This window comes from Alishewanella sp. BS5-314, assembly GCF_025377695.1.
Lineage (GTDB): Bacteria > Pseudomonadota > Gammaproteobacteria > Enterobacterales > Alteromonadaceae > Alishewanella > Alishewanella aestuarii.
In genome coordinates this window covers 345,401-576,086 of the sequence record NZ_JACEHJ010000001.1, presented here as the reverse complement: position 1 = coordinate 576,086, position 230,686 = coordinate 345,401, and the positions used below count along the sequence as shown (strand labels likewise).

Sequence of the window (230,686 nt, the reverse complement as noted above, 5' to 3'; positions counted from 1 at the left end):
AGTGTGCAGCAGTTGGCGGCGCAAATTGCCCGCGTGGCTGCCGTGGCCAGTAGCCGGCCCAAACTGACCAGCGCTGCCGCCGTAATGGCCTCGATCGCGCCGAATTATCCCGCTTTACCGACACCGCCGTTGCCGCTGCCAGCTGTGCGACAGGCGTTATTTGCCTTTGACCAGCATAACCTGGGTAAAGGCCAGCATCTAGCCAAGCTGTTAAACTGGGCGCTGCACGATCTCTTTGCGCAATACCCGCAAACCCTGCTATTTGGCGAAGATGTCGGCAAAAAAGGCGGCGTTTATGGCGTATCGCAGCATTTAGTCCACGCTTTTGGCGCCAACAGAGTGATTAATACCCTGCTCGATGAGCAAAGTATTCTTGGGCTGGCGATTGGTCTGGCGCAGCAAGGCTTTTTGCCTATTCCGGAAATTCAGTTTCTGGCCTATGTGCATAATGCCGAGGATCAGATCCGTGGTGAAGCGGCAACGCTGCCGTTTTTCTCCAATGGCCAGTACCATAATGCGATGGTGATCCGCATAGCGGGTCTGGCCTATCAGCGCGGCTTTGGTGGCCACTTTCACAATGATAATTCCTTTGCGGTGTTTCGCGATATTCCGGGCATTATTCTGCTCTGTCCGTCTAACGGCGCTGATGCAGTGCTGCTGCTGCGTCAGGCGGTTCAGCTGGCCTACCAGCAAAAGCGGCTGGTGATCCTGCTCGAGCCGATCGCGCTCTATATGACGCGGGATCTGCTAAACCCGGGCGATGGCTTATGGCTTTGCCAATACCCAGAGCCAGATCAGCCGTTGCCTGCGCTCGGCGAGCCGGCAGTGTATGGTGAGGGGGAGCAGCTGGCGGTAATTAGCTATGCCAATGGTTATTACTTAAGTCGCCAGGCGTTAGCGGAATTACCGCATCAAACAGCGGACATCCGTTTACTTGACCTGCGCTGTCTGGTGCCGCTGCATATCGATGCCATTATTCGGGCGCTGGGCCCTTGTCGCAAAATTCTGCTGGTGGATGAATGCCGCCGGCGCGGTTCACTCAGCGAAGAGCTGTTTACACTGCTACATGAAGCGCGGCCCGGGTTGTATCAGATCCAGCGTATTACCGCTGAAGACAGCTTTATTCCACTGGGGGCAGCCGCCTATCAGGTACTGCCATCGAAAGCGCAAATCAGCAGTGCCATGCAGCAGTTACTGACTGCGGAGGTGTTAGTATGAGTGGTAAAAAAACTGCCGTCGTCGTTTGCCCCGGTCGTGGCAGCTATAACCGCACTGAGCTGGGCTATCTCAAGCAGGTCGCAACCGACAGTAGCTGGCTTAAGCAATTTGATGCGGTGCGGGAGCAGCTCGGGTTAAGCACGGTAACGGCACTGGATCAGGCGCCGGCCTTTAGTAGTCGCGAGCATTTAAAAGCCGAGAATGCGGCTGCGCTGATTTATAGCTGTGGCATCGCAGATTTTGCGGCCATTGATCGCGAACAGCTGGAGATCGTGGCGGTAACCGGCAATTCTATGGGTTGGTATACTGCGCTCGGCTGTGCCGGTGTCTGGCAGGGCGATAGTCAGATGCAGCTGGTCACCGGTATGGCGCAGCTGACGGCGGAGGCAGCCGGGGCGCAGTTTATCTATCCGCTGGTTAATAGCGACTGGCAGCCCGATGCCGCAAAACAACGCGCCGTAGCAGAGCAGCTATGGCAACATCAGGGTGCGCTCTTTATGTCGATTGTGTATGGCGGTTATGCGGTGCTGGCCGGCACACAGCAGGCGGTGCAAGCCGCGATGCAGGCACTGCCGCCCTGTGATGAGCGTTTTCCGCTATTGTTACCCGGTCATGCCGCCTTTCATAGCCCACTGATGCAGCCGGCCTCGGATCAGGCGATGAGTCGTTTTGCCGAGCAACTGTTTCACCCGCCGCAAATCCCGCTGATTGATGGCCGCGGCCAGATTTGGCCTGCCGGTTTAGCCCAGGCCGCGGCGCTGAAAGCCTATACCCTTGGCGATCAGGTCTGTCAGACCTATCACTTTAGTAAGGCTATTGAGGTAGCAGTGAAAGAGTTTGCGCCGGATCACCTGATCTTACTCGGCCCTGGCAGTAGCCTTGGTGGCGCCGTCGCACAAAGTCTGATTGCTGTTAACTGGCACAACTGGCAAAGCAAAGCCGATTTTAGTCAGGCGCAGCAGGCAGAATCCCCCTTTGTCATTAGCATGGGATTGGCGGAGCAACGCCGCTTAGTCAGTTCATTAGCCTAAGGTCGTACAGCGGGTCAACAGACTCGCTGCTACACTTTATCCCGCACTTAACGCCATTAAACGCAGCACGGATTTTCTGCGCTTGAAAACATACAAACCTGTATGTATATTGTTAAGCAAACCAGGGCAGGTAAAACCTACCATTGATTAATTCTTCCATCTGCAAGGGCAAGCATGCGGCAATTTCAAGTTATTCTGCGCAATAGCAGCGTTTTCGTGATCCTAATTGGCCTGTTAACTGGTTGCAGTGAACCGGCTCCGCAAGCGCTAACCGCTCCCGGGTTACCGGAGGTCGGGGTCTATCAGGTTCAATCGCAGTCATTAACGCAAGTCACGGAATTACCCGGCCGTACCACCGACTTCAGACAGGCAGAAATCCGGCCGCAGGTCAGCGGTATTTTGCAAAAACGGCATTTTACTGAAGGCCAGCAGGTGGCTGCCGGTGAACCGTTATATCAGATTGATCCGGCGCCTTATCAGGCGGCACTTGCCACCGCAGAGGCCAATTTAAGCCGGGCGCAAGCAGCCGCAACCAATGCTGAGCAGCGTCTGAAACGGTTACAGGGGCTGCTCGCTTCGCAAGTGGTCAGTCAGCAGGATGTCGATGATGCGCGCGCCACCTTATTGCAAGCTGCGGCCGAAGTGCAAGCCGCAACAGCACAGCGGCAGGTGGCACAGATTAACCTGAATTATACCCGCATTACTGCGCCTATTGCCGGTCAAATTGGCCGCTCGCTGGTCACCGAGGGCGCGCTGTTAACCGCAAATCAGAGCGAAGTATTAGCTACTATCCGACAACTTGAGCCTATCTACGTTGATTTAACGCAATCAAGTAGTGAATTGCTGCAATTGCGGCGGCAAATTCAGCAAGACGGACAGCAGATTGTCAGCGTAAGCCTGGAGCTGGAAGATGGTAGTCAATATCCGGCACAGGGCGAATTGCAGTTCTCCGAAGCCAGTGTCGACCCCAGCACCGGTATGGTGACCTTAAGGGCAGTATTCCCCAATCCGGATGGGCTGCTATTACCCGGCATGTTTGTCCGCGCCAGTCTGGCACAGGCCGGACAGACGAATGCGGTACTGGTACCGCAAGCGGCAGTAAAGCGTTTGCCTAAGGGCGCAACTCAGGTATTAGTGGTGAATAATCAGCAACAGGTTGAAGCCCGACAAGTTACCCTTGGTCGCAGTTATCAGCATTACTGGGTCGTGCAGGAGGGGGTGACCGCCGGTGAGCAGGTGATTGTCGCCGGCTTACAAAAAGTACAGCCGGGTGCTCAGGTGAAAGCGGTAGTGGTGCAGGAGTAACCAATGGCAAATTTCTTTATCAGCCGGCCGATCTTTGCCTGGGTTATCGCCATTGTAATTATGCTGGGTGGTGCCTTATCGATAATGCAGCTGCCAGTGGAGCAGTATCCACGGATCGCGCCACCGGCGGTAACCATTTCCGCCAGCTATCCGGGCGCCTCAGCGCAAACCGCGGAAGATGCAGTAACTCAGGTGATCGAGCAGGCGATGACCGGCCTGGATAACCTGATGTATATGTCGGCGCAAAGTGATTCGTCCGGTAATATCAGTCTAACCCTGACTTTTGAAACCGGCACTAACGCCGATATTGCGCAGGTCCAGGTACAGAACAAGCTACAGCAGGCCATTCCATTATTGCCGCAGGAAGTGCAGCAACAAGGGGTGCGGGTAGCCAAGTCCAACGGCGCTTTTTTGATGGTGGTGGCCTTTATCTCGGCCGATGGTAGTCTGAACCGCGATGATATTGCTGACTATGTGGTCGCTAACGTACGGGATCCGCTCAGCCGTACCCCCGGCGTCGGTAATGTCACGGTATTTGGTAGTCAGTATGCGATGCGGATCTGGCTGGATGCCGCTAAGTTAAACCAGTTTAATCTGACACCGGCTGATGTTATGGCGGCGGTGAGGGTGCAAAATAATCAGGTCACTGCCGGCCAGTTAGGCGGTGCACCGGCATTGCCCGGTCAGCAGTTTAATGCCCCAATATTGGCGCAAACCCGCTTAACCTCAGCCGAAGAATTTGCCGATATTCTGCTGCGGGTGAATGCTGATGGCTCCACCGTGAAACTGGGCGATGTGGCTCGGGTTGAGCTGGGTGGCGAGAACTACGCCGTTATGGGGCGTTTTAACGGTCAGGAAGCCACCGGTATTGCGATTGAGCTGGCCACCGGCGCTAATGCTCTGGATACGGCAGCAGCAGTGCGGCAGCGGTTGGAAGAGTTAAAACCTTACTTTCCGGCTGGCCTGGTCACCGAAATTCCGTATGACACTACGCCCTTTGTCGAAATTTCCATTACCTCAGTGGTACAAACGCTGATTGAAGCGGTGATCCTGGTATTCCTGGTGATGTATCTGTTCCTGCAGAATTTCCGCGCGACCCTGATCCCAACCCTGGCAGTGCCGGTGGTGTTACTCGGCACCTTTGGCGTGATGGCCGCCTTTGGCTTTTCGATTAATACCCTGACCATGTTTGGTATGGTGTTGGCCATCGGCTTGCTGGTTGATGATGCAATCGTGGTGGTGGAAAACGTTGAGCGGGTAATGACTGAAGAAGGTTTGCCACCGGAAGAAGCAACCCGTAAATCGATGGGGCAGATCACCGGCGCATTGATTGGCATTGGTCTGGTATTGTCGGCAGTCTTTGTGCCGATGGCGTTCTTTGGTGGCGCCACCGGCGCTATCTATAAGCAGTTCTCCATTACCATAGTGACGGCAATGGCGCTGTCGGTACTAGTAGCGTTGATCTTTACCCCGGCGCTGTGCGCCACCATGCTCAAAGCTGGCCACTTACCGCCCAATAAGGGGTTCTTCGGTTGGTTTAACCGCAACTTTGAACGCAGTAACAAAGGCTATCAGCGCGGCGTGGCCGGCATGTTACAGCGGCCCGGCCGCTCGATGCTGGTATATGGCGCCATTGTGGCCATTATGGCGGTAATGTTTATACGCTTGCCGACCTCCTTTTTGCCGGAAGAAGATCAGGGCATTTTTCTTAGCATAGTGCAGTTACCAACAGGTGCCAGTCTGGAGCGCACCGAGGCGGTAATGGACAAAATCAGCCAACACTATCAGCAGGATCCGGCCGTTATTTCTGCGTTTACCGTCAGCGGCTTTAGTTTCGCCGGCCGGGGGCAGAACGTTGGTTTAGCCTTCGTACGATTAAAAGACTGGTCAGAACGTGGGCCGGAAGACAGTGTGCAGGCAGTAATAGGGCGAGCCTATGGTTTTTTCAGCACCATTAAAGAGGCGCAGGTGTTTGCCTTTAACTTACCACCGATCTCAGAGTTAGGGCGGGCAACCGGTTTTAATCTGTATTTACAGGACCGCGGTGGCCTTGGCCATGAAGCGCTGCTTAATGCCCGTAATCAGTTATTGGGCATGGCGGCAAAAGAGCCGACGTTAATGCAGGTGCGGCCAAATGGTATGGAAGATGCGGCCCAGTTACAAATTGACGTGGATCAGCTAAAAGCTCAGGCGTTGGGTGTATCGCTAAGCGAAATCAACCAAACGCTGGCCATTGGCTGGGGCTCGGCCTATATCAATGATTTCGTCGACCGCGGCCGGGTGAAAAAGGTCTATGTACAGGCCGAGCCGGAATTCAGAATGACGCCGGAAGATCTGAACAAATGGTATGTGCGCAATAAGCAGGGCCAGATGGTGAACTTCAGCTCCTTTGCCAGCAGCCGTTGGGAGTATGGTCCGCAGCGTCTGGAACGCTATAACGGGGTCAGCGCCATGGAAATTCAGGGGGAGCCGGCGCCTGGCGTCAGCTCAGGCGATGCGATGGCGACCATGGCGCAACTGGTGCGGCAATTACCGGCCGGTATCGACTTTGAATGGACTGCAACCTCGTATCAGGAAAAGCTGTCTGGCTCGCAGGCACCGGCCTTATATGCACTGTCGATCCTGGTGGTATTCCTCTGTCTGGCGGCGCTGTATGAGAGTTGGTCGGTGCCTTTCGCCGTTATTCTGGTGGTACCGCTGGGGATTTTCGGTGCGCTCTGTGCCGCCTATTTGCGTGGTCTGGGCAATGATGTCTATTTTCAGGTCGGGTTATTAACCACTATGGGGCTGGCCTCGAAAAACGCCATTCTGATTGTCGAGTTTGCCCGCGAGCTGCAGCAACAGGGCCGGGAACTAAAAGCCGCCATTATCGAAGCCGTGCGCTTACGCTTAAGGCCCATTATTATGACGTCAATGGCGTTCTCATTAGGGGTACTGCCGTTGGTGATCAGTAGTGGCGCCGGCTCTGCCAGTCGCAATGCGATTGGTACCGGTGTACTCGGCGGCATGATCTCTGCGACTGTGTTGGCGGTGTTTCTGGTGCCGATATTTTACTACGTGGTGATGCGCTTCTTTGCGGCTAAGCCGCGTCTCGCGTAAAGCGTGTCACGACTTAAAGGTTTGTACCTTTGCCAGTCTGTTTAGCGGGAAGGATTCCCAGCTTTCAGACTGGCTTTTTTATGCCGTTTAGCATCAGATCGATAAAGGCCGCAGCCTGCTTCAGATCGCAGAAATCGGGTTTCAGCAGATATTTACGGATCAGACCACCCAGATAGGCATGAATGGCACAGGCCGCCAGATCCGGATCGACATCGGCTTGCAACATGCCGGCACTCCGGGCACGTTGTAAGGCGCGGCTGATAATGGCATTGGCTGTTTTATCCAGCTCCTCCTGGCGCGACACTGCGGGATTTAGCTCATCAATATATTCACAGCGTAAGAATACGATCGATAAGACCCGGAAGTGCCGTTCACTGCTGCTGATCAACGTTAACGACTGGATCAGAAAATCGCGCAGTTGTGCCAGCGGATCGCCCTGCTGCAGCATATCGAGCTGGCCGAGCATTTGCTGAAAGGGCAGCCGGATCCGCTCCAGCATGGCGCTGAACAGTGCTGACTTATTCTCAAAATGCCAGTAAATAGCACCGCGGGTGACGCCGGCAGCGGCGGCAATTTTTTCCAGCGTGGTACGGGATACGCCATGCTGAAAAAACAACTGTTCAGCCGCATCCAGAATCAGTTCGCGGGTGGCTTCGGCTTCAGCTTTGGTTTTACGGGCCATAGACAGGACTTCTTGACTTTTTAACAACGGCCCCGGCAGTGTAGCACGTTGTCGTGGCGGACACTAATACCGGGGCGCAGCACGGCTTAAATCATCATCCAGCCGGTCAGGGTAAAGGCGAGCAGGGCCAGCAGACCACAAAACAGCGCATAAGGCAGCTGGGTTTTTACGTGCTCCAGCAGATCACAACCGGCAGCAACCGAGCTGACCGCGGTACTGTCGGAGATTGGCGAGCAGTGATCGCCGAAAATGCCGCCGCTTAAAATGGCCGCTAATACCAACTGGGGTGGTAACTCCAGCAGAGTTACCATTGGCATACCAATGGGTACCAGGATCGCAAAGGTCCCCCAGCTGGTGCCGGTAGTGATGGAGATCAGTGAACCGGCCAGGAACAGCAATGCCGGGATCAGAAAATGTGGCACACTCTGATCAACCATGCCAGCAATCACGGCGCCGGTACCTAACATCTTTAAACTGGTACCTAGTGCCATCGACAGCAGTACTATGGTAACCACAGGTAATAACTCTGAGATACCTTTAAAACCGATATTCACCAACTGCTGGTGCTGAAAGCGCCGGCTAAACAGCATCATGCTATATGCTACCAGACACGCCAGCACAGTCGCATACAGCACCGATTTGGAACCTGAACCCTGCACCAGATTACCGTTACCGGTTAGCAGCATAAAGGCGACCATCGAAAACACCAGTGTTAATAACGGCACCAACATATAGGACGGGTGACTGGCGGGGGTGTCAATTTCGGTATGATCGGCCAGCCGGTTTTGCTGCTGCTCAGCGCGGCGCAGTGGGCCATACACCTTACCGCTAATAATGGTGTACAGCACCACTGCCAGCGTAAACAGCGCATAGAAGTTCAGTGGAATAGTGCCCAGCAGTACAGACACAGCCGGCACGGATAATTCATAGGTGCTAAGCAGTCCCAGCACATAGGCGCCCCAGCCATTGAGCAAAATAATGATACAAATTGGCGAGCTGGTACTGTCGATAATATAAGCCAGCCGGGCCCGGCTCATGCCAAATTTATCAAACAGGCCACGGGTACTGATCCCCTTGGTCAGCGAGCTTAAATTCGATTCAATAAAGGTAAAGAAGCTGATACCAAAGGTTAGCAAACCGGCCTGGCGTCCGGTGCGGGCTACCCCTTTGCGGATCAACAGCTCCACCGTCGCCGTTACGCCACCGGAATAGCGTAAATAGGCCAGTAAGCCGCCGACCAGTAACGAGAACATCAGAATACGGGCATTACCGGCATCCGCCGTAACCTCGACAATCCGCTCCAGAGTCTGGATACTGCCGTTTAACAGTAAACTGGCGCCCAGTCCCTGGCCCTGCTGGATAAAGATCAGCAATTCGGCAGTACAAAGCGACAACAACAGCGCCAGGATTACTTCCTTGCGCCACAACACCACGGCAATAGCGACGATTGCCGGTAACAGGGTAAGCCAGTCTGACACGAAATCCTCCGTTGGCGGGGTCGGTCTGCCTTATTTGCCGGGGTACTGAGCCGATAGTGGGGTAGGGTACCCTGGCGCTGACAGTTTCTTTTGTTAAGATTTTATACAGGGGAAACGACGGCGCTGCAAGGCTTGTCTGTCAGACATTTGGTGCTGCCAGGTTATTGTCTTTACAACCTTTTGTATTTGTGCCTGAATAAGTATTGCAGCGGCAAGGGGTTTATTATGAATAAATGGTTACTGATCTTACTCTGGGTGGCTGGCATGACGATGGCACAGGCAACGACACTTGAACATTATCAATCTTACCTGCAACCGGGCTTCGATAAGCCCAGATTGCAACTGGCTGATATTGAACCTTTAATTAAGCAGTATGCCAGTGATCCGGCAGTAACGGTGACCGAGCTGGGCCGCTCGGTAGAAAACCGGCCAATCTATTTACTTAAGCTCGGGCAAGGCAAAAAACGCGTGCTGGCCTGGTCGCAGATGCATGGCGATGAACATACCGCAACCGCTGCCTTATTTGATTTATTGCGCTATACGCTAGCACCAGAGCAACAGGCCTGGCGCGAGCAGTGGTTTTCCGAAATCACCCTGTATCTGGTGCCCATGCTGAACCCTGATGGTGCTGCCCGGAACAGCCGGGTCAATGCCCAGGGCATAGATATTAACCGTGATGCGCTGGCGCTACAGAGTCCGGAAGGCCGCCTGCTGATGCAGCTGGCGCGGCAAATCCAGCCAGATTATGGCTTTAACTTGCATGATCAGAACCGCTTTCATGCCGCCGGTGAGGCTCCGAACCCGGCAACCATTTCACTGCTGGCACCTGCCTATAACGCAGCACGCGACATTAACGACAGCCGCCGGCGTGCGATGCAGCTGATTGCGCATATCAAACCCTGGTTGGATACTCAGATCCCGGATCATCTGGGCCGCTATAACGATACCTGGTCGCCGCGCTCCTTTGGCGATACCTTTGCCGGTATGGGCATCAGTACGGTGTTAGTCGAGGCCGGAGGCCATCGTGCCGACGATAATCGCCAGGTGGCACGGCGGCTGAATTTCCAGTTGTATGTGGCCTGGTTAAATGCGATTGCCAGCGGCAGTTATCGTGCGGCCCCACTCAGTGATTATGAAGCGATCCCCTTTAACCGCAGTGGTGGCTTAAAAGATTTGATCCTGAAAAATCTGCAGGTCCGGGTTGCGGACACTGACGCGGTGCTGGATATCGGCGTGAATTTTCATACCGAAGGCGATAGCTATGCCCGGATCCATGAGCTGGGCGATCTGAGTGGCTATGGCGCCTACCATCTGTTCGACGTGACGGGGCTGCGTTATCAGCAAGGCCGTGCCTATCCGCTGAGCGAGCCATTACTGTTGGATGATCAGCGTTATCAGCAACTACTACGGCAAGGTTATACCCACTTTAGTGGCGACGCCAAATTGTTGCAGCGACAAACCCGGTTACCGGTACTGGTTAATCCGCTGCGGCCAACACAAAGTTCGCCACAGTTGCGGCAAGGTGCGACCTTTTTACTACTGAATAGCCAGGGTGAGGTGGTTCAGGTACTGTTAAACGGCCAGCTGCTACACTTAGCCAACCTGGAATTAAAGAATCCTCTGGGGACCTAGGGCGTTAATTAGCCAAAAAAGGAACTTACTATGCGCAAACCATACCTGTATTTACCACTGTTACTTGCCAGCAGCCTGGTACTTGTGACGGCCTGTTCACCTGAGCCGGCCAACACCACCCCGCAACCGGGGGCCGGCAGCATGCAACTGAGCAGTAATAGCCGTGATTCGCTGGACTGGGCCGGCAGCTATCAGGGGATCTTACCCTGCGCCAGTTGTGAAGGGATTAAAACCACGCTGACGCTAAGCGCCGATGGTCAATTCCAGCTGCAAAGTATTTATCTTGGTGAAGAGCCGGATAATGAATTTAACGAAACGGGGCGTTTTAGCTGGGATACCAGTGGCGGCAAAATCCGGCTGGAGAGCGAAAGTCAGGAAAATCGTTGGTTTCGGGTTGAAGAAAATGCGGTGCGGCAGCTGGATCAGCAGGGTGAGCTGATTACTGGCGACCTGGCCGAGCATTATCGTTTGGCTAAGGTCGCGACAGAGGTGGCAGCGGTGACGGCCGGTGAAGCCGTGCAGCCAGATTTGCTTGACCGCGATTGGCAGCTGACGGAGCTGCAGGGGCAGGCAGTGGCTGCTGATAGTGGCGCCTTTATCCATTTTGCGGCCGATGGCAAAGTCTGGGGCCGTTCTGGCTGTAACCGCTTTAGTGGCAGCTGGCAGGGTTCAGCCTATCGGATCCAGCTGGGGCAGCTTGCCGGCACCATGATGGCCTGTGCCGAAGATAAAATGGCACTGGAGCAGGCGTTTTTAGCGCAGCTGGCGCTGGCAGATAATTATACGCTGGCAAATGGCGAGCTGAGCCTGAACAAGGCCCGGATGGCACCGCTGGCGCGCTTTAGCGTAACAGCGGCGGCGGATTAATCATTCCGGATAGAGTAAATACGGTTGGCGTTGCAGCCTGAACTGCTGCAACGCACTTTGCCAGCTATCGCGGATCTGTGGCTCACTGTCACCACGTTCAATTTGTAACCGCAACTGATCGGTGCCGGCCAGCTTATCCATAAAGTCCGGTGCCGTGAACATCACTTTGGCGTGACTGGCAAACAGCTGCTGCCAGCGCATCAGATAGCTCAGCGTTAAGCCGTCTGTGCTGACCTGACGCAGATCTTCACCATAGACTTTTTTATCTTTTAACGGTGGATTTAGTGCTGCACCCGGCGTGCTGACCGGGACAAAGCTAAATTCGTCGCTGGCAAACTGATCATAACCCAGCACCTGAAACGGGAAGGGGGTGCCGCGCCCGACCGACAGGGGGGTGGCTTCAAAAAAGCCCAGTGAAGGGTAGAGCCGGACCGCCTGGGCATTGGGTAAATTCGGGCTGGGTGGGATTGGTAATTCGTATGGCAGGTCACGCTGATAATTCGCGTTTGGGATCACCGTTAACTGTAGCTTTTCCGCATTGGCGATCCACTGCTCGCCTTTGATCATCAGTGCCAGCTCGCCAACCGTCATGCCATGTAACAGCGGGATCGGGTGCATGCCAACAAAGGACTGAAATTTCAAATCCAGTACCGGGCCGTCCAGATAAGCACCATTCGGGTTTGGCCGGTCCAGGATCAGCATCGCAACCCCGGCAGCGGCGGCAGCCTCCATCATATAGTGCATTGAGCTGATGTAGGTGTAATAGCGCACCCCGACATCCTGAATATCAAAGATCACCAAATCCAGTTGCTGCAGTAAACTCAGATCCGGTTTTTTACTGGCGCCATACATCGACCAGATCGGCAGGCCGGTGCGGGGATCGCGGCTATCACCGACCCGGGCGCCGGCGTCGTAATCGCCACGGAAACCATGTTCAGGTGCAAAGATGCCGACCACCTGCACTTGTTGCTGTAACAGGAAATCGACCAGATGCTGCTCACCGACGCGCGAGGTTTGATTAACCAGTAAGCCCACTTTTTTACCGGCCAGCAGCGGCAAATAGCGCTCCGGTTGCTCGGCACCGGTGCGAATGGCTGCACTGTCAGCCAGCGCCGGCTGGCCACTACATAGCACTAACCATAACAGGACGAATAGCAGCTGTTTCATTGCAGCGCCTCCAGAGCTTTACGTACAAAACCTCCCTCTGCCAGCAGTTGTGCCCGACAGGCCTCGACCGGCTGGCCGCTGAGTAAATGCAATATCGCCAGCTTAGCACTCTGTTCACAGCGTGCCAGTGCCTGCTCGGCAGTTGGCTGATCGCAGTCGGTGGCCTGCATCACAATGCGCACGGCGCGCGCCACCAGTTTTTGATTACTGGCATGCAGATCAACCATCAAATTCTGATAGACCTTGCCGCTTAACACCATAGCAGCGGTGCTGAGCATATTTAAAATCATTTTCTGGGCGCTGCCGGCTTTCATCCGGGTAGAGCCGGTTACCACTTCCGGGCCGACTTCGGCACAGATCGCGATATCAGCGGCGGCCAGAATAGGCGCACCAGCATTGCAACTGATGGCAACGGTTACCGCACCACAGCGGCGGGCGTAGGCCAGGCCGCCCAGTACATAGGGTGTGCGGCCACTGGCGGCGATGCCAACCAGAATATCCTGCGGCTGAAAGCCGATCTGCTGCAGATCCTGCTCCGCCAGTTGCGGATTATCTTCGGCACCTTCGACCGCTTTATAAATCGCATTGGCTCCGCCGGCGATCAGGCCAATGACCTGGGAGTCTGGCACGCTGTAGGTCGGCGGACATTCAACGGCATCCAGAATGCCGAGCCGGCCGCTGGTGCCGGCCCCCAGATAAATCAACCGGCCACCTTTGGCAAAGGCCTGCACTATCTGTTCTACCGCCTGAGCGATCTGCGGTAGTGCCGGTGTAATGCTGTTGGCCACTTGTTGATCGGCCTGATTAATCAGCTGTACCAGCTGCAGGCTACTGAGCTGATCCAGGTTCCGACTTGCGGTGTTACGTGCTTCTGTGCTCATTGTGGCTAATTGGGCAAGCAAGGTACTGGTACTCATCAGGCCTCCGAAGGTGCAGTTGCTAACGCCTGTGCCAGCACCAGACCGCCGGTCAGGGCATCGCCGCTGGCGGCTTGTAACCGCTGTTGTAATAAGGGTGACAGCTGCGCCGCGCAGGCGGTTGCCAGCCCGCCCAGCAACACCAGGGGCAAGTCCTGGCCGGCCAGACAGCATAATGCCAGCTGATTAATGGCATCGGCCTGACGGGCCTGCAGGCGTTGGGCTGCAGGCTCACTGGCATATTGGTATACCAGCGGCGCGAGGGCGGCAAAGTCACTGGCCGTCGCTTGTTTCAGCCAGGGCAGCAGGCTGGCAGCATCTTTGCCGCAGCGCGCGGCCACTGCCGAGAACAGCGGAGTGAACGGCTTTTGCCAATCCAGTTGCCATAACAGTTCCCGCACCAATTCCCGGCCCAGCCAGGCGCCGCCGCCCTCGTCACCGATATTAAAACCCCAGCCACCTACCTGCAGCTCGGTGCCATCGGCTTCTAAGCGCATCGCTACTGAACCGGTACCGATAGCGACCACCGCCACAGGTTTGCCCTGATTAGCGCCATACAATGAGGTACGGGCATCGGTGGTGAGTTGCCATCTGGCAAAGGGTAAGGCCAGTTGTTGACTAAAGGCTTTATGCAATGCCGGATTGCCGGCACCGGCCAGACCAATTACCGCTGTGATCCCGGCCGGGCTGATGCCGGCCTGACGACACAGATCCTGCACCAGTGAGCGCACATTAATCAGCGCTTGTTGTAAATCATTGGTCAATTGAGCCGGGCCACTGGCGGCTTGCCAGCGCTGACCACTAACCACAGCTTGCAGCACACCGGCTGTTTTGGTACCACCGCCATCGATGGCCAGAAGATACGACATAAAGATTCCTCTTAACGGGAGGTTGCCAGCGCATCCGCCGCCACTTTGGCGGGCGAACCACTGACACAAACTAAAAAGGCGACCAGACTACCGAGGCAGAGTTGCCAGGTAAAGCCGAGATCCAGCGCGGCCAGCGTTGGGCTGATTTGCTGCAACACATAAGGTTGCAGCACCAAGGTCACGCCAAAGCCGGTTAGCAGCGCCGCAGTTACCGAACGGCTATTGCCGCGACGGGTAAAGAGCGCGGTAAAAAACACGCCAAGTAAACCGCTGTAGGAAAACACCATCACGCTTAACGCAAAGGCCAGCAGCGGCATATCGGAATACTGTTGCCAGTAGTAACACAGCACCGCCATCAGTGACAGCGCCAGGGCGGTGAGCAACATTGCCAGCTGCCCGGCCCGCACCAGATGCCGCTCACTGCCAGCGCTTTGCTGTGCAACACCAGCACTTTGCCGTTTGCGCCACCAGGGGGCATAAAGATCCGCCACCAGTACCGAGGCCATTGAGTTTAAGCCCGAGGTAATGGTCGACAGTGCTGCCGCTATCACGCCCACTACGACCAGACCGCGCAGGCCCGAGGGCAGTTCGTTTAGCACATAATACATAAAGACCGTGACCTTCTCGCCTTGAAAGCTGTCGGCTAACATGGCGCTGCCCTGATGCAGATCGGCGCGCTGATAAAAGATATACAGCAGAAAGCCAATTAAGATAAAAATCAGCATCACCGGGATCACCAGCAAGGCAGAAGAGAGCAGCGCCTTAGCACCTTGCTGCGGGGTTTTGCAGGTCAGCACCCGCTGCGTCATATCCTGATCCAAACCAAAGGCGGCAATATTCAGCAGCACAAAGCCGGTCAGTGCCGACCAGATATTAAAGACGCCGCTACTGCTAAAATCGACCGAAAAATCCAACAGCAGTAATTTCGAGCCGTCCTGCTCCAGCGGATGACGCAGGGCCTCCAGTAATACCGGCCAGGGCAGGCTTAAACTGTTGTACAGATATACCAGCACCACCAGCGCAGCAGTAACATAGACCACACATTGCAGGGCATCGGTATAGATCACCGAGCGGATACCACCTGCCATGGTGCAGAGCAGGCCAATGCCTGCCAGCAGCGCCACCGAAATCATTACACCACTGGCGTCGATATGGTTAAATAGCAGCATAGAGACCGCCAGCGCCGCCATAAATAAGCGGGCACCGCTGGCAAAGACCCGGCCGAATAAGTACATCTGACCGGCATGACTTTTCGCACTGGCACTAAAGCGCTGTTCCAGCAGCTCATAGACGGTAGTGACTTTCAGGGCGTAATAGCGTGGGATCAGAAAGCGCATCACAAAGAACGCTGCCAGCACGGCGCCGATATTCGAAGCCAGATAACTCAGGTTGCCGCGAAAGCCCAGATCCGGGCCACCCAGAAAGGTCGCGGCAGACTGTGAGGTCGCCAGCACTGAAATGGCCACCAGGGCGGCGGGCATGGTGTTGGCACCCAGAAAGTAATCGCTGCTATTTTGCGCCCGCTTTTGATTAACCCACCAGGCAAGCAGGGCGAGCACAAAAAAATAGCTGCAAAAGACCAGCCAATCTACTAAGGTGAGCTGCATAAGCGGCAAGTCCGTGGTTTTACTGAGCCCCGTTGGCTGAGGGGCAGTTTTTTAAGCAGCAGTAAAGCATAACTGCTAAGCGATGAACAGTGTAAACTATTCGTGTTTGCGAAAAATTCATGAATAAATTATGTTGGACGGCGTTCAACTTTCTACACAGGGAGCACAACTGTGGCGGTAGTAACCAAAGCTGGCTTAGGTAAATGGCTGGGGAGTGTAATGATGATCTGTAGTCTTGGCGCCAGTAGTCTGACAGAGGCCGCTGCCAAACAAAAAACGCCGCCAGTGCGGCAGATGCTGGGCCAGAAATTAATGCTGGATCTGCGTTATTATTGCGAGCAGCCGGTGGCGCCCGGAGCCTGTCGCACCCCACTAACCCAGTTGCCGCCAGCATTGGCAGAGCTGATTACCCAACATCATATCGGCGGGGTGATCCTGTTTGCCGAGAATCTGCAGGATCCGGAGCAAATCGTTAAACTGAATCTGGATTTACAACAGGCCGCTGCTAAAGCCGGCGCTTTGCCATTATTTATTGGAATTGATCAGGAAGGAGGCCGGGTAGCCCGCTTACCACGGCAACAATCCACCTCCTTTAGTGGCAATATGGCAATAGGCGCAACCTTTGCCCAGCACGGCAACCGCTTTGCCACTGAGGTTGGGCAGATCCTGGCCGCGGAATTGCTGAGCCTGGGCATTAACGTTAACTTTGCGCCCACTGTTGATGTCAACGTGAATCCACAGAACCCGGTAATCAATGTGCGCTCCTTTGGCGAAGAGCCGCATAAGGTCGCGGTACTGGGCAGCGCCATGACCAAAGCCATGCAGCAAAAAGGCTTGCTGGTATCACTGAAACATTTCCCCGGCCATGGCGATACTCATGTTGATAGTCATCTCGGTTTGCCGCGGGTCGATCACAGTAAAGAGCAGATCGCCCGCGTCGACTTACTGCCTTTTGCCCAGATTATCAAAGAAGCTGCGCCGGCGATGATTATGACCGCGCATATCCAGTTCCCGGCGCTGGATAGCAGTACCTTTAGCAGCAAAAACGGCGAACAGATGGTCAAGCCGGCAACGTTGTCGCGCAGCATCCTGACCGGCGTACTGCGTGAACAGCTGAATTATCAGGGCCTGATTGTGACCGATGCACTGGATATGGCCGGGATCAGCCATTTCTTTACTGTGCCACAGGCGGTGATTGAAACCTTCGCTGCCGGGGCGGATATTGCCCTGATGCCGGTAAAGCTGCAAAGCCCGGCGGAGCTGGCCAATCTGGCGGCGTTACTGGACGAGCTGGAAGCGGCGGTACAAAGCGGCAAGTTATCGCAGCGCGAACTGTACGCCTCCTATCAGCGGATAGTCGCTGCCAAGCAGCCGCTGCAAAGTCAGGCCAGGCCGGATGCCCGTTTGGCCCGCACTGTGCTGGCTAATCCGTTACACCGGGCCAGTGAACTGGCATTGGCGCGGGCGGCCGTGACAGTGGTGAAAGGCGAATCCAGCTTGCCGCTGAATTTAACTAATAAAACCACGGTGCTGCTGATGCCGGATCTGAGCAAGGGCACCTTGCTAAAACACTACCTGCAGCAGCTGGCTCCCAATGCCGGTAACATTGAGCTGATTAGCCTGCAACGGCTGAATTTGGATCAGGCGAAGCAGCAAATTGCCGCCGCCGATCAGGTAATTGCCGGTTTTATCTCGCCAATGCAGTCTTTAGCAGAAATTGGTGGTATGGATGATTTATCCGGCATTCGCAATCTGGGCGAGGCCTATCAGAAACAGCAGCAGTACTTTTTACAACTGCTGCAATATGGTGCGGCGCTGAAAAAGCCGCAAACCTTTGTTAGCCTGCGCTCGCCTTATGAGATCAGCCTGTATGCCCCCTATGCCGAGCGCACCCTGGCAACCTACGCCTATCACGGCTGGCAGGATGAAAAAGGTAACTGGGTTAGCCCGGTGTATCAGGCATTAGCCGAGGTGTTATTAGGTCAGAGTAAAGCAACCGGCCGCTTACCGGTGACGCTGGTGGCGCAACCGGAAAACTGAGATGCTATTGCGACACTGTCAGCAGATCTTAGCCCAGCAACCGGCCAACCGCATGCTGGCGCTGGATGCGCTGCGCGGGCTGGCGATCCTGGCGATGATACTGGTGAATAATCCGGGCAGCTGGCAGTATGTCTACCCGCCGTTGTTACATGCCGAGTGGCATGGCTGGACGCCCACCGATTTGATTTTCCCGGCTTTTCTGGTAATGGTGGGGATGGCGATCCCCTACAGCCTGGCTGGCCGGCAGATGCTACCCAAAGCGGAGCAGATCCGCCAGGGCGCCATCCGGGCACTAAAGCTGTATCTGTTGGGGCTGTTTCTGGTGCTGTTTTACTATAATTTCCGTGACCCCAGTTACAGCTATCTGCAACAAAAACTGCTGACAGTGCGCTGGTCCGGTGTACTACAACGTATTGGTATTGTCTATTTTTGTACTTTATTGATTGTGCTGTACAGCGGTACCCGCGGCCGTGTGCTGTGGTTAAGCGGGTTATGCCTGTTATATTTTTTGCTGATGCAGTTTGTGCCCTACCGCGATAACTACGGCCATACCTTTGTTGGCTTGTGGGAACATGGTAATAATCTGGCGGCTTGGCTCGATCATCAGCTGTTGGGGCCAAATCATGTGTATTTTCGTAGCGCCACGCCCTTTGCCTTCGATCCTGAGGGCATTCTGAGCACCCTGCCGGCGATTGCCAGCTGTTTAAGCGGGGTATTAATGGCGCAGCTGCTGCAGAATAAGGCGGAGCTGGCATTTAAGCTGCGGGTGCTGTTGCTATCCGGTCTGGCGGCGGTCTGGATCGCGGAGCTGGCGCATCCGGCCTTGCCGATTAACAAAATGCTGTGGACACCGACCTTTGTGCTGCTAAGTAGCGGTTTCACTGCGTTAATGCTGGCGCTGTTTCTGTGGTTAACGGAAATGAAGCGCTACCGGCTCTGGACGGCGCCGCTGCTGGTATTTGGTGTTAATGCCATTTTATTCTTTATGCTTGCCGGGGTGGCGGCGCGGGTGTTATCGATGGTGCCGGTCGCCGGCACCACGCTGGGAAACTGGCTGTACCGCAGTGCTTTCCAGCCACTGTTTGGTGACTATAACGGCTCGTTAGCCTACGCCATCTGCTTTTTGCTGTTGTCTTATATCGGTATGCTTTATTGCTATCGTCGCGGCTGGATTTTTAAGGTGTAGCAGCTAGCTGAATAAGGCCAGCCGGCTTAAGAACTGCTGGCCATGTTGCGACATCAGCCATAACAGTAACAGGCAGTTACCCAGTACTACTAACCAGAACTCCCGTTGAAACAAAGCCTTACTGCGCTTATGCGCCAGTTTTTTTTGCGCCACCAGCGCGCCGGGCCAGCCGCCAATCAGACTAAACATTTGCAGACTTTCTTCCGGCAGGCGTTGGGTTTGCCGGGCCACAGCGGCATTTTTATCGGCCTGATACAACCAGTAGGTAAAGAGGCTGGCTTCCAGATATAAGATAGGTAACAGGTAGGGCAGGGTACCGAACAGCAGTGCAATAATCACCAGCATCAAAAAGGCAGCACGAAAATACAGCGCCACATCCTGGGTATAATCCAAATCAACGCTGCTAAGCCGTGGTAAAGGGTGCTGCCGGGTCGCCGGGTTGGCGCTTAGGATGCTCAGCTGAGTGGCAATAGGCCGGCCCTGTTTATCGGTGCCAATACTAAACTGCAGCTCATCACCTTCAGCCGGGCGGCTTTTACTGTCGGTAAAATCCCGGATATGAAAAAACAGCTTCTGCTCAGTTTGCTGACACAGCAAAAAGCCGAAGCCCTTTTTATCCTGCCAGAATACTACCTTACCCGTTAGCTGCATCTGCCACACTCCCGGCGCCAAAGTTGCAGCACCCAAGGTTTAAGTGTAGCAGAGCACGGGCGCATTCTTAGCCTCTTTGCTGTAAGCGCATCGATAAATCGATGGCCTGGACATGCTTGGTCAGAGCGCCACTGGAGATAAAATCGACACCGGTCGCTGCCAGTTCGCCAAGCCGCTCACTGGTAATATTACCCGATACTTCCAGCTTAGCCCGGCCCTGATTTAGCAGTACCGCCTGACGGATCTCCGGTGTAGCGAAATTATCCAGCATAATAATATCGGCGCCGGCAGTCAGTGCCTGTTTCAGCTCGTCCAGGTTTTCCACTTCTACTTCGACCGGCTTGCCGGGAAAGTTTTGCCGCGCCTGCTGCACCGCCTGACTGATTGAGCCGGCCGCTGCAATATGATTTTCTTTAATTAAAAAGGCATCAAACAGCCCAAAACGATGATTCAGGCCACCGCCACAGCTAACGGCATATTTCTGGGCAAAGCGTAAGCCGGGCAGGGTTTTACGGGTATCCAGCAGCCGGGTGTTGCTGCCTTCCAGGTAGCGCACATAATGGGCAGTGGTGGTGGCCGTACCGCTTAGCAGTTGCAGAAAATTCAGCGCGGTACGCTCACCGGTAAGCAGCGCTCTTGCCGGTCCTTGCAGGGTACAGATCAGACTATTTGCACTTAAGCGGTCACCGTCAGTGGCGTGCCACTGAATGCTGACCTGATTACCCAGCTGCAGAAAGACTTCATTAACAAAGCCACTGCCGCACAGCACACAGTCTTCGCGGGTAATAATGGTTGCCACCGCCTGCTGGCTGGCCGGGATCAGAGAAGCGGTAATATCGCCAAGCTCAGCGTTTTGCTGGCCAAGATCTTCAGCCAGGGCAGCCGCAACAGCGCGGCGCAGCTCATCGGCTAACAAAGGATGCTGAAAAGGGGTAACAGGGCTACTCATGGTTTAGGTCACTATCCGGTTTAGAAAAGGGTATACAACGCCGAAGCTGAATGCGACTTGAACAATCTGACTTGAGCAATGCGACGCGGCTACAAACGTTGGATCAGCGTTAACTGATTTCCTTGCTGGCGAAATTCTAACTGTTTTAGGGCGCTCATACCTAACAAAATCTCAGTACCGCCTAAATTTGGCACTATGCTGGCCGGGACCTGATACAGCACAATATCGCCCAGCTGCAGCTCGGCGATTTCACTGCGCCAGGCGTTACTGATGCCATTGGCAGTGGCGACCCGAATTTGCTGGCCCTTTTGCATACCGAGTAAGGCCGCACTGCGCTCTGAGACCGCGACTGTGGTGGCGCCGGTATCCAGTAAAAACTCGGCGCGCTGACCGTTAATCAGCGCTACGCCGAGATAATGGCCGGCCCGATTGCGGGTTAGCTGGGTAATAATTTCGCCATTACCGCGGCTGCTTTGCAGTTGCTGATTCGGGTTTTGCTGCTTGCCCAGATAATCCTGAAAGAACCAGAACAGCACGACAACCAGCACTATCCAGGCCAGGATATGAAAGATCCGACCAAAGGAAGAACTGACTTCAGGTGCTTGCATAAAAGATCCCCAGCATCGACAATAGGCCTACAGTGTACTAAGACCAGAGCGCTACGGCAAAATTCCCGATGATTGCAGCCAAGCCACCGCTGATCCTTCGCCCCAGCGCGCATTTTGATGAGCGCCCTGACCCCACCGATATCAGTTTACTGGTGATCCACAATATCAGTTTACCCGCCGGTGAATTTGCTGCCCGCCCGGAGCAGAGTTATGTCGACGCGCTATTTTGCGGCCAGCTGGATTGCAGCGCGCATCCGAGTTTTAGTGACTTAGCCAACCTCAGAGTCGCGGCGCATTGTGTGATCTGGCGCGATGGTCAGATCTTCCAGTATGTGCCGTTTGAAAAACGCGCCTGGCATGCCGGTGTCAGCCAGTTTGCTGGTCGCGAACGCTGTAATGACTTTTCGATCGGTATTGAGTTAGAGGGCACCGACAATATACCCTATACTGAACAACAATATAGCAGCTTGCTTCAGCTAAGCCGTTATTTGTTGGCGCAGTACCCTGCCATCACCGCGGAGCGGATTGTTGGCCATTGCGATATCGCGCCCGGTCGCAAAACTGACCCCGGCCCGGCTTTTGATTGGGCCCGCTATAAAACGGCGCTAAAGGAGAACAAGGCATGACCCTGATAAGTATGTTACTGGCATTGATTATTGAGCGACTGGCGGTGCGTAGTGACGCCTGGCAAGCCCGCCCTTATTGTCAGGCCTATCTGAAACTGACCGCTGGTTCCGGCCTGAAACAACTGGCTGAGCATCAATATGGCCGTTACCTGTGGATCCTGCTGCCCGGCCTGTTGGTGGCCGTATTACTGCATCTGCTGGATAACCGCCTGCTGACATTAGTAGTGAATACACTGGTACTGCTGGTGGGGATTGGTTGCTGGCATTACCGGCAGTTGTATAAACAGTATTTAAATGCCCAGGAGCGCGGCGATGCCGAGGCGGCGCACCTGGCCATGCAGCAGATCAGTCAGGATAGCCGCAGCACGGTAGACAGCAGTCAGGGGCTAACCCTGGTTTGGTTAAACTTCCGCTACTATGCCGCTGTGGTGTTCTGGTTCTTAATTCTGGGCGCCTTTGGGGTCATTACCTATGCCTTGCTGCGGCATCTGAATGAACAAACCGCAACCGAACAAGCGGCAGCGGCTAAGGTAGTAGACGAGCATAGCGATCCGCTGGCAGAAAGTGAAACTGCTGCGGCCTATGGTGCGGAATACAGCCAAGCTGACTACAGCACTGCCGATGATATCAGTGCTGACAGCAATGGCGCTGATAACAGTGCTGAGCCGGTCACTATGGATGCTGCTATCGACAGCGATACCGAGAGTCTGAGTGCTGAGCCAGAGTCAGCGCCTGCCGCCCGGGATGCACTTAACTGCATGCTGCATTGGGCGGACTGGTTCCCGGCACGGTTATTTGGTTTGGGTTTTGCGTTGGTGGGGCATTTCTCCCGCGCCTCAAATGCCTTGCTTGGCTATTTCCTGGATTTTACCGCCAGCAACGAACAGGTGGTAAAGGATGTGGCGCGTGCCGCTGAACCCTTACCGGAAGAAGTCGTAAACGGTATTGAAGATACCAGCAGCATGGTACAACTGGCCAAACGCAATATGCTGTTCTTCCTGGCCTTTACCGCGATCTTAACGCTGAGCGGCTGGCTCGGTTAATTTGGCGGGTTTACTGTAGCTCCTCAGTGTTATCTCTTGCTTAAGGCGCCATTTGGCGCCTTTTTTATTGCCGCTGGCGTAAAGAACTGCATTGGTTAGCAGCAGTCAGTAGATAAGTATTCATTATAATTGGTCAGACCAATTTATTTCAGTATTGAAACATTCGCCATTTTCTGAGTAATTACTCTAACAAAATCGCGCTTGCCAGCCCCGAAAAATTCTGCTTTATTTACAAGCTGTGCAGAAAATGCTAGCCTGCTGCCCAAATTCTGAAAATTGGTAAGACCAATTTACCGGGGCAAAATGGCCACTAGCCTGATATGCAAATTAAGGATCTCTGCCACCCATTATGGCTGATTTAAAAATTAAGCCTGCCAAATTATCCGACCAGATAGTGGCGCAGCTGGAACATTTACTACTGGAGGGCAGCTTTAAGCCCGGCCAGAAGCTACCTTCAGAGCGCGAGCTGGCTGAGCGCTTTGCGGTATCGCGTCCATCGCTGCGTGAAGCTATTCAAAAGCTGGAAGCCAAGGGCCTGGTCAATCGGCGCCAGGGCGGTGGCACTTACGTTTGCGACAATATGGTCAAGCAGCTGACTGATCCGCTGTTTATGCTGCTGGCGCAATATCCGGACTCGCAGTTCGACTTTCTGGAATTTCGCCACGCGCTGGAAGGTATTTGCGCCTATTACGCGGCGCTACGTGGTACTGAAGCCGATCATAAAAAGATTAAAGCCTCGTACGAGGATATCTGCCTGCAGCAGCAGTTACAGGACAGTGATGCCGAAGCCAAAGCCGTGACCCAGTTTTACCTGGCGGTGGCGGAAGCGTCACACAATATCGTGTTGTTACATTTGGTCAGAAGCCTGACGCCGCTGACCGAACAGAATATCCGCTTAAACTTAGCCGCCTTGCAACAGCGTGACGGCTACGCCGACAAATTAAATGAGCATCGGCGCCGGTTAATGCAGGCGGTAATTAGCAGGGAGCCCGAACTGGCCCGTCAGGCCAGTAACGGGCATTTAGCTTATATAGAAGAAGCTTTGCTGGAAGTGAGCAAAGAGCGCTCCCGTATTGAGCGCTCGTTGCGACGGTCGCAGCAGGCATAATTATTTTTGCAGCACGCCTCGGCGTGATTAACCAAAGGAAACCTCGATATGTCTGAAGTCAGTAAGGTTGACATCGACGCTCTGGAAACCAAAGAGTGGCTGGAAGCGTTGGAGTCGGTGGTGCGTACCGAAGGGGTAGAGCGGGCGCAGTTTTTGCTGGAGCAGGTACTGGAGCAGGCCCGGCTGGAAGGCGTCGATATGCCGACCGGTGTCACCACCAACTACATCAATACCATTCCACCGCAACAAGAACCGGCCTATCCGGGCGATGTGAACCTGGAGCGGCGTATTCGCTCGGTGATCCGCTGGAACGCCATTATGATCGTGCTGCGTGGTTCGAAAAAAGATCTGGAACTGGGTGGCCATATGGCGTCGTTCCAGTCTTCTGCCGCTTTCTATGAAACCTGTTTTAACCACTTCTTCCGCGCGCCGAACGAAAAAGACGGCGGCGATCTGGTGTACTATCAGGGCCATATTTCACCGGGTATCTATGCCCGTGCCTTTGTTGAAGGCCGTTTAACTGCAGAGCAGCTGGATAACTTCCGTCAGGAAGTGGATGGCAAGGGCCTGTCGAGCTACCCGCACCCGAAACTGATGCCGGAATTCTGGCAATTCCCGACCGTATCGATGGGTTTAGGCCCAATTACCGCCATTTATCAGGCGCGTTTCTTAAAGTACTTAAATGGCCGTGGTTTAAAAGACACCAGCGCGCAGCGCGTTTATGCCTTCCTCGGTGACGGTGAGATGGACGAGCCGGAATCACGCGGCGCCATTTCGTTTGCTGCCCGTGAAAAACTGGGCAACCTGTGCTTCCTGGTCAACTGTAACCTGCAGCGCCTGGATGGCCCGGTAATGGGTAACGGTAAGATTATCCAGGAGCTGGAAGGGTTATTCCGCGGCGCCGGCTGGAACGTGATCAAAGTGGTGTGGGGCCGTGGTTGGGACAAGCTGCTGGCCAAGGATACTACCGGTAAGTTACTGCAGCTGATGAATGAAACAGTAGACGGTGACTACCAAACTTACAAAGCCAAAGATGGCGCCTATGTGCGCGAGCATTTCTTTGGCCGTTACCCGGAAACGGCGGCACTGGTTGCCGACATGACTGACGAAGAGATCTTCGCCTTAAAACGCGGCGGTCATGAACCATCTAAGCTGTATGCGGCCTTTAAAGCAGCCCAGGCCTGCACCGATAAGCCAACGGTTATTCTGGCGAAAACGGTTAAAGGTTATGGCATGGGTGACGCTGCCGAAGGTAAGAACATTGCGCACCAGGTCAAGAAAATGGACCTGACGCATGTTAAACAGCTGCGTACCCGCCTGGGTTTAGAAGACTATATCAGCGAAGAGCAGGTTGCCGATTTACCTTATATCAAGCTGCCGGAAGGCTCGCCGGAACTGCAATACCTGCACGATCGCCGTAAAGCCTTACATGGCTATACGCCGGTGCGGTTACCGAAGTTCAGCGAAACCCTGACGCTGCCAGAGCTGTCGGCCTTTGATTCGCTGCTGGAAGAGCAAAAGCGCGAAATCTCCACTACGCTGGCTTATGTGCGGGCGCTGAATATCCTGCTGAAAGATCAGCATATTGGTCAGCGCATCGTGCCGATTATTGCCGACGAAGCCCGTACCTTTGGTATGGAAGGCTTATTCCGTCAGATTGGTATCTATAACCCGCACGGTCAGAACTATACGCCGGAAGACCGCTCGGTGGTGTCTTACTACAAAGAAGATACCGCGGGTCAGGTACTGCAAGAGGGTATCAACGAACTGGGTGCCATGTCGTCCTGGGTAGCGGCGGCAACGTCTTACAGCACCAATGATCTGCCGATGATCCCGTTCTATATCTACTATTCGATGTTCGGCTTCCAGCGGGTTGGCGATATGGCCTGGCTGGCCGGTGATCAGCAGGCGCGTGGTTTCCTGTTAGGTGCCACTGCCGGTCGTACTACGTTAAACGGTGAAGGCTTACAGCACGAAGATGGTCACAGCCATATTCTGGCCGGCACAGTACCGAACTGTATTTCTTATGATCCGACCTATGCCTACGAGCTGGCGGTGATTCTGCAAGACGGCATCCGTCGCATGTATGGTCCGGAGCAGGAGAATATCTATTACTACATTACCGTAATGAACGAAAGCTACCATCATCCGGCGATGCCAAAAGGCGCCGAAGAGGGCATCCGCAAGGGTATCTACAAGCTGGAGTCGTATAACGGTGGGCGCGGTAAGGTGCAGTTACTGGGCTCAGGTACCATCCTGAACGAAGTGCGTAAAGCAGCCGACATTCTGAGTAAAGACTACGATGTCGCCTCAGATGTGTACTCTGTGACTTCCTTTAACGAGCTGGCGCGCGATGGTCAGGATTGCGAGCGTTTCAATATGCTGCATCCGGAAGCGGCCGAGAAGGTGCCATTTGTGGCGCAGGTGCTGAACAAGGCGCCGGCGATTGCAGCCACCGACTATATGAAAAACTACGCCGAACAGATCCGTGCCTTTATCCCGGCCAATAGCTACAAGGTACTGGGTACCGACGGTTATGGTCGCTCGGATAGCCGCGAAAACCTGCGTCGCCATTTTGAAGTTAACGCCGGCTATATCGTGGTCGCAGCGCTAAACGAACTGGCGAAGCAAGGCGAGCTGAAAAAAGCGGTAGTGGCCGAAGCGATTAAGAAATTTGGCATTGACGCCGACAAAACCAACCCGCTGTACGCATAAGAGGATTTGTCATGACGATTGAAATTAAAGTACCAGATATTGGTACCGATGAAGTAGAAGTGACCGAGATCCTGGTAAAGGTGGGTGACGTTGTTGCTGCCGACCAGTCGCTGTTAAGCGTAGAAGGTGACAAGGCTTCAATGGAAGTACCTGCTGCCGTGGCCGGCACAGTACAGGAAATTAAGGTTAAGGTAGGCGATAAAGTTAAAACCGGTAGCCTGATTATGGTCTTTGCCGGTGCCGAAGCCAAAACCGAAGCCAAGGCTGCGCCAGTGCCAGCCGAAACGCCAGCCGCCCCGGCACCCGCAGCAGCGGCCAGCGCCGAGGTAAAAAGTGCAGAAGTAAAAGAAGTGCAGGTTCCGGATATCGGTGGCGATGAAGTCGAAGTCACCGAGATTATGGTTAAGGTTGGCGATAGCGTCACGGCCGACCAGTCACTGCTCAGCGTCGAAGGTGACAAGGCCTCGATGGAAGTGCCAGCGCCGTTTGCCGGTGTGGTCAAAGAAATCAAAGTACAGGCCGGCAGCAAGGTGAAAACCGGCAGCCTGATTATGCTGTTCGAAGTTGCCGCCAGCGGCAAAGCGCCGGCCGCTGCGGCTCCAGCCAGTGCACCAGCCAGTGCGCCGGCTGCTGCCAGCACAGAGCAAAAAGACGTTAAGGTACCGGATATCGGTGGTGACGAAGTCGAAGTCACCGAGATTATGGTCAAGGTTGGCGATACCGTTGCGGCCGATCAGTCACTGCTTAGCGTTGAAGGCGACAAGGCCTCGATGGAAGTGCCAGCGCCATTCGCCGGTGTGGTAAAAGAAATTAAGGTACAAACCGGTAGCAAGGTGAAAACCGGCAGCCTGATTATGGTGTTCGAAGTAGCCGGTGCCGCCAAAGCAGCCGCGCCTGCCGCTGCCAGTACAGCTGCTACCACTGCAGCTGCTACCACTGCTACCGCACCAACGGCTAGCGCCAGCCCAGCGGCTGCGCCAACAACGACGGCAGCGGCTGATGGCTTTGTGGCTAACAGTGCCTATGCGCATGCTTCGCCGGTGATCCGCCGCTTAGCGCGCGAGTTTGGCATTAACCTGGCCAAGGTAACAGGCACTGGCCGTAAAGGCCGCGTCGTGAAAGAAGACGTGCAGAACTACGTGAAGCAGTTAGTGAAGCAGGTAGAAAGCGGTGCCGCACCGGCTGCTGCCGCAACTTCTGCTGGCGGTAACAATATGGGCTTTGACTTACTGGCTTGGCCAAAAGTCGATTTTGCCAAGTTTGGTGCCGTAGAAGAGAAACCGCTGTCGCGGATCCAGAAAATCTCTGGTGCCAACCTGCATCGTAACTGGGTACGTATTCCGCATGTCACCCAGTTTGACGAAGCCGATATCACTGGCCTGGAAGAATTCCGCAAAGAGCAGAATGCGCTGGCGGATAAGAAAAAGATGGGCGTTAAATACACCCCGCTGGTCTTTATTATGAAAGCGGTGGCCAAGGCGCTGGAAGAGTTCCCAACCTTTAACAGCTCTTTATCAGAAGATGGCGCCAGCCTGATCCTGAAAAAGTATGTGCATTTAGGCATTGCTGTTGATACGCCAAATGGCCTGGTGGTGCCGGTGGTACGGGATGTTAACAAAAAAGGCATTATCGAATTATCCCGCGAGCTGCAGGACATTTCGGTGAAGGCGCGCGAAGGTAAACTGACTGCCAGCGATATGCAGGGCGGCTGCTTTACTATCTCCAGCCTGGGTGGCATTGGCGGTACCGCCTTTACCCCTATCGTTAACGCGCCGGAAGTGGCCATTTTGGGTGTCTCTAAATCCGACATCAAACCAAAATGGAATGGCAAAGAGTTTGAGCCTAAGCTGATGCTGCCATTATCGGTATCCTACGACCATAGGGTAATTGACGGTGCCCTGGCGGCGCGCTTTACTGCCACCTTAGCCAGTTATCTGGCCGATATCCGGCAAATTATTATGTAAAAAAGCCATTACGCCACGAAAAGTGGCGTAATTTTCACTCAGCCATGCAATCTATGGTTACAGAGCGGCGGCTCTGATGTTAAAATTCCGCCAATTTTTTCGCCTGACAGCCCTTGCCCTACACTTGGCTGTTGGAAAAATTTACTGATGATAAAAGGTAAAATGATGAGCAACGAAATCAAAACCCAAGTGGTAGTGCTGGGCGCAGGCCCTGGCGGTTACTCTGCAGCCTTCCGTGCCGCAGACTTAGGCTTAGAAGTAACACTGGTTGAAGCACGCAGCACCTTAGGTGGCGTATGCTTAAACGTGGGTTGTATCCCATCTAAAGCACTGCTGCACGTTGCAAAAGTGATTGACGATGCCAAAGAAATGGCCTCACACGGCGTGACCTTTGGCGCACCGGAAATTGATTTAGATAAAATCCGTGCCTGGAAAGACAAGGTAATTGGTCAGCTGACCAACGGCCTGGGCGGCATGGCGAAAATGCGCAAAGTGAAGGTGGTTAACGGCTACGGTAAATTTACCGGCGCGAACACCTTACAGGTTGGCGATACTACCATTACTTTTGAACACGCTATTATTGCGGCCGGTTCAGAGCCAGTAGCCCTGCCATTTATTCCAAAAGATGACCGCGTAATCGACTCTACCGGCGCGCTGGAATTACAAGATATCCCTGGCGAAATGCTGGTATTAGGTGGCGGTATTATCGGCCTGGAAATGGGTACCGTATACCGTGCGCTGGGTTCTAAAGTCTCAGTAGTAGAATTTGCTGATCAGTTAGTACCGGCCGCTGATGCCGATATCGTTAAAGCCTACACCAAGTACAACAGCAAAAACTTCAACATTATGCTGTCGACCAAGGTAACAGCAGTAGAAGCCAAGAAAGATGGTTTATATGTGACGTTTGAAGGCAAAAACGCCCCGGCTAACCCGGTACGTTACGATAAGATCTTAGTTGCGGTTGGCCGTAAGCCAAACGGCAACCTGTTAGACGCGGCCAAAGCCGGTGTTAACGTCGATGAGCGTGGCTTTATCAATGTTGATAAGCAACTGCGCACCAACGTGCCACACATCTATGCTATCGGTGACGTGATCGGTCAGCCAATGTTAGCGCATAAAGCGGTACACGAAGGCCACGTAGCGGCTGAAGTGATCTCCGGCTTAAAGCACTTCTTCGATCCACGCTGCATTCCATCAGTCGCTTATACCGATCCAGAAATGGCTTGGGTAGGTGTAACTGAGAAAGAAGCAAAAGAGCAAGGCTTAAAAGTAGAAACGGCCACCTTCCCATGGGCAGCCTCTGGCCGCGCTATCGCCTCAGCCCGTACTGAAGGCTTTACCAAGCTGATTTTCGACAAAGAAACTCACCGCATTCTGGGTGGCGCCATTGTCGGTATTAACGCCGGTGAAATGCTGGGTGAAATCTGCTTAGCAGTAGAAATGGGTGCCGACGCCGAAGATATCGCGTTAACCATCCACGCTCACCCAACGCTAAACGAGTCTATCGGCTTAGCGGCAGAGATCTACGAAGGTTCTATCACCGACCTGCCAAATCCGAAGGCGAAGAAGAAGTAATTTTTCTGAGTTTTGAAAAAATGAAGGCCGCTAATGCGGCCTTTGTTTTATATGAAACTTATAATCAAATTATCTTTATCTTTTCATTAGTTTCAACCTTAAATTTAAAGCCGAAAGTCTTTGCTGATTGCCTGTCTTGGGCAACTAATGACTCATCATCTTCTCCGCTTACATACCAAACGGCACATTGAGGGTGAGCGATAGCTGCAATCAAAGTTGTCATATAAAATATTCGCGGTCCAAATGGAAATAAAACAATTTTATATCTACTACCATAGCTAGATAAAAGCTTATCTACCATGAAAATAGATTCAATTGGGTTCTCAACGTCATACTCAATCTTACTGTTTTTATCGACAGCATTTAAAAGTGCTTCATTAGCGCTGAAAACATCGTTTTTATACTGTGATTCTGAGGAATTTGGTATAAATAAAATTGTCTTTGAACTTTCTAAATATTCAATTGCACCAAGAGCCTTATCACGTTCATAGCCTAACCCAACGATAGTCATTACGGGCAAGCCAGGTTTTGAAGGCCATCCCGTAAAAGTATCATTTACCGGTTGGACTCTTTTATTGGGTGCGAATAAATCGTTTGGGGGGGTGTACCTAGCTAGAGAATAGACAATATTAATTTCAAGTGAATGTTTTCTACTAAGCCTAAGTATTGTCGATATTATATCAGCTATCATCTTTCTCGAAATTAGAGATATATCTATGAGTAACCTAAATGGAGATTTGCCTAAGTTATTTTCATATATTTTATCTTCCAAAGCTTCTAATATTTTTTTTCTATCGAAAGATTCCATAAGTTCAATGACCTTATTGCTGAAACTCTCAATGTGGGGTATAACTGTATTTAACGAGCGCTCTTCACCATGCTTAAATATAATTCCATGACATGATTGAGCCTCATTCATGATCGAAAATTCATCTAAATTTTTAATAAGTTCTACGCTGTAATCAATCATCAAACAAATTCCTTTGTTGTGGCTCACAAGGCTCTTCTTTAATTGACGGCGTTGAGCTGCTATGGGTTAGTATAGTACTAAGATTAATGCCTTTTTCGGTTCTAAGTGGTAGCTCAAACTTGGGAGCGAGAAGATAAGATATTCTAAATCGCATCCCGTCAATATCCTTATAAGTTCCAAAAGTTTTATCATTATCTATCAATACAATAGCGCCATGGTTCCATGCAATCATTAGAGAATTCTTTACATCCTGAGAAATTTTATTGTCTATTGTAAATGAGCCCACCACAGAGGATTTAAAATCGAAATCAATAATTTTGGAGTTGAAATATTTCGATATCTTCTCAAGTAAATCAAATGGAGGATAGTTGCAAGATATTCCCATATTGTCATTTAAAGCAGTTGTTTTTAACATTGCACAGTAACTGTTTGTTACTCTGTAAATGCTATCCATTTGTTTTGATTCATCTATTCTTGATACTATTTTTTCGTCGGTTATTAATGACCTAATAGTCGCGATTAACCATCTTGGGTTGCCTTCACTAATCCTAGTTATCGCTTCCCAGCCAGAATAAAATTCTGTTAACTTTTTCCGCCCCTTTCGCTTGCCATTTGAATTTAGAAAAGCATTTCTAAAGGCTACGAGTAGCGATATTTTTCTAATGTTGCTACTTGGCGATGCATTATTTGCAAATTCAGTTTTATATTCTATTTTTTTATCTAATAGAAAGCTTTTAAAAGTAACATCCTTTTCTTCTAATTCAGAAAACTGTTTTGACCAGTCAGATGCACCTCCTGGTTTATTACTTATAAACTTTGTAATACCAAAAATTTGTTCTGGCTCCTCGATTTCGAATCTGTTTTTAACAATGTTCCCGCAGAAACTTGAAATATCAGAGAATTTGTTGAACCATAGTTCTACAACTGAGTAATCATGTACAGAGCTTGTATTATATTTTATGTCTTGGTGAACTCCACAGGGAACCAACGCTACTTTAAACATGATTTTTTTTGCGGATGACCTCATGTTTGCTAGTACCGAGTCCAACAAATATTTTGGTGCTATTTCGAATTCGTCGAGAAGAACTGCCCATCTCTGATCATTGCGGTCTAACGCAAAATCGATAGCGCTAAATATTGATTCTAGAGATTGCTTTAGCTCTATTGTGGAAAATGGAAGCTCTTGTCTCAAAATACTAAGGGTAAGATTTCCGTCATCACATTTTTGGCGACAGAAAGCTCCTAAATCGGCTAGTCTTTGATTTAATGCAATTCTTATTCTTGATATAGAAACTCTATCTAATGATATTTTCAGTGTTGAGCAAATGGCATTAAATGCATCATATATTCGTTCATACCTGCTTTGTATGAATTCATTTCCGGCTTCATTCTGAACGGATTTTATGTAGTACTCGATTGCTTCAACAGTTGCTAAGTAAACATGAGTGCAAAAAGCAATGTATGCGAATTCGTCAGCTGCATCTCTATTAACTCCAGCATTATTAAGTGTTCTAATCATTTCTCCCCAGACTATATCGCCAGGTACATAAACTCCTTGGTAGTCGACATAACGATTTTTTTTATTAATTTTCTCCCATTTAGGTAGTACGTCATTACTCAGCATTCTAAGTATTGTAGTCTTACCGCTGCCTCGTGGCCCTATTAAAATCGTATGTCCATGTTTTGCTGTCTCTTCAAAATGAGAAGAGACTACAAAGGTTTCTGCAATTTCGCTGCTTTTTAGATGCTTTGCATTCAGAGAATCGAAAAATATTTTCAAGTTGCCTTCTCCGTCTTTGATAGGCTTTCAATTTCTCCATCGTCATTGTAGTTAATATCAATATCGAAGTTTGATAGCTCTTCTTTCAAATGTTCGTAGTCAGTTGGCATAAGATAATTTAAATCATCATGGGTTTCTTTTAGTTTTTCCCAATCTACGGGAATAGGATTAGATACATCGTTGGATATTCTCTCAGCCAAATCCTCAATGCAATTCTCAAGCCCAAAGCCAACGCCTGTAAATATTCCATCTTTTATGCTCTTCGAAATTGACCACTGATTACCTTTCCAGCTCCATGCTTGGACTGTACCTTTAAGCCCACCTCTAATTTTTGTTTTGTGAATTCTTAAAATGTAAAACTGATTTTGAAAACCGTCCTCGCCTAGTAATGCTTTATGCGAAGATAATGTTCCCGCCGCGAAAACAACAGAACGCTTCGATCCACCTGCACTATATGATATTTTTGCGTGATGTTTGTGACCATGAATTACAATCCAATCGCCATATTTATTTAAAAGGGCTAGAAGTTCAGTACCTCTTTGCATAAAATCATAAGCCCCAAGGTTTTTGTCCTCATGCTGAATTGGGTGATGATGACATAGGAAAATTCCTATCTTTTTATTCTTTCTGTCGTATATTTTTTTTAGAGAACGATCAAGCCAATTCAAAGTTGACTCGGAAATGTAGCCCTTTTCATATGTTTCTTTGTTTGAGGAGTGCCTGCCGCAGCTGTTGAATATTATTAATCTATATTCCTTGCTGTCATCATAGATTAGGTAATCTGTTCCAAAATAATGGACTCTATTGTCATGCTTTTTGTCTTCGTCGGTAACAGACTCTGCAACCAAAGGATATTCTGGACTGAGCTTTTTAAGATTCTCAGTAAGATCATTTATGTAATTTAGATCTCTGACTGGATTAGTAATTTCTACAGGACGGCTTTGTACATCGTGGTTCCCGGTTGCTACGGCGAGGACTTTAGAGCTTAAAGCCTTTTTCAGATCTTGTAACTTTTCCCAAGCACAAAATAGGCCTTTTTCATTAGCATTTGTGGTTATATCGCCTGGACAAACTAGCATGTCCGCATGGATCTTCTCTCTTTCTATTTTTGCTATTAGTTCTTTCCATAGATTTGTCGTTGGATTGTTTTGCTCGTCAATAGTTAGCCAAGACGCTTTTCCTTCATCCATTACCGCTTGCTTATCAATAAAATGCAGGTCACTTACTACTGCTATTTTTAAAAAGTCGGTATCCATTATGTCTTTTTTCATGTATTAAATTCATTGCATTAAAAAGATGTGATTTATTCTGCTTTTTTAGCTAAGTAATGCTTGAAAAAGTTGCTAAATAGTTTTTTGATTAAAACAGATTTACCTAAATTCTTTTATTGGTCAAGACTTATTAATTTTATGCGACCTTCTGAGTTAGGTTCCGAGGCGTCTAGGCTGGGGCAGTGGTACGGATCAGAGCATACATTCAAGAACCTTTGGAAAAATGCTGGAACAGTTGTAACCCAGTGACTTGTCCAATTAGGCAAACATTGCTCTCAAAGTCGTTAGCTTGCGCAGTAAATTTCAGCAGAAGTTGTTACCATAACCACAGGTAACAACTGTATTCAATGCTGGAGCTTGAAGATGGATTTAGACGACGCGCAAGACTGGGCCTGGTGTGACAGCCAGTTTGCGGCCATTGAAACTTACGTAAAAACCCAGCAAATCCCGCATGGTATGATTTGCGACTGGCCGGAATGGTATACCGCGCCTTATGTTGGGTTATGGGCAGTAGAGAACCCAGAGGATCCGGGGTTTGTTGGGCACTGGATCCTGGCCGGCGATAGCACCGGCGCACAGCCTCAACCCGTGCCATTTGACCACCTTAGCGCCACCGATTTACCCGAGCCCCGTGATGCGATGGCCGCCTTTGCACGTAAATGGAGCACGCTTGCCGCTGCCGCCAATAAAGGTATAGCCTGGCAAGGCAGCCCGGAGCTTAGCGGCGATTTGGCCGCCAAAGCGAAACAACTTAGCCGTCAGGCGCAGTTGCTGGCGCTGTGGGCGGCTGATGATGAGTTATGGGATTTGGATTAACCTGAATTTTGCGAGTGATGATTGGTGTGGGTGGAATAGGATTGTTTTACTTTAACATATTGTTAATTTCCGTGTTGTTGATTGACACGCTGTTTTTAGGCAATGTCTTTTCCCTGCAGTGGCACAGCCCCAAAATGATGTATCTGATAAGTGCTTATCTGGTACCGGTAAAATTTTTGCTGACAGTGCTGGCGCTTGCCTTACTAAGGCGCACTGTACTTAGCGGCTGGCGTAACCTGGTGTGCCATACCATGAGTGGTTTAGCTGTGATTCAGTTAGTACTGATGAGCCTGGTCGGGGTTGGGTATATCTTTGCTGGTTTTGCACCACTTAGCGAGCAGTTTAGGGTGCAAGGAAACATTGCTGTTTATACCGCTGATCCTGGCGCGATGGGGCGGGCTTATCACTATTTCAGTTATTTTTGCCGCAATGATTTTGGCTTTTACCGGCTTACCCCGATTAGCCGCTTAGATTGGTTGGGCGACTTTACAATTAGCGAACAGCAAGCAGAGTTGGTGATTACCCCTTTACGTAACAACACTGATGCTGTGCGCTTATCGTTAATTGGCTATTCGTGCTAAGTAAAAAACCAGACCTTAGACTTTCGGGAGCAGATACCGAAGCGCTGTGTCGAGGATCCTATTTTGGCTATTCAAGCAAATGCTGTGTGGCTGCCATTTGCTGGTGCAGTATGCGAAGGACGTGCAGCGGCATGCCGCTAAACCCTTAGTCCCCCACACCAGAATTACGATCACTATGCTGCAAGCGGTCAATCACTATTACTACCGCCAAAAGTTGCGCTGTCCACTCCGGTTTTAGGATCTGCACCGCATAGGTATCAGACCAGCTAAACCATTTTTTTGAGATACTGGCAATCAGCTGGCCCTGTTGGCGGATTTCGTATTCGTGTTGCCAGAAATTGCCGGTCATCTCTAATTGCCCGTGCGGCGTTTCCACCACAAAGCGGCTTTTTAACAACGCCCAGAACCGCTTGCGCACCAGCCATTCGCTGCCATCGTTATTAACAATCCGGCAGGCGGGTAACAGCGTCAGGTATTTGCGGCGGATCTTTAGTAGTGGCTGGGCGCTGGCATTAAACAGCGTTTGGCTACCGCTAAAACTAAAGACCTTACCTTTTACCATGTAGGCCGCACGGCCGCGCTCATCTTCAATGCTAAAGCTATCGCTTAGGCTAAGCAGTTTTTGTTTAATCAGATATTTCATACTGGTTGTCCTCGCATTAGCACACTAGGGCCTCGCTCACCATTTTGCTGAAAGTATGTTAACTTATACATAAACCTGATGCGTGATTTTTAAGGTGTTTTTATGCAGCAAGCCGCTGTGCTTAATCGTTTAGTATTGCTGGCAGCCGCCAATTCTCAGATAGCGGCATTGTGGCTATACGGCTCGCGTGCGCGCGGCACTGCCGGCGCCGCCAGTGACTACGATTTGGCGGTACTGTTTGCTGACTATCAAAACGATCCGGTTGAGCGTCGTTTGGCGCCGGAGTTACTGGCGTTGGATTGGCAAAGCGAGCTATCGGATATTCAATTATCTGTGCTTGATGTGCAGCAAGTGCCACTACCACTGGCTTTTACTGTAGTAAGCGACAATACCTTACTGTATTGCCGCGATGATTTTGCCAGGCTGGAGTTTGAACGCCGCACGCTGTCAAAGTGGGAAATTGATCACCTTTACCATAAGGCGCACTATGCTTAATGCCTATTTAGACCATATCGAAGAACATTGTAGTGCCAGCCTGGAGTTGCTGGAGCAACTGGCAACAATCGCCAGTCAGCAACCTTTATCCCGTATTGAGCAAAGTGCTGCAGAACGCCAGCTGCAAGTGTTGGTTGAAGCGGCAATTGGTGTCGCTAAACAGTGGGTCAAAGCCGTTAGTGGTTCAGCACCTGCTGATGCCTATGGTAGTTTTGAAAAACTCAGTCAACTCGGTAAGCTAAGCGGTAATGAACTGCTGCAATGGCGAAAAATTATTGGGTTGCGTAATGCGCTGGTGCACGATTATTTAAATTTTAGCGTCGATGTATTGCAGCGGGTATTAGTGCAGCGGCAATTTTTACAGGTCTTTCAGTTTATTCAGCTCGCCAGTGCATCGTTACGATAACGGCTAACGCTGCGTAGGTTCTGCATTCTTAACCTGCCAATTACCCCATACCGGGTTACCCTCTACCTTAAGCCCCAGCGCTCTTAACCAGTCGGCGGCCTGATGGTTGGAGTTATAGTGCATGGTATAGGGCTTATCGCTGGGGATAAAACTAAGATGGCGCTCAGGGCTGTAAAAAGGCGCGGTCTGACTACGCTGAAATTGTTGCTCCAGGGTTTGGATCAGGGCATCGACTTTGGCGGCTTCAAGCTGAAATTGCCAGCGCTGGCTAATACCAACGCCGATTTGCGCTTCGAGGTTTTCTCCGGTGCTGGCCGGGGCGATCTGTTGCCGGCCCAGTGCGCCTTTACTGTCCAGAAATAACGCCCGGCTGCCGCTGGCCAGGCTTTGCTCGTTCGCAACATACCAGGCCCAGTCACCAAAGGAATAACGCAGCCGGCTTTGATCGGCGGCGGTCAGCAGAATAGAGCTGTGGCGACCATGCAGCAGTAACTGCACTTCACGCGGCTCTGCCACCTGTGCCGGCAAGCTAATGGTGGCGCTGCAGCCGCTTACTAGCAGCAAGGGTAAGCAAATTAACAGTATCAACACTCTTGGTATCAAAACGTTCTGCATCAATGCTCTCCCCATAACTATTTTGTGCATAACTACTTTGTGCATAACTATTTTGCGCTTTAGTGGCCGCATCCTGGCTCCTTAGTCTTTACCTATAACGGCGGCGATTTTTCTGGCCCAGCCTGACCGCGTTAAGCCAGAGCAGCCTTTACATCATAATAGCGACTTTTGGCGCAGGCAGCGCGGATCCGCAGCCGGTTAGATCGCGGCTTAAGGCGCTTGCGATGACTGCACTAGGAATGAATATATACTTCATATATAATTCGTATATTGCGAACTGCAGGAGTCAGGAACTTGGGTATTGTAAAAATTGCCGATGAGCTACACGAAGAAATTCGCAAAGCCAGTGGCGCTATGTCGCGCTCGATTAATGCGCAGGCGGAGTTTTGGCTAAAAATGGGCATGCTTGCTGAGCTGCATCCGACCCTTAATTATCAGCAACTGGTGGTAATGCTGTTACAGCAGGCTGATGTGAAATGGGCGGGGGGCCTGGATGAGCGGCGTTCAGCTTAAAACGGCGGCCGAGCTGGCGTTACAGCGCGAGGCTGGCCGGTTGTTAACCCGGGTGTTTGCGATGCTGGATACCGCGATCACGGCCGGAATTTCAACCCTGCAAATTAATGAACTGGCTGAGCGCTATATCGTCGATGAGTTACAAGCCCGCCCGGCCAGTAAGGGCCAGTATGGCTTTGCCTATGTGCTAAATACCTCGGTGAATGAGGTGGTGTGTCACGGCGTGCCGTCGGCCAGCCAACGCTTAAAAAACGGCGATATTATCAACGTCGATATTACGTTGGAAAAACATGGCTTTATTGCCGATTCCAGCAAGATGTATCTGATTGGCGAGGTGACACCGGCAGCCCGGCAGTTGGTCGCCGACTGCTATCAGGCGTTGTGGCTGGGTATTAAAGCGGTTAAGCCCGGCGCCCGGCTGGGCGATATTGGTTTTGCTATTGAGCAGTTTGCCGTAAGCCGCGGCTATAGCGTGGTGCGGGAATACTGTGGACATGGCATTGGCCGCGAGATGCACGAAGCGCCGCAGGTGCTGCATTATGGTGCCGCCGGCAGCGGTATGCTGTTAAAGCCCGGCATGGTATTTACGATTGAGCCGATGCTTAATCAGGGCAGCGCCAAAGTGAAAACCAAAAAAGATGGCTGGACTGTGGTCACCCGTGATAAGAAATTATCGGCACAGTGGGAGCATACCGTGGCGGTAACAGAAAACGGGGTAGAGGTATTAACGCTGCGCCCGGAGGAACTGGCGCAGCAGTTAGCAACGGCTGATTAGCGGTAAAAGGCTTCTACTGCGCCTTTTACGGTCAGTAATAATGGCTGGCCGCGGCGATCCAGTGCCTTGGCAGACGCGACCTTTACCCAGCCTTCGCTGATGCAATATTCTTCTACGTCAAAACGCTCTTTACCGTTGAGCTTAATGCCTACTTCATGCTCAAAAATTGCCGCATCATAGAATTTGCTGCGTGGATTTACTGATAAACGGTCTGGTAAGGTCGGGCGGGTGCTGCTGTCGGTCATCTTGATTCTGCCATTAAAATTGCGATGCGGCATTGTAGGCAATGCCGACAGCGCACTCAAGCCTATACTCAATGGATTTCAAAATGCACGTAGGCGGCAAGGCCGTGAATCCCCATGAGCTTAGCCATACTAAGTGATTGGGCCGGGCTGGCGCTCCAGTTCACGAACGCAGCCAACCCCCGTGCATTTTGAAAGACGAGAAGTATATTTATCAGCCCGGATAAGCGCACTGGTGCCGGTAAAACGCCCGGGAGCTATGCGGCATAGCGCCGTCTTGGGCGCAGCCGCTGCCAGAGTAGTACCAGACCGGTGAGGGTAAACAGCAAAGCTGCGGCCGCGCTGCTAATTAACAGCGGGTTATTAAAGTTACTGCGGTCGCGGTAATCCATAATATGTAGCATCCAGAAAAAGTCGAAGCTGCGCCAGCCCTGGGTTCTGACCCGCTGCACTACGCCGGTTGCCGGATCCAGATAAAAGGTGGTGTGTTCGGCATCGCTAAACTGTACCTGCCACAGCGGTGGTGTCAGATTTTTCACTTCTGCTGGCAGCTGCGATAGCAAATGGCTTTGTTGTAACTGGCCAGCGCCAAGATATTGGGCGGCTGCCAATTGCCGGATCTGCGGCTCGGTTAATGGTTCCAGCATGGCACCTGTGGCCGCGTGATAGCGATATAACTGCCCCTGATCTGCTACCAGATAGACGGGTATAGCGGCAAGTTGCTGCTCCTGCAGTATAAGTCGCTGGCTCAGCGTCAGGCTGGCACCGGCCTGATGTTTCGCCAGCACAGTGGCGGGAGCCAGTGCAGCACTTTGCCAGTCGCTGGCCAGAGTTTGTCGCAGATGTTCGCCCCGCACCTGTTCAATCGGCATAATGGCCATCACCAGGCCGCTTAAAAACCAGCAGATAATCTGCATGACCAGGATTAGGCCCAGCCAGTTATGTAGCCAACGGCAAAGTTTAAGCATGCGGCATCCTGCGGCGCCAAAGGGGACCTTGGGCGCTAAAATGTCTAGCGGCGCGGCATTTCAGCCAGTGGCAGCTCAAAGTCCTGGCTGCTGCCATCGGCAAAGTATAGCGAAACCCGGACGCTGCCGCCGAGGCGCAGCTCGACCTGCGGTTCGAATAGCATCAGGTGCAAACCACCGGGTTGAAACACCAGGGTAGCGCCGGGCTCGAGACTAATCGATTCGACTTCCACCATCCGCATCACGTCATCCTGGCGGATATGTTGGTGCAATTCCACCCGGGCAAAGGCCGGGCTGCTGGCCTTAACCAGCTCCACTTCATGGCTGGCACTGTTTTCTGCGGTAAAGTAACCGGCGGTTACGGTTCTGCCCGGCATCGGCAGCCGTACTTCGCCCTGTTTTAATACTAAGGGGGCGGCGGCAACAAGGGGTGATGTGAAACCAAGCAGCAAGATCAAAGCGGGCAGAAAACGCATAACAGGTCCTTGATAGAGTAAGCCATATCCTGCCTACGGTAGCGATAAAGCGGCGCCCTGACAAGTGATGAGCCAGCGGGTGCGACAATATGTCGCACTGCTATTGCCTTCAGCCAATTGTCTGGGGCAGGCTGGATCTTGATCAGCAAAGCAGGCTACAGTCTGACTATGATTGTTGTCTGGCAGAGTTGTGCATGAAATCCTGGATTTTAAGTATCGTATTAGCGCTGGCGATTTTTTTTGGCCTAAGCTGGTATAAAGAGCGGCCATTATTAGCCAGTGGTACGCCCGCGCCAGCCTTTATTGCCATTGCGGCCGATGGCGCTTTGTTCCGCTCTGCTGAGCTGGAGGGGCAGCAAACCCTGTTATATTTTTTTGCGCCCTGGTGCGGCATCTGCCGCTTAAGTATGCCTAACCTGAAGTACCTGCAAGCCGATAACGACGGACTGGCCGTTTATGCCATTGCCTTACAGTATGATTCGGCAGAGCAGGTGGCAGACTTTGTCGCCGATCTGGATTTACAGGTGCCGGTATTGTTGGGTAATCAACAACTAGCGGTCGATTATCAGATCCAGGCGTTTCCAACCTACTATGTGCTGGATGCTCAGGGGCAGGTCACGGCGAAATCCTTAGGCTACAGTACAGCGCTGGGGCTTTGGTTGCGCAGTCGCTAGCGGCTGGCACTACTTGTGTCAGCTGCAGCCTACTGCGATTCCTGACTGAGTAACTTTTCCCGCGACAATTCAATTTGTTGCCAGAGCTGGGCGCGTCGCTCTGCGTTAAGCTTGCTACTTTCGCGGCTTAACGCCAAAAAAAGCGGCTGTGCCATAAACCGCGGTTCGAGCTTACGGATCTTGTCGGCCTCGGGGTGGCCTTTAAGTTGGGTTGCTGCCACCTCATCCGGCAGGACATAACCATCCAGCCGGTGTTTTAAAACTAAATCAATGCCGGATTCCAGAGCCGCATCCAGTTCTCGCAAAACCCCCAGCTGCTGCAGGCGCAGCTCTGCCACATAACCTTTTGGGGCCGCTAAGCCATGTTCTACTCCGGTGAGTTGCTGGCCGTCCCATTGCAGAACGCTGTCAGTGCGGGTATAGATAGAATAATTCAGATGCAGTAATTGCTTGCTTGGGTCCAGGCCCAGCTCTGATCTTGGGAAGTGGTATGCCAGATCGCGTTCTGCAGTCCAGCCGACACCGATCACGCCATCCAGCTCACCGCGGCTTACCGCCGCCAGACAGCGGCGCCAGGGGAGTCGTTGTAATTGATAGGGCAATGCCAGGCTTTGTAAGGCATCAGCGACAACCTTGGCCTGAAACTCAAAAATCTGTTCCAGTCCAATCCCCAGGCTGGTTTCTACGGTCGAATTTTCCTGTAATTCATAACAGAGCAGCAAAGGGGAATGAGCAAAGACGGGCCGACATAATAGCAACAGCGCAAGTAAGGCGTATTTTTGCATAGTTATCCGCCTGATAAGAGGGGCGCGGCACAGTGCGCGTTGCCTAATAATTAACCTAAATTGTCTTGCGGTCAACTTTAATTCAGGCGGCCGTACGCCACCCTGTTGCCGGTCTTTGCGATTAATCACTGTTTGCTGCCTGAAAGTGCAGGCTCTGATTACGCCCCTGTTGCTTGGCGCTATATAGAGCCTGATCTGCCTGTTGTACCAGCTCGTGGAAATTTTGCCCTGAAACCAGGGTGCTAATGCCAATACTGACGGTGAGTTTGAGCGCTGGTACCTCGTCAATAATGCTATTTTCGATATGTTGGCGCAAACGCTCTGCGACTTTTAGTGCCTCGTCGGCGGCAGTGCCCGGTAAACAGAGTAAAAACTCCTCGCCACCATAACGAAACAGGCTGTCATAAGGGCGTAAATGACTTTTGGCCAGGGCCGCCACATGGCGCAACACCGTATCACCTGTCAGGTGGCCGTAGGTATCGTTTACCTGTTTGAAGAAATCGATATCGAACAGTAAAAAGCTACAGCGATCCTTAGCGCGAACGCAGCGCTGAATTTCACCCTTTAGTCGCTGCTCCATATGGTGACGGTTAAGTAAGCCGGTCAGAGCATCATGATCTGAATAGTACTCTAACAGTAGTTGTTGTTTACGGTACACAGTAAGTAAGCTAGCACTGAAGCTAAGTAGTGCAAAAGTTGTCAGGGCAAAAAAGCCCAGACTATGAATGTGCTGAGTAGAGAAGGGTAAGGGCAGCTGCAATGGCTCTGCCAGTAATAGCGAATACCGGATACTGATTTGGACGATGTTAAATACCAAAGCGACAGTAAAAAGCGTTAATGGTAGTTTTAGACTCGTATCAAAACGGCGATAAATCACCCAAAGCGCTGCAAGGTTCACGCTTATAATTAGCGGAAATGCGACCAGCAACCGATTGCTCAGAGCCGCTTGGGCGAACAGACTGAAATGAAACAAATAGTAGGCTGCGCAAACCGACAGCACAACAAATAGGGGTAGTCTTAAATGCAGCAGCTTGGCCAGTCCGGCCAGTATAAATAAATGGATGCCAGCAACAGCGACATTATTGGCAGCCGGGAGCAGCCAGTACGGTACAGCCACACCTAATTGCAGCAGACTACCTAACAGTGCACTGCTAACCAGGCAACAGGCGGCGCAAAACCAATAACGGATATAGCGTGCGGCAGGATATTGGTAACACAACAGCAGCAAGCTGCCGGCGGCGGCCAGGCCGATAAAAAGGTTCACCATGGCGAGGGTGAGTATGTCCATATACGTAGTACCCCTGTTAGATCAATCCAAGACTAACAGAATAAGATAATTAATGCTGTGCTTAATAAGAGGTATCTTAGCTCATTTTTCTAAAAAAGAAACATTTGCTGCTGGATTTTGGCTGTGATTAGTCCGAGATAGCAGTGGCATGTTCTAATTTGACGGCGGAAAAGCTTTGTACCTGATTGCGGCCGCGGAACTTTGCCATATAAAGCGCTTGATCGGCATGCTTTAGCAAGCTTTGCCAATCTGCCGTTCCCGGGCTACTGGCCACGCCAATACTCACGGTGAGCGTAAAGGGCTCTGTTGCCTGCACTGCTTGCTTTTCGATGCTGTGACGCAGCCGCTCAGCGATCTGTAGCGCTGTAGAATGGTCGGTATCCGGTAAGCAAAGTAAGAACTCTTCGCCACCAAAGCGAAACAACAGATCATAATCGCGTAGCTGTTGATCGGCGATCCGCGCGATATGCTGTACTGCCTGATCGCCGGCAGCATGGCCAAGGGTATCGTTAATTTTCTTGAAGTGATCAGCATCCAGCAACAGCAAACTTAAGCTGCTGCCCTTGCGCTGACAACGATTAAATTCGGCTGCCAGCCTGAGGTCCAGGGTGCGGCGGTTTAATAAGCCGGTTAGCGCATCGCGCTCAGATAGTTGCTGTAACATCAGTTTTTGTTGCCGGTGGCTAAGCATAATAATGCAGCAAAAAATCAGAATGGCGAAAACCGTCAGGCAGAAAAAACCTATGCTATGCACCAGAGCGCTATAGTTTGTATTAAGAACCTGGGTTTGCTCCAGTAGCAGGTAAGTAGATCGCCCTCCAAATTGCAGGATATTAAAGATAAAGGTCGCCATAAACGCCAGATAGACCTTACCCAGTTCTGAATGCCGGGCCTGCCAAAGCATGGCAATACACCAGAAATTAACCAGCAGTACTATCGGGATATTGAGAAGCATCCGGTACCCAAGGTTGTTGCTGATATAGTCGACAAAATGCAGGGCATAAATCAGCATAAACACCAGCAATAAACCAAAGCGTTTACCGGGTTTTTGCAAATGGCGGTGAATACCTGCAGCCAATGCCAGGCTGGCGCCAACACTCAGGCTGTTGGTCAGGGCTGGAAACAACCAGTACGGCAGGGGGTAACCGGCATAGCGCAAGGCGCTGAAACTGGCGTTTAGCAGCATGCACAGGCCGGCCAACACAAAATAGCGCTGGTAACGGAATTGCCGATCTGCACTATCCTGCAATACCAGCACGGCGGTTGCCACCAGCGCGATAAAGGCATTGACAATAGTGAGTGTTAACAAATCCATCACAGGCTAGCTTTATCAGAAAAGGGCGCAAAATCTAGCACAAAAAAGCAACAGCTGGCAATCACGACCTTAACTAAAGGCAGCGATAAATTTGTCACCCAGTAAATTGGCGCCTAAGTGTCCGGTTTTAACATAGATCAGGGCGCCAGTCTCGCCAGTAAAAGGGGTATGGCTGCTATAGCGGGGATTGCGCAACCAAGTACCCTTGGGATATTCCGCAAACTCATCGCGGAAAACACCGTCCAGCACCAGGATTTCCTCGCCACCGGGATGGGTGTGGCGGTTAAATTGGGTATTGGCGGCCCAGCGCACTAAGGCGGTGTTAACACCGTTATGCTCATGTAAAGGCAGTACACTTAGCCCAGGCACTAAACCGGGGAGCCAGCTCCTATTATTGGTATCAATGACCAGCTTAGTGTGATCGTCAGCGGCAAATTGCCAGAGTTTTACCAGCAGCAGACACCCCTGCTCAGAGTAGGGCTGGTGGTTACTGCCAGGCGGATTGCGCAGGTAGCTGCCAGCCGGATAGTGGCCGTGTTCATCTGAAAAGATGCCGTCCAGCACCAATATTTCTTCACCGCCATCATGGCGGTGGCTGCTATAACCTGAGCCTGCTGCATAACGTACCAGGCTGGTAGCGCGTGCGACTTCGTCACCAGCACGGTCTAACATCACCCGGCTTACACCGGGCAGAGGGGATGGCACAAACTGTTGTTGGCCCGGCAACAGCACTACCCGGGCACTAAAATCGGCGTTAATCTGCATGCTTAACCGAAATGGCAAAAGCAAAGTTTATTACCATCGGCATCCTTTACATAGGCACCGTAGAAGGTATTTGGAATGCGTTGACCCGGTGCACCATCGCAAGTGGCACCCAGCGCAATGGCTTTATGATACAGCTGATCAACCGCTGCTTTTGAGCCTGGAGCCAAAGACACCATATTGCCATTACCTGGCGTTGCGGCTTGCTGATTGAACGGAATACAGACAGCCAGCATGGGTTCTTTCATGCTCTTACCAAAAAAAGTGATTCGATCCATATTCAACAAGGTTTTGGCCCCAAGCTCACCCAGTAAATCACCATAAAACTTGCGGGCTGCAGCAATATCACTGACACCTAAGGTTACATAACTAATCATCATTTTCTCCGTTCATGGTTCTGGGGTAGTATGGGCACTGAGTGATAACAGTGTACGGCGTAAGTATACGAACGAAAGCGGCGCCTGGTGTTGTTGTTTTAGAAAAAAATTAAGGATGCGCTACGCATGCATAGTCACATAACCAAGTTATATCAACTTGCCGCCAAACCCAGCCGCCGCATTATCGGTTTAATGAGTGGGACTTCGTTAGATGGGCTGGATATTGCGCTGTGCTTAATTAGTGGTAGCGGCCAGCATACCAGCGTCACCGTCGAGCAGTTTATCACCGTGCCTTATCAGGATGAATTTCGCAGCCGGGTGCAGGCGGTATTTGCCAAACGGCAGGTTGATTTACAGCAATTAACGCTATTACATCCGTGGATTGCCCTGCAGCATGCGGCTATGATCAATCAGGCGTTACGCGACTGGCAGGTGCCGGCATCAGAGGTGGATCTGATCGCCAGCCACGGTCAGACCGTCTATCACTGCCCGTTGCGGCAGCATCAGGATCCGGCGTGGGGCAATGCTACCTTGCAACTGGGAGATGGTGATCACCTTGCGGTGCATACCGGCATTATTACCGTCAGTGACTTTCGGCAAAAACATATCGCGGCTGGCGGCGAAGGCGCACCACTGGCGGCCTATGGTGATTATTTACTCTTTGGCTCCGCTCAGGAAAACCGTATTCTGCTTAATATCGGTGGTATTGCTAATCTTACCTATTTGCCGGCAGATGCCGATCTGAACAAAGTATTTAGTACGGATCTCGGACCGGGAAATACCATAATGGATGCCTATGTCCGGCAGCATTATCCTGCCTTGCAATATGATGCCGATGCCAGAATTGCCAGCAGTGGTAAGGTGGCGCCGGCATTATTGGCGGCGCTACTGCAGCATCCGTTTTTCAGCCTGAGTTTACCCAAAACCACCGGGCCTGAAGTGTTTAATTTGCAATACCTGCAGCAGGCGCAGCAACAAAGTGGTTGTACCGCTCTAAGCCCGGCAGATGTGCTGGCCACGTTAAACTGCTTTAGTGCGACAGCCATTGTGCGTGTAGTACAGCAGCTAACGGTAGCAGCACAGCCTACTGTTATTTACGCCAGTGGCGGCGGTATCCATAACCCGCTGTTAATGCAGCAAATTCAGCAGCAACTGCCACAGTTTCCGCTGCGAACTACCGCTGAGTTGGCGATTTTGCCGGACGCCAAAGAAGCCGTATTATTTGCCTTGCTGGCGAATGAAAGTGTCGCCGGCAGCTCTGACACCTTTACTGCTACCAGTGAAGCTATGCCGGCCATTACTATGGGTAAGATCAGCTTTGCTGACTAGGGAGCCTTTACCTTTGCTCTAAAAAACAACGGTAGCTTGCGCTACCGTTGTCACTTACTTATCTGGTACTGACTTAAGTTACGGATTGTAACTCACTGTCAGGGTCACACCGCTGAAACTGCTGTAAGCACGGATACTAACGTGCCATACGTCTGCAGCTGGATTGCTGATATTGCAAGTTTCATTGTTACCTTGCAGATACGGACGACAGGTATAGGTTGTGGTAGTCGGTCTGGCGCCGCGACGAACATAGAGATCGGCATCGCCGGTGCCACCGGAGATACTGGCGGTTAACGTCCGCATACCCGCAGGTACCGTCACTGTGTAATGCAGCCAGTTGTTGGTGGTGGCAGACAGATTAGTTAGCGTGCTACTGCTACCGGTACCGCCGGAACCCTGAGCAGCTTGCACTGCGGCATTGGCATCAACAATGCCGGTACCACAGCCACTGCAGGTTGCCGGGAAGCTGCGAGCGGTATTTTTCAGGATGGTCTCAATTTCATCCGGGGTGGCAGAGGGTTTCATCTGCTTAATCAGCGCAGCAACACCGGCCACGTGTGGCGCCGCCATAGAGGTACCCTGACTGTAGCCGTAGCTGTCATTGCCCGGCGTAGTGCTGCCAGAGTTATAGGTAGACAGTACGCCATTCGGGTCATTGGCTGAGGTCATCTGGCCACCCGGTGCTGCGACATCAACGCTGGTACCAGTATTAGAGTAGCTGGCGCGACCGCCCTGACGGTTGGTTGCGGCGACGTTAACCACGCCGGCACAGTTACCCGGGTTAAAGTTATTGGCGTTTGAGTTACTGTTACCGGCGGCAACAACAACGACAGCACCACGGCTGCGCGCCTGGTTAATCGCATTCTGAGTGGTGGTAGAACAGCTACCAGAGCCACCCAGACTCATATTGATAACACTGGCTGGATTCGCATTAGCCGGTACGCCCGACACAGTGCCACCGGCTGCCCAGATAATACCGTCAGCGATATCAGAGGTATAACCACCGCACTTACCTAATACCCGCACCGGTACGATCTTGGCGTTATAAGCAACGCCGGCAACCCCGGTGTTATTGTTGGTAACAGCTGCAATGGTACCGGCCACGTGCGTACCGTGCCAGCTGGAAGCGCGGAAGGAGGTTGGTTGACCGCCGCCACACTCGCCGGCATTGGTCCAGTCTCCCGGATCGCGGGCATCGCTGTCACGGCCGCCGCCATCATTGGCGATAAAGGTATCGGAAATCATATCGTAGCCGGGCAGAATATTGGCATTCAGATCGGCATGTGGCCGGTAGCCGGTATCCAGTACCGCCACGACTACGCCCTGACCCGTGGCTCTGTCCCAGGCTGCCGGGGCGCGAATACCGCCGGTATTCTCATAGTAATGCCATTGGTTGGCATACTGGGTATCGTTTGGAGTCAGAGCTGCTTGTAGCAGCACATCTTCTTCGACTAATTCTACTTCGTCATCTGCTGCTAATTGGCTGAGCAGTGCCGCTGTTTCCTTGGCCGACAGGCGACGGTCGGCGCTAAATACCGCATGGCGTTCCAATGCGGTTTCCCGCACAAACTTCACTGACTTGCCGGCACGCTGACTAAAACGCTCAGCTTTGGCCTGCATCCGCTCAGCCCGGCGCTGTTGAGCGACGGCTGCCGGCAGACTGCGTGTCAGATTATCGGTCTGGCTTTCTTTATACTTAACAATAACCCGGGTAACCGGGCCATCCTGATATTGGTTGTTATCGTCTGCGTTTGCGGCATTTGTTAACAATGCTGCGGGTAGGCACAGCAGTGCAAACGCATTTAGTTTGAAATATTTCTTCGGCATAGTATTACCTTGTTTCTTGTTATGAGTTCCCTGGAAGGATGACTGCATGCTGTAAAACCACAGCAACATCTGTTACTAGTTTTAAAAGAAAAGGCGGGGAGCTGTAAATGGACGAAAAATAGCCAGTCGATTTCGGGTTACACCATGATCGGCACAGCGTTTCCGAAAAAGGTTTTTTTTACTATGGTCAAAAAAACATCATCAGCCGGTAACCTAGCTGTAATAAGTGCTGTTACTTTTTGTGTACAGCATTTCAATATAACTAAATGTAATATCTTATTTCAAAAGTGTTTTAAAAAGGTGGCTGTATTGGGTTCGGCATCCAGTGCAGGCCTAACCGTTTTGGGTTAGGCCTGCAGGTAATGCGTTATGCGGTATTCCTAAACATAAGGCGACATTAGTTTTTCTTTAGCTCAATGCGGCCACTGACGGTATTAATGTCAATCACGCCCAGGCCCTTGCCGCTGGTAAATTGCAGGCCGCTGGCCGGGCCGTATTTAGCGCGACTCGGTTGATCGGCGGTCAGGCTGTTTTTAATACTGCCGCCAGCGGATGTTTTCAGGCTGACTGCGGCATCCAGATTGGCAGGTAGCTTCAGCTCGAATTTGCCACTAACTGAAGAGCCTTTAATACGTGGCGCATTCTGGTTTTTTAGCTCCAGTTCGACGTTACCATTTACCGAAGAGATTTCCAGTTGCGCGGTATCGGTTAACTCCAAATCCACTTCGCCATTCACGACGGTTACCATCAGCTCTTGTGGTTTGCTCTTGAGCGCTATTTCGCCGTTTACGGATTCCACACTCAGACGCCCGGTCGCGCCTTGATCACTGATTTTACCGTTTACCGACCGCAGGCGCAGTTGACCATTTAATGCCTGGCTTTTAATGGCACCGTTTACGGTCGCCAACTCGACCCGGCCATCCAATTGCGCTGCTGTGATATCACCATTGACGGTATTGATTTCCACGCCGCCGTTCACCTGGGTCAGGCTGACATCGACATTCACGCCTTTAAAGGATACGGAGCTACCCACCGGTAATTCGATAACAAGCTCTGAACCCTGGACTTTTTCTTGATGTTGCTCTCTTAACTGTCGGGGCATCTGCACGATAAAGCCGGTAAAGCCGCCCTTGGAATCGAGGGTAAAGCCTTCCGCTTTTTCATCCAGTTTACCGGACACCCGGAACTGGTTGCTATTGGTGCCACGGATTTCAACCTTGCCGCGCATTACCTCCAGGCTGATCTGCTCATTCGGGCTGACGGTGCGGACTTCGTTAATACTTTGCCGGCTGTCGGCCAGGCTTAGACTACTGGCAAGCAGTAAACAAAGGCTGGCGCCGAGTTGTATCAGTTTCATGGTGTTCTCCTTTAGTAAGATGTCGAGGCCAACCAGTCAACATAAGACAGCTGTTGTTGATAGAGTGAGGCCAGTTTGTGTTGCAGACCGGGATCGTCCGGGTAAAAATTCAGTGCCACTTTCACCTGATTGATGGCTTGCTGCCACAGCTGCAACTGCCATTGCCAGTCGCCAAAGGCCGGATTGACCTGTTGCAGCTCTGTCAGTTGTTGGCTTAGCGCCTGTTGCCATTGCTGTTCCTGCTGCTGCCAGGCCAGCACAGGTTCGGTGCGCTCTGGCCATTGCCAGCTAAAGAGCAGCATCAGCAGTACCGACGCGGCTATTGCCAGTTTGCCGAAGTGACGCGACTGTGGCCGTGGTGCAAGCCGGACGGCTATTTCAGGCCACAGATCCCGTTCGGGTTGCCGCTCACGTGGCAGGGTGGCAAGCAAATCATCGAGTTGCTTAGTGCTCATTCAGATACTCCTGCAATAATTGCCGGGCGCGGTGGTAGTGGGCTTTACTGCTGCCTTCGGCAATATTCAGTAAGGTGGCGATCTCCTGATGGGGATAACCCTCCAATGCGTACAACACAAAAACGGCTCTGGCCTGGGCTGGTAAACGTTGAATCGCACTTTCCAATTGCTGTTGCTGTTCACCTTGTTCGGCGGGGCAATAACCGAGCTCCGGCAGCGACTCGCCGTCTTCCAGCCTTAAGCCTTTATCCTTGCGCCAGAGATCGATACTGGTTCCGACGGCCAGGCGGTGTAGCCAACTGCTAAAGGCACTCTCGCCCCGAAAGCCAGGCAATTGTTGCCAGACCCTTAAAAAGGTCTCCTGCACCGCCTCTTCTGCCCGGGCGCGGTTTGCCAGCAAACGCCAGGCGATCGCATAAACCCGGCCAACACCCTGCTGGTAGAGTTGGGCGAAGGCGCTTTGATCACCTTGCTGGGCTCGTTGTAATAACGTTTGTTCTGTTGCAGGCATGCCTGATACTAATTATGGGTTTCTTGCTTAGTCGTCCACCTTATGGCAAAGGTTTAGTGGCTGCAAAAAATATCTGTTACTGGACAGCCTCCAATGTTTCACCATACTTGAAGAAATACTGCTGCTAAGGTGGCTTTGATGTCAGTGCTGAATGCGTCAGAAATTGTCCCTATTTTGTCCGGTGGTGGTACCCGTCTGAGTTGCCATATCGGCATTTTGCAAGCCCTGAATGAGCTGAATCTGAGTTACCGGCATTTAGTTGGCGTATCGGGTGGCAGTATCGTGGCGGCTTTTTATGCGGCCGGCTGGCCGTTAAAGCGGATTGAACAGTTGGCATTGGATACAGACTTTCGTTACTTCAAAGGGATCTCGCTTACTACCTTATTACGCACCGGCGGCCTCTGTAATGGTAACCGCTTTGAACAGTGGCTGGATGCACTTTTAGAGCAGCGTACCTTTGCCGATCTTGAGCTGGATTTGCATGTGCTGGCAACGGATATCAGTGGCGGTGGGCCGGTGATTTTTAACCGCCAGTTGACGCCGGAGGTCAGAGTATCGGCCGCAATCCGCTATTCGATGTCGATCCCGTTGTTTTTCTCGTTTAAAAGTTATCGCGACAAGGTGCTGACTGATGGCGTGATCCTGTCTGAGGATGCGCTGCACCGCGATTGGTCGGGGCAGGGGCTGCCACTGGTTTGCTTCCGGCTGAAAAGTGAATCTGAAACCCGGCCTATCCGCACCAGCCGCTACCTGCCGGTCGTGTCCTATATGCAGATGCTGATCCAAACCTTTATGAATGCCGTGTCACGTGAATATGTTCATGCCGAATACTGGCACAATACGGTGGTGGTAAATACCGGTGAGGTATCAGCGGTGAACTTTGAATTGACGGTGGCACAGAAGCAATTGCTGTATCTGCAGGGCTATAAAACGGCACTGGATATAGTACCACGTAAATTACCGCAGCTGTTTCTGCCAGTGGCACCGGTTGGTTTGTCACCCAAACTGGCCTGACTTGGAGATTGTGCGGCTGGCTGTTAGCATGCAGCTTTTGCAACCAGGGAGCTGCTGATGCATAAAACCGAGTTTAAAGTCCGCGATTACGAATGCGATATGCAGGGTATAGTGAATAATGCCGTCTATTTTAATTATCTGGAGCATGCCAGGCATGAGTTTTTAGCCAGCCGGCAGATTGATTTTGCCGCCTTAGCCAAAGCCGAAGTTAATTTGGTAGTGGTGCGTGCCGAACTGGACTACAAGGCGTCGTTGACCAGTGGCGATCAGTTTTATATCTCTACCCAGTATCAGCCGGTATCGCGCTTACGCTTTGGTTTTAAGCAACAAGTGTGGCGCAGTCGCGATCAGAAGCTGATGCTGGATGCCTTTATTACCGGTACCGCCGTTAATGCAAGCGGCAAGCCGTTTTTACCGCCAGAGTTGCAACTATTGTTGGACTAAAGCCACAATTAAAGCAGGCTGCCTGCTGGCAGCCTGCGGGTCGCCATCTTAGCTCTGTTGCTGGCGCTTTTGCTTTTTCAGCCGGCGTTTTTCTTTGATGTCATGCTTTGGCTGCTTTTTGCTGGTTTCTTTGCTCATGGTAAATCCTTAAACAGATGACACCCCTGCTCTGAGGTCGCAGCAATCTACAGACGGTAGGTGCGGTGATATCAAAACCTTTAGCTGCGACTGTTAAAGACTGCATGGCACTATCCTCCCGGGTTTTAACCTCAATCGGTTTGCTTGACTCTCAGAATGTCGCCGACGATAAACGTCAAAGTACGGCGAAATACTTTTACCTGCACCAGGTCACCACAGGTTTTGCCCAGCAGCGCCTGCCCGAGTGGCGACCAAATCGACAGCGGGTTATCATCTGTGCTGGCCGTATGCTCTGTGCTGAGTGTTACCCAACAACTTTCGCCTTCTGGTAGCGCGATCAGTTGTATTGAATGGCCGGGTGCGGCGCTAAGCTGACCTTTAATACCGCGTGGCACCTGAGGTGTACCCAGTGTCCGCAACAGAGTGGTTGGTTTACGTGCTTTGTGCAGCGGGAACCAGCTGGCACTGAGTAAATAGCGTTCCAGGCGCGATAGCGGAAAATTCTTCAGGGTGGCACGACCTGTCATCGGGCTCTCCATAGATCAAATTTGTTGGCGAATAAGGGTATGGGCTAACAAGCTGGTATTGGATCCGGGCGCGACAGCGCGCACCCGGCTTAAAGCTGGAAGGCGGTACTAAAACTCTTTAAAGACGACCGGATGGGCCTGAACAAGACGATACTCCGTTAAAGTACAGCTGGCAGAGTGCCAGCTTGCGCATACCATAGCAGAGTAGCCAGTAAAAGCAACCACCAGTCCTGACCAAGCGTCTGAGCGCCATCACTAGCGCTTGCCACTATTATTTTTGTAATAAAATTACAGTTTGTATTGCTTTGTTTAGCGTGCTGTATATCCATTCTTTCTGGGCTGAAGTGCGCTATGTCTTTGATTTTATTGCATTGTGGCTGTTTGCCTTTGTTGCTTTTGCGTCAGGTGGTCGGATAAGTTAAATTTTCTAACCTGTTCGTTTAGTTCTTCTCGTTTGTCAGAAATAGCGTGATCTTGTAATTTTATTACGTGCCACTAAGCAGGCACTGAAATCAATTTTGCAGGAGAGACCAGACATGACTTTTTCAACGCGTAAATTATTAGCCGGTTTGGCGGTAGTAATGTTGTCGTCAAGTCCATTGCTCGCTTCTGCGGCGGGTAATGCGTACCAGATGGGATTGCCGGAAGAAGCACCGGGCGCCGAGTTAATTAAAGCCGGGCAGTTTAAAGCGGGGATCGAACAGGCGGTGAGCCCCCGTCAGGCCGATACGGATCCGTTCTTCCGCCAGTTAAGCCTCTGTGTCGCGTACAGCCGCACTGCTGACTTCGCATCAGCCGAGGCAGCCTGTACTGACGCCGTGCAGCGTGCCGGTACTTTGCAGGCCGTGCCGCGCTCCGCTAAACGCGAGATGCGGGCACTGGCACTGAATAACAGAGCCGTAATGAACCTGATGGCCGGTGATAAAGTGGCTGCGCTGCAGGATCTGATGCTGGCGGTTAAGCTGGACAATTCAGAGCTGACGGTGGCAAATCTGCAACGCCTGACCATGAGCATCAACGGTATTGCGTCAACGCAGGTTGCGCAGCAGGCTGCGGAATAAAGTCTGTTGTAATAACCGATTTAGCAATCAGGCTCCTGCGGGAGCCTGAATTATTTTGGGAGTTGAACCGGGCGGGTTGACTCTGGTGCGGCTTGCCGGAACACCTCTGCCAGAGCAGCAAGTGCGCTGGCAGGGGCCTGATTAGGCCGGTGTAGCAAATACATCGGACGCCATAAGCCAGCAGTACCCAGGGTTTTGCTAACCAACAGGCCTTGACTGGCAAAGGGTTCCGCCATCCAGCGCGGCAGGGCAGCAATGCCCTGGCCCGCTGCGACCAATTGCACAATTTGGCTGCCTTGGGCGACGGCTTTGAGTTGACCTTTAAAGCTGAGATCCGGCATAAAACAGCGGAATAAGTCCTGCCGCTCAGCTGGGATCGGGTAGCTTAGGATCACCTCATGCTGCAGCAGCGCCGGTGTAATCTGCTCTGCCTGAGCCAACGGATGATCCGGGCTCACCAACAACACTAACTCCAGCTCAAATAACGGATAAAGCTGCAACTTGTCGGCATGGCGCAGATCGGTGGTTAGCACAATATCCAGCTCGCCAGTTAATAAACTGGTGACAGCATCATGCTCAATTTCATGGCTGAGGGTGATGGTCAGTGCCGGATTCTGCTGCCGATACAGACGCAGTGCCGGCAGGATCCAGTGAAAACAGGCATGACACTCCACACTTAATACTAAAGTGGCGTTTGCGTCGCCAGGCTGCTGTAACTGTCTGAGTGTGTGTGCCACATCAGGCAGCACCCGCTGTGCCAATTCCAGCAACGCCTGGCCGCTAGCCGTAAACTGTAGCGGCTGACTTTTACGCTGAAATAACCTTTGCCCAAGCCGTTGCTCTAACTGACCCAGTTGATGGGAGAGGGCGGATTGGGTAACACAGAGTTCCAGCGCCGCCGCCTGTAAACTACCGGTTTTTGCCAGTGTTGTTAGTGTTTTCAGGTGTTTAAGTTCAAGCATTCAGGGTTAGGCCAGATCTCACGACAAGCAGATGCACACAGCTTAACCCCGGAGTAAGACGCCGGCAACCGCAGCAGGTTGCCGGAGCAGCTTAAAGTTGAAAGGGTTGACCATCTTTGGCGGTAAAGCTTTTTTCCGCACGGCTGCGGCAGCTGATCTGCCGGCCACTGATCAGGCTAAACCAATTGCAGTCCGGCGTGGTGGTTTGCAGCTGAATATCGTCAATGCCAGCCGGATCCTGACTACCCTGTAGCCCACGCCGGTTCAGGATCAATTCAACATGGCGCTCTTCATTCTGCAGCAACAGCGCTTCTGGTGCTTCGCGGTGGCCAATCAGGGCAATAAATTGTGCCGGTTCTTTTAAACCGCTGGTACTGCCATCATGAAAAAACGCCAGTAGTTGCTGGTAGTACACCACATAGCTGGCGACATCTTTATGCGAACCCCGGGCCAGTGGGAAGGTTTTGTCCAGAAAACCTTTTGAGTAATCCATGACCTGGCGCACATGCTGTTGGTTCAGCTCGGTGATCAATTGGATTTGCTGCTGGATATGCAGCTCCTGCTGCAGTGGGTTAGCTAAAGTTGTCATCTTGTGTTCCTCATCGGGTAGGGTCGGTATTTTGCCTCTGATAAGGCTTAGTTTTGGCACTAGCTTTTGCTATTGCTTGAAATCTAGTCTAGATTAGTTTTAAGCATAATTTCACAATAAAAATTTTACAGTGTGAATTTTACAAAATGAAAATCAACAAAAGCCTGCTGCGTAAGTCCCATTTTCTGGGCACTAAAATAAGAAATTTGCGTAAGCGCAATAACTTAACTATTGAAGATCTGTCGACCCGTTGTGTGCGGCTGAATCCGGAAGCGGCGCCCTCGGTATCTTATTTATCAATGATTGAGCGCGGTAAGCGGGTGCCGGCCGTCGAAATGTTGGAAGTTATTGCGCAGGTGTTTCAAAAAGAGCTGGACTGGTTTTTGGATGGCGAAGCGGAGGAGCAGGATCTGGTGCTACCGAAGCAAAGCAAGGGTGGCTTAAATGGTATGCCGTTGGAGCCAGGCTTTTTGTTTAGCGGCGATATTTTACAGATTGCGATCCCAGAGTTGTTGTCGCAAACCGGCACCAGTGGCCGGCAGTTTGCTCAGCTATTAATTCGTGCCCATCAGGAGCATCATCAGAATCATTTTCCTGAGCTGGAGCGCGCCGCTGAAGAAGTGGGTTTAAAGCGGCTGCCGTTATCGGTTGACGAATTGCTGGCCATCGTCAAACAACTGGGACTGAGTATTCACTGGTTTGATGAAGCACCGCGCGAGCTAATCGACGAATTGGGCGTCCGCTCGAATAATATTCAGACCTCGTTTTTTGTGCCACCGCAGAGTTTGCATTTGCACCGGATCCTGCAGCAATGGCCAACCCGGCTAAAATATGAACTGGCAGTACATATTGGCCATGCGGTACTGCATAACAAAGATGGCGTGAAAAGCTCCATGGCAGTCGGCGGGGCGCATGACGATGTGTTTGCTGACAGCAGTAGCATGGCACCGCAGGACATTTTGCATGCCTGGCGCGACTTTGAGTCGAGCTTTTTTGCCGGTGCGCTGCTGTGTCCGAAACAGCCATTCCGGCAGTTGCTGGAGCGGCGTGGCTACGAAATTGCCAGTCACTTGCAGGCTGAAGTGTCGGCTTCGGTGGCGATGCGGCGGATGACGGCGGTGTCACCCTATCCGCACTGGCACTATTTTGATGCGTACAGCCCCGGTAAATTAAAGGCAGTGTATCGCGGTAATGGTATCCCGCTGCCCTGGGGCAATATGCGACAAGTCCAGGACCCGTGCCAACACTGGGCGGTATTCCGGATGTTTGAGGTAAAAGAATCGGGTAGTGCGGCGCAACTATCTTTGCTGGATGTGCAGGGACAACCGAGAATTTATTGCTGTGAGTCGACCAAGGTCAAAGATTTGGCCGGTAATGACCATGTATTATGTGCTGGTATTGATTTGAATCCGGCTCTGGCGGCTCAGGGGCTGGATGCCGATGCGCTGGCGCAGGAGATGAAGGCACGTTGTATCAGTTACGGTGGCGCTGCTACTGTGCCGCAAAATATTCAAACCACCTTAAAGCGGGTGGCCAATATTCTGAATATCAACTGGGTTAGCCGTAGCATGAATAAACCCGCACAACTGATTTGCGCCCGGGGCGGCAGCTGCCCGCGCTCGCCCAGTTGTTATCAATGCGAGGTTGCCACTTAACACAGCGCGTAGGAGATATGATGACCGAGAAAGTCCAGGCTGAGACGACAGCAGAGGATCCGCAAACTGAACGGGTGACACAAAGGCTTAGCGCCAGTCAGCAGGCCAAGGCAGTGGCGATTGAAGATATTATTGCCGCCCGTGCGGCTGGCGATTTGCACCAGTTGTCCGAGCATTTACTGGTGATGTTGGAAGGCTTGTCACCTGATGATCTGACACAACTGAGTAAGGCGTTACTTAAGGGCGAATCGGCGCAGTCAGAAAAACGCCGTCTGAAAGCCGACCAGCAATTGGCCGCTGACTGGCGCAGTGGCGGCTATCCTTACCAAAACCGCTTAAGTCGCAAAAGCTACGAACAACAGAAATATCAGCTGCAAGTCGAACTGTTAAAGTTACAGCACTGGGTTAAAGCCAGCGGCCAGCGGCTGGTGATCCTGTTTGAGGGGCGGGATGCGGCAGGCAAAGGCGGTACCATCAAGCGCTTTATGGAGCATCTGAATCCGCGTGGCGCTCGTGTGGTCGCGCTCGAGAAACCGACCACGGTTGAGCAGGGGCAGTGGTATTTTCAGCGTTATGTGGCACAGCTACCCACCCGGGGGGAAATCGTATTATTTGACCGCTCCTGGTACAACAGAGCGGGTGTTGAGCGGGTAATGGGTTTTTGCAGTGATGAGGAGTATCAGGAATTTATGCTGCAAGCGCCAGACTTTGAGCGCCAACTGGTGCGTAGCGGCATTCATCTGATTAAGCTCTGGTTTTCCGTCAGTCGCGACGAGCAGCGGCGCCGCTTTACCGAGCGAGAAGCCCATCCATTAAAGCAGTGGAAGTTAAGCCCCATCGATCTGGCATCGCTGGATAAATGGGATCACTATACTCAGGCCAAAGAAGCGATGTTTGCTGCAACGGATACCAGCTATGCGCCCTGGACGGTGATTAAATCCGATTGTAAAAAACGTGCCCGCCTTAATGCGATGCGTTACGTGTTGCAGCGCCTGCCATACGAGAACAAAGATGCGGCGGCGATAGGGCTCCCCGATCCGCTGTTGGTGGGGCGGGCTAATGTCATTTTTGAGCAGGGCGAACATGGTTTTGCGTTGGAAAGCAGCAGTTGAGGCCTTTCTCATACTTTGTTACAACTTTATGCCTGGCACAAATTGGCAAGGCCAGACAGAGGGCGTAAGATGAGATGTTCACTCTTTTTTCCCGCGTATAACAGGATATAACAATGAAAAAAATCACCTTAGTGGCCAGTGCGGTAGCCCTGGCTCTTGGCCTGAGTGCCTGTGGTAAGCAAAATGCCCCCGAGCAAAGTGCGGCGGCCAAACCTGCAGTTACCCAGCAACAGGCTGCCCTGGTATCAGGTATTGATACCCAGTACTTTGACTCAAGCGTGGCCTTTGGTCAGGATTTTTTCCTGGCGGTAAATGGCAAATGGCTGGCTGAAACTGAAATTCCTGCCGACAAAGCCACCTATGGCTCTTTCCATATTCTGGCTGACCAATCGCAGCAGGCGGTAAAAGCCATTATTGAAGAAGTCTCTGCCCGGACTGATTTAGCCGCCGGTTCGGATGAACAAAAGCTGGGACACTTCTATAACAGCTTTATGGACCAGTCTGTTATCGAAGAGCTGGGTTTAAGCCCGCTGCAGCCGCAGCTGGATGCGATTAAAGCGCTAAGTGACAAGGCACAGCTACCCGCAATATTTGCCCGCTTACAACGTGATGGCATTGCGATTCCATTTAGCTGGTTTGTTAATAACGATGCGAAAAACTCTACCCAGTATGCGGTGTATTTAAATCAGGGTGGCCTGGGGTTACCAGATCGCGATTACTACTTTAAAGATGATGAAGCCTCACTGAAAATTATCAGTGAATATAAAGCCTATCTGAGCGATATGTTCGCGCTGGCAGGCCATAGCGATGCGGCTGACGCAGCGGAGCGGGTGTATCAGCTGGAAAAAGCGCTGGCAGAACATCACTGGACCCGTCTTGATAGCCGTAATGCTGATAAGACCTACAATAAACTCAGCAACACAGAGCTGAATAATAGCCTGGGCGCCTTTGATTGGGCTGCCTATGCTGAGGGCGTAAAGCTGGCTCAGGTCAGCGATATTATTGTGCGTCAGCCAAGTTATTTTGCTGGCTTAGGCCAGGTGATTGCCGGCAGCGATCTGCAAAGCTGGCAGGACTACCTGACCATTAAAACCGTTAATAGCTACGCCGATAAGCTGAACAGTGCCTTTGCTGACCGTCGTTTTGCGTTCTATGGCACTACCTTAAGCGGTATCCAGGAGCAACAACCACGTTGGAAGCGCGCTGTCGATGCTGCCGATCAGGTGCTGGGCGAGCTGACTGGTAAGCTATATGTTGAGCGTCATTTCAGCCCTGCCGCTAAGGCACGGATGGAAGTGCTGGTTGCCAATCTGATTAAAGCCTATGAGGTGTCGATCAAAGAGCTGGAGTGGATGAGCGAAGACACCAAGGTCGCGGCTTTGGAAAAACTGAGCAAATTTACGCCGAAAATTGGTTATCCGAACAAGTGGAAAGATTACTCCGCGCTGGAGATCAAGGCCAATGATCTGGTCGGTAACTTTATCCGTGCCAGTCACTGGGGCTATGATGAGATGGTGAGCAAGTTGGGCAAGCCAATCGATAAAGACGAATGGTTTATGACACCGCAAACGGTCAACGCTTACTACAACCCGGTGAATAACGAAATCGTGTTCCCGGCCGCCATTTTGCAGCCACCGTTCTTTAATATGGCAGCCGATGATGCCGTAAACTACGGCGGTATCGGTGCAGTAATTGGCCATGAAATCGGCCATGGCTTTGACGATCAGGGTGCTAAATACGACGGTGACGGTAACCTGCGTAACTGGTGGACCGAGCAGGATAAAGCTCAGTTCCAGGCCCGCGGTGCCAAGCTGATTGGTCAGTATAATCGCTTTGAGCCGCTGCCGGGTGTTAATGTGAACGGTGCAGTGGCACTGGGCGAAAATATCGGTGACCTCGGCGGTATGACGGTAGCCCTGAAAGCCTATCAGTTATCACTAAATGGTCAGCAAGCACCGGTGATGGATGGCTTTACCGGTGAACAACGCTTCTTTATCAGCTGGGCCCAAATCTGGCGCACCAAGTTCCGTGAAGAAGCGCTGCGTCGCCAGCTGAGCACAGGCCCGCACTCGCCAGCCCATTATCGGGTAATTGGTGTGCTGCCAAATATGCCGGAGTTTTATACCGCCTTTGATATTAAAGAAGGTGATGCGATGTATTTACCGGTCGAGCAGCGCGTTAAGATCTGGTAATCCATAGCGCGCTGTCACTATAATCAAGCCGTGGTTACCTTGTTTGGAAATCGCAAGGTGCCACGGCTTTTTGCTGCCTTGGTCAGACCACTATAAATTAAAATTACCTGCCTGACGCTTTGTATTCAGCAAATTTATAACCATTATAAGTGTGTGTGCATTAGTGTTAATATGCTTTTGCTCTGATCTTTCTTATAATTGAGCCCATTCATTCACCGGAATGACGTTGCAGTGACCAGACTGCAAGCAACGACCAAGAGGACATAACTGTGTTACAAGAATATCGTGAACACGTGGCGGAACGCGCCGCCCAGGGTATCCCGGCTAAGCCCTTAAATGCTGAGCAAGTTGCTGCCTTAGTTGAATTATTAAAGAACCCGCCAAAAGGCGAGGAAGAGGTTATTTTAGATCTGCTGGTCAACCGGGTTCCGCCTGGCGTTGATGAGGCCGCTTATGTTAAAGCCGGTTTCCTGGCGGCGGTCGCCAAAGGCGAAGCGGCCAGCCCGTTAATCAGTGCCGAGCGTGCCGTTGAGCTGTTGGGTACTATGATGGGTGGTTACAATATTGAGCCACTAATCAGCCTGCTGGATGATGCCAAGCTGGCGCCAGTTGCCGCCAAGGCGCTGTCACACACCTTACTGATTTTCGATGCTTTCCATGACGTCACCGAGAAAGCGGATGCCGGTAATCAGTATGCCAAACAAGTACTGCAAAGCTGGGCTGACGCCGAATGGTTTGAAGCCAAGCCAGAACTGGCGAAGAAAATTACCGTTACCGTGTTTAAAGTAGCCGGTGAAACCAACACCGACGATTTATCACCTGCACCGGATGCCTGGTCACGCCCGGACATCCCACTGCATGCGTTAGCCATGTTGAAAAACAGCCGCGAAGGTATCGAACCGGATCAGCCTGGTACTGTTGGCCCGATCAAGCAGCTGGAACAGTTGAAACAAAAAGGTTTCCCACTGGCTTATGTCGGTGACGTAGTCGGTACCGGTTCATCACGTAAATCAGCCACTAACTCAGTGCTGTGGTTTATGGGTGACGATATTCCATACGTACCGAACAAGCGCGGTGGCGGCTTTGTATTAGGCGGTAAGATTGCGCCGATTTTCTTCAATACCATGGAAGACTCAGGTGCACTGCCAATTGAGGTTGATGTCAGCAAGCTCGAGATGGGCGATGTGATCGACATTCTGCCATATGAAGGCAAAATCGTGCGCCATGGTAGCGGCGAAGTGCTGGCTGAATTCAGCCTGGCAACTGACGTATTAATTGACGAAGTGCGTGCCGGTGGCCGTATTCCACTGATTATCGGCCGTGGTTTAACTGACCGTGCCCGTGAGTTCTTAGGTTTAGCTGCCTCTGACAAATTCCGTCGCCCACAAGCCAAAGCCGACACTGGCAAAGGCTTTACGCTGGCGCAGAAAATGGTGGGTAAGGCGTGTTGCGTGAAAGGCGTGCGTCCTGGTACTTACTGTGAGCCGAAGATGACTACCGTAGGTTCACAAGACACCACTGGCCCTATGACCCGTGACGAGTTAAAAGACTTAGCCTGTTTAGGTTTCTCTGCCGATCTGACGATGCAGTCGTTCTGTCACACTGCCGCTTATCCGAAGCCGGTCGACGTGGATACGCATCATACTCTGCCAGACTTTATTATGAACCGTGGCGGTGTCTCACTGCGTCCGGGCGATGGTATTATCCACAGCTGGTTAAACCGCATGTTGCTGCCTGATACTGTGGGTACCGGTGGTGACTCTCACACCCGTTTCCCGATTGGTATTTCGTTCCCGGCAGGTTCAGGTTTAGTGGCGTTCGCCGCAGCGACTGGTGTAATGCCACTGGATATGCCAGAGTCGGTACTGGTGCGCTTTAAAGGCGAAATGCAGCCTGGTATTACGCTGCGCGACTTAGTGCACGCCATTCCTTATGTTGCCATTCAGAAAGGTTTGCTGACGGTTGATAAGAAAGGTAAGAAGAACATCTTCTCTGGCCGTATCTTAGAAATCGAAGGTTTACCGAATCTGACCGTAGAGCAGGCGTTTGAATTATCTGATGCCTCTGCTGAGCGTTCAGCAGCCGGTTGTACCATCAAGCTGTCAAAAGAGTCGATTGCCGAATATCTGGAATCGAATATCGTGATGCTGAAGTGGATGATCGCTGAAGGTTACGGTGATGTGCGCACTATCGAGCGCCGTATCAATGCGATGCAGGCCTGGCTGAAAGATCCACAGCTGATGGAAGCCGATGCCGATGCTGAATACACTGAAGTGATCGAAATCGATCTGGCCGACATTAAAGAGCCGGTACTGTGTGCGCCAAACGATCCGGACGATGCCCGTTTACTGTCTGAAGTTGCCGGCGACAAGATTGATGAAGTGTTCATCGGTTCTTGTATGACTAACATTGGCCACTTCCGTGCTGCCGGTAAGTTACTGGATAAGTTCAAAGGCCAGTTACCAACCCGGTTATGGATTGCGCCACCGACCAAGATGGACCAGGCCCAGCTGACCGAAGAAGGTTACTACGGTATTTACGGCAAAGTGGGGGCCCGCACCGAGATGCCAGGCTGTTCACTCTGTATGGGTAACCAGGCGCGGGTGGCTGAGAAGTCAACGGTAGTGTCTACTTCTACCCGTAACTTCCCGAACCGTTTAGGTCAGGGTGCTAATGTGTATCTGGCGTCAGCTGAGCTGGCTGCGGTATCTTCAATTATCGGAAGATTACCGACAGTGGCAGAATATATGGAATATGCGAAACAGATCGATGCCACGGCAGCCGATACCTATCGCTACCTGAACTTCCATAAGATGCCGCAGTACACCAAAAAAGCGGATAATGTGATTATCCAGCAAGCGGTGTAAGCACTTAGTAACGACTAACAACGCCTGCCTTGTGCAGGCGTTGTTATTTCTGCAGCCGCAATAAAGCAAACAGTTGGCAAAGATGGAATACGACTTTATCTATGATCGCGACAGCCGGCGCTACCGGCTTAAACTCGCCACTGAACAAGCGGCGCTGCAGCAATTTCTGCTGGATGAGTTTGCGCACCGCGCCAGTGCTTACCAGCCGCTGCTAAGCCGGCTACAGGCACTCAAGCCTTATCAGGACTGGCAGTATCAGGGGCGTGAATTTAGCTTACTGGTGCAGCAGCAGGAAGTGCGGGTTTGCCATAATAGTCTGTTGGCGACGGAGAGCGGTGAGTTGGCCGTACAATCACTGCCGGAGGAGCTGGACGACGATTTACAGCTGGATGAAAGCGGGCTTTGCAGCGAATGTGGGCTGGCAGATTTGCTGTTGTTAATACAAGCCTGGCAGGAATTTCTGCCGGCATAACCTGCTACATAACGTCATGCCGATACGCTGCTTTTCAGATTGCCGGCGCGGGTACTGGCTTGCACTCTGGCAGGGAAAAACGCACTAAACTGGTGCGTTTTTTTTCGCCAACTGTAAGCTGTAAAGCTTAAGTTTATGTTTTATATCAAATAAAAATCTTGGCACAAGGTTTTCTTATCTTTTTAAGCGAACAGCATAATTAGTCGATAAGGAAAACCATCATGAAGCTTGTATGTGCCATCATCAAGCCGTTCAAACTGGATGATGTCCGGGAAGCGATTGCGGACATTGGGGTAGAAGGTTTAACGGTTACCGAAGTAAAGGGTTTTGGCCGCCAGAAAGGCCACACCGAGCTCTATCGCGGAGCCGAGTATCAGGTTGATTTCCTGCCGAAAGTGAAACTGGAAATTGCTACCCAGGACGATCAGGTAGAACGCTTACTGGAAGCGATCCAGAAAGCGGCTTATACCGGGCGGATCGGCGATGGCAAGATCTTTGTCTATGACCTGGAGCAGGCGGTGCGGATCCGTACCGGCGAAACTGACGCTGAAGCGATTTAAGGAGCCTTGCCATGCAAGAACAAATTTATCATTTACAGTTTGCGATGGACACCTTCTACTTCCTGATGTGTGGGGTGCTGGTGATGTGGATGGCGGCGGGCTTTTCGATGCTGGAAGCCGGTCTGGTGCGGGCCAAGAACACCACCGAAATTCTGACCAAGAATGTCGCGCTCTATTCGATTGCCTGCATCATGTATTTAGTCTGCGGCTACTACTTTATGTACGATGGCGGCATTTTCCTGCAAGGTATTGCAGAAATTGATGTAGATGCCACTTTAGCCTCCTTTGCGGAGCAAGATGATTTTACCGGTGACGCCGTCTATTCCGGTGCTTCTGACTTCTTCTTTCAGGTGGTCTTTGTCGCGACAGCAATGTCGATTGTCTCTGGTGCTGTAGCGGAGCGGATGAAATTGTGGGCCTTTTTAGCCTTTGCCGTGGTCATGACCGGCTTTATCTACCCGATGCAAGGCAGCTGGACCTGGGGCGGTAAAGAAGTATTTGGCTTATATAACTTAGGCGATCTGGGTTTCTCTGACTTTGCCGGCTCAGGCATAGTGCATATGGCGGGTGCGGCTGCAGCGTTAGCCGGGGTATTACTGTTAGGCGCCCGTAAAGGCAAATACGGTAAAGACGGTAAAGTCAATGCGATCCCAGGTGCCAATATGCCGCTGGCAGCTTTAGGTACTTTGATCCTGTGGATGGGTTGGTTTGGCTTTAACGGCGGCTCGGTATTAAAACTGGGTGATATTGCCAATGCGCACAGTGTGGCTGTGGTGTTTCTGAATACCAACGCCGCCGCTGCCTCAGGCGTGGTCGCAGCCCTGATTACCTCGGTGATCCTGTTCCGCAAGGCCGACCTGACCATGGCGTTAAACGGTGCTCTGGCGGGTCTCGTTGCCATTACCGCAGAGCCTTCTACGCCAACACCGCTGCAAGCCTCACTGTTTGGCGCTATTGCCGGTGTGTTAGTGGTCGCGTCTATCCTGGCGCTGGATAAAATTAAAATCGATGATCCGGTCGGTGCGATTTCAGTGCACGGCGTAGTGGGCTTATATGGTTTGTTATTAGTGCCTATTACCAATGGTGATAGCAGCTTTAGCGGCCAGATCATTGGTGCCCTGACCATCTTCGGCTGGGTATTTGCCACCAGTCTGCTGGTGTGGTACCTGCTGAAGTTAGTAGTGGGGATCCGGGTCAGCGAAGAAGCCGAATACGAGGGTGTCGACAGCTCAGAGTGTGGTATCGAAGCCTATCCTGAATTTGTCGCCTCGGTAAAGTAAGCAGCCCGCAGCGTGCAGGTGGCACGTTGCGGGAGCCTGTGGGCGAAACCCTGTTAGCACCGCTAACCGGCAATCCCCACTAAACCTGAACCACCTAAACACGTCTATCCTTGTCCTTTGTCTGAATTTGACGCCCCGTGGTGAAAGCCGCGGGGTTTTTTTATCTGTCAGCGGAACTGTTGCGCCAGGCACGGGTGTGCAAAGGCAGGAGAAAATAAGGCGGCCAGAAAGGTAGCTGGTATTAGCTGAAAAAAATATTAGCGTGTATTTGGGGTAAAAAAGCTGGGGCGAAAAAAGTGAGGTAGTATAAAGGAAGCGGGCCGCAAACTGCGCGGCCACTGATTCCTGATGCATCCATTGCAACCTCGATCCCTGAGGCAAATCCTGTTCGTCCTGATGGCATCCCGCCTGAGCATCCTGCAACTGACATCCGGTCAGTATCCTGAGTTCCGGTAGTGGGCACTCCGGTGCCCGCTGGCGCATCCTGCCGTCATCAACGATGACTTATCCTATGATGGTAACGGCTATCCTTACTACCATCTGCCTGGCCGCAGCCTGCGACCCGGGATCAATATTGCCATCCAAGGCTGTCCATCAAAGCTCTTTCATCCTGCCGAGCCTTCTTCATCCTGAAGGTGTCCTGTTTCTTCCTTGTGCATCCTGCCTGTTCAGTGCATCCGGCACCTGCTGCGCATCAAAGCGCTCGACTCCTGTCGGGCATCCTGCCAGCTAACTTCCTGTCAGCTATCATTCCGTCGATGTGAGTATTATGCACCTTTGCCGCAGCTTTGGGGGCCTTGTAAGACAATTCGTATCTTAGTCATAAAGTTGTAAGATAGTAGTTAATTTGAATAAGTTATTTAAATACAGTCGCTTAATTGATTCTGTCCCTAAGGTGGTGGCTTAAAATAGCGTTTTGGCTGCGTCTTTTGTGAGATATATCTCACAAACTTTCGGGGGATTAAGCTTAGACTGATTTAGGGTATACTAGGGGCAAGGATATTAAACAGACCGGAACTCTTACACTGGCATGGCGCGGGAACAATTAGGCATTTGTGCCGAAGCAAATTTACATGCGAGTTATTTGTTGTGTAATGTCCTGGATGGGCAGGAAGCCATTTTGCGGCAAAAGCTGCTGCGCATTCCACAAATGTTGCAACGCTTGGCCGAACATTTTTCGGAGTCGATGCTAACCGGTCTGGTGGCTATCAGTAGTCATTATTGGGATAGCCTTTATCCCTGGCAACGTCCGGCAGGCTTACAGGCCTTTCCGGTACTACCTTCAGAGCATCTGGCAGTGAGCTGCAGTATGGCTGATTTACTGATCCAGGTCAGATCGGATCGCTTGGATGTAAACTATATTGCGCTACAACAGATCCAGCAGCTGTTGCTGGCGAATATTGAAGTGTCTGAGCAACTCTCCGGCTTCCGTTATTTGGATGGCAGGCAACTTACCGGTTTTCCGGATGCGCCGCAGAATCCCCGCGGTATAAAACGGCGTCAGGCTGCTTTGGTGCCTGCTGTTGATTCCCCCATGTTCGCTGGCGGTAGTTATTTGCATTTTTATCGCGCCAACCTGGACCTGAAACACTGGCAGCAACTGACCGTAGCGCAACAGGAAGAGATTCTGGGGTTTGCGAAAACCGATGGCAAGCCGCTACCGGCTGAGCGACTGCTGCCTAACAGCCATCTTCAGTGCAGTCTGGCTGGCGGGTTAGCGCCGCTCCCTCTGCTGCAACAAAATATGCCTTTTTCGCAGGGCAATAGTCAGGGCCTGTTGGTGCTGAACTTTAGTCATCAGGCCGAGCGCTTTGCACAGCAATGGCATTACCGCTTAGGCTTAAATGAAGGGCGATATTACGACAGCCTGCTGGATTTCTACCGCATCGATTTGGCCGCGGCCTTTTTTGTTCCTGCTCTGGGCTTTCTGGAGGCTGCCGCTAATGGCAGCCTTGGTACATCCTCAGACCTTTTCGAATAACTCCGTCACTTTTTGCAGCGTAAAATCGATATTTTTCACGCTAATCGGCGCAATAAAAATCGTATCGTCCCCCGCTATGGTCCCCAATACGCCTTCCGCCTTGCCAACGGAATCCAGCAAGCGGGCAATCAGTTGCGCCGCGCCCGGGCTGGTACGGATAATAATCATCACATCGTTGTGTTCGATATCCAGCACTAGCTGCCGTAGCGGGCTTTTGGTGGTCGGTACTCCCAGCTCCGGTGGCAGGGTGTAGACCATTTCCTGTCGGGCATTACGGGTGCGCACCGCACCGTATTTGCTCAGCATACGGGAGACTTTGGACTGACTAACGTTATCAAACCCTTCTTTTTTCAGCGCGTCGACAATTTCGCCCTGAGAACCAAAACTTTCCGTTTTCAATAAGGCTTTAAACGCATGGATCAGCGCTTCCTGGCGGTTTTGTTTTGTCATAGTTTGAGTTTCCGCATTATTCGTTAGACGGATACTAACAAAAATCGCGCAACAATGCAGTTGGTACAGTAAAATAGCCTTTACGCTTTTAAGGCGCTCTGGCGAAGGCAAAGTCGCCGAAATTGCTTAGACTTTAGGCGTAAGATATTTGTAATTTCGCGGCCATTTCAGTATTGTTGGCGCGGTTATTCTGAACTGTAAAATTGGAGAGAATCATGAAAGTTGCCGTATTAGGTGCAGCCGGTGGTATCGGTCAGGCACTGTCTTTATTACTGAAATTAGATTTACCTGCCGGCACAGACTTAGCCTTATATGATCTGGCTCCAGTAACACCGGGCGTGGCGGTAGATTTAAGCCATATCCCAACCGCAGTAAAAGTAACGGGTTATGGTAAAGAAGACCTGAGCAAGGCGCTCCTTGGTGCTGATATCGTGATGATCCCTGCTGGTATGCCGCGCAAGCCAGGTATGGACCGCTCTGATTTATTCAATATCAACGCCGGCGTAGTAAAAACCCTGGCCGAAGCCATTGTTGAAAATTGTCCGAAAGCGCTGGTGGGTATTATCACTAACCCGGTCAATACCACTGTGGCTATTGCTGCTGACGTGTTCAAAAAAGCCGGTACTTACGATCCGCGTCGCCTATTCGGTGTGACGACGCTGGACGTGATCCGTGCTGAAACCTTCGTTGCTGAATTAAAAGGCAAAAGCCCTGTTGATGTAGCCGTGCCTGTTATCGGTGGTCACAGTGGCACCACTATCCTGCCATTATTATCACAAGTGGCTGATATCAGTTTCTCTGATGAGGAAGTGAAATCTTTAACTCACCGCATTCAGAACGCCGGTACTGAAGTGGTTGAAGCTAAGGCGGGTGGCGGATCGGCTACACTGTCTATGGGTCAGGCTGCTGCCCGTTTCTGTTTGTCTTTGGTTAAAGGTTTACAAGGTAAAACGGTTACTGAATACGCTTATGTAGAAGGTAACGGTGAATACGCCCGTTTCTTCGCTCAGCCAATCGTACTGGGCAAAAACGGTGTAGAACACCTGCTGCCAATCGGTGAGCTGAGTGCTTTTGAACAAAAAGCCATGACTGATATGTTAGGCACCCTGAAAGCCGACATTACGCTGGGTGAAGAGTTCGTTAAGAACAACTAAGCCCGGTCGTTGCTATAACAATAAAGGCGCCGTTGGCGCCTTTATGTTTTTGCGGATTCGGTTTGTGCTATCACCCTTAAGTGAAAGCACCCTTAAGTGACAGCGCGCTTTAGTGACTGCGTGATACGGCGATATCCGCTAATGCTAACAGCGCCTGCTTATAGGGGCTATCCGGCAGTGGCTGCAGTGCTAATTGCGCCGCTTTCGCTTCCTGCTCAGCTTTATTGCGGGTATAGTCAAAGGCGCCGGTTTGCTCTAAGGCTGTCATAATTTCGCTAAAGTGCTGCATACCATTGCCCTCGGTAATGGCCTCGCGAATTAATTGTTGCTGCCTTTCGTTACCCATTTTCAACGCATGTAGCAGTGGTAGGGTGGGTTTGCCTTCAGCCAGATCATCACCGATATTTTTGCCCAGCTCTGCAGCATCAGCCTGGTAGTCCAGCACATCATCAATTAGCTGAAAGGCGGTACCCAAATGCATGCCATAGGCCTGCATCGCCTGCTCGATCGCAGCGGGTTGGTTGGAAATAACCGCCGCTAACTGCGTTGCCGCTTCAAATAATTTGGCGGTTTTGCAGTAAATGACCTGCATATAGCTTTGCTCGGTAGTATCAGGATCATTCACATTCATCAGCTGCAGCACTTCGCCTTCAGCGATAATGTTAGTGGCATCGGCCAGTACCTGCATTACCCGCATACTGTTTAATGACACCATCATCTGAAACGAGCGGCTATACAGGAAATCACCAACTAATACACTGGCCTGATTGCCGAACAGCGCGTTAGCAGTTTCTTTACCGCGGCGCATGGTTGACTCATCCACCACGTCATCGTGCAGCAGGGTCGAGGTATGAATAAACTCGACGATAGCCGCAACACTAATATGTTGCTGCCCCTGATAACCCAGCGCCCGGGCAGCTAATACCGCCAGTAAAGGGCGTAACCTTTTACCGCCGCTATTGACGATATAGATACCAAGTTGGTTAATCAGCGCCACGTCGGAGCTGAGCTGAGAGAATATCTGCTGGTTTACTGCCGTCATATCGGCTGCCGCGAGGCGTTGTATTTCGTCGAGCGTCATCTGCCAACAACTGCGTTAAGTCTCTGAATAAGGTCAATTCTACACTATTAGCCGCCCTGGCTAAAATGAAATCTGGATCCTTTTCTGCGACAGCAGATCTTTTTCATAATTGTACTTGCGGCTGTGGGGGAAATTGCGTACAATTCGCGCCCTGTGAATTGAATTAACACGCCCCTTTATTTACAAGCGATGGCGTGCTTTGTACGGAGTTAACTATGTACGCGGTTTTCCAAAGTGGTGGCAAACAGCACCGTGTGACGGAAGGTCAGACTCTTCGTCTGGAGAAGTTAGACCTGGAAACAGGCGCAACAATCGAATTTACCCCGCTGATGATCGCTAACGGCGAAGCCATCAGTATCGGTGCCCCTTTAGTTGAAGGTGGTAAAGTAGTAGCGGAAGTGGTCAGTCATGGCCGTGGCGATAAGATCAAGATCGTCAAGTTCCGTCGTCGTAAGCATTCACGTAAGCAGATGGGCCACCGTCAGTGGTTCACTGAAGTGAAAATCACCAGCATCAGCGCGTAACAGGAGTATCGACACATGGCAAGTAAGAAAGGTGTAGGTAGCACTCGTAACGGTCGCGATTCAGAAGCTAAACGCTTAGGTGTTAAGCGTTTCGGTGGTGAGTCTGTATTAGCAGGTAACATCATTGTGCGTCAGCGTGGTACTAAGTTCCATGCCGGCAGCAACGTTGGTATCGGTAAAGACCACACTTTATTCGCCTTAACCGACGGTAAAGTGAAATTCGAAGTGAAAGGCGAACATAACCGTAAGTTCGTTAGCATCGTCAGCGAATAAGCTGCAGATCTTCGAAAGAACCCCGCCTGGTGCGGGGTTTTTTTATAAATTTTCCGCACCCCCCGACATAGGTTATACTTGGCTGCATGAGTCAGGTTCCTAAGCACAGTTAAGCAGGACAGCACCGATGAAGTTTGTAGATGAAGCGATAATTCGCGTCGAGGCCGGCGACGGCGGCAACGGCATTATCAGTTTTTTACGGGAAAAGTTTATCTCCAAAGGCGGGCCAAATGGCGGTGACGGTGGGGATGGCGGCGACGTCTATCTGCAAGCGGATGAGAACCTGAATACGCTGGTCGATTATCAGTTTGAAAAATATCACAGCGCTGAACGCGGTGAAAACGGTGGCAGCGTCAACTGTACCGGTAAGCGCGGTGCCGATCTGGTATTAAAAGTGCCGGTGGGTACCCGGGCGGTGGATGTTGATACCGATGAGGTGATTGGCGATCTGACCAGCAATGGTCAAAAGTTAATGGTCGCCAAAGGCGGTTGGCATGGTTTAGGTAATGCCCGTTTTGCCAGCAGTACCAACCGTACACCACGTAAGAAAACCAATGGTACGCCGGGTGAGATCCGTAATTTACGTCTTGAGCTGTTACTGCTGGCCGATGTCGGTCTGTTAGGTCTGCCCAATGCCGGTAAATCAACGCTGATCCGTGCAGTATCTGCCGCCAAGCCGAAAGTGGCCGATTATCCTTTTACCACGCTGGTACCAAATTTGGGTGTGGTCCGCGTTGAATCGCACCGCTCCTTTGTGATTGCCGATATCCCGGGTCTGATTGAGGGCGCCGCTGAAGGTGCTGGTCTGGGTATTCAGTTCCTGAAACACCTGGAGCGCTGCCGTCTATTATTACATGTGATTGATGTACTGCCCGCTGACGGTTCCGATCCGGCAGAGAATGCGCAAACCATCATTCAGGAGCTGCATAAATACAGCGCCAAGCTTGCTGCCAAGCCACGCTGGTTGGTATTTAACAAGCTGGATCTGGTACTTGAAGACGAGCTGGAAGAGATTGTGCAGCAGGTGACCACAGCACTGGACTGGCAGGGACCGGTATTTAAGATCTCTGCTGCTTCACGCGAAAATACCCAGCAGCTATCACGCGAGATCCTGAACTATATCGAGCAGCTACCGGAAGAAAAAGCCAGCGAGCAAGCGGCTGATCCGGTAACCTTTAAGTGGGATGACTACCATGAAGAAGTCAACTCGCTGGAAGATGATCTGGATGACGATGATGATTTCGATGACGACGATTACGACGTTGAAGTGATTTACCAGCGCTAGGTCAGACGATGCGGATTTCGATGATCGCCGCAATGGCGCAGCAGCGGGTGATTGGTTTAAATAACCAAATGCCCTGGCATTTACCCGCTGATTTACAACACTTTAAAAAAGTCACGCTCGGCAAGCCGGTAGTGATGGGGCGTAAGACCTTTGAGTCGATTGGCCGGCCCTTACCAGGGCGGCGTAATATCGTTATCAGCCGGCAAACGCCAGCAGTTGATAGCCCGGTCGAGTGGGTCAGTAGCATAGAGCAGGCGTTAGCCTTATTGGCGGAACAGCCGGAAGTGATGATTATTGGCGGCGCCGAGATTTACCGGCAGTGTCTGCCGCTGGCCCAGCGTTTATACCTGACTGAAATCGCGCTCGAAACCGCCGGAGACGCCTTTTTCCCGGATTACCATGCTGAGGGCAACTGGCAGGAGATCGCGCGCGAGGAGCATCCACAGAGCGCAGAGAATCCGCTGGGTTATCGCTTTATTACGCTGGAACGGCAGTAGGCATTACAGCGCAGTGACTGAGCTACGTTTAAGGCAATAAACAAGCCGTCAAATAGCAAAACAGCAGATAAAAAAGGCCAGCATCACGCTGGCCTTTTTGACGTCTGAGTCAGGTTACACTTTAAACTGATCGACTGAACGGCGTAGCTCTTCGGCCAGCTTCGCTACTTCATGGCTGGAGGCTGAGGTTTGTTCGGCACCGGAAGCAGTTTGTTCGGCAATGGCCACAATAGACTCCAGCAAACCGCTAATTTCAGCTGATACCTGATGTTGCTCTTTGGCAGCACTGGAAATCTGCTCGCTCATGTCGTGAGCCAGATGTACAGCATGGGTAATCGAATCCAGTGCTGAGGTGGCGACTTCAGTCTTGGCAACACAATCCTCGGCTTGCTTTTTACCTTTGTTCATTGCTTCTACCGCAGCATGAGCACCGCTTTGCAGCGCCTGGATCATCGCCTGAATTTCCTGAGTCGAAGCCTGTGTCTTGCTGGCCAGTGAGCGTACTTCATCGGCCACAACGGCAAAGCCGCGACCCTGTTCACCGGCCCGGGCGGCCTCAATGGCGGCGTTTAATGCCAGCAGGTTGGTTTGCTCAGCAATGCCACGGATCACATCGAGGATACTGCCAATAGAGGCGCTGTCTTTATGTAGCTTGTTGATCACCTGCGATGCTTGCTCTACTTCGCGTGACAGCTGGATAATGATGGCTTTGTTTTCCAGTGAAATGCCTTTAACCCGTTCGGCTTCTTTGTCGGCATTTTTGATCTCGTTAAGCGCATCATTCGAGCTTTGCAGCACGCCTTGCGAGGTACTGCTCATCTCGGTGGTGGCGGTTGCTGCCTGGGTAACCTGAGATTTCTGTTCGCGGATAGCCTGAGTGGTTTGCAGCGTAATAGCTGAGGTTTCTTCTGAGGCCGCGGCCAGCTGGGTTGAACGCGAGATAATACCCTGAATTAGTTGCTGCAGACTCTGGTTAACCTTATTGATATTGCGAGCCAGATCACCAAACTCATCCTGGCTGCGATCGTCCAGCTTCTGTGTCAGGTCACCTGAGGCAACTACACTTAGCATGGCGTTGACTTTTTCCAGCGGCTTAACAATCGCAAACACGGTGCGATAGGCGATAAAGACCGCGATCAGCACAGAAAACAGCATGACGATAAAGATAGCGGTGACGGCATTGCTAACACTGCTACGGCTTTGCTCCTGAATTTCTGCTGCTACCCGGGTGCTTTGGTTTAGCAAGGCATCCAGCCGACTGATCGCCATACCGGTTTGTTCGTCTGCTTGTTGCAGCAGCTGTGAGGCTCGGGCTTTACCCTGCAAAAACTGCAATTTCAAGGCGGGTATGCCCTGGCTGGCATCTAACAACTGGGCTACGTCTTGCAGCTTCTCGGCCAGCTCTTGTGGCATGGCAACCTGTGACGCTTCGCTCAGCATAACTTGCAGCTGGGTTTCTAAGTCCTGTAACCGGAATGCAATATCATTGTTGATGGTGCTCGCGGTATTGTCATTGCTGGTGCGGTTTAAATCCACTACCACGCTGATCAGGCTATTAATCCCGGTCTCCATTTGTGTCGCAGCCTGGTAAGCACGGGGAAAGCGACTGCGCACATTGCTTAAGTCAGTAAAATCGAGCAGTAAGGACGCCATGTCATCAGCATGTCCTTCCAACTCGGCCATTTTGCTGTCGATGCTGCTTTGTAACTGGAGGTTTTGAGCCAGTTGATCAAATAACTGATTCGAAAGTGGGATAAAGGCGTCAAAGGCAGCTGCAACAGGTTGTGTCGCTTCCCGCAGGCGTTGTTGTTGTTGTACTGCTTTGCTTAGCTCTGCGGCGGCGGCCGAGTAAGCGCGTTGTTCAGCAGCAAATTGCTCGCGCAGGCTGCTGATCTGTTCGTTGGTCGGTGCATTAAAGGCTTGCAGACTGATTTTACTCATCAGCACAAACTCGCTCTTCATTAACGCACTGTTTTCTAAAGCCGGGATTGAAACATTGTTTACTTCGGCGGTAGAGGAACTAATGCTGCTCAGTTGCGAGTAGGCGGTAAAGCCAATAATCAGCAACAGCAAGGTTATCACACTGAAACCGCCAACTACCCTTAGTTTTACGGTCAACTTCATAACAACTCCAGTTTGATCGAATTATGTGGTCGGACTGTACTGTCTTATGCAGCAAAGACGGGGCCATGTGGCCAAGCCAAACCTATTATTGTTGTTCTGCCCTGACACTATAGCGTTGTCTGCTTTCAACGCAATAGGCGGTAAGCGTATTTCCCCAAACACAACCCGTGTCCAGCGCCTGAATATCGGGGATCGGACTTTGGCCGTTAAGCGCGGCCCAGTGGCCGAATAATAACTCAGGATGAGGTTTATTGCGCCAGAATTCGTACCAGGGTACCAAATCCGGTTGGTTTTCTGGTGCAGCCTTGCTGGATAGCTCCAGTGCGCCGTCGGGATGGCAAAAGCGCATCCTGGTACAGGCATTGATGGTATAGCGCCAGCGCTGTTCAGGCGTTTTGGCATCTGCCCAGCGTACCGGTAAGTTACCGTACATGACAGCAAGTAGTGGCTCGGGATCGTGCTGTAACTGCCGGGAAACATCGGCGCAGGCGCTTAGAGCTGTAGGGATGTCCCAGTCCGGGGCCAGGCCGGCATGTAACATCCAATAGGCATCCTCTGGCCCGCGTTGTAATAAGGGCTGTTGACATAGCCAATGCACCAGTTCTGCCAAGTCCGGCGCTGCTAGCAGCGGCTCCAGCTTATCGGCGGCTTTAATTTTGCCATAGCCATAATAGTGGGCAATAAAGTTCAGGTCATGGTTACCCAGTACGACACGGGCGCCACTGCCCAGTTGCTTAACAAAGCGCAGACAGGCTAAGGAATCAGGACCGCGGGCAATCAAATCTCCACAGAACCATAAGCTGTCCTGCAATGGTTGATAATTCAGCGCTGCCAGCAAGCGCTGCAGCGGTTCAAAGCAACCTTGTAAATCGCCAATAACGTAGGTGGCCATCAGTTCAGCGCGTGCGGCATGGCCAGTCGGAACAGCGGGATAGGGGTTTGAAACGGGTGTTTGGCGGCATCAATCATTTCATAGTAACCCTGCATAGTGCCGACAGGGGTTTCTAATACTGCGCCACTGGTATAGCTGTAGGTTTCACCCGGTTGCAGTTCCGGCTGTACCCCGATCACCCCGTCACCGGCGACCTCAGTTTGTTTACCGTTGCCATCGGTGATCAGCCAGTAGCGGCGCAGCAGCTGCACTGGCAGGCTGCTGTGATTGGTAATATTGACACAGTAAGCAAAGACATAACGTTGTTCGGCTGGATCAGACTGAGCGCCAAGATAAAAACTGTCTACCGAAACCTTGACCTGATGTTCAGCTTGCATCCGTCTTTTCCTGTGTCGCCAGCCACTGCGCAACGCGGATAAAGTCAGTAACTGGAAGTTGCTCTGGTCTTAATCCCGGGTTGATACCCAGGGCTTCAATTTGTTCAGCAGTGGCGAAATTACTGAAGCCATTACGCAGTGTTTTACGGCGCTGATTAAAGGCTTCCAGACAAACCCGATTTAGGATGGCCGGGTCAACGGCGGCCCGCTCTGCTTTGGGGAAAGGGATCAGGCGTACCACGGCAGAATCGACTTTCGGCGCCGGCTTAAAGGCGCCTGGCCCCACCTGCACGACCGGCAGTGCCTTGCAATAGTACTGTGTCATCACACTGAGGCGACCATAGTCCTTACCCCCATGGCTGGCCGTCATCCGATCTACCACTTCTTTTTGTAGCATAAAGTGCATGTTTTCAATTTCATCCGCGAATTCAAACAGATGAAACAGTAAAGGCGTAGAAATATTGTATGGCAGGTTACCAAAGACTTTGAGCTTTTGCCCGGGCTGGATTAACTGACGGAAATCAAACTTCATGGCGTCAGCCTGAAAAATTTGCAGTTTGTCAGCAAGGGTAGGGTGTTGGCGCAGACGCTCAGCCAGATCGCGGTCCAGCTCTACCACTGTGAGTTTTCCTGCCGCCTCTGCAACCGGTTCCGTCAGCGCCCCCAGTCCAGGGCCAATTTCGACCAGCAGATCTGTACTTTTCGGTGCTATCGCTTTGACGATTCTGCCAATGACCTGAGGATCATGTAAAAAGTTTTGGCCAAAGCGTTTGCGGGCGCGGTGGCCCTGATGAACATTGTCAGTCATGATTATCCAGGGTGCGTTGTGCCAGTTGAATGGCTTCTCTGACAGCATGAAATAGGCTGCCCGGATCGGCTTTGCCGCTGCCAGCCAGATCCAGTGCGGTACCATGATCGACAGAGGTCCGGATCAGGGGTAAGCCCAGGCTGATATTTACTGAGCGGCCAAAGCCTTTGTATTTCAGAACCGGTAAACCCTGATCGTGATACATGGCCAACACGGCATCGGCATTGTTCAGATATTTGGGTTGAAACAGGGTATCGGCAGGTAGCGGACCGAACAGTTGCATCCCGGTCGAGCGCAGCTCATTTAATGCCGGGATAATCACATCAATTTCTTCGCGGCCCAGATGACCTCCTTCACCGGCATGCGGGTTTAAGCCGCACACATAAATTTTCGGTTCAGGGATGCCAAATTTCTGCTGCAGATCCTGATGCAAAATGGTCAGCACTTTTAATAAACGTTCACGGGTAATGGCTTTGGCAACATAGGCCAGTGGAATATGGGTGGTAGCCAGTGCCACTCTTAAACCTTCAGTGGCCAGCATCATCACCACATAAGGGGTGTTGGATTGCTGGGCAAAGAACTCGGTATGGCCGCTAAAAGCAATACCCGCTTGATTGATAATACCTTTGTGCACTGGTCCGGTGACGATGGCAGCGACCTCTCCCGCGATCACCATTGCGCCGGCTGCCGTTAAGGTCTCGACAACATAGTTGCCGTTGGCAGCATTGAGCTCGCCAGGAACCACGGCAGCGGCAAGAGGAAAGTCCCGAACTGTCAGCGTACCTGCTGCCTGTGGTTTCGCAGGTACTGCCGCATCAAAGGGTAAAAACTGTACTTGCAAACCCAGTTGCTGTGCGCGGTCGCGCAGCAACTGCAGGTTAGCGCAAATAACCAACTCAACCGGCCAGGCCTGTTGTGCCAGCGCCAGTACCAGATCAGGACCTATACCGGCAGGTTCACCGGGAGTTATTGCCAGGCGCAAGGTCATCAGTTATCGGCCAGAACTTCAATATAGGCTTCATCACGCAGTTCGCGCAGGAAGCTGGTGGACTCCTCGTTGAAACGGCGGTTGAAGATCATACGGTATACCTGTTCTCTCTTACGATCGGCAGTGGCATCTACAGTACGGCGATCCAACAGCTGCGCAATATGCCAACCGTGTTCGGTACGGAAGGGCTCACTGATTTCATTTAACTGCAACCGGTTCAGGGTATCGCGGAACGCGGGTACGTATACATCAGGTTCACTCCAACCGAGTTCGCCACCGTTTAGTTTCGAGCCCGGATCTTCAGAATATTGTTTCGCCATCTCGGCAAAGTCAGCTTCACCAGCCTGAACCTTTTGCAGGATGTCATTTAGCAGGGCGCGAGCACGTTCTTCACTGACGATAATTGAAGGTTTCACTAAAATATGCCGGGCTTTAACTTCCTGTAATTCAGTCACGTTTTCGCCACGAATATCGAAAATAGTCAGAATATGAAAGCCGGCACCTGAGCGTAGAGGTCCTGCCAAATCGCCTCTTTTGCGACCACGAATGGCTTCCGAGAACAGAGTTGGCATTTCGTTAATACCCATCCAGTCCAATTCACCACCTTCCAAAGCATTGGCCGCACTGGAAGAGGCAATGGCAATCCGGCGGAAATCGCTGCCTTCGCGCAGTAACTTAATGACCTGCTCGGCACGCTCGCGTGCGTCATTGATTTGCTCAGTCGTTGCCTGGCTCGGGATGGCTATCAGAATATGACCCAGTTTGTACTGTTCGTTAATCGCGCCCTGTTCTTCCATTAGTTTCAGCAGGTTATCGACTTCTTGCGGGCTGATATAAATCCTGCGTTGGACGTTAGCGCGTAGCACCTCGTTGGTAATAATTTCTTCGCGTACCTTTTCCCGGAAACGTTCATAATTACCCTCTTCAGAGGTGACGCGCTGACGAAATTGCTCCAGGGTCATATTTTCACCCTGAGCGATATTGCGGATAGTATCGTCGAGCTGCGCATCGGAAATTTGCAAACCCATACGCTGTGCCATTTGTAGCTGCAAATTGGTCATAATCAAGCGTTCTGTTGCCTGAGTACGCAGTGCCTGGTCAGATGGCAAGGTTTGACCTTGCGCTTGCGCATTGCGTTTAACCCGTTCAACAATCTCATCAATATCGGTTTTTAAAATCACGCCATTATCGACAATAGCTGCCACCCGATCGACTTCACGTTCAGCGGCGCAGAGTGCCAGGCTGGCGGCGCCAAGCAAGAATGCACAGATAAGTTGTTGTAACTTCATAATTTCCTACATTAATTTGTTAGTAAATACGGGCGCCGGTAGCTAAAAATGCCATTCGACAACATATCGGCAACGCCAAAACCTGCTTTATCGCCAAAGCCTTTAAACACAAACTGCAGGCTAAAGCCGCTGTCCAGACGGGCAAATTGGTTCAGATCGGTGATACCACTTTCCAGATCGGCTCTCACCTGCCTTCTGGCGACAAAACGTACTGCCCAGCAGCAGGATTCATATTGCAGTCCGAGATTGGCGTCTATCATACGATGATTTGTCACATCCCGATAGTAACTGGCGATCAGTTGCCAGTTTTGTTGCAGGGGGATAGCACCAAATAAGCCGAGTTGCTGGATTTCCACACCTGAGACCGCCCGACTGTAGCGATGGTTCAATTGCAGTAAGGTATTCTCGCTGCCACGGTAGTCGAGGCTGGCATTACTTTTTATCAGCTTTTTGCTGTCGATATCATATTGTAATGCACTGCTAACGTACCAACGGCGGTACCAATGCCAAATCATTTCCGATGCGAGCATCGATTCGGTGGAAACCAGATCTTGGGTTAGCACGTCGTTGGTCACTTCCGGTTCTTTCAGAAAGAAGATCTGACCAAGGCTAAAACGGAACAACTCATTATCAGTATTATCATAAAAGCGGGTGGTCCAACCCACAGTCAGTTGATTGGCCTCGTTTATCCGGTCCAAACCGGAAAAGCGATTCTGCCGGAACAGACCATAGTAATCGTCCTGCAAGCGGGTCGTATCGTAAAGGCCGATCTGACTCTGATCGCGGTAAGGAATATACAGATATTGCAGTTGAGGCTCAAAGGTTTGCAGTGCTTGTTCACCGAACCAGTCATATTCGCGCTCAAAATTCACCCGGGCATGCAAACGAACCTTGGGCAGTGTCCGGCTGATTTTTTCCTGCTCAGCGTCGAGTTGTTGCTCACTTTGCTGTTGATAATAGGTATACAGCAGACTGCTTTCGGCGGTTAATTCAAAAGCCGGGGTGATATAAGGTAATCTGATTGTCGGTTCCAGATGGATCCGATCGGCAGCGGTGTAGAATGCATCGGCGTTGCGAAAATGCGCATACTGAGCCTGCCATAATCCTTGCAGATTATCAGTCAGCTGTAGCGGGTTAGCCGATGCCAGACTGAGTTGTGGCATGGCCTGATAGGCTCTGTTGTAATTTCCCAGAATTTCAAAACCCTGTAACTTCAACTGAGAATGAACTTTATCCCCGAAATAACTAAGGTTAGCTTCGCGATATAACTGGGTATCGCTCTGACTATTGAAATCGGAGCCCAGTTCCGTCAGATAGGCATCATCACTGACATCGGTAAAATCCACGTAGCCACGCCAACGCTCGCTAAAGTCTGAGCGATGGCTGATATGGCCCAGATAACGTTGTCCAAAACCGGTTGGCTTATCATTGTCGTTATGCAAATACTCCAGCTGCAGCTGCCCCTGGTGTGCCTCAGTCAGATAGCGAAATTCCGACTTTAACTGAGTCCCTCTCTTACTCATGTAGCGGGGGGTCAGAGTCAAATCATAGTTGGGTGCCAGATTAAAGTAATAGGGGAGTTCTAAATCTAATCCTACCCGCTGTGAACTGCCGACTTTGGGAATTAACAAGCCGGTTTTCCGCTGATCATCAACCGGAAAGGTCAGATAGGGGATATAAAAGACCGGCACATCCTTGATGCGGAAGACCGCATGATGCGCTTCGCCCCAGCCTGAGTCTGCTGCAATGGTAATTTCTTCGGCATATAGCCCCCAGCTATTATCCTGCTGGGGACAGGTCGTAAATAAGGCCTGATTCAGTTGTAACTGCTCGCTAGAAGCGACCAGGGCTTTAGCCTCGCCCCGACCGGCTTGACTGATAAACTGATAGCGGGCGTCCGATAGTTGCGCCCTATTGTTAGCCAGGTCCGCAGCAAAGCGACTGCCACTTACATAAAGGTCGCTGTTGTAATATTCAATACCACCATCAGCAATCAACTGTTGATTGCTGGCGCTATAGCGGGCTCTTGGTGCCTGCAAGAGCGTATCGCGCTGCATAATCTGTACCTGGCCGGAAAAATCTGCCTGCTGATTATCCCGTATACTCACGGTGTCGGAGAAAATGCGGATATTGTTATCGGTAGCGTTAGCCGATTGCAGAGTTTCGGGGATACTTAACGGTTGATAACAGAGTGCAGGAGCAGGTTGTTGGGCTTGTGCCTGTGTGGCGTGCAAAGCCGCCCAGATGAGTCCTGCTAAACTTAAACCCTGTTTCATGCCTTATTCTCGTTAATGCGCTACCCGTGCCGCGTTGCGCGGGTTTGCTATGATAAATCAATTTTAGAAATCCTGCTAATCCGATATAGTGCGGCTGAGTGAAGGTCAGGATTACCCGGCAGGACAGCTGCTTAGGTTAAGTGAAGACGGAGAAGTTCAGGTGTGGGGTAAAGTATTGGGAGCCTTATTCGGCCTGGCATTACTAAAATTGCCGGGGCTGGTACTGGGTGTATTGCTTGGACATCTTGCTGACCAATGGTTTTTGAAACGTTGGGCGCAATTACGTCACCGGCTGCAACCTGAAGACGAGCAAATTCTGTTTATGTACAGCAGTTTTGCGGTGATGGGGCACCTGGCGAAAGCGCGTGGCGTGGTAACGCAAGCGCATATTGCACAGGCCAATCGTTTTATGCAACAGCTGGGATTAACCACCAGCCAGCAACGCGAGGCGCAGGCAGCGTTCCGTGATGGTAAAGCAGTAAACTTCCCGTTTCGGGAGCAGTTACAAGCGTTTTATCAGTGCTATCGCTCGCGGTCAGAAGTGCTGCAATTATTTTTAGAAGTGCAATTGGGTACGGTTTGGGCCGAAGGCAAGATTGTGCCTGAGCAACGGCGCCTGCTAACCGTTATTGCACAGGAGCTTAAGATCCCGCAGCCAGTGCTGGAGCAATTATTACGTTCCTACCAGTCACGGCAGGAGCAAACTACCGGCAATGTTCAGGGGCTTACGTTAGCGGGAGCCTATCAACTATTGGATTGCAGTCCCGAATGCAGCGAGTTGGAGTTGAAGCGAGCGTACCGTAAGCTGATGGCTCAGCATCACCCGGATAAACTGGTATCGCAGGGGGTGCCAGCGGCGATGCTGGAGGTTGCCAAGCAAAGGTCGCAGGAAATACAGGCCGCGTATGAATTTATCAAGCAGCAACGGGCGAAAGCGGGTTAGGAGCGTTAGAATCCTAAACTACTGAGCCAGCCAAAGATTTCTTTGAACAGCCACTCCTGCTGGCTGGCATGATAATGCATATCGGGTAAATAACGTTGCCGGTACAGAGGGTTAGACTGTGCTCGTGCCAACAGTTGCCGCTGTTGACTATCCGTTGCTGACCACGGATGGTCGGCGCCGGTAAGCAGGTCCAGGACTGGGACCTTTAGATTAGTCATCTGTTGTTGTAGCTGTAGCTGTAGCGTCGGATCTTTCAGATAGGCCCCGATACTGACTACGGCGGCAATATTAAGTTCGTCCTGCTCCATCAGCAATGCATGCCAGGCACCAGCAACCTCACCCTGGACCAGGATGATTAGCGGGCCTGTGGGTGCCGGCTGCAACTGCTGTAATGCTTGCCAGCGGGCCGCCAACTGGGCTTTGTTTGCTGCCAACGCAGTGCTGGCGTCCTGCGCCTGATGTGCTTCAAGTTCAGGCAGGGCCAGAATGCTCCAGCCAAAAGCCGGCAAATGCTGAAACAGAAACCCCCAAAGCTGCGGACTTAGCAGGTGACGCTGCTGTGCTGGCATAAAGATGACAGTACCTTTGCTCTGACGGGTAACGGCAGGCACCCTGGCCAGCTGAATTGAGGTTTCTGCAGTCGTTAATGTTGTAAGCTCAAGGCTGGGGTGCTGGCGCACAATATCCTGCCAGTTTGCCAGGGCAGGGCAGGTAACCAATAACAGAGCTACTAATGGCAGTGCGCGAAATGTTGGCATAGTGACACCCGATGAGCCAGATAATACCGTATCGGTCATGGCGGCTAAAACTTAAGCCGCTGACAGTATTATAGCTTGCAGCTGGACCACATTTTTAGCTAAGGGTTAGTTTGCGCTTTGCAGGTGCTCACTGAAGGTATACAGGACTTTGTTATCGTGACTGAACTTAACATAGCTACCGTGGTGTTCCAACAATCTGACCAGTACCGACGGTTGTAAAATAAAACAATACTTAGTGGCTTTAAATTCAACCAGTGCTTTGGCCATTTCTCTTAAGTGGTCATTGGCGGCCAGTCGTTTTGCTTCATGTTCATCATTACAAACATGCGAAGCTTGTTCCAACTGAACTAAAGACTCAGAGTTGACTGTTTCAGCTAGCAGTGTGGTGCTACCAAGCAGCAAGGTGGCAGCTAAACAGAATTTGACAAAACAAGACATCATTACTCGTTCCCGGAGCTTAGTATAGCGAGCTAAAAATTAGCAGCCTTCGCCCGGCGCGGCAACTGAAATTTTATCTAATACCCCGGAAAATAAAAAAGCCGCTGTTGTCAGCGGCTTTTTTGAGCATTAAGTGGCGATTAACGCATCACTGGCTCTTTGATTTTGGCCGTTACTTTAGCTTCGATGCGCTGGTTTGCAGCATGAGCTTCACGGCTGTTACCAGGTACGCGAGGCTGAGTTACACCAAAGCCTTTTGAGGTAATGCGTGAGCTTTCGATGCCCTGAGCAACTAACAGGTCAGCGATGGCTTTAGCACGACGCTCAGATAAGCGCATGTTGTATTCTGGCTTACCGATGTTAGAGGCGTGACCTTCGATGAAAACCACTGACTCTGGGAAACGCTTCATGAACGCTGCCAGTTTGTTAACTTCAGTGCGGCCTTCTGGCGACACAGTGGCAGAGTCGAAAGCGAAGCGAACTTCGATATCTACGTCACCAACACGATCCATTTTCTCAGTGTAGATGGTACAACCATCAGCATCAACTTTCTGACCTGCTGGTGTATTCGGACACTTGTCACGGCTATCTGGCACGCCGTCACCGTCAGAATCTACAACTACTGGGGCCGGAGCTGGCTCAGGTTGTGGCGCCGGAGTTGGCGCAGGAGCTGCTGCCGCACCGAAAATCCAGCTGGCGCCGAACTTGATCGAGGCATCATTCCACTGACCACGGCTAATACCGCGGAAACGGTTACCTTCAGCGAATAAGGCAACGCTTTCGTTGATGAAGTAACGGTAACCCACACCGACGTTCAGAGCGTCAAATGCGATGTTGTGTTCAAAGTGTTTCCAGCCACCGACCAGGTAAACATTTGAATTCGGGATGTGATACATTGCATCAACACCGAAGCGGTCACCGGTAACGCGTGAACTTTGCGTTAATGAGTCCAGACTTTGGCGGGCATACTCAGCACGCACGCCCCAAGTTTCATTCAGGCGGTAGCCAATTTCTACACCGACGCCCCAACCGTTATCGACGTTATCCCATGCAGCTGATTGGCCTTTACGGTTATCAGTCCAGTAGCTTTCGCCGAATAATGAGCCGAAGACTTTCTTTTCCAGGTCCTTTGCTGAAGGAGCGTTGGCAAAGGCCTGTGCGCTCAGCAGTGGTAATGCAGCCAGAACTGCAATGGCGGTTGCTTTCAGTTTCATCCGTTTCTCCTTTGATTCATCCAACTTAGCAAACTTGTAATAGTTTACCATATTGTTTTGACAGTATTATTAGTTTTGAACAAATTTAAGCGTTTAATTTTACGACAGTGGCATCTTAACCAGTAAAACTGAATGTTAGGTTAATAAAGTTCTAAATTTTAGCTTAAAACGGGCATTTTGCAAAAAAAGTCAAGTTTTCAGCAGTTTCCGGGTGCACCAGGCAGAGTTCGGTGGCATGCAGTTGCAGCCGCCCGATTTGCTGGAAATCCGGATTGTAAAATTTATCGCCCAGGATCGGATGGCCAAGGAATTGTAGGTGTACTCTGAGCTGGTGTGAGCGTCCGGTTACCGGCTCTAGCTCAACCAGGCTGCTGTCTACAGTGCGCTGTAATACCCGGAAGTGGGTCAGAGAGGCTTTCCCATATTGATAACAGACCTTTTGCTTAGGGCGGTTCGGCCAGTCGCAGATCAATGGTAACTCAATACTTCCCCGATCTGCCGTAATACAACCGCTTACTCTTGCCAGGTAGCGTTTTTTGATCGTCCGTTCCGAAAATTGCCGGTTGAGTTCACGCTGCGCCTCCTTGGTCAGTGCCATTACCATCAGACCTGAGGTCGCCATATCCAGCCGGTGCACCACACTTGCCTGTGGCCAGACCCGCTGTACCCGGTACTGCACGCTGTCAAAATGCTCGGCAGCTTTGCCTGGCACAGAGAGCAGGCCACTGGGTTTATTCAACACCACTAACTGGTCATCCTGATACAAAATGTCCAGATAGGGTGACAGAGGTGGGCGATAATCCAATAGCATACTAGTCGTGGCTCACTACGATAACCCGGATCGCATCTAGTTTTAGACGAGCCTTCGCAAGGTATTCCTCGCCTTGCTGCCGCAGTGCTTGCAGGTGATGAATTTCTTCCGGCCGAACCAGTGGATTAACGCTTTGCAGCGCCAGCAGACGTTGGATTGCGGCAGTCAATTGCTGTTGTAACTGGCTAACAGCCTCAGCTTTGAGTGCCGCCAGTTGACTGTTTGCCTGTTGCTCCGCCGCAGCCAGTAAAGGATGGATCAGATTCTGTAACGCATTAACCAATTTGGCTCCGGTTTGCCGACCTACGGGTTTTAGCTGACGGTTAAAGTTATCAAAGGGCACTTTTGCCGCCAGATCTTTACCGCTTTTGTCCAGCAGCAAGCGAATGGGCGTTGGCGGCAGATAACGGTTAAGCTGCAAAATAGCCGGTGCGCTGGCTTCAGCGATAAAAATCAGTTCGACAAAGAAGCTGCCGACCGGTAACGCCTTGTTCGGTAGCAGGGCGACAGAGCTATTGCCAAAGTGCTCGTTGCTTAGCAGATCCAAAGTGCCGGTGACCATCGGGTGATCCCAGCTTAGAAACTGGATATCTTCCTCTGCCAGCGCCGTTAAGCGGTCAAAGGTGACGGTAGTGCCTTCATCGTCCAACCCGGGGTAGTTCAGCTGCAATTGTTCCGACGGGCGCAAGATAATGCTGGTGTCTGAGCGATCTTCCTGAGCGACGCCCAGCAGGTCCCAGGCTTTAAACATCAGCATCGGTAACCGCACATCCTGATCCAACTGACTGATTGCTGTCGCTAACTCGATTGCTTTGCTACCGCCAGCGGAGTTAAGTTCAAGTAGCTGATCACGTCCTTGCTCCAGTTGCTGTCGTAACCGGGCTGCCAGGCTTGCGGTGTCGCTGATAAAAGCCAGAACCGATTCAGACTGACAGGCCGCCGAGGCAAGCAGTTGCAACAGCTGTTGCTGTTGTTGTTCAAAAATAATTCGTCCGCTCTGGCAGGTTTGGGCGAAGGCATCCAAGCCTTGCTGATACCAGTCAAATAGCAATTGCTGCGCGGTGCCGGCAAAATAGGGTAAGTGGATCTGGATATCCTGTTGCTGCCCGATCCGGTCCAGGCGACCGATACGCTGTTCCAGCAGATCCGGATTCAGTGGTAAATCGAACAGCACCAGATGATGCGCAAACTGGAAATTCCTGCCCTCACTACCGATCTCTGAGCATAGCAGTACCTGGGCGCTGTATTCTTCCTGCGCAAAGTAGGCCGCGGCTTTATCACGCTCCAGAATGCTCATGCCTTCGTGAAACACAGCGGCTCTTACTCCGGCCAGGGTGCGTAACGCCTCCTCTAGCGCTATGGCGGTGGCTGCTTTGCTACAAATCACCAGAAACTTCGCCGGCCGATGTTGTTTTAACAGATCCAGCAAATAGCTGACTCTGGGATCGAATTGCCACCACTGGCTGCTCGAACCCTCAAAATCCTGAAATACCTGTTCGGGAAAGAGTTGTGCCTGCACCCGGTGTAGCAGTGGTGCGTCCTGCTGCAAATTCTGAAACACCTTTAATGCATTTTCATACTGGGCAGGCAAGCTGAGCGGTGCCGGAACCGCATGGCGTTTTGGAAAGCCTTTAATACCGGCACGGCTGTTACGGAACAGGATGCGGCCTGTGCCGTGACGGTCCAGTAATTGTTTCAGCAATGCCTCTTTGATCGCAGGCATCGTCTCAGGCTGCTGGCTTAACTGTTCAACTAGGGTGCGACTTTCATTGTCAGCTAACAGTTGTCTCAGCTCTGTCACTAATTCGGCATCAGGGTCCGTTGTTTGCATCAAGCGGCGCGCCAGGGCGGCAATATGTTGATACGTCTGCTCTTGGGCTAAAAACACCTGATAATCATAAAAACGGTCAGGATCAAGCAGGCGCAAACGGGCGAAGTGGCTCTGATGACCAAGCTGATCAGGTGTCGCAGTAAGCAGAATCAGGCCGGCCGTATCCTGCGCCAGTGCCTCAATGCGCTGATATTCCGTGCTTGCCGCCTCAGGTTGCCACTGCAGATGATGTGCCTCATCGACCACCAGAATATCCCAGTGACTACCTACAGCCTGTTCATGCCAACTTTTCTTTCTTGTTAGAAACTCCAGGCTACATAACACCAGTTGCTCAGTATCAAAGGGATTATCAGCATCTAATTGTGATTGCTGGCAACGTTCTTCATCAAAGATCGAAAAGCGCAGATTAAAACGGCGCCACATTTCAACCAGCCACTGATGTTGTAGCGATTCCGGTACCACGATCAGTACCCGGCTGGCTAGCCCGGTCAGTAATTGTTGATGCAGGATCAGGCCGGCTTCGATAGTTTTACCCAGGCCGACCTCGTCAGCCAATAACACCCGTGGTGCGTGACGCTGGGAAACTTCGCTGGCGATATACAGTTGGTGCGGGATCAAACTCACCCGGCCACCGGCAAGGCCACGCAGTGGGCTTTGCTGCAGTTGTTGCTGCATCTGCCAGCTTTGGAAACGTAGTGGAAAGTACTCAAAGCGGTCGATCTGACCCGCGAACAGGCGGTCCTGCGGCTTATTAAAACTGAGAAAGTGATCGAGAAAAGTTTCGCGCAACACCACCGGCTCACCGTTATCGGTGCGCACGCCATGATAGCTGAGCAGCTGTTGTTGCTCGCTTAACTCCTGCACCAGAATACTGAAGCCTTCTGCACTTTTAATCTGGTCGCCAACATTAAAGGTAACGCGGGTTAGCGGAGCTTCTTGCTGGGCATAGAGCCGGGTTTCGCCACTGGCCGGAAACAATAACGTTAGCATCCGTCCTTCAATTGCGATAACGGTTCCTAACCCTAAATCTGATTCCGCGTCGCTAATCCAACGCTGGCCCAGTGCAAATCTCATACGTAATCCTGGCAGTCTAAAAATGGGGCGTCATGGTACAGCGAAAAACGCTCTGATGCATCAGCAAAACAAGCTGCTGCGGTCATTTTTCTGTCATCTGAATGTCGCAAGGTAGTCACAGGACAGTTTAAAAAAACTGTCACTCAGTATAGCAGTCTGAGATGGATGCACTATGCTGAACTAATAGGATGCAAAAATCTGTGGGTGAAAACAAAAAGGAGCAGTGCCTATGGCGCGGAAAAAATCGAAAGAGAAGAAGATCTACGTCCTTGATACCAATATTCTGCTGCACGAACCTTTCGCTTTTCTGAACTTCGAAGAACATGATGTTGTAATCCCGATGACCGTACTGGAGGAGCTGGATCATATTAAAGATCGGCATAAGGACGTTAGCCGTGATGCCAGGGTGGCGATCCGGGCGCTGGAGGATGTGCTGAAAGATGCATCACCCGAACAGATGTTGCACGGTGTGGCCTTACCGGCCCGCAGTGATGAAAGACCCAGCGGACATATCTTTATTATTAACGACCACCATTTGAAAGATGAAATTCCGGGCTTACCCGGTGGTGAAAACGATCACCTGATTATTAATACTGCCCTTTATTTACAGCGCGAAAAGAGTCCGGTCAAAGTCATATTAGTGACAAAAGACATCAATATGCGGCTAAAGGCCAAGGGCGCCGGGTTGAAGCTGGTCGAAGATTACCGCACTGACCAGTTAATTGACGATGTCAGATTTCTGTATAAAGGCTATTACAAGTTTAGCGGCGAGTTCTGGTCACAGGTTGGCGAATGCCGTACCGTCAATGAGGGGCGCGAGGTCGTGCACTATATCAGCCGCAAGGTACTACCGAATGCTTATGTAAATGAATATCTGATTGATGAAGCAGAAACCTTTGCCGGCAAGGTGCTGGCGATCACTGAGACAGAGCTGAAGATTGCGGATTATGGTGTGGAACGTATGATGCACCGCCATGCGTGGGGTATTCATCCGAAAAATATCTATCAGGCAATGGCGTTACAGGCGCTGTTGGATCCACAGATGGATCTGGTGATCCTGACTGGCCCCGCCGGTTGCGGTAAAACCCTGATAGCCCTTGCCGCTGCGTTAGAGCTGGTGATTGAGAAAGGCATGTACGATAAGGTCATCGTCACCCGTAATACTCCGGAAATTGCTGAGTCGATTGGGTTTTTACCCGGCTCAGAAGAGGAAAAAATGGCGCCTTGGCTGGCGGCCATCACCGATTCGCTGGAAGTGCTGCACAAAACCGATGAGCATCCGCACGCCAGCGTGAATTACATTATGGAGAAAGCCAATATCCAGTTTAAGTCGGTTAACTTTATGCGCGGCCGCAGCATTCAAAATGCGATAGTGATCCTCGACGAATGCCAGAATCTCAGTGCTGCGCAGTTAAAAACTATTATTACCCGTTGCGGCGAGGGCACCAAGTTAATCTGCTCCGGTAACCTGTCGCAAATTGACAGCAACTATCTGACCGCGGTGACCTCAGGGCTAACCTATATTGTCGAACGTTTTAAGAACTTTGAGGGCAGTACTACCATTAACCTGAACGGGGTGGTTCGCAGCCGGTTGGCGTCCTTTGCCGAGGCTAATCTGTAGGCAGAATCGGGCCAGATGGCCCGTGGTATTTAACTCTGCGCCAAAACGTAGTATGTTCAGCTGAGTTAAATGCTGCTGCAAGGACAGCCGATGCAGAACCCGATCCTTTCTGAATATCAACGCACCCGGCGTCTGGGTGCGTTTTTTGTGTTGCTATTAAGTTTTGCTGCGGCAACAGTGCATTTCTTGCTGACACTGGAGCAGCGAATGGAGTTGCAGAGTCAGCGCCTGGCCATTAAGGCGCTGCATTTGGATGCGCAGTTATTACCTTTACAAAAGTTTGCTGACAGCATGCAGCAACAGGCGTTGTTGGAACAAGCGGACTCGCTATCCGTATTTAATTCCCCCCTTTATACCCTTGACGGCCAAACACCTGATATAGCAAGTTTGCGCTCGGCACAGCGGCTATCCAATAACGAACTGCATTTTTTAAGCCGTTCTGAAGCAGCGCTGAATACCGCCAGAACCCTGTACCCATGGTTGGATCGCGTGCTGTATTGGTCGGATCAGGATTTAGTGTATTTAACGCCGCAACAGCTCTCGCTACTGCAAATCCAGACTTTACAGCCCTGGCTTGAGCAGCAGCGTAAGGTACCGGTTGCCGAGCAAGCCGGTTTGAGCCACCTGGAAACGAACAAAATTTTGCTAAGCCGCCGTTTACGCTTTGCCGATGGGCATGGCGGTTGGTTGATCTTTGTCATTGACTCAGCCGTTTTGCTTGAGCCTTTTCAGAAGCTGTTGCCTGGAACTGATTTTTTCCTGTTGGACGAGCATGGCAAATTATTAGGTAATGGCCAGACGCCATTGCGCGACCTGGAGCAACGTGTATTGCAGTTGCAGCGGATCGGAAAGCAACCTCTGTCCCTGGTTATGCTGGAGCAGCGGCAAAGTTTGTTCGGTGCCGGACTGCTGGCATTACTGACCTTCTGGTTGGGTTATTTGCTGGTGCTGTCGCTGGCGTTGTGGGCCTTTTTGTATCGCTACCGCCAGAAAACCTTGCAACCAGTAAAGCGGCTGACGATTCATATCGAGCGTTTATTACGCGATCAGGGTGGGGTGCGGCATATTCCTCGCGGCTGGGAAGAGCTTTTTGATAAGATCAATCGTCTGAAACCATAAGGGAACACCGCCGTTGCGGTGACAAAGAACCGATGAAATTAAGCCGAGAGATCACCGCTACAGCCCCCGTCACCGCCATAGAGCTACTCAGTACGGCAGTGCCGGAGTTGCCGAAAGGTCGATTAAAAGATGCGATGAACAAGGGCGCCGTGCAGTTAATTGCCAAGCCGGTAAAACGGCTCAGACGCGCCCAGTTTATGCTGAAAGCCGGTGATCGGCTGGCGCTGCACTATGACAGTGAAATTTTAAGCCGGGATTGTGCTGCGGCGCAGCTGCTGGCTGATGAAAAGGCCTATAGTGTCTGGTTTAAGCCTGCCGGTATGTTGTCGCAAGGTAATGAATGGGGCGATCATCTCAGCTTATTGCGCTTTGCCGAGCAACACTTTACACCCGCCCGCCCCGTGTTCCTGCTGCACCGTCTTGATCGTGAAGCCAGTGGTTTAGTCTTGCTGGCACATAATAAACAGGCCGCAGCGGCCCTGAGCAAACTCATCGCTGAGCGGGCTATTATCAAAAAGTACCGGGTACGGGTAAAGGGCGCTTTGCCTGCTGACGTGCTGAGTCAGGGTAGGATTGCACTGCCGCTGGATGGCAAGGCATCAGAAAGTCGTTTTAGTTTGCTGGAGTATTGCAGTTTAACCGATACCAGTTTGCTAGAGGTAATACTGATCAGTGGCCGCAAGCATCAGATCCGTCGACACTTCGCTGCTATAAACTGCCCGGTGATGGGCGATCCGCAATATGGCCGGCAAAACAAAAGCACCACAGGCCTGGCGCTGCAGGCGGTAGAGTTGGCGTTTTTCTGCCCCTTTAAACGACGCCAACAGCAATTCCTGCTGCCAGCGTCATTAGTTCAGAGTTGAAACGACAGCTGATTGCCGTTTAACTGCAGTGTTAATTCACCCAGTTTCAGCGCATTTAATATATCGGCACGCAAATTGTCTGCCTGCCATTCACAGGGCCGGGGATGGCTGCTGTAGACAACCAGTTGCCACAAGGAACCAGAGTTTAACTGTTGCCCGGCCAGATACCAGCAGAGCCAGACCAGCTCTGCCAGACCATTCAGATCCTCTTTTTGCCAGTGCTCGCCAAGCAGGTCCTGCAGTGGCAAGTTCAGGGTCAGTAATTCAGGATTGGCGCCAAGCTCAGTCAGCTTTTGTTCCAACAGCGCAATCGCCTGTTGTTGTAGTTGCGGCAATTTCTGCTCATCGTCGCAACATAGCCACAGCATTTCACTGCCACTAAAACTGGCGGTAACTTCCGGCAGGTTAAGTTGCTGACGTACTTGTTCCAGCAACTCGCTGACGCAACGTCTGCCATATTTTTGTTGCAGCAGGGTGCGATTACGCGGCAGTAATACTATTAAGTGTGGTGCAGTACGTTGATTGGTCTGTTTTACTTTTTCACGGAACTGGCTCCACTGTTTTGGTGCCAATTCCGGCGCAGGCGTTGTCGTGGCTACCGGTAATTGCCGACGGTATAATTGCCAGATCACGAAAGCAGTAAAAATCAGTCCGACTAACAATAACTGCAGTAGAACCTGTCTGGATTCGGCGGCGGCGAGTTGTAGTTGCAGTTGCTTCAGCTCAGCTGACTGCTGGCTCACCTGGTTGTTATCGGTTAAGCCCCCTTTCAGCTGGGCCATAGTGCTTCTTAATTGTTCGCTTTGCTCTTGCTGTGCTAACTGCATCGCCTGCTGCTGCGCCAGATAAGCTGTCTGCCACTGCTGGCGCGCAGCAGCCAGGTCGGATTTATTGTTGTAGAAGCGTAGCTTAAGGTAAGTTGCCGCGGCATTAATATCTGGCGCGATGTCGGCCAGCAATTGCTCTGCTTCCGGATAACGCTGCTGCTGGATATAGAGCCGCGCTAATGCCAGCGTAATTTCCTGGAGATAGGTCGCAGAGTTGATTTGGCGGAATTGCTGCAACGCCAGTTGATATAATTGTTCGGCGGGTGCCAATTGTTGCTGTACCAAGGCGGTGCGGGCCAGGCTGTAGTTGACCATCGCAATGCGCAGTAAGTTTTGCTGCTGCTCGGCGATGTGTCGTGCTTCTTCCAACAACAGTTGCGCTTGCTCCGCCTGTACTGGCTCTTCCAGATAGGTTTCAGCCAGATAAATCAACGCATGGGTATAATTAGATTGCAGATCCAAAGCGCGGTAGCGCTCTGCTGCCTGCTGAAAATGTTCCAGCGCATCCTGGTGCAAATCCAACTTACGAAACGCCATTCCCAGCCTGAAGTGGATTGAAGCCAGACTTTCAAAATCCTGTAGCTGATTGGCCAGCGTCAAACCTTGCTGTAAGTAGTAAAAGGCGCGCTGGTATTGATTATCCTGCAATGCCAGCCGGCCACTGATAATCAGTGAGGTTAGCTCCCGCGACGGCTCACCCAGTTGTCGTGCCAGTGCCAGACTACGCTCCGCATACTCCAAACCCGTAGCTAACTGTCCAAGCAGATTATAGGCAGAAGCGAAACTGCGTAGTACATCATTCAGCAGGCGCAGGCTGGGTTGCTCGTCGCTGTTAAGCAGCAGTTGTTCGGCAGCCAGTAGCTGCTGAAGAGCCATCTCAGCATTCTGAAAATAAATGCCGTGAATTTGTGCTTTATGAAACAGGCTTAACGCCTGTAAATAAGGGGTAGTAGCCAGTTGCTCCGCCTTACTGGCCGCATCCAGGGCCGCATCCCTGTTATTGACTGTCTGATAACTGACTGACAACACCAGATAGTCTTCGGCAGTTAAGGTCGTTAGTGCCTGATTTTGCAGACGGGAAATAAATTGTTCGGCAGCAGCTTTACTTTTGTCTACTTCACTCAGCCGCTCTGTCAGGTTAGCAGCCTGCACTGGCAGACTTATTCCAACCGCCAACAAAAAAACATAAAGAAAACGCATAGAAAGCTCTTATTTTTATCGCCCCGGCGCATCCAATGCAAGTGGCACTCTTTGCTGATGTTGGGCAGAGCATCCGTTCTGCCGGGTAGTATCTTATTACTAAAGTAGTTAATTATTATAACAGTTTTTAGCGGCTGACTCAGCGTTCGAGAAAACCTCGAATATTGTCGGCAATCTTTAACACCATTCTGGTTCGCGCCTCACGACTGGCCCAGCCAATATGAGGGGTGATCAACAAATTGGGTAGTTTGCAATTTAGCAGCGGATCTGAAGCCGGCGGCGGTTCAGTGCTAAGAACGTCAAGTGCAGCCGCGCCGACCTGCCCGGTTTTTAAGGCATCAAGCAGCGCATTAGGCTCAATCAGCGCACCGCGCGCCGTATTGATCAGCACAGCGCCGGTTTTTAACCCCGCCAGACTGTTCTTATTAATCATATGCCGGGTATCAGCGGTCAAAGGGCAGTGCAGGGAGACAATATCTGCCTCTGCCAGTGCCGCGCCAAATGCCAGGCGGCCGGGGCGGATCTCTGTGGCAGAGGGCCGCTCGGCGATCAATACCTTCATACCAAAGGCCCTGGCTAAGGCAGCCGTTGCCTGACCCAAGACACCATAGCCGACAATCACCATAGTTTTGCCGGCCAGTTCAAAGATGGGGTAATCCAGCAAACAGAAACTCTGGCTACGACTCCAGTCGCCACGTTGTACCGCTGTGCTGTAACTGAAAAGCTGATTACTCAGTGCCAGCAGCAAGGCGAAGACATGCTGTGGCACAGCCGTGCCAGCATAATCGGTAACATTAAACACCTGAATTCCTGCCGCCCTGGCCGCCTGTAGGTCAATATTATCCATACCGGTTGCCGCCACCATAATAGCTTTCAGGCGTGGCAGTTTGGCAATCAGCGCCGCGTCTAAGCGGCATTTATTGACGATAGCGATGTCGGCATCTTGCAGCCGTGCCGGCAGTTCGTCGGCGCTGCTGTGGGCATAGACCTGAAGCTGACAGTTAGCAAGGTGCAAAGCCGATAAATCGGCATCGCCCAGAGTAGCGGCATCGGCAAATACGATTTGGTAACGCATAGGCTGTGGAGTTCCTGGCGCCGTTTCAGAAAAAGCTGTTTTAGCATAGCTAAGGGGCTAATGCAGCAGATATTGTTACGACTATCGTCGAACAGCCGGTTTAACTGCTGCATAAACATACTTTTTGTTACATTTATGCTAAGAAAAGCGGTTAAGTTCAACAGGCCATAATGGTAAAGTGGGGCGAGTGCAGCAAAGGATTAAGTAACAATGCAAATTACAGTCACACAGATTGAAAAACACTATGCCACGGTACAGGCGGTGCGTGGTGTCAGTTTCCAGATCCAGCCAGGCGAGATTTTTGCGCTGCTGGGGCCCAATGGTGCCGGTAAGTCATCGATTATCCGGATGCTGGTCGGTATGACCCGCCCCGATGCCGGCCACATTCTGGTACAGCATGATGGGGGCGAATTTGACCATGTGCCCCGCCGTTATCTCGGCTACTTGCCGGAAGACCGCGGACTTTATGCTGACAAGAGTGTTGAAAAAAATCTGCGCTTTCTGGCGCAGTTGCATGGTTTATCTGCCACAGAAACCGAACAGCAACTGACACATTGGCTCAATGTTTTTGAATTAACGGATCGGCGGAAAGAGGATTTAAAGCAGTTGTCCAAGGGCAATCAGCAGAAAGTTCAGCTGATTGCCGCCGTGATCCACCGTCCGGCACTGGTTATTCTGGATGAGCCTTTTTCTGGTCTGGATCCGCTGAATCAGGAAAAAGTGGTGCAGTTTTTACAACAATTGCGTGCCGATGGCATGACAGTGATTTTAAGTGCCCATCAGATGGCGATGGTGGAAAAACTGGCAGATCATATGCTGTTGATGGCAAAAGGGCAGGCAGTATTGGCCGGCACTCTGGCGCAGATCCGCAGCCAGGCTCAGCCACAACCGGAAGTCGTGATTGAAACCGAGCAGCCGATTAGCAGTGAGCAGCTCGACCGCTGGTTAGCCGGATATAGCTGGCTGCTACAGACACCGCAGCGACTGTTGGTGCGACTTAATGAAACCCAACAGCTGTCGGCCTGTTTACAGCAGTTGCTGCCTTACTGTGCGTTGAAAAATATCTCAATGCAAAATCCGGACTTGCATCAGTTATATCTGAATGCGATGACCCAACATCAGCAACAGGAGCAAGCAGTATGATTTCGCGGCAAAGTCTGGTCGTCGCCAAATGGGAATTTTTACGTTTTTTTAAATGGAAGCAACAGCTGATCTCGTATTTGCTGATGTTGGGGGTAATGGGAGCGATTTTTGCCTGGAGTTACTTTGTGGATGAAGGCCGCCAGCAATACCGGATCGCAGTGCCGGCCGGCTTTAGTCTGGAAAGTAGCGCCCAGTTTCAGTTTCAGCAGCCGACGGTCAGCCTGGAAGAGCAGTTGCGACAGCTACAGCAGGACGAAACCTGGCATGCGGTGCTGGAGCCAGGCGAGGAGCAGGTGCTGATCCACACCAAGGCCGGTAAAAAGTGGCAACAGCAGTTACAAAGCGTGCTGCTGGAGCACTACCGGCAGCAGTATGCCGCCGCGCAGGGTTGGTCGGCAGAGCAGTTGGCGGCATTACAGCAGCCTGTCAGCCTTGAAATGCGTTACCTCGATGACAACTATAAGGGAAAAGATCGGCCGGAAAAACTGATCGCCCTGGCGGTGCTGTTTATGCTGTTGATGGGGCTTACCACTGCCTTTGGTCAACTGTTAATGAGCATTACCGGCGAAAAGCAGCAGCGGGTCACAGAGCAGTTATTTGCCATAGTGACACCGCAGCAATGGATCGATGGCAAGGTACTGGGTCATAGCTTGAGTGCGTTAAAAGCTATGTTTACCACCACGCTGATGATGTTACTGGGTTTTCTGGTGGCGGTACTGGTGTTTGCCAATAAACCGCTGCAGCTGGACTGGCTGAATCTTGGGGTCTTAGCCTGGTTACTGCCCTTTGCCCTGCTTGGCGTAGTGTTGTGTGCGACCTTTATGGCTGCTATTGCTGCCTCGATTGACGATCCCAATACCAGTGGTAAGGGCGCGGTGATGATGATCACCTGGCTGCCGCTACTGTTTACTTACTTGGTGATCGATAGCCCCACCGGCTGGGCCATGACGTTATTAAGTTGGCTGCCACTCACCTCCTTTGCGGCGATGCCGGTGAGGATGGCGCTGGTTGAATTGCCCTGGTGGCAGCCGTTGCTGTCGTTAATGCTGTTGCTTGCCACCCTGTACTGGCTGCGCCGGGTAGCAGGCCGGATATTTTTACGTGGCATGCAGATGTATGGCAAGGAGCCAAGCTGGGGAGATATTATGCGCTGGGCGCTCAGTAACAAGGCTGATTGATGAACTATTCAGCCTAAACTCAGCCAAAATGGCTATAATGTCGGCCGGTAGCTGAGGTTGCTACCGGCGGCAACTTTAAAGGAAACCTATGATCGATCCTTCTTTTCGCCAACAAGCTTCGGCGTGGCAACGGCAGTTTCAGCTACGTAGCCAGGGCAGTTTTTTGCAGCGCCTACTGGCATGGCTGGTATTGGGCGTGATGTTGCTGGTGGGCGCGGTCTTTCTACTGTTTGCATTGCTGCTCAGTTGGATCCTGATCCCGATTTTGCTATTCCGGCACCGGCAACGGATGCGGCAATTCCGTGAGCAGGCAGCCCGTTATCAGCAGGCCCAGCAGGATGGCGCCAATCCTTACGCCGGGCAGCGGCAGCAACAAGGCACAGTGATCGAAGGTGAGGTGCTGCGTAAAGACGAATCTGAGCCGCGTTAGCCTGCAGCTGGTTGGTTGGCCAGTTTGGCTTTGATAAAGTCGCTGTGCCGGATAAAGAGTAAATCCGCCACCTTGCGCAGCATCATTTCTTCATTCGGGTCGACACTGCCATCGGCCCAGGCCAGTTGCCATAGCTGGTTCAATAACGCCAGCCGCTCTGGCTCTGTTAATACTTTCAACTTCGACGTATAGGCATGCAAGCAGGTGGCATCAGCGGCCAGCTGATTGGCCTGTGCCAATACCTGCTGTGCTTGTGGCCTGGCCAGCGCATATTCCCGTTCAATATAATGCAGGACCAACTGTTGCTCTTGCTCGGTACTGTCGAAATCGGCATGGCTTAGCTGCAACAACAGCACCACTGCCATAAATTGTGGCTCACTGAGGCCGGCTGCCTGCCAGGGTTGATGGCTGGCGGCTGCACCGGGTAAGCCTTCAGCGGCTTTTTCCAGCAGGTTTTTCAGAAAATTAAACAAGGCGAAACTCCTCTGCATAGGGCGTGCACACAACCTGACACGGCTTGAATTTTATCAGACTTTACCCCACTGAAAGAGTTCGACTGATCGTGCCGGAGCACCCTTTTGCCGCTACTTATTTTAGCTGTACTGACGCTGTTGATTATTGGTTTAGTGCTGGGACAACCTTATTACCGGCGTTGGCAGCGCCAGCGCATTGCTGCCAGGCCCTTTCCTGAAGCCTGGCGTAAAATTCTGAAACAGCGGATGCCGTATTTCCGGGCTTTGCCTGCCGATCTGCAACTACAGTTAAAAAAGCATATGCAGATTTTTATCGCCGAAAAAGCCTTTATTGGCTGCGATGGCCTGACGGTAACCGATGAAATGCGGGTGACCATTGCCGCTCAGGCCTGCCTGCTATTACTGAACCGTCCTAATCACTATTACCCGGCATTACGCAGTATTCTGATCTACCCATCTGCTTTTATTGTTGAGACCGCACAAACCGATGCTGCGGGCTTGGTGCGGCAGGAACAACGGGTACTTAGCGGTGAGTCCTGGGGCCAGGGCAAGGTCATTCTAAGCTGGCAGGACACGCTCTCGGGGGCTGCCGATCCGCACGATGGTCATAATGTGGTGATCCATGAGTTTGCCCATCAACTGGACCAGGAGCAGGGGCCGACCCAGGGCGCGCCGGTGCTAAGTCGCAGTAGTGATTATCAGCAGTGGTCAAGCGTAATGCAGCAAGCGTATGACGACTTGCAGCAGCGGCTGGCGCTGGGATTACCTGTATTGCTTGATCCCTATGGTGCTACCAATCCGGCGGAGTTTTTTGCGGTGTTGACCGAAGTATTCTTTGAAAAGCCGGCTGAGCTTAATACCGAGCATCCGGCCTTGTATCAGTTACTGAGCCGTTTTTATCGCTTAAATCCACTGAGCTGGCAATAACAAGCCACTAGAGCACCATCCAGTTTAAAAGTACGCTGGTGTCGATTTTCCGGTGCTCTAACCAAGCAGCATCTTAATTAATTGCGCCAGTAACAAAATAGCGACCAGCGGCAAGATCCAGCGACCATATTTACGATAGTCCTGCTCGGCCTGCTCACCTTTGCTGCCATATTTCTCCAGCAACGGCAGTAGTAAAAACAGCACCAAAAATAACACTGCTAAGATACCGATTAACGCCATTAAGCTCTCCTCCGGGCTTTTTAAACAGCTTAACAGCTCGCGGTTTGGGCTGCAAAAATGCTGTGCTGGCCAGCTATTAGCCATTTTGGCACCATGCTACACTAAACGCAGTTCACCTTCAGGAGAAGTAAAGGATGTTGTGGGCCGTATTAGCTCTGATTTCAGGTTTGGCGCTGCTGGTCTGGAGCGCAGATAAATTTGTTGATGGTGCCGCCGCCACCGCAAAATATGCCGGCATGCCGCCGCTGTTAATCGGTATGTTGATTGTCGGCTTTGGTACCTCGGCGCCGGAAATGGTGGTCTCCGCCATGGCGGCTGCCGATGGCAATCCGGCGCTGGCGCTGGGTAATGCCTATGGCTCCAATATTACCAATATTGCGCTGATCCTCGGTTTGGTAGCGCTGTTAAGTCCTATCGCTGTGCATTCTCAGGTGCTGCGTAAAGAACTGCCCATTTTAATGTTAATTACCCTGTTCGCCGGTTGGCAGTTGTTCGATCATCAACTTAGCAGCTTTGATGCCTGGTGCTTGCTGGCGGTATTCTTTGTATTAATGGGCTGGTCGGTATGGCAGGGTATGCGTAATCCCCAGGATGCGATGGCCGTTGAAATGGGCGATGAGCTGGCCAGTGCCGAGCAAATGACGTTGAAGCAGGCCATTATCTGGCTGCTGGTTGGCCTGACGTTACTGATCCTGGCGTCGCGGTTACTGGTTTACGGCGCCGTCTTTATTGCGCAGAGCCTGGGCGTCAGTGATCTGATTATCGGCTTAACAGTGGTCGCGGTTGGTACGTCCTTGCCAGAACTGGCCTCGTCGCTGATTGCGATTAAAAAGGGCGAGCACGATATTGCGCTGGGTAACGTGATTGGCTCCAACCTGTTTAATACGCTGGCCGTGGTCGGTATCGCGGCGGCGATTGAGCCTATGGCGGTGGAAGCGGTAGTCCTGACCCGTGATTGGACGCTAATGGCCGTGCTAACCGCAGCGCTGTTTGTGATGGGCTATGGCTATAAAAAGCAAGGGCGGATCAACCGGCTGGAAGGCGCGCTGTTGCTGCTGGTCTTTATCGGTTATACCGGTTATCTGATTAGTACGGTGATTAGCTAAGCCTATGACGGTTAGACCAGAGCTAGATGCCCGTTACTATCTGCAGCACTTTCAGGAGTTGCTGCAGTTTGTAAAAACGCATTATGGCCCTTGTCTAACCCCCTCTGCCAGCACCTGGCTTGCCGAGTTCGAACAACTCAGCATGCCAGCGCAACAGCTGCTGGTGCGGATGCTTAACCGCAAAGGCCGGGTGTTTGCCGACAGCGAGCTGTTTTATGCTGAGATTGGCCCGGTAGCGCCAGTTTTGGCCGAGCTGCAACATGCTGGCTTTATTGCTGCGGTGACCGAAGATGCGCTTACTGATTTTTGGCTACGGCTCACCAAAGACACACTATGGCAGTTGCTAGAGCTGGCGCAGCCGCAACTGGCATCTCCGCTTGACGTCAAAAAAAGCCACACTAAGCCGGTACTGCTGCGTGCAGCCTTAGCGCTGCCGATCGATTGGCTACCTTTGATTGCGCAGTTGCCACAGCAGTATGAGGTGCTGCAACGCTTAGAAGCAATTAACTATCTGTATTTTCTTTATTTTTGGCGGGTAGAGCCTAACCTCTCACTCTTTACCTTGCGCGATTTGGGGATCCGGCAAACCGGTCAGTTTAAGCAACAATTTAGCCCGCGCTTTACCAATATGGCAGAGGCCGAATTAGCTTTTCAATTAGCGCAAGCTAAGCTGGCGCTGGCCGATTTAAGCAAACAGCTAAAACATGACACGACAGCGGCCGAGCCGCTGTTACGTGGCTGGCTGGATAAGGTGCAACAGTGGCCGACCCCCGATATTCCGGCGTTAGCCCTTAAACGCAGCGAGCGCTGTTATCAGCTGGGTAAATTGGCTGAGCAGCAAAAACTGCTGCCGTTAGCTGTGGCTTTTTATCAGCAAAGCAACGGTTTTCCGGCTAGTGAGCGCTTAGTCCGCCTATATTGGCAACAAGGCGATAAAACGCAGTGCCAACAGCACCTGCAACAGCTGTTAGATGATCCCAGCTGTGATGAAGAATGGTTATTTGCTGAAGATTTTTATCAGCGTAAATTTAGTGTTGATAACAACAGCCCGCGCCGCTCGCAACTCACGCAGTTGCTGCACGCCGCCCCGCAAATTGGCGTAGACGAGCTCTATTTAGGCAAAGCAGAAGCCGGGCTCATCGCGCATTATCAGGCGCTCGGTTATCGGGCGTTTCATAGCGAAAACAATCTGTGGCTGGCGTTGTTTGGTCTGTGGTTCTGGCATGAGTTATTTGAGCACCAAGAAAGTGCGCTACATAACCCCTTTGAGCGCCGACCGCGTAATTTAAGTGCGGGTGGCTTTTATCCGCAATTTCAGGCAACCATCGAGCACAAATTAACGCAGCTAGCCGCGCCAAATGCCGCTACCATCCTGCTAAGTGCGTTAACCGCGCATTATGGCAAAGCTAATAGCCTGTTTTACTGGCATAGCGATCTCGCTGAACAGCTATTACCGTTGCTGCAATATGCGCCGCGTGCAAACGGCGAAAGTGCGCTGGCGCCAATCCTGCGCCAGATGGCACAGGATTTTAACCGCTATAGCAGTGGTTATCCGGATCTGTTGCTGATCAAGGAGCAGCAGCTGCAGTTTATCGAAGTGAAGGCGCCCGGTGATAAGATCCAGCGCCATCAGCTCGCGCGGCTGCTAGCGCTGAATAACGCCGGTTTTAGTGCGCGGATAGAAAAACTGCAGTGGATAGTCGACCCCAACCGGCTCTATGTGGTGCTGGATGTCGAAACTACCGGCGGCAAAGCCGGTACTGACAGAGTGATTGAAATCGGCGCGGTAAAAGTCCAGGCCGGCGAGGTGCTGGCAACCTTTAGCACCCTGCTTAATCCTGGCCGCACTATCCCATCTTTTATCAGCCGCTTAACCGGCATTAGCAATGCGATGGTAGCCGACGCGCCTACCTTTGCTGATATTGCCGACAAGCTTGCCGAGTTTTTACAAGGTGCAGTCTTTGTTGCACATAATGCTAAGTTCGATTACGGTTTTATCCGTAGCGAGTTTGCCCGCTGTGATATCACATTCGAGATGCCGCAGCTTTGTACAGTAGTCAATATGCGGCGCTATTACCCGGGGCTGGCATCCTATAGCCTGGGTAAGTTATGCGAAGAGTTTGAGATTAAGCTGCATAACCACCACCGCGCTTTGGCTGATGCGACCGCCACTGTGGAGTTATTAAAGCTGATTAATGCCCGTCGTTGCGTGTAATAGTGTTTTGACAATGCGCAGTTGGAGATCCGGATTTACGGGCATTTTGAACCAGGAAAGGAGTTTATTTACGTATGCTGACCAGTCTTTTCAATTCGCTACCTGCCACTGTTCAGTACTGGCTGAGTATTCTGGCGGCGGCGTTGCGGCATTGGCTCGATAGCCAGGCTTTTATTTATGCCGCGGCACTGGCGTTTTTTACCGTGTTTTCGATTGCGCCTATTTTGGTGGTAGTGGTGGCGCTGGTCGGCCTGGTTATCGGTGAGCGGGCCGTGCAAGGCGAGTTATTTACCCAGCTCGAAGAAACCTTAGGCACAGAAGCGGCCGGTGTAGTGCAAACCGCGGTCGTCAATTCGCAAATTGATCAAAGTGGCTTTGTCCCGGCGCTGGTCGGTATTGTTGCCACCATTATTGGCGCAACCACGGTGTTTGCGCAGATGCAGCAATCGCTGAATCAGATCTGGAGTGTGGCGCCGCGGCCAAAGCGTAACAACCTCTGGGCACTACTGAAAAGCCGCTTGCTGTCGTTAACCATAATACTGGCGATTGGTTTTATTATGATGGTGTCGTTACTGCTGTCAGTGGCGCTACGCAGCGTAATGGCTTTTGCGGAAGAATGGTTACCTGTACCCGGCTGGGCCATGGTGGGTATGGAATGGGTGCTGTCGTTACTGGTAATCACCTTGCTATTTGCCGCCATGTTTAAAATATTACCTGACGTACTGCTGTCATGGCGCGATGTCCTGCTGGGCGCCTTTATCACCGCCTTATTATTTACCGTAGGCCGCACCTTTATTTCGGTTTATCTGGCTTACACCGCTACCGCATCGGCCTACGGCGCAGCCGGCGCTCTGGCGTTATTGCTATTATGGGTTAATTATTCCTCGATGATATTGCTATTTGGCGCCGCCTTTACCCGCGCTCACCTGGAAGGCCGGGGCAAGCCGATCCGCCCGAAGAGTGTGGCGGTCTGTGTGCATCGGGAGTTAATTGAAGAGGTTAAATGACAGAGCCTAAGCGCGGTTTTTTCGGTTGGGTAGGGTACCTGTGCTGGCGTGTATTGCAGCTGGGGTTACTTTTATTGCTGCTACTGCTGGCATTGTTACTGACGCTGCGTTTCGTACCGCCTCCTACCACCGCCTTTATGTTACAAAGCCCCTATCCGGTTACTCAGCAGTGGATCAGCATTGAGCAATTACCGCCGCATGTACCGCTGGCGCTGGTGGCAGCCGAAGATCAGCGCTTTCCGCAGCATTTTGGCGTGGACTGGACAGAGGTCAAGCAGGCGCTGCAGCAGTATGATGATGGTGGCGGCTTGCGCGGTGCCAGCACCATAAGTCAGCAAACGGCAAAAAACCTGCTGCTGTGGCCTGGCCGCAGCATGGTACGCAAAGGATTGGAAGCGGCGCTGGCGGTAAGTTTGGAGCTGATTTGGGGCAAAAAGCGGATTCTGGAGGTGTATCTGAATATCGCCGAATTCGGGCCGGGTATCTATGGCATCGAGGCTGCCAGTCAGCATTATTTTGCTAAAGCTGCCAGCAAACTGAGCCGTAACGAAGCGGCTCGGCTGGCCGTGTTGTTACCCAGTCCGCGCCGCCGCAATCCCAATCAGTTAACGCCCTTTTTGCAGCAGCGCGTCAGTTGGGTTGAGCAGCAGATGCGCCAGCTCGGCGCCGGCTATCTTAAGCCTATTCTGGAAGATTAACGGCTGCTGCCTGGCAAGCAAACTGTTAACCAGTGACACCAGCGCGGGCATTCTGGCGCAGCAGTGCCCGAATGCGGTCAAAAGGCGTTAGTACTATGGCATTACCCAGCAACACCAGCGCAAAGCCGCTAAAGGTGTAACTGGTCCAGTGAAAATCTTCAAACAGGGTACTTAGCACCACTGCCACTAACGGGAACAGTACTATGGTGTAGCTGGCTTTTTCCGGACCAATTTGTTTTAGCAGTGCAAAGTAACTGGCAAAAGCAATCACCGAGCCAAATACCGCTAAATATAACAATGACATAATATAGGCAGGCTCAGTACTAAAGTTAAAACTATGGCCTTTCACCAGCGCCGCTACCAGCAGCACCAGGCTGCCATACAGCATACCCCAGGCATTGACCTGCATAATCGGCATTTGCTCCCGCGAATTGCGCACACTGACCATATTGCCAAAGGACGCTGACAGGGCACCGGATAAGATCAGGATTAAGCCGAGTAAACTGGTATTGGTGAAATCGATACCGTCCAGATCCGGCCAGAACAACACAACGATGCCGGCAATGCCGAGCAGGGCGCCAAAATAGATGCGTTTGGCCACCGGTTTGCCGAAAAACAGCCGGGTGTTAATAATGTTCATCAGCAACATAGTTGTAAAGGCTATCGCCGTCATGGCAGAGGTCAGATACTGCTGCGCCTGATAGATAAACAGGAAATTCAGCGCAAAATTCAGGCTGGCCAGCAGCAGAATAAAGCCATGCTGGCGCAGCGAAAAACGCATATCCAGCTTGCGATACCAGCAGTACAGCCACATCAGTGCCGCGGCCAGCGCAAAACGGTACAGTAGTGAGACTTCAATGGCCACTTCGCCCAGCTGAAACTCAATGGCAAACCAGGTCGAACCCCAAATCAGGACGGTAATCAGATACAGCAGGATATTTTGCATGTGCAATGAGTTGTGCGCAGCGACGAAGGCGCCGATCATACTGCTTTATCTGGCGTTTACATAGTCGCGCAGAAAAAAATTTTAATAGGCCCGCCGCAAGCGCTCCATATCCGCTTTCGGTGGTGCACCAAATAAACGACTGTATTCGCGGCTAAATTGAGATGGACTTTCATAGCCTACCCGGTAACTGGCAGTGGCCGCTTCGGTACCTTCTTGCAACATAATCCGGCGAGCTTCGTTCAGGCGTAATTGCTTCTGAAATTGTAATGGCGACATTGCGGTTACTGTTTTAAAACTTTGAAACAGGGCTGATTCACTTAAATGCACTGCTGCAGCCAGGTCTTTAATGCGTAACGGTTCGGCAAAGCGCTGATGCAGTAACTCGATCACTTTACCAATGCGTCCTGCATTACTGTCTTTAGCGGTAAACGCGCGCAACTGACCGCCCTGGGGACCTTGTAATAGTCGATAGAGTAACTCGCGTTTAATTAATGGCAACAGTACCGGGATATCCTTAGGTTGCTGCAGCAGTGTAAGTAGTCGCTGAAATACACAAAGTAGCGCCAGCTCAGCGTTGCCGACACTTATACCCAGTACGTTGCTGCTTTGCTGTGAGTTAGTCTCACCAAGCTCCAGGATTAAAGTGCTTAGCTCCACTAAATCCAGATTTAGCGATAGTCCAAGGTAGGGCTCTGTCGAGTTGGCTTTGATGATTTTGGAGCTGACAGGCATTAAAACCGGCACCAGTAAGAATTGTAAGGTGTTATATTGTAATATCTCATCACCGATCAGTAGCTGCTTACTGCCTTGTAGCAGCAAACATACTGTTGGCTCACATAATGTCGGGTTAACAGAGGTCGGGGCGTCACTGCGAAATAGCCTTAAGCCGGGTATCGGCGTATCGCTCAGGCCAGTACTGGGCAAAGTTTCCAGCACTGGCCGCAGCATTTGCTGGCGTAATAGTTCGCGCTCAGAGTTGATGGGTTCTGTTGGCATTCGTAGCTGCATCGTTAATACTGCCTTGGTCTTCAGTATATGCAGCTATCGCGTCTTTGCCTATTTGCGAAGTGGTGTGGTGGAGGATTAGGCAATAACTCCGGACTTTAAGGCAGGCCCGCTCTGCTAGCGGGCGCGGGGAAATGCCAGCAGCGTCATCTGTGCAACCTGGCGTAATTGCTCAGAGGTTGCACCGTTATTTGCCTGGATCGCCATACCCTGCAGTACAGTTCCTAAATACCTGGCCAATACTTCAGTATCGGTTTCTGCAGGCAAATCCCCTTCTGTTTTCGCGCGGTCGAAGCGGTCTTTCAGCTTTTGTTCGCCTTCTACCCGCCGGTTAATCAGCGCTTCTTTTACGCTGGCTGCCGCTTCGCTACACGACAAGGCGCCTTGCACTACCACACAGCCCTGAGGATGATTAGTATCCGCCATATTCATAGCAGCACCATACAGCATATGCTCGGCAACCTGATAGGCAGTGGGCTTTTCCAGTGCCGGTAAAAAGAACGCGCAAGGCCGGCTTTCGTATAGTTCAATTGCTTTTAAAAACAACTGTTCTTTATTACCAAAAGCCGCATATAAACTGGGCTTGTTAATACCCATGGCTTCGGTTAAATCACTTAACGAGGTGCCGTCATAGCCTTTGCGCCAGAACACTTCCAGCGCTTTTTCCAGTGCTGTATCCATATCAAAAGCGCGTGGGCGCCCGACATGGGGTGTGCAACTTACTACTGACATTGCTCAGCTCCTGTTTCAAAACATCCGCCTATCCTAGCCAGCTATAAGCCCCAAGTCCAGTAAGGGTGAGTTATCGACCGTGATTGCGTACCTATTGCTAGTACCTTTATCCGTACAGCGCAGCGAACATACTCACCTTTGTCAGGAGCATTAGGCAAGAAGCCTGCAGCTTTTGGCATTAGCGGCCCCGCCTGATCTTTGTACACTGCCCAATGTAAATAAAATATTTTACCGTTCGGTACAAAAATAAATTGACTTGTCATAACGGATCTATATATTTACCGAGCGGTACATAATTGGCAAGTCATTTTTCGCAGTCAGGGTTAAACCGAATAAGCAACAGGTGGAGGCGATCGTTATGAAAACGAGCAGCACAGTAAGAACTTTTATATTAGGTAGCGTTGCGGCGTTAGTGCTGGCGGCCTGTGGTGACCCGAATGCGACACAGCAGACGCTGGCACCGGCAGCGCCGCAGGTCAGTGTGGCGCAGGTAGTTAACGAGCGTATTACTGAATGGGATGAATTCACCGGCCGCTTGCAGGCGCCGGAAACGGTTAATCTGGTGCCACGCGTTTCAGGTTATATCGAAGAGGTTAACTTTAGTGAAGGAGCCTTGGTTAAGAAAGGTGATCTGCTGTTTCGGATCGATCCAAGGCCTTTTGCCGCAGAGGTAACACGGTTAAAAGCTGAGCTGCAGAGCGCTCAGAGTGCCGCAGATTTGGCCGAGAGTGACTATAAACGGGCCGAGCAGCTAAGCAGTTCAAGGGCTATTTCGGCTGAGCTGTTGGATAGCCGGTTAGCCCGTAAGCAACAAACCGCAGCAACGGTAGCGTCGGTAAAGGCGGCACTGGAACGGGCCGTGCTGGATTTTAGCTACACCCGCATTACTGCGCCCATTAGTGGCCGGGTAAGCTATGCCATGGTCACCACCGGTAACTATGTTACGGCCGGGCAAAGCCAGCTCACCAGTTTGATGTCAACCGACAAGATGTACGCCTACTTTGATGTAGACGAGCAGAGCTATCTGAAATATGCCCGTTTAGCGCAGGCCGGCAAGCGCGCCGATACCCGAGATGCCACGGCTAACCCGGTGTATATGGCATTGGCTGATGACACGGCCTTTAGCCATACCGGTAGCATTGATTTTGTTGATAACAGCATCAATCAGCAAACCGGTACCATCCGTATCCGCGCCAGCTTTGCCAATAGTGATAACACCCTGTTACCGGGCTTGTTTGTCCGCATCCGTTTGGTTGGTAGCGACAGCTATGACGGCATACTGATTGACGAAAAAGCCGTCGGAACTGACTTAAGTAATAAGTACGTGCTGGTGGTCAATGCCGATAATCAGCTGGAATATCGCGCGGTGCAGCTTGGCGATAAGGTGAATGGCCTGCGTATCGTGCGCAGCGGCTTAGCCGCCACAGACCGTATTGTGGTCAATGGCTTGCAGCGGGTAATGCCCAATATGCAAATCGAACCCCGGCTGGTAGAGATGGGCAGTGCTGAGCAACTGGCGGCCATTCGGGCGGCACAACAGCGGCTGGAACAGCACAGTGTGTTGACGGCACAGGCTGATAAACCGGCAAATCAAGGGTAAGGGCCTGCTATGTTATCGCAATTTTTTATTAAAAGGCCGATCTTTGCTGCGGTGATCTCGCTGTTATTCTTTATTGTCGGTGCTATCACGGTGTGGCAGTTACCGGTAACCGAATATCCGGAAGTGGTGCCACCAACGGTAGTAGTTACCGCCAATTACCCGGGCGCTAACCCAAAGGTGATTGCTGAAACGGTGGCCTCGCCGCTGGAGCAGGAAATCAACGGTGTAGAAAATATGTTGTATATGTCATCGCAGGCGACTTCAGATGGCCGCATGACATTAACCGTGACCTTTGCCATCGGCAGCGATGTCGATTTAGCGCAGAGCCAGGTGCAGGCCAGAGTAGACCGCGCCATGCCACGGCTACCGCAGGAAGTGCAGCGTTTAGGTGTGGTGACCGAGAAGTCATCACCGGACTTGACCATGGTGGTGCATTTAACCTCGCCGGATCAGCGTTACGACATGCTGTATTTATCAAACTATGCTGCGCTTAACGTCAAAGATGAGCTGGCCCGTATTCGGGGCGTCGGTAACGTGCAGTTATTTGGCGCCGGTGAGTACAGTATGCGGGTGTGGTTAGATCCGAATAAAGTGGCAGCCTTGGGCTTATCACCCACGCAAATTATTGCCGCTATTCGCGAGCAAAACCAGCAGGCTGCGGCCGGCAGTTTGGGCGCCCAGCCCAGCGGCGATGCGGATTTTCAGTTACTGATCAACGTCAAAGGTCGCCTGGCAACGGTAGAAGAATTTGCAGATATCGTAATTAAGGTTGGCAACAATGGCGAGCTTAGCCGGTTAAAAGATGTCGCCCGGATTGAGTTGGGAGCTTCTACCTATGCGCTGCGCTCGTTGCTAAACAACCAGGAAGCGGTAGCGATTCCGATTTTTCAGGCATCGGGTTCTAACGCTATTCAAATTTCGGATGATGTGCGGGCCAAAATGGCCGAGCTGGCGCAAGGCTTTCCGGAAGGTTTAGCCTACGACATCGTGTACGATCCTACAGTCTTTGTGCGTGGCTCTATTCAGGCCGTAGTAAAAACCCTGCTGGAAGCGGTGTTGCTGGTGGTATTAGTGGTGGTGCTGTTTTTACAAACCTGGCGCGCTTCTATTATTCCGCTGGTTGCGGTACCGGTGTCCTTAGTGGGTACCTTTGCCTTTATGCATCTGCTGGGCTTTTCGATTAACGCCTTATCGTTGTACGGGCTGGTACTGGCGATTGGTATCGTGGTGGATGATGCCATCGTAGTAGTGGAAAACGTCGAGCGCAATATCAGTGAAGGCTTAGCGCCGCTGGCGGCAACCCAAAAAGCGATGAAAGAAGTAACCGGGCCCATCGTTGCCACCACCCTGGTGCTGGCAGCCGTGTTTATTCCCACGGCTTTTATGTCGGGTTTAACCGGGCAGTTCTACAAGCAGTTTGCGTTAACCATTACCATTTCTACCTTTATCTCGGCGATTAACTCCTTAACCTTAAGTCCGGCGCTGGCAGCTATGCTGTTAAAAGGACATAACGAGAAGAAAGATGCACTTACCCGTGGTATGGACAAACTATTAGGAGGTTGGTTATTCGGCCCCTTTAACCGCTTCTTTGCTCGTTTATCAAGTGGTTATGGCTTTGTGGTGAAAAAGGTGATCCGCTATGGTGCCATTGTTGGCGTCATGTATATCGCCTTAGTTGGCGTAACCGGCTTGCAGTTTGCCACCACACCCACCGGCTATGTCCCGAGCCAGGATAAGCAGTATCTGGTGGCCTTTGCCCAATTACCTGATGCGGCTTCATTGGAGCGCACCGAAGCGGTGATTAAAGAGATGTCGAGTATCGCCCTGGAATACCCCGGTGTAGCGAACTCTATTGCCTTTCCGGGCCTGAGCATCAATGGTTTTACCAATAGCCCTAACTCCGGCATTGTCTTTGTTGGCCTGGATGACTTTGATAAGCGCGGTAGCGCCGAGCTTTCCGGTAATGCCATTGCCGCGGCGTTAAATCAGCGCTTTGCCGCAATTGAAGATGCCTTTATTGCCATTTTCCCGCCACCACCGGTAATGGGCTTGGGTACTATCGGCGGCTTTAGACTGCAAATTCAGGACCGCGGCAATCACGGTTATGAAGAGCTGTACAACGTGACGATGCAGGTAATGATGAAAGCCTGGGCTACGCCAGAACTGGCCGGGGTATTTTCCAGCTATCAGGTTAATGTGCCGCAACTGGATCTGGATATCGACCGCACCAAAGCCAAGCAGCAAAATGTGGCGCTGGATGAAATCTTCCAGACATTGCAGGCCTATATGGGCTCGGTGTATGTAAATGACTTTAACCAGTTTGGCCGCACCTATCAGGTCAATGTGCAGGCTGACGAGCAGTTCCGCCAGAGTGCGGCGCAAATCAGTCAGTTAAAAGTGCGCAATCTGCAGGGCGAGATGGTGCCGCTGGGGTCCTTTATCAGCGTAACGGATTCGGCCGGGCCAGATCGGGTAATGCATTATAACGGCTTTACCACTGCCGAGATTAACGGTGGTCCGGCGCCGGGTTACAGCACCGGTGAAGCGCAGGCCGCAATTGAGAAAATTCTGGCGGAAACCCTGCCAAATGGCATGACCTACGAGTGGACTGAACTTACCTACCAGCAAATTCTGGCCGGTAACGCCGGGGTCTTTATTTACCCGCTGGTGATTCTGCTGGTATTTATGGTACTGGCGGCCTGAGGGATCCCCACAAATTTACACCTCATAGTATCAGCTCTTTGCCAACTTGATTTGCGCCCAGTCCCACTGAGCAGCCCAGTGCAAGATTTGCTTTAGCCCTTGCTGATAATGTTGCCTGCTGATTGGGAGCTTGGGTTCATTACATAGCAGGATGCCGAGGAAGTTCAGAGCAAGTACCCGTCGATTTCTTACTGTGTTAGCCTGATATCGTAAGTGCACACCTGCTATTTCACCTGCGGCTCCCATCAGGTAGTGGAACCAATTTGCCAGTGCAGCCAATAGCAGCAATATATTCAAACGTGATTTACACTTGGTGCCGTGCAAGTCACTCCCTAAGCCATAGCGCGGGCTTTTCTGGTCGCGGAAACTTTCTTCTATTTGCATCCGGCTGCTGTAGCATTTGGCGATTTTATCCGCATAGTCATGACACTCAGGTAACGATGACACCAATAACCAGGGTTCTTTGTAAGATTTATTTCTATCACGCTTCAAGAGCTTATAGCCTTTACCTACCAGAATAGCGCGGGTTTCATATTGCTGCGTCTGAGTCAGCACGATTGCGCCTACGTGTTTGGGTGTAGCGCGAGCCTTTTTATAAAGAGCATTCACGGTTATAAATTCTGTTTGCTCTGTAAGCTTAAGTTTCACGTTGCCTCTGACTCTGGCGACATAATGCCAGCCTAATTGGCGTACCTGTTTAAGCCAGGGCACCTTGAAGCCAGCATCGGTGACGATAACGGGCTTGCAGTCTTTGGGTAACATGGCCTTGAGCTGTTTTAAAAACGCGCGGTGCAAATGTGGGCAAGTATACTCTTCTGCTGCCGCCACTTTTTGTAATAGCGTCAATGCTCTGCCATCAGCGGCCATACTGGCTCGCAGTATAAAGTGCCGTTTCGCGGTATCAGCGTTGCTCCAGTCAACCAGAATGAGCGGTTGCGATTTACTGCTAACGACAGACTTAGTCATTGCTGCATAGATAAGAGGCAGTTCCCGTTGCAGATTGGCATTGCTGAGTAATCTATCCGCGCGCTTGATACTGATTTTGTCGGACGATCCTGGCATTGCGCGCCCTATGGCGGTCACAGTGCAACGCGCGTCTTTAGCAAGCGCAGTAACCGCGTCTAATAAGACAGAAAATCGCGCTTTATGCATAGTTTTGGGGGTGACAAATCCGAGGAAATCGGCGAGCATTCTTTTCACATTCATGGCTGTTAATGACATGGTTTAGTTTTGGCGAACGATCAGATCAGGAACGGCCATGAATGTTCCCTAATCGCCTAACTTTTTATTTTAAATGCAGAATTTCTGGGGATACCTCAGACTGGCGGCACAATACGAGAGCTTAAGCCTGCCACTGGCGATTATTCTGATTATTCCGATGACCTTGTTATCGGCGCTAAGCGGCGTACTGATTTACGGCGGGGATAACAATATCCTCACCCAGATTGGTCTTATTGTCTTAGTGGGGCTGGCAACCAAGAATGCCATCTTAATTGTCGAGTTTGCCAAAGAGCTGCAAGACCAGGGTATGCAGGCGCTGGATGCTATTCTGGAAGCCAGCCGCCTGCGGTTACGACCAATCCTGATGACCTCTATCGCCTTTATTATGGGCGTGGTGCCGATGGCGTTTTCCAGCGGTGCCGGTGCCGAGATGCGTCAGGCACTGGGGGTAGCGGTATTCTCCGGCATGATTGGGGTAACGATTTTTGGCCTACTGCTGACCCCGCTGTTCTACTATATGCTGGCAAAACGTGGTGCAAACACCACCGCTCCGGCGGCGCCGCAACAGGCCAAGCCTGCTCAGCCAGCTAGCGTGGAGGCAACTCATGCGTAACAGCTTAAAAGTATCCGTTATTGCGGTATTGGTCGCGGGCCTGACTGCCTGTGCTGTCGGGCCAGACTATCAAACGCCGGTTAAGGTGGCTGATATCAGCGTTAGCAGCCCCTATCAGCAAGCTGAGCAGCTACAAAACTGGTGGCAGGCCTTTGATGATGCTGCATTAAATCAGCTTATAAGCCGTGCCTTGCAGCAAAACCGCACGCTGGCAGAAGCCAGCGCCAATGTAGAGCGGGCCTGGGCGGTATTTCGTGATGCCGATAATGATTTACTGCCCAAAGGCACGCTCGACGCCGGTTATCAGGCCAGTGAAAACGGCACTGTGCTGCCGGACGATAACGGGGTAATTAGCCGCGGTTATAGCACCGGTGCCAGTTTAAGCTGGGATCTGGATATTTTCGGTAAGTTGCGCCGGGCCAGTGAAGCGGCAGAGGCACAAGCGCAGCAAGCCGATTTACTGTGGCATGATGCGCAGTTACAGATCATCAGCCAGGTAGCGATAAGCTATGGCGAATACCGTGGCGCGCAGCTGCGTCTCGCCGTAGCCGAGCAAAATCTGCACAACTTACAGCAAAGCCGCACTATCGTGTTGGCGAGATTAGAGGCCGGTATGGCGTCGGAGCTGGAGCTGGCGCAAATAGATGTACAGTTGCATCAGGTGCAGGCCTCAGTACCGGCGTATCGGGCGGCTTTACTTAGCGCCGATGCGACCTTGTCGGCGTTACTGGCCATGCGCCCGGGCGAGCTGAAACTGGGTTCAGTACCCAAGTTACCAGAGTTAACGCAGCCGGTGGCGTTGTTGGCCGGTGAAAACTACCTGCGCTATCGCGCCGATATTGCCAGCAGTGAGCGGCAACTGGCGGCACAAACGGCCAGCATTGGCGTAGCCACAGCGGATCTGTATCCGAATCTGTCGGTGCGGGGCTTTTTAGGCTTTATCTCCGGCCCCGGTTTAACCCTGAGTAGCGATACGCAAAGTTGGTCAGTGGCGCCGACGCTGAGTTGGCAGGCCGCCGATTTAGGCTCGGTGAGAGCGCGTATTCGCCAGGCCGAAGCCAGCACGCAAATGGCGCTGGCCCGCTTTGAGCAGCAGGTCTTTACCGCCATTAACGAGATGCAGTTGTCGTTAACCAGCTATAACCTAAGCCGCGAGCAGCAATTAAGCGCCGAGCAACAATGGCACGCCAGTAATAAAGCGGTGCAAATTGCCCGCGCCCGCTATAACGCGGGCAGCGGCGAGTTTTTTGATTTACTGGATGCAGAACGCGAACAGCTACGCAGCCGCGATCAACTGGCGCAACTGCAACAGCAAAGCTTTATCCGTTTAGTGGGTATTTACCGCAGCTTTGGGGGTGGGATACAGTTGATTTAGGCTGATTTTTTGCTAAAAAGCCGGGGTGATCCGGCTTTTTGGTGAGTGGTCTATATGTCAAGAAAACTCTCAAATTAATTTTTTCTACACTTAACATCTAAAATTTTTACGCAGCAAGTTGCCGTGCAATATCGTCAAAAAAACTATTCAAACAATCAGGTACATCTGCATATTGAGATAGCTCCGAGATACAGTTATCTTTTGATAGGCTTAGGTTAACCTTTCCCTTCTTAGAAAAAAAACGCTGCGTTTTAGCTACTCTATCCTCCTTCAATTTAGTTAAAAACAACCTGAAAAATTCTAATTGTTGTTTTCCTCGATATGCTAACGTCACATCTAGATTATTCAAAATATTGTCAGCTTCCTCAACAAAGCGTTGATTCAATATAAGATTGTCGTAATCTTTAAATAATTCCTCTGGATTATCAGAATAGACTCGTCTCACCCTATCTAGCGAAACATCGATGAGTGCGCTTATTTTGATACTTTGTACATTTAAAGACCTTGGCGCTTCATTTCTATTCTCCATAAGCCTATGAGCCTTAACCCAACAATTAAACTTATGTACTGCTTTGTTGTGTTCGTTTAAGCGATCATTGAAAGTTTTTATGCACTTATCAAAGTCTTCAGAGTTTTCATTAAACTCGGTTATGTTAAACTCACAAGCCAAAATTCTTTTGAAGACGGATTCGCTAACATAGTTGTTTTCAATTGAGTATCCGTTTGTTATATATATTTTATCTTTTTCAGGGTTTGAAAAAGAGTAATGAAAATCTCTGTCAATAAAACACCTATAATTTGATTTTTTATATATCTCATGTTTTGAGATTATCTCATGTAGGTTCAAAACAACATTTTTTCCTCCAGAGTTTATGCCGCTCCATTTGTCTTGGCCAATTTTTAGGCTTATTCTAGAGGAAAAGTATTTTTCATCTTGCCCCTCAAATATACATATTAACTTTATTTCTTTTTTAGAATGGATTCTTGTGAATTCTAAGAACTTCACCGAATGAGAGCTGCCTTGTTCCTGCATTAAAATGACTCTATCCATTACAGCTCCTTAATGTAATGCCCTAAATCTACTGTGTTAGCAGCAAGTTCATTTTCAAAAATAAAAGGAGAGTGAGTTGTGGTAAAGAGAAAAGTACATTTTCCAGAATTCAAAATGTCTGGAAGCAAGGTCTTTTGCCACTCAAGAGACAGTGATAATTCTGGTTCGTCAAAAAACAAAGCAAGATTTGATTCTCTTTTTAAATATAGGCGAGCGAATAGTGATATTATCTGCTTTTCACCTGAGGACAGATTCTCAAGATCTACTGTCTTGCCATTTTTTCTCCTTACAATTTTAATTGTTACGCTGCTTTCATCGTAGTCAACCTTTTTATCAACTAGATACCTATTACATACTTCGCTAAAGTCTTGAATAGCTTTGTCATTATCTTTTTGTTGGGCATACACTTTAACTAAATTAGAAATGAAGTATACTAATGGTTCGTGTCCTTCGAGAATTTCTTTTGATTCAACTAGCTCAATTATTTTTTCTTTGTCAGATTTGTTAATGTTGCTACCAATACGGTCTAGAACTATTTTTAATGCCGCTTCATCAATTTTGCTTTTTGAGTCCTCATCAAGTTTAAATCCGTCAACTAATTGACTAAGCATTTCACCATTTATTTTTGAAAACCACTCAACCGATGAGGATTTTATTTCTTCTGTTATTTCTTCAAATCTTTTCCTTACATCTTTCATCCCAAAGTTAATTGAGTAATCTTCAAGGAAATCGTTTTGATTTATCTCTGCCAATTCTTCAAACTGCTGCTCTACGCGCCTGTATGTAGGTAAGTAGACAATGCTAAGCCCAAAGTTCTCTCTAATTTCGGATAGCTTTTTCTTTCCCCCTACGAAATCTTTAAAATCAGTTCTATCGTTTGATATGTCGTTCAATATTCCTAATAGTTGTGTTGAATGAAGATCAGATTTTCTGGAAATATATTTAAATATGTTGCTATCAGTAAATGCTTTTCTAGATTGGGAGTAGTAGCCCTCTAAAAGTCTTACAGTTTTATCCTCACCACACTTTCTTGACAAAAATTCAAATATGCCATTTGAACGATTATTACCTCTAAAATCCTTCAAAGAAATCTTAAGCTCGTCTGTATTAAAAACGAATTTTGCACCGTTAGAAAAATCAATCTCTATACTTTCAAAATCAATTTCCTTCAGTTTTGATAAATCTCCCGTGAGTAGCGCAAATAGTCCATTTAGAACTGTGGTTTTACCATGTCCATTTTCCGCAACTAAAATCTTGACGTTGCTAGTGAAGTTTATTTCAACGTCCCTTTCGTCATACAATTTGCGAATTGCAAACCTTGTTATTATCGGATTAATAGTATTCATTAGCTTCCTATTTTAATCATTTTACTGAAAACGCAGGCCTAGCACTTTTCTCACAGACTAGCACTGTACCTTTTCTCCGGGACACTTTTTTGCAATCAACTCAGCCCTAAGCAGGCCGCTTTTTTTAGTAACCGGGCCGAAAAATTCGGGCGGAGTTTGGCTCTATAGGCATAGTGAATATGCTTTAAACCTTTAGCTGTCAGCAGCGAAATACTCACTTCGGTATCCATCTCTACGGATTCGACAGATTTTTCTATCTGATTTAATGTAGACAGTGCGTGGCTTAACTTCATAAGACATCCCTTTCTCGTTATTCTGGCTAACAACTACTTTCAAAAGTAATTGAAGTTTTTCATATTTATCAGGTTGTACCGAATATCCAATCTAGAACATAACCGTTGGATGCGCAACTTCAATAATCTGACGTTACTGCTTTATATCCCGTTAAAATGAAGCTCAGTACCCTTAGAGATTCTAATAACTGAAAGCCGGATAAATCCGGCCTTTTTTCCTCTGCCTGATCAGACTTGATCCGGGATTTCTGGTTCGGTCAGCAGCGCCAGCAGCTGCAAGGATTCCTGCCAGCCGGCATAACAGAATTCAGCCGGTATGGCTTCCGGCACACCGCTTTGCTCAATCGTCAGTTCGGTACCTATTATTACCGGCTTTAAGCGGATCGTTACCTGCATCAGGCCGGGCAAATTAGGGTCGTCAAACTGGTCATTCAGGCGGATCAGGGTATTGGGTATTAACTCCAGGAAGGTGCCGGCAAAGCTATGGCTTTTGCCGCTACTAAAGTTAGTGAAAGCCATTTTATAACCACCGCCAACCCGGGCGTCCATACTCAGTACCCGGCAGGTAAAACCATGCGGTGGGTACCATTTTACTAACGCCTCCGGCTCTAAAAAGGCACGATAAATCCGCTCTGGCGGGGCCATTACTACCCGATGTAGGGTTATGGTATTGCCTGACATTATGCATCTCCTGCAATTAAGGTGTGGTTTGTGGTTGTGATCAAGTGTAGTCGAAACTGTCAGAGGCGGAGTGACGCTATCGGTTGGCCGGTCAGCGGATATCGCAAAATGGCGGCAGTCTTGCTATCGTTAAAGCGGCTGGTGCATTGGTGCAATACGCCAACAGGGATATACTTAACTTTCAAACAATGATGTTACAGGTGAGAAGATGCGTTTTTTAAGCCGTCGGTTGGTGATGCAAGGTGATTTAAATTATGCCAATGCCCTCTTTGGAGGCAGGGCATTAGAATGGATAGACGAGGAAGCGGCGATTTACGCCATTTGTCAGTTAGAAACCAATAGCCTGGTGACCAAGCATATGGGCGCCATCAGTTTTGAAAGCCCAGCCAAGCTGGGTGATGTAGTCGAGTTTGGTTTGGCCACCAAAGCGGTGGGCCGAACCTCTATTACGGTAAGCTGTCTGGTGCGTAACAAGGCCACCAAAAAAACCATCTGCTTTGCCGATGATATCGTTTTTGTGCGGGTAGATGCGCAAACGCAACGGCCAGAGCCGCACCATAAAACCTTAGAGATGTTGCAGTCGCAGACGTTAAAAGAGCTGCGCACCTTGAATCTTGATACGGGTGAATAATCTACAGTTTTTAGCAGATGGTTTATTCATTATACTGGTGGTTGGGTAAAACCTACTGCCAGTTTATCCAGTGTGACTTCAGCAAAGCGTTGTAATACCAGCGCTTCTGCTTCTTGCAGTACGTCATCAATTGCCAAATTTACTGCTTGTTCTATCGGGCAGTTATTGTGTTCATCGGTTAAACCAATAGTAAATAAGGAGCTCTCGCTAAGCGAACGGTGGATATCCAGCAGGGTGATCTGCTGCAACGGCTTGGCTAAGGTCCAACCGCCGCCATGACCTTTGACGGCACTGACATACCCCTGTTCCCGTAACAATGCCATAGTACGCCGCACCACAACCGGATTGGTGTGCAGCATCAGTGCCAGTTGCTCGGAGGTAATGGCGTGTTGCAACTGTTGCATATGAACTAATACATGCAGCATTCGTGATAAACGGCTGTCTTTTCTCATTAGTGACTCTTTCAATTTTGTCTTGCTGATTATTCTAACGCACTTTCAAGATACTTTTCATGTTACAAGAGTTGCTTTTGCTTTTTATGTAACTTATGATGTTTCTTGATTTGTGTTTTGACACTTGGCCTTTTTATACGGCAGCGAGGTATAGCAATGATCTGGGATGCGATAGTAATAGGCGGTAGTTTTGCTGGTTTGTCGGCAGCGCTGCAATTAGCGCGGGGGCAGCGGCAGGTATTGCTGATTGATGCGGGCGAACCGCGCAACCGTTTTGCGGTGCAGTCACATGGCTTTTTCGCTGCCGATGGAGCAGAGCCCGGCGCATTGCGCGGCCTGGCCTGGCAGCAAGTGTTGGCTTACCCAACGGTGCAGTTTCGGCAAAGCCGGGTGCATAGCGCGCAAAAATTAGCTAATGGCCACTTTAGCGTGAGTGACGAAACAGGTCAGCAGTATCAGGGGCAGACACTGATCCTGGCTACCGGGGTACAGGATACGTTACCTGATATCGCAGGGCTGTCGCAGCGTTGGGGGAAGTCTGTAATTCATTGCCCCTATTGCCACGGCTATGAATTTCGTCAGCAACCTATCGCGGTCATTGCTACTGGCGAAGCCTCGATCCACCAGGCGTCTATTTTGCCAGACTGGGGACCGGTAACCTATTTTAGCCAGAGCACCTTTATCCCTGATGCGGAGCAACAGGCTCTGCTAAAGCGGCGAGGGGTAATACTGGAAGATACAGTGGTCGTTGCCGTTGAAGGTGATGGCGATACTATCAGTTATCTGCGGCTTGCAGATGGCCGGCAAATCGATACGCGGGTTGTGTATGTGGCGCCCAAAACTGCCTTTGGCCACAAGCTGGCAGAGCAACTGGGTTGTGAATTGGAGCAGGGGCCCCTGGGGGCTTATCTTAAAACTGACGCCATGCAACTTAGTTCAGTGCCGGGATTATTCGCTGCCGGTGATATGGCTAGCCCAATGCATAACGCTATGTTGGCTGCGGCGGCAGGTGTTAAAGCCGGTGCCGCAGCACATAGGTACTTGATGTTGGGTTGATATTGTTAATTACCAGATAACGCCGGAGCGAATATGGATAACCACGCGCTACTTGCCATATTTGAACAGCAGGCCGCCCACTATGATACACAGTGGGACAAAATAGCCCCGGTTTACCAGGGCTTGTATTTTATGTTGGCAGCGGTATTTGCCGATTTACCTGCTGATGCCAGGATCCTGTGTGTCGGCGTAGGTACTGGTAAAGAGTTGCTGTATCTAGCTAAAAAATTTCCGGGCTGGCGCTTTACCGCCGTAGAGCCTGCGTCAGCTATGTTGCAGGTTTGCCAGAAAAATGTGCAAGCGCAGGGAATTGCAGCGCGCTGTGATTTTCACCAAGGGATATTGGAAACGCTGCCCGCTGGGCAGTGCTACGACGCTGCGACGTGCTTGTTGGTATCGCATTTTATGCAAAATAAGTCAGATCGCACGGGCTTTTTTCGGCAAATTGCCGATAGGTTGCAACCAAATGCACTGTTAGTGAACGCTGATCTGGCGGCAGAGACAACAGCTACCCAATACGACGCCATACTAGAGGTATGGCAACGTATGCGATCTGCAACCCGTCCCTCAGCTGAAGCACTATTGCAGATGAAGCGAACCTATGCCAACGATGTTGCCATTTTGCCCGCTTCAGCGGTGGCGCAGCTGATTGCCGATGCCGGCTTTAGCTCGCCGGTAAATTTTTATAAGGCTGGGTTAATGCAGGCTTGGTTTAGTAGGAAATTGGCATCTCGCTAACGTCGGTTTTTTAAACTATGTGCTGCTTTAGAGGTTATTTACCCGGCGCTTTACTGCTACCCAAGCCGCCGCTAAGCACCAGTTGCAGGGCTTCGGCGGGCTTCATATCAAGGCTGCGGGTGCAACTGCGTGGCACTATAATGGTATAGCCGCCAACGTTATAGGCCATCGGGATAAACACCGCCAGTTGTTCTTCCTGCATCAGTGACGACATCCGGTCTTCTGCCTGGCCGCCTTGTTTGGTAACAATGCCAATCAGTTCAATCTCGGATGACGGCAGCTTAACCATCACCACCGAACCATCACTAAAGTTTTTGCCGGCCATCACATCAATCAAATCTTGCAACATGCCGTAAATTTGTTTGCTGCCCGGCAGTTTCATTAATACCTTGCCCGGCAACTGCCAGAGCCAGTTCACACCTGCCCAGCGCGAGCTAAAACCAATTACCGCACAGGCGATGACAAAACACAGTATTGCCGTGCCAGGCAGATACCAGCTGGCCGGGATCAGCAATTGCACCACAGGGGCGAGTACGCTTTCGATCGTGGTCAGCAGCCAGCGCAGCAGCTCGATAGTAATAATTAACGGCAGTACAATCGCCAGGCCTTTTAATAAACTTCTTACCACTATTTTCATCAGGGATTTCAATCTGCAACAGTCAAAGTAGCGCTAGCATAACAGTGATCAGGAAGTGGGCGCCAGTCTGGGGCTGATTGGCCTTTAGCGGTTAGATTTTGTATGTCTGGCACTGTTTTAACTGTGAGGCGAGGCGTGCGAGTGAACAGGATAATCTAAAAGTTAGTTTAGCTATTGCTGCAATACGTAGAAGTCGCCAGAATAAGCGGCGAGTCTACCGGGGTACTTATGGTTAATCTGACATTATTGGGCGCTTTTATTCCCACCTTTTTATTTGTCTCTGTTACGCCGGGCATGTGTATGACGCTGGCCATGACCTTGGGGATGAGTCAGGGCGTGCGTCGTACCTTCTGGATGATGTGGGGCGAGATGCTGGGCGTGGGTTTAGTTGCCATGGCGGCGGTATTAGGTGTAGCCGCTCTGATGCTGAAGTTTCCGGACCTGTTTCAGTGGTTTAAGCTGCTTGGTGCCGCCTATCTAACCTATGTTGGCATCCAAATGTGGCGTGCCAAAGGCAAACTGGCGCTGCCGCAGCTGGGCTCAGCGCCGGTGATGTTACCGCGGCGCACCTTGTTTAGTCAGGGCTTTATTACCGCCGTGTCTAACCCCAAAGGCTGGGCCTTTCATATGGCGTTATTACCGCCCTTTATTGATAGCAAGCTGGCGTTTTGGCCGCAATTACTGGTGTTGGTGGCCATTATTCTGCTGCTGGAGTTTGGCTCTATGCTGTTGTATGCCAGTGGCGGTAAGGTGCTGGCGTTGTTTCTGGCGAAAACCAACAGAGTACAGTATTTAAACCGCATTGGTGCCAGCCTGATGTTTGGCGTCGCAATCTGGATGTTAATGGGTTAAAGCCGTCAGTTGTAAGAAATAGCTGACGACTGTCTATCCGGCTTTACGTTATTAATCGCAGCCCGCCGGCGATTAGCCGGTGGCTTATGCGCCTGCGATACAGGTTGTGATAAAATCACGACAATTTCTCTGCCCCTTGATCAGGAGTTGTTGTGACCGCTATTTCCAGTTTATACCCGCAGCCGCTATGGCAATGGTTCGCTCAAATCTGTGCTATCCCACATCCGTCCAAACATGAGCAGGCGCTTAGCCGGCATATTCAGGCCTGGGCGCGGGATAAAGGTTTAACCGTCGTGGAAGATAAGGTTGGCAACCTGATCATTAAAAAGCCGGCGACAGCGGGGATGGAAAACCGCAAAACCGTAGTGATCCAGGCGCATCTGGATATGGTGCCGCAAAAAAATGCCGATAAGGTGCACGACTTTACTAAAGATCCTATAGATGCCTATGTCGATGGCGAATGGGTCACGGCCCGGGGCACCACGCTGGGTGCAGATAACGGTATTGGTATGGCGTCGGCGCTGGCTATTTTAGGTAGTGACGACATTAAACATGGTCCGTTAGAGGTACTGTTAACGATCGACGAAGAAGCCGGTATGACCGGTGCCTTTGGTCTGGAAGCCGGCCTGCTCGACGCCGAGATCCTGATTAATACCGACTCGGAGCAGGAAGGCGAAATCTATATGGGCTGCGCCGGTGGTGTCGATGCCGAGTTTAGTATCCCCATGCAATGGCAACCGGTACCGGCTGGGCATCAGGCGTACCGTTTAAACCTAAGTGGTTTAAAAGGTGGCCACTCCGGGGTGAATATTCACTTAGGCCGCGGTAATGCCAACAAATTACTGGCGCGTTTTCTGGTTGAGCAGGCGGCAGCACTGGATCTGAAGGTCAGTGAAATCAGCGGTGGCTCACTGCGCAATGCGATTCCGCGTGAAGCGGGTGTTACCGTAACGCTGGCCGCAGATAACCGCGTCCGCTTAGAGCAGGCAGTAGCCGCCTTTGAAGCCGTGATCCGGCAAGAACTGTCAGCCGTGGAGCCGGCGATTAAATTCGCCGTAGCCGAGACCATTTTACCGGCCCAGGTGATGAATAATGACAGCCAGCATAAGGTACTACACCTGCTTAATGCCTGCCCGAACGGCGTTGTGCGGATGAGCGACGATATTGCCGGTGTGGTAGAAACGTCTTTAAACCTCGGTGTCGTCACTACCACCGGCGATACCGTCCAGGTGGTTTGTTTAATCCGTTCGCTGATTGACTCCGGCCGCGAGCAGGTTGAGAGCACGCTGGCATCATTAGCGGCCCTGACTGGTGTTGCGGTGAAGTTCAGTGGTGCTTATCCGGGTTGGAAGCCCGATCCAGCTTCGCCGGTCATGGCGATTGTTAAAGATACTTATCAGGCAATCTATAACAAAGAGCCGGTGATTATGGTGATCCATGCCGGTTTGGAATGCGGTTTGTTTAAAAAGCCGTACCCAGAGATGGATATGGTGTCGATTGGCCCAACTATCCGCTACCCACATGGTCCGGATGAGATGGTTAATATCGAAACTGTCGGTCAGTACTGGCAGCTGCTGCTGGCGGTTTTAGAGCGGATCCCCGCGAAAGCTTAATTTCATTTTTAGAGTAACAATACGCCGGCCTGTGCAAAGCGCAGTGCCGGCGTTTTTTTGGGCTAGCTACAAGGCGCCAGCCAGATCAGCTGATCCAGGGCAATGCCAATGCGTTCGGCTTCGGCCAGATAGGGCGCACATTCTGCAGCGGACAACTGTGGCTTGCGGGCCAGCAGCCAGGCGTAATCCAGGTTGGGCCCGACCACCAGGGCTATCTGGTAATCCGGATCCAGCTTGGCAATATTATAGCCGCCGTAAAAAGGCCCAAAGAATGATACCTTTAAGCGGCCGGTATTGCTGTCATCAACAAAGTAGGCTTTGCCGGTTGCACTTTTCCAACGTTGATTAGCGGCATCAAAGCCACGGTTTAGCACTGTCACACCGCCGTCCTGGCGCAGGCTATACTCGGCCGTTACCTGAGTCAGGCCGCGTTCAAAACGGTGATCGAGGCGGGCGATTTCATGCCAGGTACCCAGATAGCGCTCCAGCTCAAAAGGGCTGACCGGCGTCACCTTTTCCGGCACACTGGTACAGCCCGCGAGTAATAACAATAACAGCCAATAAAAACGCATAAAAATTTTCCTGCCAGGCAATCGGTTAGCTCAGTTTATACGTTTAATCACCATTATGGTTTTTTGATAAGTCGTTATGGCTCTCAATATTTTTGGACAAGCACTCACTGCTTGCTGTTTTGCGCCGCACACCGGTTTTTTTCGCGATGGTTTTTGCCGTACTAATCAGGCCGATTTGGGCAGCCATGTGCTGTGCGCTCAGGTAACCGCTGAATTTTTAGCTTTTACGCTAAGTCAAGGCAATGATCTAAGCACACCCAGACCAGAGTGGGATTTTCCCGGGTTAGTACCTGGTGACTTCTGGTGTTTGTGCGCACTACGCTGGTTAGCCGCCGAGCAGGCTGGGGTGGCACCACTGTTAAAATTGTCAGCGTGTCATCAACGGGCGCTGGAATTTGCACCGTTAGAGCTATACCAGCGTTATGCGGTAATGGAGGATGCCAATGACCTTTAATGATGAGCAGCGCTCGCGCATTATCGAAATGGCGTGGGAAGATCGTACCCCCTTTGAAGCGATTGAAAACCTATATGGCCTGAATGAGAGTGCGCTGATCCGTTTTATGCGTGCGGAGTTAAAGGCGAGTAGTTTCCGGCTATGGCGCGCCAGAGTCAGTGGCCGCAAAACCAAGCACCTGAAGTTGCGCAGCCCGGAGATTACCCGCGCTTATTGTCCTACCCAATATAAACGCTAACCTGATAACAAAGTTAGGTTTTATCTGTCTTAAGAGCATGTTTTAATAGCGGCAATTCCCTTGCTAAGCAGGAGTGCCGCCTATGTTAGCTCTCACCGATCCGGCGTTAGTTAAAACCCGCTCTTTTATCAATGGCCAGTGGCAAGCAGCAGGCCCCCATCGCTTTGCTGTGGTAAACCCGGCAAATGGTAAAACGTTGGCGCAGGTTGACGAAGCGACCCTGGCTGATGCCACTATGGCAGTTGAGGCAGCGGCGGCTGCGCAACCGGGCTGGGCCGCACTGGCCGCGGCAGAACGCGCCGCAGTGTTGATAGAATGGCAGCAACTGTTGTTGCAGCATGAGGCCGATCTGGCGTTATTGCTGACGTTAGAGCAGGGGAAACCGCTAGCTGAGGCGCGGGCAGAAATTCGTTACGGCGCCTCTTACCTGGGCTGGTTTGCCGAAGAGGCGAAACGGCTCTATGGCGATATTATTCCGGCGCCCGCCTCCGATAAACAGATCCTGGTGCTACGGCAGGCCGTGGGGGTCGTCACGGCCATTACCCCCTGGAATTTCCCCAATGCCATGTTAATGCGCAAAGCGGCCGCTGCGTTAGCTGCGGGTTGCAGCTTTGTGGTAAAACCAGCAGCACAAACGCCACTCTCAGCATTAGCCTGCGCCGAGCTGGCGCAGCGGGCTGGCGTACCGGCCGGAATTTTTAATGTCTTGGTTGGCACTAACGCCCAGCAACTGGGCGAGGTGCTCACCACCCACCCACTGGTTAATAAATTTAGTTTTACCGGCTCTACTGCTGTGGGTAAGACCTTGTTAAAGCAATGTGCAGAGGGCGTAAAACGGGTCAGTATGGAGCTGGGTGGTAATGCTCCCTTTATCGTGTTTGCCAGTGCCGATCTGGAAGCCGCCGCCGAGGGGTTAATTGCCGCCAAGTTTCGTAATGCCGGCCAAACCTGTGTTTGCGCCAACAGGGTATTGGTTGAAGAGACGGTACTCGAGCGGTTTATGCAGATCCTGTTACCTAAGGTGCAAACCCTGAAAGTGGCGGCGGGTACCGAGCCAGGTAGCGCTATCGGGCCCTTAATCGAGGCCAAAGCCGTGGCTAAGGTACAGCAGCTACTGGATGATGCCCTCGACCAGGGCGCGACCTTGCTGCATGGTGGCAAGCCGCATCCGGCCGGCTCCTTGTTTTTCGAGCCAACACTGCTAACCGGCGTTACGCCGCAGATGCAGCTATTCCAGCAGGAGATTTTTGGTCCGGTGCTGGCCATCACCAGCTTTAGCACTGAACAGCAAGCCATAGCCTTAGCTAACGCCAGCGATTATGGTCTGGCCGGCTATATCTATAGCCAACAGCTGGGTCAGGTATTCCGGCTGGCGCAGGCATTGCAAGTTGGTATGCTGGGTGTGAACGAAGGCATTATTTCTAACGCTGCCGCGCCTTTTGGCGGTATCAAACAATCGGGTTACGGCCGAGAGGGCTCGCGTTACGGGCTCGATGACTATACCCAGTTAAAATATGTCTGTTTGGGTGGTTTGATTTAAGTTATTACAAGGGCGTGGCGCTCTACTACACTAATAACTAACCCGATTAGTAGCGATATGGGGTGTCAATGGACGCACAGTTAAAGCAGTTAGCCGGCTTTGTTGCCAGCGCTAATACCGTTGAAGAGTTAACCCGGCCGATATTGCGACTTATTCAGCAGCTAACCGGCCTGGAGTCGACCTACCTGACCAGTATTAATGTTGATGCTGGCATGCAGCGTGTTGAATATGTTTTAAATGCGGGGCAGTTACAGCTGACCGAAGGTCTGGAAGTGCCCTGGCACGATACGCTGTGTAAAAGAGCGCTGCAAAGTGGGCGCTTTATCACCAATGATGTGCCAAACATCTGGCCAGACTCTGCCGCAGCCAAAGCATTAGGATTGCAAACTTACCTCAGCGTGCCGGTATTGGATGCCCGCGGTGAAGTTTGCGGAACACTGTGCGGCGCCAGTTCGCAGCAGGTTCAGCTGGACAACCCGGATGATGTATTACAGGTGCTGCAGCTGTGTGCTGAACTAGTGAGTGTGCAATGGACCCGCGATAAGTTACAGCACGCCGCTTTGGCCCGGGCCAGTGCTGCTGAGCGCGAGCTTGGTAAATTGCGCCTGCTGGCTGCCGTTAGTGAAATTTGCGTTGCCGCCCAATCCCTTAGCCTGGCGGTGATGCAAGTTGCCCAGGTGATGCAGCGAAGTGGAGAGTGGCAGCAACTACTGCCCTTTGAAACGCCTCAGCAACAGTTACTGCTGTTAGATCCGGCACAACAGGCACTGCAGCAAGCGCTGGCGCAGTGGCTTGCTACGCTGAGTGCAGAGGATCGTTGCCGCAATGTTGTTCCCCTCAACCCGGAGTTTCGCCCGCCTGAACTGTTAGATGCCCCGGCTTATCTGATTAATATCTTTGTTGGGCAACAGCCGGTTGCCGGTTTGCTGGCCTTACAACTGGCGGATAGTGGCTGCTCTGAACAATTATTAATTCTCTCCGGCATCAGTAATTCTTTATCCTTGCTGGCCGCTCGATTGGATGAGCACAGCATGTTACTGGATGCAAACCAGCAACTTACTTACCACGCCCGGCATGATGCCTTAACGGGTTTACCGAACCGTCGCTATCTACTGGAAGAGTTGGAACGGTTGATCGCCAGAGGTGTCCGGCAACAACTGGGTTTTTATCTGATCTTCGTCGATTTGGATAAATTTAAGCTGATTAACGACCAGTTTGGTCATGAAACCGGGGATGAGTTCTTACGGCAAATTGCCCAGCGCTTACAACAGGTTCTGCGCAAAGGGGATTTTGTCGCCCGTCAGGGAGGCGATGAGTTTGTGTTGCTGTGTCAGGCGCCGGAGATTTCAACCGAGCAAAGTGAGCTGATTATTAACCGGATCCGGCAATGTTGCAGTGGGGTATTTTCGCTGGGTGACTTTAAGCTACTGTATCATGGCCCCAGCCTGGGAGCGGTAAGCTGGCATAGTGGTGATAGCCAGGATATTGATTTGCTGCTTAGTCTGGCCGATGTGGCGATGTATCAGGATAAACAGCGGCGCCGGGCAATGCCAGCGCCGCAGCTGTTAAGCTAAGTTAGTCTTTCTGATAACGCTTAAACCAGGCCAGTGCATGCTCAATTTTGGCAATCATCCAGGATGGCCGGTTGGTCACGCCATGGCTGGCATCCGGTACCCGCACCATCACACTATCGATTTGTCGCAGCCGCAACGCCTGATAGTACTGTTCGGTATCGGCCATTGGCGTGCGGCGGTCTTGCTCACCGGTAAAGAGCAGTACCGGCGTACTGACATTGGCAACCAGCGATAACGGCGAGCGCTGCCAGTAGTGCGCCTGCTGCTCCCAGGGCATACCGGGGAACTGATTGCGGATCTGACCGACATAGCTGTCGGCGGATAGCACCTTCGAGGTCCAGTTCACCACTGGGTTTGTCGCTGCGGCGGCATTAAAGCGGTTGGTCAGGCCTACCGCATAAAGGGTGCCGATCCCTCCGGCAGAGCCACCGGCAATAAAGAGGTTGTTCTCGTCAATAAAGCCTTTGGCCAGCATGGCATCAACCCCCGACATATGATCCTGAAAATCATGCTCTGACGCGTAGTTGTAGTGCAGTAACATGGCAAAACGCTCACCATAGCTGGTGCTACCACGGTAGTTGTTATACAGCACCACATAGCCTGCTGCGGCATAGCGTTGCAGTTCAGCCGCAAACTGCGGACCATAGGCCAGATGTGGTCCACCATGAATTTCCAGGATCAGCGGATATTTTTTTCTGGGATCGAAATCAGGCGGCGTAATATACCAGGCCTGAATTTCTTCGTTACCGGCAGCAGAGGTATAACGCAGTTCCTGTACCTGGCCCAGCTTACGCTGCGATAATAAACCGCCATTTAGATCCGTTAGCGTGCGGCTGCGGCCATTGCTAAAAACTGCCACTTCAGCCGGGCGCTGGCTGCTACCCTGGGTATAGGCGACAGTGCCGTTTGCGGCGACACTATACATGCCGCTCAGATAAGGCCGGCCCCAACTGGTGCCGCCTAAATCGGCCACCAGATCGGTCATCCGATCGCGGGTGCTAATTTGCGCAACCTTGGTTTGACCACGATCGGTGTACTGAAAGGTCAGCGTCGAATTATTCACCCAGCTTGGGCTTTCGACGCTGCGATCCAGTTCCGCTGCCAGCATCCGGATCTCGCCTGAGCGCAGATCCAGCAACTTCAGTTTGCTATTTACATAAGAGACCGCATCCGGACGGGTATAGGTAAAGGCCAGAGTTTTGCCATCGGGTGACAGGCTCGGCTCAGCTTCTTCCCCTTCTAAACGGGTTAACTGATTAAGCTGCCGGCTATGCACATCTACCTGATACAAATCGGCTTGCCGGCTTTGCAGCTCCCAATCCGGGTGGCGGTTGGCCGGGAAAATCAGCGCTTTGCTATCCGCCGTCCAGGCCAATGGCCCATTATGCTGGTAAGGGCCGCTGGTCAGTTGCTGTTCGACACCGCCTGACGCCGGAACCACAAAGACTTGTGCATAAGCTGAGCGCATTACGCCGCGGCCATCGGCCTGATAGTAGGTACGTTCAACCACTATTGGGCTGGCTGACCAGTTTGCGTTAGCCGGCTTGCGCGGTTGATAGACGCTTTTGGCAAAGTCGGTTGCCGGTGCGGCCACCTCAGCCAGAAACGCCAGTTGCTGTCCGTCCGGCGACCAGCTGAGCTGACTGGGCCGAACTTGCAGCTGGCTGATCGCCGCAGTTTTTTGTTCGTTTAACCAGTGTACCTGGATCTGGCTGCTGCCATCACGGTCTGACACAAAGGCAATTCGGTTATTATCCGGTGCCCAGCGTGGCTGGCTATAGTTGAACTTGTCGGCAAACAACGGGTAATGGGCACCGGTTGCCAGATCCAGCAGCCACAAGCTGCTTTCAGTGCGGTCAGTCATAATATTATTTTGCTGGCGCACATAGACAATCCGTTTACCATCGGCGGAAATCTGCACATCGCTGGCACCGGCCAGACGGAAAATATCTTCGGCCTGCAGTGGCTTGAGCGCTGACGTCGCTGCATTGTTGCTGGTATTGGCCGCGGCTGGGTTAACTGCCAGGGCAGGAATGATGCTAAGGGCCGTCACCAGACTGGCCAGGGGGAACAGTTTCATAGAACCTCAATAGCAATGATTGTTGCCTGTACCTTACCTGTTCCGGCGCGCTCTGCCACTAAAAATCCGGCAAAGCTCATAAATTTCAGGACCATCGCAGGGCGGGCGCCCTGCGCTAGGTCAGTGGCTTAGGGCGTAAACTGCAACAGTAATACGCCGCCACACAAAACACCGGCCAGAAAGGTCACGGCAGGCACCCAGAGTGGTACGCCGCCGCGGGCATCTGCTTCCGGTTCAGCGTTCGTTTGCAGCGTTAATTGTTGTCGGTCTAACGCAAAGGCGGCGGCCAGGGCTTTACTGGTTTCCAGTGAAGCAATGCCATGCACCTCCACCCGCTGAATGGTTCTGAGGCTTAGGGCACAGATTTCAGCCAGTTGTTGCTGGGTCCAACCTTTTTCGGTTCTAAGCTGCCGGATAAGCTGTGGATTCAGTTGCATAGCTGACCCCTTAAACCAGATCGCCAAGCTGTAGCCAATCAGTGCACCGCAGGCACCACCCAGTAAACCGAACATAAAATATACGCCAAGGCGCTGCCACAACGGCTGCTGTTGCCGCAGTTGTTTCAGGTGCGCGAGCATCCGGGCCAGATCCCATTCGTCACTATCAACGGCTTTGCCATCGACCGAAAACTCGATGTAGTAGGGCCCTTTAAAAATGCTGGCGACTTTAACCCGGATCTCGGCTTTTTTGCCATCAAGCTCAAACTGGTGAGTTGAGTGATAGCGAAAACTGCGTTTTTCCAATACCAGCTGTTCATCGACATAAACCTGTTCTTTGCCATTGCTCATTGAGCACATGACTTTAATGGTGTGGTCGCCATAGTCAAAAAAACTCAGGGTAGCGTCGGTTTGGTTAGTCATCATCTTTCTCCTCGGTTGGTCTACCCCTATTACAGTGTGCCGGACCTGACAAGCGTGACGACAATACCCTGCCAGTCCGCCTACTGTCAGCTGACAGTAAGACGACAGTTTTAGCTTTTCAATACTTTATAGAAAAATGCTGAAACTTTGATCTGGATGCTGGTAAAGGCACCCTTGCCTGACTAGGCTTTGCTTGTCTGTACAAATTAGCAGCGGTTTCGCTGATATTTGCGGACCTGTTACCAGCTCAACGCGGGAGAGTTCTGATGCGTAACCTTATCGCTTGTTTACTGTTCAGTGCCTTGCTTTACGGCGCGCAGGCTATGGCTGCCGGGCAACTCTGGCTGGTAACACCACAAACGGCTACTGCGGTAGCTGCCGGGAAAGATGCTGCGTCACCGTTACCGTCAGCGCAGCAATTACAGGCCTTTCTCAGCCTCGATATCCGTAATCGGGCAGTCACCAGCTTTGATAGTCAGCTGTTGCAATTACAGGGTACTGGTATGCAGCCGGTGTTGGTAATACAGTACTGTTTTGAGCAGCAAAGTTTTGTTTTCCAGCCTGAATGGTTGGGGCCAACAGGCAATAATGATCTTTGGCTTAGCTCCGCCTTACTGCAGCAGCTGGGCTTGCCACAGCAACGCTTGCCAATGCAGATTGATGACTTTACTGAGCAATTTAGCGGGCAGGCCGATGAAAGCACCCAGATCCAATATCTGAACCGGCAGATCACCGTCCGCGGCATAATCCCAAGCCGGCTGACTTTACCCGGACCAGCTAACTTTGTGATCCGCAGTGATTGTAACCCGCCAACACAACAAGAGCGCAGCGTTATGCCGCCGCACTTTTTGTTATGGTGCGATTGCCCACAGGACGATTTAGCCCAGTCATTACAGCAGTATTTAACAGGCTTATATCGCCAGGTTGGGGTGCAGGTTCGGTTTGGTGTGCAGCGGTTGTAGAGTAAAAATTAGGTTTGAGATTCGCCAAGTGGTTTTTTGTGCGTAAGCTCGTTGGACCAGGTGCTTTCGGAGTTAAGCGAGGCTATGTGAGGGAGCAATATGCTTGAAGCCGTTGCTATCGAAATTTATGTATAGCTTCTTCTATTTTTTATACATTTAGATTACGTTATGTATAAGTTTTGCGTTTTTCTATGTATATTGCTCACCACAAGATTAGAAAAAGCGATTTTCTATGCATAATAACTTACCTCAGTTACCACTGGCAGATATAGCTATTTGGGAAACCCGCAATGTGCTGAAAAAAGCGGCTGAAGCCCATCGTTATCTGGCAGAGCTTAAAGGGGTAGCTGCCAGTATCCCGAATGAAGCCATCTTAATTAACACTCTCGCCTTGCAAGAAGCGAAAGACAGCTCGGAGGTGGAGAATATTGTCACCACCCATGATGAGCTTTACAAAGCCAACTTGTTTGAAGAAGCGTTAACCAATCCGGCAACCAAAGAAGTGCAAGACTATGCTTTCGCACTGAAACAAGCTTTTGTTACCGTCAGGCAAACTGGCTTAATCCGGCTGGATGATATTTTAGCCGTACAGCAACAGTTAGAGCATAATCAGGCGGGTTTACGCCGTTTACCCGGCACAGCACTAAAAAATGCCCGTACCGGTGAAGTAGTGTATACACCGCCACAACATGCTAATGAGATCAGCCAGCTTATGGCTAACTTAGTGCAGTATATCAATGACGATAGCCTTTGTGACGCGGATCCACTGGTTAAGATGGCACTGATCCACCATCAGTTTGAAAGTATTCACCCGTTTTACGATGGCAATGGCCGTACCGGGCGCATTATCAATATTCTGTACTTGGTGGCGAAAGGCTTACTCAACCTGCCGGTATTGTATTTAAGCCGTTTTATTATTACGCATAAAGCTGATTACTACATACAATTGCAGCAGGTGCGTGAAACAGGTAACTGGGAGCCTTGGCTGTTGTATATGCTGGACGGTATTACGGTAACTGCTCAAGATACCATCAACCTGATCACCAATATCAAAATCTTGATGCAAGATGTAAAACACCGGTTGCGCGAGCAGCTACCGAAAATTTATCGCCAGGGGCTATTAAATAATCTGTTTTCTCATCCTTATACCAAGATCGAATTTCTGGTGGAGGAGTTAAGTGTGAGCCGTATTACGGCGACGAAGTATCTGGAGTTGCTGGTTGAGCATGGGTTTTTACAGAAACAAAAAATAGGCCGTGGCAATTACTATATTAACCAGCCATTGTGTGAGCTATTAACAGCGCACGGCTAAAACGGATTGCCAATTGCCAGAAGCCTTATGAAGATGAATGCAGAAATCACATTAAAGTGATAACGGTAAAGAACGCATTACTAGAGCTCAGTGTAAGTTTAAGTTAGCCTATAAAGCCATGACAGAGGGCGCGACAGCAAAGTTATAAAGCTTTTACGCTATTGATTTTTCTGAAGTAAATCAGGGGAGATGGTGGCCCCAGCTGGACTCGAACCAGCGACCGATCGATTATGAGGCCTTCTAAGGCGGTTTACTGCTGTTTACTGATTGAAATAGACTTTTACTAAATTACATAGCTAATTCAGCAGCTTATTGCTTGGTTAGCTACCTTTGATGCATAAATGCGTTGCAAAACAACGCCGTCGATTTTGCATTGAAAGTAGCACAGAGGTAGCACCGCTATGACCAGAACCAACCACATTCGCTTTACCGAAGCTGAAATTTCAGCCTTACCCGTTACCGAAAAACGCACCCGTTGGCACGATACCCAGATGCCAGGCTTAGTGCTCGATGTCACCACCGGTAAAAAGGCCTTCCGTGTTTATAAAAAGCTGGCTGGCAGGGCAACCCCGTTATCAGTGACACTTGGTGATTTTCCGGCATTAACTGTAGAAAGCGCCCGTCGTTTGGCGCGAAAAGCGATGGCGGATATGGCTGATGGTATCAACCCAAATGACAGCAAGCGTCAGTTTCGCGCCGCTTCAGTTAAGCTGTCTGAAGTATTCCAGCGTTTCCTTGAGCAGCGTGATTTAAAAGACACCACTTTGCGCGGCTATCAGCAATTGATGAAATGCTACCTCGCTGATTGGCAGCAAAAGCGGATGGCCGATATCAGCGAAGATATGGTGTACAAGCGTCATCAAAAGCTTAGCCAGTCGAGCAGGGCGCAAGCCGATTACACCATGCGCACGCTGCGAGCCTTATTTAATTTTGCCAAAGCTGAATATAAAGACTCGGCCAACCGCACTTTATTTCCGGTAAATCCGGTTGTGGTGTTATCTGAAAAACGTGCCTGGAATAATGTGGCTCGTCGCCAGACAAGGCTGCGGCCATCCCAATTAAAGCCGTTTCTGCAAGCAATAAATACACTGCGCGATGAAGCGATAGCCTACCGGCAAGACTTTACGGTCGCAGTTTGTGATTATGTTGAGTTTACTGCTTATACCGGCTTACGCCGTACTGAGTTGTTAGAACTGAAGTGGCAGGATGTTTATCTTAAAGACGAACTGTTTATTCTTCGGGATACCAAAAACCATGATGATCTTGAATTGCCGATTACCGCGCCTTTAAAAGCCATTCTGCTGCGACGTAAGGAATACAAGGTAACGGACTTCGTATTCGGGGCTAATAATCGCTTAGGCCGCATTACAGAGCCTAAAAAGGTGATTCAAAAGATCAACGAGCAGGCAGGTATCAGCTTTACACTGCATGACCTGCGGCGAACTTACTGTTCAATTGCGGAGAGCTTGGGTATTGGCACCTATACCATTAAGCGGTTACTAAACCATAAAACGGGGCGTAACGATGTAACCGGCGGCTACACCATACTGACAGCCGAAGAACTACGTGAACCTGTTGAACGCATCGCTCAAAAAATTATGCAGTATGCAGGTTTGGTCGAACAGAAAAAAGAAACCGATATTGTTGGTTTTAAAAGCTTAGTTTCTGGTTTTACCAAGGAGCAAAAGTTGGCTTTGCTGGCTGAGTTGATGGGGTAAACCGTGACAAGAGGGGTATGCTATTTGCCCCTTTTGTAACAAATGATGAATCGCTACCAAATTTGCTAACTTTACTGCGACTGCAAAGAGCGGATAGTGGAAGTATCAGATTTGAGGTTAATATCCCAAATCTGCTACTAAACGTTGATGAAATTAGGCCATTTTGGAGTCTATTCATTTTGATGTACTATCTCTAATCCCGCCTTTAGCAGATTAGTTTTCAATGCTCTAACCGATTAAATACTCATTTACAATAGCTTCAAGAAGCAGTGTTTCACGTACAATTGATAAACCTGTAGAATCAGACTCGTTTGCCATGACTGCCCTGTTATGTGAGATGGCATCGTATATGTTCATCCAGCACACTTGCATACCATTGGCATGCTCGTATTCTTCCAGATCTGGTATTCCGAGTTCGCTGTCTATCTGGCATACATAGCAATATGAACGCATAAACATCACATCAATGCCATTGCGATACCATGGCCTGTATTCATCGACCATACCAAACTCTGCCAATATACGGATATTATGTGCGCCGGTTTCTTCCCGTAGTTCTCGGACAAGCGCATCCTTCAGTGTTTCACCTTCATCTACACCACCACCGGGCAGGCTGTAATCATTATAACGGCGGGTATAAAGAAGTAATATTTGCTCACCTTCAAGCACAATCGCTCGGGTTGAGACACGTTCAGCAAGTTTGTGCTCCGGTTGTGTTTTAATATGTTGCAGGCGGCTAATCAAACGCATAGCAGGTTGAGTTTCCATTTGGTTGCCAAATAAACAGGCCCAGTAATGTACCGGGCCTCACACCATTACCTCAGAATCAATAAGCTACACTTCGCCCTGCTTATCATCGCGGTGGTAGTGCTGCCAACAATAAACTGGCGGATACGTGAGTGGCCGTAGGCCCCCATAACCAGTAAATCAATATTGTGCTGCTGCTGGTACTGATGCAGTACGGTTTCTGGCTCGCCACCGACTATAGCCACTGCTGTATCAAAACCAGCGTTACGTAGAATCGTTGCGGCGCTGGCCATTTGAGCTTCAGTCGCTGCGGTATTGGCACCGGCCATTACCAGGTGCACCGGTAAGCCTTTACCCAACGGGCTGGCCGCTAGCATTTCCAGTCCTTTAAGCGCGGTGGCGCTACCGTCATAGGCCAGCATTATGCTTTTCGGCTCAGTGTATATTTGCTGGGTTAGTAAGATGGGTTTATGCAGTGTGCGGATAACACGCTCAACATGAAGGCCAATATGACCATGAGCATCGGCACTGCTAAAGCCACGCTTACCCAATACCAACAGGCGTGTCTCTTCCTCCAGCTCAGCTAAAGTTTCTACAAGCTCGCCGTGGCGCAAGCGTTCGTCTACGCTAATGACTCCAGCCGCTTCTGCACGTGCCTTGGCAGCATCCAGCATAATACGACCGCTTTCCAGCGCAAGTTTCCCATGCTTTTCGTCAAGCTCTGCTAATTGCGCTAAGAGTGCCTCTTGGCTGCCTAAACCAATACTTCCACTAAGGTCAGTTGTTACTGCCTTGGCTGCTTTATCCAGTACATGAATCACCGACATGGCAACATTTAACCTTTTTGCTGCCCACGCTGCATAGTCACATACCGCTTCGGCATAGGGTGAGGCGTCAATACACGCCAGTACTTTTCTGCTCATGTTGGCTCTCCTAATGGCCCATCAGTTTTTCAACTGCATCTGGTTGGTTATGTACAGCAAACTTGTCTACTAAAGTTGCGCTGGCCTCGTTTAATCCAACCAGCTCTACTTGTGTACCTTCACGGCGAAACTTCAGCACTACTTTGTCGAGGGAGCTTACTGCGGTGATATCCCAGAAATGTGTTTTGCTTAAATCAATCGTGACTTTTTCCACAGCTTCTTTAAAGTCAAAAGCGGCAACAAACTGTTCGCTAGAACTAAAGAACACCTGTCCCACAACGCTGTACGTTCGCTGGTGGCCATCCTTTGACAGACTAGAGCCGATATACAATATTTGCCCCACTTTATTGGCAAAAAACAGTGCACTCAACAACACGCCTACTAAAACGCCATACGCGAGGTTATGTGTAAATACTACGACGATTACAGTAGCTATCATCACTAACGAGGAACTTTTGGGGTTCTTCGTCAAATCTTTAATTGATCCCCAGCTAAAAGTACCTATAGATACCATAATCATTACCGCAACTAATGCCGCCATTGGGATCATGCCGACCCATGTATCTAAAAACACCACCATAATTAATAAGATGACACCAGCCAGTAACGCAGATAAACGGGTACGACCACCAGATTTAACGTTAATAATCGACTGACCAATCATCGCGCAACCGGCCATGCCGCCAATTAAGCCTGAGCCAATATTGGCGACACCCTGGCCAACACATTCGCGGTTTTTATCACTTGAGGTATCGGTTAAATCATCAACAATAGTGGCGGTCATTAACGACTCTAAAATGCCCACTACTGCGAGTGCCAACGCATAAGGGAAGATAATTTGCAGGGTTTCAAAGTTAAGCGGCACGTCCGGCCACAAGAAAATTGGCAAGCTGTCCGGCAGTTCGCCCATATCAGCTACGGTACGGATATCCATACCAAAATAAAACGCCAGTGCGGTTAATACCACGATACATACCAGCGGTGACGGTATGGTTTTGGTAACATATGGAAAAAGGTAAATTATTGCCAATCCTAGAGCTGTCATACCATACACGGTAGTAGTGCCATAAGTGCCACTAAGCTCAGGCAATTGCGCCATAAAGATCAGAATCGCTAATGCATTAACAAAGCCGGTCACCACAGACCGCGATACAAATCGCATTAAATCACCCAATTTAAACAGGCCAAATACAATTTGAATAACACCGGTCAATAAGGTGGCGGCTAACAGGTATTCCAAACCATGTTGCTTTACTAAAGTGACCATCAACAAGGCCATCGCGCCGGTGGCTGCTGAGATCATGCCCGGTCGGGCACCAGTAAAAGCGATAATTACACAGATAGCGAATGACGCATACAAGCCGACTTTAGGGTCAACACCAGCGATGATGGAAAAAGCAATGGCTTCAGGAATAAGGGCAAGTGCCACAACAATAGCAGCCAGAACATCGCCTCTAAGGTTAGAGAACCAGTTCTGCTGAATAGATTTCAACATAAAACATCCAATGAGTTAAATTAAACGGTAATAACTGGGACAACACAGCATAAATTGCACTTAAAGTTGCGCCTTTTGTAGCAATGGCTCCCAACTCTCAACTTTACTAGCAATTTTAATGTGTTATCTAATTACACCGGCCCATCCTCATTGAAATAATTGTACTAAATCAAAATTTAAGCGCAAAAGTATAAAGCTTTTCGGCTGGCATTGCCAGAAAGCTAATGCTCCAGATACCCAAATTGAAGTTTTATCAAAAATTGGGGGGATACACTAAATAGCTACTAAATGCTTAGACATCCCATATCTTGCTGAGGTTGTATTCGATCTTATGCACGAACTTCCGCTTCTGTCACTAAGCGTCGTTGACTGCAGTGACTATTTGTCGATATTGCAAACAATACAAAAACCTGGCTCTGGGGGCATTAATAATAAGTTATTTTTCTTTTTAGTGATAAAGAGTTACAAAATCTTGCTTCTATAATCGTTCTAAGAGTGTAAGTCTTGCCAAGTAAGCCTTGGAAGGTAAATTTTTCTTCATAATCACAGAGTAGGGATTTCCAAAAGTACGATAAAAATTCCCAAAAGTACGTGGCTATCCACTCCTAAAAGTACGATGGTTTTTACAGGTTTCCCACTGGCTATACACAGCTAGCTTTGATCTGTATCTGCAACGCCGCTTACAGTGGGCTGTTCTGATTTTTGCAAAGTTTTGCTGATGTGAAGAATCGATTTGTTAAGGGTTAAAGTGAAATGCTCAAGGTTCCACGTTTGTGTGAGTTCACGTATGACACAACGGAATTTAGCCACAGAGCTGCCACTTCCAACTAATCTATGTAGGTTGCTGACAGAGATTTTTCCTTTTGGGTAAATCCCTCCACATTTTTGTTGGCAGATTTCGTAAATTCTGCGATGCAAAGGTCGAGATAACTCAAAGTAAGTGCTATGCAAGTCTAGTACTATGCCTTTATGGGCGCATTCGAGTAGCCATTCAGGCAGTGTTACCTCAATATAGTTAGCTGCTGACGTTTTGATATATCGGTATTCTGTGATAAGCCGAGCCTCTGTGGGCAGACTAATCCCTTTCACTGTCAAATTTGTGGTTATTCGGGTGTTGTTAAGTCTCTGAAGCGACTTTTCAAGGTCTTTATAGTCTTTACCTGTTGTACCTTTGCCTATTGTGGTTAAAAAGTCGTATGCGGTAAACGATGCGATATTGCCTGTTTCATAGGAGTTATTAAGCTTGACCATCAGCTGGCTTAGGCAAAACACCAGAATGGCTTTGTCCTTGATCGTGGCTCTGCCTATGGAATTTTTTATAGTATTTATCTCTAAGTACAGCCCCTTATAATAAATAATTGCGTCATTGGTAGCTTTTCCATCTAATGCAAACACAGGTAGCATCAGCGAAAACAGATCAGATTTCAGTTTGTACGGCCAGGTTAGATCGCACTGATAAACTGCATTATTCATTGCGCGCTATCTGAATCAATTTCGAGGTTGGGCTTTAACCCAAGCTTCAAACTCTGAGACAGAAAACAGCAAGCGTCCGTTAATTCGAATGTAAGGTGGAATAGGGTAGCGATCAGCTGATTTTTTGTTATGGTTGATATGGTTGTACAGTGTTTGTTTTGATACATGCAGCAAAGCTGCAATTTCTTCGATTCGATAAAACATTGGTTTCATAAAGCACCCAGCCTAAAGGGATGACGACGTCAATATTTATCTATTTTTCATAAATCCTGAGGAAAAGCAGAAACAACCTAGGGTCAATTTAGGGGAGGTTTTTCAGATTAGCAGTTACAAACCCTTGGTAGAGGTTGACTAAAAATTTGGCATGCCAAATTTTCCTGCAGATCTACAGCTTTAAGTGACAGCTTGGTGCTTAGTGGCGGGTGGTATTTGAGAAACCGGATTGGCTCCAGTCGCAAAGCTGGATCAGCCATTTACTGATGGCTTGTAAACGTTCCTGAGCATTGCCTTTAGCAGCGAAGGTCAGGTCAGTACTGCGCGCCGCAAATTGAGTGAAGGTTTCAGTCAGGATATCCCAACACTCTTCTTGTTCGTTGCTAACCTGAAAAGCAAAGGCTTTCTGGCTGAACAAATCGTAAAATAGTTGCTCTTCAGTCTCGTAAGATTCTGCCAGCTCAAAACCTAACGGTTCACAGTATTTCTCGATACCAGCAATACGGTTCTGTAGCTCGATAATAGCCGGTATAAGTGGCCTTAACTCTACTATCTGATAAAGATTGTCAGTGTTCATCTACTCTCCAGGATTACAAAATGGCAAGCCGCGTTCCTTGAAAAGGAATTTGGCATGCCAAATTTTTTGCTAAGAACTTCTTAGTATTTGAGTCTCATTTATACTAAGAATATCTTAGCTTTCAAGGTTTTTTTGGCAAGAAACATGCTCAGTTACAGCAAATATCATTGTCCAAAGTGATGGTGTCACTGTTGGCGATCTGAAAGTGCACTGAAAAATTTTATTCAGATACGGACACTGATTTCATAGTCAGTTAGGCTCCTTAACAAGTTAATTAACAGGAGTCATTAAATGACACTTCCCAAAGATAGCCCGAGCAACTTCTGCAAAGCATTTATTCAGCGAGAGCTTAACAGTTATAGAGAAAAACGAATTTGGATGAGTTACTGGCCAACAATGGAGAGTATGATTCAGCGAGCGAATGAGCTAATTCAGCCCTTTGAAGAGTTGGTTGGAGAGTTTGGATATATGGATATGATGGAACAAGCGCCGCCCAACAACTCATACCTATGGCTGACTCTAGAGCATATTTGGTGCAGCATCGATTACAGCAAGAAAGATGTGGTACAGGCAAGAGTTGACCTCAAGGAACTTAGAGAGCTACAGCAAGATATCGTAAATCTTGCCCTCAATTTATCCGGTAAATTAAAGAGGCAATCCGATCTGTATGAAAAGTCGGGATTTTCAAAATCAGACTATCAATTTATCGGTGATTTACTTGGGTTAGCATGCAAAGATAATTATTTATATCAGACTCATGTGTCTGAAAAAATAGAAGCGCTAACGTATCAATATGATTTGAAGTACTGGCCTGATGTGTCTGATTTAGTCGCAGCGATTGCTGAATTTGAGAAAGAGCAACCAGAGCCTGCCCATTCTCAGTATCCTGAGCAAGTGATTAATGGTCGAGAGTCGGATATTAAAGACTTCGTACTGGCATTTGACAGCAAATTTGATGAGCCCAATGGATTGCCAAAAAAATTTCGTTTTAGCAATAACGCAATGGCAGACATCATCAACGTTGTTCTTGATTTACCAGTGGCAAAGCTTGCTACAGGTGATGCAGTTCGAGTCGTACGTAACAGATCAAATAAATTTAAGCGTGGGTACGTCTCAACCAATTAGAGGGAAATGCTCGCCGCAGAAAGATAGAATTTGGCATGCCAAATTCTATCTAAGGTACGTTTCGGTAATCTCTGGTCTGAAATGCCCCATTTCCTGTGAAACGGTTTCCAACGCTACAACTCTGGTTAAACCTTGCATTTGCAACTCGTACATCCGCTGTTGGGCGTAGCTATGGCGTAAGCCATGAGCGCCGCGTGACCAGCCTAATGCTCGCTTAGATGCTGCGCTAAATGAGTTTGACCAGCGCTGGCCACCAGCAATATTGTATCGGCTTAGGTAGTTAATATCCCGGTCGCGCACCGTAATCGGCTGCGTTCTGCGGTGTAACTCCAACTCTTCAGCTAGTTTGCTCGGCAAGAGCACCTGGCGGATCAGGCCACCTTTACCTTGCACCGTATATAAAACACCATCACGTCCGGCCCATTTGTGCTCGTTGGCAGGTCGCTTGTCTGCTGACCGTTCGTTGCAGCGTGCCAGTGTTAGTAGCTCGTGAGCACGTAAACCAGCAGCGTAGCTTAGCTGAGTAGCCAGTGAATTTGACGCTAGTTGTTTACCAGCAACAATCTCCACTTGCCGCTCAGAGTAAGCGCGGGATTTTAGAACTTGTTGTTGTTCAGATTTTATAACCGGTAGACGGGAATTTTCTGGTAGCGCCTTACTGACATGATGGAGCATTTTTTGTAGCGCTTGGCGCTCAAGATCCAGCGTTTTCTGCCCAACAAACTGGCCGCGTAGCTCCAGGTAAGTAATCGCATCATCTATCGACATTGCCCTTAGGCTCGGCAGCTTCATTTGTTGGCAGTAGTCGGCGATAGTGGTTAACGCCTGCTCATAGTTACGCACTGAGCCGACTGATTTAACCACATCGCCTTGCAGCTGTTTCATTACAGCTGCAGCTTGTTTGGCTGGCTTGGCGAATTTAGCCACGGTTATCTAACCAGCGTTTAACGGTAGTCCAGGCTACCGAAATGCGTTTGGCTTTAAGCCAACGCTGCAATTCGGCAACAGTTGCGCCTTCTTCATGCATTGTTACCAGTTCGCCACGGTAGGCATTTAGCCTTGAGTTTTTAAACCGCTTTTGCCGGAGTTCTCGGGTTTCAGCTTTTAACTTGGCCAGTTCTGTTTCAACATCAAATTTAGTCATTGCAAATACCTGTCAGGGAATAGGGTTGTAGAGTTGTAAGAACTAACTGACTGGATTGCTCCAGTTCAGCGGCAATTAAGCCTATTCGCCCCGAGTGTTTAGATAAACCGGCCGGACTGATCACGCCGTACATAAGGAAAACGCTAAAGGAAAACGCGGCGATTAAACGCGTTAATATAGTGGGATTTAAATGATTGCCCTGATGGGTGACATATTGCAGGCAGCCAGAAGCGCCTTTCTTGATGTTGGGCATAAGCCCGAGTTACGCTTAAAGTCTAGTCGTTTTGGATTTTCGTTGCAATCTGCAATTAAAAATCTGCGTGTAATTGCTCTATGCTGCGCCAGACGCTGTGTACAGCCATGTTAATGAGCGTTGTACACAGCGTCTGGCGCAGCCAGTCAAAAAAAGGGAGGCACTTGCTCATGATGCCTACCTTAAATCTTTTGTTGCTACTTTGGGAATTTGGCATGCCAAATTTTTTGCTTGCGGCTTTGCTGGGTACACCGAAAAAAAGCCTGTGAAAATTGGGGGTAGCTTTTCGCTGAACTGTGTTGTCGCCTTCGCTTAGACTCTGGTTAACATAAATTTGGCATGCCAAATTTTTCAGGCGTTAAATAAATAACGGTAATTAGGTTTTCAGCATGGCAAGAGTCGCATCAACCAAAATAGACGTTCAAGATTTGGAATACGTAATTGAGTACCTGCTGGTGTTTACTTTCTCACGCCGTGCCTACAGCAGCGATACCACAATCACAAAGGGCAAAAATCGGGTTAAATTACTACAAGCTGCGCTGAAGTTGGAAAAAGCCATGCTGGAACTACGTGATCAGGAATACCTGGATGCGGTAGATCGCGTTTGTGTCGATATTGAAGGCATCACAGCAGCAACGCTTAGCCTTGCTGACATCCAGAAATTACGTACTTCCATCCGGCAAAAACGTTATAAAAATGACGGTTATAGCAGGGTGCATTATGAGTATTTAAGTACCATGTCGTATATTAATGCACGTAGTTAGTTATCCAGTAATCATGCTCTTTTTTATTTGGAGTCTCGCATGTTCAACACCTTAAACATGGCACCGAAGGAAAAATTTGATTCAATAGGCAAATGCATTTATTGCCATTCAGCATCAGACGCATTATCGGAAGAGCACATCATACCGTATGGTTTAAACGGCAATTTCGTCCTTTCAGAAGCGTCTTGTAAAGTATGTGCTGCGATAACTTCAAAGTTCGAAGAAAAAGTTCTCAAAGGATTTATGGAAAAAGGTCGCCAGGCACTTGGTTTGAAGACAAGGCGCAGAAGTAAGCGTAAGCCAACGCCAAATAAATTGAAGTTCAAACTGCCAGACGGTGTGTGGTCGGAAGAGATTGAATTCGACGAAAATATCACTTTTATGCACTTACCTTGCTTCGTAACGCCTATAGGCCTTGGGGGGAAATCAAATAATGATAACCCTGCAAGTATCGATATCTTTGCTGTAGATACTATGCATTTGGGTGGCATGGTTGGTGTTTTGGAGCAGAAAAATATACCTGCAGTTCAGCAAATAGAAAAACTCGATATTTGGTCTTTTGTTCGTATGCTGGCCAAAATTGGGCATAGCTATCATGTTGCTATGAGAGGCGAATTCCCTCTAAGCGAAAGTCCCGTTGTTAATATTGCATTGGGTAAAAGCGACCATGCGAAACATTGGATAGGTTGTCTTGAAGAGCATCCGCTAACAAAGGTTGGCAGTAAAGCACTGCACTTGATGGATATAACAGACTTGCAAGGAGCCAATGGCAGCATAGCTACAGTGGTTAGAATTAAGTTTTTTGATCCTGTTAAAGGGCCAACTTATGCTGTTGTCACCAGAGTCATTTTAGGTAACAAAAAGTGAGCTCATAAAAAAAATTCTCCATTTTATTACCTGTGAGAACGCTGGTTTACTCTCTGTTGGTTTCTATTGCCTTATCTACTATTGCTTGTCGCGAAAAGTCGTTAATCGATTCACGTTGTTTGTCTGCAGCTTTTTTTACTATGCCATACTCACCCGTAGACAATTCAACACCAACCTCAATAGGTCTGTTGTTAAAAAATATGAAGAATATGATACTCAACACAACCGACGAGACCACTATTCCTCCGATTTCTTTGCTGGTAGTTGAGTGCTTCACGTCAGTCATTTTTGCAGTGTTTGATGTAAGGATTTCGATCATGAAAAAAACAAAAGCAAAAAATATTGCTTGGCCTGTGAGGTAGATGTACTCAGAATTTTTCCATAAGAACAATAGCGTGGAAAGGCTCATGCCTATTAATATGCTATAAATCGGTGGGCAAAACCCCGAAATTCTCACACTTAGATGGTGAGCGAAAGATCTCAATATTTTTGCGAAACACCTGTTACCTAATAAATGATAAAGGGCAATAATTATAATTTGGGCAATAATGAGTGTGAAAATTGAGCTTAACGGTAAATGGTCATTGAGCAGCTTGTCAAACTGACCTCTGTTGGCCCAATATGGCAAGTAGGTAAATGCTTCTAAGAGTACACCGCACACAAGCCCAAATGGGATGAAAAATGCTATGTCATTGAATTTTATATTTTTATTTGAAGTTGGCTTGTTCGGTAATTTAGTCATATTTTAAATTTTATTTTCAATTCGGGAAAATGCTTCATTGTTTTCAGTAATGCTAATATTTAGATGATTCAATATTTTTTGCTGGGCATTCTCCGCATCTTTCTGCCAGGATTTTTCGCTGGCATTATCAACACGATGCTTAAAACCAATCGTCAGGTAAAACTTGCTGCTAAGCGGCAGGCAGTAAAAGTCTGTCCGGGTTGGGTGCCGGTCGTATTTTTCCTGATAAAACACCCACTCAAAGCCTTGTAGGGTAATCAGCTTTGCCGGCTGCAGCGGCGGATAGCCATAATTATTGATTCGGCCCTGTAGCTCGTCGCGGTAGCGCTCTTCAGTGAATGGCGAACCTCTGGATGCACGAAGCTCAGCATATTCTTTCAACTCTGACTCAATTTCGGTATTTCGGCCAAGGCCATATTCGCCCTCCGCGCCAATAGCAACAGAGTTGTAATGCTGATCATGCTCGTTAATCACATGCTGGGCTAGCGTATGGCGGTCGAGCGCATCAATACCCTCTGGCACTTTCTTTAACCAGACGTTTAACCATAGCCAGCCGTATTCACCGCCATCAAAACGTAGCAGCGGGGCCAAGTAACACCAACCCTCAGTATGTATCGGGACATATTTGTGCTGATCTTTCTGTTGCTGGTGTTGCTCAAACCAGCCATTAGAGCGAAACGGGCAATTCACCTGCTTTGGTGGCTCGGCAGAGCCAATATTGGAGTAGGGCAGTGTGAGCTGAAGAGAAAACTCTTCCAGCAAAAAACTGGGCTTTTGCAGGCGGTTGAAATCGGGTCCACCGGCAAAGCCTTTAAGCCAATTTAGGAATAATTTCACGTTATTTATCGTTGATATGAACAAGCAAGTTATCAGCTGTATTATCAGCCGGACTCACTTTTAAGCTATCCAGTACCATTTGTTGGGTTGCTTTGGCATGTTTAAGCCAGCGTTTATTGCCGTATCCAGGGGCGTAGAGTGTAAAGCTAATTGCAAAGCAAAATTGTTCGCTCAACGGCAGGCAGTAATAATCTACCCCTCTTAATGAAGCTGGAAAGGGTTTGTCTACATAAGACACCCATTCCATACCGTGCATTGTAATGATTTTTGCTGGTTCCAGAGGTGGGTAGTTAATGGATAAGGCAATATGTTTTTCAAGATTATCTAACCGGCTGGTAGACCCTCTGGAGGCAGCTAATTCTGCTTCGGCACGAATCTTTTGTCTGGTACGGGTATTCACCCCCCTGGCTTGTTCGCAGGGATCATCCGGTGTTATTTCGGCGTTATAATGTTCATCATATTCGCGAATAAGGTAGTCAGCCAATTGTTGCCGATCTAATGCATTTACGTCAGACGGAATCCGTTTTAGCCAGAGAGAACAAAATAAGTGGCCTAGTTCACCATCGCCAAAGCGTAGTAAAGGGAACATATAAAACCAGCAGCGAGTTTGCAAATGCACGTAATAATGTTGTCTTTGTTGTTCCATATTACGTTCAAACCAGCCCGGCGTTTTATAAGGAAAATTAACATGACGTGGTGATGCAATGGTTTCGACATTAGAATGCGGCAAGCGCACTTGCACCTGAATATCTTCCAGTAAAAACCGGTGTGTTTGCTGGCGATTTAAATCTGCCCCGCCGGCAAAACCGCGCCATAAGTTTTTAACTAACCCCATTAGCGAACCTTACCTGCATGCATCTGAATATATCGTTGTACCTGCGCTGCTTTTTTATGATTACCCAACATCCATAATTGCTGCCTGTAAGTTTCGATGCCGAGATAAGGCAACGTATGTGGGCTTACACCTGGGCCTGACTTTGGCCCAAATACCAAACCGCAGAATTTTAAGCTGCGGCATAAACTGCTGGGTGATAAATCGTTACCACCTGCTATATTGGGTACCAGATCAAAGGGGTTATTTCTTACGGCGTTAACTTTTATACCTAAGCCACTGGCCATACTGGTTAGTCGTTGTACATTTGCGCCACTACCATGTATCGCCAACTGTTGCAGGTTTAAACGGCCACCATAATGCGCCCGATAATGTATTAATGCGGCATTAAAAATAATTGCGCCCTGGCTATGTACTACCCATTTTACAGACCTGCCTTGCTGTTGCACTTGTGCCAGCACCGCAGCTATATATTGCGCATTATGGGATTTAGTGCGGCTAAGTTTATCAAATAAACATTCTGTCAGGTCCAACATACCGCCATCAGTGGGGTTATGAAACAGCGTATAGGCAGATATCGTATCCATGCTATAAGCCGTCTGGGCATGCACGCCCATTAACCAAGCCGCCTTATTTAAATCGTTCAGCATGCCATTAACTGCAGCATGTTCGGTACGAACCTGATTGGTTGGTTCGATATTTTGTACTGACAGACCTAAAGCGTTGATACCCGTCTCATCTTTCGCTTGATCATAACGTTGATTAGCGTCTCTACCTACATGATATAGCATGGTACGCTCGGCGGAGGAATTGGTTTTTTCGCCAGCCAGAGTTTTATCAAAAAATATTTCATCAATCACTACTTGGCCATTGGCCGCCGTGCGGTATTCAATCAGGTAGTGGTAACAGCGAAATGGATATCGGGTGCGGTAGATACGCCGGAACGGGTTTAAGCTGTGCTTGGTAGAGTAGGTCGTGCTTGGGTAGCGGGTAACGTACTCAATCTCTTTCATTACCTGTTGCTGGTCATAATCGTTCAGACTGGCCAGCATCAACAATGCCTGATGGGTGAGCTGCCATTTGTTAACCAGATACTGAGCCGGTAGCCGAATGCCGTGTTCCTGTGCCATGTTTTTATCCAGGCCAGTGTAATTAAACGCCTGCGTCTTACCAGTATGTATCCAGCTCATTCTTAACTTCCTTGTATCGCATCACTTCTGGCAGCATACACAAAGTTATTTTATAACTCAATATTTACAAAAAAATTGCATTTAAAGTGGTGCGTCCGGCAACCTAATATCATCGCCAACAGCTTTATCTAAACAGCTTCTTATTGGGCAATTAATGGTACTTTTTCAATTATTGCATCACTAACCGTAATCCTCTAAAGTCGGTACATATAGCTTTAAACAGTTAGGGATCACGCGGTTGAAAGATAAGGAAAAGCTCGCTGTTTTCATTGATGCCGATAACGCGCTTGCCCTTAGCAAGGATAAACTTTAGGTGAAAGGATATGGCCAGAAGAAGTAAAAGCAGCTTTATCGAAGATCTATATTTTGTTGCCAGCAAACTGCCCTGGTGGTTAAGTGTTGTCGTAGCAGTGATACTGTTTTTCTATTTGGATAGCAAGGCTGTTATGCCGGAAATTGATCCTAACAACCCTGCTTCACAAGTCTCAGGAATGATGGTTTATCAATTTGCGTATTGGCTCCGTTATATCATCCCGCCTATTTTTCTGCTCGGCGCTGTCGCTTCGTTCTTTGCAAACTTTAAAAGAGTAGCGCTGCTAAATAACGTGCGGTATGACACTACGCCGGTGCAGGATGTACTGGCTTCTGTAAGCTGGCGTGAATTTGAAATGCTGGTAGGGCAGTTCTTTCGGGAAAAGGGTTACAAAGTTTCTGAAACAGCTAACGGTGCCGACGGTGGCATTGATTTGCGGCTCACCGCCAGTGATTTTAAAACTTATCTGGTGCAATGCAAACACTGGAAAGCCAGCAAAGTTCCGGTGAGCGTAGTGCGTGAGCTGTATGGTGTTATGGTTGCAGAGCTGGCAGCCGGTGCTTTTGTGGTAACTTCTGGGCAGTTTACTGACGACGCTCAGGCATTCGCAGACGGAAAGAATATCCAGCTGATAGATGGCCGGTTATTGGTTGGTGCTATAAAAGGTAGAATGCCACAAGCTTCCAAACCAGCGATAACGTCAGTGAAGTCAGCAATAAGTTGTCCGGTATGTAGCAGTGAAATGGTACTTAGAACGGCGAAGAGGGGCGTAAATGCGGGCAACCAGTTTTATGGATGTTCTAATTATCCGTCGTGCCGAGGCACCAAACCACATCAACTTTAAGGTCTCGTTATGAATAAAGCGGTAAAAGCAGACAAATTAAAACCAGATGTACTCCGGGTAACCGAATACATACTAGCCAAAGCGGAGAAAAAGGAGTCTTTCGGTTTAAATACTGCTGCGAATGACCTTAATGGCATTAATAACTACCAGATAGCAAAAATTATGCGTGATATCTGTCTTGATCCCCAGCAGCCGGGTAGTCTTGATAAATATACCACCATTACCGGGTCGCATATCGAAAATGAGCAACAGAACTGGCAGCTAAATGCTAATGCCTACTTCAGCTATTTGTCTTATCTTGCCATCCAGCAAGCTGAGCGGACGAATAAACTTGCAGCAAAAGCGCTGTATGTTGCAATGGTCTCTGCGTTTCTTACGTTGTGCGCGTTACTTATTGCGGCCTAAATTCTGTGTAGAATTTGGCATGCCAAATTCCTATTACAGGAAATTTAGTAGAAGGTATCGTATAGCTGACCTAAAGCCTGAGCATCTTCCGCTTCTGACCGACTCATATGCTCGCCGTCAGCAATAACATTGCCCATACCGTCATCCAACATATCTAGTTGATCACTGTCGCTGTCATCTTCGTCGGAGACAGACAAGATAACCTCTAAAGCCCCAAGAGCTACCAAGCCTGTCACTTTTAATACTTTACCTAACATAATTAGTACCTTCTATAGAAATTTGGCATGCCAAATTTTTAATTAGTAAATTAGCCTTTGGTCGGCGTGATTACCGAGCTGCAATCGCCAGCATTGCTTTCAAGTAGTACTGTATCCGGCGTCAGTACCAGCTGATTCCCCCGGCTTGCTACGTCATTAAACGATGCGTAATAGCGGACACGCCTCTTGCTGTGAGTACTCTTATTGCCAGTGCCACTAAGGGCTAAAGCCAACTCAGGCTCTATTTTCATTTCGCCGTGGTGTGTTTTGGTTATGCGCTTTAAGTAAGCTTCTGCATGCTTAGCTGGGACGGCCACATTGTTGAAGCGATCTGTTTGAACTGAGTAAATATATGCGCCTTGGCCATCAAGCGTTATTTCAAACTGATTGTAGAAAGTTATAGGGAACGACTGTGTTGTAAAATCATACTCGCCCAGCTCAGCCATCCCGGTTACATAGTAAGTGTCTCTATACTGCTTTTCACCATAATAAGTTTCGAATACCTGCTGGCGTCTCGCCCGTTCGAACTCATTAAATTTCTCAGTTTTACTCTGAACAAACTGCTCCAGAGAAATAACTGGTTTGCTGCCTTCCAGGTGATAGCCGACATAAGCCGCATCGTGAAATTCCGTATTCTGTTTTAGTTGCTTAAGCAGGACAGTGCCATCACAGATTGTTGAAGCTTCCACGTTAGCGCTGGTAACAGCATTGCTCTCGCCAGAATTGAGCTTGTTCAGGCCGTTGGTCGACAGCTGGTACTTGTCGCCTTTACCGTTAGTTACGGTAACGCAGCCGCTACAAGCAAGGGCCACAGCACAGGTTAGAGCTACTACTGATATCTTCATAATCTCGCTTCTTTAATATTCGCCAGCCTGAAACTCAGGGTGCTAAGTATTCCTTAGTATCTAGCTGCTATTAAAGCTAAGAAAATCTTAGTTTTCAATAGCCAATATCTCACACTGTGAATAATACTGACGGTTCGCCCTTACCAAAGCGCTTGAAGCAAGCACGCCTTATGCGTGGCTTGTCTCAAAAGCAGCTCGGCATACTTGCTGGGATCGATCGCTTTGTTGCTTCTGCGCGAATGAACCAGTATGAGCGGGGCGTGCATGCACCTGATTTTAAAACCGTTATCGCACTAGCGAACGTATTAAAGGTGCCAACAGCTTACCTGTTTTGTGTAGAAGACGACCTGGCAGAACTTATACTGACAAAAAGTCAAAGCTGAAATTTGGCATGCCAAATTTTTCCACTACGAAGCCAGTTTTGTCGAATCAAGTAATTTTTTAGTAACATACTGAATAATAGCATTTAATTTTCCACCAAGTTGCTACCGCTACCTACCAAATGTTGCAAATTAATCGCCCCACTACTTTCATGCTAAGTACCACTTCATAGGATCTCGGCTTTGTGCCAATAGCGGACGTTGAATGCCAGTTAGGGCTATTCGCTAGTATGGATAACTGTGAATAGCCTAAAAGTTATGCTGTGAACTTGTCCATATTCCTTGTCTATTGGACTTAACTTATCGCACTCTTTTCTTGCAGCTTTTGAAGATATCAAGTTTTGATTCGTAGAGAGCTGTATTCACAGAAAATACTCCTAACAGAGAATGGAACAAATTATCATGGCTAAGTGGCGAACTGCGCTCTTTTTCAATACACTTGGTGTCCAACTCGGATGAGCCTTCATATTCTTTGCTTATCCACCAGAGCATCGGGATATGTGTTTGAGCATCTGGTGCAATAAAGTAAGGTAGGCCATGTAAATAGACACCATTTTCACCAAGTGACTCACCATGGTCTGACATATAAAGCATTGATGCATCATAATATTTTTGCTGTTGAAGGCTGTTGATTATATTTGCCAGTAATCGGTCTGTTGCAACAATGCTGTTATCATATGCGTTGACAATAGTATCGCGAGAACACAACTGTAGTTGTTTATCTATGCATTCTGGTTTAAATACTTTGTCTGATGAACTACTACGCTTGAAATACTCAGGTCCGTGGCTGCCTAACTGGTGCAAAACAATAATTCTATCGGTATCTGCAATGTTTTGCAGTTCCCTATCCAAGGCATCCAATAACAGATCGTCTAAACACTGGCCTTCATTGCAACGAGGGTCTTCTTGCTTATACAGATATTCATGACGAAGTCTATCGCATACCCCTTTGCAGCCTGAGTTATTTTCATGCCAACTCACATCTACCCCTGTGGCTTGAAGGATATCTAATATATTACTGCTGCTTTTAGCTTGAGTTTCATCATAGTTTTCTCGAGTAAAAGCAGAAAACATACAAGGTAGAGAATGGGCTGTTGCTGTTCCACATGATGTAACTTGGCTGAAGCTTACGACAGGTAGTTTACTCAGCAAGGGGTTGGTAGGACGCGGATATCCATTAAGTTGAAAATGATCGGCCCGGGCGGTTTCTCCGACGACAAGTACGAGCAACTTTGGGCGTCCGACAGTTGCATCTCTCTTTGCATCAGTGGCGAGGATATGGAATTCGGTCGGAACCTGCGCTTTTAAAGACTTGACAGTCAACGAGACACTGGCGATAACTGGACTTACCGGTAAAGCTAGATGTTTAACACTTTTGAAATTACGGAAAAAAGAAGCAAGTTCTGCATACTGCGTTACGCCAACGGACAAAAGCGCTATGCAGACAATAGCCAAAGCAGCAATAGAGTGCTGAAAATAAGCCCGTCGAGACAGACGTTGAATTCTGACAATCGAGATTAGCATTAGTGGAAATAGATTCCATTGCATCAAATGGATGACGAAACCAATGCTTATTAACCCTTTTGCTTCTGCCTGATCAGTTTCCACGGCATTCTGTAACATTTCCTGATTAATCAGAACTCCAAAAGTCTGATTAAAATATAGACTCAGGCTACCGGCTATAAATAATAATAAGACTACTGGCTTTAGCAATCGAGAATGGCTAAACATCAGGATAAGCATCAAGTTCAGCAGAAAAACGACTAGTATTAGCACTAAGTGAAGACTAATTTGTCCAGGTATATTGGTTTGCAGTGCTGCAAAAAATGGTCCGTTGAACATTAGCGTCATACTTGCTGCCGCAACTAATGCAAATAATACTGGGTGCCAGCTAGTCGCAGGTTTGTTGAGGTCAGGTGTGATGATAGGTAATGCGTATCGACGAATATAATCAAGCATAGTTGTGTCCCTGAAACTTATCAGTTGGGAGTTTGGTTCGATTGGGGTAGAGCCAAAATACGGCGCAGCTGATTGACCAGCACAACCAGAGAGTCGTCAGGTCATGCGAGAAAAAATGGGCTCCTCGTATTTGTTGTACGATGCCAAGTAAGAGTCCTAGAAAAAGCCCAATCATCAATCCTGTGCGAGATTTCTTTGGAGATACCGGCAGATAATAGAAATAGAGTGCTACCCAGGCGTAACCGACACTAGCGTGTCCTGCTGGGAAGCATTGAGTTGTAGGAATGTCCGCAGGGCGCTTCTCAAACAGCCCGATAAACGGTTGTTCACCACCGAACAATTGTAAATCCCACGGACATTCCATAGGTAAGACGCGTTTGAGAATTGCCACTATGGCGAAACTTAATATCAGGCTCAAAACTAACTTAGTCAGTGCCACTTTTCGCTCATAAGTGTATTCACTACTAAACTTTTGATAGAGCCAAAAACCAAGCACGTTTGCTATAACAACGTTGTTCAGAAAGCGCGCCCCACTGTGCATAACATCACTAAAGAACCAATGATTTGTTAAGCTCCAACTATCCCCTTCCAAATGAAAAAGGGTTGAAGCCAATAAGAAATCGAGTTGATAGCCATACAGAGCGCTAAATACGGCGACGAATATAATGGTGGGTATTACCAGCAGGTTTATGACTTCGTTACTTTTGAACTGCCGCATGCACTGACGCTTCGTGATATAAACATGCCGTTAGAGTAACTATTAAGAATTAAGATTAACTTAAGTACTATGTAAGTTTTGGCTGTTATTGTGAGATAACAGCCAATAGAACCGTTTAGCTTGCTATTGATTTGGTCCTTCACATTTTGCAATGTCAGGGTACTTTCGCTCTCGATATAAATAGGAAGGTAGCTGTACGTGTGCCAATGCGTTTATACGAGAAAGCTCTGATACTGGTTTGTTGCTCAAACTAAGGTGTTGGGATTCTCTGTTATATGTCGCACTGATTGCTTTGTCGTTGGGTCGCAATATGATGAGCTCATCTTCTCGCATTAGTGCAAACAAGTTATCAAATTGAAGAAGTGCTCTACCTGGGCTAGTAGGATCTGCAATAAAATCCCGGCCATCCATAGGATGACACGCAGAAATACCGGCAATACTTAACAAAGTAGGCGCTAAATCAATTTGGCTAGCTACTGACTCAATCGTGCCTGGTTTAACGACTCCACCGAGGATTAATCCAGGAATATGAAATTTCTCAACAGGGATTAGGTTACTACCGTAGACTCTGTTGTCATGGTCAGCCACAATCAAAAACAGCGTGTCGTTCCAGTATTCGCTGGTTTTTGCTTTCTCAAAAAATTTCCCCATGGCCCAGTCGGCATACTTCACCGCATTATAAGCTGTCTGTTTAGGCTGTTCATACAGATCTATTCTCCCATCAGGAAACTCAAATGGTTCATGATTCGTTGATGTAAAGATAAGGCTGAAGAATGGTTTGCCAGATTGATGTAATTGACTTAGTTGTTGATGTGCAGTGTTAAATAAATCCTCATCACTTGCTCCCCAACTGCCAATAAAATCAGGTTCGTTGATTTTTGAAATGTCGACAACATCACTAATGCCGTTGCCGGTAAAGAAGCTGCGCATATTATCAAAGTGTGCTTCTCCCCCATAGATGAACTGGGTGTAGTATCCTTGCTGCTGCAGAATAGAACCCAGAGTAGCGAACCCTTGCTGGCTGTTTGAAAGCTTTACTACACTTTGTGCTGGTGTAGGCATGAAACCAGCTACAACTGCTTCAATACCTCGTACCGAACGCGTACCCGTCGAATACAGATTATTAAACCAGATCCCCTCTGATTTAAGTCTTTCCAAATTAGGTGTAACTGGGGCGCCGCCAAGGGACTGCACAAAAGTTGCACCAAGACTTTCTTGCAGCACAATTACTATGTTTAGAGGTTTAGAACGCTCTATCTGTGCAGACTGCCAGTGTAGAGTAGGAAAATTAGGATCAGGGTAGGAATACTGTTTCAGCCACGGCCAATTACGAGTTTGTTCGAGCATTTCTGGTTCTGATAGCTTGCCATATACTTCAGTACTTCTGGACTCGTGCTTTAGACTATAAATAGCATACAGTACTGAGTAACCTGAGTTAATAACCAGCGAATTAACCATAGCATCAGCGGTAATTGCAAAAAAGGCTGGATTCGCTGGTCGATGCTGAGTGGTAGAGCGTATTCCGGCAAAAATCACAAATACAACTAGTGGCCAGGCTAAAATATGGTACTTAAAAGTCCATAAACGGTACTCATCATTAGGGTTTTTCAGTAGACGTTTAAAGAGCAAACTGCTCAAAATAGTAAGCGATATTCCAAGCAATAACGGAGCTCGAAAACCATGCCATAGAGTAAGAAAAACCTCTTTAGGGTATTTTAAATATTCAATATATAGACGGTTTGGCCGAATATCATACTGCATCAAAAAAGATGGTGTCGACAACTCTAAGAAAGTCAGTGAAATTAGAGCAATCAAGCTCCATAGGTAAGTAAATCTGAACCAGCCGCGTTTTAATGGTGGGTAAGCAAGAAAGAAAGATGCCAGCACTGGGACTGCAGCCAGCAAACACATTAGGATAAAATCGGCTCTAATGCCTTGCACCAGTATTTCGCCAAGTAACTGTGTGGGCTCCACCCTGTCATACATCCAGATAAGTAGCGCAAGTCTACTTAAACTCAATGTTAGCAATCCTATAAAGATCATCCTTACCAAATGTACATATGGACCCCAAACAGAGGCTGCTACTAAATTCTTGAAAACTCCGAATCGCATTAACGTTAATCCTGCAGTTGAATCAGGACTCAGAGTAATTTTTAAAACTTAAGATCCCCTTAAGACTGGGGAATTATGATGGAACTCTTGGAGGTACTACATGAAGAATCATCATACGGGTTGGCGTCGCTTGTTGAGCGCTGCACACTATTCAAAACAAGGCTTTATAAGCAGCTGGCGTTCGGAGGCAGCCATTAGGCAAGAAATTGTCGCACTATGCTTTCTAGTTCCAATTGCTTTCATTGTTGAAGTAAGCTCCGTAGAAAGGGCTTTGCTAATATTGAGCTTGATGTTGGTCCTAGTTGTCGAGTTGCTAAATACAGGTATAGAAGCAGTAGTTGACAGAATTGGCGCTGAGTATCATGTTCTCAGTGGCAAAGCGAAAGATGTCGGCTCAGCTGCAGTTCTTACCATGCTAGTGCTGGCGACAATGGTCTGGTTCATTATTCTTTTTTGAATAAAGAGGTCGAGAGCCATGCGGATTTTGCTAGTAGAAGATGATAAGTTGTTGGCACAAGGGCTAGTGACTGCGTTAGAACGATTGCACTATAGAGTTGAACATTGTGTTTCCGGTAAACAGGCCTTACAAGCTGCTGAAAATAGTCTATTTGATGTCATGATCCTTGATCTGGGGTTACCTGATGGACTTTCTCTTCCAGTTATAAGGAAAATAAGGTCAACCAATCAGTCTCTGCCTATATTAGTCTTAACTGCTTGGGATCATCTGGATACAAAAGTTGATGTTTTGGATGCTGGGGCGGATGACTACGTGTTAAAACCCTGTGATGTTAGAGAGATAGAAGCTCGTTTAAGGGTTATATTAAGACGTCATCAACAACGCAAACAGGATTTGCTCATAAGTAACGAGCTAATCCTGGATTTACAAAGACATGAATGTAGTTTTCAAAGTCAGTCGGTTCATCTTACAACCCGTGAATTTTTGTTACTTAAAGAGCTCATGCTTCATCCCGGCAAGATCCTTTCAAAGCAACACATGGAAGAGGTTAATAGTGGTTGGAATGGAGATAATGAGGGGAATTCATTGGAAGTGCATATTCACAACATTAGAAAGAAAACAGCAGGATATGTCATTAAAACAGTTAGAGGGTTTGGCTATATGTTAAAAAGTCACGATGAAAATTAAAAGTATCAGGAGGATGCTGCTTCTCAGTATCAACGGAGTCATTTTACTATTGATGCTTGTAACGGGAGGCAGTACTTTTTACAGTACCCATCATGAGTTGGACGAGCTGTTTGATGCACAACTCGCACAGTATGCGCGGCTGGTTCGGCATTTGTTACTCGAAGGCCCTAAAGAAGCAATTAACCAAGAACCGGTTATCGAAGTCCCCAGAATTATTGAAGATGGAATAGAACGTACCTCTGCGCAGGAACGACACCCGGAAGGTCATAAGTACGAAAACAAAATAGCTGTACAAGTTTGGAATGCAAGTGGTCAGCTTTTACTGCGCTCTGCCAATGCAGGGACGCATCCGTTACAGCCAATGGAATCAGGTTATCATGTAGTGGAGTTTGGAGGGTTTGAATGGGTTGGTTTTAGCCTGTTTGCAGAAGACCTTAATGTCTGGATTTTTACGGCTCAACGCGAAGATGTGCGTGGAGAGCTCAGTTTTCATGTGACACTTGACCAGTTAGTACCTTTGAGTTTTGCCTTAATTCCAATATTTGTATTAGTTTGGCTTGCAGTGTATTGGGGAACTAATCCCATTCGGGCTCTATCCGCAAAACTGGCTGACAGCGATCCTGCGAATTTTACTCCGCTAGATATGGAGCTGCCACGAGAGTTGCAGCCCTTTCAAAACGCTGTAAATACCTTACTAGCTGAACTTAAGGAATATGTAATTAAGGAAAAAAGATTTATTGCAGATGCCTCTCATGAACTGAGAACTCCACTCAGTATTTTACAGCTTCATACCGAAAATCTGTCGCAAGCGACATCAACTGCTGAGATTTTAGAGGCTAGAGAAGCAATTCAAAGGAGTACAAAGCGGCTGTCTCACCTTGTTTTCCAATTAATGGAGATGCAAAAGCTAGAGCATCTTAACCAGTTACACAAAAAATCAATATCACTGCTGGATGTTATTTCCGATGCGATGGCCCAGATAGAAAGTAGAAATCTTGACAACGTTAACTGGGATATCAAGATTAATAAAAATACGCTAATTTTGGCAGAGCCAGCATTATTTCAGTGTGTTATGCGGAATTTACTAGATAATTCAGCGAAGTATGCTCCACAAGGCTCTGTAGTTAGAGTAGAGCTTGAAGAGTTAACGGACGTCTATAGGCTGATAGTAGCAAATCAAATTCCAGCGGATACTGTCCCTGACTTAGTTAGATTAGGGGAACGTTTTTTCCGGCATACTGCTCATCAAGATATTGAGGGGTCTGGTCTTGGTCTATCCATCGTAGCTAAGATAGTCGAGCTCCATCGAATGAATTTGAGCTATCAACTTTTGGATGGCAAGCTGTTCATTGCTAAATTATTAATTCTTAAAAGTGGGCTTTGAATAACACCTTACTCAGTTCAAACTATCGAAAACGCCCAGATTGAGCTACGAATCAGAGGTGCTACTGGTCTCGCCAAAAGATACTGCGAGCTACAAAAGAAATTAATGTTAATGAAAAAACTATGCTTTTAGTCTTCAAGGTGCAGCAGATTTAAATATTCCTCACTAAATAAGGACGATTCTTGTGCTGATGCTTTATGTCCGCTTTTCGCTCAAAGCTGAAGATCATTTAACTAATGATTGCTATAACTGGAGTTCACGTTGTGTGAAAAAGAGCGACCTTGAATTTTCGGCGTCAATGATGTTGCACTAACAAAAGAGTAGCAGTTGAAATTTGGCATGCCAAATTTTCTTCCGTCATTAGGCTAATCTGGTCGGACAGTGTTACTTTATTGGAAACCATTTAAGCTAATCAGAATGGGTTAAACGGTGATCAATCTGTTTAAATGAGTAAGCTATCCAACCGAACAGAATCTGCTTATAAAAAAAGCTCGGGAGATTTCACCCTACCTTTTTCCAGCGGAATGTGTTGAAAATCGATTAATGTATTTTCTGACAGCGCATGCCGCGATTCGTCACCGATAGTGGCGGCCCACCACCTGAGTGCTGAAATAGAGCTATGGTGCATCTGGGAACGACCCAGGAGGCGCGTAATCCATCAGACGTTAGGAGTTTATCGTCTGTAGTCTTCGAGGATAGTCGTGTGGTCCCCACACGCGCAGCTCATGAAATTGAGCTGTCCTTCTTAAGAACTGGCATGCGCTGTCATCTGTCTTAAACAGCTAACTCAAGTTTATGGTTTAGGTGATTCCAGAACTAAATATTTTAAAGTGAGCCAGCTTGACTGATGTTTACTGTTTTCACGTAACCGATAATTGCATCAATTTTTGCTTGGTTTTCAGTGTTCAAGATCTCTTGTTTAAACGCATCAAGCCTATCAGCTGTTATGTTCAGTGTCTGTGGAGATAACTCGATATTAAAGCTTTCAAGGGTATGTGAGGTAAGTCTGACTTTTGATGGGTTAACTTCAAAATGTGATTTTGACGCAGCACTCAAGAGTTCATTTAGAAGTGCATCAACATCGCTTTCAGAATTTCCCGAAATTACTATGTCATCCATATAGACACTAATTTTACAGCTCTTACATTTTCGTTCTATCAGACGTCCAAGATAACTGTCTCTTAAGCAAATTGAAGCCAAAATTGGCGACTGAACAAAGCCATAAGGGAGGCAATGACTGAAACTCTGCTGATGTGATACTGGAACGGTTGAAACTGTTGCTATTTCCCTTGCAGCTGAATATCCGACTAGACTTTTTATCGAGCGAGTTATTCGTGTTTTACTAATACTGTTAAAAAAGTTCTTTATATCGAATTTTGCAAAATATGAGTCAGACTGATGGTACTTTAATGCTGCTACATGACCACCGGCTAGAAGGTGGTAATAGTTTGCTGGCCTTTTCCAACGCATTGACAAAGTAGTATGAATTTTTTTGCCGAATGCATACATTTCATCACTAGGGACATAAACCCAAAGGTCCTTTTTAAGTAAAAATTTATTGTCCCAACGTTTTGAAAACATATTCTGTAACAGTTCTTGTAATTAAAAGCCACGTTAATGAACACAACGATTTCTTGAAGCAGCTTCAAAACGGTGGTAACCAATTTTGTTGCTAGAATCGCGATAATCAAGCGTTCCTTAACTAGGCCATAGTTAGATTTATTTTTCATAACTATGTCCCTCCACATTCACACCCGACTGGTCCTAGCGCAAAGCGCGTGGCCTAATTAACTAAGGGCGACTGTATGAAACGAGTACGTACAGCGCGCCAAGTAGCATCACACAGTGACAAGTGGAGCGTCAGGCGCGGGAAGAACTCCAGTTGCCTAACGTCGAGTGAGATCTCATAGTATGTGCTTGTTGCCATAATATCAACGGATCTATTGTAGGTTGTCAGGTAGTTCGTAGGTTTAGCTGTTCAGGCCGTCAAAATAACCTGAAAGCGAATTAAGCCACCGAGAAACGCAGTGTTTTACAAATATCTGTTAAGGTTATAGCATGTCGGTAGCACAGAGGTAGCACCGAGCTATTTTCAGGAAGTAGGGTAAAACGACAAGCCTTTAAAAATGGTGGCCCCAGCTGGACTCGAACCAGCGACCGATCGATTATGAGTCGAGTGCTCTAACCAACTGAGCTATGGGGCCATGCAAACGCGAGGCAGTATAAAAACTTTTACTAACTTTGTCATCCGGCTTCTGACACTAACTTCAGTTGGTTGCTGCTTTTTTACGCTGAAAACGCTTAAAACACCAAAGGCGCTAAATAGCGCCTTTAGTTTCTAGCGGACAGAACTGTAATTACTCGTCCAGGAAGCTTTTTAGTACTTCAGAGCGTGAAGGGTGGCGCAGCTTACGCAGGGCCTTGGCTTCAATTTGCCGGATCCGCTCACGTGTTACGTCAAACTGTTTGCCCACTTCTTCCAGCGTATGGTCGGTATTCATATCGATACCAAAACGCATCCGCAGTACCTTGGCTTCGCGGGCGGTTAAGCCGGCCAGTACTTCGTTAGTGGCGTTTTTCAGGCTTTCCATGGTCGCAGAGTCCAGTGGTGATTCACCGCTGGAGTCTTCGATAAAGTCGCCCAGATGCGAATCTTCATCATCACCAATCGGCGTTTCCATTGAAATCGGCTCTTTGGCGATCTTCAGTACCTTACGGATCTTATCTTCCGGCATTTGCATCCGTTCTGATAATTCCTCTGGTGACGGCTCGCGACCCATCTCCTGCAGCATTTGCCGTGAAATCCGGTTCAGCTTGTTGATGGTTTCAATCATATGCACCGGGATGCGGATAGTCCGCGCCTGGTCAGCGATAGAGCGGGTAATGGCCTGCCGGATCCACCAGGTCGCATAGGTTGAAAACTTATAACCACGGCGGTATTCGAATTTATCTACCGCTTTCATCAAGCCGATATTGCCTTCCTGAATTAAGTCCAGGAACTGCAAGCCGCGGTTGGTGTACTTCTTGGCAATCGAGATCACCAGACGCAAGTTCGCCTCAACCATCTCTTTTTTCGCGCGGCGGGCTTTGGCTTCACCAATCGACATCCGGCGGTTGATATCTTTAATTTTAAAGATGCTGAGGCCAGTTTCTTCTTCGACCTTCTTCAGCTTTTCAATGCAGCGAATTAACTCGTCTTTGGCTTCCGCCAGTTTTGCAGAGTAAGGTTTATTGCCGCTGATTTCCGCATCAACCCAGGCGGTTGAGGTTTCGTGGCCGGTAAAGGCTTTAACGAAGTTTTTCTTCGGCATCTTGGCGTATTCAACGGCGTGTTTCATTACCAGCCGTTCCTGCACCCGCACCCGGTCCATCATCTCACGCATGTTTTTAACCAGGCGGTCGAATTGTTTAGGCACCAGGCGGAAGCAGCGGAATACTTCGCTCAGCTTTTCAATTTCGGTTTTGGTGGTGGCGTGCTCGCGGCCGTTCTGCACGATAGAGTTACGGGTCACTTCGTACTGGGCACGCAGCTCGGCAAACTTCTGTTTTGCCAGCTCCGGATCCGGACCGCTATCACCGTCATCGCTATCGCCGTCGCTTTCTTCATCGCTGTCATCGTCACTGATGTCAGCATCTTCCTGATGCTCTTCCGGCAGATCCGAACCGATATTGCTGCCCATGACCGGGGCATCGTCCACTTCATTCGGGTCAACGAAAGCAGACACAATATCGCTTAAGCGGATTTCTTCTGCTTCGTACTTGTCCCACTGTTCCAGCAGGTAAGTAATGGCTTCCGGATATTCGGCGACTGAAGTTTGCACCTGGTTGATACCGTCTTCGATCCGCTTGGCGATATCAATCTCGCCTTCGCGGGTCAGTAGTTCAACGGTACCCATTTCCCGCATATACATCCGTACCGGATCGGTAGTACGACCCAGTTCTTTGTCTACGCTAACCAGGGCCTGAGCCGCTTCTTCTACCGCGTCTTCATCGGCGGTGGCATCAGACATAATCAGATCATCAGCGTCTGGGGCACTTTCAAATACCTGAATGCCCATATCGTTGATCATGCGAATAATATCTTCGATCTGATCAGAGTCGATAATGTCTTGTGGAAGGTGATCGTTCACTTCGGCAAAGGTCAGATACCCTTGCTCTTTACCTTTCAGGATCAGGAGTTTTAACTGCGACTGAGGACTTTGCTCCATAGAGACTTATCTTCCACCAAAGTTGTTAATCTAAAAATGCGAACTAGCGATTATAACAAAGCGGGGCTTTTCTAGCCAGCCGCCGTTAACTCACCGGACGCGGTTTTTTGCTTTTCAGCGCTTGCAGCAGCAAATGATATTCCTGCCACTCGGTTTTTGTCAGTTGTTGTAACTTGTCTTTTCGTTCCAGCGCTTCCAGCCGTTGTTGCAGATATAAATCCTCAATCGAATGAAAGGTATCGAGGAAGTCCTGCGTCAGCTGCTCGGGCGCGATTTGATGTTCCCAACTTGCTAACTTTAACAGTATGGTATGCTCTGGCAGATCTCTCCAGTATTCCAGTAATTGCGCTGTGGTAACCCCGGGTTTCGCCAGAATATGCTGTTGCAGGCTCAACAATAAATTGATGCCTGGCAAGGCGGCGTCGGCCAGCTCGGGGGCATCCGGCATGACCTGCACTAAGCCCGGATTTTGCAGCAACAGGGCAATAGCCCGACGCATTGGGGTTATTTTTAGCGTGGTCGATGGCGCCGTTGGCCGTGCTTTGGCCTGAGCTTTGGTTGTGCGGGCACTTTGGCGGCCGAGTAAATTATCCAGCTTGCTGCTCAGCTGTTCCTGATAGTAGGTGCCCGGCACCTGGCGGATCAGCTCCGTAGCCTTAGCCGCCAGCGCGGTTTTACCGGCATCGGAGTTGGGGTCGCTTTCAGCCAGTAAATGCTCAAATAAATATTGGCTGAGAGGCCTTGCTTGTGCCAACCGTGCTAAAAAGGCGGCTTTGCCTTCTTTTTGCACCAGCGAGTCCGGGTCTTCACCATCGGGTAAAAATACAAATTTTAGCTCCACACCGTCTTTGAGCTGAGGCAGGGCATTTTGCAGCGCGCGCCAGGCAGCATCACGGCCGGCGCGGTCACCGTCATAGCAGCAAATCACCTGGCTGGTATAGCGAAACAGGGTATGGAAATGATCTGAGGTCGTGGCGGTGCCCAAACACGCCACCGCAAAGCGGATATCGTGTTCCGCTAATGCCACTACATCCATGTAGCCTTCGACCACCAGTAACCGTTCCAGATGACCCGGTTGCTGCCGCGCTTCATACAGGCCATACAGCTCACGGCCCTTGTGAAATAGCCGGGTTTCCGGTGAGTTCAGGTATTTAGGCTGGCCATCACCCAGTACCCGGCCACCAAAAGCAATCACCCGGCCGCGCTTATCGCGAATGGGGAACATCAGGCGGTCACGGAAAAAATCAAACTCACGGCCGTTGTCGTTGCGGCTAATCAGTTTTAAATCGTAGAGCTGGTCGCGTTTGGCTTTGCTGTTGGCGTTAAAATGCTTCAGCAGCCCATCCCAGCTCTCTGGCGCGTAACCCAGCTGGTAGTCGGCAATACTCTGCGCACTCAGGCCACGTTTGGTCAGATAGGCCTGCACCTCTGCTGCTTTCGGATGCTGTTGCAGCTGTTGCTGATAATAACTGGCCGCTTGTTGCATTAGCGTGTAGTCATCAGCCTGAGCTTGTGGTCTGTTATTAAATTGGCCTTTTTCGCGTGGCACTTCCAGATGCAGATCTTTAGCCAGCTCTTCAATGGCTTCAACAAATTCCAGCTGCTCAAATTCCATCATAAAGCTGATGGCATTGCCATGTGCGCCGCAGCCAAAGCAATGGTAAAACTGCTTATCCGGGCTGACAGTAAAAGACGGGGATTTTTCGTTATGAAAAGGGCAGCAGGCCGTGTAATTGCGGCTACCGGCTTTTTTAAGCGGTACGCGCTTATCAATCAGTTCTACTATGTCCGTACGGGCCAGTAGTTCATCGATAAATTGACGGGGAATTTGTCCTGCCACTGTTGTCCTTTTTATTCGGGTCTTAGAAAAAGACAAACCGTGTTCGAAGAACACGGTGTGCAGATAAAGCATTTAAACCAGGGCTGGTGAGCCCTGCACCGTTATCCGGCAGCTGTAACTTAGTACAGGCGGATACGACGTGCGTTTTCGCGAGACATTTTCTTCGCGTGACGCTTAACAGCAGCAGCTTTCTTGCGCTTGCGGATCCACGTTGGTTTTTCGTAGAACTCTTTTGCACGTACGTCAGCTAAAACGCCGGCTTTTTCACATGAGCGCTTGAAACGACGCAGGGCTACGTCAAACGGTTCGTTCTCTTTTACTTTAACTACAGGCATTAAATTCTCACCTCAGGCCAAAACTGGTTTTCGTTAACCAATACGATTAAAAATGGTGCGGTATTCTACGCAAAAAGCACCACTAAAGTAAAGCGCTTGTGCGATCTTAAATCAGATCCTCTGGCGACCAGGGCGCCAAGCCGCTACAATGCACGTTTTTAAGGGCGAGGAGTATAGCGAAGTGTGCTGCACTTAGCGATCTTTTTCCCGCTTTAACGCCCGAAATTGAGGTTTAATACATGCGAGTACTGGGAATAGAAACGTCCTGCGATGAAACCGGCATTGCCATCTACGATGGTGAGTGCGGCCTGCTTAGCCATGTATTGTATAGCCAAATCCCGCTGCATGCCGATTATGGTGGCGTGGTGCCCGAACTGGCGTCTCGCGATCATGTCCGTAAAACCCTGCCACTGATCAAGCAGGCGCTCAGCGAAGCCGGTTTAACCGCCGCCGATATCGATGGCGTCGCTTACACTGCCGGCCCCGGCCTGGCGGGTGCGTTACTGGTCGGGGCAACGTTGGGCCGCAGTTTAGCCTTTGCCTGGCAAAAGCCGGCGCTGGCGGTACATCATATGGAAGGCCATTTGTTGGCACCGATGCTGGAAGAGAGAGCCCCCGAATTTCCGTTTCTGGCGTTGCTGGTCTCAGGCGGTCATACCCAGTTGGTGGCAGTGAAGGGCATCGGTCAGTATCAGTTACTGGGGGAGTCGATAGACGATGCCGCCGGTGAAGCCTTTGATAAAACGGCCAAGTTGATGGGGCTGGATTATCCGGGCGGACCGTTACTGGCGAAACTAGCCACGCAGGGTGATGCGACTAAGTATGCTTTTCCGCGGCCGATGACCGATCGTCCCGGGCTGGATTTTAGCTTTAGTGGCTTAAAAACCGCGGCCTCGATGGTGATTCAAAAAGAAGGCAACTCGGCACAGGTGCAGGCTGATATCGCCGCCTCTTTTCAGCAGGCAGTGGTGGATACTTTGCTGATTAAATGCCGCCGCGCTTTGGAGCAAACCGGCTACAAGCGGCTGGTAATTGCCGGTGGTGTTAGTGCTAATGAATCACTGCGCCAGCAACTGGCGGCATTAATGCAAAGCCTGAAAGGGGAAGTGTATTATCCACGTAAGGAATTTTGCACCGATAACGGCGCTATGATTGCCTTTGCCGGTTACCAGCGTTTAAAAGCCGGGCAGCAACAGGATTTATCGATTGGTGTTACGCCACGCTGGCCACTGGAGCAGCTGCCAGCGATTTAACGCGGCACTTATGGAAACGGTCGCAAGCGGGTTATTCGCGTACCCGCTTGGATTTATCCCAAATCTTACTTTCCTGCCGGCGGTAGAGCCGGCGGATATTTTCATGATGACGGGCAATAATCAGGATACTTAGCATCAGTACCGGCAAGGTATAGAGTGGTTTGATCCACCAGGTGAAGAGCGGCGCCAGCGCGACGGTGATCAGCGCACCGAGCGACGAATAACCGGTCAGTAATACTACCAGCAGCCAGGTACCAATCAGCAAGCCCGCCAGATCCAGTCCAATCGGCATCATGGCGCCAAAGGCAGTGGCCACGGCTTTGCCGCCTTTAAAGCCAAAAAATAATGGATAGATATGCCCCAGGCAGGCGCAAATCGCAATAATCCCCAACCACAGTGGTTCAATTTTCAGAAAGTATGAGCCCCAGACCGGGATAGTGCCTTTCAGGATATCGAAGACCAGCACCAATACCGCTGGCAATTTACCACCCAGGCGCAGCACATTGGTGGTGCCGGGATTACCTGAGCCATGAAAGCGCGGATCCGGCAGACGAAATAACTGACACACCAGCACGGCCGACGAAATCGAACCCAGCAGGTAAGCAGCTAACATCATGATCAGGATCAGCAGGGTCATTCCGTGGTTCCTCAGCACCCATTTTTGCGATACTATGACGACAGTTTATTCGGGCAGCAGAATACGGGTGTTCCTGCATTTCACCTATCCGACCAGCCTACCTGAAACGAAAAATAACGCAATGCGGAATTCACCGGATGGATATCGTTTTTATCAAGCAACTTGCCGTTGATACGGTGATTGGCGTTTACGACTGGGAAAAACAGATCAAGCAGCGCTTATTGCTGGATCTGGAACTCAGTTATGATCTGAGCCTGGCCGGACACAGTGACGAACTGCGCCACACGCTGGACTATGCGGTGATTAGTGAACGGGTGGTGACGTTGATTACTGCGCAACCGCTTGAACTGATCGAAACTGTGGCCGAGCGGGTTGCCCAGCTGCTACTCAGCGAGTTTGCGACCCAGGATGTCAAGGTCACAGTGTATAAGCCGGGTGCCGTGCCTGCGGCGCAAACCGTTGGTGTCAGCATTCAGCGTAGCCGCGAGGCGCTAAGCTAATGGCGTTGATTTATATTAGCGTCGGCTCGAATATCGACCGGGAGCACTACGTGCGCGCTGGTGTACGTAAACTGGCCGAACATTTTGGTGCTTTGACCCTATCCTCAGTGTATGAAAGCGAAGCGGTCGGTTTTAACGGCGACCCTTTTTATAATCTGGTGGTCGGTGTCGAAACGACGTTGAGTCTGACCGAGTGCGTCACGCTGTTAAAAGAAATTGAAGATCAGTTTGGCCGGGTGCGCGGTGCGGAAAAATTTTGTGGTCGCACCCTGGATCTGGATTTACTAACCTACGATCAGCTGGTGTGTCAGCAGCCGGTGGAGCTGCCCCGTGGTGAGATAACCGAAAATGCGTTTGTGCTTTGGCCGTTGGCCGAAATTGCCGCGGAACAAATTCATCCGTTAACCCAACTAAGCTACGCGACTTTGTGGCAAAACTACGACAAACCCCAGAAACTCTGGCCAATTGATTTTTCATGGAGTGACTAATCTTGAGCATGCTTGAAGTGATTATCCTGTCGATTATTCAGGGTATTACCGAATTTTTACCTATTTCTTCCTCCGCCCATTTGATACTGCCTTCCGCCATTTTCGGCTGGGAAGATCAGGGCATTGCTTTTGATGTCGCGGTGCATGTCGGCACCTTATTGGCAGTAATGTTGTATTTTCGGCAGGATATTGCCAATCTGACGGTCGGTTGGATTAAAAGTCTGGGTGGTCAGCATAGTACTGACAGCAAGCTGGCCTGGTGGGTGATTCTGGCGACTATTCCAGCGGGGCTAGCCGGATTGCTGGCTGCAGATTTAATTGAAACCTTCTTACGCTCGCCTTGGGTTATTGCGGTAACTACCATTGTGTTCGGCTTACTACTCTGGCTTGCTGATGCCACAGCAAAGCAACAGGTTGCTATGGAACAGATGGGCTGGCGCCAGGCACTGATTATCGGTATCGCTCAGGCAGTGGCGCTGATCCCGGGGACCTCACGCTCTGGTATTACTATGACAGCCGCGATGTTACTGGGCTTGGATAAAGTGAGCGCGGCACGGTTTTCGTTTTTGTTGTCGATCCCGATTATTGTGCTCAGTGGTGGTTATCAAACCACGAAATTACTGAGTGAACCAGCGCAATATGATATTAGCGGTATTCTATTTGGAGTCTTGCTATCTTTTGTTAGCGCTTTGGTTTGTATTCATTACTTTCTGAAAATTATCAGCCGGATGGGCATGCTACCCTTTGTAATTTACCGGCTGTTATTGGGTGTAGGCTTAATTATATTGTTAAGTTTTAGCGCTTAAGACAATTTGTCAGGCCTGGCTGTACTTATGGCATGCAGCCGGGCTTGGTATAGTGCCTCTTTAATCGCCGGGCCTGTGATACCCGTAGCCATGACCTGTTGCGCTGTGACCTGCAGCGCGGCCTCTGCTAACTGTTGTAAATAAGCGGCCTGCGCATACTCCGCCTGCTCAAAGCCGGTACGGCCGCGCAGATCGGCAGTGCAGCAAAGCAGGATCTCGTTCAGTCGCTCTGGTTTACGCCATAAATCTATCGCATTGAAAAACTTCAGCACGGTGCTGGCTTTTAGCTCTTGGGCGCGGTGCACCAGCTGATGATACTCGCAAACCAGAAGTGCCAGTTCACGGCAACTATTGGGTATCCGTAAGCGCTCACACAGCTGCTGGATTAATGGTAAACCCGAATGCTCGTGGCCATGATGGGAAGGTAACAGCTCGGTTGGGGTAACCCCTTTACCCAGGTCATGTACTAAACTGGCAAAACGGACTTCGATTTTTTCTGACAGCTTTGCCGCCTGTTCCAGCACCAGCAAAGTATGGACTCCGGTATCAATTTCCGGGTGCCATTTTTCAGGTTGGGGTACGCCCCACAGCGCGGCCAGCTCGGGCATCAGGGCGTCAAGCGCACCACATTGCTGTAACAACGCAAAGTAAGCGGCCGGGGTTTGTGTCGCCAGCGCTTTGGCAGTCTCGACCCACACCCGCTCTGCACTCAGGGTTTGTAATTCGCCACTGCGACTTAGTTGTTGCATCAAAGCCAGTGTTTGTGGTGCGACCTTAAAACCTAAATGGGCATAGCGGGCATAAAAGCGGGCAACCCGCAGCACCCTGAGCGGATCCTCCACAAAGGCAGCAGAGACATGGCGTAGCAGCTTGTGGGCAAGATCCTGCTGGCCGCCAAAGGGATCAATTAGCTTGCCGTCAGCGGCTTTGGCAATCGCATTAATGGTCAGATCACGACGGGCGAGATCTTGCTCCAGCGTCACATCAGGCGCAGCATAAACGCTAAAACCGGTATAGCCAGAGCCGGCTTTACGCTCGGTACGGGCCAGGGCGTATTCTTCTTTGCTTTTCGGATGCAGGAATACCGGGAAATCTTTACCCACCTGCTGATAGCCCAGTTCCAGCATCTGCGCCGGGCTGGCGCCGACGACGACATAGTCACGCTCAGTAAAGGGATAACCCAGCAGTTCGTCGCGCACGGCGCCGCCAACAAGATAAATTTGCACACGCTTTCCTGATTGCTGTTTTTTTGCCATTATACCCGCCTTGGCCTAATTTGCAGTGCTGATAAACAGGATAGCGATGTATAGCGGATTTTTTGGTTTTAACAGCCCGCCGTTTTCGATAGCACCCAACCCGGACTTTATGTTTTTAAGCCCCCGCCACGCGGAGGCTTTGGCTCATCTTCGCTTTGGTCTGGGTGATGCCGGTGGTTTTGTGCTGTTAACCGGCGAGGTCGGTACTGGTAAAACCACGGTATCGCGCAGCCTGTTGCAGGAGCTGGACGAGCAAACCGATGTCGCCTTTATCCTAAACCCGACGCTGTCGGAGCTGGAACTGCTGGCGGCGATCTGTGATGAGCTTAAGATCCGCTATAAAAAAACCGACGCCAGCCTGAAGCTACTGGGCGATAAAATTACCCAACGATTGCAAAAAAATCATGACGCCGGCAAAAAGACCATCCTGATTATCGATGAAGCTCAGCATTTACAGCCGGCGGTACTGGAGCAACTGCGGCTGTTGACTAATCTGGAAACCAACACCAAAAAACTGCTACAGGTGATTTTGATTGGTCAGCCAGAACTGCAACAACTGTTACAGCGCAACGATTTACGGCAGCTGGCACAGCGGATCACCGCCCGTTATCATTTGCTACCGCTTAACCTTAGCGAAGTGCAGCAGTATGTGCGTTTTCGGCTGAAAGTGGCCGGCTGTGAGCGGCCGGTCTTTAACGACAAGGCAGTGAAAAAGCTGTACGAGCTCAGCGGTGGTATTCCGCGTTTACTTAACCTGCTGGCTGATCGGGCGTTATTGGCAGCCTATGGTAAACAGCAAGCGGTGGTTGAAGCCAACGAAGTGCAACGGGCTGCGGCCGAGATCCTGCCGCTGAATCAAGCGTCGACGACTGAGAAAAGCCTGCCAGGCTGGCTCTGGCCGCTATTAGCGTTGTTCGGTATAATCCTTGGCTTCTTACTGGCAGTACAAGTTCTGCCGCTGTGGCGTGGAGACTAAGATGTCGATCCTGATGGATGCGTTAAAACAACAAGCACCGGTTGCGGCACCGGTTTCACAGTTCTGGCGCAATCTGGCGATTAGCCTGGCCTTGTTATTGGCAGTGTTAGCGGGTTTTATTGCCGGTTATCTGCTGCTGCCAGGTAAGACAACTGCTATTGCAGTTACCGAGCCCGTTGTTACCCCGGCCAGTAGCACTACTATTGCAGCCACACTGTTGCAAGCGCCAGCCACGGCGGTTGCACCAGCGCAGTCGGCTAAGGTTGAAGCGCCGACGCCGGTAATCGAAACGCTGCCTGAGGCGCAACCTGTAGTCACGCTAACCACCAATACCGCCCGTGCTGAACCAGTGGCACAGCCGGAACCGGAAGTATCGGCGGAGCTGCGCGAGCGTTTTGCCAGTGCTCTGGCTGAGACGGAGCAAAGTCGTCCGGCGGCCAATCTGACCGCACACAGTGCGCCGGCGCAGGATGTTGGCATGTTGGATCTGACCTTACAACGTCAGTTACCGCGCCTGAAGTTCGAAGCGCATGTGTTTGCCACCCAGCCAGCACAGCGCTGGGTTAAGGTGAATGGCAAGTCGTTACAGGAAGGGCAGTGGATCACTGCTGATGTGCGCTTGAAAGAGATCACCCCGCACTATGTGTTGCTGGAGTTTGGTAATACGCTGTTCAGTATGCGAGCTTTAAGCGAGTGGTAAGCGATTACAGGTAATTCCTGACATCCAGCCCCAGTTTTCGCAAATCCACACAGGCTTCGATCTGTTCGTCCGGAAAACGGGCCAAATCTACCACCTTAGGCGGAATATGGTGCTGATGCACACTATGGTAGAACACCTTTACCTTCGGCGCCGTCGGCTTTTTGCTGTTATTTTCCAGCACCAGTGCCAGCCGGCCGGTGCTGAGTTTTACTACTGTGCCGGGTGGATATACCCCGATACATTTAATAAATAACTGCAGTAAATCCCCATCCAGCTTAGCGGGCGCTAATGCCAGTAACTGCCGGGCAACAACTATTGGATTAACATAGCCATGCTCCGGTGCTGACAGCTGTTCGTACTGGTTTACGATGGCTAACATCTTACTGCCATTATCCAGCTGATGATCGCGGATTGGCGGCTGGCCACTGCCATCCGGGCAGGCGCAATGTTGGCTGATCCACAGTGAAATATCACCGGCCAGGGCCGCGCTGCGCTGCAATACGGCCAGACTGGTGCTGATTGCCGCGGCGTCTTCGGCGTGCAATAACTGCGGATTTTGGGCTTTACCGACATCATGTAACAGTGCGGCCGTGATCAGGGCCTGAATTTTATGCTTCGGCAAGTTCAGAAAGCGGGCAAAAGCTGCCATGTAGATAGCACAATTTAAACTGTGCCTAAGCAGTTGATCACTTTGTTCCGCAATACGCCCCAGGCAAAGTAACACATCGGGGTTGCGGCTAACCGCATCAGACAAGCCGGCACTGACTTCATGCACCAGGCTCAGATCAATGGCTTCATTATGGGCGGCAGCTTGCAGTACTTGCTTTTGGATGGCCTGAGTCTGTTCTATCACCCGGGCTGCTTTAGGTTGTTCATCGGCAAACAGTGCCCGAAAGGCGGCCGGTTCAGCGCTGGTGGCGGGTTCGGTTGGTGTCGAAACCGGTTCTGCTGTGGAGCTAAGCTGCCGGGCCGGATCAATCGCCACCACCAGCACGCCCTGTTCACGCAAGCGGCGAATAGTTTCTGTGCTACGTACCCAGCCGGCATGCTTGATCGCCAGATCACCGGTTTGCTCCAGCACCTGAACGACATAGCTACCAGGCTGTAGCTGATCAATGGTTACGCGCTGATAAGACATCTATCCTTGCCCTGAATCCTTAAACTACAACTACTATCATAGCAAAAAGCCCACCATCTGGTGGGCTTTTACGTTGATTTAACAAAAAAATCCGCTATTAACCGACGTTATCCGCCATCGTCATCAGCGAGGCATTACCGCCGGCCGCTGTGGTATTGATGGTTATAGTCTTTTCGGTGACCAGACGGTGTAGCATCCGCTCATCGGCCGGTGAGGTAATCAGCGGCAGAATGGCGCCTTCACGGGCCGCAATCAACTCAGCGGCCAGTGGCTTCAGCGCGCTGCTAACCTCAATAATGGCGCCGTTTAATTCCGGATGCGCCAGCAAGGTTGTCAGACAATCCAGCCGGACTACTGCCAGTAAATGCTGTGGCATACCCGCCGCCAATAGCGCTTTAATACAGGCCTCGGCTTCTGGCAGCTCGGCATCTTCCACTGCGGTGATCACGGCATTACCGGCCGCCAGCGCGGTGATAATGCTCAGTAACCAGTGGCTAAAACTGCTGCTGTCATCGCGCAATAAGGCCAGAATGCCACGCGGATCCAGCACCAGCACGTTACTCTCACCGGTTGGCCCAGGCAGGTTAATCGGACGGTTTAATTCCAATTCAACCCGTTGCAGTTTGGCGCGGGCGACCATTAATACCTGCTCCAGATCCGGCTCCTGGCGGCTTACCACCTGATTGCTGGCTAGGGACGCCAGGAATTGCCGCAGTACGGAGGTACGCGCCGTGGTTGGCAGCTGTGACCATTTCTGCTGCGCCACTGCAGCTGCCGGCATCGCATAAGCCACAGCACTGCTGGTGGTTTCGGCCAGTAAGCGGGCTTTTTTCGCTGCATCCAGCACTGCACAATCAACACTGAGGTTGTCTTTTACCAGCCGCTCCAGATACAGCGGGCCACCGGCTTTCGGACCTGTACCAGACAGACCACGGCCACCGAAAGGCTGCACGCCTACCACAGCGCCAATCATATTGCGGTTAACATAGATATTACCGGCTTTGATTTCGCGGGCGACCTTGCTGGTAAACTGCTCAATCCGGCTGTGTACGCCCATGGTCAGGCCATAGCCGGTAGCATTGATTTGCCGGATCACATCTTCCACCTCTTCGGCCTTAAAGCGGATGATATGTACCACCGGACCAAAGACTTCACGCTCCAGCACCGTCAAATCGGCAATTTCATACAGGTGCGGTGCGAAGAAATAATGCTCGCCCTCTGTCGGAATAGCACAGGCATAATGCAGCTTGGCTTTATCCTTTAAATAATTCACATGGCTGGTTAGCCGGTCATGGGCTTTGGCATCGATAACCGGGCCCAGGTCAGTGCTTAACCAGGCCGGATCGCCAACATGCAGCTCGGCCATGGCGCCTTTAATCATCGCAATAATCTTATCGGCCACATCTTCCTGCAGGAATAACACCCGCAGCGCCGAGCAGCGCTGGCCGGCACTCTGGAAGCCAGATGAAATTACATCATCGACCACTTGCTCTGGCAGGGCGGTAGAGTCAACAATCATAGAGTTCTGACCGCCGGTTTCGGCAATCAGTGGTACCGGCTCGCCGCCGCGCTCTGCCAGTTTACGGGCGATCCAGCAGCCGGTTTCGGTAGAGCCGGTAAACATCACGCCTTGCACCCGCAGATCCGGCACTATGTGTTCACCAACCTGACGCCCCGGTGCAATCACCAGTTGCACCACATGCTCCGGCATACCGCATTCGCGCAGTAATTCCACAGTACGCAGCGCAATCAGACTGGTTTGTTCTGCCGGTTTGGCGACCACGGTATTACCCACTACCATCGCTGCCGCGACCTGACCGATAAAGATTGCCAGTGGGAAGTTCCACGGGCTGATACATAAGAATACCCCACGCGCCTGCTGTGGTTTGGCACACAACAGCTCGGCCTGATGGGCATAGTAACGGCAGAAATCGACCGCTTCGCGTACTTCGGCTACCGCATCGGCCAGTACTTTGCCGGCTTCTTTGACACAGAGAGTTAATAATTCGTCGCGGTGTTGCTCCATGGCATCGGCTAACTTACGCAGCAGTGCGGCCCGTTCACTGATGGCGGTTGCCGACCAGCTGGTAAAGGCCTGCTCGGCGTTGGCCAGCAGTTGCTGCATTTGCTCCGGGCTATGGTAGTGCAGATAGCCGATGACTTCTTGCAGGTTCGCCGGATTGACCACGGCTACCGCACCGTCCGGTGCCTGTTGGCTGGTGATCTGCTGCTCAAACTCAGACATATGCTGTTTCAGTGGCGTTAGCTGATTAATATCGGTCAGATCCATGCCTTTTGAGTTCAGGCGGCTGGCGCCATATAAATTCGCTGGCAGCGGAATAGACTGATTGCGCTTCTGGCGCCAGCTTTTTACCACTTCAACCGGATCTTGCAGCAGCGACTCGACCGGAATGCTCTCGTCGATAATATTGTTGACGAAGGAGCTGTTGGCACCATTTTCCAGTAAGCGCCGCACCAGGTAGGCCAACAGATCCGAGTGTTCACCAACAGGGGCATAGATACGGCAGGGCACTTTTTCATTGGCAACCACTAAGTCATACAGTGCATCGCCCATGCCATGTAAACGTTGGAATTCAAAACCGGTCAGATCGCCGGCCATTTCCAGAATAGTGGCCACGGTATAGGCATTGTGGGTAGCAAACTGCGGATAGATGCTATCGCGGTACGCCAGCAGTTTTTTAGCACAGGCCTGATAGGAGACGTCAGTTGACGGTTTGCGGCTAAATACCGGGAAATCGTCCAGCCCTTCCACTTGTGACAGTTTGATCTCGGTATCCCAATAGGCGCCTTTCACCAGGCGCACCATCAGCTTACGACCGACTTTTACCGTCAGCTCGCGCAGCCACTCAATCACATGCAAGCCACGTTTCTGATAGGCCTGTACCGCTAAACCAAAGCCTTCCCAGCCGTTCAGATCCGGATCGCTGAATACCGCGCCAATCACATCCAGCGACATATCCAGCCGATCGGCTTCCTCAGCATCAACGGTAAAGCCAATATTGTAAGACTTGGCAGCCAGTGCCAGCTGTTTCAGACGCGGGACCAGCTCGGCATGCACCCGGTCCAGATGGCTGAATTCGTAACGTGGATGGATAGCCGATAATTTCACCGAAATGCCCGGGCTCTTAATCGGGCCGCGGCCGTTAGCCGCTTTACCGATGGCATGGATCGCCGTCATATAGGCGGCAAAGTAGCGGTCAGCATCGGCCATAGTGCGGGCGCCTTCACCCAGCATATCGTATGAATAGCTAAAGCCTTTGGCTTCCATTTCCACCGCACGCGCTAAGGCTTTGTCGATGGTGGTGCCCAGCACAAACTGAGTGCCCATAATTTGCATCGCATAACGCACCGCCTGACGGATCACCGGCTCGCCTAAACGGCCACAGGTGCGTTTTAATAAACCAAATTGCTGCTTGCGCTCGTCGTCGGAGTAATTCACCAGCTTACCGGTTAACAACAAACCCCAGGCCGAGGCGTTGACAAAGAGTGAGCTGCTGTTGCCCAGGTGCGAGCTCCAGTCACCCTGTGACAGCTTGTCGCGGATTAAACGGTCAGCGGTGGTTTTGTCCGGTACCCGCAGCAGGGCCTCGGCCAGACACATCAGCACCAGACCTTCTTCGGTCGACAGCGAAAACTCGTTTAACAGCGCATCAACACCGCCTTTGCCAACCTGTGACTGGCGGATATACAGCACCAGCTGACGGGCCCGCTCCCAGGCACGGCTGCGGGTTTTGGCATCAACCTCGGCCAGCGGCAGCAGAAAATCTAACACCTGATCTTCATCGGCGCGGTAGTGATTGCGGATGGTTTGACGCAGCGGGTCGGTAGTAACCAGTGAACCGTTAAACAGCATAGAAAAGTATCCTGAAAGTAGGCCATATTATTGGCGGCATTGTAGAGAAAAGGCTGCCGCATAGGGTGGTTATTTTTTTAATTTAACCGTATATAATTCTGTCAATAATAGCCAAAACCCAAAAAAATACTGCCATGACGACGAACAGCAAAATTAAAGCGTTAGACCGGATCGATATTAGTATTCTGGATACGCTGCAAAAAGAAGGGCGTATTGCCAATGTCGACCTGGCAAAGAAGGTGAATTTAAGCGCCAGCCCCTGTATTGACCGGGTAAAGCGGCTGGAAAAAGAGGGCTTTATTGAAGGCTATGGTGCCAGGCTAAACAGCAGTAAGCTCGGCTATGGTACTGCGGCCTTTATTCAGGTCACGCTGGACCGCACCACCAGCGATGTGTTTGATAAGTTCCGCGATGCCGTGGTGCAAATTCCGCAGGTGGCGGAGTGCCATATGGTGGCGGGCGGTTTTGACTATTTACTGAAACTGCGGCTGCCGAATATGGAAGCCTACCGCAGTATTCTGGCGCAGATTGTGGATTTGCCCGGTGTGGCGCAAACCCATACTTATGTGGTGATCGAGCAGGTAAAAAACGACCAGGGCTTGCCGCTGAAACTGCATGCCGATGCGAGTACGCCACCGGCACAAAGTTAGCGAGCCGTGTTACATCCAGCGATCGCTGTTACGACGCTGTGGTACCAGCTTCGGCAAAATCAGCCCGAATAACAGACCAAACAGTAAGATGGCGCCGCCCAATACCATAGGTTGCTGCCAGAAGCTGGCTTGCTGCGCATCCAGTTCATTGCTAAGTCGCTCGTTAGTACGCTTTAGCTGTTCCAGTTCGGCCAGCGCCTGATCGCGTTCCAGCGTCAGGCGCTGCACCACTTGTTGCCCTTGACCGCTATCCTGTTCCAGCTCAGTTAAACGGACGCTTTGCTGTTCAAAACGGCTCTGTAGTTCCGTAAACTGCGCCCGCAGACCCGGGGTTAAGCTCAAGTGTTCTTTCGGTAACCAACCGCTGCGGTTATCCTCGGTTTGCACCTGCACATAGCCTTCTTCTTCAGCCAGGCGCAGCACGCTGCTGCCAGCGGTCAGGGTGCCAATAATCCGGTATTGATTACCCGGACCTGAGTGCAGATAAACTACCAGATTATCGGAAATAAAGGCTGGGGTAGCGCTGGTTTGCGCCTTAACTACAGACACACAAAGCAGCAGGCTAAGCAAAAATAACCACTGACAAAAGCTGCGAAATAAACTGAACATAGGTATCCTGACCAAAATCAAAGCAGTAGTGCATGGGTATTGGCGATGATAGGCAGTTGTGTAGCAGTTTACAAGGGCTAATACCGGCGCTGTGTTATTGCAGGAGAGATCAGTATGAGTCTGGAGCTAGAGTTAAAGTTTTTAGTCGGTGCAGCCGACGCACCGCAAGTGGGTAAGCTATTGGCGCTCTATGGGCAAGTTACGGCAAACCCTGCTCAGCCGTTACTAAATGCCTATTTTGATACCCCACAGCAATGGTTCCGTCGCCACGACATGGGGTTGCGAAGCCGGCAAAAGCAGGGAAAATTTGAGCAAACCATTAAACTGGCGGGGCAACAGCATGGCGCTTTGCAGATCCGGCCCGAATATAATCTGCCTTGCGCTGGTGTGGTGCCAGAGCTGGCTGCCTTTCCAAGCAATATCTGGCCGGCACAGGCCGAGCCTGCAGTACTACAACAGCACTTGCTGGAGCTGTTTCGCACCGACTTCATCCGGCAGAGCTGGCAGCTGACTTCGCCACAGGCACTGATTGAAATAGTCTATGATCAGGGCGAGGTACGCTCCGGTGAGCGCCGGCAGCTGATTTCTGAACTGGAGCTGGAACTGCTGGATGGCGACGCCCTGGCGTTGTTTGACCTGGCGGAGTTTCTGTTACAGGCTTTGCCACTGAGGGCAGGCTGGTTGAGTAAAGCGGCCAGAGGGTATCAGCTTTATCTGCAGCATGGCACTCCTTATCCGCCTGAAATCCCACTCTCAGTACTGCCAGCGGAACGTTTGCTACGACATTTACAGCGCTTACAGCAACTGGAGAATTGTTATAGCCAGCAACTCAATCTGGCGCTGCTGCAGGATGTCGCAGCTGAGCTGCAGCTGCTGGCGGATATCCTGCAGGATGAGGGCGAGCAACTGCTTGCCAGCCAGGGCCGTGGCCTGTTGCGCCAGCTTGTTGAGCAGCAGGGGTTGCTGTTCAATCAGCAAAGTTATCAATTATGGTTGCTAAAGTTGTCCCGTTTGCTGTGGCAACGCCAGCAATCCGGCTGCTGAGGAAAAAAGATGACAAGCACTGACTCAATCGTCTCCATTTTAACGCCATCACAGCAGGCTAACTTGCATCTGTTGCTGCAGGCCAGCAACTTTCTGGCCAGAACACTGCAGCAACAACCGGCATTAGTCAGCGAACTGATTGAGTCGGAACGGCTGGCAAGTAGCTTACAGCAGGGGTTTAGCGATCCGCTGGCGCAAACAGCGGATCTCAGTGAGCAGCAAGCCTTTGCCTTGCTAAGACAATACCGCAATGCCAGCCTGAGCCGGATCCTGGCTGCGGACATTCTGCAGTTACAACCGATCACTGCCAGCCTGAGTCAGGTTTCCGCGCTGGCAGATTGCCTGATTAACAGTGCTTATCACTGGGCGTACCAACAACTCAGTGCCTTACACGGTACCCCGCTGGATCAGCAAGGACAGCCGATGCCGCTACTGATCCTGGGCATGGGCAAATTGGGCGGGCGCGAGCTCAATTTTTCATCAGATATTGATCTGATTTTTACTTATCCGGCCAATGGTGAAATTGCTGGCAGCCGGCGGCCGTTGGAGTATCAGCAGTTTTTTACCAAGTTAGGGCAAAAACTGATCGCCGCCCTGCATCAGGTAACGGCGGATGGTTTTTGCTATCGGGTCGATATGCGGCTGCGCCCTTTTGGGGAAAGCGGCCCGTTGGTACTTAGCTTTGCGGCACTGGAAGACTATTATCAGGAGCAGGGCCGGGAATGGGAACGTTACGCCATGTTAAAAGCCCGGGTACTGAATCCGGACCCCTGTCACAGTGCGGAGCTGACCGCGCTACTGAAGCCATTTATTTATCGGCGCTATATCGATTACTCGGCCATTGAGTCGCTGCGGCGGATGAAGCAGCTGATTGAGCAGGAGAATCGCCGCCGTAACCGGCGTGACAATATCAAGCTGGGGGCCGGTGGCATTCGCGAAGTTGAATTTATTGTGCAAACCCTGCAACTGATCCGTGGCGGCCGGATCCCCAGTTTGCAGCAAGCCTCTATTTTGCTGGCGTTCAAGGCGCTTCGGACAGAGGGGATCCTGGACGCAGCCAGTGCGACCATGCTGGAGCAAGACTACCTGTGGTTGCGCCGGGTTGAACAAGCGCTGCAAGGCATGGATGATAAGCAAACGCAAACCCTGCCGACCGATCCTGAGCAGCAACAGAGGCTGCTGACGGCTTTGCAGCGGTCGGATTGGTCCGCGCTGACCGCCGAGATTGAACAGGCGATGCAGCGTATCCATAGCCAGTTTAAACAGGTGATCGAGCCCGAGCAGCAATTGGACGCCGAAGAGATCAGTCTCGGGCGGCTGTTATGGGATAGTGAGCTACCCAGCACTGAACTGGCGGAACAGCTCGACTGGTTGGATAGCGAACAGGCTGAGCAATTGGTTGCCCAACTGCAACAATTTAAACAAGATTGTCAGCGACGCTCTGTCGGGCCGCGCGGCCGCGATTATCTGGCCAAGTTGATCCCGCGCTTACTGCATTGGCTGGAACAGCAGCAGGCTTCGGCGGCGGTATTAAGCCGGATCCTCGGTGTGTTCCGGCAAATTGTTACCCGTACCGCTTACCTTGAGTTGCTGTTTGAAAATCCACCGGCCTTACAACAACTGGTCCTGTTGTGCGCGCAAAGTGGCTGGCTGGCCGAGCATCTGGCCCGTTATCCGATGTTGTTGGATGAGCTGATTGATCCGGCGCAGCTATATCAGGTTGCTAATAAAGATGATTACCGGGATCGCTTACGGCTCTATCTGCTGCGGGTGCCGGAGGATGATTTGGAATTACTGATGGAAAGCCTGCGGCAGTTTAAACAGGCTCAGCAGTTACGTATCGCTGCTGCCGATATCAGTGGGGTGTTGCCACTGATGAAAGTCAGCGATCATCTGACCTGGCTGGCCGAAGTCATTATCGAACAGTTGGTTGAGCTGGCCTGGCAACAAATGACCGAGCGTTTCGGCTTACCAGCCGGCGCCAGTCAGCAGGATAAAGGTTTCGCGGTAATAGGTTACGGTAAGTTGGGGGGGCTGGAACTGGGGTATGGCTCCGATCTGGATTTGGTGTTTGTGCATCAATGTCAGAGCCAGGCGCCAACCAGCGGCGAGCGGGCTATTGATTCGCTGCAATTTTACCTGAAGCTGGTGCAGCGCATTCTGCATCTGAGTACCACCCGTACCAATAGTGGGGTGCTGTATGAGATTGATACCCGCTTGCGACCATCCGGGAATTCCGGCTTGCTGGCGATCCATATTGATACGTATCAGCAGTACCTGCAGCAAGAGGCCTGGACCTGGGAGCATCAGGCGCTGGTGCGTGCCCGCCTGATCGTTGGTTCGCCGGCCCTGAGTGCCCGCTTTACCGGGATCCGGCAACAAATCCTCAGTCAACCCAGAGAGCTGGCAAAATTACAGCAGGAAGTGCGTGACATGCGGCAAAAGCTGCGTCAGCACCATGGTGCCGACAGCACGGATGTTAAACATAGTGTCGGCGGTATTGTTGATCTGGAGTTTATCAGTCAGTACCTGGTACTGGCTTATGGCGCACAACATGCCGAGCTCTATCAATACAGTGACAATATCCGGATCCTGGAGGCGGCGGCTCAGGTTGGCTTAATTAGCCCTCAGCAAGCGGAACAACTTGCCGAAGCTTATCAGCTGTTACGAGGGGTGGGTCACCGCGCCACGCTGATGCCGGCCATGCAAAGCAATTTGCAGCACAGTAACGAACAGCGGTTGGTATTATTGCGCCAGGCCGTCAACCAGGCCTGGCAGCAGTGGCTTAACGACGAGCCGGCAGCGATTGTGCCGTAGCGATACAGCTCTGCCGCAGATACTCATGTTCCAGATCGGTCATCACCAGAGCCCGTGCCCGCGGGCAGTACCAACCGGTAACCCGTTGTTTAAAGTCGGGACTGATGGTAAATGCCAGTTCTTGTACGGTATCCAGCAGGGTACCGTTGGTTTCAAAGAACTGCTTAATCACATAGTCGCGTGGTAGAGTCCAAAACAGTACCAGATTTTCTTGTTGTGCGTATTGGCCCAGCGCCTGCTTGACTGTTTCACCGGCCTGAAAACGACGACGGGTATTAGCGCCGCGCCAGGCTGGATCGGCTGCCGTTACCTGAAGTTCGCGCCGGCGTAGCTGAGGGATCAGGTCTTTGCTGCTATCTTGCAGCGTAATAATATACTCACTCTTAGAGCTGCCCTGCATAATGCTATTGCGGAAGTTGGCATAAAACCGGCTGAAGCCCTCTGCTGCGGTATTGGTTTTTTCCGGATTGATCAATACATCAGGTTTAATCACCAAAAAATAGATCAGCACTATGCCCAGCAGCAGTAAAATCACATTAACAAATACTTTCATAGGTCGCTCCGGCGCCAGATTTAGTAAAGCGAGGGCGCATTGGGATCCGGTCGGGTTTTAAAGCGCCGGTGCAGCCACATATATTGTTCCGGTTGTTGCAATACCGCCCGTTCCACCCACTGATTTACCCGGGTCAGATCCAGTTTATCGTCCCCGCTGGGGAAGTCTTGAAACGGTGGCAGAATTTCAATCTGATAACCCTGATAGTCAGCTAAACGACTGGTGATAACCGGGATCACCACGCAGTTAGCGGCATTGGCAAACAGCAGGGTACCGGTCGTGGTCGCTGTCTCAGCAACAGCAAAAAAAGGCACAAATTCGGCGCGATTGCGGCCATAGTCCTGATCCGGCAGATAAAAACACACTTCCTGTTCATTCAGGGCCTGGATAAGTCCTTTGACATCCCGCTTACCAATCATATATTTATTCGAGCGGGCGCGGCCATGGTACTGCAAGTAGTCCCACAGTGGGTTGTTGTTTGGCCGGTAAAAGCCAACACTGGGATGCGTTAAGCCGAATACCCGGCAAGCCGCTTCCAGATGCAGAAAGTGGGCTGCCAGTAGTAACACGCCCTTGCCTTCAGCCAGCGCCTGTTGAATATGTTCGTAGCCTTTAAAATGGGCCAGCTTACGGATCCGCCAATCTGGCCACCACCAGCCAATTACAGTTTCCAGCATAGCTTTGCCACTTTCTTCGGCATTACGCCAAAGTAGGGTTTCGCGTTCGGTCACGGGCATCTCGGGAAAACACAGCTCCAAATTACGGCGTGCAATCTTCTGACGGGATTTCAGTACCTTGAATAATAAGCGGCCAAAAGTGGCGCCAATGCCCATTAATACGCGGTAAGGTAACCAACTGAGCAGGTACAGAAAGGCCGCACCCAGCCATACCAGCCAGTATTGCGGTAACAAAAAACGCCAACTAAAACGGGGAGCATTCACCACTATCTACGCATCCGAAAACTCAGGTTGCCGGTATTGTAACGGAAAAATGACTGCGGGAAAGCTGAAACTGGTAGGAGCATGGGCGGGTGCAGCCTGAGCTACACCCGCAACCAACTTAGTTAGTCAGGGCTGCGTTAATTGCCAGCAGGTCCTGTTCGGTCAGATTACCTGCAGCCTGCTTTAGCTGCAGCTGGGCCAGAATATAGTCATAACGGGCACCGGCCAGATTACGCTGGGCGTCAAACAGGTTACGGGTGCTCAGCAACACGTCAACGATAGTCCGGGTACCAACCTCAAAACCGGCTTCTGTGGCCTGCAGTGCGCTTTGCGCCGAAATTACCGCTTGTTCCAAAGCTCGGATCACTGACATTTGTGAGTTGACGTTATTAAAAGAACTACGCACCTGCCGTACGACGGAACGATGGCTTTGTTCCAGTGCCTGGCTAACCTCAACATAATTCGCTTGCGCGACCCGCACGCCCGCTTCGATACCGCCACCGGCATAGATGGGTACTGACAGATTAATGCCCACAGAGCTGCTATCGGCGCGGTCAAAGCCTGAAGTTTTCGAAACGCCCAGGTTTGCGGTGGCATCCAGGGTTGGCAAGTGACCAGCTTTGGCCAGTTCGATATCCAGCGACGACACATCCAGCGCAATACGCTGTGCCTGTAACGTCAGGTTATTTTGCTCGGCGATATTCATCCACTCGCTGACCACCTCTGGTGATGGCCGTGACGCAGAAAATTTATCGGTATTCAACTGCGCAATTTCAGCATGATACTGGCCGGTGATTTCGCGTAGCGCTTCGCGGGCATTCTCCAGCGCGTTTTCGCTACTGATGCCACGGGCAACGACGCTGTCAAACTGTGCTTGTGCTTCATGCACGTCGGTAATGGCGGTTAAACCCACGGCAAAGCGTTGTTTGGTTTGCTCCAGCTGGCGCTCTACTGAGCGTTTTTCTGCTTCGACAAAGGTCAGGTTATCGCGGGCCCGCAGCACATCAAAGTAAGCACTGGTCACCCGGACAATCAAGGCCTGCACTTCGGCGTTGTAAACGGTCTGGTTTTGTAGCGCGACTTTTTCCGCGCGGGACAAACCTTGCCAGTTACTCCAGTCGAACAGCGATTGGCTGGCCCGGATACCGGCACCGACGGTGTTACTGCCGCTAAAGCGTAGGTTATCGCGGCTGCTACGCGTAACATCGGCGCCAAAGTTGACCGAGGGCAACAAGCGTGATCTGGAGACATCAATACGGGCTGTGGCAGCGTCACGGTTTGCGGCCGCCCGCTGTACCACCGGATCTTTCTGGGTGGCTAACTGATAAACGGCTTGTAAATCCTCAGCACTTAATTGCAGGCTGAAAAAGCTCAGAGATGACAGCACCAAGGTGCTTAAAAGGGTTTTTTTCATCTTTATAAATCCTGGTGGTATAGGAAAGTGCGTATAAGTGCCCAAATGATAACCTGTTAACGTAAACTAGGTAAAGATTAAACCGTAAAGTTACCCTGAAGAGTGTAACAAAATGTGAGGACACCGATGTCAGAATTCAAGGTTGAGCAGTATCCGTCTTTTTCCGCTTCGGATCTGGAGATAATCGACAAAAGCACGGTTTTTCAGGGCTTTTTCCGGATTGAGCGCTGGCAGTTACGGCATAAGTGCTTCGCCGGAGGTTGGAGCGACGTCATGACTCGCGAATTATTTGAGCGCGGACAGGCGGTAGTAGTGCTGCCGTACAATGCACAAACCGATGAGCTGGTACTGGTGGAGCAGTTCCGGATTGGTGCTGTTGGTAGTGAGCAGAGTCCCTGGCTGCTGGAGGCGATTGCCGGCATGATTGAACCCGGACAAAGTGCGGAACTGACAGCGCGGCGCGAAGCCGAAGAAGAAGCCGGCATTCAGCTGACAGAGCTGTGGCCCATGTTACACTACTATTCCAGTCCGGGAGGCAGTACTGAACGGATCCAGCTGTATTTGGGGCGGTTAACTGCTGCGGTGACGCCAGGGGTGTTTGGGCTGGCTGAAGAACACGAAGATATTAAGGTGCATCTGTTACCCCGTGCCACTGCGATGCAGTTGCTGGCGGAGGGCAAAATTGATAATGCGGCCACCGTAATTGCACTACAATGGTTGGCGCTGCATTTAGCAGACGTAACTGCACGTTGGGGGACTGATTGTTAAAAAGCGTCTATGTGCCAAAACTGCCGGATTTTTTAAGCCTGTGTGAGCGTAACTATGCCGCTTTGCACCGGCTGTTGCCGCCGGTGTTGGCGGTGGCAGAGCAGAGCTTTATTCAATTTAGTAGTCAGGATATTTACCGGCTGACTATTCTGGACGTCGCGCCCTTTACCACCAAACTAAAAATTGAGCTCTGGCAGGGACAACAGCATTACTTTCAGCCCAGCTTTGATGTGCAGCTTTATCACGACGCCCGCTTAGCGGAAGTGGTGCGGGTACAGCAGCAATGGCGGTTTGCGGCGGTTTATCCTTATCCGAACCCGACCATGTCGCAACCGGATGAAAAACGTCAGATTAATCTGCTGCTCCGCGACTGGTTGCGGCTCTGCGCCCGCGCCGGTTACCGCGCCGAGCCAGAAGTATTGCCTTAAGAGTATCTTGCTAACTATGAAGTCTTATCTGTTTCCCGCGCAAGCCAGCTACCGTTTGGTGCAGCTGACCGATTGCCATTTACTGGCCAGTGCCGACGGCTGGTATCAGGGCTGTCAGCCGGCATTACATTTACAGCAGATTGTAGAACAACTGCTGCAGTCACCGCCTGATGCGGTACTATTGACCGGCGATCTAACCCAGGACCACAGCCGCGCCAGCTACCAACTGCTGGCGCAGTTACTGGCGCCATTGCGCTGCCCGGTATTTTTTGTACCGGGTAATCATGACGACCCGGTGCTACTGGCTGAGCTGCAACAGCAGCCGCCTTTTCATGCCGCCAGCGTATTAGAGTTGGCCGATTGGCAGTTGTGGTTGTTGGACAGCACCGGTGCCACACCGGCCGGTAGCTTCGATAGCAATAAGCAGCAATCCTTACAACAGCACTTTTCGGCCAGCACCGCCAGTCATTTCTGGCTGTTTATGCATCATCATCCGCAGCCGCTGGCGTGTTTTATCGACCGTTATGGCCTGACTGAACAGCAACAGTTCTGGCAGCTGCTGTTGGCTGAAAGGCGGGTGCGGGGGCTAAGCCATGGTCATGCCCATCTGGCCTATCAACGGTTGCAGGACGGTATTCAGTTGGTCGGTTGTCCGGCGACCTCAGTACAATTTTTAACCACGCCCGACTGGCAGACCGTGGCTCAGGGGCCACAGTGGTGTGAGTGGCAATTTGCCGCAAAAGGTATCGTCAGTTGGCAGTTTAAGAGGCTTTAGTGTGCAGCGACTTTATTATTTACATGGTTTTGCCAGTTCCAGCCAATCGGAAAAAGCCCGTCTGACACACGACTATTTTGCCGCGCTGCCAGGGGTACAGCTAAGGGCGCTGGATTTACCCTATACGCCCGCCGAAGCCATGGCGACGCTACAACAAGAGATCACCGCGCCGCCAGCCGCCATTATCGGCAGCTCGCTCGGTGGCTTCCTGGCGACAGTGCTGGCCGAGCAGTATGGCTGCCGCGCTTGTTTGATTAATCCGGCAGTGGCTCCGCATAAGGTGCTGGCAGATTACATTGGTGAGTATCAGCACCCGGTATTACAACAACGCTATCAGGTGCGCACTGAGCATATGAGTCAGCTGGCCAGTCTGATGCCCTTGACGTTAAAGCGGCCAGAGCAGTATTTTGTCCTTTTGCAAAGCGGCGATGAGGTGTTAGATTACCGGCAGGCTCTTAAGTATTATCAGGGCGCCCGTTTTGAGCTGGTCGAAGGCGGTGATCATAGCTTTGTTGGCTATCAGCAATATCTGGCACAGATCGCAGAATTTTGTTTGCAACAGCCGTAAACAGGAAGCAACTACAACAATATGACTGAACAACTCTATAACGCCGAATCCATTGAGGTGTTAACCGGTTTAGAGCCGGTACAACGCCGTCCCGGCATGTATACCGATACGACCCGGCCAAACCATCTGGCGCAGGAGGTTATCGATAACAGTGTCGATGAAGCCCTGGCAGGGCATGCTGATCTGGTGCAGGTGATCCTGCACGATGACCAGTCGATCGAAGTCATTGATAACGGCCGTGGTATGCCGGTGGATATTCACCCGGAGGAAGGGGTCAGCGGCGTCGAGCTGATTATGTGCCGGCTGCACGCCGGTGGTAAATTCTCCAATAAGAACTATCAATTCTCCGGTGGCTTACACGGCGTCGGGATCTCGGTGGTCAATGCGCTGTCCAGCCGGGTTGAAGTCAGCATCCGTCGCGATGGTAATGTTTATGAGATGGCCTTTGCGGATGGTCACAAAGTCTCTGAGCTGGCGATAACCGGTACCGTGGGCAAACGCAATACCGGTACCCGGGTGCGGTTCTGGCCCACACCGTCCTATTTTGATTCGCCTAAATTTTCCGTCAGTCGCTTATTGCATGTGCTGAAGGCTAAGGCCGTGCTATGCCCCGGCCTTACGGTTAAATTTGACGACAAAGTTAACCAGCAACAATACCAATGGTGTTATCAGGCCGGGATCCGCGATTATCTGGCCGAAGCGGTGCAACAGTATCAGGCTTTGCCTGAGCAACCCTTTGTGGGTCAGTTTGCCGCCAGCACCGAAGCCGTAGAGTGGGCACTGCTGTGGCTACCCGAAGGCGGTGAACTGATCACCGAAAGCTATGTTAACCTGATCCCAACGGCGCAGGGTGGTACTCATGTCAATGGCCTGCGTCAGGGCTTGTTAGAAGCGATGCGTGAATTCTGCGAGTTCCGTAATCTGTTACCACGTGGCATTAAACTGTCACCGGAAGACTTATGGGATCGCTGTGCTTATGTGCTGTCGCTGAAAATGCAGGATCCGCAATTTGCCGGTCAGACCAAAGAACGCTTGTCATCCAGGCAGTCGGCGGCCTTTGTCAGCGGCATTGTGAAAGATGCTTTTAGCCTGTGGCTGAACGAGCATACCGATATTGCACTGGCGCTGGCCGATTTCTGTATTAACAACGCACAGCGCCGCCTGAAAGCGGCAAAAAAAGTCGTGCGTAAGAAAGTCACTTCTGGCCCGGCGCTGCCCGGCAAGCTGGCCGATTGTGCGGCCCAGGACTTAGCCCGTACCGAACTGTTTTTAGTTGAAGGGGACTCTGCCGGTGGTTCTGCCAAGCAGGCGCGCGACCGTGAATTTCAGGCAGTGATGCCACTACGCGGCAAAATCCTTAATACCTGGGAAGTCGAGTCCTCGCAAATTCTGGCCTCGCAGGAAGTGCATGATATCTCGGTGGCTATTGGTATTGATCCGGACTCTGAGGATCTGTCGGCGCTGCGTTATGGCAAGGTGTGTATCCTGGCTGACGCTGACTCTGATGGTCTGCATATCGCAACCTTACTTTGTGCGCTCTTTGTGCGGCACTTCCGTCATCTGGTGGAACAGGGCCATGTGTTTGTTGCCATGCCGCCGTTGTACCGGATCGATATTGGTAAAGATGTTTACTATGCGCTGGATGAGGAAGAGAAGAACGGTATTCTGGATCGGATTGAAGCCGAGAAGAAACGTGGCAAGGTCAATGTGCAACGTTTTAAAGGTCTGGGTGAAATGAACCCGTTACAGCTACGTGAAACCACCATGGATCCGAATACCCGGCGCCTGGTGCGGCTGACGATCGATGATGCGCCGCAAACGCTGGAGCTGATGGATATGCTGCTGGCAAAAAAACGTGCCCATGACCGTAAGGACTGGCTGGAACAAAAAGGAGATCGGGCAATTATTGCCTGAGCACAGGGAGTACTATGAGGGCCTGGATAAGATTGCCACTGACCTTCTGCCTGCTGCTGTGCAGCGTGCTGTCGCTGCTTAGCCCTGGGTATGCCGCTGAGATACCGGATTGGCTACAGCATCTGACAGAGTTAAAACATCGGGCACCGGATCAGGTGTTACAGCAGCTGGAGCAACAACAGGGCGAGTTTTACCGCCTGACGCCCAAGCAACAGGCGCACTGGTTGAATATCAGAGCTGCGGCACTGAGTCATCAGGGACGTTACCCGGAACAGCAGGATGCGGCCCGGCATGGGCTGGAATTACTGGGTGAAGAAAAAAGTTTACTCAAAGCTGAACTGTTGTACGAGCTGGGCTATGCCCGTGAAATGCAGCTGGCGCTAAATGAAGCCTTAAGCTGGTATCAACAGGGGATGGCAGTGGCAACAGCGCTGGGTGATGCCAAGCTAAGGCTGCGCGGCGTGGTGAATATTGCCGCTGTCGATTCGCTGCAGGACCGCGATCAGCAAGCGTTGCAGGCCCTAAAGCTGGCTTATCAGGAGGCGGAACAGCTGCAGGATAAAGAATTGCTGGCTGATGTGAATGCACAACTGGGGTTGATGTATTCCTCGCTGGCATTTGAGCAGGAGGCATTGGGCTTTCTGGAGCGGGCGCTGGCACTCTACGATGAGTTGGGCTGGCAACGTAATCAGGTGACAGTATTGTATAATCTGGCCCGCAATTACAGCCACTTGCAGAATTATGAACTGGCTCTGCAAAGCTTTGATCGGATGCTGAAATCGGCTGAGCAAGAACAGGACTTACTGAGCCTGTATTATGCTTACAGCGGTCTGGCGATCACCAACAACGAAATGAACCGGCCGCAGCTGGCGCTGGATTATATGGAAAAAGCGGAGCAGTATCTGAATGTTATCCAGTCAGATTACTATCTCGCCGGCCATTACTACGAAAAAGCGTTAATTTATCAGCAATTGCAACAAAATTCCCTGGCACTGCAACAGTTACAACTGGCTGAAGAACGGATGCAGCAGCTGGATGAAAATAAAGATAGCAATATGCTGCTGGCACTTAGGTTATTAAAAGCAGAATTACTGGCCGAGCAGGGGCAGTACGAGCGGGCTTATCAGAATTTGCTGAATTTTGTGCAAGGATTTCAGCAATTTCGTGACAAAGAAAATGAAATTGAATTAGCCAAGATCCGCATGGGCTTTGAAGCTGAGCGCGAAGTGGCCCGGCAAACGCTGCTGGAGCAGGAGCTGCAGGTGAAAGCGTTGCGCTTGGCCGACAGTGAGCAGGCCCGGCAGATCCAATGGATGTGGCTGGGTATCGCAGTAGGAATTATCGCGTTACTGCTGGCACTGGTGATGCTTGCCAAACTGAGTAAAGCTCGGGGCCAGCGCAGCGGGCTCCAACAGACTAAACAGGAAGAGTGATGACAGAAACCCTGATTGCCGCTGACGGTACGGAACAGTTACCGCTGCGGCGTTTTACCGAAGACGCCTATCTGAACTATTCGATGTACGTCATTATGGACCGGGCCCTGCCACATATCGGTGATGGCTTAAAGCCGGTACAGCGCCGGATTATTTATGCCATGTCAGAGCTGGGCTTATCGCATCTGGCAAAATATAAGAAATCGGCCCGTACTGTCGGTGACGTGCTGGGTAAATATCACCCGCATGGTGACTCGGCCTGTTACGAAGCCATGGTGTTAATGGCGCAGCCGTTTTCATACCGCTATCCATTGGTGGATGGTCAGGGTAACTGGGGGGCGCCGGACGATCCTAAGTCGTTCGCGGCGATGCGTTATACCGAGGCTAAGCTGTCGCGCTTTAGTGAAGTGCTGTTATCGGAGCTGGGCTCAGGCACGACTGACTGGATCCCGAATTTTGACGGCACCATGGACGAACCTAAGGTGCTGCCATCACGCTTACCGCATATCTTACTTAATGGCACCACCGGTATTGCCGTGGGCATGGCAACCGATATTCCGCCGCATAATGCCCGCGAAGTGGCCAATGCCTGCGCTGCGCTGCTGGATAACCCACAGGCCAGTGTGACCGACTTGCTGCAGTATGTGAAAGGTCCGGATTATCCGACTGATGCGGAAATCATTTCGTCAGCCGACGATATCGCAGCCGTGTATCAGACCGGCCGTGGCAGTATTAAGATGCGCGCCCTGTATCAGCAGGAAGACGGCGATATTGTGATCACAGCGCTGCCGCACCAGACCTCGGGCTCCAAGGTGCTGGAGCAGATCGCTGCGCAGATGCAGGCGAAAAAGCTGCCGATGGTATCGGATTTACGTGATGAGTCGGATCATGAAAACCCGACCCGCATCGTGATTGTGCCGCGCTCAAACCGGATTGATGTTGAGCAATTAATGCAGCATCTGTTTGCTACCACTGATCTGGAGAAAAGCTACCGGGTTAACCTGAATATCCTTGGTCTGGATCACCGGCCCAAAGTCCGCAATCTGGTGGAAATCCTTGGCGAATGGCTGACTTTCCGCCGCGATACGGTGCGCCGGCGCCTGCAATACCGGCTGGATAAGGTATTGGATCGCTTGCACGTATTAGAAGGTTTATTAATTGCCTTTCTGAATATTGACGACGTGATCCGGATTATCCGCACCTTTGATGAACCCAAACCTGAGCTGGTCGCCTTTTTCGGCATTACTGAACGTCAGGCCGAAGCCATTCTGGAATTAAAACTGCGGCATCTGGCCAAGCTGGAAGAGATGAAGATCCGCGGTGAGCAGGATGAGCTGAGTAAAGAGCGGGACAAACTGCAGGCGATTTTAGGCTCCGAGAAAAAGCTGACCAAACTGATCCGGGATGAACTGCTGGCTGATGCTGAAAAATATGGCGATGAACGCCGCAGCCCGATAGTACAACGCGAAGAAGCCAAAGCCTTAACCGAGAAAGAGCTGCTGCCCAGCGAAGCGGTGACAGTGGTACTGTCGGAAAAAGGTTGGGTACGCTGTGCCAAAGGCCATGATGTGGATGGCAATGCGTTAAGTTATAAAGCCGGTGATGCCTTTAAAGCGCTGGCTAAAGGCCGCTCTAACCAGCAAGCGGTATTTTTGGACTCTTCCGGTCGCAGCTTTGCCACTGAAGCCCATGAGTTGCCGTCAGCACGCGGTCAGGGCGAGCCGTTAAGCGGTCGCTTTACCATTGTCGCCGGTGAGAGTATTGAGCATGTGCTGCTGGGTGATGAGAAACAAAGCCTGCTGCTGGCTTCGGATGCTGGCTATGGTTTTGTCGCCGAATACAGTGATTTACTCAGTCGCAATAAAGCCGGTAAGGCGCTGTTGAGTTTACCGGTTGGTGCTAAGGTGTTGCCGCCGGTGATTGTTGGCGATCCGGAGCATGATTTGCTGCTGTGTATCTCTAACGAAGGGCGGATGCTGTTGTTCCCGGTAAAAGAGTTACCGAAACTCAGTAAGGGTAAGGGCAATAAGCTGATGTCGATTCCGTCGGCTCGTGCCGCCAGCCGCGAAGAATATGTTACCCAGCTGGCGGTAGTGCCGGCAACCGGCAGTGTCACGCTGGTGGCGGGTAAGCGTAAACTCAGCCTGAAAATGGACGATCTGGTGCATTATCAGGGCGAGCGTGGCCGGCGTGGTAATAAACTGCCTCGCGGTTTGCAGCGGATTGATGAAGTGATCGTCAACAGTAGCAGTGATCAAACCAGAGACGTCGAGCAATAAGTTATACTAGGCCCCTTGTTATTCTTTGACCTTGCAAGGGGCCTGTTTTGGTTGCCGTTGTTCGTTTACTGCTGTTAGCGCTGTTTTTTATTGTCAGTACTGTGGCGGGCTTACTAATCTGTTTGCTGCGCCCGTTCCATCCCAACAATGTGTATTGGTTTAGCCTCTGGTATGGCAGTGTGTCCCGCATCCTCGGTATTGAGGTGGAAATCCGCCGCGATCCGGCGATCCTGGCCGGTGAACCCTATGTGTTTGTCGCCAACCATCAGAATAATCTCGATCTCTTTACCTTAAGTGGTTCAGTGCTGCCCCGTACCGTAACCATTGGTAAAAAAAGCCTGAAATATATTCCGTTTTTTGGCCAGCTGTATTGGCTAAGTGGCAATTTCCTGATTGACCGAGATGATAAAACTAAGGCGCTAAGCACTATGCTGGCGGCGGCAGAGCGGATTTCGAATCAAAAGATCTCGGTGTGGATGTTCCCGGAAGGCACCCGCAGCTATGGCCGGGGTTTACTTCCCTTTAAGATGGGCGCCTTTCATATCGCGCTGGAAGCTAAAGTCCCGCTGGTACCGGTCTGTATGAGTAGCACCCATCAGCAGTTTAAGCTTAATCGCTGGAATAATGGTAAGGTGATTATCCAGATGCAGGCGCCGGTAGAATTGAGCAAAGAGCAGAATATCCGTCAGTTCGCCAAAGATCTGCGCAACCAGATGGCGGCGCAGATCAGCGCCCTTGATGCCGAGCTGGGTAACGACTACACTTCGCAGCAACAACCGCAATCAGAGTAATAACCCATGGAAAACTGGCAAGAATTTACTGAAGAAACCATCGCTGCCCTATTAGAAGATGGTAGCGACCCGGATGCGATGTACACCATTGAGCATCACTTTTATGACCAGGATTTTAATAAACTGGAAAAGCTGGCTGTTGAATTATTTAAGCTGGGCTATGAAGTAACTGACGCTGAAGAAGTGGAATTTGAAGACGGCGGCAGTGCCTGGGTATTTGATGCCATCCGTGAGCAATCACTGGAAGCGGCCAGTATTACTGCTGATGCGATCAAGCTGGAAGCGTTGGCGAAAAAGCATCAGGTCGAATATGACGGCTGGGGCACCTACTTTGAAGGCGATGAAGACGAAGAGTGGGACGAAGACGACGAGGAGTAATCCCATCTGCTACCGACTAAAGCCGCTGCATTAATGGCAGCGGCGCAGTTGTCAACTCAAAGACAAGGATGAGTTATGCTCGATTTTATTTGGAACATGTTCCAACATCGTCAAATCGGTCAGCTGAATGCTTCTCTCGCTAATAACCTGGAAAAGAATAAATACCAGGACAACAAAATTGATTCCTCAGCCGCCCGCTTAAGGGAATTGGAACAGCGTCATGAGCAGCTGAAGTTGGTCACCATGGCAATGTGGACACTGTTAAAGGAACATACCGGACTGACCGAGTCAGAGCTACGCAAGTACGTTGATAAAGTCGATCTGATGGATGGCAAAGCCGATGGTAAGGTTGATACCCGTGAAAAATGTAACTGTACTCAGTGTGGCAGAACTATCCTGACAACTGCCCTGGCTTGCCCATATTGTGGCGGGCGACTGCACCGGAAAAGTGTATTTTCCCGAGTATAGCTTAACAACTGTAATATCACTTAAACCCAAAACCGGGGATCGAACATCACTGGTCTGGCAGCAGTCTCGCCGATAGTCCGCTAAGCGACCGCGACACTGGCTTTTCGGCTATTCTGTCCTGGAGCCGGTTTTTTTAGATATCACAAACTCCAACCCTGTTTAAAAGTGCTGGCCTGACGGCGGGAAATTTCTACTCTCAGTTCGGCACTTAGACTCACGTCAAAACCACCACTGATAGTCGGTTCGATCTGCCGGATATATTGGGTGTTAATAATCCAGCTGCGGTTAGCGCGAAAGAAGGTCTCAGCGGGCAATTTTTGCTCCAGCGCGCTCAGGTTGCGGTAAATCATCGGTTTACCGGCGGCAAAGTGCACCCTCGTGTAGTTGCCTTGCGCCTCAAAGGCGTAAATATCGGCCAGCGTGACAAAATAGCAGCGGTCACCGTCTTTTAGAAAAACCTGGCTTTGCAATGTCATCTGCGGGCGTTGGCTGGGTGCTGGCACCTTTGCCAGCGCCGCCTGTAAGCGGGGTAGGGTAACAGGTTTTAGCAGATAGTCAGTAGCGTGGTATTCAAAGGATTTGAGTGCGTATTGGTCAAAGGCGGTGACAAAGATCACATGCGGCAGCTTACTCTGCTCCGCCAGTTGCTCTAGCAGCTGAAAGCCGTCTGCCCCGGGCATATCAATATCCAGTAGCAATAAATCCGGGCTAGTGTCTGCGATCTGTTGTAATGCCTGGCTAACATCGGCCGCTTCGCCAACAAGCTCAATCTGTGGGCAGTGTTTTAACTGATTTTTCAGCTCCAGCCGGGCTAAGCGGCTATCGTCAACCAGCAGTACTTTCATCGAGCGACTCCATGGGCAGACAAATCTCAGTCAGCACCTGATGCTGTTGCTGTGTCAGCTGTAAGCTGGCACGGCCCTGATATAACAGGTCAAGCCGCTGCCGGATATTGGTCAGTCCTACGCCTGTGCCGGCAGTACCTGGTTGAAGTTGGCCGTCATTGCTAACCGTTAAACATAACTGATTATCGGTAATCCGGGCGCTGATCGCAATGCAACCCCCGGCCGGTAGCTGGCTAATGCCATGTTTAATCGCATTCTCTACACAGAGTTGCAGCAATAACCTGGGTACGGCCAGAGCCAGACAGGCATCCGGGATCTGCTGTTGATAGCGCAAACGTTGCTCAAACTGAATAGAACACAGCGCCAGATAATGCTGCACCACTTCCAGCTCCTGCGCCAGGGGCACTTTAACACCAGCTCGTGGGTCCAGGTTGTAGCGCAACATATCCGCCAGGATACTCAACATGTCGCGGGCTTTTTCCGGATCTTCCAGGATCAGCGCACGGATATTATTTAGCGCATTAAACAGAAAATGCGGTTGTAGCTGATTGAGTAAGGCATCGAGTTGGGTAGCTTGCAGTAAGGCGGTGGTTTGCCGCAGCTGTCGTACCTTAGTGATGGCGAAATAGAGCGCTGACCAGAGCGACATCGCCAGCAGCATATTTAAAAAGTTACCGCTGAAGATATGTTTAATGACAAACCAGCGTTGTGCGGCAGGGACAGGAAAGCTGTATTGGGTAAGACTTAACAGAAAAAATACCAGCAGTAGCAGGAAGGTCGCTACGGCGGCAACCACAATACTGCCAATTAGTAAGCTGGTGGCCTGGCGCACTACGCCAGCCTGCTGCAGTTTGCGCCGGTAAAGGCTACGCAACAGATGTGAACCCAGGCCGGTACTGCCGACCAGCACCGCACCGTACAGCAGTTCGGTAGCAACAAACACCGGTCTGTTATAGATCAGCAGGCTCAGCAGAGCGTATAGCAGCCCCCAGCCACTGCATTGTAGTAGCACATAACTCGCTGACCGGCTTAACGTCATGGTTGTTTATCCTGTGGTAAAAGGGTTGTAGCGGACTTAGCCAGCCAGTCGGCAAATAATGCCATGCCCTGTTCGGTAACGGGAAGCGCAATATTAGTCAGGATCACCAGCCCCTTTTGCTGTGTCGGTTCGAATACCACCAGGCTGCTAAAGCCAGCGGTTTGACCAGCATGCCAGTGCCAACCCTTGGAGGTAAGCATCCAGCCTGGTGTCATCGCCGGTTGATCGCTCAGTGGCAGTGGTGTCAGCCATAACTGCAGTAGCGGGTCGGTGTTGGCCGTAGCGAAGATGTGCTTAAGCATGCCCGCCATATCTTCAATGCTGGCGATGACCGCGCCGGCACCGGCCAGGCTATCAAACTGCCAGTTAGCGACCTGTTCACCATTAATGGCATAACCACGGGCCAGTTTAGGCCACGTTGCGGTTGTGCCGGTGTGCTCTGGCAGAGAAAGTTGTACGTTGGCCGTTGGCATCGCCAGTGGCTGGAATACACGCTGCTGCATCAGCTCAGCATAGGGCTGCTTTAACTCAGTCGCCAACAGCCAACCCAGCAGACCATAGCCATAGTTGGAGTAGCCAAACTGGCGCTCAGTAAAGTCGGTTGTGGTTAGCGCGGCACGCAGCTGATTATCGTGGTAACTGGCATAGGGGTTACGTAAATCCTCCAGTGGTAAATTAGCCGGCAGTCTTGGCAAACCACTGCGATGAGTCAGTAAGTCGGCAAGACTATACTGATGTTTAGCCAGTTCCGGGCGGGCAAACTGCTGTGCCAGCGACCGGTCGAGTTGCCAGCGCCCTTGTTGCACCAGGCTTAACACTGCCAGCGCGGTCAGGGGTTTGGTTATCGAGCCAATTTCAAATAAGGTCTGCCGGTCCACTGCTTGACTAGCGGCTTGTGGTTGGGTGTCGGTCAGGCCATGCAGTTGATACTGCACCTGCTGCCCGTGCACCAGCGCGATAGCCACGCCGTGCTGGCCAAACTCCTGTTTCAGCCAGCCGGGTAACTGTTGTAACGTCAGTGGCTCAGTGGGTGTCAGGGCTTTTTTTTTAAATTAAGCGGCATGGCCCGGCCCTGAATAAAGGTACCCTGCCACTGATCTTGTTGCCATTGCCCCTGATAGCTGGCGCTGATCATTTTAGCGCTGAAATTAAGCTGGCTATCGCTGACGCTAAACTGGTCGACAGGAATCCCATAACTCTGTTGTTTCGGACTATCCAGGGTCACATGATAACCGCCGGCAATCACGGCGACATTTAACACCAGCGGCAAGCTGGCGTTATTACTCAGTGCCAGATCGCCCGCCCACTGCTGCTCATGTTCCAAACGCTGCAGATCAGTTTTACTCAGCCGGGTGAGCGTAATGGGCATTGCTCGGCCCTGGGTAAAGACCCCTTCCAGGGTTTTGCCGGCAAAGCGGCCATCAAAGCTGGCACGTAATGAATCAGCGGCAAATTTCAGGTGCGTGCCCTCCAGCGTCATGCTGCTGGGCAGAATTGGCTGCGAGTGTTGATTTGGGCTTAATAACTCTAGCTGATAACCCTGCTCTGCTGAGCTAAGGTTTACTCCCAACACAATACCAACGCCGGGAGCCAGCTCAAGTACACCGCGCCAGTGACCGCTGTAATCATCAGCCAGGCTACCAAAGCTGGCCAGTAACAGGCTGCTGCTCAGTAAAATTTTTTTCATCGCATGTCCTCCGTGTTATTCCAGCTTACAGCATAATGCCGCCATTTGTCCGCCTGGGGTATTTTATGATAACTGGTCGCTGAGCCGGATTATTGGTCACAGAGCAAGAGGAAAGGCGAGTAACAACGGGAAAAGTTTTGGAAAATATCAGTGTTACTGGTTTCATCTAAGTTATAACATCGCCTAGAATCGAACCTCTGCGTGGAAGATGTAAACGCATCTGGTTTCATTCGGCGGTTTGACTGGCCTGCTAATTTTTACATAGAGGCTAAACAGCGAGATCGTGCGATGTTATACAGCGAAACTAATTAGGAGAAAGGATGCAACTGCTTCGTTTTATCAGCCTGTGCGGGCTGTTGGCTGTGATGTCAAAAGTAAGTCTGGCGCAGAATACGGAGTTTCGCCCGGGCGTGGGTTTATATGAGGGCGTTAATGCTCAAGGGTGGCTGTTTGAGCAGTTGCAAATCAACGAACAGCCTCCGCATGCGCTGGTACGGTTCAGCATTGTTGATGCTTTTACTTCCGGTTCTGTAGTGGAGTTTTCTGAAGAGCAACTGCAATGCTCAGCTTCAGAATGTATCTTGGACGTTGTGAATCCCAACTGGTCGGATTCAAGAATCCGCTTAATTATTACTCCGCAATTCGATCAAGGTCTGCGGGTGTTAGACATTACGACCCATCAAGAAGGGAAGGCATTGTCCAGTAATAGTTATTTGCTATTAAAGCAAGCCGGAGAATCTACAGTAAAACGTTTTACCGAACAGCATATCGCCTTTTATAAACAGTCCTTTGAACATAATGTTCGTACTGATGAGGCTCAATATGGCCATTATGGCCCCTGGCTGGGTATTCTTGAGCAGGATGAAAAGCGGGATCTGGTATTTCTGGAGTTTAATAAAACAGGACGCTCCCGTTTTATCCGTTATGTTACAGGAACTGCTTATACCGACGAAGCCTTCTTTGAAGCCGGGAAAATTAATGAGGCTGGAAATATCTTATTTATTCGCACATCGCATAATGTTTTTGCTAATAAAGTGCTGCTGCATCGCAACAGCGCTAGCATGATAAACGGTTACCTATTTTCAGAGCTACAAGGCAACTTGGTTCAACCAGGCAGTTTTAAGCTAAGACGTTTTCAACCAAGACCGCCAGGTAACGCTCGATTTATAATCAAGCAGCAAGGCGAATAACAGTCTGACTCTAGATAGGGCTATATTCGTAAAAAGCGCCGCCTGATTAATGCGGCGGCGCCTGCACTTTTAACCACCACCCAGCCGGTCACGCAGCCGGTTACGCAACTGATCCTGCAGATTACCAATTTTGGCATTTAGCAGTTCTTCCAGTTTGGCTTCCATGGCTTTGCTATCGGTTTCTTGTTGCTGCAACAGGTTTAACCACTCTTGCTGTGGTCCCAGTTGCTGCGTCAGGCGGTTATCCAATTCGGTACGCAGCTGGGTTTGTAGCTGCGCGATTTTTTGTTTGGCTTCGCCCAGCAATGCATCACCCAACATCCGATCCAGTGAGGAGCGGATTGTCACTTGCGGATTGGAGATCAAGCCTTCTGCCAGCACATCCAACGGGATCTGTCCCTGGCGGTTCAGTAAGGTGACGAGCTGGTCCAGATAGCGGTTGCCGGTTTGGTCAAAGCGGGCATTTTTTAACAGCACTTTGGCCTGCTGTTTTAGCTGATCATCGGTCAGTTTCAGTGAGCCATTGGCACTAAATAAGCCCGCCAGCAGTGTCAGCGCATTTTGCTCGCGGCCCAATGTCAGATTTTCCAGGGCCATGCCTTCGAGCTGCCAGCTTAGGTTAGTGATCATCTGCTCCAGAATGGCAAAATCGCCATTAAGTTGCAGCTTATCCAGTCTGGGCAGGCCCGCGACATTCAGTTTAAAGCGGGTTGCCACGTTATTGATCAGTTGATGTTGGGTAGTAATGTCCTGCATGGTTAGCAGGCTCTCGGTGCCAGCCAGTAACACCTGAATGCGCGCTTCTTTAACCCAGAAATCCGGAAAGGGCTGATTCGGATCCAGCGGTTTTGCCGGGGCCGGTTCGCCGTCCTGCTGCAAATAGGGTTTGGCTAATTGATAGAGTGCTTCCAGTTTCTGGATTTCACGCGCCCAGACATCGCCCAGCAGGATCTGGAAAATCGGTGCCAGGCCGCCTTGCTGAATATTCGCCAGCTGCTGCAGTTGTTGCCAGTCCTGCTCGGCAGCAGTGCGTACGGCTTTAACGGCAGCGCTCAGGCTATCGCGGCTTTCGGTCAGGCTTTGTTGCAACTCGCGCAGCTTGTCGCGTTCAGTGCGTAATTGTTGCTGCAGGCTGGTTAATTGCTGGGTTTTGGCGGCCAGATCTGCCGCGTCGCTGATACGGCTGTCGGTTAGCGCCTTAATGCTGCTTTGGAACTCAGCCAGCTGTTCCGGTGTTGGTAGTTGCTGGCGCAAGGTGGTCATTTTTTGGCGCTGCTGCGCGGCCAGCTGTTGTAACTGTTCGCCCTGCTGCAGCGTCTGTAGATTGGCTCTGGCCAGAATGGCATCAGCGGTCGGGATCTCGACTTGCAGTAAAGAGGCTAAATCCAGCGCATTATCATTGGCCGGCGGTACCCGGTATACCTTGCCGGGCCGGGTTCTTTGACTGCCGTATTCCAGCTCCAGTACTTCTAGCTCTTCAACGATATAGTAACCTTTTAAGGCCGGCCAGGGGTCGACTCGGGCATAGGCTTTGGCAAAGCTGATGCTATTAAAATCTGGCTTTGCCGGATCGGTAAGCTGTACGCCATCAAGCTGCAACGATACCGGTAACAGGCGCAGCGATACACTGTCGACATTCACTTCGGCGCCGGTGATCTGCTCCAGCTCACTGATTAAGATGCTTTTAATAATACTGTTGGCCAGCAAATAGGCCACCAGCAGCAAGGTGAGCAGACTCACCGGAATTAACCAGAGTAATTTTTTCATTAACCGATCCTTATTGGTTTACAGGCAGGCTTAGCAATATAGTTTAGAGGATAATGCCTTAGCTTTCATCACTTTGGTCAGACAATGCTTTAGAAGTTCCATTGCTCCGTTGCGACCAGCTGCAGGGGGCTGCGGTAAAAGGCCCTGCAATCGGGCGCGCCTGGCAGTAAGCTAAAGCCATTGCCATAACAGAAAATGAGGCTATATGCGTTTACTGGGAATAGGTTTAACACTGTTATTACTGGGCTGTCGGCCAGCGCCGTTACCGGAAGCCGCGCCGGGGCGTGACTTACAATGGCTGGATGCCCGATCGGCGCAGCAGGCGTTAGCCAGTAATGAGATCAGCAGCGAACAGTTAGTGCAGTTTTATCTGGCACGGATTGCCGAGCATAATCAGCAAGGCTATCAACTACATGCTATTACCGATATTAACCCGGACGCCCTGACGCAGGCGCAGCAATTAGATAAAGAGCGGGCGGCTGGTCGGGTCCGTTCGGCGCTGCATGGTTTGCCGGTGCTGTTAAAAGCCAATATCGCTACCGCAGATCAATTGCCTACTACTGCAGGGGCCCTGGCATTACAGGGGCATTTAACCTCACAGGATGCGGAATTGGTGCGGCAGTTACGGGAGGCCGGTGCTGTGATTTTGGCAAAAACCAATTTATCCGAATGGGCGAATTTTCGCGGTGAAAACTCGGCCAGCGGTTGGTCCGCCCTGGGTGGGCAAACCCGTAATCCGCATCTGCTCAGTCATACGCCCTGTGGTTCCAGCTCCGGTGCCGGTGCGGCTATTGCCGCGGATTTTGGGTTGTTGGCAGTAGGTACTGAAACGGATGGTTCTATTATTTGCCCCTCTGCCATTAATGGTATCGTCGGTATTAAACCCACCCGGGGGGCCGTGTCCGGCGAGGGTATTATTCCGATTGCCAGCGCCCAGGATATTGCCGGCCCTATGGCACGCCGAATCTATGATGCGGCCTTGTTATTGGAGGCCATGCTGACGCCGGCCGCCCGTGAAGCCATTCCGGCTTCGCTGACAGCAGCGGCACTGCAGCCGGCGAATGCCGGCAAGGTCCTGCTGGTGCGCGCTTACGACGAGCGCGAGCCTGCCGTGGTATCGATGCTGGATAATACCGCTCAGGCATTAGCGGCGGCCGGTTTTGAGGTGGTGGAAACGGCGGAATGGCAGTTACCGTCTGAATTATATCAGGCCGAGTTTAGCGTGTTGCTGTACGAATATGCCCGCGATCTACAGCAGTGGCTAACTGACTATCAGGTGCCAGAGCAGGTCAATACGCTGCAAAAGATCGTTGCGTTTAACCGCGCGCAGGGCGAGCGGGCGCTGGCGTTTTTTGGTCAGGAATATCTGGAGCAGGCGGCGGCGATCGATCTGGTTGCTGCTGAAGCCGACTATATTGCAGCGCTGGCACAAAGCCGCGCTCTGGCTGAGGCCGCACTTAACCAGTATCTGCAGCAGGGTTTCTCGGCGATTATTTTGCCCTCCTATGGTCCGGCCTGGCCTATTGATCATATCAACGGCGATCAGTTTAATTTTGGCACCTCGACGGCAGCTGCGGTAGCCGGTTATCCGTCTATTACCTTACCCGGCGGCTATAGCGGGGTGTTGCCGCTCGGCATTAGCCTGGTCGGTTTACCCTGGTCCGAGCCGGAGTTAATCCGCATCGCCGCCTTGCTAGAGCAGCAGCTGGCTGCATATCGGCGGCCGGGGTTTATCCCGGCGCTGCCAGCGGATAATGCACAAGCTACACCGGCTCAGCCTGAGCCAACGCAGCCAGAATAGAGCACGCGTTGGCACTGACTGTGCCACCACAACAGGCATTGTGTAATTGCTGCAGTGCCTGTTGCAGCCGTTGCAGCTCGGCACGCTGTTGCTCTATTTCCTGAATTTTTAACGCGACCTTGTCTTTAACATCAGCACAGACCCAGGCACTTTTGTTATCTTCAATGGCCAGCAGCTCGCGGATCTGCTGTAAGCTAAAGCCAATAGCCTTAGCACGCAGGATAAAACTCAAGCGTTGCACATCGCCTGTGCCGTACTGGCGATAGCCGGCGCCAGAGCGTGGAGCTGTTGCCAGTAAGCCCTGTTTTTCGTAAAAACGAATCGTATCTACCGTGACGTCAAATTGCTGAGCCAGTGCGCCAATTTTCATACCGGATACCTAAGTTGCTAAAATTATTGCTGCGAAGGCGGTCTGTCACTACCGCCCCGACAGTTTAAGCATAAGTCTGGAGTCAGCTCCAGAGTCAAGTCCGAAAAAAGCGTGTTAATACTGCTTGACTCTGGAGTTACTCCAGATTGCACAATGCGCTGACTGAACTATCTGATGGAGTACTTGCCATGTCTGCAGCGAACCTGAAGGTGCTGATACCTGTTACCAAACTGACCTGTGCCGGCTGTGTGCGCCGCGCGACAACGGCACTTAGTGCTGTACCGGGCGTGCAGCAAGCCAATGTTAATCTGGCCAGTGGCAACGCCGAGTTAAGTCTGGAGGCAGCGACAGTACTGCCCCAGGTTGTGAGTGCGCTGGAACAGGCTGGTTATCCGACCCGTACCGAAGCTTTACTGTTTAGTATCAGCGGTATGCATTGCGCGTCCTGTGTCAGCAAAATTGAGCAGGCCTTACGGCAGATCCCCGGCGTATTATCGGCGCAGGTGCAACTGGTCAATAGTCAGCTACAGCTTAGCCGCATCAGTGGGTTGGCACAGACCAGCGAGTTACTGGCAACGGTGCAGCGGCTGGGCTATCAGGTTAAGGTCGTGGATGAGCAGCACGCCGATCCCGAGCAGGAGCAACAGGCGGCTCAACGTCGCTTAAAGCGTCAGTTTTGGCTGGCGCTGGCCTTAACACTGCCGGTGTTTGTGCTGGAGATGGGCGGGCATCTGCTACCGGCTTTTGCCGCGCTGTTACAGCGGGTATTACTGCCGGAGCACTCCGCCTTATTGCAATTTACGCTGACCACTTTGTTGCTGGCCTGGCCGGGACGGGATTTTTTCCGCATTGGTTTGCCAAACTTGTGGCGCCGCAGTCCGGATATGAATTCCTTAGTGGCATTGGGTACCCTGGCCGCCTGGAGTTTTTCGACGCTGGTGACCTTTGCCCCCGAGCTGATCCCCCAGGTTAGTCGCCATCTGTATTTTGAATCGGCAGCGGTGATTATTACCCTGATCCTGCTTGGGCGTTATCTGGAAGGGCGGGCCCGGGGCCGCACCGGTGCCGCTATTCGCAAGTTACTGGGCTTAAAAGTCAGTCAGGTCAGAGTGCGGGTGAATGATAACTATCAGGATCTGCCGCTGGCGGACCTCAAGGTCGGCATGCAGTTTTTAGTGCGTCCGGGTGAGCGGATTGCTGCTGATGCTCGGGTGATCAGCGGTGAATCCTGGGTCGATGAGTCGATGCTCACCGGCGAGCCGCAGCCGGTGGCAAAGCAGGCGGGCACTGTGGTCACCGGCGGTACGCTTAATGGTACTGCTGGTGCGCTGCTCTGTGAAGCTAAGGCCGTTGGCGAGCAGACGGTGCTGGCACAAATTGTCCGCCTGGTGCAGCAGGCACAGAGTAGCCGGCTGCCCATTCAGGCGCTGGTCGATAAGGTTACCGCGGTATTTGTACCGGTGGTACTGGGGATCGCGCTGCTAACGGCGCTGCTCTGGTTGTGGCTGGGCGGTGAGCAGGCCTTAACGCAGGCACTGGTGAATGCGGTGGCGGTGCTGATTATTGCCTGCCCCTGTGCCATGGGGTTAGCCACACCGGTGTCGATTATGGTCGGTACCGGCCGCGCGGCTGAGTTGGGGGTACTGTTTCGCCAGGGCGCGGCCTTACAGCAATTGCAGCAAGTCAGGCTGGTGGCCTTTGATAAAACCGGTACCCTGACCCAGGGTAAGCTGGCGCTGACTGATATCGTTGCGACGGCCGATTTAACCGCACAGCAGGTGTTAGCTATCGTGGCCGCCTTAGAGCAGTTTGCCGAGCATCCGCTGGCGCAGGCGCTGGTCGCTGCCGCTCAGGCGCAGCAGTTGCCCTTTGCGGCAACGACGGAGTTTCAGGCCATTAATGGTCAGGGCGTTACAGCTTTGGTTGACGGTAAACGTTATTATCTGGGCAATCTGCGGCTGCTGGCTGAGCAGCTGCCGGCACAGTTCCCGGCAGCGGAACTGCCGAATGCCAGCCAGCAACAGCAGCTACAACAGTTAACGGCAGCTGGCAAAACGGTAATTTTCTTAGCGGATACTGAGCGGTTGCTGGCGATGATAGCGCTGGCCGATCAACTGCGACCGGAAAGTCAGGCTGCGGTGCAAGCCTTGCAGCAAGCCGGCTTAACGGTGGTGATGGTGACCGGTGATCAGCTGCCAACGGCAAAGGCAGTAGCAAAACAGTTAGGGATTAGCGAAGTGCGGGCGGGGGTATTACCCGAGGGTAAGCAGCAATTAGTGGAGCAGCTAAAGCAGCAGTATGGCAAGGTGGCCTTTGTTGGTGATGGTATTAATGATGCGCCGGCGCTGGCCGCCGCCGATGTCGGCATTGCTATTGGTACCGGCACCGATGTGGCGATAGAAGCGGCCGACGTGGTGTTGCAGCGCAGTGATGTAGGAAGCGTATCGCAGGCACTGCAGTTAAGTGCCGCTGTGATGCGCAATATCCGGCAAAACCTGTTTTGGGCCTTTGCCTACAATGTGCTGCTGATCCCAGTGGCAGCCGGTGTGCTGTACCCGTTCACCGGCACCTTGCTGGCACCGGGACTGGCGGCAGGCGCTATGGCATTAAGCAGTATCTTTGTACTGAGTAATGCTTTGCGGCTGCAGCGCTTTCGGTAGCTAAATGCCTTTTCCAGCGTTATCGCAACAGCGGTTTTAACAGGTGGTAAAAGATACAGACTAAACCTGCCGCCTCAATCAGCAATAGCAACACCAGGGCCAGATGCTGCATAGCATGGCCCTGAGTTTTTAACTGATGGTGGACATAGATCCCCGCGGTCAGTGCCAGGCTATAAAGGCCCAGCACCAGATGTGTCAGCAGCATTTCAATACTCATCTTAGCCTCCTAACCGGACCAGCCCACGATCACTGTCACCACTGCGGTGATGACAAAAATAGCCGTGGCGAGCAGCATTTCTGCGACGATAGCCATTTGCAACCGCCTTGGATCTGAATGTTGTTGCAGTGCGGGTACCAGCCTGAGTTTATTCAAGGCTCCTAAACTCAGCAAGCCAATAACCAGCAGTATTTTAGCAAGCAACAGTTGGCCATAGCTGGTGCTCCAAAGTTGCTCTGGCGCGGATAACAGCAGCCACAGCATGCTGACGCCGCTCAGCAGTATTAGCAGCAAAACCCCGATCATGATCTGACCAAACTGGTGCAGTAACGCGTGCAGCCTTGCGGTTGGACTATGGCGGCAAAGCCGCCAAAGCAGTGGCAGGGAGCCTACCCATAGGCCAACAGCCAACAGATGTGTTAGCAGCAGCAACTGCCCTGGCAGACCAAGGCGCAGCAGGTGTCCGCCTTGCAAGAAACCGAGCATCAGTAACAGCAATGCCAGGCTTTGCAGCAGAATTGGCAGGTATTTAAACTTTAAAAGCAACAGGCTAAGCAAAAGCAAGCCAAAGGCGGGTAATTGGAGACGTAGCGTTCTTCCTGCAGCGTCCGGCCACAGAAATTGCATCAGTTCCCAATCAAACATGCCTCCAATGTCAGTCATGGCCATAATTCCTACCTGCAGCAGAAAGCTGTTTAGCACGCTAAAAGCACCCAGGCCAAACACCAGTGCCTGACCAGGCCGGCTTAGCGGTGCGCTAAGCCGGTGCCGCTGTGCCAGCCAGTTGCAGAGCACCAGCCCCAGCGTGATGGCCGTGCACAGATAAAGTAGGATCCGGCTTGCGGCAGCCCCTTGCTCCCAGTACATGATTAAATGCCCTGTGACTGCAATGTCAGCAGTCTCGCGTGATGGTGCTGGTGCTCTCCCGCCTCAGGTTGCTTGCCAGGGGATGATTCTGTTACGTTTGGATCAATACTAAAGGCAATGACACCGCTGACCCTGTGGCCGTCAGCGCCTATGGCAGCCCAGGAAAACTGATAGCTGCCAGCCTTCAGTGCCGGCAGTGTAAACTCAATATGATCGGTGGCTTCGGTATTGCGGCGAAAGCCAAATTCAATGGCCTCTTCATCCAAGGTAAGCTCCAGCGATAACATCCGTACCGGATCACCAAAGTGCAGCATCACCACTTTAGGGGATTTTGTAAGCACGGCGTCCTTTGCCGGAATGGAGAACATTAGTGGGGTATGGGCCAAAGCTGCGTTGCTTTGCAGAGCAAAGAAGAACAGGGCTGCCATCAGGCTAGCTAAAGTTTTCATCATCATTTCCTTCAAAAATTTAGTTGGTTTTGTATGGGGTACAACAGCATGCCCTGGTTTGGACCAAGACAGCCTAGCTAAACTGGGATTAAAGCCAAATCTATCAGCAGGTTTTGGGAGGTTGGGTGGCGCGGCTTAACAAAACGCTTAAATCAATAAAATCCAGGCTAGGGATGGGATCCGTTACCTGGGTAGCTTGAGGCGAACTCTGCTCGAAAGTCGGCGTAGCGGTGACACAGCAACTTGCGCACAGACTACAGATGGAAGTCGTCGCTTTGGCGGCGGCCTCAGGCTGAGATACATCGGCTTGACGAGGTAATTCCACTGTGCTGTTTAAAGGTTCTGCACTGGCTAACTGAGCTGAGCTGTTATCACTGGCCTGGGCATGGCTATCAACCTGCTCGCTGGCTGACTCTGCAGGTTGGTGCCCGAGATGACAACCTGTCATAGCAAAACCAGCCACACTTTTTAGCAGCAAGGCAGCAATCATCAGCAGAGCGGTACAGCGCATTAGGGCACCCAAGCATTAAATTCGGTATAAACTTTAGCGGACTTTCCCTCTGCAGGCAAATATTCTGCCCTGTGGTGTCGGCTGCATTCTGCCACTTAATCTGGCCTGTGTTTTGATCTACTTGCCTTAACAATTTTGACAATTACAAGGCAAAAGCGTAAATTAAGCGCATCTCAACTCTGGTAACTGCAGATGCTCAGCACTTTTGTACAACGGCAAAAAATCTGGGCCATCCCGATGATGGTTAGCCTTGCCTTGTCCTGGTGTTTGCTGTTCTGTGGTCAGCTATTTGCAGCGAATCATAGTGCAGAGCTGCAGCACGAGCCACCTTGCCATGGTGTCGTAACCGGGCAGTTAACGCAAGAACCGCAGCTACTGCATGATTTATGCAGTGGCTGTGCGTTAGAGGCGGTACAAACGGTAACGCCTGAGTTGCCGGCAGCATTGCTGTGGCCCTATGCTATCATTGAGTTAGTGCAGCCTGGCCTTGTTGCCGGGCAGCAGAGTTTATCTCAGGTAGTCAGTCCGCCTTATCCCCGAACGACCCCGCTTTATATTCAAAAATCTGCCTTATTAATTTAACACCTGCAGTGATTCAGATTGGGCTGCATGCATTGGCGTGTAGTGTTATTTGTATTTACCCGGCAGGATAATTTTATGTTTCGTTCTCAATCTTATAGCAAGATGCTGTTTGGCTGGTGTGTGCTAATTAGTTACAACCTGATGGCTATGCCACATCAACATGCTTCTGAGCAGCATCAACATGCTAAGCCGCAGGCGTCGGCAGTGGCACAGCAAGGTGCACTTGCCGCGCTCAGCCCACAAGCAACCACACTCTATACTTGCTCGATGCATCCGCATTTTCGTTCTGAAAATCCAAACGATCGCTGCCCCATCTGTGGTATGAGTTTAATTCCGGTTGAGCAGGATGATGATCCCTTGCCAGAAGGAGATGATGCTGTGATCCGGTTAAGCCCTCGGGCCAATGCGTTATTGCAACCGGAGTTAACACCGGTTCTGAGGCAGAAAGCCTCGGCTAGCCTGTCACTGGTGGGGCGTTTGGCGGCTGATCAGAGTCGACTTAAAACCATCAGTGCCTGGACTTCCGGGCGTATTGAGCAGCTTTATCTGGCGACCACGGCAGTGGATGTTCGCGAAGGTGACCCTATGGTCGAAATTTTTAATCCTGAGCTTATCGTGATCCAGCAGGAGTTACTGCAAGCCAAGCAGTTGTCTGCTGGCCGTGGCGCAGGTTTACCTGCCGCCAGTACATTGGATGCTGCCCGCCGCCGCTTGCGTTTGCTCGGGGTGCCGGCGGCTCAGATTGAGCAGATCCTGCAACGGGAAACCCTGCAGGATACGGTGACCATTTCTGCACCCGTTTCTGGTCGAGTGATGGAGCGCATGGTTAATAGTGGGGCCTATGTTAGCACCGGTCAGCCATTATTTACGGTGCTGGGACTTGAGACGCTGTGGCTGGAGCTTGAGGTGTTCGAACATCAGTTAGGCGATATCCGGCCGGGACAGACACTGCAGGTTACGCTGCTGGCGTTGCCCGGTGAAACGCTGGAAGCCAAAGTGCAACTGATAGAGCCGGAGGTCGACAGCTACCGGCGTACGGCCCGGCTGAGGGCGGTACTGCCCAATCGGGATGCCAGGTTAAAGCCTGGTATGCTGGCCAACGCCACCCTCAGCACTGAACAGACTGAGGCATTGTTAATTCCGGTTTCGGCGGTGCTATTAACCGGTGAGCGGGCGCTGGTATATGTGAAATTAGACGACGAAAGACCTACCTATGCCGGGCGTGAAGTGACTTTGGGACGACGTTTTGGTGACCATTACGAAGTATTGGCTGGCTTAAACGAACATGAGTTGGTGGTTAGTAAAGGTGCGTTCAGATTGGATAGTGAGCTACAGATCCGTGGCTTGCCCAGCATGATGTCGCCTGGTGGCGGTGCAGATCCGCACGCCGGACACCGGCATGCCGTGGCCTCGGACAAGAAGGATCAGACTCCGGTGATAAAGCCAGTCACTGACAAGGCGCCACAAGTCGATTTTCGTCTAACCGACACCGAACACCAAAGCTTACTGGCGGCCTATCAGCAACTCTATCTGGCATTAACCGAAGATAACCTCAGTGAGTGGCAAGCTGGAACCGCTCGTTTTCAACAGTTAGTTGCGCAAATCAACTGGCCGGCGAATTTTCCACGGATTGTCGTTGCACTGCAGCATGGCCGCGATGAGATCGACGATGTGACCAGCTTAGCTGACGCCAGAGCACAGTTTTACCAGCATAACTTAGGTTTGTTGCGTCTGGCTGAATTGGGTGTGATTGCACCGGGTTGGTATCGGGCGTTTTGCCCAATGGCGCGCAATGGCGACGGTGCTGCCTGGTTACAGCCACAGCAAAATATTCTGAATCCCTATTTTGGTGCCATGATGCTGCGTTGTGGCGAGGTTGAGCAACAATTCGCATCAGGAGAGACGCATGAACACTGACATGCCGGTGCGTCCTTGGTTTGAGCGATTATTAGCCACCTGTTTAGCGCAAAAACTCTTGGTGATGTTGTTGGCAGCATTGCTGTTACTGGCAGGTGTTGCCTACGCCCCCTTTGGTTGGAAAACCGGTATGCCGCTTGAGCCAGTAGCGGTGGATGCTATTCCAAATTTGGGTGAAAACCAGCAAATTGTTTTTACTGACTGGCCAGGCCGTTCACCGCAGGACGTGCAGGATCAACTTACCTATCCGCTTAGCGTCGCTCTAATGGGGGTGCCGGGAGTTAAAGATGTGCGCTCGGTGTCAATGTTTGGTTTTTCCAGCATTGCGGTGATCTTTGACGATAATACCGAGTTTTACTGGTCCCGTACCCGTTTACTCGAAAAACTGGCCAGCTTAGCTCCGGGTACCCTGCCGGATGGGGTGCAGCCGACGCTCGGACCTGATGCCACGGCGCTGGGGCAGGTGTATTTATATACTCTTGAGGGCCGTGATCCTACCGGTAGAACGACCGGTGGCTGGGATCTCGATGAGCTGCGCACGGTGCAGGATTGGTATCTGAGTACCGGCTTACTGGCGGCTGAGGGGATCAGTGAGGTTGCCTCTATCGGTGGTTATGTCCGTGAATATCAGGTGGAAGTAAACCCGGACCTGTTACGTATTTTTCAGGTCAGTTTGGCGGATGTGAGTGATGCTGTGATGGCGTCAAATCTGGATGTCAGTGCCGGCAGTCGCGAAATTAACGGCGCCGAGTATCTGATCCGCGGCGTAGGTTATATTAAAACCCTGGCCGATATCGAGCAGGCGGTGGTAAGACTGGCAGCGGACAACACGCCGATCCGGGTCAGTGATGTGGCCAGAGTGCAGCTTGGTCCGGCAGCGCGGCGCGGCGCATTAGATGTGAACGGTGCCGAAGCTGTGGGTGGGGTGGTAACGGTACGCGAGGGTTATAACCCGCGCCGGGCCATTGAGAATGTCAAGCGTCGTTTAGACGAAGTTAGCCGTGGTTTGCCAGCGAAAGCGGTGATCGATTGGCAGCAAGTGAGTGCATCTGAAGTGGCATCCTTTGCTGCATTGCAACAACTACCTGCCTGGCAAGGACGGGATAGCGCCAGCCAGCAAGCCTGGCTCAATTACCTTAGAACCACTCCTGGCGATGCTTGGCCTGCTTGGTTAACCCTAAGTCAGCTGACGGTTGTACCATTTTACGATCGCAGCGAACTGATTGATGAAACTCTTGGCACCCTGCAGGATGCGTTAACGCAGCAATTATTGGTGACCATAGTCGTAGTGTTGGCATTACTGTTACATTTTCGCGCTGCGCTTGCCGTAAGTCTGATGCTGCCGTTGGCGGTACTGCTGAGTTTTATTACGATGAAGTGGCTGGCAGTAGATGCCAATATCGTGGCTCTGGCCGGGATCGCCATTGCGATAGGGACCATCGTCGATATGGGAATTATCGTCAGTGAGAACCTGTTACGCCAACGTCAACAGGAGCCAGACCTTAGCAGTATAGCATTGGTTAAAAAAGCAGGTGCCGAAGTGGGGCCGGCTATTCTTACCGCCATCAGTACCACCGTCATTAGCTTTTTACCGGTGTTTACCATGACCGGTGCCGAAGGAAAGTTGTTTGGCCCGCTGGCTTATACTAAAACCTTCGTCTTGCTTGCTGCAGCGTTACTGGCGTTAACCGTATTGCCAGTCATTCTGTGTTTATTATTTAAATGGCGCCGCAGCGAATTAAGCAGCCACTGGCAGCGCTGGTTATTGAGTAGCCGGCGTTGGTGGTTATTGCTGGCGCTTATTATCATCTTTGTCTGGTCAGGTTACAGCTTGCTTGGCTGGGCGACCCTGTTCTATGGACTGGTGCTACTTGCTCATTCCCACCTGGGACATCGGCTTTGGTCCCATTTACAACACCAGCAACCAGCCCTGGCGCAGCGCATACTTAGATTGCGCCAGCCTCTGGCACAGCTAAGGACGCCCTGGCTGTGGTCGCTTGGCCACAAATTACTAATCCTGGCAGTGTTAGTGGCGGCGGTCAGTATTCTAAGCCAGGTTTGGTTGCCGCTTGGGCCTATGGCCGGCCAGTTTGCCAACTGGAGTTTTGTTAGCTTGCTGCTGCTGTTGGTGCTGGGCGGCTTTCTGCTGTTTTTATGGAGTTACCCCTTCCTGCTCGCGCTATTTTTACGCGTTAAAGTGCTGTTTTTGTGTTTACCGTTGCTAATTATCGGCTACGGTGCGACGGTGTGGCTGGGGGCGCAGCAGACGCTGGGCTGGGTACCGGCACTGTATGTCGGGCTGGGCGGTGATGCTAACCATATCAGGCATAGCGAGAGCTGGGTGCATTTAACCCATCGTTATCCTGGATTGGGACGGGAGTTTATGCCGGCACTGGATGAAGGCGCCTTTTTGCTGATGCCGAGCTTAATGCCGCATGCCTCTATTGGCGAAGCGCTGGCGATTTTGCAACAACAGGACGCTGCCATTGCGGCGATCCCAGAGGTACGCTCAGTTGTGGGTAAAATTGGCCGGGCAGAAACGGCTTTGGATCCGGCGCCACTTGGCATGATTGAAACCCTGATCCAATATCACAGCGAATTTAAAACTGACGAACGCGGCCGTCGGCGTTACTTTAAAGTCGATAGCCAGAGTGGTGACTTTATCCGCGATACGAATGGCGAGTTGATTGAAGATGCAAAGGGCCGGCCATACCGGCAATGGCGCGAGCATATTCAATCGCCCGACGATATCTGGCAGGAAATCGTTCGTGCAGCGCAGGTACCAGGTGTGACCTCGGCGCCGAAGTTACAACCGATAGAAACCCGCTTACTGATGTTGCAAACCGGCATGCGCGCGGCCATGGGGGTGAAACTCTCAGCGCCGGATCTTGAGACCTTGGATGGCTTAGCGGTAGAGCTGGAGCAACTGCTACGCCAGGCGCCCGGGGTACAGTCTGCTTCGGTCAGTGCTGAGCGGGTGGTTGGCCAGCCCTATCTTGAGGTAGTCCCGGATAGGGCCGCCATTGCCCGTTATGGTTTGAGTATGCAGCAGGTGCAGCAAAATCTCGCCGCTGCAGTAGGCGGAATGGAGGCGGGGCGCACTGTGGAGGGGCGCGAGCGCTATGGTATCACGGTGCGGTATATGCGTGAGCGCCGTGATAGTCTGGAGCAACTCTCTGAAATCCTGATTGATACCCCAGCGGGCTATCCGGTACCGCTGACACAGCTAGCGGAAATTCGTTATCAGCGCGGGCCACAGATGATCCGCGCCGAAAACACTTTTTTAACCGCCTATGTGACCTTTGGTGGCTTAAGCGGTTGGGCTGAGGTTGACGTCGTCGATGCGGTTGCCGGCTATTTACAACAGGCCATTGCCTCGGGTGACTGGCAACTACCAGCCGGCGCCAGTTATAGTTTTGCCGGCAGTTTTGAGCATCAGCAACGTGCCAGTAACACTTTGCAGTGGGTGATCCCGCTGTCGCTGGTACTGATTTTTATGTTGCTGTATTTGCAGTTTCAGCAGGTGACGACTGCGCTGATGATTTTTAGCAGTATAGCGGTGGCTTGGGCTGGTGGCTTTATTGCACTGGATCTTTTCGCGCAGCCATGGTTTTTAAACATCGACTGGTTTGAGATCAATATGCGCCAGCTGTTCCAGTTACAGAGCTACCACCTGAGTATTGCCGTCTGGGTAGGCTTCCTCGCGCTGTTTGGTATTGCGGTGGATGATGGCGTAGTGATGGCAACCTATCTGAAGCAGCAGTTTGCGACATTGAAACCGGCAAGTCGCAGCGAGGTGCGGGAACTGGTGATGCAGGCGGCGTTAAAACGCATTCGCCCCTGTTTAATGACGTCCGCTACTACGATACTGGCGCTATTACCGGTACTCAGCTCCACTGGCCGCGGTGCTGATCTGATGATCCCAATGGCAATACCGACACTCGGCGGCATGCTGTTTGTGCTACTGAGCGTCTTTATGGTGCCGGTGCTCTATGCTGCCCGGGAGGAGTGGCGCTTGCGTTAAGAGGCAATCCGGAGCAGTTGTAGCATCCTAGCCGTGTCTCTCTGGTGGCTTTGATGCTACAGCCCCTGCTTTTGCTAAGTTGCCTTAACGCAGCGCTATATCGCGCTTGCCAACAACCTCAGTGCCAGCGGGCTTACCAGCAAGGCGCCAAGCAGATAGCCGCAAAAGCGTTGGCGCTGACTAAACGGATAACCGGTGTTAAGCCCGATCAGTGCCGAACACCAGGGTAAGCGCCACCCCAGCCAGACCAATAAAGCAGAGGCTGCTGCCGTGAACACTAAGATCAGACTCGCTTCGGCCAGTGCGCCCACGGCATGGGGCGTCAGCCATAGTGCCGCTACGATTAATAACGTCTGATGCACTAAATAACAGGGAAACACCGCGCGGTTAGCCACATTCAGATAACGGTGCGGCCGGTTCAGATAGTGCTGCGCCAGTGCCAGTAACCAGGCTACCACTGCTACACCTTGCAGCGAGAAGCTTAGTCTGAGAGCAAAGCGCATTGGCTGCTGATAATCTGGCCACTGCGCCGGTTGCTGCAACTGGAAATACAACAGACAGAGCAGCAGATAATTCAGCAAACAGAACCACCCTAACGGACGGCGGCAGGCGTTAAGTTGCTGCCAAAATCCGGGTACTGAAACCAGTGCCATGCCGAGCAGGAAAAACAGCAAGCCCTGCAGATCCCGGATACTGTCACCGCTGAATTGATAACGACAGAGTAACAACAGGGCACCCACCCACACTAAAAACCAACCGATAGGCATCGTAAATAACCGCGTCAGTAGCCGATTTAGCCCAGGCAAATACAATAAAGGCGCAAGTAGCATGGCCAGTAAGGTAAAGCGCCACAGGGAGCGTAAAAACCACAGATGATTGACATCAACATGTGGCCAAACGCCCCGTTGATAATTAGCAAATAGCGGATGATCCAGCTCAAAAAACGCCAGATAAAACTGCCAGTAGCTCAGCGAGAGGCCGTCTTTTTGTACCATTTCGGCATAGAGCTGTGGTGGTACTATAATCCAGAGCCCTACCATTAGCGGCAACAGCAGCAACACAGTTCGCTTGCCGGCAAATTGCAGGTAAGCCCGCAGCCCCGGTAAACGCTTTAGCACAGTACCAAGGGCAAAGCCGGCAATCAGCCAGATCAGCAGCATCCGCCACGGCGAGGACAGCAGCATCAGATACTCCAGCGATGACGATAAGTACTGACTCTTATAGTGGTAGTCCCAGGAAGCAACATATAACATCCCCAGGTGGTATAGCATCAAGAGTCCGAACGCCAGCACTCTTAGCCAATCCAGGTCGTAGCGTCGTTCGGGGTGGCTTGTGGTGGTTCCGTGCACAATATCGGTCATTCACAACTCCTTTGAATTGATTTCACGGCAGAATCTTGTGCTAGTATGCTGGCGATAATAGGTTGCGGCTATAGCAGGTTGGCTTAGCGGTGGCTCTGAGGGACAACAGGTGGCGACAGATGACAAGCGGTAATTCCTGGTTCGTACAATGCGTGCAGCGCCATCCTGTGCGTAGCGGCTATTTGCTGTTTGCGCTGTTTTTGATCTTAAATGCCGCAGTCAATGTCAGTTCAATCTGGACGGCTGAGCAGCGCCAGCCGGACAGCACCTTGTTAATTTGGCAACCGATACTGTGGGAATACAGCAGCGTGCTGAGTACCTTGTCACTGAGCCCGCTACTATTCTGGTGGTTTGGCCGGCACCCGCTGCAATTTAAAGCGCCAGCCCGACAACTGCTGCTGCACCTGGCGGCATCAGTGGTGTTTTCACTGAGTCATGTTGGCATTATGGTAACGCTGCGTAGCTGGGTATACCGCTGGTTGGGTAGCGACTATCAATTCGGGCCGCTCGGACGTGAGCTTATCTATGAATATCGCAAAGATCTGTGGGCATATCTGGTCTTTCTCTGCGCTTTTCAGCTGGCACGTTTTGTTCACGCCAGATTACAGGGCGAAGCCTATGTGGTCGGGACCGCCGTCAGCGCCGAAGCTGCAGGCGACCCCAGCCACCAGGGGGCGACAAGTGGTGTGGTCGAGCAACCGGGTTATTTTCTGGTTAAGAAACTGGATAAGGAATACCTGATCCGTGTGGAAGACATCGCCTGGCTGGAAGCTAACGGTAACTATGTAAATTTGCATAGCGAGGGACGCATTTATCCGCTACGCGCTACGCTGGCAGCTACCCTGGAAACTCTGCAGCAGGCCGGTTTTTGCCGGATACACCGCAGTCTGGCTGTTAACCTGCGTTATATAGAGAGTATTGGCTATCAGAGTAGTGGTGATGGCAGCATCTTATTGAAAACGGGTCAGCAGTTGACGTTGTCACGCCGCTATAAAGAACAGTTTAAAGCGACGGTGGACTGGACGCAAACTAAGCCATAGCGAGCCGCTATAGCGCCGGTCTGTCTTGCAAGGATTGCTGCAAGGACACAGCCGGCGCGGCTTAAGTTTATTGATGATAACTAATATGCTGATGGAAACGCACGGTTAAATCATCGCGCTCTGGTTGCAGATTTACCGCTTTAGCAAAACGACGCAGCGCGCTTTCTACTTCATTCATAAAGCGGCCATAACCCATATCGGTTTGGTCGTCTGGCGTGGCGAAAATGATCAGCTGCATCATTTCTACCAGCTTATCGCCCTGCAGATCGCTTACCAACTGGCCTTGTTTGGCGCTGGGGTCAAAACCAATCATCTGCAACTCTGTGCCCTGGCTGCTTTTATCAAACTGGCTATTGCGGACCAGCGGTAATAAACCATTGGCCAGCACGGCCAGATGTTGCAGTTTTTCTTGCTGACAGGCCGAGACAAAGTGATCGGCGATATGCTGATATAGTGGCAGATAGGGGCTGCTGCTGTGCAGATCCAGCTTTACCTGCTCTTTTAGCCGCCGGCTGAGCGGTAAATTGACAATCACATAAGTCAGGGCGCTATGGGCCGGCAGTTCCGCTTGCCGGGCTTTATAACGGGCATCGATAGAGCGCAGTTTATAGCCGTAACTTTCTTTACTGCCTTTGGCTTTGGCGAATAAATCATAGGTCAGATGCTGGTGATCACGGACTTTGATTTTCAGCTCTGCCAATGCCAGGCGGTTACGCAGCTCAGTCAGTAATGTCGTCACCTGCTGATGAAAGGCTGCGGCATTAGAGCGCAGTGGCTGCTCGGTTGCCAGAAACAACAGGCTAATTTTCCGTGCCCGCACTTTGGCATCATAGAAGCTATGCTGGGCTTCATGGTAGCTGGGGTTATAGAAAAACAGAATTTGCTCGGCGGTTTGCAGCACATAGGCTTCCTGGTGGAAGCGCACTACCGGGGTTTTTCCGTTCGCAATCAGATGCACATTGCGCAGGCCAAACTGATCGGCCAATTCAAACAGCTTTTGGCTTAGCGCTTGATACAGCGCCAGGTAGGGCGCGTCTGTACTGCTTGCCGGGTAGCGGGCTACCAACTCATCGGACAAAACAAACTCAGCCAGCAGGTATTGATTATCGCGGGCCGACGCGGGCAAATAAACCTTGTGTTGCGAACTGACGGGCATAACCGTACTCCTGTACAGATTAAAATTGCGCCAATTGTAGCAAAAAGGCTGGCAAGAGTGCCAGCTGGTTAACATTATTTAAATCCTTGAGTGTTATCAGGTTTTTATACAGAGACTGTGATAGCCCTTATATGCATAGCAGGATGTTTTTTAAAAAATTCTGCTAGAATAAGCAGTTATTACCTTTTAACCGCCGCCTGAACTCTGGATAGATGATGTCTGTAACCTTATTAATTGATTATTGGCTAATTGCCATTACTGCACTCTTTGTCGTTGTTAACCCGCTGACAACGGCTTTTATCTTTGTTTCCTTATTGCCAAATGCCAATGCCATTCAGCGTAGGCGGGCTGCCAAACGTTCCACCCTGGTCTCGGCCGGGATCTTTTTGTTATTTGGTTTGCTGGGCAGTTTTATTTTTAAGGTGTTTGGTATTACGCTGGAAGCCTTTCGCATCGCCGGCGGCCTGATCCTGTTTGGTATTGCGATGAGCATGATGCAAAAAGGTCTGGATGATGGCGAAGAAGCAACAGGTAAAGAGCCACATCCGGATGGGAAGCTGGCGAAAGATGTGTCGATTATTCCGTTGGCGATCCCCTTTATTGCAGGCCCCGGCGCCATTGCCACCGTGATGATCCTAACCAGTGAAGCACAAAGTTTGTGGCACTTTATTACGGTGTTCCTGGCTATCGGTATTACGACCTTTTCCTGTTATCTGGCAATGATTTATTCGCATGTGCTGGTGCGCTATATCGGCGAGACCGGTAAAGAAATTATTACCCGGCTGTTCGGCTTGATCCTGTCAGTTATTGCCGTGCAGTTTGTGATTAACGGCGTGCTGGATATTTATCGTAGTCTGTAAAAAAACAGGGCGCCGTTGCGCCCTGTGTTGCTTGCTTAGCAACCGGCTCAGGCCAGAATAATAAAGCCAAAGAATGCCAGCACCGCAGCGATAAAGGCATAGGGGAACTGGGTTAGGGCGTGGCTCATCAGGTTACAGCCCGAACCCTGCGCCGCTAATACGGTTGAGTCACTGTAGAAGCAGGCCTGACTACCAAAGGAGCTGGCTGATAGCAGGGCACCAATCACCAGTGGGATATTGGCATCTACTGCAATAGCCAGCGGCATCACAATCGGGATCGACACCGCAAAAATACCCCAACTGGAACCGGTAACGAAGGCTAACACAGCCATCGCCACAAAGACCAACGCCGGTAACATCTGGGCGTTCATATAGGGCGCCAGGTTCTCAATCACGTATAGCGGTAACCCTAACTGATCACAAACATCCTTAAAGGTAAAGGCCGCGATCACGGTACAGATCGCCGGTAACATGGTTTTAAAACCATGCATCATCAGCTCCATCATCTCGGTAAAGGGCATCAGACGCTGCGCCATATACATTGGGATGGTCAGAATAAAGGTCAGAATTAACGCAGGCCAGATTTCCGCTTCAAACCAGATAGTAAAGCCAATCAGCATCAGCATCGGTAACAGGAAGTTATACAGCTTGCCGCCTTTTTTGTCTGACGCATCAAACTCTTCTTCAAAGGCTTCTACTGCAAAGTCGTCGCTGGTATGGGTATGTGAAGCGGCGGTTTCAGCCGGCGCATCAATATTGCCACTGGATTGCTGGGCGGCCAGTTCGGCTTTTTTCATTGGGCCAATCAGCGGCACTATGCCTAAGATAACCAGCGGCACCATAATCAGCGCCAGCCAGGCATACACCATATAAGGAATGGCTGAGATATAGGTTTTAATGCCATTGGGGTCGGTTTCCGGCGCGATACCGTTAGCCACCAGCAGACCACCAAAGAAAATGGCCCAGGTTGAAATCGGCACCAGCACGCACATCGGTGCTGCGGTTGAGTCAACCACATAGGCCAGCATTTCCCGCGATACCTTGTATTTGTCGGTGATCCGTTTCATGGTTTCGCCGACGGTTAAGGCATTTAGGTAATCATCGATAAAGATAATCAGACCCAGAAAGTAGGTCATAAACAGCGACGGTTTGCGGCCACTGGCATACTGCTGTGCCATCCGGCCAAAGGCAAAGGCGCCACCGGTATGCACCAGCAGCGCAATTAAGGCGCCAAAGCCACCACAGACCAGAATTAGCCAGCCAATGGTTTCGTCCTGCATCACGCGCACTGAGGTTTCGCCCAGATTAAATAAGGCTTCAATCGGTGAGCCGGCCAGCAAAATTAAGCCGGCGGCGGCACCTAACACCAGCGCCAGAATAGGCCGCTTTAACCAAACGGCAAACGCCAGTACGACTAAGGCGGGGATCAGACTAATGGCTGAAGGTTCAACGGCGGCCGCTTCGGCCGCCGCAGCAATAGGTTCGGCCAGACTCTCTAAAGATGCATCTGCTGACATGGTTTTTTATTCTCATAATAAAAGCCGGGACAGGCCGGCAAAGTTAACTGAACCGTTGCAGCAGATTGGACAACTCAACGGAGCGGAACACTGCGTGGTGCTCTGGCTAAACGGGCGGTTTAGCTGCATAAGTATCCAGCGCAGGTCTGTCTGATCTTTATGCAGACAAACGCGTGCATCATAGCAAAAAAACGATTTTGCACAATTGGAATCTTTGTGCCTGATATAGGGCAACAGCTGTCAACTATTTTTACAGCCTGACGTTTGCGTTGAAATTAACTTATGCCAAGTCAAGTAGTTATTTTATGGCACGCTCTATGCTAAACCTACGTTGTAGTTAATCGTCAGACGAGCATTGAGCAAGCTGATAAAACATTTTGCAGGAGCGAGAAAATGAAAAAAATTTTGAAAGGTGCCATCGCAGGGGTCGCGTTGTTACTAGCGCCCTTCACCCAGGCGGCAATGGTTACGCAGTGGGATTATAGTGTTACCTTGGCATGGGCTGGCTGGAATTTCGGAGCTGGTTCGGGAACTCAAGCTACAGGTCCTTCTTTATTAACCTGGGGCGACCCATCTGGTAATCATGCTGTAGCGGGCGGTGGCCGTAGTGGTTTAGGCATTACAGAGTCACCAGCAAATGGTATCGTCAATACCAACGGTCCTTTTGCATTGACCAATATTATCACTCACTATAACAATCCAATCAGCTCTTCCTACGCAACGCTGACCAGCGCAAGTTTACAGTCAACACTGCTGTTAACACCACTGAATCCGGCGGGTAGTGCGTTAGATTTACTGGTAGCTAACTTCAATATCAACTTTATTGAAACGCCAAATCAAAGTCCTTGTCCGTTCCCATCGTTATCGGTTTGTGATGACATTTTTGTTATCTCAACTGATGCGCTGAATGCGTCTTTTGACTATAACGGCTTTACTTACTTTATCAGCATTATTGAAACCAGTGGTTCTTTAAATCCAATGGACGCTGCGACCTGTGCTCAGGCTGGTATTGTTGGTCCATGTTTGGGCTTTAAAACCCAGGAGAACCAATTTACCGACGCCCAGTTCGCATTCCTGATCACCACTGAACCTGTGACTATCGTTGCTGCACCTGGTGTGCTGGCGCTGATGGGGTTGGGTTTAATGGCTCTGGTCGGTGTACGTCGTCGCAAGCAGTTAGTGGCATAGTATTAATCGTTAAATAAAAAATGCCGGCATAGTCCGGCATTTTTTATGGTCAGGTTACCCCCGAAAAGGGGGGCTGTCGGGATAGAAATTACCGACTACTATAAGGCGGCGATTTCGGCCTGCTGCGCCTGAAGTTTGGCTAACGCCTGCTCCAGTTCCGCCAGTTTGGCGCGCTCCTTCTCCAGCACCGCTTCCGGTGCCTTGGCAACAAAGCCCTCGTTATTCAGCTTACCGGCAACCCGGGATAACTCTTGCTGGGTTTTCTCCAGTTGCTTAGCAATACGGTTCAGTTCTGCTTCTTTATCAATTAAACCCGCCATTGGGATCAGCAAGTCCATGCTGCCAATCAGCTGAGTGGCGCTGGCTGGTGCTTTAGCATCAGCCGCCAATACCTCCAGGCTGTCCAGTTTCGCCATTACCAGCAGGAAGTTACGGTTTTGCTCCAGTCGGCGTTGCTCTTCAGCATTCAGATTACGCAGCAATACCGTTAATGGCTTAGATGGGGCAATATTCATTTCACCACGCACGTTACGGATAGCGGTGATCACGGCTTTTAACCATTCCAGATCAGCCTGCGCCGTTTCATCCACCAGCTCAGCCTGATAAACCGGATAGGCGGCCAGCATAATGCTGTCGCTGTTAATACCGGCCAGTGGCTTAACGGCTTGCCAGATACTTTCCGTGATATAAGGCATAATCGGATGCATCAGGCGTAACAAGCTTTCCAGCACGGTGATCAGCGTATGGCGGGTGCCGCGCTGTTCTGCTTCAGAGCCTTTGAACAACACCGGCTTGGTCAGCTCCAGATACCAGTCACAGAACTGGTTCCAGGTAAACTCATACAGTGCGGTGGCGGCCAGATCAAAGCGGTAGCTGTCGAAGTAATGTCGTACTTGTTTTACCGTTTGCTGGTATTGTGCCAGGATCCATTTATCGGCCAGTGACAGCACCTTATCGTTGCTGTTAAAGCCGCAGTCCTGACCTTCGGTATTCATCAACACATAGCGGCTGGCATTCCACAGTTTATTGCAGAAGTTACGGTAGCCTTCTAAGCGCTTCATATCCCAGTTGATATCCCGACCGGTAGACGCCAGCGCTGCCAGCGTAAAACGCACCGCATCGGTGCCGCTGGCCGGAATACCCTCCGGGAACTGCTTGCTGGTGCGGTCGGCAATTTTCTTCGCCAGCTGCGGTTGCATCATATTGGCAGTGCGTTTTTCCAGCAGCGCGTCCAGCGTAATGCCGTCAATCATATCCAGTGGGTCAATCACATTACCCTTGGATTTTGACATCTTATCGCCGTTTTCATCCCGGATCAGGCCGGTGACATAAACCGTCTTAAAGGGCACTTGCGGCTTACCATCGGCATCTTTAATAAAGTGCATGGTCATCATGATCATCCTGGCAACCCAGAAGAAAATAATGTCGAAGCCGGTCACTAATACATCGGTAGGATGGAAGTTTTTCAGATCTTCAGTTTGCTCCGGCCAACCCAGCGTCGAGAACGTCCACAGCGCCGAACTAAACCAGGTGTCCAGCACGTCGTTATCCTGACTCAGGCTGACGCTAGCTGCCAGCTGATATTTGCTGCGCACCTCAGCTTCGCTACGACCGACATAAACCTTGCCGTCGGCATCATACCAGGCTGGAATGCGGTGGCCCCACCACAGCTGACGCGAGATACACCAATCCTGAATATCGCGCATCCAGCTGTAGTACATATTCTCATATTGCTTCGGCACAAACTGAATATCGCCGTTTTCTACCGCTTCGGTCGCCGTTTTCGCCAGTGGCGCAACCCGCACATACCACTGATCAGTCAGCATCGGCTCAATGACCACGCCGCTGCGATCACCATAAGGCAGGGTGTTGTTGATCTCTTCAATTTTTTCCAGCAAGCCGGCAGCATCAAAGGCAGCAACGATGGCTTTGCGGGCTGCGTAGCGATCCAGGCCCTGATATTCAGCCGGGATCGCAATTTTAAGTTCGGTATCCGGCTGGCCATTAATATGGTAGCAGTCTGCGCTCTGACGGATAGTCGCATCGGGGGTCATCACATTAATCAGCGGTAACTGATGACGTTTACCAACTTCGTAGTCATTAAAGTCATGCGCCGGTGTGATTTTGACGCAGCCGCTGCCTTTGCTCATGTCGGCATGTTCGTCAGCGATAATCGGGATGCGGCGGTTGGCCAGCGGCAACAGGATGGCTTTGCCAATCAGATCTTTATAGCGCTCGTCTTCCGGGTTTACCGCGACCGCGCTGTCACCGAGCATGGTTTCCGGGCGGGTGGTCGCCACCACCAGATAGTTTTTACCATCGGCGGTCTTTACACCATCGGCCAGCGGATAGCGAAGGTGCCAGAACTGACCCTTTTGCTCTTTGTTCTCGACTTCCAGATCCGAGATAGCAGTGTGCAGTTTCGGATCCCAGTTGACCAGGCGTTTACCGCGGTAAATCAGATCATCTTCATACAGCCGGACAAAGACTTCCTGCACGGCATTCGACAGGCCGGCATCCATGGTAAAGCGTTCACGGTCCCAATCGACCGAGTTACCCAGGCGGCGCATTTGCGAGGTAATGGTACCGCCGGATTCAGCCTTCCATTGCCACACCTTTTCAATAAATTTATCGCGGCCAAGCTCAGCGCGGCCGGGCAGACCTTCCTGTGCCAGTTTACGTTCTACTACCATCTGGGTGGCGATACCGGCATGGTCGGTACCGACTTGCCACAGCGCATTTTTACCCTGCATCCGCTGGTAGCGGGTGAGTGCATCCATAATGGTTTGCTGGAACGCATGCCCCATATGCAAGCTACCGGTAACATTTGGCGGTGGGATCATAATGCAGTAGTTATTACCCGGCCGGTTATCGCCGTTCGGTTTAAAATAGCCCTTGCTTTCCCAGGCCTGATACATCGCCTGTTCTATTTCACTGGGGTTAAAGGTTTTTTCCATCTGAGTGATACCTGTAAATTCAGTCGGCAGTAATCGTTTCCGGCAGAATGCCCGCCTGTCGATACTGCTTGTAGCGTTCCCGCGCCTGCGCTTTTAGCGTTGGCTCGGCGGGCACAAATTCAATGATCTGGTTAAAGCGCCGGGCAAAATCCGGCACCTGGTCGGCCAGGTTAATTAACACCTGGCGGCTGGCTTTTGGTGCCTGCCAGCCAATTTCTACCGGTGCGCCGCGTTGCGGGCCTTCGCCGGCCAGGTTGTGTGGCACAAAGCTGTCGGGTTCAAATTGCCATAACAGTTCGTCCAGCAGCTCGGCACTTTGCTGGTCGGCAGTATATACGAAAACCCGTTGTTTGGCGCGATACAGCTGGGCACAAAGCTGGCAGGCTAAAGCAAAATGAGCTGGCGCAGGCGTCAGCTCATTAGCTTGGGAACCGGTACTGGCTGCAGCACTTTGCTCAGCCAGCACATAGAAGGTAACCTGCATCAGTGATCCTGCTGCTGACCAGTACGATTGATCAGGAACTGGGTCAGCAATGCGACCGGCCGGCCGGTTGAACCTTTGTCTTTACCCCCACTGCGCCAGGCGGTACCGGCGATATCCAGGTGTGCCCAGTGATATTTGCGGGTAAAGCGTGATAGGAAGCAAGCGGCAGTAATGGTACCGGCCGCGCGGCCACCCAGGTTGCTAAAGTCAGCAAACGGGCTCTCCAGCTGATCCTGATACTCATCCCATAGCGGCAGGCGCCAGGCGCGATCGCCGCTTTGCTCTGAGGCATTCAACAGCTCATGCGCCAATGGGTTATGGTTACTCAGTAGGCCAGAGGCATGTTTACCCAGTGCAATCACGCAGGCACCGGTCAGGGTCGCCACATCAATCACCAGCTCAGGGTCAAAGCGTTCGACATAGGTCAGCGCATCGCACAGTACCAGCCGGCCTTCGGCATCGGTATTCAGCACTTCAACGGTTTGGCCTGACATGGTGGTCAGGATATCACCTGGCCGGTAAGCGTTGGCATCCGGCATATTTTCTGCTGCGGCCAGCACCGCGACGATATTTACCGGTAACTGCAGGTTAATCACCGCCTGCATGGTACCCAGCACTGAGGCGGCACCACACATATCAAACTTCATCTCATCCATGCCATCGCCCGGTTTCAGGCTGATACCGCCGGAGTCGAAGGTCAGACCCTTACCAACCAGTACCACCGGCGCGCTGTTATCGGCCGCGCCCTGATATTTGATCACCGACATTTTCGGTTCATTCACTGAACCGCGGCCAACCGCCAGGTAGGAGTTCATGCCAAGCGCTGACATTTCGGCTACGCCTAATACTTCAACGCTGACCTTATCCGATAACTTACTCAGTGCTGACGCCTGTTCGGCCAGATAGGCCGGGGTACAGATATTCGGCGGCATATTCCCGACATCTTTACACTGCTTAATACCGGCAGCGATAGCTAAACCATGTTCCACTGCGCGCTCGCCAATCGTCAGATCGCGGCGGGTCGGCACATTAAACACAATTTTACGCAGCGGGCGGCGGGTTTCGTCCTTTTTGCTTTTCAGCTTATCAAAGACGTAGAGGCAATCCTGTGTGGTTTCCACCGCATGACGTACTTTCCAGTAGGTATCGCGGCCTTTAACATGCAGCTCGGATAAAAAGCATACCGCTTCCATCGAGCCGGTTTCGTTCAGGGTGCTAATGGTTTTGGCGATGATCTGACGGTACTGACGCTCATCTAACTCGCGCTCTTTGCCACAACCAACCAATAATACACGCTCACTTAATACATTGGGCACATGGTGCAGTAACAGCATCTGGCCTGGCTTGCCTTCCAGATCGCCGCGGCGTAATAAATTACTGATATAGCCTTCACTGATTTTATCCAGTTGCTCGGCTACGGCGGACAGCCGGCGTGGCTCATACACACCGACCACAATGCAGGCACTGCGTTGTTTTTCCGGACTTCCGCTTTTGACGCTGAACTCCATGTTTACTCCTGATTCTAAGAGACTGTGCTACTATGGGCGCTGATCGCATACAGCAGACGCGGCAGCCACAAGGTATGGTGCTGAAATTTTACCGGGTTTTACTGAAAAAGCTCGGTTTTAATGCCGCTTTGCCCGATAATAAAGTGTATAAATACCAAGTTTACTGAAAAATCACCAGCTTTCCAGAGAAAAGACAGGTTTTTAGGGGGCATTTTTGATTATTTTTCGTTATCTGATTGGTGAAGTCTTTCGCGCTCAGTTAGCTGTCTTTGTTATTCTGACCACCATTATTATCAGTCAACGTTTTGTAAAAATCCTGGCTGACGCCTCTGAAGGCGAGATCCCCGGCCAACTGGTACTGAGTATCGTGGCGTTAAAGTTACCGCAGCTGGCGGTGATTATTCTGCCGCTCAGCGCCTTCCTTGGTATCCTGGTGGCGTACGGTCGAATCTATGCCGACAGTGAGATGACAGTACTTCATGCTACCGGCGTCAGCGAATGGTATGTCACCCGTTTAACCCTATTGTTATCGGTACTGATGGCGCTGCTGGCCGCCAGCGTTACCCTGTATTTCAGCCCCTGGGCAACCGAACGCGAATATCAGCTGCTGGAACGCGCCGAATCGGACGCCGGTTTATTTTCGCTGGTACCAGGCCGGTTCCAGCATACTTCGAATGAAAAAGCAGTGATTTTTGTGCAGGAAGTCAGCCGCTCCGGTAACCAGTTAGCCAAGGTGTTTGTCGCCCAGTCTGTCGAAAAAGATGGCGGCAGCCAACAGGCTATTGTTTATGCCTCAGGCGGTGCCGTATATGAAGATCCGGAAACCGGGGCGCAACTAATGACGCTGGAGCAGGGGCGCCGCTATGCCGGTGATGGCCAGTCACCGGCTTATGAAGTGATCGAATTTGATCGCTATCAAATCCAGATCCGCGAACAGGAAGTCGAGCAGCGGCGACGCAAACTATCCAGTTTAAGTACGCCGGCACTGTTAAAAGAAAGTGGCAGTGAGGCGATTGCTGAATGGCATTGGCGGATTGCGATCCCGTTATCAATCCCAATTTTAACCCTGATTGCGGTGCCACTGAGCCGGGTGAACCCGCGCCAGGGCAAGTTTGGCCGGTTATTACCGGCACTGCTGCTGTACCTGGGCTACTATGCCTTGCTGATTATCGCCCGCTCGGCGCTGGAAGATGGCAAGATCCCGCCGCAACTGGGCATGTGGTGGTTGCATGCGGCCGGTTTGACGCTGGGGACGGTATTGATCCTGCGTAACCGGGAAGGGGCGCAGAAGATCCGGGCCTGGGTAGCGGGGCGTTAAGATGATCAGAATACTCGACCTTTATATCGGTAAAACCATTCTTACTACCTCGGCGCTAACCTTAAGCGTATTGCTGGCGTTATCAGCGATGTTCCGTTTTATTGACCAGATGCGTTCTATCGGCCGCGGCTATTACGATATGGTGCATGCTGCGCTGTTTACGCTGTACAGCGTGCCGGGCGATGTGGTGATGTTCTTCCCAATGGCGGCGTTAATCGGCGGCCTGATTGGCCTGGGGATCCTGGCCAGCAGCAGCGAGTTGGTGGTGATGCAGGCTGCTGGCTTATCGCGGCTGAATATTATTAACTCGGTGATGAAGTCGGCTGTACTGATGGTACTGGTAATGATGGCGGTAGCAGAGTGGGGGGCACCGGTGACAGACCGCGCTGCGCGCGAGCTCAGAATTAAAGCCATCTCAGACGGTAATGTATTTGCGGCGCGGCAGGGAGTCTGGGCCAAAGACGGCGACAGCTTTGTTAATATTAAAGAAGTCGACGATCTGGGGAATCTGAAAGAGGTGATTATCTATCAGTTTCAACCGGATCTGGCGCTAGCCCGGGTGGTACGGGCCGAAGCGGCGCAATACCTTGATGATGCCTGGCGCTTGCAGCAGGTTACTGAACTGACCTTTAGTGACGAGCGGATTGAGCAACAGCGACTGCCAACCCAGCGCTGGCGCTCTACGCTGACACCGGACAAGCTCAGTGTGGTGAGTATTAAACCGGAAATGTTATCACTGCGGGGGCTACGCGAATATGTCGATTACCTGCAGCAAAATGGCCAGGAAGCCAGCCGTTACCAGTTAGCCTATTGGCGGAAAATTCTGCAGCCGGTTACCCTGGCGGCGATGTTACTACTGGCGTTGTCCTTTATCTTTGGCCCGCTGCGCAGCGTTACCATGGCGGCTCGTGTGCTGTTGGGGATTTTGACCGGCTTTGGCTTTTATATGAGTAACGAAGTATTCGGACCGCTGGCGCTGGTGTATCAATTACCCCCGCTGGCGGGTGCAGCCTTACCCAGCTTACTCTTTATCGGCATTTCGCTGTATTTTATGCGGCGGAAAATCTAAGCCGCAAAGGTTAACACGCCCCAGGGTTTAGCCAGCCGACCCGATAACCAGCCCGCTTTAGCGGGCTGTTTTATGTAAATTCAGTACCTTGCTTTGTTCTTTACTCAGGATAATCATCTGACTGTTGGTCAGTTGATCCTGCAGCGCCAGACCCTTGCCCCAACGTAACCAGAGCCAGATATTGCCAATGCCGCCAAGTGCCAGCAGCGCTCTGGCCAGCGCCTGCGGCGCTGTCAGCGGTTTACCCGCTTGACTGACCAGCAGTAAACGCCAGGCGCGCATGCCCAGAGTCTGACCGGCTTTACACCAGAAATAGATATAAAACCCCAGGATCACCGCCACCAGATAAGCGAAGTACAGCCACCTGCGCCAGCTGCTGGTAACATAGGCAGCAATATCCTGCTCAGGCAGTAACTGAATAGCACCACTCCA

The 230,686-nt window shown here is 50.8% G+C and carries 208 protein-coding genes, 1 tRNA gene and 2 pseudogenes (2 of these 211 cut by a window edge); 105 read left to right on the top strand and 106 right to left on the bottom strand.

The window, feature by feature from the left end:
• The 4 genes from H1D31_RS02670 to H1D31_RS02655 form a co-directional block, all read left to right on the top strand.
• A protein-coding gene (locus H1D31_RS02670) for a thiamine pyrophosphate-dependent enzyme (RefSeq protein ID WP_261255787.1) crosses the window boundary here: on the top strand, window positions 1–1,218 show its 3' portion. Its footprint begins 984 nt before the window's first position; only the last 1,218 of its 2,202 coding nucleotides appear in the window; its start codon lies beyond the left edge, outside the window; the stop codon is at window positions 1,216–1,218.
• Complete coding sequence (locus H1D31_RS02665; RefSeq protein WP_261255785.1) at window positions 1,215–2,249, top strand: malonyl CoA-ACP transacylase; 1,035 nt, start codon at window positions 1,215–1,217, stop codon at window positions 2,247–2,249. The genes H1D31_RS02670 and H1D31_RS02665 overlap by 4 nt, the downstream gene beginning before the upstream one ends.
• Window positions 2,250–2,423: 174 nt before the next feature.
• Window positions 2,424–3,554, top strand: coding sequence for an efflux RND transporter periplasmic adaptor subunit (locus tag H1D31_RS02660; RefSeq protein ID WP_261255781.1), 1,131 nt, complete (start codon window positions 2,424–2,426; stop codon window positions 3,552–3,554).
• 3 nt (window positions 3,555–3,557) lie between these two features.
• Entirely contained in the window at window positions 3,558–6,653 is a 3,096-nt protein-coding gene (locus H1D31_RS02655; RefSeq protein ID WP_261255779.1) for an efflux RND transporter permease subunit, read from the top strand.
• Window positions 6,654–6,717: 64 nt separating this feature from the next.
• Here the strand turns inward: H1D31_RS02655 and H1D31_RS02650 are convergent, their stop codons facing one another.
• Complete coding sequence (locus H1D31_RS02650) at window positions 6,718–7,335, bottom strand: TetR family transcriptional regulator (protein ID WP_008950948.1); 618 nt, start codon at window positions 7,333–7,335, stop codon at window positions 6,718–6,720.
• Between the two features lie 86 nt (window positions 7,336–7,421).
• Window positions 7,422–8,813 (bottom strand): Na+/H+ antiporter NhaC family protein, encoded by a 1,392-nt coding sequence (locus H1D31_RS02645; protein WP_261255776.1) that lies wholly within the window; start codon window positions 8,811–8,813, stop codon window positions 7,422–7,424.
• 225 nt (window positions 8,814–9,038) lie between these two features.
• On the opposite strand from H1D31_RS02645, the gene H1D31_RS02640 reads away from it, so the two are divergent.
• Window positions 9,039–10,445: a M14 family zinc carboxypeptidase gene (locus H1D31_RS02640; RefSeq protein ID WP_261255774.1), complete on the top strand. Its 1,407-nt coding sequence runs from the start codon at window positions 9,039–9,041 to the stop codon at window positions 10,443–10,445.
• 30 nt (window positions 10,446–10,475) lie between these two features.
• Entirely contained in the window at window positions 10,476–11,312 is an 837-nt protein-coding gene (locus H1D31_RS02635) for a copper resistance protein NlpE N-terminal domain-containing protein (RefSeq protein ID WP_261255772.1), read from the top strand.
• Here H1D31_RS02635 and H1D31_RS02630 read toward each other — a convergent pair whose 3' ends face one another.
• From H1D31_RS02630 to H1D31_RS02615, 4 genes are read right to left on the bottom strand one after another with little or no spacing between them, the layout of a single operon-like run.
• Window positions 11,313–12,479 carry a DUF1343 domain-containing protein gene (locus tag H1D31_RS02630; protein ID WP_261255770.1) on the bottom strand — a complete coding sequence of 389 codons (1,167 nt, stop codon included), beginning with the start codon at window positions 12,477–12,479 and terminating at the stop codon, window positions 11,313–11,315.
• Complete coding sequence (gene murQ, locus H1D31_RS02625) at window positions 12,476–13,396, bottom strand: N-acetylmuramic acid 6-phosphate etherase (protein ID WP_008609353.1); 921 nt, start codon at window positions 13,394–13,396, stop codon at window positions 12,476–12,478. Before murQ ends, H1D31_RS02630 begins: the two co-directional genes overlap by 4 nt.
• Window positions 13,396–14,265 (bottom strand): BadF/BadG/BcrA/BcrD ATPase family protein, encoded by an 870-nt coding sequence (locus H1D31_RS02620; RefSeq protein ID WP_261255766.1) that lies wholly within the window; start codon window positions 14,263–14,265, stop codon window positions 13,396–13,398. Before H1D31_RS02620 ends, murQ begins: the two co-directional genes overlap by 1 nt.
• 11 nt (window positions 14,266–14,276) lie before the next feature.
• On the bottom strand, window positions 14,277–15,872 hold the full coding sequence (locus H1D31_RS02615) for a sodium:solute symporter (RefSeq protein ID WP_261255764.1): 1,596 nt from the start codon (window positions 15,870–15,872) through the stop codon (window positions 14,277–14,279).
• Between the two features lie 171 nt (window positions 15,873–16,043).
• Here H1D31_RS02615 and H1D31_RS02610 point away from each other — a divergent pair, with 171 nt between their 5' ends.
• Together H1D31_RS02610 and H1D31_RS02605 are read left to right on the top strand one after the other, a co-directional pair.
• On the top strand, window positions 16,044–17,912 hold the full coding sequence (locus tag H1D31_RS02610; RefSeq protein ID WP_261255762.1) for a glycoside hydrolase family 3 protein: 1,869 nt from the start codon (window positions 16,044–16,046) through the stop codon (window positions 17,910–17,912).
• A gap of 1 nt (window position 17,913) precedes the next feature.
• A complete protein-coding gene (locus H1D31_RS02605) occupies window positions 17,914–19,098 on the top strand; it encodes an acyltransferase family protein (RefSeq protein ID WP_261255759.1) in 1,185 nt (394 codons plus the stop codon).
• 3 nt (window positions 19,099–19,101) lie between these two features.
• Here the strand turns inward: H1D31_RS02605 and H1D31_RS02600 are convergent, their stop codons facing one another.
• From H1D31_RS02600 to H1D31_RS02590, 3 genes are all read right to left on the bottom strand, one after another.
• The gene (locus tag H1D31_RS02600) at window positions 19,102–19,749 is read right to left on the bottom strand and encodes a DUF1294 domain-containing protein (RefSeq protein WP_261255757.1); all 648 of its coding nucleotides are present in this window, start codon (window positions 19,747–19,749) and stop codon (window positions 19,102–19,104) included.
• Window positions 19,750–19,816: 67 nt separating this feature from the next.
• Entirely contained in the window at window positions 19,817–20,698 is an 882-nt protein-coding gene (nadC, locus tag H1D31_RS02595) for a carboxylating nicotinate-nucleotide diphosphorylase (protein ID WP_261255755.1), read from the bottom strand.
• 89 nt (window positions 20,699–20,787) lie between these two features.
• Entirely contained in the window at window positions 20,788–21,306 is a 519-nt protein-coding gene (locus tag H1D31_RS02590; protein ID WP_008950960.1) for a TIGR02281 family clan AA aspartic protease, read from the bottom strand.
• 68 nt (window positions 21,307–21,374) lie between these two features.
• On the opposite strand from H1D31_RS02590, the gene ampD reads away from it, so the two are divergent.
• The 6 genes from ampD to lpdA all read left to right on the top strand — a co-directional run bounded on the left by ampD (window position 21,375) and on the right by lpdA (window position 30,337).
• The gene (gene ampD, locus H1D31_RS02585; RefSeq protein WP_008950961.1) at window positions 21,375–21,932 is read left to right on the top strand and encodes a 1,6-anhydro-N-acetylmuramyl-L-alanine amidase AmpD; all 558 of its coding nucleotides are present in this window, start codon (window positions 21,375–21,377) and stop codon (window positions 21,930–21,932) included.
• A complete protein-coding gene (ampE, locus tag H1D31_RS02580) occupies window positions 21,929–22,975 on the top strand; it encodes a regulatory signaling modulator protein AmpE (RefSeq protein ID WP_261255748.1) in 1,047 nt (348 codons plus the stop codon). Before ampD ends, ampE begins: the two co-directional genes overlap by 4 nt.
• Window positions 22,976–23,324: 349 nt before the next feature.
• On the top strand, window positions 23,325–24,083 hold the full coding sequence (gene pdhR / locus H1D31_RS02575; protein WP_008609336.1) for a pyruvate dehydrogenase complex transcriptional repressor PdhR: 759 nt from the start codon (window positions 23,325–23,327) through the stop codon (window positions 24,081–24,083).
• A 48-nt stretch (window positions 24,084–24,131) separates the two neighbouring features.
• Complete coding sequence (aceE, locus tag H1D31_RS02570) at window positions 24,132–26,798, top strand: pyruvate dehydrogenase (acetyl-transferring), homodimeric type (RefSeq protein ID WP_008985399.1); 2,667 nt, start codon at window positions 24,132–24,134, stop codon at window positions 26,796–26,798.
• Window positions 26,799–26,809: 11 nt separating this feature from the next.
• Window positions 26,810–28,762, top strand: a complete 1,953-nt coding sequence (aceF, locus tag H1D31_RS02565) for a pyruvate dehydrogenase complex dihydrolipoyllysine-residue acetyltransferase (RefSeq protein ID WP_261255743.1) — start codon at window positions 26,810–26,812, stop codon at window positions 28,760–28,762.
• A gap of 165 nt (window positions 28,763–28,927) precedes the next feature.
• On the top strand, window positions 28,928–30,337 hold the full coding sequence (lpdA, locus tag H1D31_RS02560; RefSeq protein ID WP_261255741.1) for a dihydrolipoyl dehydrogenase: 1,410 nt from the start codon (window positions 28,928–28,930) through the stop codon (window positions 30,335–30,337).
• A gap of 64 nt (window positions 30,338–30,401) precedes the next feature.
• Here lpdA and H1D31_RS02555 read toward each other — a convergent pair whose 3' ends face one another.
• From H1D31_RS02555 to H1D31_RS02545, 3 genes are read right to left on the bottom strand one after another with little or no spacing between them, the layout of a single operon-like run.
• Window positions 30,402–31,307: a hypothetical protein gene (locus H1D31_RS02555; protein WP_261255738.1), complete on the bottom strand. Its 906-nt coding sequence runs from the start codon at window positions 31,305–31,307 to the stop codon at window positions 30,402–30,404.
• Complete coding sequence (locus H1D31_RS02550) at window positions 31,300–33,087, bottom strand: hypothetical protein (protein ID WP_261255737.1); 1,788 nt, start codon at window positions 33,085–33,087, stop codon at window positions 31,300–31,302. The genes H1D31_RS02555 and H1D31_RS02550 overlap by 8 nt, the downstream gene beginning before the upstream one ends.
• Entirely contained in the window at window positions 33,084–34,358 is a 1,275-nt protein-coding gene (locus H1D31_RS02545; RefSeq protein ID WP_261255735.1) for a metallophosphoesterase family protein, read from the bottom strand. Before H1D31_RS02545 ends, H1D31_RS02550 begins: the two co-directional genes overlap by 4 nt.
• A gap of 363 nt (window positions 34,359–34,721) precedes the next feature.
• On the opposite strand from H1D31_RS02545, the gene H1D31_RS02540 reads away from it, so the two are divergent.
• Both H1D31_RS02540 and H1D31_RS02535 read left to right on the top strand, forming a co-directional pair.
• Complete coding sequence (locus H1D31_RS02540) at window positions 34,722–35,174, top strand: DUF4826 family protein (RefSeq protein WP_261255733.1); 453 nt, start codon at window positions 34,722–34,724, stop codon at window positions 35,172–35,174.
• Window positions 35,175–35,308: 134 nt separating this feature from the next.
• Window positions 35,309–35,755, top strand: a complete 447-nt coding sequence (locus H1D31_RS02535; protein ID WP_261255731.1) for a hypothetical protein — start codon at window positions 35,309–35,311, stop codon at window positions 35,753–35,755.
• A 145-nt stretch (window positions 35,756–35,900) separates the two neighbouring features.
• Here the strand turns inward: H1D31_RS02535 and H1D31_RS02530 are convergent, their stop codons facing one another.
• Window positions 35,901–36,398 (bottom strand): LURP-one-related/scramblase family protein, encoded by a 498-nt coding sequence (locus H1D31_RS02530; protein WP_261255729.1) that lies wholly within the window; start codon window positions 36,396–36,398, stop codon window positions 35,901–35,903.
• Between the two features lie 102 nt (window positions 36,399–36,500).
• Here H1D31_RS02530 and mntA point away from each other — a divergent pair, with 102 nt between their 5' ends.
• A complete protein-coding gene (gene mntA / locus H1D31_RS02525; RefSeq protein WP_261255727.1) occupies window positions 36,501–36,893 on the top strand; it encodes a type VII toxin-antitoxin system MntA family adenylyltransferase antitoxin in 393 nt (130 codons plus the stop codon).
• Window positions 36,886–37,299, top strand: a complete 414-nt coding sequence (gene hepT, locus H1D31_RS02520; RefSeq protein ID WP_261255726.1) for a type VII toxin-antitoxin system HepT family RNase toxin — start codon at window positions 36,886–36,888, stop codon at window positions 37,297–37,299. Before mntA ends, hepT begins: the two co-directional genes overlap by 8 nt.
• A gap of 3 nt (window positions 37,300–37,302) precedes the next feature.
• Here the strand turns inward: hepT and H1D31_RS02515 are convergent, their stop codons facing one another.
• Window positions 37,303–37,914: a DUF2459 domain-containing protein gene (locus H1D31_RS02515; protein ID WP_261255723.1), complete on the bottom strand. Its 612-nt coding sequence runs from the start codon at window positions 37,912–37,914 to the stop codon at window positions 37,303–37,305.
• Window positions 37,915–38,208: 294 nt separating this feature from the next.
• Between H1D31_RS02515 and H1D31_RS02510 the strand changes: the two genes are divergently transcribed.
• A complete protein-coding gene (locus H1D31_RS02510) occupies window positions 38,209–38,427 on the top strand; it encodes a ParD-like family protein (RefSeq protein WP_008609322.1) in 219 nt (72 codons plus the stop codon).
• Complete coding sequence (map, locus tag H1D31_RS02505) at window positions 38,408–39,202, top strand: type I methionyl aminopeptidase (protein ID WP_261255720.1); 795 nt, start codon at window positions 38,408–38,410, stop codon at window positions 39,200–39,202. Before H1D31_RS02510 ends, map begins: the two co-directional genes overlap by 20 nt.
• Here the strand turns inward: map and H1D31_RS02500 are convergent.
• The 3 genes from H1D31_RS02500 to H1D31_RS02490 all read right to left on the bottom strand — a co-directional run bounded on the left by H1D31_RS02500 (window position 39,199) and on the right by H1D31_RS02490 (window position 40,888).
• Window positions 39,199–39,447 carry a DUF3297 family protein gene (locus tag H1D31_RS02500; RefSeq protein ID WP_261255718.1) on the bottom strand — a complete coding sequence of 83 codons (249 nt, stop codon included), beginning with the start codon at window positions 39,445–39,447 and terminating at the stop codon, window positions 39,199–39,201. The genes map and H1D31_RS02500 overlap by 4 nt on opposite strands.
• 254 nt (window positions 39,448–39,701) lie before the next feature.
• Complete coding sequence (locus tag H1D31_RS02495; RefSeq protein ID WP_261255716.1) at window positions 39,702–40,412, bottom strand: PepSY domain-containing protein; 711 nt, start codon at window positions 40,410–40,412, stop codon at window positions 39,702–39,704.
• A gap of 44 nt (window positions 40,413–40,456) precedes the next feature.
• A complete protein-coding gene (locus H1D31_RS02490) occupies window positions 40,457–40,888 on the bottom strand; it encodes a copper chaperone PCu(A)C (protein WP_261255714.1) in 432 nt (143 codons plus the stop codon).
• A 194-nt stretch (window positions 40,889–41,082) separates the two neighbouring features.
• On the opposite strand from H1D31_RS02490, the gene H1D31_RS02485 reads away from it, so the two are divergent.
• Window positions 41,083–41,562: a TlpA family protein disulfide reductase gene (locus H1D31_RS02485; protein WP_008950983.1), complete on the top strand. Its 480-nt coding sequence runs from the start codon at window positions 41,083–41,085 to the stop codon at window positions 41,560–41,562.
• 29 nt (window positions 41,563–41,591) lie between these two features.
• Here the strand turns inward: H1D31_RS02485 and H1D31_RS02480 are convergent, their stop codons facing one another.
• From H1D31_RS02480 to H1D31_RS02460, 5 genes are all read right to left on the bottom strand, one after another.
• A complete protein-coding gene (locus H1D31_RS02480; RefSeq protein ID WP_261255710.1) occupies window positions 41,592–42,347 on the bottom strand; it encodes a substrate-binding periplasmic protein in 756 nt (251 codons plus the stop codon).
• A 121-nt stretch (window positions 42,348–42,468) separates the two neighbouring features.
• Window positions 42,469–43,635 (bottom strand): sensor domain-containing diguanylate cyclase, encoded by a 1,167-nt coding sequence (locus tag H1D31_RS02475; RefSeq protein WP_261255708.1) that lies wholly within the window; start codon window positions 43,633–43,635, stop codon window positions 42,469–42,471.
• 127 nt (window positions 43,636–43,762) lie between these two features.
• Window positions 43,763–44,950, bottom strand: coding sequence for a sensor domain-containing diguanylate cyclase (locus tag H1D31_RS02470; protein WP_008609305.1), 1,188 nt, complete (start codon window positions 44,948–44,950; stop codon window positions 43,763–43,765).
• Between the two features lie 69 nt (window positions 44,951–45,019).
• Window positions 45,020–45,715, bottom strand: a complete 696-nt coding sequence (locus H1D31_RS02465; RefSeq protein ID WP_065954649.1) for a cupin domain-containing protein — start codon at window positions 45,713–45,715, stop codon at window positions 45,020–45,022.
• A gap of 2 nt (window positions 45,716–45,717) precedes the next feature.
• Complete coding sequence (locus tag H1D31_RS02460; RefSeq protein ID WP_065954648.1) at window positions 45,718–46,089, bottom strand: VOC family protein; 372 nt, start codon at window positions 46,087–46,089, stop codon at window positions 45,718–45,720.
• A 126-nt stretch (window positions 46,090–46,215) separates the two neighbouring features.
• On the opposite strand from H1D31_RS02460, the gene H1D31_RS02455 reads away from it, so the two are divergent.
• Entirely contained in the window at window positions 46,216–47,418 is a 1,203-nt protein-coding gene (locus tag H1D31_RS02455; protein WP_261255696.1) for an anhydro-N-acetylmuramic acid kinase, read from the top strand.
• 78 nt (window positions 47,419–47,496) lie between these two features.
• Here the strand turns inward: H1D31_RS02455 and H1D31_RS02450 are convergent, their stop codons facing one another.
• From H1D31_RS02450 to H1D31_RS02435, 4 genes are all read right to left on the bottom strand, one after another.
• Window positions 47,497–49,245, bottom strand: coding sequence for a S8 family peptidase (locus tag H1D31_RS02450; protein ID WP_261255695.1), 1,749 nt, complete (start codon window positions 49,243–49,245; stop codon window positions 47,497–47,499).
• A 397-nt stretch (window positions 49,246–49,642) separates the two neighbouring features.
• Entirely contained in the window at window positions 49,643–50,602 is a 960-nt protein-coding gene (locus tag H1D31_RS02445) for a DUF4097 family beta strand repeat-containing protein (RefSeq protein ID WP_008609297.1), read from the bottom strand.
• 11 nt (window positions 50,603–50,613) lie between these two features.
• Window positions 50,614–51,057 carry a hypothetical protein gene (locus H1D31_RS02440; RefSeq protein WP_261255691.1) on the bottom strand — a complete coding sequence of 148 codons (444 nt, stop codon included), beginning with the start codon at window positions 51,055–51,057 and terminating at the stop codon, window positions 50,614–50,616.
• Window positions 51,047–51,568, bottom strand: coding sequence for an RNA polymerase sigma factor (locus tag H1D31_RS02435; RefSeq protein ID WP_008609294.1), 522 nt, complete (start codon window positions 51,566–51,568; stop codon window positions 51,047–51,049). The genes H1D31_RS02440 and H1D31_RS02435 overlap by 11 nt, the downstream gene beginning before the upstream one ends.
• A 138-nt stretch (window positions 51,569–51,706) precedes the next feature.
• Between H1D31_RS02435 and H1D31_RS02430 the strand changes: the two genes are divergently transcribed.
• The gene (locus tag H1D31_RS02430; RefSeq protein ID WP_008950997.1) at window positions 51,707–52,582 is read left to right on the top strand and encodes a patatin-like phospholipase family protein; all 876 of its coding nucleotides are present in this window, start codon (window positions 51,707–51,709) and stop codon (window positions 52,580–52,582) included.
• A 54-nt stretch (window positions 52,583–52,636) separates the two neighbouring features.
• Window positions 52,637–53,026, top strand: a complete 390-nt coding sequence (locus tag H1D31_RS02425; protein ID WP_261256427.1) for an acyl-CoA thioesterase — start codon at window positions 52,637–52,639, stop codon at window positions 53,024–53,026.
• 269 nt (window positions 53,027–53,295) lie between these two features.
• Here the strand turns inward: H1D31_RS02425 and H1D31_RS02420 are convergent, their stop codons facing one another.
• Window positions 53,296–53,691, bottom strand: a complete 396-nt coding sequence (locus tag H1D31_RS02420; RefSeq protein ID WP_261255687.1) for a GreA/GreB family elongation factor — start codon at window positions 53,689–53,691, stop codon at window positions 53,296–53,298.
• Between the two features lie 536 nt (window positions 53,692–54,227).
• Here H1D31_RS02420 and H1D31_RS02415 point away from each other — a divergent pair.
• A complete protein-coding gene (locus tag H1D31_RS02415) occupies window positions 54,228–54,752 on the top strand; it encodes a hypothetical protein (RefSeq protein ID WP_008609288.1) in 525 nt (174 codons plus the stop codon).
• 50 nt (window positions 54,753–54,802) lie between these two features.
• Here H1D31_RS02415 and H1D31_RS02410 read toward each other — a convergent pair whose 3' ends face one another.
• Window positions 54,803–55,714: a LysR substrate-binding domain-containing protein gene (locus H1D31_RS02410; protein WP_008609287.1), complete on the bottom strand. Its 912-nt coding sequence runs from the start codon at window positions 55,712–55,714 to the stop codon at window positions 54,803–54,805.
• 91 nt (window positions 55,715–55,805) lie between these two features.
• Complete coding sequence (locus H1D31_RS02405) at window positions 55,806–56,303, bottom strand: malate synthase (RefSeq protein WP_261255681.1); 498 nt, start codon at window positions 56,301–56,303, stop codon at window positions 55,806–55,808.
• A gap of 146 nt (window positions 56,304–56,449) precedes the next feature.
• Here H1D31_RS02405 and H1D31_RS02400 point away from each other — a divergent pair, with 146 nt between their 5' ends.
• The 8 genes from H1D31_RS02400 to H1D31_RS02365 all read left to right on the top strand — a co-directional run bounded on the left by H1D31_RS02400 (window position 56,450) and on the right by H1D31_RS02365 (window position 68,422).
• Window positions 56,450–57,958 (top strand): DUF3612 domain-containing protein, encoded by a 1,509-nt coding sequence (locus H1D31_RS02400; protein ID WP_008609285.1) that lies wholly within the window; start codon window positions 56,450–56,452, stop codon window positions 57,956–57,958.
• A 20-nt stretch (window positions 57,959–57,978) separates the two neighbouring features.
• Complete coding sequence (ppk2, locus tag H1D31_RS02395) at window positions 57,979–59,070, top strand: polyphosphate kinase 2 (protein WP_261255679.1); 1,092 nt, start codon at window positions 57,979–57,981, stop codon at window positions 59,068–59,070.
• A 113-nt stretch (window positions 59,071–59,183) separates the two neighbouring features.
• On the top strand, window positions 59,184–61,262 hold the full coding sequence (locus H1D31_RS02390; RefSeq protein WP_261255677.1) for a M13 family metallopeptidase: 2,079 nt from the start codon (window positions 59,184–59,186) through the stop codon (window positions 61,260–61,262).
• A 269-nt stretch (window positions 61,263–61,531) separates the two neighbouring features.
• On the top strand, window positions 61,532–64,129 hold the full coding sequence (gene acnB / locus H1D31_RS02385) for a bifunctional aconitate hydratase 2/2-methylisocitrate dehydratase (protein ID WP_261255675.1): 2,598 nt from the start codon (window positions 61,532–61,534) through the stop codon (window positions 64,127–64,129).
• Window positions 64,130–64,211: 82 nt separating this feature from the next.
• On the top strand, window positions 64,212–64,601 hold the full coding sequence (locus H1D31_RS02380; RefSeq protein WP_261256424.1) for a YacL family protein: 390 nt from the start codon (window positions 64,212–64,214) through the stop codon (window positions 64,599–64,601).
• Between the two features lie 221 nt (window positions 64,602–64,822).
• A complete protein-coding gene (glnK, locus tag H1D31_RS02375; RefSeq protein ID WP_008609277.1) occupies window positions 64,823–65,161 on the top strand; it encodes a P-II family nitrogen regulator in 339 nt (112 codons plus the stop codon).
• A gap of 11 nt (window positions 65,162–65,172) precedes the next feature.
• On the top strand, window positions 65,173–66,441 hold the full coding sequence (locus tag H1D31_RS02370) for an ammonium transporter (protein WP_261255670.1): 1,269 nt from the start codon (window positions 65,173–65,175) through the stop codon (window positions 66,439–66,441).
• A gap of 1,030 nt (window positions 66,442–67,471) precedes the next feature.
• Complete coding sequence (locus tag H1D31_RS02365; protein WP_261255668.1) at window positions 67,472–68,422, top strand: Dyp-type peroxidase; 951 nt, start codon at window positions 67,472–67,474, stop codon at window positions 68,420–68,422.
• On the opposite strand, the gene argR is transcribed toward H1D31_RS02365, so the two are convergent.
• Window positions 68,405–68,872: a transcriptional regulator ArgR gene (argR, locus tag H1D31_RS02360; RefSeq protein ID WP_008951008.1), complete on the bottom strand. Its 468-nt coding sequence runs from the start codon at window positions 68,870–68,872 to the stop codon at window positions 68,405–68,407. The genes H1D31_RS02365 and argR overlap by 18 nt on opposite strands.
• A gap of 215 nt (window positions 68,873–69,087) precedes the next feature.
• Between argR and mdh the strand changes: the two genes are divergently transcribed.
• On the top strand, window positions 69,088–70,026 hold the full coding sequence (gene mdh, locus H1D31_RS02355; protein WP_261255662.1) for a malate dehydrogenase: 939 nt from the start codon (window positions 69,088–69,090) through the stop codon (window positions 70,024–70,026).
• Between the two features lie 109 nt (window positions 70,027–70,135).
• Here the strand turns inward: mdh and ispB are convergent, their stop codons facing one another.
• On the bottom strand, window positions 70,136–71,107 hold the full coding sequence (gene ispB / locus H1D31_RS02350; protein WP_261255661.1) for an octaprenyl diphosphate synthase: 972 nt from the start codon (window positions 71,105–71,107) through the stop codon (window positions 70,136–70,138).
• 215 nt (window positions 71,108–71,322) lie between these two features.
• On the opposite strand from ispB, the gene rplU reads away from it, so the two are divergent.
• From rplU to folA, 4 genes are all read left to right on the top strand, one after another.
• Window positions 71,323–71,631, top strand: coding sequence for a 50S ribosomal protein L21 (rplU, locus tag H1D31_RS02345; protein ID WP_008609267.1), 309 nt, complete (start codon window positions 71,323–71,325; stop codon window positions 71,629–71,631).
• A 15-nt stretch (window positions 71,632–71,646) separates the two neighbouring features.
• Complete coding sequence (rpmA, locus tag H1D31_RS02340) at window positions 71,647–71,904, top strand: 50S ribosomal protein L27 (protein WP_008609266.1); 258 nt, start codon at window positions 71,647–71,649, stop codon at window positions 71,902–71,904.
• A 127-nt stretch (window positions 71,905–72,031) separates the two neighbouring features.
• Window positions 72,032–73,189 (top strand): Obg family GTPase CgtA, encoded by a 1,158-nt coding sequence (gene cgtA, locus H1D31_RS02335; RefSeq protein ID WP_261255654.1) that lies wholly within the window; start codon window positions 72,032–72,034, stop codon window positions 73,187–73,189.
• Window positions 73,190–73,197: 8 nt separating this feature from the next.
• Window positions 73,198–73,686, top strand: coding sequence for a type 3 dihydrofolate reductase (folA, locus tag H1D31_RS02330; RefSeq protein WP_261255653.1), 489 nt, complete (start codon window positions 73,198–73,200; stop codon window positions 73,684–73,686).
• Window positions 73,687–73,800: 114 nt separating this feature from the next.
• Here the strand turns inward: folA and H1D31_RS02325 are convergent, their stop codons facing one another.
• The 7 genes from H1D31_RS02325 to H1D31_RS02295 form a co-directional block, all read right to left on the bottom strand.
• Window positions 73,801–75,810, bottom strand: coding sequence for a methyl-accepting chemotaxis protein (locus H1D31_RS02325; protein WP_261255651.1), 2,010 nt, complete (start codon window positions 75,808–75,810; stop codon window positions 73,801–73,803).
• Between the two features lie 85 nt (window positions 75,811–75,895).
• Window positions 75,896–76,702: a symmetrical bis(5'-nucleosyl)-tetraphosphatase gene (locus H1D31_RS02320; protein WP_261255650.1), complete on the bottom strand. Its 807-nt coding sequence runs from the start codon at window positions 76,700–76,702 to the stop codon at window positions 75,896–75,898.
• A complete protein-coding gene (apaG, locus tag H1D31_RS02315; RefSeq protein WP_008609261.1) occupies window positions 76,702–77,079 on the bottom strand; it encodes a Co2+/Mg2+ efflux protein ApaG in 378 nt (125 codons plus the stop codon). Before apaG ends, H1D31_RS02320 begins: the two co-directional genes overlap by 1 nt.
• The gene (rsmA, locus tag H1D31_RS02310; RefSeq protein ID WP_008609259.1) at window positions 77,069–77,887 is read right to left on the bottom strand and encodes a 16S rRNA (adenine(1518)-N(6)/adenine(1519)-N(6))-dimethyltransferase RsmA; all 819 of its coding nucleotides are present in this window, start codon (window positions 77,885–77,887) and stop codon (window positions 77,069–77,071) included. Before rsmA ends, apaG begins: the two co-directional genes overlap by 11 nt.
• A complete protein-coding gene (gene pdxA, locus H1D31_RS02305; RefSeq protein ID WP_261255647.1) occupies window positions 77,880–78,875 on the bottom strand; it encodes a 4-hydroxythreonine-4-phosphate dehydrogenase PdxA in 996 nt (331 codons plus the stop codon). The genes rsmA and pdxA overlap by 8 nt, the downstream gene beginning before the upstream one ends.
• Window positions 78,875–80,164, bottom strand: a complete 1,290-nt coding sequence (gene surA, locus H1D31_RS02300) for a peptidylprolyl isomerase SurA (RefSeq protein WP_261255645.1) — start codon at window positions 80,162–80,164, stop codon at window positions 78,875–78,877. The genes pdxA and surA overlap by 1 nt, the downstream gene beginning before the upstream one ends.
• A gap of 11 nt (window positions 80,165–80,175) precedes the next feature.
• Window positions 80,176–82,440, bottom strand: a complete 2,265-nt coding sequence (locus tag H1D31_RS02295; protein WP_261255643.1) for an LPS-assembly protein LptD — start codon at window positions 82,438–82,440, stop codon at window positions 80,176–80,178.
• 160 nt (window positions 82,441–82,600) lie between these two features.
• On the opposite strand from H1D31_RS02295, the gene djlA reads away from it, so the two are divergent.
• Window positions 82,601–83,383 (top strand): co-chaperone DjlA, encoded by a 783-nt coding sequence (gene djlA, locus H1D31_RS02290; protein WP_261255640.1) that lies wholly within the window; start codon window positions 82,601–82,603, stop codon window positions 83,381–83,383.
• A 5-nt stretch (window positions 83,384–83,388) separates the two neighbouring features.
• On the opposite strand, the gene H1D31_RS02285 is transcribed toward djlA, so the two are convergent.
• The 5 genes from H1D31_RS02285 to rapA form a co-directional block, all read right to left on the bottom strand.
• Entirely contained in the window at window positions 83,389–84,141 is a 753-nt protein-coding gene (locus tag H1D31_RS02285) for a DUF3530 family protein (protein ID WP_169313977.1), read from the bottom strand.
• Between the two features lie 105 nt (window positions 84,142–84,246).
• Window positions 84,247–84,582 (bottom strand): hypothetical protein, encoded by a 336-nt coding sequence (locus tag H1D31_RS02280; protein WP_261255634.1) that lies wholly within the window; start codon window positions 84,580–84,582, stop codon window positions 84,247–84,249.
• A gap of 137 nt (window positions 84,583–84,719) precedes the next feature.
• Window positions 84,720–85,793 carry an OmpA family protein gene (locus tag H1D31_RS02275; protein WP_065955374.1) on the bottom strand — a complete coding sequence of 358 codons (1,074 nt, stop codon included), beginning with the start codon at window positions 85,791–85,793 and terminating at the stop codon, window positions 84,720–84,722.
• 163 nt (window positions 85,794–85,956) lie between these two features.
• Window positions 85,957–86,604 carry an RluA family pseudouridine synthase gene (locus tag H1D31_RS02270; protein ID WP_065955373.1) on the bottom strand — a complete coding sequence of 216 codons (648 nt, stop codon included), beginning with the start codon at window positions 86,602–86,604 and terminating at the stop codon, window positions 85,957–85,959.
• A gap of 1 nt (window position 86,605) precedes the next feature.
• Window positions 86,606–89,509, bottom strand: a complete 2,904-nt coding sequence (gene rapA, locus H1D31_RS02265; protein WP_261255630.1) for an RNA polymerase-associated protein RapA — start codon at window positions 89,507–89,509, stop codon at window positions 86,606–86,608.
• 229 nt (window positions 89,510–89,738) lie between these two features.
• Here rapA and H1D31_RS02260 point away from each other — a divergent pair, with 229 nt between their 5' ends.
• The 3 genes from H1D31_RS02260 (at window position 89,739) to H1D31_RS02250 (ending at window position 93,112) form a co-directional block, all read left to right on the top strand.
• Complete coding sequence (locus H1D31_RS02260) at window positions 89,739–91,130, top strand: PhoH family protein (RefSeq protein ID WP_008609248.1); 1,392 nt, start codon at window positions 89,739–89,741, stop codon at window positions 91,128–91,130.
• A gap of 90 nt (window positions 91,131–91,220) precedes the next feature.
• A complete protein-coding gene (locus H1D31_RS02255; protein ID WP_261255627.1) occupies window positions 91,221–92,249 on the top strand; it encodes a hypothetical protein in 1,029 nt (342 codons plus the stop codon).
• Window positions 92,250–92,281: 32 nt separating this feature from the next.
• The gene (locus tag H1D31_RS02250; RefSeq protein ID WP_261255625.1) at window positions 92,282–93,112 is read left to right on the top strand and encodes an RluA family pseudouridine synthase; all 831 of its coding nucleotides are present in this window, start codon (window positions 92,282–92,284) and stop codon (window positions 93,110–93,112) included.
• Here the strand turns inward: H1D31_RS02250 and H1D31_RS02245 are convergent.
• Both H1D31_RS02245 and H1D31_RS02240 read right to left on the bottom strand, forming a co-directional pair.
• Window positions 93,103–95,139: a tetratricopeptide repeat protein gene (locus H1D31_RS02245; RefSeq protein ID WP_261255623.1), complete on the bottom strand. Its 2,037-nt coding sequence runs from the start codon at window positions 95,137–95,139 to the stop codon at window positions 93,103–93,105. The genes H1D31_RS02250 and H1D31_RS02245 overlap by 10 nt on opposite strands.
• A 139-nt stretch (window positions 95,140–95,278) precedes the next feature.
• Complete coding sequence (locus tag H1D31_RS02240) at window positions 95,279–96,214, bottom strand: D-2-hydroxyacid dehydrogenase (RefSeq protein ID WP_261255621.1); 936 nt, start codon at window positions 96,212–96,214, stop codon at window positions 95,279–95,281.
• Between the two features lie 210 nt (window positions 96,215–96,424).
• On the opposite strand from H1D31_RS02240, the gene H1D31_RS02235 reads away from it, so the two are divergent.
• From H1D31_RS02235 to H1D31_RS02225, 3 genes are all read left to right on the top strand, one after another.
• Window positions 96,425–97,357 carry an ABC transporter ATP-binding protein gene (locus H1D31_RS02235; protein WP_261255620.1) on the top strand — a complete coding sequence of 311 codons (933 nt, stop codon included), beginning with the start codon at window positions 96,425–96,427 and terminating at the stop codon, window positions 97,355–97,357.
• The gene (locus H1D31_RS02230; protein WP_261255618.1) at window positions 97,354–98,535 is read left to right on the top strand and encodes an ABC transporter permease; all 1,182 of its coding nucleotides are present in this window, start codon (window positions 97,354–97,356) and stop codon (window positions 98,533–98,535) included. Before H1D31_RS02235 ends, H1D31_RS02230 begins: the two co-directional genes overlap by 4 nt.
• An 88-nt stretch (window positions 98,536–98,623) precedes the next feature.
• On the top strand, window positions 98,624–98,965 hold the full coding sequence (locus tag H1D31_RS02225) for a hypothetical protein (RefSeq protein ID WP_008609241.1): 342 nt from the start codon (window positions 98,624–98,626) through the stop codon (window positions 98,963–98,965).
• Here the strand turns inward: H1D31_RS02225 and H1D31_RS02220 are convergent.
• Window positions 98,962–99,438, bottom strand: coding sequence for a TerB family tellurite resistance protein (locus H1D31_RS02220; protein ID WP_261255614.1), 477 nt, complete (start codon window positions 99,436–99,438; stop codon window positions 98,962–98,964). The two genes, H1D31_RS02225 and H1D31_RS02220, sit on opposite strands and share 4 nt — an antisense overlap.
• 105 nt (window positions 99,439–99,543) lie before the next feature.
• Here H1D31_RS02220 and H1D31_RS02215 point away from each other — a divergent pair, with 105 nt between their 5' ends.
• Complete coding sequence (locus H1D31_RS02215; RefSeq protein ID WP_261255612.1) at window positions 99,544–100,365, top strand: zinc-dependent peptidase; 822 nt, start codon at window positions 99,544–99,546, stop codon at window positions 100,363–100,365.
• Between the two features lie 57 nt (window positions 100,366–100,422).
• Here the strand turns inward: H1D31_RS02215 and H1D31_RS02210 are convergent, their stop codons facing one another.
• Window positions 100,423–100,689: a hypothetical protein gene (locus H1D31_RS02210; protein WP_261255611.1), complete on the bottom strand. Its 267-nt coding sequence runs from the start codon at window positions 100,687–100,689 to the stop codon at window positions 100,423–100,425.
• Between the two features lie 50 nt (window positions 100,690–100,739).
• Between H1D31_RS02210 and H1D31_RS02205 the strand changes: the two genes are divergently transcribed.
• From H1D31_RS02205 to mtgA, 4 genes are all read left to right on the top strand, one after another.
• On the top strand, window positions 100,740–101,711 hold the full coding sequence (locus tag H1D31_RS02205; RefSeq protein ID WP_008609236.1) for a calcium/sodium antiporter: 972 nt from the start codon (window positions 100,740–100,742) through the stop codon (window positions 101,709–101,711).
• A gap of 4 nt (window positions 101,712–101,715) precedes the next feature.
• Window positions 101,716–103,926, top strand: a complete 2,211-nt coding sequence (locus tag H1D31_RS02200) for an exonuclease domain-containing protein (RefSeq protein WP_261255607.1) — start codon at window positions 101,716–101,718, stop codon at window positions 103,924–103,926.
• Window positions 103,927–104,000: 74 nt separating this feature from the next.
• Window positions 104,001–104,933, top strand: a complete 933-nt coding sequence (locus tag H1D31_RS02195; protein WP_261255606.1) for a YihY/virulence factor BrkB family protein — start codon at window positions 104,001–104,003, stop codon at window positions 104,931–104,933.
• Window positions 104,930–105,631, top strand: a complete 702-nt coding sequence (mtgA, locus tag H1D31_RS02190; protein WP_261255604.1) for a monofunctional biosynthetic peptidoglycan transglycosylase — start codon at window positions 104,930–104,932, stop codon at window positions 105,629–105,631. Before H1D31_RS02195 ends, mtgA begins: the two co-directional genes overlap by 4 nt.
• 25 nt (window positions 105,632–105,656) lie before the next feature.
• Here the strand turns inward: mtgA and H1D31_RS02185 are convergent, their stop codons facing one another.
• The 3 genes from H1D31_RS02185 to H1D31_RS02175 all read right to left on the bottom strand — a co-directional run bounded on the left by H1D31_RS02185 (window position 105,657) and on the right by H1D31_RS02175 (window position 108,314).
• A complete protein-coding gene (locus H1D31_RS02185; protein WP_261255602.1) occupies window positions 105,657–106,577 on the bottom strand; it encodes a DMT family transporter in 921 nt (306 codons plus the stop codon).
• A gap of 81 nt (window positions 106,578–106,658) precedes the next feature.
• Complete coding sequence (locus H1D31_RS02180; RefSeq protein WP_261255600.1) at window positions 106,659–107,573, bottom strand: AraC family transcriptional regulator; 915 nt, start codon at window positions 107,571–107,573, stop codon at window positions 106,659–106,661.
• 126 nt (window positions 107,574–107,699) lie between these two features.
• Entirely contained in the window at window positions 107,700–108,314 is a 615-nt protein-coding gene (locus H1D31_RS02175; protein ID WP_261255598.1) for a TetR/AcrR family transcriptional regulator, read from the bottom strand.
• Between the two features lie 358 nt (window positions 108,315–108,672).
• Between H1D31_RS02175 and H1D31_RS02170 the strand changes: the two genes are divergently transcribed.
• Together H1D31_RS02170 and H1D31_RS02165 are read left to right on the top strand one after the other, a co-directional pair.
• Window positions 108,673–109,914, top strand: a complete 1,242-nt coding sequence (locus H1D31_RS02170) for an efflux RND transporter periplasmic adaptor subunit (RefSeq protein WP_261255596.1) — start codon at window positions 108,673–108,675, stop codon at window positions 109,912–109,914.
• Between the two features lie 9 nt (window positions 109,915–109,923).
• Window positions 109,924–112,614: pseudogene (locus H1D31_RS02165) on the top strand (efflux RND transporter permease subunit); the annotation flags it as partial.
• A 33-nt stretch (window positions 112,615–112,647) separates the two neighbouring features.
• On the opposite strand, the gene H1D31_RS02160 reads toward H1D31_RS02165, so the two are convergent.
• Window positions 112,648–113,838, bottom strand: coding sequence for an IS4 family transposase (locus tag H1D31_RS02160; protein ID WP_261255181.1), 1,191 nt, complete (start codon window positions 113,836–113,838; stop codon window positions 112,648–112,650).
• 91 nt (window positions 113,839–113,929) lie between these two features.
• Here H1D31_RS02160 and H1D31_RS02155 point away from each other — a divergent pair.
• Window positions 113,930–114,451 (top strand): annotated as a pseudogene (locus H1D31_RS02155) (efflux RND transporter permease subunit); the annotation flags it as partial.
• Window positions 114,444–115,826, top strand: coding sequence for an efflux transporter outer membrane subunit (locus H1D31_RS02150; RefSeq protein ID WP_261255594.1), 1,383 nt, complete (start codon window positions 114,444–114,446; stop codon window positions 115,824–115,826). The pseudogene H1D31_RS02155 and the gene H1D31_RS02150, both read left to right, overlap by 8 nt.
• Before the next feature lie 106 nt (window positions 115,827–115,932).
• Here the strand turns inward: H1D31_RS02150 and H1D31_RS02145 are convergent, their stop codons facing one another.
• The 3 genes from H1D31_RS02145 to H1D31_RS02135 form a co-directional block, all read right to left on the bottom strand.
• Complete coding sequence (locus H1D31_RS02145) at window positions 115,933–116,877, bottom strand: DUF4435 domain-containing protein (protein ID WP_261255591.1); 945 nt, start codon at window positions 116,875–116,877, stop codon at window positions 115,933–115,935.
• A complete protein-coding gene (locus tag H1D31_RS02140; RefSeq protein WP_261255589.1) occupies window positions 116,877–118,223 on the bottom strand; it encodes an ATP-binding protein in 1,347 nt (448 codons plus the stop codon). Before H1D31_RS02140 ends, H1D31_RS02145 begins: the two co-directional genes overlap by 1 nt.
• Window positions 118,224–118,744: 521 nt before the next feature.
• Window positions 118,745–119,197, bottom strand: a complete 453-nt coding sequence (locus H1D31_RS02135) for an SRPBCC family protein (RefSeq protein ID WP_261255587.1) — start codon at window positions 119,195–119,197, stop codon at window positions 118,745–118,747.
• 208 nt (window positions 119,198–119,405) lie between these two features.
• Here H1D31_RS02135 and H1D31_RS02130 point away from each other — a divergent pair, with 208 nt between their 5' ends.
• The gene (locus tag H1D31_RS02130) at window positions 119,406–119,828 is read left to right on the top strand and encodes an acyl-CoA thioesterase (protein WP_261255585.1); all 423 of its coding nucleotides are present in this window, start codon (window positions 119,406–119,408) and stop codon (window positions 119,826–119,828) included.
• Between the two features lie 29 nt (window positions 119,829–119,857).
• Here H1D31_RS02130 and H1D31_RS02125 read toward each other — a convergent pair whose 3' ends face one another.
• Window positions 119,858–120,280 carry an Rrf2 family transcriptional regulator gene (locus H1D31_RS02125; protein WP_261255583.1) on the bottom strand — a complete coding sequence of 141 codons (423 nt, stop codon included), beginning with the start codon at window positions 120,278–120,280 and terminating at the stop codon, window positions 119,858–119,860.
• 156 nt (window positions 120,281–120,436) lie between these two features.
• On the opposite strand from H1D31_RS02125, the gene H1D31_RS02120 reads away from it, so the two are divergent.
• Together H1D31_RS02120 and H1D31_RS02115 are read left to right on the top strand one after the other, a co-directional pair.
• Complete coding sequence (locus tag H1D31_RS02120; RefSeq protein ID WP_261255581.1) at window positions 120,437–121,336, top strand: NAD(P)/FAD-dependent oxidoreductase; 900 nt, start codon at window positions 120,437–120,439, stop codon at window positions 121,334–121,336.
• Between the two features lie 33 nt (window positions 121,337–121,369).
• Window positions 121,370–122,074: a class I SAM-dependent methyltransferase gene (locus H1D31_RS02115; protein ID WP_261255579.1), complete on the top strand. Its 705-nt coding sequence runs from the start codon at window positions 121,370–121,372 to the stop codon at window positions 122,072–122,074.
• A 34-nt stretch (window positions 122,075–122,108) separates the two neighbouring features.
• On the opposite strand, the gene H1D31_RS02110 is transcribed toward H1D31_RS02115, so the two are convergent.
• A complete protein-coding gene (locus H1D31_RS02110) occupies window positions 122,109–122,711 on the bottom strand; it encodes a DUF502 domain-containing protein (RefSeq protein WP_261255578.1) in 603 nt (200 codons plus the stop codon).
• Window positions 122,712–122,939: 228 nt separating this feature from the next.
• Between H1D31_RS02110 and H1D31_RS02105 the strand changes: the two genes are divergently transcribed.
• Window positions 122,940–123,563 carry a LysE family translocator gene (locus H1D31_RS02105; RefSeq protein ID WP_261255575.1) on the top strand — a complete coding sequence of 208 codons (624 nt, stop codon included), beginning with the start codon at window positions 122,940–122,942 and terminating at the stop codon, window positions 123,561–123,563.
• Window positions 123,564–123,715: 152 nt separating this feature from the next.
• Window positions 123,716–125,176, top strand: a complete 1,461-nt coding sequence (locus tag H1D31_RS02100) for an aminoacyl-histidine dipeptidase (protein WP_261255573.1) — start codon at window positions 123,716–123,718, stop codon at window positions 125,174–125,176.
• A gap of 62 nt (window positions 125,177–125,238) precedes the next feature.
• Here H1D31_RS02100 and H1D31_RS02095 read toward each other — a convergent pair whose 3' ends face one another.
• Window positions 125,239–125,748 carry a lipocalin family protein gene (locus H1D31_RS02095; protein ID WP_261255572.1) on the bottom strand — a complete coding sequence of 170 codons (510 nt, stop codon included), beginning with the start codon at window positions 125,746–125,748 and terminating at the stop codon, window positions 125,239–125,241.
• 76 nt (window positions 125,749–125,824) lie between these two features.
• Here H1D31_RS02095 and H1D31_RS02090 point away from each other — a divergent pair, with 76 nt between their 5' ends.
• The 4 genes from H1D31_RS02090 to H1D31_RS02075 all read left to right on the top strand — a co-directional run bounded on the left by H1D31_RS02090 (window position 125,825) and on the right by H1D31_RS02075 (window position 129,554).
• Window positions 125,825–126,202 carry a DUF2237 family protein gene (locus H1D31_RS02090; RefSeq protein ID WP_261255570.1) on the top strand — a complete coding sequence of 126 codons (378 nt, stop codon included), beginning with the start codon at window positions 125,825–125,827 and terminating at the stop codon, window positions 126,200–126,202.
• A complete protein-coding gene (locus tag H1D31_RS02085; RefSeq protein WP_008951041.1) occupies window positions 126,192–126,440 on the top strand; it encodes a TIGR03643 family protein in 249 nt (82 codons plus the stop codon). Before H1D31_RS02090 ends, H1D31_RS02085 begins: the two co-directional genes overlap by 11 nt.
• 82 nt (window positions 126,441–126,522) lie before the next feature.
• Entirely contained in the window at window positions 126,523–127,980 is a 1,458-nt protein-coding gene (locus tag H1D31_RS02080) for an NAD-dependent succinate-semialdehyde dehydrogenase (RefSeq protein WP_261255569.1), read from the top strand.
• Window positions 127,981–128,048: 68 nt separating this feature from the next.
• On the top strand, window positions 128,049–129,554 hold the full coding sequence (locus H1D31_RS02075) for a sensor domain-containing diguanylate cyclase (RefSeq protein ID WP_261255567.1): 1,506 nt from the start codon (window positions 128,049–128,051) through the stop codon (window positions 129,552–129,554).
• 1 nt (window position 129,555) lies between these two features.
• Here the strand turns inward: H1D31_RS02075 and H1D31_RS02070 are convergent, their stop codons facing one another.
• Both H1D31_RS02070 and H1D31_RS02065 read right to left on the bottom strand, forming a co-directional pair.
• Complete coding sequence (locus H1D31_RS02070) at window positions 129,556–131,634, bottom strand: alpha/beta hydrolase family protein (RefSeq protein ID WP_261255566.1); 2,079 nt, start codon at window positions 131,632–131,634, stop codon at window positions 129,556–129,558.
• A 128-nt stretch (window positions 131,635–131,762) separates the two neighbouring features.
• Complete coding sequence (locus tag H1D31_RS02065; protein ID WP_261255565.1) at window positions 131,763–132,494, bottom strand: helix-turn-helix domain-containing protein; 732 nt, start codon at window positions 132,492–132,494, stop codon at window positions 131,763–131,765.
• A gap of 266 nt (window positions 132,495–132,760) precedes the next feature.
• Here H1D31_RS02065 and H1D31_RS02060 point away from each other — a divergent pair, with 266 nt between their 5' ends.
• The 3 genes from H1D31_RS02060 (at window position 132,761) to H1D31_RS02050 (ending at window position 136,486) form a co-directional block, all read left to right on the top strand.
• Complete coding sequence (locus tag H1D31_RS02060) at window positions 132,761–133,456, top strand: hypothetical protein (RefSeq protein ID WP_261255564.1); 696 nt, start codon at window positions 132,761–132,763, stop codon at window positions 133,454–133,456.
• Between the two features lie 232 nt (window positions 133,457–133,688).
• Window positions 133,689–134,768 (top strand): Fic family protein, encoded by a 1,080-nt coding sequence (locus H1D31_RS02055; protein WP_065955351.1) that lies wholly within the window; start codon window positions 133,689–133,691, stop codon window positions 134,766–134,768.
• A gap of 401 nt (window positions 134,769–135,169) precedes the next feature.
• Window positions 135,170–136,486 carry an integrase family protein gene (locus H1D31_RS02050; protein WP_261255563.1) on the top strand — a complete coding sequence of 439 codons (1,317 nt, stop codon included), beginning with the start codon at window positions 135,170–135,172 and terminating at the stop codon, window positions 136,484–136,486.
• Window positions 136,487–136,714: 228 nt separating this feature from the next.
• On the opposite strand, the gene H1D31_RS02045 is transcribed toward H1D31_RS02050, so the two are convergent.
• From H1D31_RS02045 to H1D31_RS02020, 6 genes are all read right to left on the bottom strand, one after another.
• A complete protein-coding gene (locus tag H1D31_RS02045; RefSeq protein WP_409976774.1) occupies window positions 136,715–137,236 on the bottom strand; it encodes an NUDIX hydrolase in 522 nt (173 codons plus the stop codon).
• A gap of 65 nt (window positions 137,237–137,301) precedes the next feature.
• Window positions 137,302–138,156 (bottom strand): universal stress protein, encoded by an 855-nt coding sequence (locus H1D31_RS02040; RefSeq protein ID WP_261255559.1) that lies wholly within the window; start codon window positions 138,154–138,156, stop codon window positions 137,302–137,304.
• Between the two features lie 10 nt (window positions 138,157–138,166).
• Window positions 138,167–139,651: a SulP family inorganic anion transporter gene (locus H1D31_RS02035; RefSeq protein ID WP_261255556.1), complete on the bottom strand. Its 1,485-nt coding sequence runs from the start codon at window positions 139,649–139,651 to the stop codon at window positions 138,167–138,169.
• Window positions 139,652–140,302: 651 nt separating this feature from the next.
• Window positions 140,303–141,124 carry a replication initiator protein A gene (locus H1D31_RS02030; RefSeq protein WP_261255554.1) on the bottom strand — a complete coding sequence of 274 codons (822 nt, stop codon included), beginning with the start codon at window positions 141,122–141,124 and terminating at the stop codon, window positions 140,303–140,305.
• Between the two features lie 15 nt (window positions 141,125–141,139).
• Window positions 141,140–141,337: a helix-turn-helix transcriptional regulator gene (locus H1D31_RS02025; protein WP_261255552.1), complete on the bottom strand. Its 198-nt coding sequence runs from the start codon at window positions 141,335–141,337 to the stop codon at window positions 141,140–141,142.
• 199 nt (window positions 141,338–141,536) lie between these two features.
• The gene (locus tag H1D31_RS02020) at window positions 141,537–141,914 is read right to left on the bottom strand and encodes a hypothetical protein (RefSeq protein ID WP_261255549.1); all 378 of its coding nucleotides are present in this window, start codon (window positions 141,912–141,914) and stop codon (window positions 141,537–141,539) included.
• Between the two features lie 291 nt (window positions 141,915–142,205).
• On the opposite strand from H1D31_RS02020, the gene H1D31_RS02015 reads away from it, so the two are divergent.
• Window positions 142,206–143,039 (top strand): hypothetical protein, encoded by an 834-nt coding sequence (locus H1D31_RS02015; RefSeq protein ID WP_261255547.1) that lies wholly within the window; start codon window positions 142,206–142,208, stop codon window positions 143,037–143,039.
• Window positions 143,040–143,084: 45 nt separating this feature from the next.
• Here the strand turns inward: H1D31_RS02015 and H1D31_RS02010 are convergent, their stop codons facing one another.
• Both H1D31_RS02010 and H1D31_RS02005 read right to left on the bottom strand, forming a co-directional pair.
• A complete protein-coding gene (locus tag H1D31_RS02010) occupies window positions 143,085–143,924 on the bottom strand; it encodes a tyrosine-type recombinase/integrase (protein WP_261255545.1) in 840 nt (279 codons plus the stop codon).
• A 34-nt stretch (window positions 143,925–143,958) separates the two neighbouring features.
• Window positions 143,959–144,183 (bottom strand): hypothetical protein, encoded by a 225-nt coding sequence (locus H1D31_RS02005; protein WP_134057943.1) that lies wholly within the window; start codon window positions 144,181–144,183, stop codon window positions 143,959–143,961.
• A 642-nt stretch (window positions 144,184–144,825) separates the two neighbouring features.
• Here H1D31_RS02005 and H1D31_RS02000 point away from each other — a divergent pair.
• Together H1D31_RS02000 and H1D31_RS01995 are read left to right on the top strand one after the other, a co-directional pair.
• Window positions 144,826–145,200 (top strand): hypothetical protein, encoded by a 375-nt coding sequence (locus tag H1D31_RS02000; RefSeq protein WP_134057941.1) that lies wholly within the window; start codon window positions 144,826–144,828, stop codon window positions 145,198–145,200.
• A gap of 39 nt (window positions 145,201–145,239) precedes the next feature.
• Window positions 145,240–146,067: an HNH endonuclease gene (locus tag H1D31_RS01995; RefSeq protein WP_261255540.1), complete on the top strand. Its 828-nt coding sequence runs from the start codon at window positions 145,240–145,242 to the stop codon at window positions 146,065–146,067.
• Window positions 146,068–146,113: 46 nt separating this feature from the next.
• On the opposite strand, the gene H1D31_RS01990 is transcribed toward H1D31_RS01995, so the two are convergent.
• Genes H1D31_RS01990 through H1D31_RS01975 form a run of 4 tightly spaced genes read right to left on the bottom strand, consistent with a single transcriptional unit; the run spans window position 146,114 to window position 149,668 of the window.
• Window positions 146,114–146,809, bottom strand: coding sequence for a hypothetical protein (locus H1D31_RS01990; protein ID WP_261255537.1), 696 nt, complete (start codon window positions 146,807–146,809; stop codon window positions 146,114–146,116).
• Between the two features lie 3 nt (window positions 146,810–146,812).
• Entirely contained in the window at window positions 146,813–147,646 is an 834-nt protein-coding gene (locus tag H1D31_RS01985) for a hypothetical protein (RefSeq protein WP_261255535.1), read from the bottom strand.
• Window position 147,647: 1 nt separating this feature from the next.
• A complete protein-coding gene (locus tag H1D31_RS01980) occupies window positions 147,648–148,481 on the bottom strand; it encodes a hypothetical protein (protein ID WP_134059089.1) in 834 nt (277 codons plus the stop codon).
• Entirely contained in the window at window positions 148,481–149,668 is a 1,188-nt protein-coding gene (locus tag H1D31_RS01975; protein WP_134059092.1) for a hypothetical protein, read from the bottom strand. Before H1D31_RS01975 ends, H1D31_RS01980 begins: the two co-directional genes overlap by 1 nt.
• Window positions 149,669–149,991: 323 nt before the next feature.
• On the opposite strand from H1D31_RS01975, the gene H1D31_RS01970 reads away from it, so the two are divergent.
• Window positions 149,992–150,825 carry a restriction endonuclease gene (locus H1D31_RS01970; RefSeq protein ID WP_261255522.1) on the top strand — a complete coding sequence of 278 codons (834 nt, stop codon included), beginning with the start codon at window positions 149,992–149,994 and terminating at the stop codon, window positions 150,823–150,825.
• A gap of 9 nt (window positions 150,826–150,834) precedes the next feature.
• Complete coding sequence (locus tag H1D31_RS01965) at window positions 150,835–151,230, top strand: hypothetical protein (RefSeq protein WP_261255520.1); 396 nt, start codon at window positions 150,835–150,837, stop codon at window positions 151,228–151,230.
• Window positions 151,231–151,274: 44 nt separating this feature from the next.
• On the opposite strand, the gene H1D31_RS01960 is transcribed toward H1D31_RS01965, so the two are convergent.
• A complete protein-coding gene (locus tag H1D31_RS01960; protein WP_261255517.1) occupies window positions 151,275–151,487 on the bottom strand; it encodes a hypothetical protein in 213 nt (70 codons plus the stop codon).
• A gap of 50 nt (window positions 151,488–151,537) precedes the next feature.
• The gene (locus H1D31_RS01955) at window positions 151,538–152,332 is read right to left on the bottom strand and encodes a DUF4852 domain-containing protein (protein ID WP_261255515.1); all 795 of its coding nucleotides are present in this window, start codon (window positions 152,330–152,332) and stop codon (window positions 151,538–151,540) included.
• Between the two features lie 116 nt (window positions 152,333–152,448).
• Between H1D31_RS01955 and H1D31_RS01950 the strand changes: the two genes are divergently transcribed.
• A complete protein-coding gene (locus H1D31_RS01950) occupies window positions 152,449–152,715 on the top strand; it encodes a helix-turn-helix domain-containing protein (RefSeq protein ID WP_261255513.1) in 267 nt (88 codons plus the stop codon).
• Between the two features lie 297 nt (window positions 152,716–153,012).
• Here the strand turns inward: H1D31_RS01950 and H1D31_RS01945 are convergent, their stop codons facing one another.
• From H1D31_RS01945 to H1D31_RS01935, 3 genes are all read right to left on the bottom strand, one after another.
• Window positions 153,013–154,671, bottom strand: a complete 1,659-nt coding sequence (locus tag H1D31_RS01945) for a phosphoethanolamine transferase (protein ID WP_261255512.1) — start codon at window positions 154,669–154,671, stop codon at window positions 153,013–153,015.
• Window positions 154,664–155,389, bottom strand: coding sequence for a phosphatase PAP2 family protein (locus H1D31_RS01940; protein WP_248467618.1), 726 nt, complete (start codon window positions 155,387–155,389; stop codon window positions 154,664–154,666). Before H1D31_RS01940 ends, H1D31_RS01945 begins: the two co-directional genes overlap by 8 nt.
• Before the next feature lie 123 nt (window positions 155,390–155,512).
• Window positions 155,513–157,501: an LTA synthase family protein gene (locus H1D31_RS01935; RefSeq protein WP_261255508.1), complete on the bottom strand. Its 1,989-nt coding sequence runs from the start codon at window positions 157,499–157,501 to the stop codon at window positions 155,513–155,515.
• 100 nt (window positions 157,502–157,601) lie between these two features.
• Here H1D31_RS01935 and H1D31_RS01930 point away from each other — a divergent pair, with 100 nt between their 5' ends.
• The 3 genes from H1D31_RS01930 to H1D31_RS01920 are packed head-to-tail and all read left to right on the top strand — an operon-like array spanning window position 157,602 to window position 160,029.
• Window positions 157,602–157,958, top strand: coding sequence for a diacylglycerol kinase (locus H1D31_RS01930; protein WP_248467621.1), 357 nt, complete (start codon window positions 157,602–157,604; stop codon window positions 157,956–157,958).
• A gap of 18 nt (window positions 157,959–157,976) precedes the next feature.
• Window positions 157,977–158,645, top strand: coding sequence for a response regulator transcription factor (locus tag H1D31_RS01925; RefSeq protein ID WP_261255504.1), 669 nt, complete (start codon window positions 157,977–157,979; stop codon window positions 158,643–158,645).
• Entirely contained in the window at window positions 158,635–160,029 is a 1,395-nt protein-coding gene (locus H1D31_RS01920) for an ATP-binding protein (RefSeq protein ID WP_261255501.1), read from the top strand. Before H1D31_RS01925 ends, H1D31_RS01920 begins: the two co-directional genes overlap by 11 nt.
• 825 nt (window positions 160,030–160,854) lie before the next feature.
• Here the strand turns inward: H1D31_RS01920 and H1D31_RS01915 are convergent.
• The 5 genes from H1D31_RS01915 to rpsU all read right to left on the bottom strand — a co-directional run bounded on the left by H1D31_RS01915 (window position 160,855) and on the right by rpsU (window position 166,412).
• A complete protein-coding gene (locus tag H1D31_RS01915) occupies window positions 160,855–161,610 on the bottom strand; it encodes a reverse transcriptase domain-containing protein (protein ID WP_261255499.1) in 756 nt (251 codons plus the stop codon).
• Between the two features lie 546 nt (window positions 161,611–162,156).
• A tRNA-Ile gene (locus H1D31_RS01910) sits at window positions 162,157–162,233 on the bottom strand.
• Between the two features lie 153 nt (window positions 162,234–162,386).
• The gene (gene rpoD / locus H1D31_RS01905; RefSeq protein WP_261255498.1) at window positions 162,387–164,237 is read right to left on the bottom strand and encodes an RNA polymerase sigma factor RpoD; all 1,851 of its coding nucleotides are present in this window, start codon (window positions 164,235–164,237) and stop codon (window positions 162,387–162,389) included.
• 85 nt (window positions 164,238–164,322) lie between these two features.
• Window positions 164,323–166,077: a DNA primase gene (dnaG, locus tag H1D31_RS01900; RefSeq protein WP_261255495.1), complete on the bottom strand. Its 1,755-nt coding sequence runs from the start codon at window positions 166,075–166,077 to the stop codon at window positions 164,323–164,325.
• Window positions 166,078–166,196: 119 nt separating this feature from the next.
• Window positions 166,197–166,412, bottom strand: a complete 216-nt coding sequence (gene rpsU, locus H1D31_RS01895) for a 30S ribosomal protein S21 (protein WP_008951050.1) — start codon at window positions 166,410–166,412, stop codon at window positions 166,197–166,199.
• A 239-nt stretch (window positions 166,413–166,651) separates the two neighbouring features.
• Between rpsU and tsaD the strand changes: the two genes are divergently transcribed.
• Window positions 166,652–167,665, top strand: a complete 1,014-nt coding sequence (gene tsaD, locus H1D31_RS01890) for a tRNA (adenosine(37)-N6)-threonylcarbamoyltransferase complex transferase subunit TsaD (protein ID WP_261255489.1) — start codon at window positions 166,652–166,654, stop codon at window positions 167,663–167,665.
• Window positions 167,666–167,696: 31 nt separating this feature from the next.
• Here tsaD and plsY read toward each other — a convergent pair whose 3' ends face one another.
• Complete coding sequence (gene plsY, locus H1D31_RS01885; protein ID WP_008609200.1) at window positions 167,697–168,302, bottom strand: glycerol-3-phosphate 1-O-acyltransferase PlsY; 606 nt, start codon at window positions 168,300–168,302, stop codon at window positions 167,697–167,699.
• A 137-nt stretch (window positions 168,303–168,439) separates the two neighbouring features.
• Here plsY and folB point away from each other — a divergent pair, with 137 nt between their 5' ends.
• The 3 genes from folB to H1D31_RS01870 are packed head-to-tail and all read left to right on the top strand — an operon-like array spanning window position 168,440 to window position 170,096.
• Entirely contained in the window at window positions 168,440–168,802 is a 363-nt protein-coding gene (gene folB, locus H1D31_RS01880) for a dihydroneopterin aldolase (protein WP_065955347.1), read from the top strand.
• On the top strand, window positions 168,802–169,290 hold the full coding sequence (gene folK, locus H1D31_RS01875) for a 2-amino-4-hydroxy-6-hydroxymethyldihydropteridine diphosphokinase (protein ID WP_261255485.1): 489 nt from the start codon (window positions 168,802–168,804) through the stop codon (window positions 169,288–169,290). The genes folB and folK overlap by 1 nt, the downstream gene beginning before the upstream one ends.
• Before the next feature lie 2 nt (window positions 169,291–169,292).
• The gene (locus H1D31_RS01870) at window positions 169,293–170,096 is read left to right on the top strand and encodes an undecaprenyl-diphosphate phosphatase (RefSeq protein ID WP_261255483.1); all 804 of its coding nucleotides are present in this window, start codon (window positions 169,293–169,295) and stop codon (window positions 170,094–170,096) included.
• Here H1D31_RS01870 and H1D31_RS01865 read toward each other — a convergent pair.
• Complete coding sequence (locus H1D31_RS01865; protein ID WP_261255480.1) at window positions 170,093–171,322, bottom strand: multifunctional CCA addition/repair protein; 1,230 nt, start codon at window positions 171,320–171,322, stop codon at window positions 170,093–170,095. The two genes, H1D31_RS01870 and H1D31_RS01865, sit on opposite strands and share 4 nt — an antisense overlap.
• A gap of 76 nt (window positions 171,323–171,398) precedes the next feature.
• On the opposite strand from H1D31_RS01865, the gene H1D31_RS01860 reads away from it, so the two are divergent.
• Together H1D31_RS01860 and H1D31_RS01855 are read left to right on the top strand one after the other, a co-directional pair.
• Window positions 171,399–172,328: an ExeA family protein gene (locus H1D31_RS01860; RefSeq protein WP_261255478.1), complete on the top strand. Its 930-nt coding sequence runs from the start codon at window positions 171,399–171,401 to the stop codon at window positions 172,326–172,328.
• 1 nt (window position 172,329) lies between these two features.
• On the top strand, window positions 172,330–173,028 hold the full coding sequence (locus tag H1D31_RS01855; protein WP_261255477.1) for a general secretion pathway protein GspB: 699 nt from the start codon (window positions 172,330–172,332) through the stop codon (window positions 173,026–173,028).
• Between the two features lie 4 nt (window positions 173,029–173,032).
• On the opposite strand, the gene H1D31_RS01850 is transcribed toward H1D31_RS01855, so the two are convergent.
• Complete coding sequence (locus H1D31_RS01850) at window positions 173,033–174,166, bottom strand: HD-GYP domain-containing protein (RefSeq protein ID WP_261255474.1); 1,134 nt, start codon at window positions 174,164–174,166, stop codon at window positions 173,033–173,035.
• A gap of 97 nt (window positions 174,167–174,263) precedes the next feature.
• Complete coding sequence (gene putA / locus H1D31_RS01845; protein ID WP_261255472.1) at window positions 174,264–178,040, bottom strand: bifunctional proline dehydrogenase/L-glutamate gamma-semialdehyde dehydrogenase PutA; 3,777 nt, start codon at window positions 178,038–178,040, stop codon at window positions 174,264–174,266.
• A 134-nt stretch (window positions 178,041–178,174) separates the two neighbouring features.
• On the opposite strand from putA, the gene H1D31_RS01840 reads away from it, so the two are divergent.
• Complete coding sequence (locus tag H1D31_RS01840; protein WP_008609190.1) at window positions 178,175–178,690, top strand: Lrp/AsnC ligand binding domain-containing protein; 516 nt, start codon at window positions 178,175–178,177, stop codon at window positions 178,688–178,690.
• A gap of 9 nt (window positions 178,691–178,699) precedes the next feature.
• On the opposite strand, the gene H1D31_RS01835 is transcribed toward H1D31_RS01840, so the two are convergent.
• Window positions 178,700–179,299 (bottom strand): TIGR04211 family SH3 domain-containing protein, encoded by a 600-nt coding sequence (locus H1D31_RS01835; RefSeq protein WP_261255468.1) that lies wholly within the window; start codon window positions 179,297–179,299, stop codon window positions 178,700–178,702.
• 114 nt (window positions 179,300–179,413) lie between these two features.
• Between H1D31_RS01835 and H1D31_RS01830 the strand changes: the two genes are divergently transcribed.
• Both H1D31_RS01830 and glnE read left to right on the top strand, forming a co-directional pair.
• Window positions 179,414–180,343, top strand: coding sequence for an inorganic triphosphatase (locus tag H1D31_RS01830; protein ID WP_261255467.1), 930 nt, complete (start codon window positions 179,414–179,416; stop codon window positions 180,341–180,343).
• Window positions 180,344–180,352: 9 nt separating this feature from the next.
• Window positions 180,353–183,160 (top strand): bifunctional [glutamate--ammonia ligase]-adenylyl-L-tyrosine phosphorylase/[glutamate--ammonia-ligase] adenylyltransferase, encoded by a 2,808-nt coding sequence (gene glnE / locus H1D31_RS01825; RefSeq protein ID WP_261255465.1) that lies wholly within the window; start codon window positions 180,353–180,355, stop codon window positions 183,158–183,160.
• Here the strand turns inward: glnE and H1D31_RS01820 are convergent.
• The 3 genes from H1D31_RS01820 to tolC form a co-directional block, all read right to left on the bottom strand.
• Window positions 183,129–183,713 carry a toxin co-regulated pilus biosynthesis Q family protein gene (locus H1D31_RS01820; protein ID WP_261255462.1) on the bottom strand — a complete coding sequence of 195 codons (585 nt, stop codon included), beginning with the start codon at window positions 183,711–183,713 and terminating at the stop codon, window positions 183,129–183,131. The genes glnE and H1D31_RS01820 overlap by 32 nt on opposite strands.
• A 20-nt stretch (window positions 183,714–183,733) precedes the next feature.
• The gene (gene lpxL / locus H1D31_RS01815; protein WP_261255459.1) at window positions 183,734–184,657 is read right to left on the bottom strand and encodes an LpxL/LpxP family Kdo(2)-lipid IV(A) lauroyl/palmitoleoyl acyltransferase; all 924 of its coding nucleotides are present in this window, start codon (window positions 184,655–184,657) and stop codon (window positions 183,734–183,736) included.
• Between the two features lie 115 nt (window positions 184,658–184,772).
• Window positions 184,773–186,068, bottom strand: a complete 1,296-nt coding sequence (gene tolC / locus H1D31_RS01810; protein ID WP_261255457.1) for an outer membrane channel protein TolC — start codon at window positions 186,066–186,068, stop codon at window positions 184,773–184,775.
• A gap of 126 nt (window positions 186,069–186,194) precedes the next feature.
• On the opposite strand from tolC, the gene nudF reads away from it, so the two are divergent.
• The 10 genes from nudF (at window position 186,195) to H1D31_RS01760 (ending at window position 195,870) form a co-directional block, all read left to right on the top strand.
• On the top strand, window positions 186,195–186,836 hold the full coding sequence (gene nudF, locus H1D31_RS01805; protein WP_261255455.1) for an ADP-ribose diphosphatase: 642 nt from the start codon (window positions 186,195–186,197) through the stop codon (window positions 186,834–186,836).
• Window positions 186,830–187,264 (top strand): DUF1249 domain-containing protein, encoded by a 435-nt coding sequence (locus H1D31_RS01800; protein ID WP_008951069.1) that lies wholly within the window; start codon window positions 186,830–186,832, stop codon window positions 187,262–187,264. Before nudF ends, H1D31_RS01800 begins: the two co-directional genes overlap by 7 nt.
• 16 nt (window positions 187,265–187,280) lie before the next feature.
• Window positions 187,281–188,039: a metallophosphoesterase family protein gene (locus H1D31_RS01795; RefSeq protein WP_261255450.1), complete on the top strand. Its 759-nt coding sequence runs from the start codon at window positions 187,281–187,283 to the stop codon at window positions 188,037–188,039.
• A 1-nt stretch (window position 188,040) separates the two neighbouring features.
• Window positions 188,041–188,607: a YqiA/YcfP family alpha/beta fold hydrolase gene (locus H1D31_RS01790; RefSeq protein WP_261255449.1), complete on the top strand. Its 567-nt coding sequence runs from the start codon at window positions 188,041–188,043 to the stop codon at window positions 188,605–188,607.
• A gap of 21 nt (window positions 188,608–188,628) precedes the next feature.
• Entirely contained in the window at window positions 188,629–190,521 is a 1,893-nt protein-coding gene (gene parE / locus H1D31_RS01785) for a DNA topoisomerase IV subunit B (RefSeq protein ID WP_261255446.1), read from the top strand.
• A 14-nt stretch (window positions 190,522–190,535) separates the two neighbouring features.
• Entirely contained in the window at window positions 190,536–191,954 is a 1,419-nt protein-coding gene (locus H1D31_RS01780; protein ID WP_261255444.1) for a tetratricopeptide repeat protein, read from the top strand.
• Window positions 191,954–194,233 carry a DNA topoisomerase IV subunit A gene (gene parC, locus H1D31_RS01775; RefSeq protein WP_261255442.1) on the top strand — a complete coding sequence of 760 codons (2,280 nt, stop codon included), beginning with the start codon at window positions 191,954–191,956 and terminating at the stop codon, window positions 194,231–194,233. The genes H1D31_RS01780 and parC overlap by 1 nt, the downstream gene beginning before the upstream one ends.
• 47 nt (window positions 194,234–194,280) lie before the next feature.
• The gene (locus H1D31_RS01770) at window positions 194,281–195,024 is read left to right on the top strand and encodes a 1-acylglycerol-3-phosphate O-acyltransferase (RefSeq protein ID WP_057788840.1); all 744 of its coding nucleotides are present in this window, start codon (window positions 194,281–194,283) and stop codon (window positions 195,022–195,024) included.
• Between the two features lie 6 nt (window positions 195,025–195,030).
• The gene (rraB, locus tag H1D31_RS01765; protein ID WP_008609175.1) at window positions 195,031–195,402 is read left to right on the top strand and encodes a ribonuclease E inhibitor RraB; all 372 of its coding nucleotides are present in this window, start codon (window positions 195,031–195,033) and stop codon (window positions 195,400–195,402) included.
• A 75-nt stretch (window positions 195,403–195,477) separates the two neighbouring features.
• Complete coding sequence (locus H1D31_RS01760) at window positions 195,478–195,870, top strand: hypothetical protein (RefSeq protein ID WP_261255434.1); 393 nt, start codon at window positions 195,478–195,480, stop codon at window positions 195,868–195,870.
• A gap of 140 nt (window positions 195,871–196,010) precedes the next feature.
• On the opposite strand, the gene H1D31_RS01755 is transcribed toward H1D31_RS01760, so the two are convergent.
• The 4 genes from H1D31_RS01755 to H1D31_RS01740 form a co-directional block, all read right to left on the bottom strand.
• Window positions 196,011–196,715, bottom strand: coding sequence for a LytR/AlgR family response regulator transcription factor (locus tag H1D31_RS01755; RefSeq protein ID WP_261255432.1), 705 nt, complete (start codon window positions 196,713–196,715; stop codon window positions 196,011–196,013).
• Window positions 196,696–197,754: a sensor histidine kinase gene (locus H1D31_RS01750; protein ID WP_261255430.1), complete on the bottom strand. Its 1,059-nt coding sequence runs from the start codon at window positions 197,752–197,754 to the stop codon at window positions 196,696–196,698. The genes H1D31_RS01755 and H1D31_RS01750 overlap by 20 nt, the downstream gene beginning before the upstream one ends.
• The gene (locus H1D31_RS01745) at window positions 197,751–198,719 is read right to left on the bottom strand and encodes a serine hydrolase domain-containing protein (RefSeq protein ID WP_261255428.1); all 969 of its coding nucleotides are present in this window, start codon (window positions 198,717–198,719) and stop codon (window positions 197,751–197,753) included. Before H1D31_RS01745 ends, H1D31_RS01750 begins: the two co-directional genes overlap by 4 nt.
• Before the next feature lie 68 nt (window positions 198,720–198,787).
• Window positions 198,788–199,441 carry a hypothetical protein gene (locus tag H1D31_RS01740; protein ID WP_261255426.1) on the bottom strand — a complete coding sequence of 218 codons (654 nt, stop codon included), beginning with the start codon at window positions 199,439–199,441 and terminating at the stop codon, window positions 198,788–198,790.
• A 320-nt stretch (window positions 199,442–199,761) separates the two neighbouring features.
• On the opposite strand from H1D31_RS01740, the gene H1D31_RS01735 reads away from it, so the two are divergent.
• A complete protein-coding gene (locus tag H1D31_RS01735; RefSeq protein WP_261255424.1) occupies window positions 199,762–200,631 on the top strand; it encodes a hypothetical protein in 870 nt (289 codons plus the stop codon).
• A gap of 69 nt (window positions 200,632–200,700) precedes the next feature.
• Here the strand turns inward: H1D31_RS01735 and H1D31_RS01730 are convergent, their stop codons facing one another.
• The gene (locus tag H1D31_RS01730; protein ID WP_261255422.1) at window positions 200,701–202,398 is read right to left on the bottom strand and encodes a TIGR03545 family protein; all 1,698 of its coding nucleotides are present in this window, start codon (window positions 202,396–202,398) and stop codon (window positions 200,701–200,703) included.
• A 205-nt stretch (window positions 202,399–202,603) separates the two neighbouring features.
• Here H1D31_RS01730 and H1D31_RS01725 point away from each other — a divergent pair, with 205 nt between their 5' ends.
• Window positions 202,604–204,199, top strand: a complete 1,596-nt coding sequence (locus H1D31_RS01725; RefSeq protein WP_261255420.1) for an amidase — start codon at window positions 202,604–202,606, stop codon at window positions 204,197–204,199.
• Here H1D31_RS01725 and zntR read toward each other — a convergent pair.
• Window positions 204,162–204,569, bottom strand: a complete 408-nt coding sequence (gene zntR / locus H1D31_RS01720; protein ID WP_008951084.1) for a Zn(2+)-responsive transcriptional regulator — start codon at window positions 204,567–204,569, stop codon at window positions 204,162–204,164. The genes H1D31_RS01725 and zntR overlap by 38 nt on opposite strands.
• Window positions 204,570–204,757: 188 nt before the next feature.
• Here zntR and H1D31_RS01715 point away from each other — a divergent pair, with 188 nt between their 5' ends.
• Complete coding sequence (locus H1D31_RS01715) at window positions 204,758–207,229, top strand: heavy metal translocating P-type ATPase (protein ID WP_261255416.1); 2,472 nt, start codon at window positions 204,758–204,760, stop codon at window positions 207,227–207,229.
• A 19-nt stretch (window positions 207,230–207,248) separates the two neighbouring features.
• On the opposite strand, the gene H1D31_RS01710 is transcribed toward H1D31_RS01715, so the two are convergent.
• The 4 genes from H1D31_RS01710 to H1D31_RS01695 all read right to left on the bottom strand — a co-directional run bounded on the left by H1D31_RS01710 (window position 207,249) and on the right by H1D31_RS01695 (window position 209,273).
• Window positions 207,249–207,446 carry a hypothetical protein gene (locus H1D31_RS01710; protein WP_008951086.1) on the bottom strand — a complete coding sequence of 66 codons (198 nt, stop codon included), beginning with the start codon at window positions 207,444–207,446 and terminating at the stop codon, window positions 207,249–207,251.
• Window positions 207,447–207,455: 9 nt separating this feature from the next.
• On the bottom strand, window positions 207,456–208,313 hold the full coding sequence (locus H1D31_RS01705; RefSeq protein ID WP_261255413.1) for a copper resistance D family protein: 858 nt from the start codon (window positions 208,311–208,313) through the stop codon (window positions 207,456–207,458).
• A 2-nt stretch (window positions 208,314–208,315) separates the two neighbouring features.
• Window positions 208,316–208,762, bottom strand: a complete 447-nt coding sequence (locus tag H1D31_RS01700) for a copper resistance protein CopC (RefSeq protein ID WP_261255412.1) — start codon at window positions 208,760–208,762, stop codon at window positions 208,316–208,318.
• Window positions 208,763–208,865: 103 nt separating this feature from the next.
• Complete coding sequence (locus H1D31_RS01695) at window positions 208,866–209,273, bottom strand: hypothetical protein (RefSeq protein ID WP_261255410.1); 408 nt, start codon at window positions 209,271–209,273, stop codon at window positions 208,866–208,868.
• A 192-nt stretch (window positions 209,274–209,465) separates the two neighbouring features.
• Here H1D31_RS01695 and H1D31_RS01690 point away from each other — a divergent pair, with 192 nt between their 5' ends.
• The 3 genes from H1D31_RS01690 (at window position 209,466) to H1D31_RS01680 (ending at window position 215,796) form a co-directional block, all read left to right on the top strand.
• Complete coding sequence (locus tag H1D31_RS01690; RefSeq protein WP_261255406.1) at window positions 209,466–209,855, top strand: hypothetical protein; 390 nt, start codon at window positions 209,466–209,468, stop codon at window positions 209,853–209,855.
• 75 nt (window positions 209,856–209,930) lie between these two features.
• A complete protein-coding gene (locus H1D31_RS01685; RefSeq protein ID WP_261255404.1) occupies window positions 209,931–211,772 on the top strand; it encodes an efflux RND transporter periplasmic adaptor subunit in 1,842 nt (613 codons plus the stop codon).
• Window positions 211,762–215,796, top strand: a complete 4,035-nt coding sequence (locus H1D31_RS01680) for an efflux RND transporter permease subunit (RefSeq protein ID WP_261255401.1) — start codon at window positions 211,762–211,764, stop codon at window positions 215,794–215,796. The genes H1D31_RS01685 and H1D31_RS01680 overlap by 11 nt, the downstream gene beginning before the upstream one ends.
• A 95-nt stretch (window positions 215,797–215,891) precedes the next feature.
• Here H1D31_RS01680 and H1D31_RS01675 read toward each other — a convergent pair whose 3' ends face one another.
• Window positions 215,892–217,157: an acyltransferase family protein gene (locus tag H1D31_RS01675; RefSeq protein ID WP_261255399.1), complete on the bottom strand. Its 1,266-nt coding sequence runs from the start codon at window positions 217,155–217,157 to the stop codon at window positions 215,892–215,894.
• A 119-nt stretch (window positions 217,158–217,276) separates the two neighbouring features.
• Here H1D31_RS01675 and H1D31_RS01670 point away from each other — a divergent pair, with 119 nt between their 5' ends.
• On the top strand, window positions 217,277–218,197 hold the full coding sequence (locus tag H1D31_RS01670; protein ID WP_261255397.1) for a LytR/AlgR family response regulator transcription factor: 921 nt from the start codon (window positions 217,277–217,279) through the stop codon (window positions 218,195–218,197).
• 67 nt (window positions 218,198–218,264) lie between these two features.
• On the opposite strand, the gene H1D31_RS01665 is transcribed toward H1D31_RS01670, so the two are convergent.
• Window positions 218,265–219,353: a DUF3083 family protein gene (locus H1D31_RS01665; RefSeq protein ID WP_261255396.1), complete on the bottom strand. Its 1,089-nt coding sequence runs from the start codon at window positions 219,351–219,353 to the stop codon at window positions 218,265–218,267.
• Between the two features lie 215 nt (window positions 219,354–219,568).
• Here H1D31_RS01665 and H1D31_RS01660 point away from each other — a divergent pair, with 215 nt between their 5' ends.
• Window positions 219,569–220,213 carry a MarC family protein gene (locus H1D31_RS01660; protein WP_008609125.1) on the top strand — a complete coding sequence of 215 codons (645 nt, stop codon included), beginning with the start codon at window positions 219,569–219,571 and terminating at the stop codon, window positions 220,211–220,213.
• 47 nt (window positions 220,214–220,260) lie between these two features.
• Here H1D31_RS01660 and H1D31_RS01655 read toward each other — a convergent pair whose 3' ends face one another.
• The gene (locus tag H1D31_RS01655) at window positions 220,261–221,730 is read right to left on the bottom strand and encodes a Na+/H+ antiporter NhaC family protein (RefSeq protein WP_008951096.1); all 1,470 of its coding nucleotides are present in this window, start codon (window positions 221,728–221,730) and stop codon (window positions 220,261–220,263) included.
• A 393-nt stretch (window positions 221,731–222,123) separates the two neighbouring features.
• Here H1D31_RS01655 and H1D31_RS01650 point away from each other — a divergent pair, with 393 nt between their 5' ends.
• A complete protein-coding gene (locus H1D31_RS01650; RefSeq protein ID WP_261255392.1) occupies window positions 222,124–222,918 on the top strand; it encodes a THxN family PEP-CTERM protein in 795 nt (264 codons plus the stop codon).
• 98 nt (window positions 222,919–223,016) lie between these two features.
• Here the strand turns inward: H1D31_RS01650 and H1D31_RS01645 are convergent, their stop codons facing one another.
• From H1D31_RS01645 to pepA, 3 genes are read right to left on the bottom strand one after another with little or no spacing between them, the layout of a single operon-like run.
• On the bottom strand, window positions 223,017–225,875 hold the full coding sequence (locus H1D31_RS01645) for a valine--tRNA ligase (RefSeq protein WP_261255390.1): 2,859 nt from the start codon (window positions 225,873–225,875) through the stop codon (window positions 223,017–223,019).
• Between the two features lie 19 nt (window positions 225,876–225,894).
• The gene (locus tag H1D31_RS01640) at window positions 225,895–226,359 is read right to left on the bottom strand and encodes a DNA polymerase III subunit chi (RefSeq protein ID WP_261255388.1); all 465 of its coding nucleotides are present in this window, start codon (window positions 226,357–226,359) and stop codon (window positions 225,895–225,897) included.
• The gene (pepA, locus tag H1D31_RS01635) at window positions 226,359–227,867 is read right to left on the bottom strand and encodes a leucyl aminopeptidase (RefSeq protein WP_008609119.1); all 1,509 of its coding nucleotides are present in this window, start codon (window positions 227,865–227,867) and stop codon (window positions 226,359–226,361) included. Before pepA ends, H1D31_RS01640 begins: the two co-directional genes overlap by 1 nt.
• 214 nt (window positions 227,868–228,081) lie before the next feature.
• Between pepA and lptF the strand changes: the two genes are divergently transcribed.
• Entirely contained in the window at window positions 228,082–229,185 is a 1,104-nt protein-coding gene (gene lptF / locus H1D31_RS01630; RefSeq protein WP_008951099.1) for an LPS export ABC transporter permease LptF, read from the top strand.
• Between the two features lies 1 nt (window position 229,186).
• Window positions 229,187–230,254, top strand: a complete 1,068-nt coding sequence (gene lptG, locus H1D31_RS01625) for an LPS export ABC transporter permease LptG (RefSeq protein WP_008951100.1) — start codon at window positions 229,187–229,189, stop codon at window positions 230,252–230,254.
• Between the two features lie 57 nt (window positions 230,255–230,311).
• Here the strand turns inward: lptG and H1D31_RS01620 are convergent, their stop codons facing one another.
• A protein-coding gene (locus tag H1D31_RS01620; protein WP_261255377.1) for an RDD family protein crosses the window boundary here: on the bottom strand, window positions 230,312–230,686 show its 3' portion. The gene runs 129 nt beyond the window's last position; the window shows 375 of its 504 coding nt (coding positions 130–504); its start codon lies beyond the right edge, outside the window; the stop codon is at window positions 230,312–230,314.

Bases quoted from the DNA above. Each gene is read 5' to 3' on its own strand.
- H1D31_RS02665 (WP_261255785.1), top strand. From the start codon at position 1,215: ATGAGTGGTAAAAAAACTGCCGTCGTCGTTTGCCCCGGTCGTGGCAGC.
- H1D31_RS02660 (WP_261255781.1), top strand. From the start codon at position 2,424: ATGCGGCAATTTCAAGTTATTCTGCGCAATAGCAGCGTTTTCGTGATC.
- H1D31_RS02655 (WP_261255779.1), top strand. From the start codon at position 3,558: ATGGCAAATTTCTTTATCAGCCGGCCGATCTTTGCCTGGGTTATCGCC.
- H1D31_RS02650 (WP_008950948.1), bottom strand. From the start codon at position 7,335: ATGGCCCGTAAAACCAAAGCTGAAGCCGAAGCCACCCGCGAACTGATT.
- H1D31_RS02640 (WP_261255774.1), top strand. From the start codon at position 9,039: ATGAATAAATGGTTACTGATCTTACTCTGGGTGGCTGGCATGACGATG.
- H1D31_RS02635 (WP_261255772.1), top strand. From the start codon at position 10,476: ATGCGCAAACCATACCTGTATTTACCACTGTTACTTGCCAGCAGCCTG.
- H1D31_RS02630 (WP_261255770.1), bottom strand. From the start codon at position 12,479: ATGAAACAGCTGCTATTCGTCCTGTTATGGTTAGTGCTATGTAGTGGC.
- murQ (WP_008609353.1), bottom strand. From the start codon at position 13,396: ATGAGTACCAGTACCTTGCTTGCCCAATTAGCCACAATGAGCACAGAA.
- H1D31_RS02620 (WP_261255766.1), bottom strand. From the start codon at position 14,265: ATGTCGTATCTTCTGGCCATCGATGGCGGTGGTACCAAAACAGCCGGT.
- H1D31_RS02615 (WP_261255764.1), bottom strand. From the start codon at position 15,872: ATGCAGCTCACCTTAGTAGATTGGCTGGTCTTTTGCAGCTATTTTTTT.
- H1D31_RS02605 (WP_261255759.1), top strand. From the start codon at position 17,914: ATGCTATTGCGACACTGTCAGCAGATCTTAGCCCAGCAACCGGCCAAC.
- H1D31_RS02600 (WP_261255757.1), bottom strand. From the start codon at position 19,749: ATGCAGCTAACGGGTAAGGTAGTATTCTGGCAGGATAAAAAGGGCTTC.
- nadC (WP_261255755.1), bottom strand. From the start codon at position 20,698: ATGAGTAGCCCTGTTACCCCTTTTCAGCATCCTTTGTTAGCCGATGAG.
- H1D31_RS02590 (WP_008950960.1), bottom strand. From the start codon at position 21,306: ATGCAAGCACCTGAAGTCAGTTCTTCCTTTGGTCGGATCTTTCATATC.
- ampD (WP_008950961.1), top strand. From the start codon at position 21,375: ATGATTGCAGCCAAGCCACCGCTGATCCTTCGCCCCAGCGCGCATTTT.
- ampE (WP_261255748.1), top strand. From the start codon at position 21,929: ATGACCCTGATAAGTATGTTACTGGCATTGATTATTGAGCGACTGGCG.
- pdhR (WP_008609336.1), top strand. From the start codon at position 23,325: ATGGCTGATTTAAAAATTAAGCCTGCCAAATTATCCGACCAGATAGTG.
- aceE (WP_008985399.1), top strand. From the start codon at position 24,132: ATGTCTGAAGTCAGTAAGGTTGACATCGACGCTCTGGAAACCAAAGAG.
- aceF (WP_261255743.1), top strand. From the start codon at position 26,810: ATGACGATTGAAATTAAAGTACCAGATATTGGTACCGATGAAGTAGAA.
- lpdA (WP_261255741.1), top strand. From the start codon at position 28,928: ATGAGCAACGAAATCAAAACCCAAGTGGTAGTGCTGGGCGCAGGCCCT.
- H1D31_RS02555 (WP_261255738.1), bottom strand. From the start codon at position 31,307: ATGATTGATTACAGCGTAGAACTTATTAAAAATTTAGATGAATTTTCG.
- H1D31_RS02545 (WP_261255735.1), bottom strand. From the start codon at position 34,358: ATGAAAAAAGACATAATGGATACCGACTTTTTAAAAATAGCAGTAGTA.
- H1D31_RS02540 (WP_261255733.1), top strand. From the start codon at position 34,722: ATGGATTTAGACGACGCGCAAGACTGGGCCTGGTGTGACAGCCAGTTT.
- H1D31_RS02535 (WP_261255731.1), top strand. From the start codon at position 35,309: ATGATGTATCTGATAAGTGCTTATCTGGTACCGGTAAAATTTTTGCTG.
- H1D31_RS02530 (WP_261255729.1), bottom strand. From the start codon at position 36,398: ATGAAATATCTGATTAAACAAAAACTGCTTAGCCTAAGCGATAGCTTT.
- mntA (WP_261255727.1), top strand. From the start codon at position 36,501: ATGCAGCAAGCCGCTGTGCTTAATCGTTTAGTATTGCTGGCAGCCGCC.
- hepT (WP_261255726.1), top strand. From the start codon at position 36,886: ATGCTTAATGCCTATTTAGACCATATCGAAGAACATTGTAGTGCCAGC.
- H1D31_RS02515 (WP_261255723.1), bottom strand. From the start codon at position 37,914: ATGCAGAACGTTTTGATACCAAGAGTGTTGATACTGTTAATTTGCTTA.
- map (WP_261255720.1), top strand. From the start codon at position 38,408: ATGAGCGGCGTTCAGCTTAAAACGGCGGCCGAGCTGGCGTTACAGCGC.
- H1D31_RS02500 (WP_261255718.1), bottom strand. From the start codon at position 39,447: ATGACCGACAGCAGCACCCGCCCGACCTTACCAGACCGTTTATCAGTA.
- H1D31_RS02495 (WP_261255716.1), bottom strand. From the start codon at position 40,412: ATGCTTAAACTTTGCCGTTGGCTACATAACTGGCTGGGCCTAATCCTG.
- H1D31_RS02490 (WP_261255714.1), bottom strand. From the start codon at position 40,888: ATGCGTTTTCTGCCCGCTTTGATCTTGCTGCTTGGTTTCACATCACCC.
- H1D31_RS02485 (WP_008950983.1), top strand. From the start codon at position 41,083: ATGAAATCCTGGATTTTAAGTATCGTATTAGCGCTGGCGATTTTTTTT.
- H1D31_RS02480 (WP_261255710.1), bottom strand. From the start codon at position 42,347: ATGCAAAAATACGCCTTACTTGCGCTGTTGCTATTATGTCGGCCCGTC.
- H1D31_RS02475 (WP_261255708.1), bottom strand. From the start codon at position 43,635: ATGGACATACTCACCCTCGCCATGGTGAACCTTTTTATCGGCCTGGCC.
- H1D31_RS02470 (WP_008609305.1), bottom strand. From the start codon at position 44,950: ATGGATTTGTTAACACTCACTATTGTCAATGCCTTTATCGCGCTGGTG.
- H1D31_RS02465 (WP_065954649.1), bottom strand. From the start codon at position 45,715: ATGCAGATTAACGCCGATTTTAGTGCCCGGGTAGTGCTGTTGCCGGGC.
- H1D31_RS02460 (WP_065954648.1), bottom strand. From the start codon at position 46,089: ATGATTAGTTATGTAACCTTAGGTGTCAGTGATATTGCTGCAGCCCGC.
- H1D31_RS02455 (WP_261255696.1), top strand. From the start codon at position 46,216: ATGCATAGTCACATAACCAAGTTATATCAACTTGCCGCCAAACCCAGC.
- H1D31_RS02450 (WP_261255695.1), bottom strand. From the start codon at position 49,245: ATGCCGAAGAAATATTTCAAACTAAATGCGTTTGCACTGCTGTGCCTA.
- H1D31_RS02445 (WP_008609297.1), bottom strand. From the start codon at position 50,602: ATGAAACTGATACAACTCGGCGCCAGCCTTTGTTTACTGCTTGCCAGT.
- H1D31_RS02440 (WP_261255691.1), bottom strand. From the start codon at position 51,057: ATGAGCACTAAGCAACTCGATGATTTGCTTGCCACCCTGCCACGTGAG.
- H1D31_RS02435 (WP_008609294.1), bottom strand. From the start codon at position 51,568: ATGCCTGCAACAGAACAAACGTTATTACAACGAGCCCAGCAAGGTGAT.
- H1D31_RS02430 (WP_008950997.1), top strand. From the start codon at position 51,707: ATGTCAGTGCTGAATGCGTCAGAAATTGTCCCTATTTTGTCCGGTGGT.
- H1D31_RS02420 (WP_261255687.1), bottom strand. From the start codon at position 53,691: ATGACAGGTCGTGCCACCCTGAAGAATTTTCCGCTATCGCGCCTGGAA.
- H1D31_RS02415 (WP_008609288.1), top strand. From the start codon at position 54,228: ATGACTTTTTCAACGCGTAAATTATTAGCCGGTTTGGCGGTAGTAATG.
- H1D31_RS02410 (WP_008609287.1), bottom strand. From the start codon at position 55,714: ATGCTTGAACTTAAACACCTGAAAACACTAACAACACTGGCAAAAACC.
- H1D31_RS02405 (WP_261255681.1), bottom strand. From the start codon at position 56,303: ATGACAACTTTAGCTAACCCACTGCAGCAGGAGCTGCATATCCAGCAG.
- H1D31_RS02400 (WP_008609285.1), top strand. From the start codon at position 56,450: ATGAAAATCAACAAAAGCCTGCTGCGTAAGTCCCATTTTCTGGGCACT.
- ppk2 (WP_261255679.1), top strand. From the start codon at position 57,979: ATGACCGAGAAAGTCCAGGCTGAGACGACAGCAGAGGATCCGCAAACT.
- H1D31_RS02390 (WP_261255677.1), top strand. From the start codon at position 59,184: ATGAAAAAAATCACCTTAGTGGCCAGTGCGGTAGCCCTGGCTCTTGGC.
- H1D31_RS02380 (WP_261256424.1), top strand. From the start codon at position 64,212: ATGGAATACGACTTTATCTATGATCGCGACAGCCGGCGCTACCGGCTT.
- glnK (WP_008609277.1), top strand. From the start codon at position 64,823: ATGAAGCTTGTATGTGCCATCATCAAGCCGTTCAAACTGGATGATGTC.
- H1D31_RS02370 (WP_261255670.1), top strand. From the start codon at position 65,173: ATGCAAGAACAAATTTATCATTTACAGTTTGCGATGGACACCTTCTAC.
- H1D31_RS02365 (WP_261255668.1), top strand. From the start codon at position 67,472: ATGGCGCGGGAACAATTAGGCATTTGTGCCGAAGCAAATTTACATGCG.
- argR (WP_008951008.1), bottom strand. From the start codon at position 68,872: ATGACAAAACAAAACCGCCAGGAAGCGCTGATCCATGCGTTTAAAGCC.
- mdh (WP_261255662.1), top strand. From the start codon at position 69,088: ATGAAAGTTGCCGTATTAGGTGCAGCCGGTGGTATCGGTCAGGCACTG.
- ispB (WP_261255661.1), bottom strand. From the start codon at position 71,107: ATGACGCTCGACGAAATACAACGCCTCGCGGCAGCCGATATGACGGCA.
- rplU (WP_008609267.1), top strand. From the start codon at position 71,323: ATGTACGCGGTTTTCCAAAGTGGTGGCAAACAGCACCGTGTGACGGAA.
- rpmA (WP_008609266.1), top strand. From the start codon at position 71,647: ATGGCAAGTAAGAAAGGTGTAGGTAGCACTCGTAACGGTCGCGATTCA.
- cgtA (WP_261255654.1), top strand. From the start codon at position 72,032: ATGAAGTTTGTAGATGAAGCGATAATTCGCGTCGAGGCCGGCGACGGC.
- folA (WP_261255653.1), top strand. From the start codon at position 73,198: ATGCGGATTTCGATGATCGCCGCAATGGCGCAGCAGCGGGTGATTGGT.
- H1D31_RS02325 (WP_261255651.1), bottom strand. From the start codon at position 75,810: ATGAAGTTGACCGTAAAACTAAGGGTAGTTGGCGGTTTCAGTGTGATA.
- H1D31_RS02320 (WP_261255650.1), bottom strand. From the start codon at position 76,702: ATGGCCACCTACGTTATTGGCGATTTACAAGGTTGCTTTGAACCGCTG.
- apaG (WP_008609261.1), bottom strand. From the start codon at position 77,079: ATGCAAGCTGAACATCAGGTCAAGGTTTCGGTAGACAGTTTTTATCTT.
- rsmA (WP_008609259.1), bottom strand. From the start codon at position 77,887: ATGACTGACAATGTTCATCAGGGCCACCGCGCCCGCAAACGCTTTGGC.
- pdxA (WP_261255647.1), bottom strand. From the start codon at position 78,875: ATGACCTTGCGCCTGGCAATAACTCCCGGTGAACCTGCCGGTATAGGT.
- surA (WP_261255645.1), bottom strand. From the start codon at position 80,164: ATGAAGTTACAACAACTTATCTGTGCATTCTTGCTTGGCGCCGCCAGC.
- H1D31_RS02295 (WP_261255643.1), bottom strand. From the start codon at position 82,440: ATGAAACAGGGTTTAAGTTTAGCAGGACTCATCTGGGCGGCTTTGCAC.
- H1D31_RS02285 (WP_169313977.1), bottom strand. From the start codon at position 84,141: ATGCCAACATTTCGCGCACTGCCATTAGTAGCTCTGTTATTGGTTACC.
- H1D31_RS02280 (WP_261255634.1), bottom strand. From the start codon at position 84,582: ATGATGTCTTGTTTTGTCAAATTCTGTTTAGCTGCCACCTTGCTGCTT.
- H1D31_RS02275 (WP_065955374.1), bottom strand. From the start codon at position 85,793: ATGAAACTGAAAGCAACCGCCATTGCAGTTCTGGCTGCATTACCACTG.
- H1D31_RS02270 (WP_065955373.1), bottom strand. From the start codon at position 86,604: ATGCTATTGGATTATCGCCCACCTCTGTCACCCTATCTGGACATTTTG.
- rapA (WP_261255630.1), bottom strand. From the start codon at position 89,509: ATGAGATTTGCACTGGGCCAGCGTTGGATTAGCGACGCGGAATCAGAT.
- H1D31_RS02260 (WP_008609248.1), top strand. From the start codon at position 89,739: ATGGCGCGGAAAAAATCGAAAGAGAAGAAGATCTACGTCCTTGATACC.
- H1D31_RS02255 (WP_261255627.1), top strand. From the start codon at position 91,221: ATGCAGAACCCGATCCTTTCTGAATATCAACGCACCCGGCGTCTGGGT.
- H1D31_RS02250 (WP_261255625.1), top strand. From the start codon at position 92,282: ATGAAATTAAGCCGAGAGATCACCGCTACAGCCCCCGTCACCGCCATA.
- H1D31_RS02245 (WP_261255623.1), bottom strand. From the start codon at position 95,139: ATGCGTTTTCTTTATGTTTTTTTGTTGGCGGTTGGAATAAGTCTGCCA.
- H1D31_RS02240 (WP_261255621.1), bottom strand. From the start codon at position 96,214: ATGCGTTACCAAATCGTATTTGCCGATGCCGCTACTCTGGGCGATGCC.
- H1D31_RS02235 (WP_261255620.1), top strand. From the start codon at position 96,425: ATGCAAATTACAGTCACACAGATTGAAAAACACTATGCCACGGTACAG.
- H1D31_RS02230 (WP_261255618.1), top strand. From the start codon at position 97,354: ATGATTTCGCGGCAAAGTCTGGTCGTCGCCAAATGGGAATTTTTACGT.
- H1D31_RS02225 (WP_008609241.1), top strand. From the start codon at position 98,624: ATGATCGATCCTTCTTTTCGCCAACAAGCTTCGGCGTGGCAACGGCAG.
- H1D31_RS02210 (WP_261255611.1), bottom strand. From the start codon at position 100,689: ATGGCTAATAGCTGGCCAGCACAGCATTTTTGCAGCCCAAACCGCGAG.
- H1D31_RS02205 (WP_008609236.1), top strand. From the start codon at position 100,740: ATGTTGTGGGCCGTATTAGCTCTGATTTCAGGTTTGGCGCTGCTGGTC.
- H1D31_RS02200 (WP_261255607.1), top strand. From the start codon at position 101,716: ATGACGGTTAGACCAGAGCTAGATGCCCGTTACTATCTGCAGCACTTT.
- H1D31_RS02195 (WP_261255606.1), top strand. From the start codon at position 104,001: ATGCTGACCAGTCTTTTCAATTCGCTACCTGCCACTGTTCAGTACTGG.
- mtgA (WP_261255604.1), top strand. From the start codon at position 104,930: ATGACAGAGCCTAAGCGCGGTTTTTTCGGTTGGGTAGGGTACCTGTGC.
- H1D31_RS02185 (WP_261255602.1), bottom strand. From the start codon at position 106,577: ATGCAAAATATCCTGCTGTATCTGATTACCGTCCTGATTTGGGGTTCG.
- H1D31_RS02180 (WP_261255600.1), bottom strand. From the start codon at position 107,573: ATGCCAACAGAACCCATCAACTCTGAGCGCGAACTATTACGCCAGCAA.
- H1D31_RS02175 (WP_261255598.1), bottom strand. From the start codon at position 108,314: ATGTCAGTAGTAAGTTGCACACCCCATGTCGGGCGCCCACGCGCTTTT.
- H1D31_RS02170 (WP_261255596.1), top strand. From the start codon at position 108,673: ATGAAAACGAGCAGCACAGTAAGAACTTTTATATTAGGTAGCGTTGCG.
- H1D31_RS02160 (WP_261255181.1), bottom strand. From the start codon at position 113,838: ATGTCATTAACAGCCATGAATGTGAAAAGAATGCTCGCCGATTTCCTC.
- H1D31_RS02150 (WP_261255594.1), top strand. From the start codon at position 114,444: ATGCGTAACAGCTTAAAAGTATCCGTTATTGCGGTATTGGTCGCGGGC.
- H1D31_RS02145 (WP_261255591.1), bottom strand. From the start codon at position 116,877: ATGGATAGAGTCATTTTAATGCAGGAACAAGGCAGCTCTCATTCGGTG.
- H1D31_RS02140 (WP_261255589.1), bottom strand. From the start codon at position 118,223: ATGAATACTATTAATCCGATAATAACAAGGTTTGCAATTCGCAAATTG.
- H1D31_RS02135 (WP_261255587.1), bottom strand. From the start codon at position 119,197: ATGTCAGGCAATACCATAACCCTACATCGGGTAGTAATGGCCCCGCCA.
- H1D31_RS02130 (WP_261255585.1), top strand. From the start codon at position 119,406: ATGCGTTTTTTAAGCCGTCGGTTGGTGATGCAAGGTGATTTAAATTAT.
- H1D31_RS02125 (WP_261255583.1), bottom strand. From the start codon at position 120,280: ATGAGAAAAGACAGCCGTTTATCACGAATGCTGCATGTATTAGTTCAT.
- H1D31_RS02120 (WP_261255581.1), top strand. From the start codon at position 120,437: ATGATCTGGGATGCGATAGTAATAGGCGGTAGTTTTGCTGGTTTGTCG.
- H1D31_RS02115 (WP_261255579.1), top strand. From the start codon at position 121,370: ATGGATAACCACGCGCTACTTGCCATATTTGAACAGCAGGCCGCCCAC.
- H1D31_RS02110 (WP_261255578.1), bottom strand. From the start codon at position 122,711: ATGAAAATAGTGGTAAGAAGTTTATTAAAAGGCCTGGCGATTGTACTG.
- H1D31_RS02105 (WP_261255575.1), top strand. From the start codon at position 122,940: ATGGTTAATCTGACATTATTGGGCGCTTTTATTCCCACCTTTTTATTT.
- H1D31_RS02095 (WP_261255572.1), bottom strand. From the start codon at position 125,748: ATGCGTTTTTATTGGCTGTTATTGTTATTACTCGCGGGCTGTACCAGT.
- H1D31_RS02090 (WP_261255570.1), top strand. From the start codon at position 125,825: ATGGCTCTCAATATTTTTGGACAAGCACTCACTGCTTGCTGTTTTGCG.
- H1D31_RS02085 (WP_008951041.1), top strand. From the start codon at position 126,192: ATGACCTTTAATGATGAGCAGCGCTCGCGCATTATCGAAATGGCGTGG.
- H1D31_RS02080 (WP_261255569.1), top strand. From the start codon at position 126,523: ATGTTAGCTCTCACCGATCCGGCGTTAGTTAAAACCCGCTCTTTTATC.
- H1D31_RS02075 (WP_261255567.1), top strand. From the start codon at position 128,049: ATGGACGCACAGTTAAAGCAGTTAGCCGGCTTTGTTGCCAGCGCTAAT.
- H1D31_RS02070 (WP_261255566.1), bottom strand. From the start codon at position 131,634: ATGAAACTGTTCCCCCTGGCCAGTCTGGTGACGGCCCTTAGCATCATT.
- H1D31_RS02065 (WP_261255565.1), bottom strand. From the start codon at position 132,494: ATGACTAACCAAACCGACGCTACCCTGAGTTTTTTTGACTATGGCGAC.
- H1D31_RS02060 (WP_261255564.1), top strand. From the start codon at position 132,761: ATGCGTAACCTTATCGCTTGTTTACTGTTCAGTGCCTTGCTTTACGGC.
- H1D31_RS02055 (WP_065955351.1), top strand. From the start codon at position 133,689: ATGCATAATAACTTACCTCAGTTACCACTGGCAGATATAGCTATTTGG.
- H1D31_RS02050 (WP_261255563.1), top strand. From the start codon at position 135,170: ATGACCAGAACCAACCACATTCGCTTTACCGAAGCTGAAATTTCAGCC.
- H1D31_RS02045 (WP_409976774.1), bottom strand. From the start codon at position 137,236: ATGCGTTTGATTAGCCGCCTGCAACATATTAAAACACAACCGGAGCAC.
- H1D31_RS02040 (WP_261255559.1), bottom strand. From the start codon at position 138,156: ATGAGCAGAAAAGTACTGGCGTGTATTGACGCCTCACCCTATGCCGAA.
- H1D31_RS02035 (WP_261255556.1), bottom strand. From the start codon at position 139,651: ATGTTGAAATCTATTCAGCAGAACTGGTTCTCTAACCTTAGAGGCGAT.
- H1D31_RS02030 (WP_261255554.1), bottom strand. From the start codon at position 141,124: ATGAATAATGCAGTTTATCAGTGCGATCTAACCTGGCCGTACAAACTG.
- H1D31_RS02025 (WP_261255552.1), bottom strand. From the start codon at position 141,337: ATGAAACCAATGTTTTATCGAATCGAAGAAATTGCAGCTTTGCTGCAT.
- H1D31_RS02020 (WP_261255549.1), bottom strand. From the start codon at position 141,914: ATGAACACTGACAATCTTTATCAGATAGTAGAGTTAAGGCCACTTATA.
- H1D31_RS02015 (WP_261255547.1), top strand. From the start codon at position 142,206: ATGACACTTCCCAAAGATAGCCCGAGCAACTTCTGCAAAGCATTTATT.
- H1D31_RS02010 (WP_261255545.1), bottom strand. From the start codon at position 143,924: ATGAAACAGCTGCAAGGCGATGTGGTTAAATCAGTCGGCTCAGTGCGT.
- H1D31_RS02005 (WP_134057943.1), bottom strand. From the start codon at position 144,183: ATGACTAAATTTGATGTTGAAACAGAACTGGCCAAGTTAAAAGCTGAA.
- H1D31_RS02000 (WP_134057941.1), top strand. From the start codon at position 144,826: ATGGCAAGAGTCGCATCAACCAAAATAGACGTTCAAGATTTGGAATAC.
- H1D31_RS01995 (WP_261255540.1), top strand. From the start codon at position 145,240: ATGTTCAACACCTTAAACATGGCACCGAAGGAAAAATTTGATTCAATA.
- H1D31_RS01990 (WP_261255537.1), bottom strand. From the start codon at position 146,809: ATGACTAAATTACCGAACAAGCCAACTTCAAATAAAAATATAAAATTC.
- H1D31_RS01980 (WP_134059089.1), bottom strand. From the start codon at position 148,481: ATGGGGTTAGTTAAAAACTTATGGCGCGGTTTTGCCGGCGGGGCAGAT.
- H1D31_RS01975 (WP_134059092.1), bottom strand. From the start codon at position 149,668: ATGAGCTGGATACATACTGGTAAGACGCAGGCGTTTAATTACACTGGC.
- H1D31_RS01970 (WP_261255522.1), top strand. From the start codon at position 149,992: ATGGCCAGAAGAAGTAAAAGCAGCTTTATCGAAGATCTATATTTTGTT.
- H1D31_RS01965 (WP_261255520.1), top strand. From the start codon at position 150,835: ATGAATAAAGCGGTAAAAGCAGACAAATTAAAACCAGATGTACTCCGG.
- H1D31_RS01960 (WP_261255517.1), bottom strand. From the start codon at position 151,487: ATGTTAGGTAAAGTATTAAAAGTGACAGGCTTGGTAGCTCTTGGGGCT.
- H1D31_RS01955 (WP_261255515.1), bottom strand. From the start codon at position 152,332: ATGAAGATATCAGTAGTAGCTCTAACCTGTGCTGTGGCCCTTGCTTGT.
- H1D31_RS01945 (WP_261255512.1), bottom strand. From the start codon at position 154,671: ATGCTTGATTATATTCGTCGATACGCATTACCTATCATCACACCTGAC.
- H1D31_RS01940 (WP_248467618.1), bottom strand. From the start codon at position 155,389: ATGCGGCAGTTCAAAAGTAACGAAGTCATAAACCTGCTGGTAATACCC.
- H1D31_RS01935 (WP_261255508.1), bottom strand. From the start codon at position 157,501: ATGCGATTCGGAGTTTTCAAGAATTTAGTAGCAGCCTCTGTTTGGGGT.
- H1D31_RS01930 (WP_248467621.1), top strand. From the start codon at position 157,602: ATGAAGAATCATCATACGGGTTGGCGTCGCTTGTTGAGCGCTGCACAC.
- H1D31_RS01925 (WP_261255504.1), top strand. From the start codon at position 157,977: ATGCGGATTTTGCTAGTAGAAGATGATAAGTTGTTGGCACAAGGGCTA.
- H1D31_RS01920 (WP_261255501.1), top strand. From the start codon at position 158,635: ATGAAAATTAAAAGTATCAGGAGGATGCTGCTTCTCAGTATCAACGGA.
- H1D31_RS01915 (WP_261255499.1), bottom strand. From the start codon at position 161,610: ATGTTTTCAAAACGTTGGGACAATAAATTTTTACTTAAAAAGGACCTT.
- rpoD (WP_261255498.1), bottom strand. From the start codon at position 164,237: ATGGAGCAAAGTCCTCAGTCGCAGTTAAAACTCCTGATCCTGAAAGGT.
- rpsU (WP_008951050.1), bottom strand. From the start codon at position 166,412: ATGCCTGTAGTTAAAGTAAAAGAGAACGAACCGTTTGACGTAGCCCTG.
- tsaD (WP_261255489.1), top strand. From the start codon at position 166,652: ATGCGAGTACTGGGAATAGAAACGTCCTGCGATGAAACCGGCATTGCC.
- plsY (WP_008609200.1), bottom strand. From the start codon at position 168,302: ATGACCCTGCTGATCCTGATCATGATGTTAGCTGCTTACCTGCTGGGT.
- folB (WP_065955347.1), top strand. From the start codon at position 168,440: ATGGATATCGTTTTTATCAAGCAACTTGCCGTTGATACGGTGATTGGC.
- folK (WP_261255485.1), top strand. From the start codon at position 168,802: ATGGCGTTGATTTATATTAGCGTCGGCTCGAATATCGACCGGGAGCAC.
- H1D31_RS01860 (WP_261255478.1), top strand. From the start codon at position 171,399: ATGTATAGCGGATTTTTTGGTTTTAACAGCCCGCCGTTTTCGATAGCA.
- H1D31_RS01855 (WP_261255477.1), top strand. From the start codon at position 172,330: ATGTCGATCCTGATGGATGCGTTAAAACAACAAGCACCGGTTGCGGCA.
- H1D31_RS01850 (WP_261255474.1), bottom strand. From the start codon at position 174,166: ATGTCTTATCAGCGCGTAACCATTGATCAGCTACAGCCTGGTAGCTAT.
- putA (WP_261255472.1), bottom strand. From the start codon at position 178,040: ATGCTGTTTAACGGTTCACTGGTTACTACCGACCCGCTGCGTCAAACC.
- H1D31_RS01840 (WP_008609190.1), top strand. From the start codon at position 178,175: ATGACGACGAACAGCAAAATTAAAGCGTTAGACCGGATCGATATTAGT.
- H1D31_RS01835 (WP_261255468.1), bottom strand. From the start codon at position 179,299: ATGTTCAGTTTATTTCGCAGCTTTTGTCAGTGGTTATTTTTGCTTAGC.
- H1D31_RS01830 (WP_261255467.1), top strand. From the start codon at position 179,414: ATGAGTCTGGAGCTAGAGTTAAAGTTTTTAGTCGGTGCAGCCGACGCA.
- glnE (WP_261255465.1), top strand. From the start codon at position 180,353: ATGACAAGCACTGACTCAATCGTCTCCATTTTAACGCCATCACAGCAG.
- H1D31_RS01820 (WP_261255462.1), bottom strand. From the start codon at position 183,713: ATGAAAGTATTTGTTAATGTGATTTTACTGCTGCTGGGCATAGTGCTG.
- tolC (WP_261255457.1), bottom strand. From the start codon at position 186,068: ATGAAAAAAACCCTTTTAAGCACCTTGGTGCTGTCATCTCTGAGCTTT.
- nudF (WP_261255455.1), top strand. From the start codon at position 186,195: ATGTCAGAATTCAAGGTTGAGCAGTATCCGTCTTTTTCCGCTTCGGAT.
- H1D31_RS01795 (WP_261255450.1), top strand. From the start codon at position 187,281: ATGAAGTCTTATCTGTTTCCCGCGCAAGCCAGCTACCGTTTGGTGCAG.
- parE (WP_261255446.1), top strand. From the start codon at position 188,629: ATGACTGAACAACTCTATAACGCCGAATCCATTGAGGTGTTAACCGGT.
- H1D31_RS01780 (WP_261255444.1), top strand. From the start codon at position 190,536: ATGAGGGCCTGGATAAGATTGCCACTGACCTTCTGCCTGCTGCTGTGC.
- parC (WP_261255442.1), top strand. From the start codon at position 191,954: ATGACAGAAACCCTGATTGCCGCTGACGGTACGGAACAGTTACCGCTG.
- rraB (WP_008609175.1), top strand. From the start codon at position 195,031: ATGGAAAACTGGCAAGAATTTACTGAAGAAACCATCGCTGCCCTATTA.
- H1D31_RS01760 (WP_261255434.1), top strand. From the start codon at position 195,478: ATGCTCGATTTTATTTGGAACATGTTCCAACATCGTCAAATCGGTCAG.
- H1D31_RS01755 (WP_261255432.1), bottom strand. From the start codon at position 196,715: ATGAAAGTACTGCTGGTTGACGATAGCCGCTTAGCCCGGCTGGAGCTG.
- H1D31_RS01750 (WP_261255430.1), bottom strand. From the start codon at position 197,754: ATGACGTTAAGCCGGTCAGCGAGTTATGTGCTACTACAATGCAGTGGC.
- H1D31_RS01740 (WP_261255426.1), bottom strand. From the start codon at position 199,441: ATGAAAAAAATTTTACTGAGCAGCAGCCTGTTACTGGCCAGCTTTGGT.
- H1D31_RS01735 (WP_261255424.1), top strand. From the start codon at position 199,762: ATGCAACTGCTTCGTTTTATCAGCCTGTGCGGGCTGTTGGCTGTGATG.
- H1D31_RS01730 (WP_261255422.1), bottom strand. From the start codon at position 202,398: ATGAAAAAATTACTCTGGTTAATTCCGGTGAGTCTGCTCACCTTGCTG.
- H1D31_RS01725 (WP_261255420.1), top strand. From the start codon at position 202,604: ATGCGTTTACTGGGAATAGGTTTAACACTGTTATTACTGGGCTGTCGG.
- zntR (WP_008951084.1), bottom strand. From the start codon at position 204,569: ATGAAAATTGGCGCACTGGCTCAGCAATTTGACGTCACGGTAGATACG.
- H1D31_RS01715 (WP_261255416.1), top strand. From the start codon at position 204,758: ATGTCTGCAGCGAACCTGAAGGTGCTGATACCTGTTACCAAACTGACC.
- H1D31_RS01710 (WP_008951086.1), bottom strand. From the start codon at position 207,446: ATGAGTATTGAAATGCTGCTGACACATCTGGTGCTGGGCCTTTATAGC.
- H1D31_RS01705 (WP_261255413.1), bottom strand. From the start codon at position 208,313: ATGTACTGGGAGCAAGGGGCTGCCGCAAGCCGGATCCTACTTTATCTG.
- H1D31_RS01700 (WP_261255412.1), bottom strand. From the start codon at position 208,762: ATGAAAACTTTAGCTAGCCTGATGGCAGCCCTGTTCTTCTTTGCTCTG.
- H1D31_RS01695 (WP_261255410.1), bottom strand. From the start codon at position 209,273: ATGCGCTGTACCGCTCTGCTGATGATTGCTGCCTTGCTGCTAAAAAGT.
- H1D31_RS01690 (WP_261255406.1), top strand. From the start codon at position 209,466: ATGCTCAGCACTTTTGTACAACGGCAAAAAATCTGGGCCATCCCGATG.
- H1D31_RS01685 (WP_261255404.1), top strand. From the start codon at position 209,931: ATGTTTCGTTCTCAATCTTATAGCAAGATGCTGTTTGGCTGGTGTGTG.
- H1D31_RS01680 (WP_261255401.1), top strand. From the start codon at position 211,762: ATGAACACTGACATGCCGGTGCGTCCTTGGTTTGAGCGATTATTAGCC.
- H1D31_RS01675 (WP_261255399.1), bottom strand. From the start codon at position 217,157: ATGACCGATATTGTGCACGGAACCACCACAAGCCACCCCGAACGACGC.
- H1D31_RS01670 (WP_261255397.1), top strand. From the start codon at position 217,277: ATGACAAGCGGTAATTCCTGGTTCGTACAATGCGTGCAGCGCCATCCT.
- H1D31_RS01665 (WP_261255396.1), bottom strand. From the start codon at position 219,353: ATGCCCGTCAGTTCGCAACACAAGGTTTATTTGCCCGCGTCGGCCCGC.
- H1D31_RS01660 (WP_008609125.1), top strand. From the start codon at position 219,569: ATGTCTGTAACCTTATTAATTGATTATTGGCTAATTGCCATTACTGCA.
- H1D31_RS01655 (WP_008951096.1), bottom strand. From the start codon at position 221,730: ATGTCAGCAGATGCATCTTTAGAGAGTCTGGCCGAACCTATTGCTGCG.
- H1D31_RS01650 (WP_261255392.1), top strand. From the start codon at position 222,124: ATGAAAAAAATTTTGAAAGGTGCCATCGCAGGGGTCGCGTTGTTACTA.
- H1D31_RS01645 (WP_261255390.1), bottom strand. From the start codon at position 225,875: ATGGAAAAAACCTTTAACCCCAGTGAAATAGAACAGGCGATGTATCAG.
- H1D31_RS01640 (WP_261255388.1), bottom strand. From the start codon at position 226,359: ATGCAGGTTACCTTCTATGTGCTGGCTGAGCAAAGTGCTGCAGCCAGT.
- pepA (WP_008609119.1), bottom strand. From the start codon at position 227,867: ATGGAGTTCAGCGTCAAAAGCGGAAGTCCGGAAAAACAACGCAGTGCC.
- lptG (WP_008951100.1), top strand. From the start codon at position 229,187: ATGATCAGAATACTCGACCTTTATATCGGTAAAACCATTCTTACTACC.